This is a genomic window from Mycoplasma sp. CSL7491-lung (assembly GCF_018913965.1).
GTDB lineage: Bacteria > Bacillota_I > Bacilli_A > Mycoplasmatales > Metamycoplasmataceae > Mycoplasmopsis.
This window is the reverse complement of the sequence record NZ_JAHMHG010000001.1, coordinates 1-230686: the sequence shown is the minus strand read 5'-3', so window position 1 is coordinate 230686 and position 230686 is coordinate 1. Positions and strand designations below refer to the sequence as shown.

At 26.0% G+C, this 230686-nt stretch carries 211 protein-coding genes, 4 tRNA genes, 2 other RNA genes, 2 pseudogenes and 2 riboswitches (1 of these 221 cut by a window edge); of the genes and pseudogenes, 77 read left to right on the top strand and 142 right to left on the bottom strand.

The window, feature by feature from the left end; translation table 4 throughout:
- Both KQ876_RS01085 and KQ876_RS01080 read right to left on the bottom strand, forming a co-directional pair.
- Positions 1-347 carry the beginning of an IS1634 family transposase gene (locus tag KQ876_RS01085; protein WP_216489909.1) on the bottom strand. Its footprint begins 964 nt before the window's first position, so the window shows 347 of its 1311 coding nt (coding positions 1-347); its start codon is at positions 345-347; its stop codon lies beyond the left edge, outside the window.
- Between the two features lie 170 nt (positions 348-517).
- Positions 518-664, bottom strand: a complete 147-nt coding sequence (locus KQ876_RS01080) for a hypothetical protein (RefSeq protein ID WP_216489907.1) — start codon at positions 662-664, stop codon at positions 518-520.
- A gap of 271 nt (positions 665-935) precedes the next feature.
- Between KQ876_RS01080 and KQ876_RS04280 the strand changes: the two genes are divergently transcribed.
- The 5 genes and pseudogenes from KQ876_RS04280 (at position 936) to KQ876_RS01050 (ending at position 6240) form a co-directional block, all read left to right on the top strand.
- On the top strand, positions 936-1148 hold the full coding sequence (locus KQ876_RS04280) for a hypothetical protein (protein ID WP_216489905.1): 213 nt from the start codon (positions 936-938) through the stop codon (positions 1146-1148).
- A pseudogene (locus tag KQ876_RS03785) lies at positions 1138-2298 on the top strand (site-specific DNA-methyltransferase). The gene KQ876_RS04280 and the pseudogene KQ876_RS03785 overlap by 11 nt, the downstream one beginning before the upstream one ends.
- A 115-nt stretch (positions 2299-2413) precedes the next feature.
- Positions 2414-3658 carry a DEAD/DEAH box helicase family protein gene (locus KQ876_RS01060; RefSeq protein ID WP_216489901.1) on the top strand — a complete coding sequence of 415 codons (1245 nt, stop codon included), beginning with the start codon at positions 2414-2416 and terminating at the stop codon, positions 3656-3658.
- Between the two features lie 680 nt (positions 3659-4338).
- Complete coding sequence (locus tag KQ876_RS01055) at positions 4339-4794, top strand: hypothetical protein (RefSeq protein WP_216489899.1); 456 nt, start codon at positions 4339-4341, stop codon at positions 4792-4794.
- Positions 4795-5019: 225 nt separating this feature from the next.
- On the top strand, positions 5020-6240 hold the full coding sequence (locus KQ876_RS01050; RefSeq protein ID WP_216489897.1) for a hypothetical protein: 1221 nt from the start codon (positions 5020-5022) through the stop codon (positions 6238-6240).
- Positions 6241-6306: 66 nt separating this feature from the next.
- On the opposite strand, the gene KQ876_RS01045 is transcribed toward KQ876_RS01050, so the two are convergent.
- Complete coding sequence (locus tag KQ876_RS01045; protein WP_205851904.1) at positions 6307-7494, bottom strand: phosphopentomutase; 1188 nt, start codon at positions 7492-7494, stop codon at positions 6307-6309.
- A gap of 158 nt (positions 7495-7652) precedes the next feature.
- Between KQ876_RS01045 and KQ876_RS01040 the strand changes: the two genes are divergently transcribed.
- Positions 7653-8249, top strand: a complete 597-nt coding sequence (locus KQ876_RS01040) for an FMN-dependent NADH-azoreductase (protein ID WP_205851905.1) — start codon at positions 7653-7655, stop codon at positions 8247-8249.
- A 44-nt stretch (positions 8250-8293) separates the two neighbouring features.
- Here KQ876_RS01040 and KQ876_RS01035 read toward each other — a convergent pair whose 3' ends face one another.
- The 16 genes from KQ876_RS01035 to argS form a co-directional block, all read right to left on the bottom strand.
- Positions 8294-9205, bottom strand: coding sequence for an aromatic motif membrane protein (locus KQ876_RS01035; RefSeq protein ID WP_216489895.1), 912 nt, complete (start codon positions 9203-9205; stop codon positions 8294-8296).
- On the bottom strand, positions 9205-10029 hold the full coding sequence (locus tag KQ876_RS01030) for an aromatic motif membrane protein (RefSeq protein WP_216489893.1): 825 nt from the start codon (positions 10027-10029) through the stop codon (positions 9205-9207). Before KQ876_RS01030 ends, KQ876_RS01035 begins: the two co-directional genes overlap by 1 nt.
- Positions 10022-10993 (bottom strand): aromatic motif membrane protein, encoded by a 972-nt coding sequence (locus KQ876_RS01025; RefSeq protein WP_205852517.1) that lies wholly within the window; start codon positions 10991-10993, stop codon positions 10022-10024. Before KQ876_RS01025 ends, KQ876_RS01030 begins: the two co-directional genes overlap by 8 nt.
- Complete coding sequence (locus tag KQ876_RS01020; protein ID WP_205851909.1) at positions 10971-11675, bottom strand: ABC transporter ATP-binding protein; 705 nt, start codon at positions 11673-11675, stop codon at positions 10971-10973. Before KQ876_RS01020 ends, KQ876_RS01025 begins: the two co-directional genes overlap by 23 nt.
- 2 nt (positions 11676-11677) lie before the next feature.
- The gene (locus KQ876_RS01015; protein ID WP_216489891.1) at positions 11678-13489 is read right to left on the bottom strand and encodes an ABC transporter permease; all 1812 of its coding nucleotides are present in this window, start codon (positions 13487-13489) and stop codon (positions 11678-11680) included.
- A 296-nt stretch (positions 13490-13785) separates the two neighbouring features.
- Positions 13786-14196: an ATP synthase F1 subunit epsilon gene (atpC, locus tag KQ876_RS01010; protein WP_308699350.1), complete on the bottom strand. Its 411-nt coding sequence runs from the start codon at positions 14194-14196 to the stop codon at positions 13786-13788.
- Positions 14196-15587 (bottom strand): F0F1 ATP synthase subunit beta, encoded by a 1392-nt coding sequence (atpD, locus tag KQ876_RS01005; RefSeq protein ID WP_205851911.1) that lies wholly within the window; start codon positions 15585-15587, stop codon positions 14196-14198. Before atpD ends, atpC begins: the two co-directional genes overlap by 1 nt.
- A gap of 13 nt (positions 15588-15600) precedes the next feature.
- Entirely contained in the window at positions 15601-16458 is an 858-nt protein-coding gene (gene atpG, locus KQ876_RS01000) for an ATP synthase F1 subunit gamma (protein WP_216489889.1), read from the bottom strand.
- Positions 16451-18031, bottom strand: a complete 1581-nt coding sequence (gene atpA / locus KQ876_RS00995) for a F0F1 ATP synthase subunit alpha (RefSeq protein ID WP_205851913.1) — start codon at positions 18029-18031, stop codon at positions 16451-16453. The genes atpG and atpA overlap by 8 nt, the downstream gene beginning before the upstream one ends.
- Positions 18032-18577 carry an ATP synthase F1 subunit delta gene (atpH, locus tag KQ876_RS00990; RefSeq protein ID WP_205851914.1) on the bottom strand — a complete coding sequence of 182 codons (546 nt, stop codon included), beginning with the start codon at positions 18575-18577 and terminating at the stop codon, positions 18032-18034.
- Positions 18577-19164, bottom strand: coding sequence for a F0F1 ATP synthase subunit B (gene atpF / locus KQ876_RS00985; protein WP_205851915.1), 588 nt, complete (start codon positions 19162-19164; stop codon positions 18577-18579). The genes atpH and atpF overlap by 1 nt, the downstream gene beginning before the upstream one ends.
- A gap of 13 nt (positions 19165-19177) precedes the next feature.
- Positions 19178-19495, bottom strand: a complete 318-nt coding sequence (gene atpE, locus KQ876_RS00980) for an ATP synthase F0 subunit C (protein ID WP_205851916.1) — start codon at positions 19493-19495, stop codon at positions 19178-19180.
- Positions 19496-19517: 22 nt separating this feature from the next.
- A complete protein-coding gene (locus KQ876_RS00975) occupies positions 19518-20261 on the bottom strand; it encodes a F0F1 ATP synthase subunit A (protein ID WP_205851917.1) in 744 nt (247 codons plus the stop codon).
- Positions 20262-20805: 544 nt separating this feature from the next.
- Positions 20806-21672 (bottom strand): class II fructose-1,6-bisphosphate aldolase, encoded by an 867-nt coding sequence (fba, locus tag KQ876_RS00970; protein ID WP_216489887.1) that lies wholly within the window; start codon positions 21670-21672, stop codon positions 20806-20808.
- 30 nt (positions 21673-21702) lie between these two features.
- Positions 21703-21969 carry a DNA-directed RNA polymerase subunit delta gene (gene rpoE, locus KQ876_RS00965; RefSeq protein ID WP_205851919.1) on the bottom strand — a complete coding sequence of 89 codons (267 nt, stop codon included), beginning with the start codon at positions 21967-21969 and terminating at the stop codon, positions 21703-21705.
- Positions 21970-22040: 71 nt separating this feature from the next.
- Positions 22041-23699 (bottom strand): arginine--tRNA ligase, encoded by a 1659-nt coding sequence (gene argS / locus KQ876_RS00960; protein ID WP_205851920.1) that lies wholly within the window; start codon positions 23697-23699, stop codon positions 22041-22043.
- 61 nt (positions 23700-23760) lie between these two features.
- Between argS and KQ876_RS00955 the strand changes: the two genes are divergently transcribed.
- The 6 genes from KQ876_RS00955 to nusG are packed head-to-tail and all read left to right on the top strand — an operon-like array spanning position 23761 to position 27357.
- The gene (locus KQ876_RS00955; RefSeq protein ID WP_205852512.1) at positions 23761-24978 is read left to right on the top strand and encodes a class I tRNA ligase family protein; all 1218 of its coding nucleotides are present in this window, start codon (positions 23761-23763) and stop codon (positions 24976-24978) included.
- A 43-nt stretch (positions 24979-25021) separates the two neighbouring features.
- Positions 25022-25723, top strand: coding sequence for a 23S rRNA (guanosine(2251)-2'-O)-methyltransferase RlmB (rlmB, locus tag KQ876_RS00950; protein ID WP_205851921.1), 702 nt, complete (start codon positions 25022-25024; stop codon positions 25721-25723).
- Complete coding sequence (locus KQ876_RS00945) at positions 25716-26327, top strand: hypothetical protein (protein ID WP_205852511.1); 612 nt, start codon at positions 25716-25718, stop codon at positions 26325-26327. The genes rlmB and KQ876_RS00945 overlap by 8 nt, the downstream gene beginning before the upstream one ends.
- Before the next feature lie 48 nt (positions 26328-26375).
- Entirely contained in the window at positions 26376-26525 is a 150-nt protein-coding gene (gene rpmG, locus KQ876_RS00940; protein ID WP_205852510.1) for a 50S ribosomal protein L33, read from the top strand.
- Positions 26526-26738: a preprotein translocase subunit SecE gene (secE, locus tag KQ876_RS00935; RefSeq protein ID WP_205851924.1), complete on the top strand. Its 213-nt coding sequence runs from the start codon at positions 26526-26528 to the stop codon at positions 26736-26738. It abuts the gene before it with no gap.
- Between the two features lie 16 nt (positions 26739-26754).
- The gene (gene nusG / locus KQ876_RS00930; protein ID WP_205851925.1) at positions 26755-27357 is read left to right on the top strand and encodes a transcription termination/antitermination protein NusG; all 603 of its coding nucleotides are present in this window, start codon (positions 26755-26757) and stop codon (positions 27355-27357) included.
- 47 nt (positions 27358-27404) lie between these two features.
- Here the strand turns inward: nusG and KQ876_RS04275 are convergent, their stop codons facing one another.
- Positions 27405-29132, bottom strand: coding sequence for a GIY-YIG nuclease family protein (locus tag KQ876_RS04275; protein ID WP_216489885.1), 1728 nt, complete (start codon positions 29130-29132; stop codon positions 27405-27407).
- Between the two features lie 126 nt (positions 29133-29258).
- On the opposite strand from KQ876_RS04275, the gene KQ876_RS00920 reads away from it, so the two are divergent.
- Positions 29259-29495 (top strand): hypothetical protein, encoded by a 237-nt coding sequence (locus tag KQ876_RS00920; protein WP_216489883.1) that lies wholly within the window; start codon positions 29259-29261, stop codon positions 29493-29495.
- A gap of 73 nt (positions 29496-29568) precedes the next feature.
- Here KQ876_RS00920 and KQ876_RS00915 read toward each other — a convergent pair whose 3' ends face one another.
- Positions 29569-29895 (bottom strand): hypothetical protein, encoded by a 327-nt coding sequence (locus KQ876_RS00915; protein ID WP_216489881.1) that lies wholly within the window; start codon positions 29893-29895, stop codon positions 29569-29571.
- 88 nt (positions 29896-29983) lie between these two features.
- Here KQ876_RS00915 and KQ876_RS00910 point away from each other — a divergent pair, with 88 nt between their 5' ends.
- The 4 genes from KQ876_RS00910 to KQ876_RS00895 all read left to right on the top strand — a co-directional run bounded on the left by KQ876_RS00910 (position 29984) and on the right by KQ876_RS00895 (position 32891).
- Positions 29984-30886: a hypothetical protein gene (locus KQ876_RS00910; RefSeq protein ID WP_216489879.1), complete on the top strand. Its 903-nt coding sequence runs from the start codon at positions 29984-29986 to the stop codon at positions 30884-30886.
- A 104-nt stretch (positions 30887-30990) separates the two neighbouring features.
- A complete protein-coding gene (msrA, locus tag KQ876_RS00905; protein WP_216489877.1) occupies positions 30991-31461 on the top strand; it encodes a peptide-methionine (S)-S-oxide reductase MsrA in 471 nt (156 codons plus the stop codon).
- Between the two features lie 93 nt (positions 31462-31554).
- Complete coding sequence (locus KQ876_RS00900) at positions 31555-32424, top strand: thymidylate synthase (RefSeq protein ID WP_216489875.1); 870 nt, start codon at positions 31555-31557, stop codon at positions 32422-32424.
- Positions 32424-32891: a dihydrofolate reductase gene (locus tag KQ876_RS00895; RefSeq protein ID WP_205851930.1), complete on the top strand. Its 468-nt coding sequence runs from the start codon at positions 32424-32426 to the stop codon at positions 32889-32891. The genes KQ876_RS00900 and KQ876_RS00895 overlap by 1 nt, the downstream gene beginning before the upstream one ends.
- A 20-nt stretch (positions 32892-32911) precedes the next feature.
- Here KQ876_RS00895 and KQ876_RS04270 read toward each other — a convergent pair whose 3' ends face one another.
- The 6 genes from KQ876_RS04270 to KQ876_RS00865 all read right to left on the bottom strand — a co-directional run bounded on the left by KQ876_RS04270 (position 32912) and on the right by KQ876_RS00865 (position 38949).
- Positions 32912-34858, bottom strand: a complete 1947-nt coding sequence (locus tag KQ876_RS04270) for an ABC transporter ATP-binding protein (protein WP_216489873.1) — start codon at positions 34856-34858, stop codon at positions 32912-32914.
- Between the two features lie 11 nt (positions 34859-34869).
- Positions 34870-36657 (bottom strand): ABC transporter ATP-binding protein, encoded by a 1788-nt coding sequence (locus tag KQ876_RS04265; protein WP_205852504.1) that lies wholly within the window; start codon positions 36655-36657, stop codon positions 34870-34872.
- Positions 36658-36752: 95 nt separating this feature from the next.
- Positions 36753-36829 (bottom strand) — tRNA-Arg (locus tag KQ876_RS00880).
- A 46-nt stretch (positions 36830-36875) separates the two neighbouring features.
- Positions 36876-37358, bottom strand: a complete 483-nt coding sequence (locus KQ876_RS00875; protein ID WP_205852503.1) for an NUDIX hydrolase — start codon at positions 37356-37358, stop codon at positions 36876-36878.
- Between the two features lie 11 nt (positions 37359-37369).
- Positions 37370-37463, bottom strand: an RNA gene (gene ffs / locus KQ876_RS00870) — signal recognition particle sRNA small type.
- Between the two features lie 1018 nt (positions 37464-38481).
- Complete coding sequence (locus tag KQ876_RS00865; RefSeq protein ID WP_216489871.1) at positions 38482-38949, bottom strand: hypothetical protein; 468 nt, start codon at positions 38947-38949, stop codon at positions 38482-38484.
- 332 nt (positions 38950-39281) lie between these two features.
- On the opposite strand from KQ876_RS00865, the gene KQ876_RS00860 reads away from it, so the two are divergent.
- The 9 genes from KQ876_RS00860 (at position 39282) to KQ876_RS00820 (ending at position 45116) form a co-directional block, all read left to right on the top strand.
- On the top strand, positions 39282-39566 hold the full coding sequence (locus KQ876_RS00860; protein WP_216489869.1) for a hypothetical protein: 285 nt from the start codon (positions 39282-39284) through the stop codon (positions 39564-39566).
- Positions 39551-39760: a hypothetical protein gene (locus tag KQ876_RS00855; protein WP_216489867.1), complete on the top strand. Its 210-nt coding sequence runs from the start codon at positions 39551-39553 to the stop codon at positions 39758-39760. The genes KQ876_RS00860 and KQ876_RS00855 overlap by 16 nt, the downstream gene beginning before the upstream one ends.
- 42 nt (positions 39761-39802) lie before the next feature.
- Entirely contained in the window at positions 39803-40078 is a 276-nt protein-coding gene (locus KQ876_RS00850; RefSeq protein WP_216489865.1) for a hypothetical protein, read from the top strand.
- A 257-nt stretch (positions 40079-40335) separates the two neighbouring features.
- A complete protein-coding gene (gene mobL / locus KQ876_RS00845) occupies positions 40336-41571 on the top strand; it encodes a relaxase MobL (protein ID WP_216489863.1) in 1236 nt (411 codons plus the stop codon).
- Positions 41561-43492 carry a type IV secretory system conjugative DNA transfer family protein gene (locus KQ876_RS00840; protein ID WP_216489861.1) on the top strand — a complete coding sequence of 644 codons (1932 nt, stop codon included), beginning with the start codon at positions 41561-41563 and terminating at the stop codon, positions 43490-43492. The genes mobL and KQ876_RS00840 overlap by 11 nt, the downstream gene beginning before the upstream one ends.
- Entirely contained in the window at positions 43468-43776 is a 309-nt protein-coding gene (locus tag KQ876_RS00835; protein ID WP_216489860.1) for a hypothetical protein, read from the top strand. The genes KQ876_RS00840 and KQ876_RS00835 overlap by 25 nt, the downstream gene beginning before the upstream one ends.
- A 49-nt stretch (positions 43777-43825) precedes the next feature.
- Complete coding sequence (locus tag KQ876_RS00830; protein ID WP_216489858.1) at positions 43826-44107, top strand: hypothetical protein; 282 nt, start codon at positions 43826-43828, stop codon at positions 44105-44107.
- 1 nt (position 44108) lies between these two features.
- A complete protein-coding gene (locus tag KQ876_RS00825; protein ID WP_216489856.1) occupies positions 44109-44513 on the top strand; it encodes a hypothetical protein in 405 nt (134 codons plus the stop codon).
- A 45-nt stretch (positions 44514-44558) separates the two neighbouring features.
- Complete coding sequence (locus tag KQ876_RS00820; RefSeq protein ID WP_216489854.1) at positions 44559-45116, top strand: hypothetical protein; 558 nt, start codon at positions 44559-44561, stop codon at positions 45114-45116.
- Between the two features lie 282 nt (positions 45117-45398).
- On the opposite strand, the gene KQ876_RS00815 is transcribed toward KQ876_RS00820, so the two are convergent.
- Together KQ876_RS00815 and KQ876_RS00810 are read right to left on the bottom strand one after the other, a co-directional pair.
- Entirely contained in the window at positions 45399-45782 is a 384-nt protein-coding gene (locus tag KQ876_RS00815) for a hypothetical protein (protein WP_216489852.1), read from the bottom strand.
- 30 nt (positions 45783-45812) lie between these two features.
- Positions 45813-46835 carry a DnaJ domain-containing protein gene (locus KQ876_RS00810; RefSeq protein WP_216489850.1) on the bottom strand — a complete coding sequence of 341 codons (1023 nt, stop codon included), beginning with the start codon at positions 46833-46835 and terminating at the stop codon, positions 45813-45815.
- A gap of 630 nt (positions 46836-47465) precedes the next feature.
- Between KQ876_RS00810 and KQ876_RS04165 the strand changes: the two genes are divergently transcribed.
- Positions 47466-47594, top strand: a complete 129-nt coding sequence (locus KQ876_RS04165) for a hypothetical protein (protein ID WP_256443786.1) — start codon at positions 47466-47468, stop codon at positions 47592-47594.
- 1364 nt (positions 47595-48958) lie between these two features.
- Here KQ876_RS04165 and KQ876_RS00805 read toward each other — a convergent pair.
- Positions 48959-49141 carry a hypothetical protein gene (locus KQ876_RS00805; protein WP_216489848.1) on the bottom strand — a complete coding sequence of 61 codons (183 nt, stop codon included), beginning with the start codon at positions 49139-49141 and terminating at the stop codon, positions 48959-48961.
- A gap of 727 nt (positions 49142-49868) precedes the next feature.
- Here KQ876_RS00805 and KQ876_RS00800 point away from each other — a divergent pair.
- The gene (locus tag KQ876_RS00800) at positions 49869-51644 is read left to right on the top strand and encodes a hypothetical protein (protein WP_216489846.1); all 1776 of its coding nucleotides are present in this window, start codon (positions 49869-49871) and stop codon (positions 51642-51644) included.
- Between the two features lie 30 nt (positions 51645-51674).
- Here the strand turns inward: KQ876_RS00800 and KQ876_RS00795 are convergent, their stop codons facing one another.
- On the bottom strand, positions 51675-52766 hold the full coding sequence (locus tag KQ876_RS00795; protein WP_205851935.1) for a M42 family metallopeptidase: 1092 nt from the start codon (positions 52764-52766) through the stop codon (positions 51675-51677).
- A 342-nt stretch (positions 52767-53108) separates the two neighbouring features.
- Between KQ876_RS00795 and KQ876_RS00790 the strand changes: the two genes are divergently transcribed.
- Genes KQ876_RS00790 through KQ876_RS00770 form a run of 5 tightly spaced genes read left to right on the top strand, consistent with a single transcriptional unit; the run spans position 53109 to position 57906 of the window.
- Positions 53109-53540, top strand: coding sequence for a ribosome assembly cofactor RimP (locus tag KQ876_RS00790; protein WP_216489843.1), 432 nt, complete (start codon positions 53109-53111; stop codon positions 53538-53540).
- A gap of 8 nt (positions 53541-53548) precedes the next feature.
- Positions 53549-55306: a NusA N-terminal domain-containing protein gene (locus tag KQ876_RS04260; protein ID WP_205852500.1), complete on the top strand. Its 1758-nt coding sequence runs from the start codon at positions 53549-53551 to the stop codon at positions 55304-55306.
- Entirely contained in the window at positions 55281-55592 is a 312-nt protein-coding gene (locus tag KQ876_RS00780; protein ID WP_216489842.1) for a YlxR family protein, read from the top strand. Before KQ876_RS04260 ends, KQ876_RS00780 begins: the two co-directional genes overlap by 26 nt.
- Positions 55568-57373 carry a translation initiation factor IF-2 gene (infB, locus tag KQ876_RS00775; protein WP_205852498.1) on the top strand — a complete coding sequence of 602 codons (1806 nt, stop codon included), beginning with the start codon at positions 55568-55570 and terminating at the stop codon, positions 57371-57373. The genes KQ876_RS00780 and infB overlap by 25 nt, the downstream gene beginning before the upstream one ends.
- 23 nt (positions 57374-57396) lie before the next feature.
- Positions 57397-57906, top strand: coding sequence for an adenine phosphoribosyltransferase (locus KQ876_RS00770; RefSeq protein ID WP_216489839.1), 510 nt, complete (start codon positions 57397-57399; stop codon positions 57904-57906).
- A 44-nt stretch (positions 57907-57950) separates the two neighbouring features.
- On the opposite strand, the gene KQ876_RS00765 is transcribed toward KQ876_RS00770, so the two are convergent.
- Positions 57951-62390 (bottom strand): DNA-directed RNA polymerase subunit beta', encoded by a 4440-nt coding sequence (locus KQ876_RS00765; protein ID WP_374978432.1) that lies wholly within the window; start codon positions 62388-62390, stop codon positions 57951-57953.
- The gene (locus KQ876_RS00760) at positions 62383-66033 is read right to left on the bottom strand and encodes a DNA-directed RNA polymerase subunit beta (RefSeq protein WP_205851941.1); all 3651 of its coding nucleotides are present in this window, start codon (positions 66031-66033) and stop codon (positions 62383-62385) included. The genes KQ876_RS00765 and KQ876_RS00760 overlap by 8 nt, the downstream gene beginning before the upstream one ends.
- Before the next feature lie 313 nt (positions 66034-66346).
- On the opposite strand from KQ876_RS00760, the gene KQ876_RS00755 reads away from it, so the two are divergent.
- The gene (locus KQ876_RS00755; protein WP_205851942.1) at positions 66347-67723 is read left to right on the top strand and encodes a hypothetical protein; all 1377 of its coding nucleotides are present in this window, start codon (positions 66347-66349) and stop codon (positions 67721-67723) included.
- 45 nt (positions 67724-67768) lie between these two features.
- On the opposite strand, the gene KQ876_RS00750 is transcribed toward KQ876_RS00755, so the two are convergent.
- The 9 genes from KQ876_RS00750 to KQ876_RS00710 all read right to left on the bottom strand — a co-directional run bounded on the left by KQ876_RS00750 (position 67769) and on the right by KQ876_RS00710 (position 79905).
- Positions 67769-68941 carry an ABC transporter permease gene (locus KQ876_RS00750; RefSeq protein ID WP_205851943.1) on the bottom strand — a complete coding sequence of 391 codons (1173 nt, stop codon included), beginning with the start codon at positions 68939-68941 and terminating at the stop codon, positions 67769-67771.
- A gap of 448 nt (positions 68942-69389) precedes the next feature.
- Positions 69390-70124: an ATP-binding cassette domain-containing protein gene (locus KQ876_RS00745; RefSeq protein ID WP_205851944.1), complete on the bottom strand. Its 735-nt coding sequence runs from the start codon at positions 70122-70124 to the stop codon at positions 69390-69392.
- The gene (gene cypl, locus KQ876_RS00740) at positions 70124-71308 is read right to left on the bottom strand and encodes an ABC transporter thiamine pyrophosphate-binding lipoprotein p37/Cypl (protein ID WP_205851945.1); all 1185 of its coding nucleotides are present in this window, start codon (positions 71306-71308) and stop codon (positions 70124-70126) included. The genes KQ876_RS00745 and cypl overlap by 1 nt, the downstream gene beginning before the upstream one ends.
- Before the next feature lie 30 nt (positions 71309-71338).
- A riboswitch (TPP riboswitch) is annotated at positions 71339-71438 on the bottom strand.
- 70 nt (positions 71439-71508) lie between these two features.
- Entirely contained in the window at positions 71509-73923 is a 2415-nt protein-coding gene (locus KQ876_RS00735; RefSeq protein ID WP_216489837.1) for an MAG1360 family OppF-related protein, read from the bottom strand.
- Positions 73924-73942: 19 nt separating this feature from the next.
- The gene (locus tag KQ876_RS04255) at positions 73943-74938 is read right to left on the bottom strand and encodes an ECF transporter S component (protein WP_205851947.1); all 996 of its coding nucleotides are present in this window, start codon (positions 74936-74938) and stop codon (positions 73943-73945) included.
- 42 nt (positions 74939-74980) lie between these two features.
- A complete protein-coding gene (locus KQ876_RS00725; protein ID WP_216489835.1) occupies positions 74981-77104 on the bottom strand; it encodes a Tex-like N-terminal domain-containing protein in 2124 nt (707 codons plus the stop codon).
- A gap of 5 nt (positions 77105-77109) precedes the next feature.
- Complete coding sequence (locus KQ876_RS00720; RefSeq protein ID WP_216489833.1) at positions 77110-77787, bottom strand: NERD domain-containing protein; 678 nt, start codon at positions 77785-77787, stop codon at positions 77110-77112.
- A 65-nt stretch (positions 77788-77852) separates the two neighbouring features.
- Positions 77853-78875: an aquaporin gene (locus KQ876_RS00715; protein ID WP_216489831.1), complete on the bottom strand. Its 1023-nt coding sequence runs from the start codon at positions 78873-78875 to the stop codon at positions 77853-77855.
- A complete protein-coding gene (locus KQ876_RS00710) occupies positions 78868-79905 on the bottom strand; it encodes a 2-hydroxyacid dehydrogenase (RefSeq protein WP_205851951.1) in 1038 nt (345 codons plus the stop codon). Before KQ876_RS00710 ends, KQ876_RS00715 begins: the two co-directional genes overlap by 8 nt.
- A gap of 252 nt (positions 79906-80157) precedes the next feature.
- Between KQ876_RS00710 and KQ876_RS00705 the strand changes: the two genes are divergently transcribed.
- The gene (locus KQ876_RS00705; protein WP_205851952.1) at positions 80158-80895 is read left to right on the top strand and encodes a DNA processing protein; all 738 of its coding nucleotides are present in this window, start codon (positions 80158-80160) and stop codon (positions 80893-80895) included.
- 20 nt (positions 80896-80915) lie between these two features.
- Here the strand turns inward: KQ876_RS00705 and KQ876_RS00700 are convergent, their stop codons facing one another.
- The 3 genes from KQ876_RS00700 to rplU form a co-directional block, all read right to left on the bottom strand.
- Positions 80916-82526, bottom strand: coding sequence for a CTP synthase (locus KQ876_RS00700; protein WP_205851953.1), 1611 nt, complete (start codon positions 82524-82526; stop codon positions 80916-80918).
- 114 nt (positions 82527-82640) lie between these two features.
- Positions 82641-82901 (bottom strand): 50S ribosomal protein L27, encoded by a 261-nt coding sequence (gene rpmA / locus KQ876_RS00695; protein WP_174892985.1) that lies wholly within the window; start codon positions 82899-82901, stop codon positions 82641-82643.
- A gap of 10 nt (positions 82902-82911) precedes the next feature.
- Positions 82912-83211, bottom strand: coding sequence for a 50S ribosomal protein L21 (gene rplU, locus KQ876_RS00690; protein ID WP_205851954.1), 300 nt, complete (start codon positions 83209-83211; stop codon positions 82912-82914).
- Positions 83212-83495: 284 nt separating this feature from the next.
- Between rplU and KQ876_RS00685 the strand changes: the two genes are divergently transcribed.
- The gene (locus KQ876_RS00685) at positions 83496-84767 is read left to right on the top strand and encodes an MnuA family membrane nuclease (RefSeq protein WP_205852490.1); all 1272 of its coding nucleotides are present in this window, start codon (positions 83496-83498) and stop codon (positions 84765-84767) included.
- Positions 84768-85377: 610 nt separating this feature from the next.
- Here the strand turns inward: KQ876_RS00685 and deoC are convergent.
- From deoC to KQ876_RS00665, 4 genes are all read right to left on the bottom strand, one after another.
- Positions 85378-86040, bottom strand: coding sequence for a deoxyribose-phosphate aldolase (gene deoC / locus KQ876_RS00680; RefSeq protein WP_216489829.1), 663 nt, complete (start codon positions 86038-86040; stop codon positions 85378-85380).
- Between the two features lie 11 nt (positions 86041-86051).
- Complete coding sequence (locus KQ876_RS00675; RefSeq protein WP_216489827.1) at positions 86052-87347, bottom strand: pyrimidine-nucleoside phosphorylase; 1296 nt, start codon at positions 87345-87347, stop codon at positions 86052-86054.
- Position 87348: 1 nt separating this feature from the next.
- The gene (deoD, locus tag KQ876_RS00670; protein ID WP_205851958.1) at positions 87349-88053 is read right to left on the bottom strand and encodes a purine-nucleoside phosphorylase; all 705 of its coding nucleotides are present in this window, start codon (positions 88051-88053) and stop codon (positions 87349-87351) included.
- Between the two features lie 150 nt (positions 88054-88203).
- Positions 88204-88665 (bottom strand): L-threonylcarbamoyladenylate synthase, encoded by a 462-nt coding sequence (locus KQ876_RS00665; protein ID WP_216489825.1) that lies wholly within the window; start codon positions 88663-88665, stop codon positions 88204-88206.
- Between the two features lie 42 nt (positions 88666-88707).
- Between KQ876_RS00665 and mutM the strand changes: the two genes are divergently transcribed.
- The 9 genes from mutM (at position 88708) to KQ876_RS00625 (ending at position 96519) form a co-directional block, all read left to right on the top strand.
- Complete coding sequence (mutM, locus tag KQ876_RS00660) at positions 88708-89556, top strand: bifunctional DNA-formamidopyrimidine glycosylase/DNA-(apurinic or apyrimidinic site) lyase (protein WP_216489823.1); 849 nt, start codon at positions 88708-88710, stop codon at positions 89554-89556.
- Positions 89556-90092: an isochorismatase family cysteine hydrolase gene (locus KQ876_RS00655; protein ID WP_216489821.1), complete on the top strand. Its 537-nt coding sequence runs from the start codon at positions 89556-89558 to the stop codon at positions 90090-90092. The genes mutM and KQ876_RS00655 overlap by 1 nt, the downstream gene beginning before the upstream one ends.
- On the top strand, positions 90092-90430 hold the full coding sequence (locus KQ876_RS00650; protein WP_216489819.1) for a Smr/MutS family protein: 339 nt from the start codon (positions 90092-90094) through the stop codon (positions 90428-90430). The genes KQ876_RS00655 and KQ876_RS00650 overlap by 1 nt, the downstream gene beginning before the upstream one ends.
- Before the next feature lie 6 nt (positions 90431-90436).
- The gene (locus tag KQ876_RS00645; RefSeq protein WP_205851963.1) at positions 90437-90934 is read left to right on the top strand and encodes a dUTP diphosphatase; all 498 of its coding nucleotides are present in this window, start codon (positions 90437-90439) and stop codon (positions 90932-90934) included.
- A 20-nt stretch (positions 90935-90954) separates the two neighbouring features.
- Positions 90955-91039: transfer RNA gene (locus tag KQ876_RS00640), tRNA-Leu, on the top strand.
- Between the two features lie 268 nt (positions 91040-91307).
- On the top strand, positions 91308-91670 hold the full coding sequence (locus KQ876_RS03745; RefSeq protein WP_253282212.1) for a type III restriction endonuclease subunit M: 363 nt from the start codon (positions 91308-91310) through the stop codon (positions 91668-91670).
- The gene (locus KQ876_RS03740; protein ID WP_308699360.1) at positions 91631-92965 is read left to right on the top strand and encodes a site-specific DNA-methyltransferase; all 1335 of its coding nucleotides are present in this window, start codon (positions 91631-91633) and stop codon (positions 92963-92965) included. Before KQ876_RS03745 ends, KQ876_RS03740 begins: the two co-directional genes overlap by 40 nt.
- A complete protein-coding gene (locus KQ876_RS04250) occupies positions 92952-95321 on the top strand; it encodes a DEAD/DEAH box helicase family protein (RefSeq protein ID WP_216489817.1) in 2370 nt (789 codons plus the stop codon). Before KQ876_RS03740 ends, KQ876_RS04250 begins: the two co-directional genes overlap by 14 nt.
- A gap of 589 nt (positions 95322-95910) precedes the next feature.
- Positions 95911-96519, top strand: a complete 609-nt coding sequence (locus KQ876_RS00625; RefSeq protein ID WP_253282211.1) for a hypothetical protein — start codon at positions 95911-95913, stop codon at positions 96517-96519.
- A gap of 84 nt (positions 96520-96603) precedes the next feature.
- Here KQ876_RS00625 and KQ876_RS00620 read toward each other — a convergent pair whose 3' ends face one another.
- The 7 genes from KQ876_RS00620 to KQ876_RS00590 form a co-directional block, all read right to left on the bottom strand.
- A complete protein-coding gene (locus KQ876_RS00620; RefSeq protein WP_205852479.1) occupies positions 96604-96846 on the bottom strand; it encodes a hypothetical protein in 243 nt (80 codons plus the stop codon).
- Between the two features lie 89 nt (positions 96847-96935).
- Complete coding sequence (locus KQ876_RS00615; protein ID WP_216489815.1) at positions 96936-97211, bottom strand: hypothetical protein; 276 nt, start codon at positions 97209-97211, stop codon at positions 96936-96938.
- Positions 97212-97612: 401 nt separating this feature from the next.
- Positions 97613-97834, bottom strand: a complete 222-nt coding sequence (locus tag KQ876_RS00610) for a hypothetical protein (protein ID WP_216489813.1) — start codon at positions 97832-97834, stop codon at positions 97613-97615.
- Entirely contained in the window at positions 97834-98079 is a 246-nt protein-coding gene (locus tag KQ876_RS00605) for a DNA adenine methylase (protein WP_216489811.1), read from the bottom strand. The genes KQ876_RS00610 and KQ876_RS00605 overlap by 1 nt, the downstream gene beginning before the upstream one ends.
- Positions 98063-98206 carry a DNA methyltransferase gene (locus KQ876_RS00600; RefSeq protein ID WP_308699359.1) on the bottom strand — a complete coding sequence of 48 codons (144 nt, stop codon included), beginning with the start codon at positions 98204-98206 and terminating at the stop codon, positions 98063-98065. Before KQ876_RS00600 ends, KQ876_RS00605 begins: the two co-directional genes overlap by 17 nt.
- Before the next feature lie 350 nt (positions 98207-98556).
- Entirely contained in the window at positions 98557-98715 is a 159-nt protein-coding gene (locus tag KQ876_RS00595) for a hypothetical protein (protein WP_216489806.1), read from the bottom strand.
- A 648-nt stretch (positions 98716-99363) separates the two neighbouring features.
- Positions 99364-100341, bottom strand: a complete 978-nt coding sequence (locus KQ876_RS00590; RefSeq protein WP_216489804.1) for an aspartate--ammonia ligase — start codon at positions 100339-100341, stop codon at positions 99364-99366.
- Positions 100342-100438: 97 nt separating this feature from the next.
- Here KQ876_RS00590 and pip point away from each other — a divergent pair, with 97 nt between their 5' ends.
- Positions 100439-101371, top strand: a complete 933-nt coding sequence (pip, locus tag KQ876_RS00585) for a prolyl aminopeptidase (RefSeq protein WP_216489802.1) — start codon at positions 100439-100441, stop codon at positions 101369-101371.
- Positions 101372-101396: 25 nt separating this feature from the next.
- On the opposite strand, the gene pnuC is transcribed toward pip, so the two are convergent.
- The 7 genes from pnuC to mnmA all read right to left on the bottom strand — a co-directional run bounded on the left by pnuC (position 101397) and on the right by mnmA (position 108934).
- The gene (gene pnuC / locus KQ876_RS00580) at positions 101397-102872 is read right to left on the bottom strand and encodes a nicotinamide riboside transporter PnuC (protein WP_216489800.1); all 1476 of its coding nucleotides are present in this window, start codon (positions 102870-102872) and stop codon (positions 101397-101399) included.
- An 89-nt stretch (positions 102873-102961) separates the two neighbouring features.
- Positions 102962-103507 carry a hypoxanthine phosphoribosyltransferase gene (gene hpt, locus KQ876_RS00575; protein ID WP_205852327.1) on the bottom strand — a complete coding sequence of 182 codons (546 nt, stop codon included), beginning with the start codon at positions 103505-103507 and terminating at the stop codon, positions 102962-102964.
- A gap of 51 nt (positions 103508-103558) precedes the next feature.
- Positions 103559-104044: a transcription elongation factor GreA gene (gene greA, locus KQ876_RS00570; RefSeq protein WP_205852326.1), complete on the bottom strand. Its 486-nt coding sequence runs from the start codon at positions 104042-104044 to the stop codon at positions 103559-103561.
- A 42-nt stretch (positions 104045-104086) separates the two neighbouring features.
- Positions 104087-104746 carry a BC85_0335 family putative methyltransferase gene (locus tag KQ876_RS00565; RefSeq protein WP_216489798.1) on the bottom strand — a complete coding sequence of 220 codons (660 nt, stop codon included), beginning with the start codon at positions 104744-104746 and terminating at the stop codon, positions 104087-104089.
- A gap of 3 nt (positions 104747-104749) precedes the next feature.
- Entirely contained in the window at positions 104750-105181 is a 432-nt protein-coding gene (gene ruvX, locus KQ876_RS00560; protein ID WP_216489796.1) for a Holliday junction resolvase RuvX, read from the bottom strand.
- On the bottom strand, positions 105169-107793 hold the full coding sequence (alaS, locus tag KQ876_RS00555; protein ID WP_216489794.1) for an alanine--tRNA ligase: 2625 nt from the start codon (positions 107791-107793) through the stop codon (positions 105169-105171). The genes ruvX and alaS overlap by 13 nt, the downstream gene beginning before the upstream one ends.
- Before the next feature lie 16 nt (positions 107794-107809).
- Entirely contained in the window at positions 107810-108934 is a 1125-nt protein-coding gene (gene mnmA, locus KQ876_RS00550; RefSeq protein WP_216489792.1) for a tRNA 2-thiouridine(34) synthase MnmA, read from the bottom strand.
- Positions 108935-109127: 193 nt separating this feature from the next.
- Here mnmA and KQ876_RS00545 point away from each other — a divergent pair, with 193 nt between their 5' ends.
- Positions 109128-109658 (top strand): PTS glucose transporter subunit IIA, encoded by a 531-nt coding sequence (locus tag KQ876_RS00545; protein ID WP_205852321.1) that lies wholly within the window; start codon positions 109128-109130, stop codon positions 109656-109658.
- Positions 109659-109682: 24 nt separating this feature from the next.
- Here KQ876_RS00545 and KQ876_RS00540 read toward each other — a convergent pair whose 3' ends face one another.
- Positions 109683-111065: a hypothetical protein gene (locus KQ876_RS00540; RefSeq protein WP_216489790.1), complete on the bottom strand. Its 1383-nt coding sequence runs from the start codon at positions 111063-111065 to the stop codon at positions 109683-109685.
- 278 nt (positions 111066-111343) lie between these two features.
- On the opposite strand from KQ876_RS00540, the gene KQ876_RS00535 reads away from it, so the two are divergent.
- Positions 111344-111418 (top strand) — tRNA-Cys (locus tag KQ876_RS00535).
- Between the two features lie 29 nt (positions 111419-111447).
- Positions 111448-111524 (top strand) — tRNA-Arg (locus KQ876_RS00530).
- A 111-nt stretch (positions 111525-111635) separates the two neighbouring features.
- Here KQ876_RS00530 and aspS read toward each other — a convergent pair.
- From aspS to rpsT, 8 genes are all read right to left on the bottom strand, one after another.
- A complete protein-coding gene (aspS, locus tag KQ876_RS00525; protein WP_216489788.1) occupies positions 111636-113351 on the bottom strand; it encodes an aspartate--tRNA ligase in 1716 nt (571 codons plus the stop codon).
- On the bottom strand, positions 113344-114696 hold the full coding sequence (hisS, locus tag KQ876_RS00520; protein ID WP_205852468.1) for a histidine--tRNA ligase: 1353 nt from the start codon (positions 114694-114696) through the stop codon (positions 113344-113346). The genes aspS and hisS overlap by 8 nt, the downstream gene beginning before the upstream one ends.
- 120 nt (positions 114697-114816) lie before the next feature.
- A complete protein-coding gene (locus KQ876_RS00515) occupies positions 114817-115488 on the bottom strand; it encodes a ribulose-phosphate 3-epimerase (protein WP_216489785.1) in 672 nt (223 codons plus the stop codon).
- A gap of 10 nt (positions 115489-115498) precedes the next feature.
- On the bottom strand, positions 115499-116332 hold the full coding sequence (gene rsgA, locus KQ876_RS00510; protein WP_216489783.1) for a ribosome small subunit-dependent GTPase A: 834 nt from the start codon (positions 116330-116332) through the stop codon (positions 115499-115501).
- Position 116333: 1 nt separating this feature from the next.
- Complete coding sequence (locus tag KQ876_RS00505; protein ID WP_205852314.1) at positions 116334-117353, bottom strand: serine/threonine-protein kinase; 1020 nt, start codon at positions 117351-117353, stop codon at positions 116334-116336.
- Positions 117346-118107 (bottom strand): PP2C family serine/threonine-protein phosphatase, encoded by a 762-nt coding sequence (locus KQ876_RS00500; RefSeq protein ID WP_205852313.1) that lies wholly within the window; start codon positions 118105-118107, stop codon positions 117346-117348. The genes KQ876_RS00505 and KQ876_RS00500 overlap by 8 nt, the downstream gene beginning before the upstream one ends.
- Positions 118100-118714 (bottom strand): guanylate kinase, encoded by a 615-nt coding sequence (gene gmk, locus KQ876_RS00495; RefSeq protein WP_205852312.1) that lies wholly within the window; start codon positions 118712-118714, stop codon positions 118100-118102. Before gmk ends, KQ876_RS00500 begins: the two co-directional genes overlap by 8 nt.
- Before the next feature lie 143 nt (positions 118715-118857).
- Complete coding sequence (gene rpsT, locus KQ876_RS00490) at positions 118858-119124, bottom strand: 30S ribosomal protein S20 (RefSeq protein ID WP_205852311.1); 267 nt, start codon at positions 119122-119124, stop codon at positions 118858-118860.
- A 106-nt stretch (positions 119125-119230) separates the two neighbouring features.
- On the opposite strand from rpsT, the gene rnpB reads away from it, so the two are divergent.
- Positions 119231-119515, top strand: an RNA gene (gene rnpB / locus KQ876_RS00485) — RNase P RNA component class B.
- A 248-nt stretch (positions 119516-119763) separates the two neighbouring features.
- A complete protein-coding gene (locus KQ876_RS00480; RefSeq protein WP_253282210.1) occupies positions 119764-121335 on the top strand; it encodes a hypothetical protein in 1572 nt (523 codons plus the stop codon).
- A gap of 42 nt (positions 121336-121377) precedes the next feature.
- Here the strand turns inward: KQ876_RS00480 and ychF are convergent, their stop codons facing one another.
- A complete protein-coding gene (ychF, locus tag KQ876_RS00475; protein ID WP_216489779.1) occupies positions 121378-122478 on the bottom strand; it encodes a redox-regulated ATPase YchF in 1101 nt (366 codons plus the stop codon).
- A 142-nt stretch (positions 122479-122620) separates the two neighbouring features.
- Between ychF and KQ876_RS00470 the strand changes: the two genes are divergently transcribed.
- The gene (locus tag KQ876_RS00470) at positions 122621-124219 is read left to right on the top strand and encodes an MAG5620 family putative phospho-sugar mutase (RefSeq protein ID WP_216489776.1); all 1599 of its coding nucleotides are present in this window, start codon (positions 122621-122623) and stop codon (positions 124217-124219) included.
- A gap of 68 nt (positions 124220-124287) precedes the next feature.
- Positions 124288-125991, top strand: coding sequence for a leucine-rich repeat domain-containing protein (locus tag KQ876_RS04240; protein WP_216489774.1), 1704 nt, complete (start codon positions 124288-124290; stop codon positions 125989-125991).
- A 131-nt stretch (positions 125992-126122) separates the two neighbouring features.
- On the opposite strand, the gene KQ876_RS00460 is transcribed toward KQ876_RS04240, so the two are convergent.
- Complete coding sequence (locus KQ876_RS00460) at positions 126123-126848, bottom strand: MAGa3780 family membrane protein (protein ID WP_205852342.1); 726 nt, start codon at positions 126846-126848, stop codon at positions 126123-126125.
- 48 nt (positions 126849-126896) lie between these two features.
- Positions 126897-127742 carry a Cof-type HAD-IIB family hydrolase gene (locus KQ876_RS00455; RefSeq protein WP_205852343.1) on the bottom strand — a complete coding sequence of 282 codons (846 nt, stop codon included), beginning with the start codon at positions 127740-127742 and terminating at the stop codon, positions 126897-126899.
- A 103-nt stretch (positions 127743-127845) separates the two neighbouring features.
- Here KQ876_RS00455 and lepA point away from each other — a divergent pair, with 103 nt between their 5' ends.
- Together lepA and KQ876_RS03715 are read left to right on the top strand one after the other, a co-directional pair.
- On the top strand, positions 127846-129654 hold the full coding sequence (gene lepA, locus KQ876_RS00450; protein WP_205852344.1) for a translation elongation factor 4: 1809 nt from the start codon (positions 127846-127848) through the stop codon (positions 129652-129654).
- Positions 129655-129665: 11 nt separating this feature from the next.
- On the top strand, positions 129666-131585 hold the full coding sequence (locus KQ876_RS03715) for a M13-type metalloendopeptidase (protein WP_216489773.1): 1920 nt from the start codon (positions 129666-129668) through the stop codon (positions 131583-131585).
- A 39-nt stretch (positions 131586-131624) separates the two neighbouring features.
- Here KQ876_RS03715 and KQ876_RS00440 read toward each other — a convergent pair whose 3' ends face one another.
- From KQ876_RS00440 to KQ876_RS00305, 28 genes and pseudogenes are all read right to left on the bottom strand, one after another.
- Positions 131625-132398, bottom strand: a complete 774-nt coding sequence (locus tag KQ876_RS00440) for an ABC transporter ATP-binding protein (protein WP_216489772.1) — start codon at positions 132396-132398, stop codon at positions 131625-131627.
- Positions 132385-133404, bottom strand: coding sequence for an iron ABC transporter permease (locus KQ876_RS00435; RefSeq protein WP_216489771.1), 1020 nt, complete (start codon positions 133402-133404; stop codon positions 132385-132387). Before KQ876_RS00435 ends, KQ876_RS00440 begins: the two co-directional genes overlap by 14 nt.
- Positions 133397-134461 (bottom strand): ABC transporter substrate-binding protein, encoded by a 1065-nt coding sequence (locus tag KQ876_RS00430; RefSeq protein ID WP_205852348.1) that lies wholly within the window; start codon positions 134459-134461, stop codon positions 133397-133399. The genes KQ876_RS00435 and KQ876_RS00430 overlap by 8 nt, the downstream gene beginning before the upstream one ends.
- 88 nt (positions 134462-134549) lie before the next feature.
- Positions 134550-137216, bottom strand: a complete 2667-nt coding sequence (locus KQ876_RS04235; protein ID WP_216489770.1) for an exonuclease domain-containing protein — start codon at positions 137214-137216, stop codon at positions 134550-134552.
- A 46-nt stretch (positions 137217-137262) separates the two neighbouring features.
- On the bottom strand, positions 137263-137697 hold the full coding sequence (rplO, locus tag KQ876_RS00420) for a 50S ribosomal protein L15 (protein ID WP_205852365.1): 435 nt from the start codon (positions 137695-137697) through the stop codon (positions 137263-137265).
- Between the two features lie 8 nt (positions 137698-137705).
- Positions 137706-138380 carry a 30S ribosomal protein S5 gene (gene rpsE / locus KQ876_RS00415; protein ID WP_253282209.1) on the bottom strand — a complete coding sequence of 225 codons (675 nt, stop codon included), beginning with the start codon at positions 138378-138380 and terminating at the stop codon, positions 137706-137708.
- 2 nt (positions 138381-138382) lie between these two features.
- Positions 138383-138733 carry a 50S ribosomal protein L18 gene (rplR, locus tag KQ876_RS00410; RefSeq protein ID WP_241007010.1) on the bottom strand — a complete coding sequence of 117 codons (351 nt, stop codon included), beginning with the start codon at positions 138731-138733 and terminating at the stop codon, positions 138383-138385.
- 24 nt (positions 138734-138757) lie between these two features.
- Positions 138758-139297: a 50S ribosomal protein L6 gene (rplF, locus tag KQ876_RS00405; protein ID WP_205852350.1), complete on the bottom strand. Its 540-nt coding sequence runs from the start codon at positions 139295-139297 to the stop codon at positions 138758-138760.
- A gap of 8 nt (positions 139298-139305) precedes the next feature.
- Complete coding sequence (gene rpsH / locus KQ876_RS00400) at positions 139306-139701, bottom strand: 30S ribosomal protein S8 (RefSeq protein ID WP_174893184.1); 396 nt, start codon at positions 139699-139701, stop codon at positions 139306-139308.
- Between the two features lie 2 nt (positions 139702-139703).
- Positions 139704-139889 carry a type Z 30S ribosomal protein S14 gene (locus KQ876_RS00395; RefSeq protein ID WP_174893033.1) on the bottom strand — a complete coding sequence of 62 codons (186 nt, stop codon included), beginning with the start codon at positions 139887-139889 and terminating at the stop codon, positions 139704-139706.
- Positions 139889-140434, bottom strand: a complete 546-nt coding sequence (gene rplE, locus KQ876_RS00390; protein WP_205852351.1) for a 50S ribosomal protein L5 — start codon at positions 140432-140434, stop codon at positions 139889-139891. Before rplE ends, KQ876_RS00395 begins: the two co-directional genes overlap by 1 nt.
- Before the next feature lie 3 nt (positions 140435-140437).
- The gene (rplX, locus tag KQ876_RS00385; RefSeq protein ID WP_205852368.1) at positions 140438-140761 is read right to left on the bottom strand and encodes a 50S ribosomal protein L24; all 324 of its coding nucleotides are present in this window, start codon (positions 140759-140761) and stop codon (positions 140438-140440) included.
- Between the two features lie 29 nt (positions 140762-140790).
- Positions 140791-141156, bottom strand: coding sequence for a 50S ribosomal protein L14 (gene rplN / locus KQ876_RS00380; protein WP_205852352.1), 366 nt, complete (start codon positions 141154-141156; stop codon positions 140791-140793).
- A gap of 1 nt (position 141157) precedes the next feature.
- Positions 141158-141427: a 30S ribosomal protein S17 gene (gene rpsQ / locus KQ876_RS00375; protein ID WP_241007011.1), complete on the bottom strand. Its 270-nt coding sequence runs from the start codon at positions 141425-141427 to the stop codon at positions 141158-141160.
- A gap of 2 nt (positions 141428-141429) precedes the next feature.
- Positions 141430-141624, bottom strand: a complete 195-nt coding sequence (gene rpmC, locus KQ876_RS00370; RefSeq protein WP_174893037.1) for a 50S ribosomal protein L29 — start codon at positions 141622-141624, stop codon at positions 141430-141432.
- Between the two features lie 2 nt (positions 141625-141626).
- Positions 141627-142046 carry a 50S ribosomal protein L16 gene (gene rplP, locus KQ876_RS00365; protein ID WP_174893038.1) on the bottom strand — a complete coding sequence of 140 codons (420 nt, stop codon included), beginning with the start codon at positions 142044-142046 and terminating at the stop codon, positions 141627-141629.
- Positions 142046-142696: a 30S ribosomal protein S3 gene (gene rpsC / locus KQ876_RS00360; RefSeq protein WP_205852353.1), complete on the bottom strand. Its 651-nt coding sequence runs from the start codon at positions 142694-142696 to the stop codon at positions 142046-142048. The genes rplP and rpsC overlap by 1 nt, the downstream gene beginning before the upstream one ends.
- On the bottom strand, positions 142696-143037 hold the full coding sequence (gene rplV, locus KQ876_RS00355) for a 50S ribosomal protein L22 (RefSeq protein WP_241007012.1): 342 nt from the start codon (positions 143035-143037) through the stop codon (positions 142696-142698). Before rplV ends, rpsC begins: the two co-directional genes overlap by 1 nt.
- Positions 143037-143315 carry a 30S ribosomal protein S19 gene (gene rpsS / locus KQ876_RS00350; protein ID WP_205852354.1) on the bottom strand — a complete coding sequence of 93 codons (279 nt, stop codon included), beginning with the start codon at positions 143313-143315 and terminating at the stop codon, positions 143037-143039. Before rpsS ends, rplV begins: the two co-directional genes overlap by 1 nt.
- Positions 143315-144160 (bottom strand): 50S ribosomal protein L2, encoded by an 846-nt coding sequence (rplB, locus tag KQ876_RS00345; protein ID WP_205852355.1) that lies wholly within the window; start codon positions 144158-144160, stop codon positions 143315-143317. The genes rpsS and rplB overlap by 1 nt, the downstream gene beginning before the upstream one ends.
- Positions 144161-144273: 113 nt before the next feature.
- Positions 144274-144741, bottom strand: a complete 468-nt coding sequence (rplW, locus tag KQ876_RS00340) for a 50S ribosomal protein L23 (RefSeq protein WP_205852356.1) — start codon at positions 144739-144741, stop codon at positions 144274-144276.
- 2 nt (positions 144742-144743) lie between these two features.
- Entirely contained in the window at positions 144744-145526 is a 783-nt protein-coding gene (gene rplD, locus KQ876_RS00335) for a 50S ribosomal protein L4 (RefSeq protein ID WP_205852357.1), read from the bottom strand.
- Positions 145527-145708: 182 nt separating this feature from the next.
- Positions 145709-146332: pseudogene (gene rplC / locus KQ876_RS00330) on the bottom strand (50S ribosomal protein L3); the annotation flags it as partial.
- 28 nt (positions 146333-146360) lie between these two features.
- Positions 146361-146666, bottom strand: a complete 306-nt coding sequence (gene rpsJ, locus KQ876_RS00325; protein WP_205852359.1) for a 30S ribosomal protein S10 — start codon at positions 146664-146666, stop codon at positions 146361-146363.
- Between the two features lie 186 nt (positions 146667-146852).
- A complete protein-coding gene (locus tag KQ876_RS04230) occupies positions 146853-147194 on the bottom strand; it encodes a co-chaperone YbbN (protein WP_205852457.1) in 342 nt (113 codons plus the stop codon).
- Between the two features lie 26 nt (positions 147195-147220).
- A complete protein-coding gene (locus tag KQ876_RS00315) occupies positions 147221-147940 on the bottom strand; it encodes a hypothetical protein (protein ID WP_216489765.1) in 720 nt (239 codons plus the stop codon).
- 331 nt (positions 147941-148271) lie between these two features.
- Positions 148272-149930: a ribonuclease J gene (locus KQ876_RS00310; protein ID WP_205852362.1), complete on the bottom strand. Its 1659-nt coding sequence runs from the start codon at positions 149928-149930 to the stop codon at positions 148272-148274.
- 115 nt (positions 149931-150045) lie between these two features.
- Complete coding sequence (locus tag KQ876_RS00305; RefSeq protein ID WP_216489763.1) at positions 150046-150270, bottom strand: hypothetical protein; 225 nt, start codon at positions 150268-150270, stop codon at positions 150046-150048.
- Positions 150271-150292: 22 nt separating this feature from the next.
- Here KQ876_RS00305 and KQ876_RS04155 point away from each other — a divergent pair, with 22 nt between their 5' ends.
- Positions 150293-150415, top strand: coding sequence for a hypothetical protein (locus tag KQ876_RS04155; RefSeq protein WP_256443785.1), 123 nt, complete (start codon positions 150293-150295; stop codon positions 150413-150415).
- Positions 150416-150509: 94 nt separating this feature from the next.
- Here the strand turns inward: KQ876_RS04155 and pepF are convergent, their stop codons facing one another.
- The 8 genes from pepF to ffh all read right to left on the bottom strand — a co-directional run bounded on the left by pepF (position 150510) and on the right by ffh (position 166605).
- Positions 150510-152336 carry an oligoendopeptidase F gene (pepF, locus tag KQ876_RS00300; protein WP_216489760.1) on the bottom strand — a complete coding sequence of 609 codons (1827 nt, stop codon included), beginning with the start codon at positions 152334-152336 and terminating at the stop codon, positions 150510-150512.
- Between the two features lie 25 nt (positions 152337-152361).
- Positions 152362-155715 (bottom strand): hypothetical protein, encoded by a 3354-nt coding sequence (locus KQ876_RS00295; protein WP_216489758.1) that lies wholly within the window; start codon positions 155713-155715, stop codon positions 152362-152364.
- A gap of 175 nt (positions 155716-155890) precedes the next feature.
- Positions 155891-158329, bottom strand: a complete 2439-nt coding sequence (locus KQ876_RS04225) for an ATP-binding cassette domain-containing protein (protein WP_205852302.1) — start codon at positions 158327-158329, stop codon at positions 155891-155893.
- Positions 158316-159371, bottom strand: a complete 1056-nt coding sequence (locus tag KQ876_RS00285; RefSeq protein WP_205852301.1) for an ABC transporter ATP-binding protein — start codon at positions 159369-159371, stop codon at positions 158316-158318. The genes KQ876_RS04225 and KQ876_RS00285 overlap by 14 nt, the downstream gene beginning before the upstream one ends.
- Before the next feature lie 8 nt (positions 159372-159379).
- Positions 159380-160690, bottom strand: coding sequence for an ABC transporter permease (locus KQ876_RS04220; protein WP_216489756.1), 1311 nt, complete (start codon positions 160688-160690; stop codon positions 159380-159382).
- Positions 160680-161846, bottom strand: coding sequence for an ABC transporter permease (locus KQ876_RS00275; protein WP_216489754.1), 1167 nt, complete (start codon positions 161844-161846; stop codon positions 160680-160682). Before KQ876_RS00275 ends, KQ876_RS04220 begins: the two co-directional genes overlap by 11 nt.
- Before the next feature lie 72 nt (positions 161847-161918).
- Complete coding sequence (locus tag KQ876_RS00270) at positions 161919-164723, bottom strand: OppA family ABC transporter substrate-binding lipoprotein (RefSeq protein ID WP_216489752.1); 2805 nt, start codon at positions 164721-164723, stop codon at positions 161919-161921.
- Positions 164724-164832: 109 nt separating this feature from the next.
- Positions 164833-164999, bottom strand: a riboswitch (Lysine riboswitch).
- A 265-nt stretch (positions 165000-165264) separates the two neighbouring features.
- Entirely contained in the window at positions 165265-166605 is a 1341-nt protein-coding gene (ffh, locus tag KQ876_RS00265) for a signal recognition particle protein (protein WP_205852297.1), read from the bottom strand.
- Positions 166606-166897: 292 nt separating this feature from the next.
- Between ffh and KQ876_RS00260 the strand changes: the two genes are divergently transcribed.
- Complete coding sequence (locus KQ876_RS00260) at positions 166898-167824, top strand: RluA family pseudouridine synthase (RefSeq protein ID WP_216489750.1); 927 nt, start codon at positions 166898-166900, stop codon at positions 167822-167824.
- Positions 167824-168687, top strand: a complete 864-nt coding sequence (locus tag KQ876_RS00255) for a hypothetical protein (RefSeq protein WP_216489748.1) — start codon at positions 167824-167826, stop codon at positions 168685-168687. Before KQ876_RS00260 ends, KQ876_RS00255 begins: the two co-directional genes overlap by 1 nt.
- Positions 168688-168747: 60 nt before the next feature.
- Here KQ876_RS00255 and KQ876_RS00250 read toward each other — a convergent pair whose 3' ends face one another.
- The 5 genes from KQ876_RS00250 to KQ876_RS00230 are packed head-to-tail and all read right to left on the bottom strand — an operon-like array spanning position 168748 to position 175461.
- Positions 168748-171684: an AAA family ATPase gene (locus KQ876_RS00250; RefSeq protein WP_205852446.1), complete on the bottom strand. Its 2937-nt coding sequence runs from the start codon at positions 171682-171684 to the stop codon at positions 168748-168750.
- A gap of 7 nt (positions 171685-171691) precedes the next feature.
- Positions 171692-172522 carry a ribonuclease III gene (gene rnc, locus KQ876_RS00245; protein ID WP_205852445.1) on the bottom strand — a complete coding sequence of 277 codons (831 nt, stop codon included), beginning with the start codon at positions 172520-172522 and terminating at the stop codon, positions 171692-171694.
- Positions 172523-172524: 2 nt separating this feature from the next.
- Positions 172525-173496: a phosphate acyltransferase PlsX gene (gene plsX, locus KQ876_RS00240; RefSeq protein ID WP_205852292.1), complete on the bottom strand. Its 972-nt coding sequence runs from the start codon at positions 173494-173496 to the stop codon at positions 172525-172527.
- Between the two features lies 1 nt (position 173497).
- The gene (locus KQ876_RS00235; protein ID WP_205852291.1) at positions 173498-175147 is read right to left on the bottom strand and encodes a DAK2 domain-containing protein; all 1650 of its coding nucleotides are present in this window, start codon (positions 175145-175147) and stop codon (positions 173498-173500) included.
- Positions 175147-175461: a hypothetical protein gene (locus tag KQ876_RS00230; RefSeq protein ID WP_205852290.1), complete on the bottom strand. Its 315-nt coding sequence runs from the start codon at positions 175459-175461 to the stop codon at positions 175147-175149. The genes KQ876_RS00235 and KQ876_RS00230 overlap by 1 nt, the downstream gene beginning before the upstream one ends.
- A 124-nt stretch (positions 175462-175585) precedes the next feature.
- Here KQ876_RS00230 and recO point away from each other — a divergent pair, with 124 nt between their 5' ends.
- Positions 175586-176257: a DNA repair protein RecO gene (recO, locus tag KQ876_RS00225; RefSeq protein WP_205852289.1), complete on the top strand. Its 672-nt coding sequence runs from the start codon at positions 175586-175588 to the stop codon at positions 176255-176257.
- 26 nt (positions 176258-176283) lie between these two features.
- Here the strand turns inward: recO and KQ876_RS03670 are convergent, their stop codons facing one another.
- The 12 genes from KQ876_RS03670 to secY all read right to left on the bottom strand — a co-directional run bounded on the left by KQ876_RS03670 (position 176284) and on the right by secY (position 185560).
- A complete protein-coding gene (locus tag KQ876_RS03670) occupies positions 176284-176934 on the bottom strand; it encodes a DUF402 domain-containing protein (RefSeq protein WP_205852288.1) in 651 nt (216 codons plus the stop codon).
- Complete coding sequence (locus tag KQ876_RS00215) at positions 176934-179306, bottom strand: MYPU_1760 family metalloprotease (protein WP_216489746.1); 2373 nt, start codon at positions 179304-179306, stop codon at positions 176934-176936. The genes KQ876_RS03670 and KQ876_RS00215 overlap by 1 nt, the downstream gene beginning before the upstream one ends.
- Positions 179307-179342: 36 nt before the next feature.
- On the bottom strand, positions 179343-180071 hold the full coding sequence (locus KQ876_RS00210) for a class I SAM-dependent methyltransferase (protein ID WP_205852286.1): 729 nt from the start codon (positions 180069-180071) through the stop codon (positions 179343-179345).
- Between the two features lie 89 nt (positions 180072-180160).
- The gene (gene rplQ / locus KQ876_RS00205; protein WP_174893069.1) at positions 180161-180529 is read right to left on the bottom strand and encodes a 50S ribosomal protein L17; all 369 of its coding nucleotides are present in this window, start codon (positions 180527-180529) and stop codon (positions 180161-180163) included.
- 1 nt (position 180530) lies between these two features.
- Complete coding sequence (locus tag KQ876_RS03660; protein ID WP_205852285.1) at positions 180531-181541, bottom strand: DNA-directed RNA polymerase subunit alpha; 1011 nt, start codon at positions 181539-181541, stop codon at positions 180531-180533.
- 35 nt (positions 181542-181576) lie between these two features.
- Positions 181577-181966, bottom strand: a complete 390-nt coding sequence (gene rpsK / locus KQ876_RS00195) for a 30S ribosomal protein S11 (protein WP_174893071.1) — start codon at positions 181964-181966, stop codon at positions 181577-181579.
- 2 nt (positions 181967-181968) lie between these two features.
- The gene (rpsM, locus tag KQ876_RS00190; RefSeq protein WP_205852284.1) at positions 181969-182337 is read right to left on the bottom strand and encodes a 30S ribosomal protein S13; all 369 of its coding nucleotides are present in this window, start codon (positions 182335-182337) and stop codon (positions 181969-181971) included.
- A 19-nt stretch (positions 182338-182356) separates the two neighbouring features.
- Positions 182357-182470, bottom strand: a complete 114-nt coding sequence (gene rpmJ, locus KQ876_RS00185) for a 50S ribosomal protein L36 (protein ID WP_174893073.1) — start codon at positions 182468-182470, stop codon at positions 182357-182359.
- Between the two features lie 17 nt (positions 182471-182487).
- Positions 182488-182688, bottom strand: coding sequence for a translation initiation factor IF-1 (infA, locus tag KQ876_RS00180; protein ID WP_371813988.1), 201 nt, complete (start codon positions 182686-182688; stop codon positions 182488-182490).
- 16 nt (positions 182689-182704) lie between these two features.
- Entirely contained in the window at positions 182705-183451 is a 747-nt protein-coding gene (gene map, locus KQ876_RS00175) for a type I methionyl aminopeptidase (protein ID WP_205852283.1), read from the bottom strand.
- 61 nt (positions 183452-183512) lie between these two features.
- Positions 183513-184151 carry a nucleoside monophosphate kinase gene (locus KQ876_RS00170; protein WP_205852282.1) on the bottom strand — a complete coding sequence of 213 codons (639 nt, stop codon included), beginning with the start codon at positions 184149-184151 and terminating at the stop codon, positions 183513-183515.
- Positions 184145-185560 (bottom strand): preprotein translocase subunit SecY, encoded by a 1416-nt coding sequence (secY, locus tag KQ876_RS00165; protein ID WP_216489744.1) that lies wholly within the window; start codon positions 185558-185560, stop codon positions 184145-184147. Before secY ends, KQ876_RS00170 begins: the two co-directional genes overlap by 7 nt.
- A 235-nt stretch (positions 185561-185795) precedes the next feature.
- On the opposite strand from secY, the gene KQ876_RS00160 reads away from it, so the two are divergent.
- From KQ876_RS00160 to KQ876_RS00130, 7 genes are all read left to right on the top strand, one after another.
- Positions 185796-186329, top strand: coding sequence for a tRNA (cytidine(34)-2'-O)-methyltransferase (locus tag KQ876_RS00160; RefSeq protein WP_205852280.1), 534 nt, complete (start codon positions 185796-185798; stop codon positions 186327-186329).
- Entirely contained in the window at positions 186316-187038 is a 723-nt protein-coding gene (locus KQ876_RS00155) for an RNA methyltransferase (RefSeq protein WP_205852441.1), read from the top strand. Before KQ876_RS00160 ends, KQ876_RS00155 begins: the two co-directional genes overlap by 14 nt.
- Positions 187039-187041: 3 nt before the next feature.
- On the top strand, positions 187042-187320 hold the full coding sequence (locus KQ876_RS00150; RefSeq protein WP_205852278.1) for a hypothetical protein: 279 nt from the start codon (positions 187042-187044) through the stop codon (positions 187318-187320).
- Complete coding sequence (gene ylqF / locus KQ876_RS00145; protein ID WP_205852440.1) at positions 187313-188167, top strand: ribosome biogenesis GTPase YlqF; 855 nt, start codon at positions 187313-187315, stop codon at positions 188165-188167. Before KQ876_RS00150 ends, ylqF begins: the two co-directional genes overlap by 8 nt.
- A 133-nt stretch (positions 188168-188300) precedes the next feature.
- Positions 188301-188552: a YigZ family protein gene (locus tag KQ876_RS00140; RefSeq protein WP_374978435.1), complete on the top strand. Its 252-nt coding sequence runs from the start codon at positions 188301-188303 to the stop codon at positions 188550-188552.
- A complete protein-coding gene (locus KQ876_RS00135) occupies positions 188545-189915 on the top strand; it encodes a M17 family metallopeptidase (RefSeq protein ID WP_216489742.1) in 1371 nt (456 codons plus the stop codon). The genes KQ876_RS00140 and KQ876_RS00135 overlap by 8 nt, the downstream gene beginning before the upstream one ends.
- Positions 189916-189973: 58 nt before the next feature.
- Positions 189974-191353, top strand: coding sequence for a M17 family metallopeptidase (locus tag KQ876_RS00130; protein ID WP_216489741.1), 1380 nt, complete (start codon positions 189974-189976; stop codon positions 191351-191353).
- 757 nt (positions 191354-192110) lie between these two features.
- On the opposite strand, the gene KQ876_RS00125 is transcribed toward KQ876_RS00130, so the two are convergent.
- Positions 192111-194648: a hypothetical protein gene (locus KQ876_RS00125; RefSeq protein WP_216489739.1), complete on the bottom strand. Its 2538-nt coding sequence runs from the start codon at positions 194646-194648 to the stop codon at positions 192111-192113.
- 338 nt (positions 194649-194986) lie between these two features.
- On the opposite strand from KQ876_RS00125, the gene KQ876_RS00120 reads away from it, so the two are divergent.
- Positions 194987-200647, top strand: a complete 5661-nt coding sequence (locus KQ876_RS00120) for an MGA_1079 family surface serine endopeptidase (RefSeq protein WP_216489737.1) — start codon at positions 194987-194989, stop codon at positions 200645-200647.
- A 422-nt stretch (positions 200648-201069) separates the two neighbouring features.
- Here the strand turns inward: KQ876_RS00120 and fusA are convergent, their stop codons facing one another.
- Genes fusA through rpsL form a run of 3 tightly spaced genes read right to left on the bottom strand, consistent with a single transcriptional unit; the run spans position 201070 to position 204107 of the window.
- Positions 201070-203160, bottom strand: coding sequence for an elongation factor G (fusA, locus tag KQ876_RS00115; protein WP_205852099.1), 2091 nt, complete (start codon positions 203158-203160; stop codon positions 201070-201072).
- A gap of 23 nt (positions 203161-203183) precedes the next feature.
- Positions 203184-203654, bottom strand: a complete 471-nt coding sequence (gene rpsG, locus KQ876_RS00110) for a 30S ribosomal protein S7 (protein WP_174893085.1) — start codon at positions 203652-203654, stop codon at positions 203184-203186.
- A gap of 39 nt (positions 203655-203693) precedes the next feature.
- The gene (gene rpsL / locus KQ876_RS00105; RefSeq protein WP_174893086.1) at positions 203694-204107 is read right to left on the bottom strand and encodes a 30S ribosomal protein S12; all 414 of its coding nucleotides are present in this window, start codon (positions 204105-204107) and stop codon (positions 203694-203696) included.
- A gap of 297 nt (positions 204108-204404) precedes the next feature.
- Between rpsL and KQ876_RS04215 the strand changes: the two genes are divergently transcribed.
- Together KQ876_RS04215 and KQ876_RS00095 are read left to right on the top strand one after the other, a co-directional pair.
- Positions 204405-207491 (top strand): S41 family peptidase, encoded by a 3087-nt coding sequence (locus KQ876_RS04215; RefSeq protein WP_216489735.1) that lies wholly within the window; start codon positions 204405-204407, stop codon positions 207489-207491.
- 108 nt (positions 207492-207599) lie between these two features.
- Complete coding sequence (locus KQ876_RS00095) at positions 207600-208004, top strand: hypothetical protein (protein ID WP_216489733.1); 405 nt, start codon at positions 207600-207602, stop codon at positions 208002-208004.
- A 103-nt stretch (positions 208005-208107) separates the two neighbouring features.
- Here the strand turns inward: KQ876_RS00095 and KQ876_RS00090 are convergent, their stop codons facing one another.
- Positions 208108-208602, bottom strand: coding sequence for a hypothetical protein (locus KQ876_RS00090; RefSeq protein ID WP_216489731.1), 495 nt, complete (start codon positions 208600-208602; stop codon positions 208108-208110).
- A 149-nt stretch (positions 208603-208751) separates the two neighbouring features.
- On the opposite strand from KQ876_RS00090, the gene KQ876_RS00085 reads away from it, so the two are divergent.
- The 3 genes from KQ876_RS00085 (at position 208752) to KQ876_RS04210 (ending at position 214229) form a co-directional block, all read left to right on the top strand.
- Positions 208752-210068: a PD-(D/E)XK nuclease family protein gene (locus tag KQ876_RS00085; protein WP_216489729.1), complete on the top strand. Its 1317-nt coding sequence runs from the start codon at positions 208752-208754 to the stop codon at positions 210066-210068.
- 187 nt (positions 210069-210255) lie between these two features.
- Entirely contained in the window at positions 210256-211617 is a 1362-nt protein-coding gene (eno, locus tag KQ876_RS00080) for a phosphopyruvate hydratase (RefSeq protein WP_205852104.1), read from the top strand.
- 161 nt (positions 211618-211778) lie between these two features.
- Positions 211779-214229 (top strand): APC family permease, encoded by a 2451-nt coding sequence (locus KQ876_RS04210; RefSeq protein ID WP_216489727.1) that lies wholly within the window; start codon positions 211779-211781, stop codon positions 214227-214229.
- A 38-nt stretch (positions 214230-214267) separates the two neighbouring features.
- Here the strand turns inward: KQ876_RS04210 and KQ876_RS00070 are convergent, their stop codons facing one another.
- Positions 214268-214972 (bottom strand): ribonuclease HIII, encoded by a 705-nt coding sequence (locus KQ876_RS00070; RefSeq protein ID WP_205852106.1) that lies wholly within the window; start codon positions 214970-214972, stop codon positions 214268-214270.
- Positions 214972-215868, bottom strand: a complete 897-nt coding sequence (locus KQ876_RS00065; protein ID WP_205852107.1) for a Cof-type HAD-IIB family hydrolase — start codon at positions 215866-215868, stop codon at positions 214972-214974. Before KQ876_RS00065 ends, KQ876_RS00070 begins: the two co-directional genes overlap by 1 nt.
- Positions 215869-216131: 263 nt before the next feature.
- On the opposite strand from KQ876_RS00065, the gene pyrH reads away from it, so the two are divergent.
- From pyrH to rsmA, 5 genes are read left to right on the top strand one after another with little or no spacing between them, the layout of a single operon-like run.
- A complete protein-coding gene (pyrH, locus tag KQ876_RS00060; RefSeq protein ID WP_205852108.1) occupies positions 216132-216851 on the top strand; it encodes a UMP kinase in 720 nt (239 codons plus the stop codon).
- On the top strand, positions 216851-217402 hold the full coding sequence (frr, locus tag KQ876_RS00055; RefSeq protein WP_205852429.1) for a ribosome recycling factor: 552 nt from the start codon (positions 216851-216853) through the stop codon (positions 217400-217402). The genes pyrH and frr overlap by 1 nt, the downstream gene beginning before the upstream one ends.
- A 45-nt stretch (positions 217403-217447) precedes the next feature.
- Positions 217448-218806 carry a tRNA uridine-5-carboxymethylaminomethyl(34) synthesis GTPase MnmE gene (mnmE, locus tag KQ876_RS00050; protein ID WP_205852428.1) on the top strand — a complete coding sequence of 453 codons (1359 nt, stop codon included), beginning with the start codon at positions 217448-217450 and terminating at the stop codon, positions 218804-218806.
- Positions 218806-219609, top strand: a complete 804-nt coding sequence (locus KQ876_RS00045; RefSeq protein WP_205852111.1) for a TatD family hydrolase — start codon at positions 218806-218808, stop codon at positions 219607-219609. The genes mnmE and KQ876_RS00045 overlap by 1 nt, the downstream gene beginning before the upstream one ends.
- Positions 219609-220382, top strand: a complete 774-nt coding sequence (rsmA, locus tag KQ876_RS00040; RefSeq protein ID WP_205852112.1) for a 16S rRNA (adenine(1518)-N(6)/adenine(1519)-N(6))-dimethyltransferase RsmA — start codon at positions 219609-219611, stop codon at positions 220380-220382. The genes KQ876_RS00045 and rsmA overlap by 1 nt, the downstream gene beginning before the upstream one ends.
- Before the next feature lie 43 nt (positions 220383-220425).
- Here the strand turns inward: rsmA and KQ876_RS04205 are convergent, their stop codons facing one another.
- From KQ876_RS04205 to KQ876_RS00005, 7 genes are all read right to left on the bottom strand, one after another.
- Positions 220426-222651 carry a S8 family peptidase gene (locus tag KQ876_RS04205; RefSeq protein ID WP_216489725.1) on the bottom strand — a complete coding sequence of 742 codons (2226 nt, stop codon included), beginning with the start codon at positions 222649-222651 and terminating at the stop codon, positions 220426-220428.
- A 1-nt stretch (position 222652) separates the two neighbouring features.
- Entirely contained in the window at positions 222653-223687 is a 1035-nt protein-coding gene (locus KQ876_RS00030; protein ID WP_216489723.1) for an ATP-binding protein, read from the bottom strand.
- 234 nt (positions 223688-223921) lie between these two features.
- The gene (locus KQ876_RS00025) at positions 223922-225724 is read right to left on the bottom strand and encodes a hypothetical protein (protein WP_216489720.1); all 1803 of its coding nucleotides are present in this window, start codon (positions 225722-225724) and stop codon (positions 223922-223924) included.
- A 50-nt stretch (positions 225725-225774) separates the two neighbouring features.
- Positions 225775-226092 carry a histidine triad protein HinT gene (hinT, locus tag KQ876_RS00020; protein ID WP_205852116.1) on the bottom strand — a complete coding sequence of 106 codons (318 nt, stop codon included), beginning with the start codon at positions 226090-226092 and terminating at the stop codon, positions 225775-225777.
- Positions 226085-227299: a HinT-interacting membrane complex lipoprotein P60 gene (locus KQ876_RS00015; RefSeq protein ID WP_205852117.1), complete on the bottom strand. Its 1215-nt coding sequence runs from the start codon at positions 227297-227299 to the stop codon at positions 226085-226087. The genes hinT and KQ876_RS00015 overlap by 8 nt, the downstream gene beginning before the upstream one ends.
- A complete protein-coding gene (locus KQ876_RS00010) occupies positions 227299-229482 on the bottom strand; it encodes a HinT-interacting membrane complex protein P80 (protein WP_216489718.1) in 2184 nt (727 codons plus the stop codon). The genes KQ876_RS00015 and KQ876_RS00010 overlap by 1 nt, the downstream gene beginning before the upstream one ends.
- A gap of 420 nt (positions 229483-229902) precedes the next feature.
- Positions 229903-230686, bottom strand: a 784-nt coding sequence (locus KQ876_RS00005; protein WP_216489716.1) for a restriction endonuclease subunit S, incomplete at its 5' end; no start/stop codon positions are given.

The window sequence follows — 230686 nt, the reverse complement described above, 5'->3', positions numbered from 1 at the left end:
ACAACAACCTGATCTTCTTTAAACTTACCATCTTTAGAATATCTAGGAATTCTTAACCATTCTCTTACAAAAATTTCAAAGTAAATAGTTGTTGTATCATAGAAAATTAATTTAATATTTCTATCTGTTTTTTCTGCTATTTTTTCATTTAAATTTTTAATAATATTTGTTTCGTTATCAACTAAAACATCTAAAAGATTATAAAAAGTATCTTTCATAGTTGTGACATTATTAACATATTTTTCTTTATTTTGAAAACTTTTAATAATTGAATTGTTTTGTAGTATACGTGAACTGATTTGATATTTAAGTAGCTCTTCTAATTCTTTGTGCTTCGATTTTTTCAATGAGTTGAAAATATTTAAATCACTAACTATCGAGTAAAACGTAGTAACTCTAACATTAGTTAATACTGTTTTTTTCTAAATAAGATTTTAGAAAATCGAGTAAAACTCTTTTTAGCTCTTTTGGATCTTCAATATTTTCAAAATCAACTAATTTGTTTTTTTTAAAATATCTAAAAATTTGGGTTTATGCTTTTTAACTTTTCAACACTACCTAAACTTGTAACCCTTTCGTACGCTTTACCAAATCCTTTCGGTTTAACAACATGACAATAATCTCTTACGCCATTACTTCCGATAATAATTACATATTTTTTCATATTCTATGATATCATAAATTGTATATAATTATAAATTACTTATTACTTTTTATATACGAAGTATATAAGCGCTAAAAAACGCATTAAAAACTACTCTAACTCCGAAACTCAGGAGAACAAAAGTTCAAAAATTTACTTAACAAAGCAATAATCAATCCTAAAAACAAGCGAAAAATTCAAAAGCAACCTTAATAGCTGCTTTTTCTTTATCTTTTGATTATTAAAGGGTTATGTTTTAAATACCTTTAAGGGATATATACCACAATTTTTAATGCAAAGAGTGAAAATTGGTTTTACTTTTGATGCTGCACCAGAAATCAATAGTAAAATGATTTCAGTTCTTAAACACAACCAAGAAAAGTCTTTTAGCTTCAAAGAAGTTAAAAGCAAAAATACCTTAATCATAGGAGAAAACTATGATGTACTTAAGAATTTATTAGTAATAAAGAGAGAGAGAGAGAGAGAGTCGCGGCTTAGATTATAACTACGATGTAATTTATATTGACCCTCCTTATAACACCGAATCAGCACGCGCAGATGAAAATAATTCTGCAAACGACAAAGAAAATGTTGGTGCTTATAAATTTATATATTGTGACAAGTTTAACCGTAACGGTTGACTTAACATGATGAATGAAAGACTTAAATTGGCTAAAAAACTTCTCAAAGATGATGGAGTTATTTTTGTATCAATTGATGATAACGAACAAGCATATTTAAAGGTATTGATTGATGAGATTTTTGGTGAATAGAATTTTGTGACTAACTTTTTATGGCAAACAAATTCTTCAAGTATGAAGTCAACCAATTTTGTTAAAAATAATTTTGAATATATAGTTTGCTACGTAAAAAAATTGTCAAAAATAAAAGAGTTTAATAAACAACATACAACAACAATGGAATTTAATAATATTGATAACGACCCAAAAGGTAATTGATTTAGTAGTAACGCAACATATAAATTTAACGAAAATAATCCTAAAACATTCCCAATTATTTTACCAAATGGAAATAGCATAGTAAGAACATGACGCTTCACAAAAGAAGAATATTTAGAAAATAAAATTCCTTTATTTTTTAATGGTAATAACGTTCCAAGAATTAAAATTTACGAAAGTGAATGAATTACAAAAAAACCATATACAAATTTACTCATGAATTTTAACATACAAAGCAAATGAATATCAGATGAATATAAAGAAAACATGTTAAATGATATTGCGATTATAGATTCATTTACAATTGTTAAAAATAAATTAAATTCAATTTTACCTAACAATGAATTTTCAACACCAAAACCAGAATCATTCATTAAGTACTTAATTAATTTACATATTAACAAAAACGCTCGTGTTCTAGATTTCTTCGCAGGTTCAGGCACAACCGGTCATGCAGTTATGGAACTAAATAAAGAAGATGGTGGAAACAGAACTTTTACACTTGTAACTAACAATGAAAATAATATTGGTTATGAAGTTACTTACGAACGCTTATTTAGAGTAAATAATGGTGTCGGCACAAATAATGAAACTTTTAAATGAACCGAAAAGAATGATCCATATCACCAAAATCTAAATGTTTTTGACCTAGAACATAGTAATATTAGTGTAGACCAAAATCAAATTAAAACATAATATTTAATTGATACACTCAGAAATTCATTGTCTAAATTCGAAATTAAAAATATCACAGACGAAGAATTGCTTAATAATTTAAGTAACCTATATTCCTTAGAAGGTGATGATTCTAATGAAACTAACTAATACTCAAAATAAAGCAATTTCTCAACTATTAAAACATTTTAATAATTCATACACTGAAAATAAATCTAAAATAGTTGAATTTAAAGCTCCGACAGGTTCTGGTAAAACTTTTATGATTGCTAACTTTATTGATCAAGCAATAACTATTAATAAACAAAGGTATAATAAACCTATTGTTTTTGTAGTTATGACATTATCTAATGCTGAATTACCTAAACAAATGGAAGATAATTTTAACGAATATAAATTCTATTTAGAAAACAGATATGACATTATTTTCGAAAGAAAAGAATCTCCGTCAAGTTCTAAAAACAAAGTTAAGGATGCTGATTATACTTTTAGAGTAGAAACTAATAAAGTTTTTATCCTAGGAGCATCTTCGTTTGGTAAAGACAGAATTTATACTGAACAAGGTATTTTAGATAAGTTTATCTCGGAAATTTCAAATAACTACTTTGTTATCTTTATCCGTGATGAAGCCCATATCGGGACAAAAGAATCATGAATCAAAGGCAAAAACATAAAAGAAGCCGAATACTTTTATGAAAAAATGATGAATGCTTCTAATTTTCAAATTAATATGACTGCTACACCTAAAGGTATCTACGAACAAGTTAAAATCAGTGAAAACGAACTCAAAGAAGATGATATTAAACTGCTTAAAACCACAGGTCATTTAAATCAAGGTTTATCAGAAATTAATAACGAACAACTTGATGATTTACGACTATTAGATATTGCATGTAATAAATTTAATCAAATTAAACAAAAATATATTACCGAAAAAGGATTGATAGATAATATCAATCATGCTATGTTGATTCAAGTGAATGACAAAAAAGCGGACAATACTAATTTTGATCAAAAAATAAAAAAAATAATTCAAAAATTAGAAGAACATAATCTTACTTGAGCTAAATACTTTTCTTCGGAAAAAATTGACTCAAATATGCGTGGTCAAATCTCTTTAAGAGAGATTTCTAAAAAGAGTTCAGATATCGATGTAATAATCTTTAAAGTTGGTCCAGTAACGGGTTGAAATATTCCGCGTGCTTGTATGTTAGTTCAACTACGTAATGTATCTTTAGATAGTTTAAGTATTCCAACTCTTGGTCGCATCAAACGTAATCCAAGACCAGGTTTTAATTTTAAAGATGATTCACTGCTTATCAATATTGAGTTTATTCTAATATTGATAATATTGATAAAATCAATAAAGATAGGGAATTAAGTTCATACAAACTTAATAAAGAGAGTTTAAATGATAAGTTTTACTACGGAGAAATTAATAAAGAAGTTGAAAAAATAAATATTGATTTAAGTCAACAAATTATTGAATTTATTAAAAGAAACACTAATAAATTATTAAGTAATTATCAATTCTATTTAAAAGAGTATCAAGAAAAAGGTTATTTACCAATAAAAGAAGAAAAAATAGTTGAAAAAGAGAAAAACGTAGAATATCAACTTGTTAATTACAAGATCAATAATATTGTTGAACTAACAAAATTTGTTAAAGAATTTCAAAGCAAGCTTTCAAACATTATAAACCTAAAACAAGTTAGAATGTTGAATGAATATTTTGATAAAGAATATAGTGATTATATTAATTTACTGCTTTGATATTCTTTTATCAAAAGAGTTTGTCCTAGGCGTTAAAAAATACATTTTAGAACAACAAAAAAAGAAATTGGTAAACGTGATATTCGTGAGTTTAAGCTAATATACGATAAACAACTTCCTTCAGATATTAATTTTGAAATTTCTGATGAAGAATTTAAAATTGAATTTATCGAACAAGACTTAAAATATCAATATGAATTAATTGCTTTACTAGAATCCAAAAATAAAAAACATCTTCATTATTATGACTCTAAAAATGAAATAAGTTTTATTAATGGTATCATTCATTTGTTTAAAAGTGATCTTAAAGAAAATAAATACTCAAATATCTCACTATATCGTAACCCTGTAAGCAGTGGTATATTTTATGAATATTATGATGAAGATAGTAATATCAAGCGCCAATTTCCAGATTTTATTTTAGTTTATAAAACTAATAAAATCGAACATCAAGTTAATGTTGAGATTAAATATTTTAATAATGATTATGATGATTTGAAAACTGACAAAATAATTGATTCATATCAAGGTTATTATAATGAAATTAATAAGTATACAACACCAGTTCAAATTGTATCTTCGGTACTAATTAAAGTAGACAAATCTATTGCAACTTCAAATAAATTTATTATCGCCGGTGGTGGAAGTACAAACACCAAAGTAAATAATAATATCAAACAAAACATTAATACTAATCAAACCATAAAATTTAGCAAAAGATATTTAAAGAAAAAATGAAATTAAGAGTTAATTCTTAATTTCGTTTTTAATTATTCAATAGCCATTTTTTGAACTAAAAATATATTAAATTTTATTTGCATCTTTTAATGATGATAATAAATACTTTCAAAATATTTTTATTAGATATTAATTTAGCATCTTTTTATGCCAAATAAAATAAATTGAATAAAATTTTAATATAATAATTTTGATAATTAAATTTATATTAGGGAGTTTTTAAAATAAAATATGAAAAAATGAAAATTTATATTGGGTACTTTAATACCTTCTATGACTAGTTCACTAGTTTTTGCGGTATCATGCAACGCCAATGAACAAAATAATAAAAAAGCAGATGACCCAGAAGTTATCTATAATAAATCAACAGTTCAGTTGAATAATGAAAATAACGTGCAATCTATTAATGAATTAAAAAACCAAAATTCATTACAAGCTAATACTCTTATTGAAGAAATTCAAAAAGGTATTGAAAAATTAAACGAAATTATTGATAACGAAATCCAACAATTAAATGAAAAAGATAAAGTAGATGAACACTCTTATAGAATATCTGAAAATTCCAAATTTCTAAAATTTTATGCAATAAAGTCTAATAACGGAAATAGTGAAGTACATATAATTAACGAAAACATCTTGCAATATATAAAATCATTTAAAAATAGTTTTGTGTCGGTTGCAAAAGACGCACAAGTCAAAGAAAATGTGAAGTTGATAATCGAAAACGTTCTAAGTATTTTTTCTGATCTTACAATTAGTTTAGGTTTTAGCGCAAAAGAAACTAAAGAAATTATCTCTTATGAAATTTTACCTATATTAAAAGAAATTCTTGATGTTGAAAAAACATTGCAAAAAGCTAATAATCTTCTAGAATTATATAACAGTTTTAAGTTAGGTATAAATACATCAATGCAAAATCCAATGTTTATAATTGATAAACTAAAAGATTTTTTAGGAATTTCGGAAACACTTGAAAGATTAAAAAATATGTATTTAAGCGTGTTTAAGAGACAACCAAAAATAAAAGAACTCATCATTAAGGAGCAAATAAAAGATTCCGATATCGAAGCTTCCATAAGTTCATTATTCACTCCTAAACCAGGTAAAAATTCTGAAGAGATAAATCAAAAAATAATGGTAATTAGAGGAATTTTAGGAAAATTATATAGTTATAATAGAGAATCAAACGGAACAACATCATTTAGATTTAATAGTTTAAATCAAAATGATAAACAATTATTAGTTAATAATTTCAAAGATTTATTGGTCATTAACAATAATTTTATCGGATCAAATGAATTTAAAGGAGAAATAGCCAATTACTTTGCAGGTGTTATAGAAAATATAGCAAATAAAAATCAAATCCCTCAAAAAATAAATACTATTTTAGATTTATTTGATTCTATTAAAAACAGAGTGTCTCAGATATTATTTAGTAGCAGAAACGCTTAATCCTGAAGATATTAAATTGTGTAATTAGATAATAAAAAAATGCAAACTTAAATTTGCATTTTTTAATTACACTAATTGATCAAAAATGTCGTCACCTGTTTCTTCAACAATATCAACGCCAAAGTTTTTAGCAACAATATTACCTAATGTTCCTAAACCTTGGAAGTTAGGTAATACTTTTGGTTTTGTAAACATTTTTGAAAAAATTGTAGCAGGTAAAAATTCTCTTGTATGATTAAATCCTGGATATAAAGGATCATTTCCATGGTCGGAAGTTACAATTAATAAATCATCTTCACGCATTGCGTTAATTAATTTGCCTAATTTAACATCTAATTTAGCAATATTTTCGGCATAACCGTGAACATTACGTCTATGTCCATAGTGTGAATCAAATTGTACTAAATTAGTAAAAATAAATTTGTTTTCTGTCTCTTGTTGTGCTAATTCTATCGTAATATCCATGCCATCTTCATCACCTTGACTTGCGTAGTGAGTACTAATTCCTTGACCAACAAAAATATCGTTGATTTTACCTATCGAAACAACTTCGACACCTTTATCTTGTAGTCTGTTCAAAATCATTTCGCTTGGTTTGTTTGCATAATCATGTCTATTAAATGTTCTCTCAAAACTTCCGAATGTACCGATGTATGGTCTAGCAATAATACGACCTACATTCCATTCAGGACGCGATGAACAAATTTCACGAGCGGCTTTTGCATATCTATATAAATTATCTAATCCTGTTCATTCCTCGTGCGCACATATTTGTAAAACGGAGTCAAGTGATGTATAAACTATTATAGCGCCTCTTTCCTTTTCTTCATGTGCTAATTCATTAATTATTTCTGTACCTGATGAAGATTTATTACCAACAATTGGTCTTCCGTCAAATGCTTTAGATAACTCATCAATCAATTCTTGAGGGAACCCTGTTTCCGTAAATGTTGGAAATGGTGTAACTGTTTTAATACCCATCATTTCTCAATGTCCTGCTAAAGTATCTTTTGCATTAGACACTTCTTGAACTTTAGCCATATATGCTAAAGTTTTTGGCACATGATAGTTACCATTTAAATTTGTAATATTACCTATTCCTAATTTTTTTCATGTGTCAATTTTAAATTCTTCAACCATTGAAGCCGATCTTATTGTATTTGCACCAGCATCACCAAAGAATTTTTGATCTCTATCAGGACCAATACCTAGACCGTCTGTTACAATCATAAATATACGTTTAAATTTTGCCATATATTAACTCCTTTTTGTATTTTTTAATATACATTTAATTTTACTCTTATAATTGAAAAAAATATATTTTATTTTGTTTTGATTTTTAAATTTTAAAAATAAAAAATGATATAATAATTACATTAAAAATACAAAAACACAATTTTAGGGGGAAAAAAATGAAAAAAGTACTATTTTTGGAAGGATCATTAGATAATTCAAACAACTCATATTCAACAGTTGCTATGAATAAATTATATGAAAAATTAGTTGCAGAAGGTCACCAAGTTGAAAAATTTAACTTAAACGAAACACACTCAAAAGTATTTTTAACAAACTCAACATGAAAAACATACTTTAACGATATTAAAAGTGATTTTTGAATTGACAAACTAAAAGAAATAGATTTATTAGTTATTTCAGAATCAATGACAAACTTTGGGGCAGCAGCCGTTGTTAAAAACTTTATCGATTCAATAGCTGTTGCTAACAAAACATTTTCATATAAATATTCTAAAAAAGGTGATGCTGTTGGTCTATTAGACAAATTAAATGTTTTAGTGGTTGCATCTCAAGGTGCACCACGTGATTGATATCAATGAGGAAGCCATATAAGTTGATTAGTTGGTACATTTAACTTCTTAGGAGCAAAAAAAGTTGATACAATTGAAATTACAGGCACAAAAACAGCATTATTTAAAGACACAAATCCTGAAAAATACTACGAAGAAAACAAAGAATTATTTGATTCTAAATTAAAAGAATTTGACTTATAGTATTAAAAAAGTTCCTTGATAATTACAAGGAACTTTTTATTCAATTATTTTTTATCATCTACGTATACAATTGTAAAACGTAAAGGTGTCCCGCCATTTTGCTCATCAAACAAAATTTTTACTCATCTTTTAGAACCGAATGTTGATGCTAATTTTTCTGATCTAGCATATCTAGCTAAATCAAAATTTTGCAATGCTACTTGGTTTTGAAATAACGACGGATAAATATATGAATATGTAAAAATTGCAACATCAGTTTTTTGTTTATTTTTTGGAATTTCTTGGTCTCCATCTTTAACTTGTGTTGAAAAAGAAATTTTTAAAATAATGCCTTGTTTAGTTAATAAGTAAGCATCATATTCAAGATTTTCATCCATAACATTTTCTTCGATAACATATTGCAAAACTTCATTTGTTGTTGGACGATTAAAGGCGCTTGTTTCTAAACTGCTTTTTTGTATGTCTTGACTTAATGCCTCTAATGTACCTTGAAATTGATCAAAAGCATCGTATAGAGCAAATGTAAATCTATCTAAATTAAATAAAAATCAAAGTCAATTTCTTGAAAATAATTCAGATAATTTTGCACGATAATCTTTTAGACCAATTACTTTTTTACTTGAAAAAAAGCTATCATCTGAACGATACATTGCAACAACATTATTACCATAAAGTAAATAATCTTTTATTTCAGTTAAATAATTATCACTTATTTCTCTTTGTTTTTTAATATAAGCTTTTTTACTTTTTTCTGTTTTAAAGGCCAAATTTAATAAAGAGTTTACATATTCATATTTTAAGAAAATGTCCCATTTGTCTTCTTTTATTTCTTTAGTAACAATTTGACTCATTTTTGTTTCGTTAGATATATTTTGTGTTTTTTGGCATGAAACAGCAATTGTCGGAACTAAAGCCAAAATTGGAGAGAAAATAAATCATTTTTTAATTTTTTTCATTATTTACCACCTTTATAAACTAACGCACCAAGTGCTGGAAAACCAAAATTATCTATCACTTCTTTTTCAAATGAGTCGAAACCTTGTTGTTGACGATGAATAATACCATTATGATAAGCATCAGATACTAATTTAATAGATATATTTTGTGTTCTCGATCTTGAAAAATAAACAATCTTATCAAAAGTTAAAATTTTGTTTTCCTCGTTATTCTTAGAAATTAATACTCTTATTAATATTCTACCTTTCCTTAAGTAATAAACGTCATTTGGAGATTCAAAAGATTCATCACCTTCCTTTAATTGGTCTCAATAATTATCAAAGAATTTTAAATCATCAGGTCTTGATTGTTTTTTTAAACGACTAAAAAATTCTTCTGTGTGTTTAGCAGTTTCTATTTCCGGAAATGTTCATCAACTTGAATAAGTTCAACTGAATTTATCTATATTTTTAAATATAAATAATCAATTATTTGTGTAAAAATTTCTTAATTTATTTAATCCTTCTTCGGTTTTAAATTCTAAATAACTTTTACTTAATTCATCAAACTGATTAAATAATTCATTTTCTTTTTTTTGTGAATTTAAAAAATTAACTTTTCCAATTTCATCATCTCTAAACCTTAAATTAACTAAATTTTCAATAATTTCGTTTGTTGAAACTTCATGTGGGTTTAAAGTGTTAGGAACAAACTCAAAACCAGTTGGAATATTGCTCTTTAATTTTGAACTTTCACTAATATTTATGCATGAAGCAAGAGAAAAGAAAATTGGTAAAGTTCCCAATAAAGAAATTCTTAAAAAATTTTTTTTAATTTTACTCATCTATAAACCTCATACTAAATCTATATATATTTAGTCCGTCTTTATTGATTTCATCTAGAGCTGATGTAAAATGTCCGTTATATTGATATATAGCTTGAAATTCCATATATTTTTCGTCGTTATGATCGCTTAAGAAGGATTCATCGTTAAATGTCTCGCCTTCTGATTCGGCGTCCCCTTTTGCATATTCATACTCATTATTAAATTCTTCTAGACGTTTTTGATAAATTAAGTTTTCTAAATTTTGTAATTGTTCTTCAATATTATTCGAATCATTTAAAATTAATAAATCTGTCATAATTTGAATTTTAGGGACTCCATTTTCTTTAAATTTTCAAATTTTAACTGCCTTATTGTTGTCATAAATTAAATATCAAGATTCTTTATCGGTATAAGCGTTGCTATTTTTTAACATATCAATATCTTGATAATTAATCTTAATTAATTTTGTAGGGTTAATATTTTTAATATTGATAGTTAATGAACCAAAATCTTTTTTAACTTGATCGAAATACTCTTTTTCCTTATCAAAAGCACGATATTTATCTCCGTATGGGTTATATATATACTTAAAATGTGAAATATTATTTAGTGTTCAATATCAATCATTTGACAATGCATTTTTAATTACATCTTTAGATTTGTTGGCTAAATAATTATAATCTCCATTTTTATGAACACTATTAGTAATAAAAATAGGATCATAAACAAATGCATATTTTAATTCGTTATATTTAGCATCTGATTTATTTTCTTGTTGAAAAACATATATATTTTTTTCATTTTCATTATCATTTGTGAAAAAATTTAAAATAGTTTCAATAGAAGAGTTTTTATAAAAATAATTTTTCTCTTTTTTATTGAATGAGTTTATTTGATTTTTTTGCTCGTTACTACTTATACAACTAATAACACTTATTGGTAAAATAAATAAACTAGCACTAACTAGAAATAACTTTTTCATAAAACAACGCCTCTAAAGATTCTTTTTTATGACCTGAATATAATATTTTACCATTATGAATAAGCGTTACAGAATCAACATATTTATCTATTTCTGCTAAAACATGAGAACTAATTAAAATTGTAATTTTTTCTTTATCATTAATGTTTTTTAGTAATGAAAATAATTCAAATCTTGCACTAGGATCTAAATTAGCGGCTGGTTCATCCAAAATTAATAATTTAGGATTATGTAACAAAGCTTGAATTAATAAAACTTTTTTCTTTTGGCCTGAAGAGAAATTATATGGTTTTTCGTTAATTAAATTTTCAATATTAAAGAACTTCAAATAGTGGTAAATTCTTTCTTTAGCAACTTCTTTTTTGATGTTTGATAAAATAGATAAATTATATAAATAGTTATAAACTGTTAATTCTTTCGGGAATACGGCAACTTCAGGAACATAACCTAATATTTCGCGCGCCTCTGCATTTTTAACATCAATATTATTGATTAAAACATTTCCTTGGTAATTTGTATATGCACCAATTATTGTCTTAATTGTCGTTGTTTTACCAGCACCATTTTCACCTATAAAAGCATGAAATGCTCCGGCATCTATAGAAAAACTAATTTCATTAATTCCACGATTAGATTTTAAAAATATTTTTTTTAAATTCTTAATTTCTAAAATTTTTTTCATAACTATTTAAATTCCTTTCTTTTGTATAGGACAAATACGGATGCAAATAGCCCTGAAATAATTATTATTCATAATATAAAGTAGATATTTTTGTTTACTATTTGTTTTTCTCTATTTATAGAAAATAACTGATCTTCAGATTGAAATAAATAATTACTATTACTATCGATTAAATCATATCTAATTAAAACTTTATTTTCTTTTACAAATAGTTTTTTTTCGAAACTTTGATATCCTCCGATTAAGTATTTAAACCCTGCAACGTTTAATTCGATCCTATTATCGCCAAAAGAATCTGGTTTTTCTTGATCAACGATAACCGCTTCAAAAATATCACTATCTTGATAATTAAAATAAATAAAATTAAATATTGCTACCGCAAAATAAAGTTTTCTCTCTATTTCGGACTGTAACTTTTTATCTTTAATCGCGTGTTCATCAAACAATACTAAATTAGAATTAGAGTATTGATTAATTTGACTTTCGTTATTATTAACAAAAGACGAAATAGTATCAAATAATTTTCATTTTAATTGAACAACATCAATTATTTCGTCACCATTATCTACTTCACTTTTAAAATTATTAACAAATTCTCTAGCTATAAAATTAAATGACGGATCTTGTAAAACTTCATAAACATATCTTCATTTTAATTTACCTACCAAATTGTTTTCAGCAGAGAACTCCGAGTTATCTTCAGGAAAAGAAACATCTACACTTGAAGCGTCTTCTCTTGCATAAATAATATCAGTGTTAATACTATTTGGAATTACAGAATTTGATTTTAATAGTCCAGGAACTATATATTTTTGTGAGTTTTGGTTTTTGTTTGTTACATTAAATTTCTTTTGATCTACATTTTGATCTAATTTATATTTAAATAAAATGCTATCTAAATTATTATAATAAACATAATTATCTTGATTTGAAAAACTATTTTTACTAATAGATTCAAATACGTTTTGATCATTAAAATTAAAAATATCTAACAATTGGTAAGGAGTAGATAATCATGAATAGATTTGTCACTCATTTGATGATTTATTAGCAATATTCATAACTTCTTTTAAATAATTAACTTGTTCTTGGGTAAATTTTTTATTTTCATAACCATTTGGTATCAATAATAACTCATCTTTATTGTTATTCATGAAATAAGGTTCCACATTGACCTCATTGCCCGAAAAATGATAAGGGTATTTTTTATTTATATAGTATGCAGCATTATTTACATTTGTAGTAGCGTTAGAAGAAAGTAATGAACCCCCTAATGCTAAAGGGATAAAAAATACTAGCGGTAATGTAATTGATATTTTTTGACTGAGTTTATAACTTATTAAAGAAGTTATTAAACCAATCAATAAATAGGTTACTAACCCTACAACAAAAAATAATAATGAATAAACAAAAAGATTTACCGAAGAATATAATGCATATGTAGAAATAAATGCTGATATGAATAAAATTGATGACCAAATTAATCCAAAATAAATTAGAGTTAATAATTTCCCTAATACAAAATTATTCCTTGAAATAGGTTTAGATAAACCGACTAATTCTAAACCCTCTTCTTCAAAATCTTTAAAAATATTCAAAGACTTAATCGATGAAAATAAAACTGTTGTAATTAGAATTCCAAATATGTATAAATGTGATGAAAGTGGCAAGTATTTTTCGCTTATAACAAACTTAAATACAAAACCAATAATAAAAGAAACGATTAAAGTTAAAGATGGAATAATGATTGAACTTTTCTTCTTAAACACAGTATTAAAAGCAAATTTTGAATATTTAAATGCCGATGTTTTCATATTTTAACCTTTCTAAACAATAATATGAATTAAATGATGAAATAATTTTGTAACTTGTTGTATACAAAATTATTTCTTATGAATTTTTATTAAAAAATCTTTAAATTATAAATTAGAACAAAAAGGACTAGTAAATAAAATTATTTAGATAAATTTATGTAATTGTGGTTTTTTATAAATTAATTTTTTTACAAATCTAAATTATTATATCATTAATTAACTGATTTTATTTTTCTTTTTTAATTTGAATCATTACTTATAAAAAACACCTTAGATTTAAACTAAGGTGTCATATATTATTTTTTATTATATGTATCAATTCTCAATAATGTTTTTTTGAGTTTTAATTCCATGCTATATGCATCTGCTGCACTATATTTGTTTTCACGAAGTTTATTTTCCAATTGATCTCTTTCTTTTATTGCACGTTCAATATCTATGTCTTTAACATTTATAATATCATCTGTTATAATATTAATTTTATCCTTAAGCACATAAATTAACCCGCCACCTATGAAAAATTTTTCGGTACCAGGTTTATTTTCTCAACCAATTGTTAATGTTCCTATTTCAATATTTGAAAACATTGTTGAGTGTCCCGGTTGAATTCCTATATAACCACGTGACATTTTAAGTGTAATAATCTCAACATCATTTTCATAAAAAATACCTGAAGGAACAGTTATTTTTAAATACATTTTAGACATTATTTTTTATTAAATCTTGCGATAACATCATCGATGCTTCCTGCATATCTGAATAAATCTTCAGGATATGAATCGTATTTACCTTCTAAAATTTCCTTAAAGCTTCGTATTGTATCTTTTAGTGGCACATATGCACCTTTAATACCTGAAAACTTCTCTGCAACTGTAAACGGTTGAGATAAGAAGTTTCTGATTCTTCTTGCACGAGCCACTATTTTTTTATCTTCTTCTGATAGTTCACCCATACCTAAAATTGCAATAATATCTTGTAACTCTTTAAATCTTTGTAAAATAGATACTACTTTTTGTGCGACATCATAATGTTCAGCACCAACCACAAGTGGATCTAATAATCTAGATGATGAGTTAAGAGGGTCAATCGCCGGGTAAATACCTAAAGAAGCTATACCACGGTCTAAAACTGTTTTAGCATCTAAGTGAGTAAATGTTGTTGCAGGCGCCGGATCAGTTAAATCATCAGCAGGAACATAAACCGCTTGAACAGATGTTATTGAACCTCTTCTAGTTGAAGTAATACGTTCTTGCAAGGCGCCCATTTCTGTTGCTAATGTTGGTTGATAACCAACAGCTGATGGCATACGACCTAATAAGGCTGACACTTCCGAACCAGCTTGTGTAAATCTAAAAATATTGTCAATGAATAATAAAACATCTTGATTTTGTTTATCTCTAAAATATTCTGCCATTGTAAGACCGCTAAGCGCAACTCTCATACGAGCACCTGGAGATTCGTTCATTTGACCAAAGACTAATGCTGTTTTATCTAAAACACCAGCGGCATTCATTTCATGGTATAAATCATTACCTTCACGAGTACGTTCACCAACTCCCGCAAAAACAGAAAGCCCATTATGTTGTGTTGCAATATTGTTGATTAATTCTTGAACAAGAACTGTTTTACCAACCCCTGCACCACCAAAAAGACCAATTTTTCCACCTTTTGCGTATGGTATTAATAAATCAATAACCTTAATACCTGTTTCTAATATTTCTGAAGATGTTTTTTGTTCTTCATAACTTGGAGAAGGGGCATGAATAGGCATTCGCTCAACATCTTCATCCATTGGTTTATCATCAATAGGATTACCTAAAACGTCAAACATTCTACCTAAAACTGCATTACCAACCGGCACAGAAATAGCACGTCCTGTATCTAAAACTGTCATTCCTCTACGAAGCCCGTTTGTTGAGCCCATTGCAATTGTACGAGCTGTATCATCACCAATATGTTGTGCAACTTCAAAAGTATAAACTTGATCTTCGTGCTTGATAGTTAAAGCGTTTAATAATTTAGGTAATTTACCTTCTTGAAAACGCACGTCAACTACCGGACCAAGAATTTGTACTATTGTACCTTCGTTTCTTATCATAAATTCTCCTTAATTAAGTTGCGTCTGCACCAGCAACTATTTCTGTTAATTCTTGTGTTATTTTACTTTGACGTTCTCTGTTGTATTCTAATTTTAAATCCGAAATTAATTCTGTAGCATTGTTTGTTGCGTTTTCCATCGCATTACGTCTTGAAGCTGTTTCTGAAATTTTCGAATTTGAACTTAAACAATAAATAGTACTTGCTAAAAACAATGGAACTGAAGAAGAAAGCACTGTTTCTGCATTTGGCTCAAACTCAATTACAGAACTACTTGTTTGAACATTCTCTTTTTTAGTAAAATCAAACGGAAAAATTTGTTGACATAATGCATCTTGATTTATATTATTAATAAATTTTGTATAAACTAAATTAATTGAATTAATTTCTTTGTTTTTGTATAGCTCCATAGCTAATTTTGAAATTTCTGAAGCTAATTTATATGGCATTTTATCCCCAATATTTGAATATTGTTTTATAACTTGTGATTTTAAGGAACTAGATGCCAATAAACTAATCCCTTTTCCTCCTAAAACTATGATTTGATCGTATTCAGAAACTTTATCACGTAATAATTGAAAAGCATTGTGATTATACGAACCACATAAACCTAAATCACTAGTTACTAAAATAAATAATTTGCTTTTTACATCTGAATTCTTTGGAAAAATAGCATAAAAGTCATTTTCGTCAATATTAGCAATTAATTGGTCGAAAGTTTCTTGCAATGATTCTTGATAAGAAATAATATTTATATAGTCATTTCTCATTTTTCTTAATTTTGAAGTAGAAACAAGTTCCATTGCATTAGTAATTTTTTGTGTGTTGCTAACAACATTAATTCTATTTTTTAAGCTATTTAAATTAGGCATCTTTTAAACTATATTTTTCTGGCATTTGTTTATGTAAGTTTGGATTATATTCCGGTATTGTAGCAACAATATCATTTACTATTTTAACGACTGTATTTTCAATTAATTTATAATCTTCTTCTGTAATTTTACCTTGTTCTGAGATTCTACTTACCAATGATAAACCGACACTATCTGTTGTTGCTCAATTAATTATATTGTCACGATATTCGTGAATGTATTCTTTAGGTAAAGGGTTTATAATTCTTTCTTTAACACCTACAAGTAAAATTGATTGAATTTCTTGTTTTATTGGTGAATATTGTTCTTGTCTTAATAGTTCATAAACTTTTGCACCATGATCAAGAATTGTTTTTGTAGATTCATCTAAATCTGATCCAAATTGAGCAAATGCTAACATTTCATTATATTGAGCCAATTCTAACTTCAGAGAACCTACAACTTGTTTCATAGCTTTTGTTTGAGCTGAAGAACCAACCCTAGAAACACTAAATCCAATATCTACCGCAGGTCTTTGACCAGAATTAAATAAACTTTCTTTTGTAAAAATTTGACCATCAGTAATAGAAATTACGTTAGTAGGTATATAAGCTGAAATATCACCTTGTTGAGTTTCAATAATCGGTAATGCTGTAATTGAACCACCACCGAAGTTCTTATTCAATCTTGCGGCACGTTCTAATAATTGAGAGTGTAAATAGAAAACATCACCAGGATAAGCTTCACGACCAGGAGGTCTTCTTAAAAGTAATGATAATGTTCTATAAGCGATAGCGTGTTTTGATAAATCATCATAAACGATTAAAACATCTTCACCTTTAAACATTCATTCTTCTGCAATTGTAACACCAGTGTAAGGCGCAATATATTGTTGTGGCGCTAGCTCGCTAGCTCCAGCCACAACTATTGTAGTGTATTCTAATGCTCCAGAATCTGATAATTTTTGAACTATTTGAGCAACTGTTGAATTCTTTTGACCAATTGCGACATAAACACATTTAACATTTTTATCTTTTTGATTAATAATTGTATCAATTGCAATTGCTGTTTTACCGGTTTGACGGTCACCGATAATAAGTTCTCTTTGTCCTTTACCAATCGGAATCATGGTATCAATTGCTAAAATACCTGTTTCCATAGGTTGATTAACTTCTTTACGGCTCATAACACCGGAAGCTGTTTTAAATATTTCTGATTTTTTAGTTGTGATAATTGGACCTTTACCATCAATTGGATTCCCTAGTGCGTCTACGACTCTACCTAAAAGTTCATCTCCGACACTAATAGAAATAACTTCACCAGTTCTTCTAACAGAATCTCCTTCAGAAACTGAATTAGCATCTCCAAAAAGAGCGACACCAACTGTTTCTTCTTCTAGGTTAAGAGCAAGCCCAAAAACACCATTGTCAAAAGTAACAATTTCACTATTCATAACTTTTTCAAGCCCGTTAACAAGAGCTATACCATCACCAATAGAGATAACTTTCCCGATCTCTGAACGATCTACATTAGAATTAATATTTTTAATTCTATCTTTAATAATCGCTGAAATATCATCTAATTTGACTGCCATCTAAACCTCCTTTTTATTAATTAAAATATCATTTTTTAATTTATCTAATTCGTTTTTAATGTTATTTTCTAAAACTTCGGTACGGGAAACGATTTTAAAACCGCTAATTAAATTAGGATCCACATGATGTGTAATTCTAACTTTTCTACGAGTATTTTCTTGAAGTTTGTTTTTAATATCTAAAAGTTGTTTTTCGTCGATTGGAAATGCCGAAATAACATCTACAAAACGAATTCTTAATTCGTGATTTGATAGTTTTAGATATTCAATAATTATTTTTTTAAGGTAACTAACAACTTTTCTGGAAACAATGACCTTGATAAAATTAGTAGTTATTCAGTGAAAACCTTTAAAGGCAATATCTATTGTTTCGAATTTATGCATTTCACTAATATCATAATTTGATAAATAATTTATAAAATCTTTGTTATCCGTAAATTCTTTAAGTGTTTCAAATTCTGTTTGTAGAATTTCAAATTTATCTTCCTCTTTAGCTAAATCAAATATAGCAACTGCGTAGGCTGAAATGTGTCTTTTTTCATACATTATAACTCTTCAACCTCTTTATCTGAATTTAAGAATTGATCAATGATTTTATCTTGTGTATCTTTTGAAATTTCACGTTTTAGAATTTTTTCTGATAATTGTGTAGCAATTTCAACAATATATTTTTTAGAATTTAGATCAAATTCTTTTTGTTGCGCACTAATGTCTAATCTTGTTTCATCTAATAAACGTTTTGATTTAATAGTTGCTTGGTTAGTATAAAACTCTGCTATTTTTTCTGCTTTTAATTTAGCTTTTGTAAGGATATTGTCAGCTTGCACGTGCGCATTTTTGAGTTGCGCATTTGCTTCGTTTAATGTTTTAATACTTTCTTCTTTTTTACTGATCGAATCATCTATATTGTTTTGAATAAAATCATGACGATTTTTCATCATTTTTTTAACAGGTTTATATAGAAAATATCATAGTGCAGCAAATACTATTATGAAAGCAAGAATAGTTGCAATCATTAATGGAATACTTGGAAAAATACCTAAAAATTCTTCTTTAAGTTGTTCTCCTGCACTCGGTGTACTACTTGACGCTTCTGCTGCAAATTTATGGAATTTATCGATATTTAATATCATAAGAAAAATACTATTATAATACGAAAAGAATTAATATAGCAATAACGAAAGCATAAATAGCTGATGATTCAGCAATTCCAGCACCAACAATTAACATGTTTCTAACTTTTTTCTCTGCTTCTGGGTTTCTCCCAACAGCTTCAGCTGCTTTACCAGCTGCATAACCTTGTCCAACCCCTGTTCCTATAACACCGATAGCTGCTAAACCAGCACCGATTGCTAATAATCCAGTTTTTAAGTCTGCTCCACCATTGTTAGCCATAACTTCGGCCGCCTTTGATGTTGAGTTTGAAGCTTCTTCTGCTAATTTTTGAATTGATTCTATAATCATTTTTTCTCCTACTTTTATTTTATTAATATATATGTTCTACTTTATTTTTTTTCATATTTTTAAAAATTTTATAAGTAAACTTTTTCGGTTTTTCTTCTGGAACTTCCGATTCCATCTTTCAATATACTATTGTTAACAGCGTGAAAACTATAGCTTGCAACACTGCCCCAAATATATCGAAATAAAAATGTAGCACAGGAGTAAAGATAGATCCTAAGTAATAAAATGGTGACCCTCCGATAGTTATATTTCCTACTAAAGCATATACCATTAATAAGATCGCAGCACCACCCATTAAGTTACCATACATACGAGCTGAAAGCGAAATTAAACTACCAAATTTACCAATCAATTCCATCGGATTCATAACATCTTTAATATATTTTCTTTTTCGATGAATTGCACCAGCCACAAAAACACCCATTCATGTCATTAAAGCAAGTGTAAAAGGCACTGAGATTGAACTACCAATTGGTTTTAATCCAATTATTGGTAACAAGTTACCTATAACTAAAAAAGTACCTAAAGTAAAAATATAAAATTTAGCTTTCGGAATTGAACCGTCAGCAACATTATCGAAATTATCATCCAATGCCTTTACATATGATTCTGCTATTAAAGCTACGCCCGTTGGCGACTTATCATTTTTAACTTTTTTAACTTTTATAAAAGCAATAATTGATAGCACCACAATAATTAACACAGTCATAAATAATGACAATAGTTGAGGTAAATTTCAAACTCATAATTTCTCGATTATCTTCATTAAACCTCCTTTTTATTTTTTAAGTATATTGAAGTAAAAATAATACTTATGAAGCTACTTAATAAACCAATAAAGAATATACCTAAATTGATTTGAGCATCAGTAAAATTAACTTCTAATAAGGACTTTGTGCTTTGATTTGAGATTTTATTAATACTTACTATTAAATACATAATTAAGGATAAAATAATAAAAAATATTAACATTTTTAATATATGAGCAATAATTAATATTTTTCTTTTTTTAAGATTAACTGTATTCAAAATCCAGGTAATTTTAAAAAGTAAAAACGAAGTAAAAGACCCTATAGCAAAACCAAATAAAGATCCTCTTATTCATAAATTAATAATGAAAAAAAACGCACTCGAGATAATTAGAAGAGTAATATATATAACATCAAAACTCTTTCTAAAATTGCTCATAGCACTCCTTTGTTTGTGTTTGCTTAAAAGTATTTTATAACTTTTTTTATGTTTTTTGTAAAAAATTTTTAAAAAAAATAAAACGATACTTATTTCGCTTTATTTTAGTGTTTTTTGTCAAATTAAGCTTTATTATTTGAACCGAATTCATGTATTTTAAACTTAACTGTTTCGCACATAGCTTCAAACCCTGGTTTATATAATTTACGTGGGTCAAAGTTTTTGCCTTCTAAGTCTTTTCCACTCAAAATATATTCTCTTAATGCTTTATGGTTTGATTGTTGTAACTCTGTATTAACATTAATTTTTGTAACACCTAAACTAATAGCTTTTTTGATTTGTTCTGAAGGAATTCCACTTCCACCGTGTAATACGATACCGATTCCAGCGGCTGAACTAATTTCTGTTAATGTGTCAAAACTTAATGATTCTCATGTTGTTGGGTATGGACCATGAATATTTCCGATTCCAGCCGCTAAAACATCAATTCCAAGTGAAGCCATTTTTTTAGCTTCTTCAGGATTTGCGAATTCACCATTTCCTACAATTCCATCTTCTTCTCCACCGATTGTTCCTACTTCAGCTTCAAATGACATATTTCTTTTTCTAGCTAATTCTACTAATTCTTTTGTTTTAGCGTAGTTCTCATCAAACGGATAATGTGAACCATCGAACATAACTGATGTATATCCTTCATTTTCGATAGCAGCTTTAACACCTTCATATGAACCATGATCTAAGTGTAATGCAACAGGAATTGTAATTTTTAAGTCTTTTATTAAACCTAAAACCATTCCACTAACTGTATTTAAACCACCCATATATTTCACTGCACCTTCTGATGTTGCAACAATAATTGGTGATTTTTCGGCTTCAGCTGTTAATAAAACAGCTTTTGCTCATTCAAGATTATTAATATTAATGTGAGGAACTGCGTATTTTCCTTCTTTTGCTTTTTTAAGCATTTCTTTTGCGTTTACTAATGGCATCTTTTTTCCTACTTTCTATTTTATTCATTGTTAATTAATTTCTGTTGTACTACTAATTCAAGTACCGTCAAGATTTCTTGTAAATCTCATATCAACAGTTAACAAACGATATAATTCACCCATTTTCTTTTCTTTTATCTTATCAAGGGTAAAATTTTCGTCATCTTCATAGCTTTGAATTCAAACTTCCCTAAGTTCTTCTTCAATTCTTTGGAAAATTTCATCAAATGTGAAAGATCTAGATGTATCAGAAGAAATAACTTCTATAGCTATTTCTAACATTGTTTTATTCTTCATTAATTTTCCTTTCGATACTTTGTGTATTAATTATAAACCAAAAAATGTTTTTTTTAATATTTGTTTAAAAATTACATATTTTCTGGTGCAGTAACACCTATTAAACTTAAACCAAGACGTAAAACAAGTTGAACAACCTTAACTAGATAAGCATATTCAGATTCGTTTTCGTGTCCTTTAAGCTTTGTTTCGGAATAAAAACTATTAAATAATTTAGCTAAATTTAATAAGTATTGACTCATTAAATTAACTTTTGAAGTTTCAACAATTGTTTTAATTAAAGATGGAAACTCATCAATTGCTAAAACTATTTTTTTAGCTTTATAACTTAATTTAAATTCGGCATTTAAGCTCGGAACTATCAAATTATTAAGTAATGAAACTGTTCTAGAGTGTGCATATTGAACAATATAAACTGGATTACTATTATTTGACGAATTTGAAAAATCAATATCAAAATCAAATTTATTATTAATTTCACGAGTTAACATCATAAATCTAATTGCGTCCGGTGAACTAACCTCTAATAAGTCTGACAATGTAACACTTGTTCCTGCTCTTTTAGACATTTTAAATTCTTCTCCGTTTTTTATTAATCTAACTAATTGAATTATTAAAACATCTAATTTTTTTTCATCATATCCTAAAATACTTAATGCTGCTTTCATTCTTTCGACATAACCTGAATGATCGGCACCTCAAATATTAATTAAACGATCCGCTTTCTTAAATTTTGTTAAATGATATGCAATATCAGGAAGTAAATATGTGTTAGCTCCATCGGACTTAATTAAAACACGATCTTTATCATCTTTAAATTCTGTTGTTTTTAAAAATAAAGCACCATCTTTATGATATGTAAATTCTTTCATTTTATCTAGAGCTTCTTCTACTGCTCCGTTTTTTAAAATGGAAAGTTCACTTGAGAAGGTATCAAATTTACTAATGTTTAACTTCGATAAGTCAAACTTAATTTTGTCTAACAAAATATCTTTAACTTCCGTTTTAAATTCATTGTATTTTGAATCAAAATTATCTAAGTAATAATCTCCTTTTTTATTTTTAATTTGCTCTACCGCTCAAGTAATATCTTGTCCTTTGTATGATTCTTCAGGCATATCTAATTCTTTGTCAAATAATCCAAAATATCTTACTTTTGCAGAATTAGCCAATACATTAATTTGATTTCCTGCGTCATTAACATAATATTCTGACTCTACTTTATAACCGGCGTGACGATAAATTTTAATTAAGGAATCTCCAAAAACAGCACCTCTAACATGACCTACATGTAAAAATCCTGTTGGATTAGCAGAAATATATTCGACATTTATTTTAATTGGATCAAATTGGTTTGCACCATAATTAAAGCCTTGTTCATTTGCGTTTAATAATACCTCATTGAAAACTGCATCTTTTAAAATTATATTTATAAAACCAGGGGTTGCTACATCAACTTTAGCAAATACTTCATAATTTAACATTAAAGTATTTGCTAATTCAGTAGCGATATTTAATGGTGAAGTTTTAACAAATTTTTTGAGCAAAAATGCTACATTAGTAGATAAATCATATTTGATTTCTTCATCTTCTAAATGTTCGGGCAAATTTGGTAAACTAATCAAAAAACCTATTTTTTTCGCATCAAATTCTTGTTGAAAAAAATTATTTTTTTGCATTTTTTTTATCGAATCTATAATCAAATCTCTAATTTTTACGTTTAAAAGCATCACTTTCCTCCTACATTGTATTTTAATTATACATTTTATGAAAACATTATATAATAAAAATATGTTAAAAATTTATGTTTGCGGACCAACGGTCTATAACGATGTTCATATTGGTAATATTAGACCAATATTAACATACGATTTAATATTAAAAGCTGCTAGAAATTTAGGTATTGAATTTAGTTTTATTCATAATATAACTGATATTGATGATAAAATAATCAATCGTGCAATCGAAGAAAATACTACAGAAGACGAAATATCTACAAAATATTCAAAACACTATTTAGAAATTTTAAAAAGTCTTAACGTAAACACAATTACACACTTAGAATATGTAACTAAAAATTTAGATACAATTTATGATTTAATTCAAAAAATGATAGACAAAGGAAGCGCTTATAAAATAGGTTCAAATGTTTGATTTGACGTTAATAAAAATATTGAAAATTACGGAAAAGTATCAAATCAACAAATTGATAAAATGAAATTTGAAGATAGTGACCATCAAAAACGTTTTCCTGCCGATTTCGCGTTATGAAAAGACACAAATATAGGTGTAAAATACAATTCTCCTTTTGGATTGGGGAGACCTGGTTGACATACAGAATGTGTCGCGTTAATTTACAAGCATTTTAAAGAAAATGGCGTTGATTTCCACGGTGGTGGGATGGACTTAACATTCCCACATCACGAAAACGAAAATATTCAGTTTTTTAGTATAACAGGTAAGGACTTAAGTAAAAATTGACTTCGCACGGGTCAAATTAATATAAACGGAATTAAAATGTCTAAATCACTTCAAAATGTAATTTTACCTAAAGATTTTATCGAAGCATACTCTGCAGATCATTTGAAAGTTATTTTTTTACTTTCAAACCTAACAAGCGAGATTAATATAGATGAAAACTTATTAAATAACGCTTCTTTATTTTTGAAAAAAATTAAAAAAATATTTTTTGAAGCAACAATAAATAAAATCGATAGAAATTATGATGAAGATTTATTTAAACAAGCAATGAGTTATATTTTTGAGAAAAACTTTTCAAAATTCAATAAGCTTCTTAATGAATTATTCAAGGAGATTAATAAAAATAATTCAAAAATTTACATGGCTACAATTATGAAAATATTTGATAGTTTAGAATTTGATATTTCTAAATTTAATTATAAAGACTATGTTGACTTATATAATCAATGACAGTTGCACTTAAGAAACAAAAATTTTGTTGATGCCGACAAGGTAAGAGAAACATTGATTAAAAACGAACTAATTTAGTAATAAAAAACTACAAAAATTATTAAAAAAGAGGATATAAAATATGGAACAATTATTAGTGTGTGGTAAAAACTCAGTTATAGATGCTTATAATAATAATCAAAAAATTAAATTAATTTATATATCAAAAAAAGAGAATTTAAAATATTTTAATAAGCACAGAGTTAACATTAAAATTGTTGACCATATTTTTTTAAATAGTTTAACTCAAGAAAATCACCAAGGTTTTATTGCTGTACTACCAGGAATTAATTATTTCGATTTAACCAATTTAATTAAGAATAAACCAGAAAATGTACTTGTATTAGATAAAATCCAAGATCCACATAATTTAGGAGCAATAATAAGAACTGCTAATGCAGCAGGAATTAAAGATATAATTTTACCTAAAACAAATGCGGCTCAATTAGATAGTACCGCTTTGAAAGTTTCATCCGGTGGTTATATTGGAATTAATTTTTATAGGGTAAATAGTATTTCTGCTTCTTTAACAAAAATTAAAAAACATGGATATTGAATCTATTCAACAACTTTAAATGAAAAGGCATTTCCACACACAAAAGTAAATTATAATGGGCCAACAGTAATTGTAGTTGGTAACGAAGGGGTTGGAATTTCAAAAAGTGTAGCTTCCGTTAGTGATGAATTCATCTATATTAATCAATTTGGAACAGTACAATCTTTGAACGTATCTGTAGCAACAGGAATTATACTTTTTGATTTAATCAATAAGAAAAATGGATAAGAAAATTGAAATCAATAAACTTTCAAAGTATGTAATTTTATTTTTAAAAATTAACCAAAACAAAAAATATATAACAAAAAACGAAATATTATTTAAATTTCAAAAGATATACTATTCAAATATAGAAATTTTTTGTGCTAAGATTTTTCGGATGACAAGGCCTTATAACATTAGCTGAGAAGAAATATATAATACATTATTATTTGAATCTTTCGAACTAATGCTCAAAGAATATGACGACAAAATACCTTTTGAAAATAAATTTTGAAATAGTTTGAAATTTAATTCACTTAATTCTTTAGGTAAGTTAAAAAGTAGACAAAATATATTTGATAACTACATTGGAAATCACTTAATAAATTATCAAAAATTATTTAATAAAATAAATTATTTAGATTATTTAGATAATATAAATTCAAATGAGAATAGACATTATAAAGAGTTGCTTGTATTACTTTACTCTAAATTAAATAAAATTGAAAAAGAATATATAAACAATATAGATATGCCTATTAAAAATAAATCATGATATTCAAGAAGTAAACAATTAGAAATAATAAATAACATAAGAATTAAATACAATAATATTTGTCAAAGTATTTAATCAATTTTAAACCGACTTAAAAAAGACGTTTTATGGTAAAATACATATATGAAAAATAATAAAGTTTCATTAGCGTGCGAAGAATGCAGAAGAAAAAACTACATAACTAACAAAAGTTTAGGGAATTTAGAACGTTTAATTGTTAAAAAATATTGTGTTCATTGCAAAAAACATACACTTCATAAGGAAGAAATCTAAATGAAAAAAAATAATGAAGAAAAAACATTGAAACAATTAAGAAATAAAAAATATTGAATAAGAAAAACAATAAAAGAAGTCAAACGCGTTAGATGACCTGACGCTAAAACTAATACAATAAACTTTGTTAGAATAATAATTTTTACCGCTATTTTTGCTTTATTTGTCTATGGTGTTACACTAGCATTTACAAAAATTTTAGAAATGATATAAATAACTAGGAGAATTTATGAAAGAAATGAAATGATATATGATTTCAACAATGAGAGGTAAAGAAGAACAAGTTGTTGAAGCTCTAAATAACCGTATAATAGCAGAAGATCTTAAAGAATATTTTGATCAAGAAATTGGAGAAACTGGTGCATTTAGAATTTTTAAAAAACCAAGTTTATCTCAAAAAGAATACCAAAAAAAACTTAATGGATTAGATTATAAAATTAACTACATAAATTTATATCCTGGATATATTTTTGCAAGAATGCATATGACTGATGCGGCATGGTTCTTAGTACGTAATACTCAATATGTAACAGGTTTAGTAGGTTCATCCGGAAAAGGGGCAAAGCCTACACCGGTAAGCAATATTGAAATCAAAAGGATGTTTAAAAGAGAACAAGAAGCTATAAAATCATTCGAAGATGGAGAAGATGTTTTTGGTCTAATTAGCGGAGATATTGTAGAGATAATAAGCGGACCATACATTGGACAAATTGCAACCGTTATTAAAGTTGATAAAAAAGGAAAAGAAGCAACAGTTGTTTTCGAGAAGTTTGGTAAAAACACAGAATTAATCATTGAAATTGATTCATTGAGATTAAGTGAAGATAATTAATAAAAAACACTAATATTTTAGGTTAACCTAATTAAAATATTAGTGTTTTATTTTTTAAAAAAATCTGCTTCTTCAAATAATTTTGCAATACGCTTTCCAAATTGATTTTCTAATTCAGAATAGTTAGATTTTTTTAAATTTTCAATAGTTTTAAAATATGACAAAATATTTTTAAGTGTTTTTTCACCTATGCCTTTAATATTTAAAATTTCACTAGACTTCATATTTTTATTCTTTACTTTATTATATCTATATTTAGCATTTTGATCTACTTGAGTTTGTATTTTACTCAAAAAATTAAAAATTTCGTTATCTATATCTAAAATTATGTTCTTATCATTAATTATTTTTTTAGTTTTATGTTTAGAATCTTTCACGAGACCAAAAACATTATTTTGCAAATTAAAATTCAATAAAGCTTCTTTTATTTCTTTCACTTGAGCCATTGAACCATCTGCTATAAAAATATCATTATTTTTAATTTTGGATATATTTTTATCTAAAAAATAGATTGCATTATAGTAGGTATATTGAATATCAGAATGTTTATTAATGTTTTTTACAATGTTTGTTAAATCATATGTTTTTGTCATTCTAGTAATTTTCCCATTTATATCAAAAGCAACAACACTACCCACTACATTTTTATTATGATTTTGAAATGAATTGTCAAAAATAAAGATTTTTTCTATATTTGATAATCCTAAATTATTTTTTAATTTTTCTCAAACAATCTCGTTATCATTTAGAAAATTAGGATGCTTAACAAGATATTTATTTATACTCTCTTTGTTATTAAGCATTAATAGATCACTAATTTGGTACAAGATTCCTTTCTTACTAAATCTTACTTTTTTCAAAATTAAATCATTTAATTCTAAATTTAAATTTTCCATTTCTTTGTTTAAAACTATTTGAACCGGAACCTTATTTTTACTATAAAAATTAGATAAATATTTTTCAATAAACTCTGCAAATAATCCTTCTCAATTTTTATTTTCATATTCGTGATAAATTAATGATCCGTAGTTATATGAATACATAGATATGAAAACTTTCGATTTAACTTTTTGAAAATCAAAAAAATCAATTGAGTGCTCATTTGAAATTTCAGAAATTTGTCTTTCTTTAATTTTTTCCAAAAATTTTGATGCCTTATAATATTTATTAGCTATTTCAAATTGAAGTTTTTCACTATAATCTTTTTCTCTTTGAGAAATTAAAGCTTTAAAGTAAGAGTACTTTTTATTAAAAATATCGATTATATCATTAATAATCAGCTTTATTTTTTCTTCGGAATCAAAATAAATTTTTTGGCCTTGATTATATAAATAAATATCTTTTAAAACATCAACAAAGTCACTAAAGTATGTATTTGGTGGTAAAGGACCAAAACTATACAACGAGTTATTGTCTTTGTCGCCGATTTTAATCTTAATATCCTTTTTTGTGGCATTAAAATTAATATATGGATAAGTTTTTTTATTTACTAATTTTATATTAAATCTAGGATTATATTCTTTAATTAATTTCTGTTCTTTAATAAATGCATCGTTTTCGTTTTTTGCTAAAAAATAATCAAAATCAGTTATACTATTAATCATTTTAGGAGTTAATCAAGAATTATTATGGCCACCGAAATATTGCATTAATCTATTTTTTAGTTTTTTTGCCTTACCGACATAAATAACTTCATTGTCTTTTTTTCATAAATAAACACCAAAAGTATTTGGAACTTTAGAAATTTTATTAATTATATTTTCTTTTTTAATCATATATTATAATTGTACATTTATTTACATATTTATATTCGCAAATACACTAATTTAACTTTTTAAAACTTATTTTTACTTAAAAAAATAATTAGTTTTTAGGTAAAAAAGACTATAATTGCTCGTGTTATGAAGAGAACATCGATTTTTAAACTTTTTGCGATCGGGACAGCCGCATTAAGTTTATCAACATTTTTGTCCATTGTGATTTCAGGAATATATATTTCTAAGAGCAATAATTTTAAAGAAAAAAATATTTTATCTAGTATGAATCTAAATTTTTTATTTGCAAACTCAAAAGAAAAAACATTTAATTCAATAAATAATTTGGATTTAGTCAAAGAAAACATATTATTAAAAAAATAGACACAAAATATAAATATACATTTATTGGTGCTACAAAGAGCGAACTCGGAATAATCGTAACTTATAGAATATCTTACAATAATAAAGTTTCAGAAGAAAAAATATCCTTAATTTCAAAAGATAGTTTTAGAAAACCAATTAATTTTGATAATAGTTTTGCAACTTTTAAATTTAAAAATTCAAAAAATAAAACATACAATTCAATTACTGAAGAAGAATTAAATCAAGACAATATTATAGGTTTAATTGAAAAAGATAATTTCCAAATTAACTTTATATCGGCGTCTAAAAAAGAAGAAAACATTGAAATTAAATATACATTAACTTTAAACTCAGAAACTTCAGAAGAAAAAATAGCTTTAATTTCAAAAGATAGTTTTAGAAAATACGAAGATAACAAATTAATTACACAAAGTTTTAATGTTTATACTGACGTTATTAGGTTAAATTCAATATTTAATATTGAAAATAACAATTATTTTATCGATTTGAAAGATAAATCCAACGTTTTACCTAGTGGTAAATATAAAATTATATTTAGTAAAAATATTAATAATGGTGTTATTAAAAAGAATAAAAAATCGGAAATTATTGTGGATGGTGTTTTAGAAAACGTTGAAAATCCTTCAAATTTTAAAAACTTAAAATATAAAGCTAAATTCAATTTTGTAAAATATGATCGTACAAAAATAAGTGATGATTTGAATACAAAAGAAAATAATTGAAGTCAAAAAGTAACTATCGATAAAGATAACTCAAACAAATCAAACCCTGATAAAATAGATAAAATATTTCAAAGACAATTTGAAAAATTAAGAAAAACTCAGAACAACTTCTGAAGTAATTTAGACAGAAACAATACAAACCAAGAAAACGATATTAACCAAATAACTTTAAAAACAGTTAACAAAGAAGGCGAATGGTTTGATACCTTAAAATTTTCATGATTTGATTTCTTATTAACTCAAGAAAATCAAACAGAATTATTTTTACCTAGTAAACTAAATATTCAGTATTCTATGGACGAAAAAAATTTCTTCAACGTCCAAAATCAAAATAAAATTGAATTGCAAGATTTTGGTCCTGTGTCAGGATATAAAGAAACAATTGGATATCGTTCGCTAATTGGAAACTCATTTCTTGCGTACGAGGGAACCAACGCAACTATTTTTAATATAGATTTTAATCCAACAAAAGCAAAATATATTCGTATAAAATGAACACCTCAAGTTAGTTATTATAGTAATGCAAATAACAAAAAACTATCAGCAGTAACATTTAGCGGATTGCAACTAAGAATTTTGGACAAAAACAAAAAAGAGGAATTAAAAATAAATTCAGAAACAACAAACGAATCATTTTCTTCAAAAATAAAAATAATAGATTTATAATTTTAATCTAAAAGTATACATTAGTTAAAAAAATAAGAAATGCAGTATATAAATATTGCATTATTTTTTTATGGTAAAATATTATCTAAATTAAAGGAGGAAAAATGAAAAGAATATATTTAGCTGGAGGATGTTTTTGAGGTGTGCAAGGTTATTTTAAAACAATAAAAGGAACAAAATTTAGTACTGTAGGATACGCTAACTCAGACATTGAAGCTCCAACATATAAACAAGTGTGTCAAGGCGATACTAACGCAGTCGAAACTTTAGAATTATATTACAATGAAGAAAATATAAGTTTATCCCAAATAGTAGAAAAATTATTTGAAGTTATCGATCCAACGGCTTTAAATTATCAAGGTCCCGATCATGGAACACAATATAGAAACGGCATTTATTTCGAAACACAAGAAGATGGAGAAATAATTAAAAAAACTGTTGAAAAACTTTCAAAAGATATTGATGGTGAAGTTGTAACAGAAATTAAAAAGTTAGATAACTATTATCTAGCCGAAGAATATCATCAAGATTACTCAGATAAAAATCCAAATGTTGTATGCCACATTAAATTTTAATGTTTTATTAAAAAATGATTTTATGGAAATTAACATAAAATCATTTTTTTAATTTATAATATTGAATACATATTAATTATTACAAGGAGCAATATGAAACAATATTTAGAACTTTTAAACCTAGTTAAAAAAGAAGGAATAAATAAAGACGATAGAACTAATACAGGTACTATAAGTTATTTTGGTACCCAATCAAGATATAATCTTAAAGAAGGTTTCCCTCTTTTAACAACTAAAAAAATGGCTTGAAAAGCAATAGTTATCGAACTATTATGATTTTTAAAAGGTGATACCAACATTAAATTTTTAATAGACAATAATGTAAACATTTGAAACGAATGACCTTATGAAGATTTTAAAAAATCTAATGATTTTAAGGGAGAAACTTTAAAAGAATTTATCCAAAGAATAAAGGAAGATGAAAAATTTGCGAAAAAATACGGAAATTTAGGTCCGGTGTACGGAAAGCAATGAAGAGATTTTCTTGGTGTAGATCAAATTTCAAATTTAATAAATGATATTAAGAAAAATCCTTATTCAAGAAGGCATATAGTTAGTGCCTGAAATCCTTTAGAAGTAAAAGATATGGCATTACCACCTTGTCATACTTTATTTCAATTTTATGTAAATAAGAATGATGAATTATCATTACAACTTTACCAACGAAGTGGTGATTTATTTTTAGGTGTACCATTCAATATAGCCTCATATTCATTACTATTAAGTATGGTAGCACATGTTGCGAATTTAAAAGTAGGAGAATTCATACACACAATTGGTGACGCACACATTTATTCAAACCATATTGAGCAAGTAAATGAACAATTAAGTAGAAGACCTTTAAAATTACCTAAATTAGTTTTAAATAAGTCTATTGATAATATATTTGATTTTACTTTAGAAGATATTAAACTAGAAGATTATGAATACTTACCTGCGATAAAAGCAAAGGTTGCTGTATAATGATTAAATTAATAGTTGCACTTGATAAAAATAATTTAATAGGCAATAAAGACAAATTACCTTGAAGGATTAAAGAAGAATTAAATCATTTTAAAACAACTACACTTAATCATTCTCTGTTATTTGGTAAAAATACTTTTTTAGGTTTACCGCATAGATTAAAAGATAGAAAAATTTATGTTTTGAGTGAAGAAAATATACCTAATGCTGATGTAACCATTAATAACACAAGTGAATTATTTAAAGTATTTGAATACTATAAAAATAATTCACAAATACTTTTTATAGCCGGTGGTAAAAGTATTTACGAATCATTTTATAATTTTGCAGATGAATTGATTATAAGTAGAATTCACGGAGAATTTAGCGGAGATGTTTTTTTAAACTTTGACTTATCCATGTACGAACTTATAGAAACAATTGATAAAGATGTTTTTAGCATAGAAAAATGAGTAAAAAAAATATAGATTTGGGAAAATCTATATTTTTAATCATTAATAAATTGTGAAGTATACATATCATAATAGAATCCTCTAGAGTTAATTAAACTCTTATGTGTTCCTGTTTCTATTATTTCTCCGTTATTAACTACTAATATTAAATCGGCATTTTTAATAGTGCTTAAACGATGAGCAATAACAAATGAAGTTTTATATTTCATTAATTTAAGCATTGATTTTTGAACTATTATTTCAGTATTAGAATCAATATTAGATGTTGCTTCGTCTAATATTAATATATTTTTGTTAGAGAGTATTGATCTAGTTATTGAAAGTAATTGCTTTTGACCTTGAGATATATTTTGTCCATTATTTTCGATTAAAGTGTTAACGCCTTTAGGTAATGAATCAATAAAATGTTGTGATTGTGTCATCTCAATTGCTTTTTTAATGTCGTTTTCATTAATTCCTTCATTAGACATATTCAAATTATCTAAAATAGTTTCATTGAATAAAAATGAATCTTGTGAAACAATAGTCATAATTCTTTTTAAATCTTTTCTATTAATATTTTTTAGCTCAAAACCGTCAATTGTAATACTTCCTTTTTGATAGTTATAATATTTGCTAATTAAATTTATAATTGTAGTTTTTCCTGCTCCGGTAGGTCCTACAATAGCTATATTTTGACCTTGCTCTACTTTGAATGAAGCATTTTTGAGTTGATATTTATTATTTTTAGTTGGATCATAACTAAAGTAAACGTTTTTAAATTCAACATTCCCTTTAACAGATTTGTAAACATATTTTTCGATATTAGGATCGTATATTTTTCATGCAAAAAAACCAAAAGGATCTTCGTTAGAACATTCTAAAAAATCATTAACGTTTTCGTTGTAACTTATTTTAACAATCCTAATTATTTCATGATCAGTTTTTGGTAAAGGTTCATCTAATAATTTTGAAATTCTATTTGTTGAGGCTATACCAACTTGAATATTAAATACAGCACCCATTAAAGCTTGAAACGGACCTAAAAAGTTTCAATTTATAGAAATAAAAGTAAATATTAGGCCTGCTGTTGCGTGACCATTTATATCCGCTCCGAACCCTTGAAGACCCAATACATTTGTTCCTCTAAAATAAAAATAAGCTGATATACCTGTAATAATTAAAATAAGAAAATTACTTAAAAAAGTGTATATTGAATCAAAACTTTTCGATATAAAGTCACCTTTGAATGCCGTATCACGAATTCTTTTGGTTATATCAGTCAATTGATTAAATAAATGTTCTTGTTTATTGAATGCATTTGTAATTTTTGTATTTTGGAGAGATTCTTCAACAAAAGCATTTAATTCTCCAAAAATCATTTGCATTTTAATAAAATAAGGTTGAGATTTCTTGATCAATAAGAATACCATACCAAAACTAATTAGAGTTATAGGTATTATAATTAATGATAAAGCAGTTGAAACTAAAAACATCATGACTATAGTAATAGTAATATTAAAGAAAGCACTAATAAGTTGTGAGAGAAGTTGAAATAATGAGTTAGCAATATTATTAGCATCAATAACTAAATTAGAAATTAAATCACCTGTTTTATTCTTATCATAGAAACTTATATCTAAATGAATTAATTTATCTACAATTTCATTTCTTAATCTCGCGGAAGCTTGATAACTAATTTTTGCATATATGTATTGTTCCGAATATCTAAATATTCCATAAACTAAATATGATAAAACTAGAACTGATAAAATTAGAAAAAACTTAGTTGTTTCAAAGTCACTAAAAGTTTTACCGTTTCCAAGTGGCTCAAAAAAACTAGAAACTATATAACCGATTAAATAACTACCACCAATATAAAAAATTGCATTAATAAAAGAGAAGAACATAGCTAAATAAAAACTTTTTTTATCTTTATTAACAAAAGATAAAAGTCTTTTTAAATTTTTGTAATAATTTTTTTGTTTTTTAATATCTTTCATTATGACTCTTTCTATTGTTCTAATTGATTTTGACTTATTTCTCTATATCATTCACAATTTTGTACTAAATATTTGTGTGTACCTTCCGCAACTATTTCACCCTTATCCATCACTATAATTTTATCGGCGTTTTTTATAGATGTTATTTTTTGTGAAATAATTACATTTGTTGAACTATTTTTTCTAGAAATATTATTAATTAATGTTTTTGTTGTTAAATTATCTAAAGCGCTTGTAGAATCATCTAAAACTAAAATTTTAGGTTTAATTAATAATGTTCTTGCAATAGATAATCTCTGTTTTTGACCTCCAGATAAATTTTTACCTTGTTGTGAAACTTCATGTTGTAATTGCTTTTCAAAAGAATTTACAAAGTCTTTAGAGCAAGAAAATTCTAAAGCATAATCAATCTCACCATCCGTAGCATCTTCTTTAGAAAATCTAATATTAGATTCGATTGTTCCAGAAAACAATAAAGCATTTTGATAAACAATACCTACATTCTTTTTTAGATCATTAGTGTTAATTTCTTTCAATTCTTTTTCATCGATTAATATATTTCCGTTGGAGTACTCCATATTATTAACAATTAAATTAGCAATTGTACTCTTGCCTGATCCGGTGGGCCCAATTATTCCTAAAGTTTTTCCTTCTTCAATTTTAAAACTAACATTTTTTAAATCTCAACCTTTTGATTCTTCAAAATACTTAAAAGATACATTTTTAAATTCTAGAGAATAATTAGGTTTATCTTCTAGTTTTATACCATCTAATACGTTTATTTTTTCGCTCTTATAGTTTAAAATTTGCATGACTCTTCCAGAAGATACTTTAGCTCTAAAAAATGCGCCAAAAAATTGACTAAACATTGTTAAACCTAGCGCAATCATGAATTCAAATTCTATAAAAGTATTAATTTTGGCAATTAATTGTTTAATATCTGTGTTTGGATTATTTTGTAAAATAAAAAACGAAGTAAGAAATATTAAGAAAATAACAAAATTAACAACAAAGAAGAAAAACGGTTGCCCTAAGGTAAAAAACTTCATAACTTTTCTAATATTAGTTAATCATTCATTGTTTGTTTTTTTGAACTTATTTAACTGTTGTTCCTGTAAATTATAATCACGAATTAATTTTGCACCTAAAATATTTTCACTAACAGCATTAGTTATATTGTCTAGTCTTTTTCTTCCGGTTCTAATAATCGGAACAACTTTAAAGAAAATAAAAAATGTAAAGAAAAGTAATATAGGCACTACTGCTAATATAGATCATGTTAATTGTAAATCTGTTGTAAATGCAAATACCAAACCAATAATAACAAACATTGGAGCTTTAATCAAAATGCTTATTGCACCAACTAAAAAATCTCAGAACATCGCTACATCATCATTTATTCTTGTAATCAAACTAGCTATTGTAATATCGGAAATATCTTTTAAACTTAAAGTTTGAAATTTTTTATACAATGAATCTCTGTAAAAATTAGAAGCTTTTTCTCCCGCTCAAACCAAAGTATATGTAGACATTAAAGTAATAAATGTAGACGCAAATATTAACGAAATAATTGTAGAAATTAGAAAAGTTAACGTTGACTTGTAATCAGTAGAGGTATAGATCGGATGTTTAAAAACTATAACACTATAAATTTCAGATTGCCCTATTAGTAAGGGTAATATTTGTGATATTAAAATAGGAACAAACATCATTGTTACAACATTCAAAAATATCAATATAAAAGAAAATAACATCTCAATTTTTATTTTTCTAGGTAATATTTTAAACATTTTAACCATTTTAACTCCTTTTAAGTAAATGTACTTTTTAATCTTAATAATGATTAAAATTATAAATTAATATTGAAAAAAACGCAAAAAAAGGTATAAAAAAATGGCGATCACGAGAGGATTCGAACCTCTGACCACAAGCTTAGAAGGCTCGTGCTCTGTCCTGCTGAGCTACGCGACCACGTAATAATATTCTACCATATTTATCATTAAAAGTAAAATATTTTTTAATAATTATTTTCTAAAATTAAATCAAACCGAAAATCACCTTTTTTTATTTTATCAACAATTTTTTTAGGTAAAACGTTGTATTGATTTAGGTTTTCAATCTTTACTCACTTAAATGTTAATTTTCTATCACCCTCATAAAACACAACATCATCTTGTTCAAATCAAGGTTCTATATTAGATTCAACTAGATAATACATAGAAACCTCATGAAAATCTTTTTTTACATATTTATTGAAGAAAAAACCTTGGTATAAGCAAAATTCTTGTAAGGAATTAACATTTAAATTTAACTCCTCTTTTAATTCACGTTTAATACACTCTTCGAAGCTTTCGCCAAAACCTACTTTTCCACCGGGTAAATATTGATAATAATTATTTTCTGCATCGTAAGCAATCAATAACTTATTTTTGTGTATTAAAATAGCTCCTACTCTTAATTTAAATTTCTTATTTTTTTCAATTTCAAAAATAACATCCATAAAACCTCTCCGTAAAAAAAGACCAACTAACACAACACTTCCTCATATGGCTGCTACATTTCTGTCCTGACCAAGTTAGTGGGTTATTGTTTAGATGGCTCTAATATTATATCATCAATTATTAAAATGAAATAAAAAGTTTTAAAACTATTTAAATAAAATTGGTTTTTTATAGAGCCCCTGAAATCAAAGTAAGTTGATCTCGTTAAAATAAATATGTAATTGTGAAAAAATACGTTTAAACCTATTTTGTTTTCAATCACTCAAATAAATATTTAATTTAATAAATTATTTGGGTCATTCCTTAGAATGACCCTCATCTAAATAAATAGTATAAAGTTTTTTACGAGTTCAATTAAGCGTTGAACTTTTTTAATTGGTTACCATCATTAGGGGGATCATTAGTCGGTCTTCAATATTTGTTGAAACCTCAAATACTATTAAAGCCTATTCTCTGAACGCTACTGAACCCTTTCTTTTAAAATATTATTTTTTATTTGAAGCATTCGAATTTCCTAGATTGTTAAATACCTATTATGGGCGAACGAAGCAATTAAATTTATAATTTAATTTATCTTTATATCTTGACGCGTCTGCGTATATACGCGTGATTTTAACAAGTTAAAATTAAGAGTCTTTGTTGTTAAAAATAGATAATAATCTAAAAAACCAACCATAATTATTTGATGTAATTTAAAATATCCCTTAAAACACTTTTAAAATCGTATTATACTGAAAAGTTTTATTTTTACATTTAACCATTTAGAACACCTTAAAAAACGCTTTTTTTAAATTCAATGATAATTTAGTGTTTGAGTTCAAATCAATGGTTCAAATTAAATTTCTTCCAAATTTGTATATTCAGTTTTTAAATCAATAAAATTAAACTTTTTATTTTTGTAAGTTAGGCTAGAAAAATAACACACCTTTATTTTGGAGCGTTATTTTTCTAGCCTAATTTACCTCGCTAAAGAAACCAAAAACAGAATTAATTAACATGTAAATGGTTTTCTAAAATTAAATACCAAGCATAAAAGTGCTACACTTGCAATTACAATTTAGCACTAATATACATTTTGTATTAAATTTTACAACTCAATTTAGTTACTCAGAATATTATTTTTTAGATTTTACTTATTTTTTCTAAATGTTTTAATCTTTTATATTCACTTTCTTTTCCTGCCGCTCAAATAGACAATTCAAATAAAGGCAAAAATATAATTATAATCGTGCAAAACACTAATGATTCTACATCTTCTAATAATAATGGTATTTTTCTAACTAATAATGTTCGAAATATTGTTGTTATAATAATTAAAGATAGTATTATTCATATTACATAATGTTCTGCATAATTAAAAATTTTTTCATAAATTTGACGTGTTATTAATATTCCGTTTATAAATCATGTGAAGAATAAAACAATACCTAAGGTAACAAGTAGCCCACAAAAGAATATATTTGCTAAGCTCAGTTTCCAAAATCACCTTACTCTATTTATGTTATATAGTCAATAAGATGTATTGTCTTTATCTGATTCAATTACATCTACTTCGTATTCATTAATTCATATGTTATCATTATTTTTCATATTATAAATTATATCATATCTTATAAAAGTATATAAACTATAAAAGTTACTATATTCAAAAAAATATTAAACAAAATTATAGATCTTTTAAATACTTTATGGTATTTGGATAAAAGTTTTTTTAAAGTAATTAAAAAACAAAAATATGTAAATTATGAATTAAAAAAGAGAGTTAGAAAATAAAAGTAAGTTAGGCCAATAAAATTTGACACAAAAATCATATTATTTTTTATTCATATGAGGATAAATTGGTTCCCGTTGAAATTAGATATGTAGCAAATACACTCAAGCTCGAGTGTATTTTTTAATTTAAAAATGAAAGGAGTTTTTTTGTGAGTGTTTGAGCAAATAGAATAATTGAAGATAATGAAAAAACATTTAATGATTTTGAGTTAGATAGAATAAAAGATTTAATTGTTGAACACTTTATAAACTTCGAATACAAAAAATATAACTGAAATAAAATAGTAAGTTTTTTATCAAAAGATGTAAAGTTATTTATTTTAGTTCATTCAAAAATTAAAAATTTAGATTTATTAGTTTTTGTGTTAATTAAAAAAATGATTAATTCGACTAAAACTAAAAAAATTAAAAAAAAGAAATGATTAATATTTTAGTTAATGATTTTGGAATTAATTTTAATAGTTTAGAAAAAAGTTTGAAAAATTTAAAACTTGAAAAAGTTATTGATTATAAAAATAAAAACTTTTATTTGAAGAAACAAAATTTAAATTTTAGTAAAAGTTGAAATTATTCTGTAAAACATTTTGATTTAATTTTTGTTGTTATTTTTGGAATTGAAAAATATTAAATTTATAAAAAATATAGCTGAGCTAGAAATAACGCAAAAAAAATGAATATAGATTCTGATAGAATTTTATTTTCAAAATATAAAAAATATTTAAGAAATAATTTTTATATTAGTTTTGGTAAATTTAAAGATTTATGTTCTGTTAAGGTTTTGAATAATGCTATTTTTAAAGTTTTTAATAAAAGTAGAAAGTGTTTAAAAAATACTATTGAATTATTTTTAAAATTCTTTGATAATAAAAATTATTCTGAATTATTCTTTGTTAAAAAATGTTGAAAGCCTGATATTGGTTTTTCAACAAACAGAATTTATAGGTAAAACTAAAAAAACCTAACCCTTGAAACCTTAAAATTAGAATTTAGATTTAAGTTTTTTATTTTTAGAGAATTTAAATCTAAATTTTAAAAGGTTTTAGGGGTTAGGTTGTGAGTGCTTCAGATTGTTTTTACATAGTTCTGCAATTTTAAAATTGCTGTTTTGCTATTGAATTTTTTAGATATATTTGATTTTTAAAAATTTTGGGGTAAAAAATATTACTCATTATTAATTTAGATTAATAATATGAAAGGTTGAAAATGGATCATTTTATACAATTTAATTTTATTAGTAAGAAGTCTGGTTATATTACAAAATTAGGTAATAAACACGACTATAAAAGTTGAGTTGGTGATGGAGAATTTATTAGGTATTATACAAAGGCGCAAAAAGCTGTTGAAATGAGTGAATTTAATTTATTTGAAAATATAAATAATTTAAACAACAAAGAAGATGTTTTAAAAGTATATAAATCTTATTTAAAGAAAAACATAAATACATCAAAAAGCGGTTTATGCGGTTTTATTGGTGGAGTTTATAAAGAGAATATAGATATTAATAAATTAAGTAAAGAAATGCAAACAAAAAATAACGTTTTTTATGAAATGGTGATTTCAACAAATGATGCTATGTTAAACAATATTTTTGTTGGAAATGAAAAATGAAAAAATCTTGTTGAAAACCAGTTGTTTAAATGATTAGAATCTGATGGTCTAAATTTTGATAGAAATAATTTAGAAGTTTATTATGCTATTCACGGTAATACAGATAATCCACATATTCACCTTGCTTTTACTGAGATAGAAAATAAAAGAAATTTAGAGAGAAAAAATTTTGGTATATCTAAAAATATTTTTGAACGAAAATTTAGTGAATTAAAAACGAGCATTTTGAATGAATACGGAAGAACGAAAAATGATAAAAATATTTATGATGAACTTAATGAAATTAGAAATTTAAAACTTAAATTCAAAAAAGAATTTTTAGATATTGAAAGTCTTGAAAAAGATAAAATTCAAATTTTGAAAAAGGAATATAACGAATCTAAAAATATTTGATATTCAAGATTATCTACCGAATCAAAAAAAGTTGTTTTAGAACTTAGAGATAAATTACTAGAACAAAATAAAGAATTTAAAAAAGTTTATACAGAGTTTTATAAAACTTATGAGCAATATATGAATTTAGATATTAAGGACAAAGCATTAAAAACTGTTTTTATTTATAAATTAAAAAAAGAAGAAAAAGAATTTGAACGAAAAATATTAAATGAAATTTTAAAGCAAGTTGTATTTTTTAAAGAAGATAAAAAGTATAGCAATAATAGTTTGAGCGAAAAATACAAAACTAGTCTTGATGCATTTTATCGTTATGAAAATAAAAAAATAAAAAACATTGCTTCAAAAGATACTAAAAAAATTAAACGGCTGGCTTATGCTTTATTTGAAGCACAGAACGTTAAAGAATACGAGAAAGTAAAAAGTATTGATTACTAAATTTAAACTAAATTTAGCACTCAAGATTATTTTGATAGTTATTTTTAGTATTATTACTCTCTTCTTATATTTTTGGGGTTTTTATTTTATAAATATAGCTAAAAATAAATTAGAAGCAGTTAAAAAAATAATTGATTTTAGTTATTTTAATAAATATTCGAATCAAAGTTTTAAAATAATATTTTTAGTTATTTGTTTTTGGTTATTTTCGATATTAGCGTTTTCTATTTTTCTATTTTATAAAGAAATAGGTAAATTCTTTAACAAGAAATTAAGAATAAAAAAGAATGCTTCGAAATGATTATTAAATGAAAATACAAATGAAGTAAATAAAGATTATAAAAAGTATATTAATACTGATTTAAATGATTCTTCGTCTTGAGTATTAAAATTCATCAAAAACAAAAGAAAAGGATTAAACATTAAACATAATTTATTAGACAGGAATAGTTTAGTGATTGGTGGGACAGGTTCTGGTAAAACACAAAGAGTCTTATTACCAAATATTTTATTTAATATTAATTTAGACGAACAGTATAGGCCTAATTTTGTTATTAATGACCCTAAAAAAGAGATAAAAACTTTTTTAGGTAAAAGATTAGAAGAACAAGGTTATAATCTTTATTGAATTGATTTTGAAAATGCTGAAAATAGCTATAAATGAAATCCATTAAGTTATATTTATGATTTGGTTGAAGAAGGTAAAAGTAAAAATAATAAAAGATATTTATATTTAGCTTACAAAAAATACATTGAATTATTTGAAAACTTGAAATGAGATGGTGTCGGAGATTCATTTTGATCTGAAAGCGGTAAAAATATTTTAGTTATTATAGGAAAAACTTTAATGTTATTAAAATATCATTTTGATTTAATTGAAAGAGAAAATTTTAATTTTATAACTATTAATTCGTTTTTAAACTCTATTAATTTTTGTGGAGCAGAAAAAGAAGCACTTTTTAGAAGTCCAATTTATAACATTATAAGTTCTAAAAAAGATATAGACGATGACTTTTTAGCTGTTTATGATATCTTTATTTCTATAAATTCAAGTCCTATGAATACAATCGGCTCAATGTTATCAACAGCTCAATTAGCCGTAAGTTTTTTCGTTAAAAATGAATTTATTAAGAATTTAACTTCTGATTCTGTGGACTTTGATTTAGTGAAAATTTTTAATAGCAATGAAAAGTTTGTTATTTTCATTCATTACCCAGACCAAAACCCTTCAACACATAATTTAGTTTCTAATTTAATAAATGAAATGTATGAAAGTGCTATAAATAAAGCTAAATTGAATTTGGTTGAAAAAGGATTTGAAAGATTAGAAAGAAAGTTATTATTCATTTTAGATGAGTTTGGAAATTTACCTAGAATCCCGGAATTTGAAAATAAAATTTCAATTAATAGGTCAAGAAATATCTTATTTTGTGTTGTCTTACAAGATAAAAATCAATTAAAAAAATATAACACAAAGAATAATAATAAAGTTGATGAAATCATTTTAGGTAATTTACAATTTATTTATTTTTTAAATAGTTCTGACGAAGAAATTAAAAAATATATTGTTAATAAATTAGGAACCTTAGAAAAAGAAAAATATTCTTATTCTATCAATGATAAGAGTTCTTCAAGCAATTTGAGTTATCAAGAAAAAACGCTCTTAAGTGTTTCTGACTTAAGCCAGAAACCGCCTGATGAAATAATTGTTTTATTAGAAGGATTTGCTCCTATTTTAATTAAATCTAACTTAACTTATAAATACTTTGAATCTGATAATTATGTTGGTAAAGTAGATGAAACTAAACTAATTAATAAAATGTATAGATTTAATTTAGAAGATTTTAGAAAAAAATATGGTGTTGGTGATATTAAAATAATGGACGAAAAAAAGAAATGTCTAAAAAAGCACAGGAATTAAAACGACAAGCAAAGATGGAGATTGAAATTAGACGAAAACAAAGGCAAGAGTTATTAAAACTTAAAAATGAAGAAAGAGAAGAAAAACAAAGAGAACATAAAATAAAACGACATTTAAAAGACCAAGATTTTGAATGAGTTATAAATTATTTAAAAGAAACAAATTATGAAAACATAGATGAAATTCTAAAACTATATGAAATTTATAAAGAAGATAATAATAAAACGAACTTAAATAAGTTTAAAAATTATATTTTAGACAACGTTTTAGAACAAAAAATTTAAGGAGAAAAAATGAAAAGATTTAATATGATGAAATATATTTCGGAAATAAATGAAGAAAGTAAAAAAAATAATTAATGAACTAACAACTTGAACTAGACAACAAAGAGAAAAATTAAAAACAGAAATTAAAGAAATTGATGATAGTTTAGTTGATGTTAGTGAATACATTAAAAACGAACAAAGAAGAATTATTAGAGAAAGAAATGGATTTTGAAAATTTCATTATAAATATTTAAACGATAATGAGTTTAAAAAGAATGCAGATATTGAAATTGAAGCTAATAATGATTCAGTAAATAAAATTTATTTAGATATTTTAAAGAAGGTGTAAAATGAGTGCTTTAAATTTTAGTAATAGAAAAAAACAAAAATATTGGGGAGTAGAAACTCCTAAACAGTTTATTTTAATGGATTTAAACGTTTATAATGAGTATGATATAGACAATTTAGTAAAAGAATATGAAGATATTGGTTTCGATTTGGGTAAATTAGTAGTTAGAACTATATTTGATGTTTTAAATTCAAACGTTGGTAATGATATTTTAAATAATTTTTTTAAAACTGAAGGTGATAAAAAATATGAAGAACAATTATATGATTGGTATGATACATGAGTTGGCACAAAAATATTAGAAGATAATTCGTTGGAATTACAATATGGATATTATGATGGAATTATGGTCGGATATAACCCTGATATTTATACAATTTTATTCGAAACTGAATGTTTATTATAGAACATTGAAGATACGTTAAATTTACGTTTAGATGTTGTAAATATTATGAATAAAATAACAGATAAAGTAGTTGATAAGATAAATGATGTTAATCTAAATTTTATTGAAAATAACTCTGAAATTTTTGATTTTCAAGAATCACTATCGCTTTATGAAATTAAAGAAGTAGCAATAGATGATAAATTAAAATTTACAAAATGAGATGTTTCAGGTTATGTTGATGCAAAATATGATAAAGACGAAGATTTAGTTCATTCTATTTTATCAAGAAGAGATGTAAAAAAAGTAGTTTTAAATAAATTAAATGAAAATCTTGAAAATCACGAACATCAAGAAGAATATTATAAAAACATAATAGAATATCTCGAACAAATTAATGATATAGAAATAGATAATAAATTTGACTCAATGTTATTAAATTTAATTGATACCAAAGATATTAGTAATTTAGAAAAAATAAATGTATTTTTAAGCGAATTAACAAATAATAATTTAGATGAAATGGCCATAAAAATAAAAGGTAATGAGTATTTCGAGAATCAAGAAATTTATGAATATAATGAATATATTAGTTCATTAAAAGAAGAATTAATTGATTTGTAGTGAACCCCCAAATCCGGACTGGATTTGGGGGTTCACTACAATTATATTTTTGTATTCAAAGTTTTTAAAGTGCCCAACAATTAAATCTTTTATTCTATCTAACTCAAAATCATTAAATGTTTTTTGTTATATTCAGTTACTCTATTTGCTCAAACACTCACAAAAAAACTCCTTTCATTTTTAAATTAAAAAATACACTCGAGCTTTGAGCGTATTTTTTACATATCTAATTTAAACGATATCATAAAAATTAATATGCATTTTGTGTGAGATTTCGTTCACCTAACTTACATTTTTTTTAGTTTTTTTGTCATTCTCCTCTGAGTAAAACTTATTGTTGAATCGTTCGCTAAGAGAAGCAAAAAGGTGACCTTCATCCGAATATACAAAAATTATTTTATGATTAATATGGAAATGAACGCTTTTAACCAACCAATATGCAATACCTTCAATTTTAGTAAATTCTTTTGGATTTTCGAGTCATACTTCCATTAACTCATTGTATAAATCTAAAACAAATCTTTTAGTAACATAAAATCTTTCATAGTACATAGCTTCGAGAATATAATTCACAGTTTCGGAAATTTCTTTTACATTCTTTGCTTTTAAACCAAATTTTTCATTATATTCCACTCAATCAAAAGTTTTCTTAAAAATTTTACCCATGATGTTTAAATCCTTTTTTTATAATTTTTATTATATGTTTATATTTTTATAAATAGAATAATCTTTATTTTTTTCAATAATATCTAAAATTTTTGAATTAGATATATTGAATTTATCATCTATTGTAGCATTTTCGCCTCTTCACGCATCAGATTGCATTAGTTTACGTCTTACGAATCTTAAACTAACATTAGAAAAAAATTCGCTTTTTAGCATATTTTTTTGAAATAACAACCATTCCTCTCTTCAATAGGTTACACCAGGATTAAATGGTATTAATTTAACTAGCATATCGCCGCCTTCATACCCTTTGTTTTCAAATCTTAAAGCTCCGTAACCTTTTTTAAAAAAATTTACATCCATTATTAAAGGTATTCTTTCGCCATAAATTGTTGGAACCATAATATTTTTTTTAAAAACTATATCAATAAATGAAACCTTAAGAGATAAATATACCGTAGGTCCGCTTAATTTAAAATAATTATGTTTTTTATCTAAAACAAAATTAATATATAAATTTCCTGGTCTACCCCCGTACATCCCAGGTTGACCTGCCCCTTCTAAAAAAATTTTTTTTTCCTTTGAAATGAATTCAAGAATTGATATTTCATACTTTGTAGTAGTAGTTTTTTGAATTCTACCTACACCTTCGCACACATTACAATAATGATTATTATTTAATATTCCAGAACACTTGCATTTGCTACATGGTTCATAATAAAAATGTTTTAAATTTATTTTAGGTTCTCCGCTTTTTAAAACATCGAATAAATTAATGCTTTCTTGTGTAATTATATCTACTCCGTCTATTTTCTGGTAAGTATATTTTTCTTCTATGTTTTTATTTAGATATTCATCATATTCATTTCTTTTATCCTTATCAGATAAAACTTCATAAGCTAAATTAATTTCTACCATTTTTTGAGGATCATTTCCTTTAGGATTTATATCAGGATGATATTTAGCAGATAATTCTATATATTTTTTTTTAATTTCTTCAAATGTTGAATTTGGATTTACTCCTAAAATTTCATAATAATTTCTTTGACTCATATACAATATTTTACTATATTTTTACTTTCTCTAGCATAAAATAGAATGTTTAGTTATATCTAAAAAATCGATTTAAGAAGGTTTTGAAATAAAATACTAAACACAACGCTTTCGTACTTAGTATTTTATTATATCTTAGTAATCTAAAAAATCACTATTGTCCTATGTTTTAGTGTTAGAGACATTTTTAAAGCTTTTTTAGCACTTATATATTATAGTATAATTTAATAGTGTAACTTATAATATAAAAATATTTAATTATTATCGGAAGTAATGGTGTAAGAGATTATTGCCATATTGTAAACGAAAAGGATTTAGATAAGTGCGCTAAAAAGTTGCTAGTTTAGGCTGTGTTGAAAAGTTAAAAATCGTAAACTCAATTTTTTATACATTTCAAAAAAAGAAATTGGTTGACTTTAAAAATATTGAAGATACAAAATAACTAAAAATAGTTTTACTTGATTTTTTAAAAACTTCTGTAAAAAAACAGTATTAACTAATGTTGAAGTTACTGCGTTTTACTCGACAGTTAGTAAATTAAATATTTTTAACTTATCCAAAAAAATCAAATCACAAAAAATTAGATGAGTTACTTACATATGAAATCAGTTCACATATATTACAAAAAATTTGATTATTAAGGGTTTTAAAAATAAAGAAAAATATGTTAATAATATCACAACTATGAAAGATACTTTTTATAATCTTTTAGATGTTTTAGTTGATAACAAAACAAATATTATTAAAAATTTAAATTAATAAATAGTAAAAAATAGATAGAAATATTGAATTAATTTTCTATGATACAAAAACTGTTTACTTTGAAACTTTTGTAAGAGAAGGGTTAAGAATTCTAGGATATTCTAAAGATGGTAAGTTTAAAGAATATCAGGTTGTTGCGGGTATGGCTATAGACAGTAATGCGATTCTTATGTTCTTAAAAGTATTTAAAGGAAATATAGGTGATCCCAACTACTTTTATCCCATTTATCGTTCATAAAAGTAACAATTATTACTGATAGAGGTATGTCAACAAATAAGAATATATGGTTCTTAGAAAGTCATAATTTAGACTACATATTATCATATAAATTAAAGTTGTCTAATAGGGAATTTAAGGATCTTTTGTTAAATCCAGAGGGTTATATTAAATGATCTGATAATTTTAAAATATAAAGAATATTTTTATTATTCAAAATGAAAAAATACAAGACCAAATAATAAACAAAGACATAGAATTATTACTTATATAGAAAAACTTGTTAAAAAGGACTTAAATGATAGAACAATTTTAATAAATATTTTTTTAAAACAAAACAAAAATGGTGTTGTTAAAGCAGATGATGTAATCATAATTAAAAAATATAAATTCTACAAAAAATCCGAACTATGTAGTTTGTTTTAGCCATGAAAAAGTAAACGAACATAAAAAATGTGATGTTATTATGTTGGCCAAAACTTCAAGACAAGATTTATATCCAAAAGAAATTGTTGATATATACCAAAAACAATGGCAAATTAAAGAAAACTTCTGAACATTAAAAAAGTCCATTAAAAGTTAGACTTATTCATGTTAGAACGAACAAACATATTAAAGGTCATTTCATTTTAAACTTTATATCTCTCATAGTTTTAAAATATACATTATATAAATTAAATAAATTCCATTTTGATAATGGGATTATTCAAAAATACACAAACGATAGTCTAATTTCATTATTAAATACATGTTAATCAAATCGATAAAATAAGGGACTGACAAGTTATTTAAACAAGTTTTGTCGAACCAACAATAAACTCGAATTCAAAACAAGAATTTGATAAGATAAATAATATATAAAAATTGTATATAAAAAATCAAAAAGAGCAAATTAGGTATAAAAATAGCCTAATTTGCTCTTTTTATTTACAGGCTAAGAAGCTCGGGATGATTTTGTAAGGCATGTTTTGTTAATTTTTATTAGTTTATAATCTAACAAAAATTATATTGTTTATTTTTACTATTTATATAATAAAGTTTGTTTTATTCTATTATTGTTTCTTCCTATAACCGTCCGACGTCAACGATGATTTTTTTATTTTAAGTTTATTGTTTATTAAGTAGTTGTATTATTATGTTAATTTTAAATATTTATCGTTGGGATGATTTTTATATTTTGTTCTTCCAATTTAACATGATATTTACGTAGAATTTGCTTATATATTTGTTTAATTATTTCTTTTTCAACTGGTTTTAATTTATTTTCATAAACATCATTTGGTATAATAATCAAAAGAGTATTTTTCTTCTTTTTTAAACTTATCAATAAGTTTCATCATATAAAGTAGCGACGTGAAATCACTATCAATTTTCATAAAAGAGGATAAGATAGACCTATTATACCCATAACCATCGAAATAATAAAGCTTCAATTATTTGTAATTCCGTGATTTGTATTATATGCAAATTGATATAACAAGTAATAAAAAGGTGCTACAAAAAGTACTGCTATTATAAAAGCTAAAGGCCATGCGCTTCATTTTTCGACCTTAAATCACTCATCTTCTATTTTTTTGAAGATAACATTTATAATATTTGCGTTGTCAAATTCGTAAATACTTATTTCTGTTTTTAATTTAATATTTACCTCATTTCTATTTGTATCGAATTTATTTTTTAGTGAATATAAAATTTTCTTTAAAAAATTTTATATAAGAAAGTGACTTAATATATTACTAGTTTAATCTTGGTCAAAGTTTTCATATTATTTACTATATTTGAATCCAAACTAAAAATTCAAGGTGCTATAAAAAAGTAGGTTGATTAAATTATTATATCACATCAATTAAGTTAGTTTAAAAAATAAATGAGGTCCTGAAGTCAAAGTATAGGTTGATCTCGTTAAAATAAATGTGTAATTGTAAAAAAATACGTTTAAACCTATTTTGTTTTCACTCACTCTTTTTTTACACTGACAATATAACTCTTTTTGATAAATTTAAATATTTAATATGAAAGAAACAAATAAATCATATTAATATATAATTTAAACTATGAAAAAGAAAAAAATAATCAATTTTTTATTAAGTGCATTCACGCTATCAAACTTAATTACATTAAGTACAAGTTGTGCGACTGCTAATAATAAGACAAACGAAGAGAAACAGCCAACTAACGAACTAAAAGATTCGTCAGTTGAAAATATTAATCTAATGGCTGAATTATCTTCGATATCAATTTCGGTTGAAAAATACTTTAATAAATTCTCAGCAGATTTAGAAGACAAGTTTATAAAAGATGTAAAAATATTTTTAGAAAATGAAGAAAAAACAAAAAAATTAAAGAAAGAAAACCTAGATAAATATAATTTTTTGGTTGAATACGCAAAAAAAGGTACAGGACTGCTAGATAATCTTAACAAAACTTTTATAGAAATTAAAAATGACAAAAATAACGGTTTTAAAAAATTGAATAGCTTAATCAATTTTTATTTACATTTTTTAACAGATTTTGTAGAACAAGCTCTTAAAGATGAGATTTATACTAATGAATCAAAATTAATTTTAGATAAAGAAAAAGAAAATTTTAAATATATATTAAATTTATTTTTAACAGAATCTATTAATAACCAAGCAAGAAAATATGTTGATAAAATGGAAAAATATTCAAATTTAGATTTGCAAACTCAAAATCAAATCAATTTATTTACATCTAAAGCTAATGAATATAAATTAAATTTAAAAAATATAATAGACAAAATTTCAAACCCACAATATGTACCAAACGATGAAACTAATAACCAAATTCAAAATAATATTTTAAATATTAGTAAAGAAATGCTTGATATTTTTAAATATTCTTTAAGCGAAAAATACACATTTAATAAAAATAGTAATATATGAAGTATTTCGACTAACTCATTTAATATTAAAAAAATTAATGTACCTGTTACTAATTCTGATCAAAATGGAAAAGATACTTCAAACGATCAACCAAGTTCAAGTGAAACATCTACATCTAACATAGAATCAGGGATAGAAGCAAACAAAAATAAAACTTTTGAATTATATCCATTAAATATTTCTAAAGAAGAATTAATAAATAAAGCTAATAATTCTAAAGAAATCAATGATTTTATTAATCTTCAAGAAATTAAAAATAGATATATTGATTCAAACTATATTGTAAACAATTTTGTATCTAGTGATTTTTATGAAAGCAGCGTAATTAATGCTTCAAAACGTAGAATAGATGATACTTTCATAACAAGATATTCAAAAACAAATAAAAATCAATTTGATAAAGTTGAAGAAATCCAAAATGAAGAAAACGAAAAAGATTTAAGTGATTATTTACCAGATAACATAAATTCATTTTTTAAAATTTCATTGAGTTTGGAACAATTGATGCCAATTTTTAGAGATGTAATTGAGCCTCAAAACGTAGAAACCAATTTAACAAATAAAGTATTAGAATTAACAAAATATGCACCTATAGAGATGTATAATCCGAAAATAACAAAAGTTGAATTCAATAATGAAACTAATGAATTAAGTTTATTTTTCTCACCGTCAATAAGAAAAAATGAGGCATTAGACATAAATTCATTCGAAAAAATATTATTTAATAAAAATATAAAATATGTTTTCGGACAAGTTGATCCAAACGCTCTTTTTAGTGAATTTACATATGACTTTTACTTTTCTTTAAGCGAAGAAAATAATAGAACAATAATCAATAAATTGAATGAAATAAAAACCGAAAATGAAACAACTTCTGATAAAACACAAACTAAAAAAATTAAAATAAATATAAAAATAGATCAATAAAAAACTCACAAAATTGCGAGTTTTTTATTTTTATTTGTATGATAATTTTTCTTCGTGAGTTTCTTTAGAATACGACTTAATAAATTCTGTCATTAAATCTATTGTTGCTTGTATATCTAGTAAAGAAGCAACACCTATAGGACTATGTAGATATCTTTGAGGAATAGAAATAGTCATTACAGCCGCACCCCCTGGAGCAAATTGCAATTCTGCGGCATCTGTACCACCGCCTCCTGCTACATATTTATAAGTAGGAATTTCTTTTTCTTTTGAAATTAGGTCTAAATAATTAATTAATTTTGGATCAGGTAATGTTCCAGAATCTTTTACTAAAATACTTACACCTTTACCTAAAACTGGTGTACCTTCTTTTGCTCCTGTTGTATCGTGAGCTGCTCCGGTATCTACAGCAAATGCTACGTCTGGATTAATTATTGAAACTGAAGTTTTAGCACCACGAGTACCAACTTCTTCTTGAACTGTACCAACTAAATAAACATCTGCATCTAAATCTAAATCGGCAATGTTGTTAGCAACAAATTCTAAAACAGTTACTCCTGCTCTATTGTCCATAGCCTTACCACCAACTAAATTATTTGCTAATTCTATGTATTCTCCTGTCATAAAAATTTTGTCACCGATATTAATTTTAGCTTTTTCAACTTCTTCTTTTGATTTAAATCCTAAATCAACATATAAATCATCATTTTTCACCGCTGATTTATACATTTCAGGTGTCTGAATATGAATGCTTGTATGTCCAAAAACCCCTTCAAATCTTTGATTTGTTTCAGAAGAAACAACAACTGCTCTTGTACCTATAGCAGTATTTGCTCAAACTCCTCCAATTGGTGTAACCATTAGATTACCATTATCTTTAATTGTTCTCACCATATAACCAACTTCATCCATATGAGCAGCTAACATCACTTTTGGTGCATTTTCTTTTTTAGATTTTTTAAAGAAAATTACAGAGCCCATCTTGTCTCTTTCAATTTTAAAAGCACCTTTTTTAATGTTTGATTTTAATTCATCAACAACTGGTTCTTCAAATCTTGATATCGCTTCAATTGACATATATTTTTTAAGTCTTTGAGCTAATTTTTCGTATTTTTTATCCATTTTTCTCCTTTTAATATATTTTACACTTTATTTTTATATGCTAAATAATTTTAAGCTTTATTTAAGCTTTATAAGTAAAATTTGCAATTGCTAGAAAGATTAAAATAGATTACGAGAGATTGAAAACAAAATAGGTTTAAGCGTATTTTTTCACAATTACACATTTATTTTAATAAGATCAACCTACTTTGATTTCAAAGTCTCTATATTGCATAATTAATTAAGCTTCATTTACTTTTCAAAATATTCTATTTATGATATAATAATATTACTTCTAGTTAGTTATGTAATAAAAAAAGGAGTTGTGCATTGCACAGCTCTTTGTTATTTTAAAGGAGTTTTATGGATTATAAACAAATATTAACAAACGCATTTGGCGATATTATTTTAGAAGCTAAAATGATTCAAAATGATTTTGGGCCAACTTTAGAAGTTACAGTAAATCACACAAATCTCAAGGATGTAGAAATGCTTTCTAAAAAAATATCATTATTTTTAGAAAACCAAAAATGATTTACCGATAACCACTACTTAGAGGTTTTATCTAAAGGTTTTGATACTAATGTTGACATTAATCAATTAGATAAATTCATTAATAAAGATGTAACTTTAAAACTTAAAAAATCATATTTAGGTCAAGATATTTTTGTAGTAAAAATACTTGAAGATAGATTAGATAGTTTTATAGCATCTTGAAACAAAAAGGGACAATTGAAAAAAATTGAATTTGAAAAAAAAGATATTTTAAACGCTGAATTATATATTAAATATTAAAGGAAAATATGGCAAGAAAAGATACAAAAAATAAAGAAGATCTTAAATTAATTTCAGAAAAAAAGATTTGATATGAAATAGTAGAAAATTATGCAAATAAACATCATTTTAATTTTGATTTAGTTCTAGAACTTTTTAGAAACGAAACTCAAAAAGTTTTTGAAAGAGACATCGACCCAGATGCACAAATAGTTTGAGAACCAAATCATGAAGAAAAAACTATCACTATTTACAACATCGCTGGTAGTGTTGAAGAAGAAAATTTTGAAATTGATTTTGATGATAATAATGATTTAAATTTTGACCAACAAAGATTAATTAGCATGAATTACCAAGATGCTATTAAATTAAACCCTAACGTTAAATATGGTGATAACATAAGCATTGAATTTAGCTTTAATTCTCTAACACAAAGACAAAAGACAGCAATCAATAATGGTTTTAAATCTGAATTAAAATCAAAGGAAAAAGAAAGAATTAGAGAAGTGTTTGGTGATAAAATAGGAAAAGAGTTTGATGGTAAAATTAAACACGCTTTACCAAAAGGTGGTTTTTTAGTAGAAATATTAGATGATGAAAATAATGTATATACATCACATTTAAATAGAAATAAGGCTACAAGAATTAGAGAATTACACCCTGGTTCTTCGGTTAAGGTTATTCTGGAAAAAGTAAATTATGATAGTACTTTAAATGTTTTAGAAGTATCTATGATTAAACCACAACAAGTAGAAAATATTTTAAAAGAAACCATTGTTGAAATTGCTAACGGCGATATTATAATCAAAAAAGTTCAAAGAGCTCCAGGTCTAAGAACTAAAGTTGCGGTTATGCCAAATCCGGATAAAATTTTTGATTTTGACATAATAGGTTCTATTTTTGGTGAAGGGGCAAAAAGAATTATTGCAGCTTCTAACATTTTAGGAGAAAAAATAGATATCATTAGATATTCAGAAAATAGAAAAGATTATATCATAAACGCATTATCTCCTGCAAAAATTATAGATGTTGCAATTCATAAAAAAACTGGTAAATGTTTTGCCATCGTCGATGCTGATAATATAACAATCGCAATAGGTAAGCGTGGTATTAATAATGATTTAGCCTCAAAATTGACTGAAAATATAATTAATATTATTCCTGTTGATGAAGCTATAAAAAGAAAAATTCCATTTAACCAATCAGGTTATAAACCAACAAGGGAGTATGATAAACCATTATTTGCACATGGTGATAGTAAGAATATAAATAAAAAATCTAGATCAAATAACTATTTTAAAGATATAGATTTAAAATTTGAAGAGTTTGATAAAGATGTTAGTGAATTTTTAAGATCTACAAGATCTATGGAAGACAAAGAAACAACTAACGAAAAAGAAACTAATAAAAAGACAAAAAGAACGGATAAATCAAATAAACAATTTAATTTTGATGATGTATTTTCTGAATTAGAGTCAAAATTAGAAGACACTTCTGAATTTCAAGAAGAAAATAATGATTCTTATGATTTTGTTAACGAATTAGGTAAATATTATGATCAAGACATGTCCGATTCTGATTCAAACGAAGAAGAAACTCAATTTATTGATGATAATTTAAGAAAACCTACAAACGATACCACTAATAAAAATAAGAAAAAAGTTATTGAAGAATACAAAAAAATAAAAGATTTTACCGTTGACAATGATTTAGTGAGTTATGGCGGTTTAAGCTTAGATCTTGATTTAAGTGAATTTAACGATGATTGAGAAAAAGAAGAAAATTAATCATAACTTTACAAGAAAGTGCATTATAACAAATCAAATAGTTGATATCAAAAATTTAATTAGATTTAATTATTTAAAAAATAAGAATCATGCAACTTTAGATTTAAAAAGAGAATTAAATGGGCGTGGGGCATATTTTATACCATCAGAGGAAAACTGAAATAAAATCAAAAAAACAAAAGCTTTAAATAGAGTTTTTAAAAGCAATATTTCAAAAGAAAATTACTTCGAAATAGAGCAAGAATTAAAGGAGGTCTTTTTATGGCTAAAAAAACACAAAGAATAAGTAATGTTAACGACATTAAACAACAATTACAAACTACAAAAACCGAAATCAAAGATGGAAAATTTATTTTTACAGGTAAAATGTCTATAAGTGATTTTTCAGAAGTGACAAAAATCAATTCAAACGAAATTATTAAGAAATTTTTCATGGCGGGTAAAATGTATAATTTAAATCACATTTTAGATGAAGAAGAAATCGCTGAATTATGTCTTGAAAATAATTTAGATTTTCAAAAAGAAACTAACATTGACGGGTCTAACTTTTTAGATGAAGTTAATTTCGAAGATAAAGAAGAAGATTTAATAAATCGTAGTCCTATAATAGCGGTAATGGGGCACGTTGACCATGGTAAAACAACATTAATCGACAAAATTAGAAACACAAATGTTGTTGAAACTGAATCAAGTGGTATAACACAACATACTGGTGCATATCAAATCAAACACAAAGATAAAAAAATAACATTCTTGGACACACCAGGTCATGAAGCATTTACAAAAATGCGTGCCCGTGGTGCGAAAGTCACAGATATTATTATATTAGTTGTTGCAGCAGATGATGGAGTTATGCCTCAAACAGTTGAAGCGATAACACACGCTAAAGCTGCTAACGTTCCTTTGATAGTTTTTGTTAACAAAATGGATAAACCAAATAAAGATTTAGATAGACTTAAAGGTGAGTTAGCGGAACATGAAGTTATAGTACCAGAATATGGTGGTGATGTACAAATAGTATATGGTTCAGCTCTTAAGGGAGAAGGTTTGATAGACTTATTTGATGAAATTACATTACTTACAGAATTATTGGATCTTAAAGCAAACCCTAAGAGATATCCAATAGGTACTGTTATTGAATCTAAAATAGATAAAGGTGCTGGTGCCGTATCAACAGTTATAGTTGAAAATGGTACTTTATATAAAGGTGATTTTATTGTTGCGGGTTCAAAATATGGTAGAATCAGAAAAATAACCAATGCAAATGGTTTGGAAATCGAAAGAATTGAACCAGGACAACCCGGGGTTATTACAGGGTTAAATTATGCTCCTGACGCAGGAGACAAATTTATCGGGTTTAATGATGAAAAATTCGCTAAAAAACTTGCTAACGAAAAGGCTTTTGCCGATAAAATGGATTTATTGCATCACAAAAATGTAGAGGCAATAAATGCAGAAGGTAAAAAAGTTATAAATGTAATTATTAAAAGTGATGTTCATGGTACAAGTGAAGCTATAAAAGGACAATTATCTAACATGGAAAACGAGGAAGCTACTATAAAAGTTATTGCAGCTAGTGCAGGTCATGTTAGTGGTAGTGATTTACTTTTAGCACAAGCATCAAATGCGATAATATTTGTTTTTAATTTAAAGACTCCTTCTACAATCAAACAAAATGCCGCTGCTCAAAATATTACAATCATCGAACACAGCGTTATTTATAAAATTTTAGAAGATTGCCAAGCAATGCTCGATGGAGAAAAAGCCCCTATCTATGAAGAACGTAAAACAGGTGAGGCTCACATTATAAAAGTGTTCTTTTACTCAAAAGTTGGTAAAATTGCAGGAGCAATGATGGATACTGGTTTAGTAAAAGAAAAATCTAAAGTTAAGGTTTATCGTAAAGGTAAATTAATTCACGAAGGTGTTATAGATAGTTTAAGAAGAGAATTAAATGACACCAAAGAAGTTGTAAAAGGAAAAGATTTTGGTACTCATATCAAAAACTACAACGACATCGAAGAAGATGATGTATTAGAATTTTACGAAGACGTAAGAATAAATTAAAAATTAAGGTAAAATTAATTAGTATGGAAATTAAAAAATTAATTAGAGACGTCCCTAACTTCCCAAAAGAAGGAATTATTTTTAAAGATATTTCTCCTTTGTTAGCTGACGGAGAAGCACTAAACTACACAATCACTAAAATAGCAGAACACGCTAAAGAAGCAGATATTATTGTCGGTCCTGACGCAAGAGGTTTTCTTTTTGGAACACCAGCTGCCACTATACTAAAAAAACCATTTATAATGGTTAGAAAACCAAACAAATTACCAGGTGAAGTTATTTCGATGGAATACGAATTAGAATATGGAAGTAATAAATTAGAATTACAAAAAGGTTTCGTAAGAAGTGGTCAAAAAGCGGTGATTATTGATGATGTTCTTGCTACCGGAGGAACAACAAAAGCTATTATTAAACTTTTAGAATCTCAAGGTGTAACAGTGACAAAAGTTATTGTCTTACTAGAATTAAAAGAATTAAATGGTAGACAATTAATTGGAGAAAATATCGATGTTATTTCATTGATTGAAGTATAAAAATTTTATTAAAAAAGACTCAGTTGATTCCTGAGTCTTTTTTATTATTCGAATTGTTCGAATTCAAATTCGTAATCATCTCCCATTTGATTTGTTTCTAATTGATTATCGTCATAGTTATAGCTAACAATATCATTTAAATCATAAATAGTATCTGATTCATCTAAATTTTCGCCTAAAGCGATTGTAGGATCATATTTTTCTTTAAAGTATGATTTAGGATCTCTAATATCATATTTACCTTTTAATTCATAATTACTATTTGTACCCGCTGGAATCTTGTGTCCTAAAATAATATTTTCTTTTAGTCCATCTAATTTATCGATCCTCATACCAACAGCGGAGTTAACTAATATCTTAGCAGTTTCTTGATAAGAAGCGGCTGATAATCATGAATCTGATAGAAGTGGAACTTGTTTTGCACCTTTAATTTTTACTTCACCATATGCTGGTTTTTTACCTTGTGCAAGTAATTTTCCATTTTCCTTTTGATAAATAAATGTATCCACTAACGCACCGTTAAAGAATTTAGAATCACCTGTATCAATAATCATGATTTTTGATAATAATTGTCTTATAATAATTTCAATATATTTATCCGAAATTGTAATACCTTGTAAACGATATAATCTTTGGGTTTCTTTTAATAAATAATTTTGAACCGCTCTTGGTCCTGCTGCATTTAATAATTCATTTAAAATTACTGGTCCTTCAAAAATCTTTTGCCCAGGAGCAACAGAATCTCCTTTTTTAACACGTAGTTTTTGAGAAATTTTTCCATGGTAATCCACGTGTGTTTCTTCACCTTTTGAATTTTTTTGTGAAACAGTTACTATTGTAATATCTGTTTCTTTACCTGTTTCTTTATTTTTAGCTTGTTCTATTTTTGAAATTTTTCCATAAACTGTAGAAATAACAGCTGGTTTACCTCAAGGGAAGTCATAAGCATCTATAAGTTCGATTAATCTACCGAATCCACCTGTAATATCTTCAACTCCAGCAACCCCCCCAGTATGGAATGTACGCATTGTAAGCTGTGTCCCAGGTTCACCAATAGATTGAGCAGCTATAACTCCAACTGCTTCTCCGATACTTACAACTCTATTTGTTGCAAGATCTTTACCATAACAATGTTGACAAACACCGTTACGTGTATGACATGACAGAACTGAACGTATCTCAACAACTTCTTTTTTGTGAACATTTACAATTAAATCTGCAAGTTCAGGTGTAATTAGTTTATTTGCACCAATTATTTCATTTCCATGATCATCGTAAATCGCTTTATTTGTATATCTACCTTCAATTCTATCGTATAATGATTCGATAACTGTATCAGTTTTGGTATCTTTAATATCTTTAACTGGGAAACCGTAATCTGAGTGACAATCATTTTCGCGAACAACAATACTTTGACCAACATCAACCAATCTACGTGTTAAATATCCTGATTTTGCTGTGTTAAGAGCGGTATCTGTAAGTCCTTTACGAGCCCCGTGTGTTGATGAATAAAATTCATAAGCACTAAGACCATCAAGGAATGATGATTTAACTGGAATTTCAATTGTTGAACGAACAACACGGTCATTTTCGGCATCGGCTTTAAGTATTTTTGTGTTGTTATTCATAAGTCCACGCATACCAGCTAACTGTGTAAAGTTAGAAGCATTACCACGAGCACCAGAACTCATCATCATAAATAATGGGTTGTCTAAATCTGATTTTGTAACTTCTTTAAGTTCTTTTTCAATTTCATCTTTAACTTTTGATCAATTTTGAATTGTTAATTTATATCTTTCATCATCGGTTAAATATCCATTTTCAAAATACTCTTTAAGTTCTTGTGTATGTTTATCACCTTTTGCAATTTTTTCTTTTGTAGATTCAAGTGTTTTAACATCATTCATTGAAATTGTAATTCCAGAAAGTGTTGAATATTTAAATCCTAAATCTTTAATAGCGTCAAGAACAAACGCTACAATATTTGTATATTTAAATCAAACTTTTTCAAGCACAGATGTATACTTTGTAATATCTCATTGATATTCTTGCATACCCGAAGTAACATTTTCATTTGTTAATGTCTTCTTAGTTTTAAATCAAATTTTCTCAAATTCTTCTTTTATAAAATTATTAATTAAATTCGCATGTGATTCCGGAATACTATCATTCTTATAGTCTTTTAAAGCTAAACATTCTTCTAACATATTTTCATAATTAATGCTATTAACTTTATCAATAACTTTTGCTATATCTTCCATAGAAACAACATGAACATAGTTTTCATAAACTTTTCTAATAATTTTAGCAATATCTTTTTTGGTTAAACTTAAATTCGCTTCTTTGTTTTTTAATTCTTCAACAAAGTTTGTTCCGTAATCAAAAGTATATCTTTCAAGTTGTTCTTTAACACTTGAAGTGTGAATTTTTTCTTTTTCACTAACTACTTTTAATTCACCATTTTCTTCTTTATATTTACGTTCAACGTTTTTACCAAAAATAAATTCAAAATCAATAGGAAATACATTATTCAATATAAATTTTCCTACTGTTGAATAAATATATGGTCTATCAGTTAATTTTTCTAACATTTTTGATTTATTTAAAGCTTTAATAGGTAATACAACTCTTGTATGAAGAGTAATATTTTCTCTTTCGTAAGCTAATAACATCTCATCCATTGTTGGGAAGAATTTACCTTCTCCTTTTGCGCCTGGCTTTTCAATTGTTAAATAGTATAAACCTAAAATTATATCTTGAGAAGGGTTAATGATTGGTTCACCATCTTTTGGTCCAAGAATATTTTTAGAAGCTAACATTAATTCTTTTGCTTCTCTAACGGCTTGGTCTGAAATAGGTACGTGAACAGCCATTTGGTCCCCATCGAAATCGGCGTTAAATGCAGTTGTTACAAGTGGATGAAGTTTTATTGCCTTACCACGAATTAAAACAGGTTGGAACGCTTGGATAGATAAACGGTGAAGTGTAGGAGCACGGTTTAAAAGAACCGGTCTACCTTCAATTGCTTTTTCAACATATTTTCAAATAATTGGATTTAAGTTTTCAATTAATTTTTTTGCTGTTTTAATGCTTGTGATATTATCTTCGTTGTTAATTAATTCTTTAATAATTCAAGGTTCAAATAATTTTGCTGCCATATCACGAGGAATACCAACTTCGTGCATTCTTAATTCTGGACCACCAACGATAACACTACGACCAGAATAATCAACACGTTTTCCTAAAAGGTTTTGACGGAAACGTCCTTTTTTACCAGTAAGTGCGTCAGAAATAGATTTAAGTGGTTGATTATCTTTCGCAGTAACTGGATTTGGTTTTTTTCTACCGTTGTCAATTAAAGCGTCAACCGCTTCTTGAATCATACGATATTCATTTTGTTTAATCAACATAGGTGCGTCAGCATTATTTCATTTTTCTAAACGACTATTTCTTATTATTATACGACGGTAAAGTTCGTTAACATCACTTGTAGAATGTCTACCACCATCAAGTTGAACTAAAGGTCTTAAATCTGCAGGAATAACAGGCAAATTATAAATTAACATATCTGTAGGCTTTTGACCTGACTTAATAAATGAACTAATAATTGTAAGCCTTTTATATAATTTAGACCTTTCTTGTAACTTAGAACTTGAGGCGTAATTATTTCCTATTTCTAAGTTAATTTTATCAATTTCAGATTGAACAAGTTTACGTTCTTCTTCAAGATCAATATTTTCTAATAAATATTCAATTGCTTTTGAACCTGTTCCTATTTTTGCTGTTGTATATTCTTCGATTAAATCATTATAATGATAAAAATCAACACCAAATGATTTTCCATCTTCCGATTGAGCAACTTCGATTAATTCATCTAAAGTATCTTTAATATCTTGGAGAATTTCTTCATCGTCATATTGTAATGTTAGCATTTCTTCAAGTGCGGCACGATAAATGTTTGGTGCCTCGTTAATATCGATAATTGTATTCTTTTTAAGAGACTTTAAATTACCATTATCTAAAACTATATGTGATTTATAGTAAATTAATTTTTCTAAATCGGCTTTTGTAACTGGTTTATTTGAATCATTAACTCTCAATCCTAATAATTTAGAAATTATTGAATGATCTATTTTAAAGAATCAAAAGTGAACAACCGGATTATGAAGTTTAATATGACCCATTCTACTTCTTCTTGAAATTTTAGGTAGTATAACAGGTTTATATTTTTCACATTGAGGAGTTTTAGTACATATATCATTTTCGTCAGTCTTTTTATATTTTGTACCACAAATGGCACATTTATAATCAGTAACAGGTCCGAAAATTAACTCGTCAAACAAACCATCTTTTTCTGGTTTATATGTTTTATAATTAATTGTTTCAGGTTTTTTTACTTCACCATTCGATCATTGTGCAACATCTTCTTTTGTTGCTAACGAAAGTGTTATTTTATTAATATAATTTTTAGAATTTTTATTCACTGTCTCCTCCGGATTCAAATTGTAACATATCGTACTCATTTTCATTTTCGTACTCATCTAATGATTGTTCTGAAACTTCTAATTTCATTCCTAAACCTTTAAGCTCATAGCTTAAAACATTAAAGGATTCTGGTGTACCAGGCTTAGGTAATTCTTTACCTGAAACTAAAGCGCTATATAACGCGTTTCTACCTTGAATATCATCTGATTTGTAAGTTAATATTTCTTGTAAAACGTTTGTCGCACCATATGATTCTAAAGCTCATGTTTCCATTTCTCCAAATCTTTGACCACCATTTTGAGATTTACCCCCTAATGGTTGTTGTGTAATTAATGAATATGGACCCACTGAACGACCATGCATCTTATCGTCAACCATATGGTTAAGTTTAAGCATATACATAACACCAACAGAAACTGGTTTATCAAATTTTCTACCTGTAATCGGATCTATTAATGTTTGTTTTCCTGATTTATCTAGACCAGCTTCTTCTAAAGCTGCTTCAATGTCAGGTTTTTTAACACCATCAAATGATGGAGTAACAAATTTAACATTTAATTTTCTAGCCGCCATACCTAAGTGCAACTCTAAAATTTGACCAATGTTCATACGTGAAGGAACCCCTTGTGGATTTAACATAATATCAAGCGGAGTACCATCTTCTAAGTATGGCATGTCTTCAACTGGTAAGATAATAGAAACAACCCCTTTATTACCATGACGTCCAGCCATTTTATCACCTGGTTTTAATTTACGTTTTTGTGCAATTGAAACTTTAACTATTTTTTCTACACCTTCTTCTAAAACATCATTATTTTCCTTTGAAAGAACTTGAATGTCAATAACAGTTCCGCCGTGTCCATTTTTAACTTTTAATGATGTGTCTTTGTAAGCTAATGATTTTGTACCTAAAATAGCATTTAAAAGTTTTTCCTCTTGAGAAGGATTTTCTTCTCCTTTCGGAGATGTTCTACCTACCAAAACATCACCAGGATTAACGTCAGAACCTAATTTAACAATTCCGTATTCATCTAAATTTCTAATTGCGTATTTAGAAACATTAGGGATATTTGAAGTTAATTCGTCTTTTCCTGCTCTTGAATTTCTAAATTGAATTATATGCTCTTCAATATGTATAGATGTGTAGACATCTTCTTTAACAAGACGTTCATTAATAATAATAGCATCCTCAAAGTTATAACCATTTCATGTTGTAAATCCAACTAAAACGTTTTTACCTAATGATAATTCTCCATCTTTAAATGATGAACCATCTGTAAGTAAATCACCCACTTCTACTCTATCATTTAATTTAACAATCGGTTTTTGATGTATGATTGTACCTTGGTTACTTCTCTCAAAAGTTCTTAACATGTATTTATCAGTAACTCCAGTTTCATCTCTCTTAATATGAATTTTTGAGCTATCTACAAAAGTTACAACACCAGCATTCTTAGCTGTTAAATTATATGATGAATATTTAGCGATATCAGATTCGATACCAGTTGCAATAAGTGGAGCTTCAGTTTGTAATAATGGAACGGCTTGACGTTGCATGTTTGAACCCATAAGCGCACGGTTAGCATCATCGTTTTCTAAGAAAGGAATTCCTGCTGCAGCAACTGAAACCATCTGTTTTGAAGAAACCTCAATAAAATCAACGTCTTTTGGTGTTCCAATTAAATAGTTATAATCACGTCTAATTGTTAGTGATTCACTTACAATTCTATTGTTATCATCAATTTTAACTAATGATTGAGCAAATGAGTAACCGATTTCCTCAGCTGCTGTTAAATAACGAACGTCTTCATAATCTACAACACCATCATTAACTTTAAAATATGGAGTTTTTAAAAAACCTAAATCATCTACTTGCGCAAATGTTGCATAGTTAAGAATAAGACCAATATTAAGACCTTCTGGTGTCTCGATAGGACAAATTCTTCCATAATGTGTTGCGTGAACGTCACGAACTTCAAATTGTGCAGTATCACGACTAAGTCCTCCGGGACCTAAAGAAGTTACACGACGTTTATTTGAAACTTCGGCAAGCGGATTTATTTGATCCATAAATTGAGAAAGTTTTGATGAGTTGAAAAACGTTTTCATTTGATTTGTTATCAACTTATTGTTTGTAACATTTTTAGCTGTTATTTTTTCTGTTTCTTTAGCACCCATACGTTCACGGGTTGTTTTTTCTAATTTAGAAAGCGCGATCATGATTTGACCTTCTAATAATTCACCAACAGAAACAATACGTTTGTTAATCAATGAATCAGGATCATCATCAGAACCTACACCACATGTTAAGTTAAAGTAGTAATTAATTGCTGCTACAATATCAGAGATTAATAAATGTGTTTCTGTTGATTGAGGATCATTACCAATAACTAAAACCGGTTCTTCAGGTTTTAAATTCATTCATTTTTTACTTGGGTAAACCTTAACTCTTATTATTTTAATACGTTTTCTAAGTTCTGGATTACCCACTTGTTGACCATAAAGATTTAAACCTTCAGGTCTATAAATTTTATGATAAACATGTTCCGGGTCTATGTTTTCAATTTTTTTGCTACTTAAAATTTTTGTGTCAAATAACGATTGAATATCTTTAGCAATTTTTAAAGTTATTAAAATTCCTTTTTGATAAAGAACTTCTCCGTCTTTGTTTACAATGTCCTCGGCTAAATATGTATTTGTTATACGATCAACTAGTGAAAGTTTTTTATTTAACATATGACGGCCGGTTTTTGATAAGTTATATCTTCTCTTATCAAAAAGCATAGAAGGTAAAAGAGATTTTTTGGCTTCTAATGTATCTCTATCACCTTTTCTGATTGTTTTAAATATTTCTTCTTGAGTTAATTCAATAATTTGTTCTTGAGTTAATTCGCTGTTACTTAAAATCTTATCTTTCTTTAATGTTTCTTTTAATAATTCTGTTTCACCAAAAAGTTTAAACATCATTGATGGTGTAAAACCAAATGAACCTAAAAATGTTGGTAGTGAAATATTTTTACTTTTATCTACTTTTACCTTAACTGAATCAATTGAGTTAGAAGTAATTTTATGTGATACTTCAAATCATGAACCTATTCTTGGTAATATTTCTAATTTATTGAACAAATCATCAGATTGTTTGTTACGAACACCAAGACCAAAATATGCACCCGGCGAACGAATCAACTGACTAACTATAACTTTTTCAGAACCATTAATGATAAAACTTCCACCTGAAGTCATATGTGGAACTTCTCCTAAAAGAACTTTTTCACTTTTTAGTTGACCAGTTTCAATGTTTTCAACTTTTAGTGTTGCATAAATTTTAAAACTATAGTTAATTCCTTTAGTTTTACATTTATTTATTTCATCTCATTCACTTGTAATTTTTTTATACGGGTATTCAATTTCAAGTGAACCTTTAACGTATTCTAATTTCATTTTACCGGCTGTAATAGGGTAAATTTCTAAAAGAGAATCTTGAATACCGTTTTTAATAAATTGCGCAAAACTTTCCTTACTTATTTTTAAAATATCAAACAATGGAAGAGACTTTTTTGTAATAGAATAATCTCTTCTTAAAGTTTTGGGACCAAATTTACGAATTGTATATTTTTTATTTTTATCGTTTTCGACAACCATTTATTTCCTCCAAATTAATTGCAAAATAACTTTTATTACTTATTTTAAAAGTATTGAAATTATAGCACAATTTAAAATAAATTTTAATAAATATTTGGTAATTAATAAAAATAGTGTATATATAGAGTTTATTTTTATGTTTCAAAAAACTTATCATGATAATAAAAAATATTAAAAAAATTACTTTTGTACCTATAAATAAGCTATAAAAGTAATTTTTAATACCTTGAATCTTTTATTTTTAAATCAAAAAAAATAATAATAATATTTACATAAAAATTTAAATTATTTTATAATTTAATTAAGGAGATACATGAACAATTCAAATTTGAACTTTAAATCAGAGGAACAAAAAAATACAAACCAAAATTTATCTACTTTCTTAGGGGATAGACCTTTATTGAGGTACCTAGATAATAAATTAGTTTATTCAATTTCAAGTGAAACTATTCAATCTTTAAAAGAAGAACAAAATTCAATAGAAGAATTTGAAAATACTAAAAAAAATATTTTAGATAATATATTTGATAATATTGATGAAAAATTCGTAAGAGACAATTATACTAAAATAGATTTATCAATTAAAAAGTCTATTAAACATAAAAAACTTAGCATAACTTTTTTAATATTTTTTATATTATTTATGTTATCTTCGATTGCGTTGATATTATTTGCTTTTATCCCGAATTTGAATAATATTATCCAAAGTGTTGCGCAAGGTATACTAATTATTTATTATGGTGTTATTCCTTCAAGTGTTTTAGCTATCCTATTTATGATATTAACAATAGTATTTTTTATTTTAAAAAGAAGAAATACTAAAATAGCATTTAAAACAAACGAAGATATAGAAAGATATGCTTTTGAATTAATAAAAAACAAAACTTACAACATTGAAGAAATAAAGAAAATAATATTAAATAACCAAAATAATGTCAAATATTTAGATAGTAAAGGTGCAATCAAACACTTTAATTTACTCAGTTATCCTGATATTTCTCATCAAAATAAGTTAGTTGATGTAGGATTATGTGAAATATATACAATAAATAATCATCTTGTCGAAATACAAAATCTAGATGTAATTGAGAATAATAACTTATATGATTCAACTTCCTACACAAAAATACAAAACGAAACAGCTAGAGACGCAATTAAACCTATAATAAATAGTGATATTAAAAGATTAGTTTTTTATAAATTTGTTATCAATAACGAAAAAAATATACCTAACTTTTCAATATTGAATCACTTTAACATAATTAATGAAGGCTACGAAATAAGCCTAGTACCAACTAAAACACAGAGCTTAGATATAAATATAATGTTTAAATTAAGAAGTGAAAACTCTATTAACGATGACGAAAAAAATAACCTTATTAGAGCATTGGAAAATTTTAAAAATAATAAACTTTTTGGTCAAGGATACGCAATAGAAAGTTCTTCCATTTATGCTCAAAACAATAATTTATATGCATTATTAGCATATAAAGATAGTAAGGATGATGATGTTTTAGTTTTAAATAATGAATATCTCGAACGAATAATTAATAATGATCACGAAATTAACGATTATACATCTTTAAGTATATTAAATGTTATTGATGATTTAGTTGTTTTTAGTCTTCATTTATCAAATTATTATAAAAAAGCAACTAAACCAATTTTAGAATTAATTGATAATATGTAATACAGAATTCTTTTTTTAAAAAAAATAAACCTAATTTTGTTAGGTTTATTTTTTGATAAAGGTTAAATTAAAATGTTTTTTAATTCTTAGCCTATATTTAGTTAAAAATAAAGAAAATTCTAAAATAACAAAAAATATTACTGACGGTAACATTAAAGGTAATATAAATTCATATTTATCTCTAGATTCAAAATGTTCAATATTAGAATTTATCGATATAACTCCAGTAAAAATACCATAATTAATTGCGTTTCTATAAGTGCCTTCAAATTCAAAAAATACAAAAGAATAAATATCTTTATTAATTTGAGGTAGCAAATAAACTCAATAAATCTTCCATTTAGAAAAGCCTAAAGATAATAATGTCGATACTTTTTTATTTATTTTTGAATTTAATTTTTCAGAAATTTGTTTACTTAACGCTCTAAAAGCTATAACACTTAGCATAAAAATAAACGTTGTTTCTTGTGAAAATAAAATAATAATAAAATAAAAGTAAACAATTGCGGGTATTGATTTTAAAATAATAATTACAAATTTAGCTAATATAGTGAATTTTAAAGACAATAATTTTTCAACCATTAAAAAAGAATATAAAATTGAAAAAAATATTGCTAAAAAAATGGCTTGATATGTATATATAAAAGCTCAAACATAATCTATATAATAAAATGTTCAATTATTTTTTAGATAACTAAAATCGGAACTTAACAAACTAACTAAATATTTTTTAAAATTATTTAAATTAAAATCATCTTTGAACAAGTCGATAAACCCAAAGACAACCACTACCAAAACGATAATTAATAAAATAATTGAAATAAATTTCTTGTAATTATATTGAAATGTTTTATTAAAATTTATATTCCTTGTTTGTTTAGAATTTCTTATTCCTATAATTTTATTAAAAAGAACAAGAAATAATTCTAGCATGACAAGCAATATAATAATATAAAATAGACTTATAGATAAATATTCAAATTTTTCTTTGTAAGCGTCTATGAAAATCCCTATTCCATAAATACCTATAGAACCTAAAATAGAAGATCATCTAACATTGGATTCGTAAGCTAAAAGAGAATTCATGATAAATCTATTTTTATTATTTAAAACAATATTTTTATAAAAACTTAAAAACTTACTTTTACCTAAATTTATTTCATTTCAATATTTTTTAACTTCTGAGTTCTCAATAATATCATTAAAATATCGGTGCATTCACAGTCATGTAGACCAAAAAAATATTAAAAAGGCTGTTAAATTTAATGTAGAAATTTTTTTAAAAAAATAAATAAAGATAATTATTGGAAAACTTCTTAGTATCGATAAAAGAAATTTTACAGATAAAGAAAAATAAATTTTTCTATGTAAATTTATCGCATTTATATAAGATGTAAAAAAGGCTAAAACTAACCCACATATAGTTCCGGTTGTTGTTGTCTTAACAGTAACTCATAAAAGTCTTAAATTAGATAATCATAAATTGTTAATTCCGTTATCATAATCTATATTTTTAAATTTGAATAAACTTGAAAATCTCTCAAAAAGAAGAGAGTAATTATCGTAAAAATTAAAAAAAGAAGAAAAATAGCTAAAAATTAAAAAAAGTAAAATTGTAATAAAATAAAAAGTAATTTTTCAAATTTTCCTTTTTTTAATATTATTATTAAATTGTTTTTGTGTCAAAATAACCCATTAATTTTTCTTTATCAAACATCTCTTTACTAAATATTTTTTCTATTCTTCCATCTCTTATTGCGATTATATTATCGCAAAAGTTGATAGCACTATCTAAATCATGCAATGATATTATAGTAATACGATTTTCTTTATTTTTTTGTATAGATTCATATATTAAATTTGTATTTAGTTTATCCAAATTACTAGTGGGTTCATCACATAAAAGAATTGAAGGAACATTGAATATTGCACTAATATAAGCTAATCTTTGTTTTTGTCCTGTAGATAAATCAGAAATTTTTACAAAAGCATATTCTTCCATACCAAATTCTTTTAACAAATTAAAAAGTGTATCTTTTTGATTTCTTGTTAAAACTTTTAAAAATTTATAGAAATAATTTTTGTAATGTTTATATGACAATAATATGTTTTCAAAAAAAGTTATTGTTTCAATAAAATTATTATTTGCCTCTAAAAGAGAAATACTTTTTTTAAAAATAGCAACTTCTTTTTTAGTCATACTATTTTTATTATTACTATTAATTTTAAAAATACCTGAATTTATTATAGATCAATCAAAAAAAGAGTACAAAAGAGTACTTTTTCCACTTCCAGATTTACCTATAACTCCGTACACTTTATTTGATTCGAAAGTCAAGTTAATATTAGAAATAATTTTTTTATTTCCGTAATTAAGATTGATATTTTGAAATTCTATCACTATTTCTTTCCTAAAGTATTATTAATTACATCTCAAAATTCTCTATCGGCATCTTCAATTAATTTATATCCATTAAAACCATTTGATGTTCCAAAAATATCTTTACCTTTTTTAGATAAATTTATTAAAGCAGTTCCTATATCAAATGCATACTCATCACTAATTCTTTTACTTTTTAACCCAACGTTATAAGGAAATACATCTGTTACCGTTAGGAAATAAACATTTTCATTTGGTCTTATATTTGATTGATAATAATCGTTCAATTTACTTTTTGATGTATAAGCATATTTACCTTCATTATCTAAAAATATATGTAGATTCTTTTCGACGTCTTTGTCTTTAAATTTAGCAGTTTTTATAAATGATTGTGTGTTAGGGTCTTGCTTTAAATTTAAAAAAGATCTATAATTATTTCCAAAATGTTTTTTAAATAGCGCTTGAGGTAATATATATTTGCTACCTGAACTTTGATCACCAACACCTATTCCGTAAGAAATAAATTTTTCATAATCTTTTTCATTTCATGCCTTAATTATTTCCTCTTTTGTTTTTTCGTCTGCAACCAAAATAATAACACCTCTTTGAAATGGTGTTAAACTATCTTTGCTTTGGTATAAATTTTCATAAATTGCACCATTTCAAGAATTAATAAAATTATCTTTATTTTTATATACCTCATATTCGTTGTTAGCAATAATTCTTAATGGGTCATCATTTGATCCGTCTACATAAATTTGTTCATTTGAGTTTTGCCCCTCAAATTTACGTGTATAAGTTTGAAGAAATAATTTGCCACCTGATCTTTTAAGCAAGTCATCTTTCTTTTCGTATATACTAGCAGAATTAAGAAAAACTATGTCGGTTTCACCTTTTTGTATAGATTGTATTTGGTTCTCATATGTTTCTTCACCCTTTATATTAATATCTAATTTTAATTCAGGATTTATAAGTTTTAATTCATTATTGAGATCTAAAATAAATTGATTATATTGCTTCTTATAATCTAATAAAAGATCATTATATTCTTTTTCATTTAAATTACCTTTTTCTATTCCTGAATAAATAGATAATTTTATTTCTTTAGAACTTTCGCTCTTATTATTAGAGCAAGATAACGCAATTAATGGTATAGAAGAAATAACACCACCAAAAAATAATTTATTTATAAATTTAATTTTCAAAATAACTCCTTTTATAAGGACTCAAAAGGGTATTAAAAAATATAGACTCACTACGCTGGTATTAACCAGATCAGTTAATAAGAGTATTTCTCAACCAAAAAAATAATTTTTAGTACCTCTGTCCTTCGTAATAAATTATATATTAAATAAATATATTTTAAAAAATAAAATGCCAATACTTTAATTTGACATTTTATTTTTTAAAAATCTTCTTTTTCATTAGGTAAAGAATAATTATTTTTTTCTCATTCTAAATATTCATTTATTTTATCTTCTTTTTCTCTTGCGGATAAATTTATTAATTTAGTAGAATTTAAGTATTCAAAAACGGGAATTTCAAATTCTAAATTATAAAACATTGAATTAGCATTAGTTAAATCGTGTTCTGATGTTTTAGCTATAGATGAATCATTGTTTTGATTTTCTTTTTCTTTTTGTTTATGTATGATGCTCTTGTACTCTTCGGTAGAAACATAAACATAATGATTGGTTTCACTATTTATTTTAAAAATTTTATCGTCAAAATTTATTTCATAAAATTTATCTTCAAATTCATCGCCTTTTAAAATTTTTCTTGTAAATAGAGATTTAGGTTCAACAAGACCTTCAGGAAACTTAAAACCTTCTACATTTTTATAATCATTGAAAATATGTATTTCATCGAACATTCTTGTTTGAATTAATTGTGAATCATTTGAAACAAAAATAAATGGCGCATTTATGTTATCACATAAAATAGATAATATTCTTAATAATTCAGTTTTATCACTATAATTCATTATATTAAATGTATCATTTACAAAAATTAATTTATTTTTCGAAAGTCAAAATGGTATTAATTTAAACTTAGTTCTTTCTATTATTTTTAAATTATTAAAAGGTTCTAAAAATTGTTGAATATTAACAGAAATAGATTCATATGTCTTGATGAATATTAACATTGTTTTGTAATATATTTCTGCTTTTTTTGTAATGAAATTTTTTGAATTGGTGAATTGAGAAATTTCAACAATTAAATTATAAAATTCTGATTCTTTTATAAATTTTTGTAATATTTCATCTATATTTTTTAACCTACTTTTTAACTCATTTAAAAAACTACTATTAGAGTGATTTTCTTGTATTAATAAATAACATTTTTCAATAATATCATTTAAAGCCTTATAACTTCTTTTGAATCTTTTAAACTTATTTTGTTTTACTTTTATTGTTTTATTAAATAGATTATTACTAGATTTTTTTACTCAATTTGTTTCAGCAATGGACATATTTATTTTTTGTTTTATTTCATGAAATTTAATATCATCTTTATGATCTGTAAATTGAGTATAAACTTTATTTTTTTCTAAGATTAATTCCTTATTTAAATTATCTAGCGTTTTATTCAAATTACTCTTATTTTCCTTTGACTTAAAAATGAAATTATCGATATTAGCATAAGGCACATAGTCTCTATAAATATTAATTGTATCATTGTTTTTATTTGACATTAAAATTAAGTGGAACTCATTATTTAAATGTTTATCAAGAGTTTCTAGGTCCTCTAAACTTAAAAACAATAATTCATCTTTGTGTTCCTGTCAAAAAAATATTATTTTTTTGTTAAAAGTAATTCTATTAAATAATTCTACTACAGAGGAATTAGGTTTTTTTGATAAAATTTTAATTTTATAACTTAAGTTTCGATTTTCATTTTTATATTTTTTAATAATATTGTAAATATAACTTTTCGAATTAACATGTGTTTTATAGATTATTTTGTTAATAAACTTTATTTCATCTGAAATTCTATTAATTCTATATTGATTTGTAATGTTATCTATTGAACTTTTTCTTATTTTATTCAATGCCTTTAGTCTATTTTTTAATTCAACTATCTTTTCATCTTCTTTTACTTCGTTTAAGTCTTTATAATTTTCGTTTAAAAATTCATCGTTTTCTTTTAATTCTTTGAATAAATCAATATATTGAGCGAATATTCTCAAAGAATAATCCTTAATATTCTTTTCAAATAAGTTAAGCATTTCTTTAAATAAATCAATATTAATTTCTTCAAATGTATTAGAGAATTTTTTATATAACTTTTTAAAAGATCTTTCATAAGCTTGATTTATATCTATGATTTTTTCAAAATGTAAAAGTAAAGTTTTAGAAAATAAATTTTTAGTGTTATGGTGACTAATATGATCAAAAATTTTAGATGTTTGTTGCTTCTTATGATAATTTTTTACATCTTTAAAGCAAGTATTTCACATTTCTATGAGCGGAAGATTATAGTCTTTTTCATCGCTTATATCTACAGTATTAAAAACAAAAATACTATTTAATATTTCTTTTTTATCATTTAAAATAACTACATCACCGTCATTTTTATTAACTCGTAATGATATTTGGGTGTTTTTGTTATATTTTATTGAATTTCAAATATTATCAAAGGTAATGCTTTTGTTATTATTAGAAATATAAAAAAAAGTTTTCATGCTTTCTACATTCAATTGTTCAATATCAATTGGATTCTCAAGTGAAATCTTTTTTTTATTTAAAAAAAAGGATTTTTTGTTATTTTTTTCAAATAAATTAAATATCGAAAAAATATTTTTTGTATTATTATTCATTGATAAATCACTTTCTTTTTTAATAAACTAAATCTTCATTTTTATTAACTAACTTACTAATAACTGAGTATGTAAAGAAAATTACAAAAGTATTAAATCAAATTTTAATTGGACTAGATAAAATATGTTGAGAAATTCATATAAAAATATCTTTAATGTCACCACTACCTAAAGAGAGAAGATCAGCATAAGAAAGAACAGGAACATTAATTAGCTCTAAAAAGGCGCTAAAAACAATTATCGGAACTATATTTAAATATGTATTAGTATTTAAAATAAATCTACCTATAAATATAAATAAAATCATTAATACAAAACCTGCATTCATTATACCTATTAATCAATATTTATTTTGAATGATACCATTATCAATAACTTTTTCAGGCATATTTAAAACAACTAAAGTATTAATAGCTATAACTAAGATAATAAGCAATATTGATACAAATAAATAAATATTTTTTTGATATTGTAACGCACTTTCGCTAGCTACATATTTCTTTCTAGAATTTAATTCTAAAATTTTTAAAGCAATTTTTTCAGCTAAAATATCATTCCTTTTTAATTTTGCTTCATGATACTTAATCGATAACAAATTAATTTTTCTCATAGTTTTTTGTATTAAATATTCTTTGCTATAGGCTGTTTTAATAATGCTTATAAAATAAAATCCAAAAATACCAGATATGAGACCGTTAATAGCGGTTGCTAATGTATAAAAAGGATTATATCCAGCTGGGGGTATAAATAATAGAGAAAGAAAATCACTAACTATCCCAACAAAAAGACCTACCATAGGACCGAAAATAAAACCAGAAACTTTAATTGGTAAACCAATAAAAGAGAATTTATATGTTGGTAAATTCACAATCGGTACAAGTTGTGCAACTATTATCGTAAAACTAACCGAAATTGCAATTAAAATAGCAACAAACACCATTTTTTTGATTGTTCATTTTGGAAATAAACTAAATTTTTTAAAGCTTGTTTCGATATTATTGTTTGTTGTTTTCATATCTTTATTTTACATTATTTTATGTAATTTAATAACCCTTAGTTAGGCAATTTTACCACTTAGTCTATTTCTATCTTTTTCTATATTTAAGATTGTTGCTTTAATTGTCATTCCAGGATAATATTGATCAAATATCTCAACATTATTAGGTAAATTTAAGTCATTTAAATGAATAAATAATGTTTGTTTAATGCCGATATAAACAAAGAGCCCAAAATCAGTTATATTTTCTATTGTTCCAACTACTTCCGAACCAAGTTTAAGTTGTTCAAGATCAACTATAGAATCTTTTAATAAAAATCCTGATTTATTATTATCTATTTTTTTAAGTGGGTTTCTTAATGCGTCTAAAATCATTTCTATTTCAAATTTGTTAGAATTATATTTTTGAATCAAAGTATTTATATTTAAAAACGAAACATCTATGCCGTTTTCACTTGGTTCTAAGTTATAATCTTCAATAATTTTGTTAGCAAGATTGTAAGATTCAGGATGTATAAATGTTTTGTCTAAATAGTTATCAGAATTAAAAATTCTTAAAAAACCTATAGATTGTTCGAAAGTTTTATCACCAATACCTTTTACCATTTTTAGTTGATTACGGTTAGAAAAGTATTTTATTTCTTTTCTAAAATCAATAATATTATTTGCTAATGTTGAATTAAGTCCTGATATATAAGTCAATATTGACTTAGTTGCTGTATTTATGTCAACCCCTACTTCGTTAACAACTTTTTGAACTTTAAAAGTTAAGAAATTTTCTAATTCTTTTTGATTAACATCATGTTGATATTGGCCCACACCAATAGATTTAGGATCAATTTTAACAAGTTCATTAAGAGGGTCAATAAATTTTCTACCAATATTTATAGCACTTCTTTCTTCTACTGACATATCCGGAAATTCCTCTATAGCAACTTTTGATGCTGAATAAATACTTGCCCCCACCTCGGACACAATAGTTCATTTAATGGTTAATTTATATTCTTCAACTAAGTTGGCAATGAACTTTTCAGTTTCACGTGAAGCTGTACCGTTACCTATTACAACTATATCAATATTATATTTTTTTATTAAATCTAAAACTATCTTTTTAGATAATTCTATTTTTTCTTGTGGCTTATGTGGATACATTTTTTGCTTAGTTATAAAATCACCGTTTGGATTTAGAACTACCATTTTACAACCATTTGCATAACCTGGGTCAATTGCTAAAACTACCTTATCTTGAGTCGCCGGAGCTTTTAATAATTTTTCAACTGAATTAGCAAAAATATTAATTGATGATTCTTCTGCTTTACTAAATAAGTCACTAAAAATCTCTCTTTCAACTGAAGGTAATATTAAGCGTTTTAAAGAATCGTTTATAGCTTCGAAAATATTCTTTCTATTTACTTGTTTTCTATCAATATAATATAGCGCTGTTTTTAATAAATATTCTTGATTGTATTCAAATGTAATTGTAATTATTTTAAGTTTTACCCCTCTATTTATAGCTAAAATATTATGATTTTTAATGTATTTAATTGGTGTTTTTTTATCATAATAAATTTTAAATTTCTCCCCGTCATCAGATGCATTCTTCTTCAATTTAGTAGCGATTAGACCATATTTTAAAATTTGTTCTTTAATAGCTGTTCTAAGTTGAACATTTTGAGATATTCATTGAGCAATGATAAAATTTGCTTGCTCTAGCGCAAACTCAACTGTAGTTACATTGCTGTTCAAATATTTTTCAGCTTCTTTTTCTTTATTAAAATTAGGATTTTTATTATCGTAAATTGATTTTGCTAAAGGTTCTAATCCTAATTTAATTGCTGATGTAGCTTTTGTAACTTTCCCAATTTTAAATGGTTCATAAATAGCTTCCAAATCTGACTTGACCTTTGTGGATAATATAGAATTTTCTATTTCTTTAGTTAATAATCCTTTTTCTTCTAATATTTTTAATATTGACTCTTGACGCTCTAATAATTCGTTAACATATTTATATCTTTTTTCAATTTCATATACTTGTTCTTCGTTCAAACCGCCGGTTTGTTCTTTTCTATATCTAGATATAAAAGGAACTGTATTACCTTCATTTAACATTTTTAAAACTGTTTCAATACTTTTTTTGCTTATTTTTAATTGTAATTCTAATTCTTCAATTGTTTTTCTATTCATAATTTTTACCTTTTATTTTTTAACATATTTTTAAATTTTATTTTTTCTCTAGTGGTTTTAATTTTCATTGCTTGGAATAAATTTTTAACATCTTCGTTATTAATAATTTTAGGCAATCTTTGAGATGATAAAATAAGTTTATTTATTGTTTCTTCTATATTATCTGAATTAATAAACAAAACATGACTAGGTATATCATTTATCTCTATTTTCGTGTTTTCCGGAACAATTACTAACGAAGCATACGGTATATTTTTTTTCAACATTTTTAAAACATGTTTGATATTATTTTTGTTTTGAAAAATAGGATTTTTAACCTTTATTTTCCTCTTTTTTCCTATACTTAAAAATATTTTTTCATTTTTAGCATTACCAGACAATATTCCGTTGTAAAGTTTATACTCACATACCACAATCATTGAATCACTAACTAAAAAACCATCTAGTTCATACTTTTTATTATCATACGAATAAATACCACCTTCAGAAAAAAGAAATGTTTTTTTATCAATTATTTTCTTTATTTTTCTATTTATCACACTTTCAAACAAAAAGCCTTGCTTATTTTTTTTATAATCTATAAAATACTTTCAAAAGAAATAATATCCGATTGATATAATAAATATTAAACCAAATAAAGTAATAAAAAATATACTTAAAATATAGTGCGTATATTGATTCATTTTTCTCCTAAAAAATATATTTAATATTATATATAAAAAATATCCCAAATTGAGATATTTAATTATTATTTACTAGAAGGCTTTTCCATATTTTGTGATTTGTAATTTTTATATGCAATTACTTTTACAACAAACGGGTTAACGACATATTTTGTTAAACCTTGTATAAAAATGTAGAATACAGGAGCAAGTAAATCAGCTAAAATCATTGTTATAGTAGCAGAAATTACTGAATTCATAACCGCGTCTTTTTGTTGAGCAATAGTCATACCATTTGCGGCCACAAGAGAATTAACTGATATATTGGCAGTATCTAAATTTTGAATAAATAAAGTTGAAACTTGTTGAGCAAAACCTCTAGCAGGGTTAATTGCTGCAGAACCACCTAAAATACCCATTCAAACACTCATTGAAATAATAAACATTATAAATAAATCACGATACTTATTATTTATATTTGGTGAAAAAATTGGGAATAATAAAACTGCTGTCATAACTAATTCAACAAATAAAATTCAAAATGTTCCGGCTGTACTCATTGTCGAAACACTTGAACTACCTTGGAATAAATGAAAAGCTTTTTTGGCAGCTCCTATGGTGGTTATTGGTTGATTATATAAAAATCCTTCAGGTGCAGTAGAACTACCGACTCCATAAATAATTAGTCCAGCAATAAAACCGCCTAAAAATTGTATTGATATTTTATAGGATGTATATCAACCATTATTTGTTCCGTTTAAATATCTAAATAACGAAACAGAGGGGTTTAAATCACAACTAAATCTTAAAAATATAAACAATACTAATCCAACTGCGATAAAACCAGCATAAAAACCAACGATAATTGGATGTAATAAATATTCTTCAATAACAACTGCTTTATTATTTAATTGTCCTACGGTCGTGCTTAAACCTGCTAATAAAAGTGATAATAATATTGTTCCTATTAATTCAGAAATACCATGTATTATTCAAGTTCTCACATCTTTAGGTTTTTCTGCATTTTCTCTTTTAGATTGAGAAATTTTGAAAAAACTAAATAAATTTTTAATTAGTGAAACTTTTTGTGCTTCTACTTTATTATCCATTCTTTATTTTTCCGTTATCCATTAAAACTAATGAATTTTCGAAATCTCCTTTTTGAGCAGCATCAGCATTATCAAGTGTAACTTTTGCAATTTGAGTTAATGCTAAATCTGTTAAAAATGCTTGGTGTGATGTTATTAATGTATTTGGTAACTCAATCAATTCTTTTCATTCAGGATCAAGTTCTTTTAATTCATCAATTCTAGAAGAAACATCTTCGTAAAATCTTCCTTCTTCTCTTTCTAGAACATCACTTGCAAGACCTTTAATTTTCCCACTTTTAAGACCTTTTAAAACAGCTGGAATATGTAACAATTCACCTCTAGCTGTATTGACAATAATAACGCCTTCTTTCATTTTTTCTACGGCAGCTTCATCAATTAAATGCTTTGTAGAATTAAATAATGGACAATGTATTGATATAAAATCACTTTGTGATAATAATTCACTTAGTGAAGCTCATTCAAATCCCATGTTTTTAGCTAAATCTGGGAAATTTTCTTCTGCAAAAGCATCAAAAACCAAAACTCTAGCACCTGTAGCTCTTGCAATTTTAATAAATGTTTGTCCTATTTTACCTGAACCAATAACACCAACTGTTGAATTTGCGATACATTTTCCATCTAAACTATTTAATGAAAAATTAAATTTTTCAACTCTTTGATTGGCTAGTAATAAATTTCTATTCAAAGCAGACATTGTGGCAAAAGCAAATTCACCAACACTTTCTGCTGAATAATTAAAAATTCTAAAAACTTTAATACCAAGTTCGTTTGCTTTTTTAATATCAATTTTATTGTATCCCATTGATCTTTGTAATCAATATTTAACACCTAATTTTGATAACACTTCTAAAATAACTTTATCACCATAAGTGTTAACGAAACCACATATTGCATCATATCCCTTAGCTAAAGAAACTGTGTTTAAATTTAAATTTTCTTTAAAATATGTAATTTCATGTCTATTATTATTGTATTTATCAAAATATTTAATGTCATAATCTTTTGCATCAAAAAATGCTATTTTCATAATAAGTAAACTCCTATATTTTGTAATTTGTCAAACTTTATTAAATTATAATATAAAATATTTGTTTTTATAATTGAAATTATTAATTTTATAATGCATAAACTAAATTAAAAACTAATAACTTTTTGTATCAAAATGACAAAAATTCATTAAAAGTTTAAAAAATAAATTTTATTTTTCGAAATAAAAAACATTATTTTAACAAATTTAGTCCGTTTTTACATTTTTTACACTTATTATTTGGAGGTAAAAATGAATGATATTATTTTATATTTTGCAATAAAATACAAAAACGATTATAAACTAATAATGAACGCAATTAAAAATAATGAAAAAATAGATAAAAATAATGAAAAAGAATATTTAAAAATATTAGAACAAAATGGCATCAATTTTTTAACTATTTTAGATGATAATTATCCTAAAAATTTATATTATCTTAAAGAACCATTGATTTGTCTATTTTACAAAGGAAATATTAATCTTTTAAATACTAGCAATAAAATTTATATTATTAACGAAATTTGAAATACTACCACAAACAAATATTTATTGAATAATTATAAAACTATAATAAATGATGCTGTAATAACAACATGTGATTATGCAAAAACTGAAAGAAAAATTGTTGATTATTTTAAAAATAATAAAGGTCGTATAATACACTTTGCTCAAAAAGGATTAGACTCTTATAATTTTATTAATTTTAATTCACTAAACGAACTAGTTATTAGTATATATCCACCAAATACTCACCCAAAGATAAGACATTTTTATGAAACAAACAACATTGCAAGTCTCATTAGTGATAAATTTTTATCATTTTCAATGCAAAAAAATTCAAAAACAAACAATTTAATTAATTGTTTTTTAAATTATGGAAAAGAAATAAATTGTTTCCCAGGTGTAGATATTGAAGACGGTAATAATCAATTAATCAAGTCCGGAGCTAAGCTCGTAACTTATATTTCAAGCATTTTACAAGTTTAAAACAAACTAGCATTTTAACACTAGTTTGTTTTATTCTTTTTTGAAGCAAACTTTAAAAAATTCATAAATAATTTATGTGGTTTTAAAGGTCTAGATGTAAATTCTGGGTGATATTGAACTCCAATGTAAAAATCCTGTGTTGGATCCTCACATGATTCTACTAAATTGTGCTCAGGATTAAAACCAGTAAACTTAAATGTTTCATCTTCGATATCTTTTATATATTTATTTTGAACCTCAAATCTATGTCTATGTCTTTCGAAAATATTATTTTTTTGATAAAACTTTGCAATTTTAGAATTAGGAATAAACTCTGTTTCGTAATCTCCTAATCTCAAAGTTCCGCCAATATTATCATTTTCACTCTTTCCATCAATAAAGTCAAGAACGTAAGTTTCATTAAGTTTATCGTTTGCAAATTCTCTTGAAGTCGCATTTACAATTCCTTTGCGTCTTGCTTGTGCAACAGTCATAGCTTGCATCCCTAAACAAATACCTAAAGTGGGTATTTTATTTCTTTTACAAAAATCGGCCGCTAAAACCTTACCTTCGAAACCTCTTGCGCCAAAACCTGGTAATATAACAACTCCGTCTACATTAGAAAAAACTTCATCTAAATTTTCGCTATTTAAAATTGAAGAATCTATAAATTCTAAATTCAAATTAACACCTAAATGAATTGCTGATATTTCTAACGCTTCATTTATAGATTTATAAGCATCTGTAAACGAGGTATATTTACCTAACATTTTAATATCAACTGTTTTACTTCTTGGTAAATTAACTTTTTTAATAAAATTTTCTCATTCTTTTAGTTTTGGTTTTTTATCTTTTAAATGAAAATGATTTAAAATATTTTGAACTACTTTCTTAGATTCTAAATAAAGTGGCATATCATATATATTTTTTAAATCAGGAGTTGAAATAATGTTTTCAATGGGTAAGTGTGAACTATTAGCAACCTTTTTTATAATTTCGTTAGGAACCAAATAATCTGATCTTAAAAATATCATATTTGGTCTTACCCCCATTCCCTTTAATGCAGAAACTGAAAATTGTGTTGGTTTTGTTTTGAAATCTTTAGAAGTTTTTAAAAAAGGAACATATGTAACATGTATAAAATATGTATTATCTTCATTTTCATAACTCATTTGAGCTAACGAATAAATAAACGGATTAGATTCGATGTCTCCTACAGTTCCCCCAATTTCGACGATAACAAAATCTTTTTTATACTTATCCTCTATATTTTTTATTATTGATATTATTTCATTTGTTACATGCGGAATATATTGAACTGTTTTTCCATTATAAAAACCCTTTCTTTCTTTATTCAATATATTTTGAAAAATTCTTCCGCTTGTATAATTAGAATCTTTGCTAAAGTTCTCGTCAATAAATCTTTCATAATGACCTAAATCTAAATCTGTTTCTCCTCCATCTTTAGTGACGTATACTTCACCATGTTCATAAGGAGACATAACACCAGGGTCAACATTTAAATATGGGTCCAGTTTTAAAACAAAAATTGAAAAGCCTCGTGCTTTTAATAAATTACCTAAAGATGCAGCAGAAACTCCCTTCCCAAGTCCTGAAATTACACCACCGGTAACAAAAATAAATTTACTCATTTTTCCCTCTTTCATTTGATTTATAATAATTGTAATTACTTAAATTTAAAGTATAGCATCATTCAAAATAATATAAAAAAATAAAATGAGTTATTCCCATTTTATTAATTAAATTTATTTTTGTCTTTCAGTGTAAACAGAAACATACTTTCTATTTTTTCTGCTTTCGTATTTTACATATCCGTCGATTTTTGTAAATAATGTATCGTCTCCACCACGTCCAACATTTAATCCTGCATGAATTTTTGTTCCACGTTGTCTATAAATAATTGAACCTGCTGTTGCAAATTGACCATCACCTAATTTAGCACCTAAACGTTTTGAATGCGAATCACGACCATTTTTGGTAGATCCACCAGCTTTTGTCTTTGCCATTTTCTAGTTATTATCCTTTGATTTCAGTAATTTTAACACGTGTATATGGTTGACGGTGCCCTAATTTTCTTTTATGTGTTGATTTTGCATTATGACGATATACAATAATTTTTTTAGCTTTACCTTGTTTTTCGACTGTACCTAATACTTTAGCATTTTTTAAGAAAGGTTTACCAATTTTATCGTCTACTAATAAAACTTTTGTAAACTCAACTGTTGAACCTACTTCGGCTTCAATTTTTTCAATAAAAATTGTTTGACCTTCCTTAACTAAAAGTTGTTTCCCACCTGTTTCGATAATTGCTAACATGCAATACCTCCATTAAAGTGGCTCGTCCTTAGGGTGAGCTTAGCTTCTTTATAAACCCATTTGGTACGGTTACTTAAGAAGTAACATATTCATTATATCAAAAAATATTTTTTTTAGTATTTTAAATATATATTTTATTAAATAAACTTTGTTTTTAATATTAGGAGTGAATTAAGTGTAACTATAAATAAATTGGAATTGTGAAAAAGTTATAAATAGTATTAATTTCTAACTTAATTAATATATAATAAAAACATTGAATAACAAGCAATAAAAGGAGAAATATGTTTAAAATAATTAAAAAAATCTTGCTTTCTTTTGGAAGTTTAACTCTTTTAGGTTTAGGAATTGGCGCTTACTACATTTACAAATGAGTTAAGGATAAACCTAACAAAAAAAATAACAACGAAGAATTACAAAATAATGCTGGTTATGAAGCGAATAATTCTGACTCAAAAATAAAATTAAGTAATGATGTGCGTTATTATAAACCACAAAATGTTACCAGAGTCGGGCACTGAAACATATTAAATTTTGGTGGAGACACATCAAATAAAGGTGGTTTAAAAGTAACAGCAATATCACAAGCTATAATTAAAACTAAATTAGATTTAGTTGGTTTAACTGAAATTAATTACGATGACGGAGATAAAGTAGATAGAATACTAAAAACTTTAAATGAATTAGATTCTAAATCAAAATGAAAATCAATAATTCAACCAATATCTGATTCAAATCCTAGTTCAAATAACGCAACTAAAGAACAAATTGCAATATTATATAAAAGCACTGTTTTAACACCAGAAAAATTTAATAGCGATAAAATTGGCGCATCTTTTGGAAAAGAAAAAGCAAATGATGAAAAAAATGTACAAAGATCATTTAAACGCCCAATATTCGGAGTTCTTTTTAAAGATAATTTATTAGACAAAAAAATAACAACAATATTCGGACATTTAGATAGTCCAGATGTCAAGAAAAATAGTGATGAACAAACATCGAAATACTCAGGACAAGGAACACAAGAGGTATTTGAAGCATCAAGATTAGCTAATGCTTTTGATTATTTTGAGAAATTAACAAATCAAAATTCATCAATTATTTTTGGTGGTGATACTAATATAAAAACTCAAAATAATGAATTATTTTTATCTAGCGATTTTAAAAGTAGACAAATAATAAATTACTATGATGATATGAGAATTAACCAAGTAAATAATGTTAAATCTTATAATAAATATGAATATTATGAAACAAGTTTAGGATCTAAAAAAGGTTATGCAAATGCATATGATAAAATATTATTTAAAGAAAATAACTTAAACATAATTACTGAAGCAGAAAAATTAAATAATATGGATATAAAATATAGAAATTCATGATTTAAACTTGACTTAATAAATTCTTTTAATGATGGTTTTTTTGATAAAAACCAAATGATTAAACTGTGAAAACAATCTCCGGCTTATAAAACACACGAAAATTATAAAGACTTCGAGATAATTCGTTCACAAATTTCTGACCACACACTTGTATGGGTTGATTATGAAAAATAAAAAGTAAATATATTAAAACTTATAAAAGTTAGGAATTTTTAACTCCTACTTTTATAAGTTTTTATTTTAATATTTGACTATTTTAAATATTTTTAAAAAATAATTATTACGTAAAGTTAAAACTATAAAAGTAACAATTAGAGATAAAAAAACTTATTTTTAAAATGTCCATATTTCCACTAACATTACCCTAATAGCATCATATGAGTAATAAAACCTATAAAAGCTAATACACTTGATAAAATCCTTAAAATGATAATAGTAATTATTTCCGGATTAGTAAATACTACCTCTAATAATAGAACTAATAAGTATAATCATAAAAACTTTACTCAATAAAATTGTTAAAGCAATTTTTTATTAAACTCATTTTGCACCTTTCATTTTTTAATTATTTCATCATATTTTTTTAAAAAACGGAAGTAAATAATTAAATCTGCTTTAAAATCTTGTTTCAAAATAAATCAAAGTGGGAAATTAAAGTAAATAATAATACTGTTTTGATTTAAATCATATTCGAATGTTATCGAGCTCAACTTATCTATGGTAAATTAGAGCTCTATAATAAAACAAAAATCTAGAACTTATATTTCTAGATTTTTCCTTTTAATTAATATCCGCCTTTAGAATCTTTACCCTCAACAATTGCTACTGAACGGCTTGTTCCAAATCTTGTAGCACCTGCGTTATACATTGCAATTAAATCATCCATATTACTAATTCCACCTGCAGCTTTAATTAATAAAGCATCTCCAGCAACACGTTTCATAATTTCAACATCTTTTAGATTTGCGCCTCTAAAACTAAAACCTGTAGATGTTTTAATAAATTCTGCTCCTGATTTCATAACAATTTCTGTTGCTTTTTCAATTTCTTTTTCAGTCAATAAAGCAGTTTCGATAATAACTTTTAATACATGTGAACCAATTGCTTCTTTAACTTTTTTAATATCGTTTAAAACATATTCATAGTCACCTTGTTTAAATTTACCAATATGAATAACCATATCAATTTCATCTGCACCGTGATCTATAGCTAATTTTGCTTCTTGAGCTTTGGCTTGTGTAATCATAGCACCTAAAGGGAAACCAACAACACTAGTAATCCCTACTTCGCTACCTTTTAATTTTTCTGAAACATATCTTACTCATGAAGAATTAACACACACTGTTTTAAAGTCGTATTTTTTAGCTTCGTCTATTAATTTATTTAAATCCTTTTCTGTTGCTTCAGGTTTTAAATATGTATGATCTATCATTTTATTGTAATTCATCTCTCTTCTCCTTATTTTAATTTACCTAAAATAATTTTATTTTCAACTTTATTTTTATTTATTTTATACCCTTGTTCTAATTCAGAAACTAATTCTATCGATATTGGATTTGATGAGTATAAGTTAAATAAAACTTCACCTTTTTTAACGTATTCATTTGTTTTTTTAGCAATACTTATTCCTGCTTCAAAATCAATTGAATCCTCTTTAGTTTTTCTACCAGCACCTAATTTCATAGCCACTATACCAAATGTTAAACTATCAAAAATTTCTACATAACCTTCTTCTTTTGAAATAACTTCTAATTTATATTTTGGATTTCAGAAGTTAGGATCTTTTAGTGCTTCAACATCACCGCCTTGTAATTTTATAAACTCATAAAACTTAGCGAGTGCACTTCCATCTTCGATTGATTTTTTAACAAGCGCAATACCTTCTTCATGTGAGTTAGCAATTTTTGATTGTTCTAAAATTGTTGCACATGAAGAGTAAACTAATTCATTAAAATCTTCAGGACCTTGACCTTTAAGTGTTAAAATAGCCTCTAAAACTTCGTTTTTATTACCAATTTCTCTACCAATAGGTCTATTCATATTTGTAATTTCATCTCTAACATCTACATTTAATTCTTTACCAATGTTTATCATTGTTCGAGCTAGTTCAACAGCACTTTTTTCATCTTTCATAAAAGCACCGTTTCCGCATTTAACATCAAGTAAAATTGCATTTGAACCTGTAGCAAGTTTCTTCGACATAATTGAAGAAGCAATCAAAGGTATCGCTTCTACAGTTGCGGTAACATCACGTAAAGCATATAATTTTTTATCAGCCGGTACAAGTTTTGAACTTTGACCAACAACTGCAATTTTATGTTCTTTTACTTGTTTAATAAAATCTTCTTCACTAACTTCTACATTAAACCCAGGAATAGATTCTAGTTTATCAATTGTTCCACCTGTGTGACCTAAACCACGACCACTCATTTTTGCAACAGGAGCACCTATTGATGCTACAATTGGGGCAACTGCTAAAGTTGTTTTATCCCCAACTCCACCGGTACTATGTTTATCAACTTTAATTCCAGGTATTTCTGATAAATCAATAACATCACCAGAATACATCATTTCTTTTGTCATTGTTGCAATTTCTCTTGGAGTCATTGAATTAAAAACTACCGCCATTAAAAAAGCACTAATTTGATAATCAGGTGTTGAACCATCTACATAAGAACTAATCAAAAATTTAATTTCCTCATCACTTAACTCTTGATTTCTTCTTTTTTTATCAATAATATCAACTACTCTCATATTATTTTGCTAAATTTAAAGCAATCTCCATCATTTTTGTAAATGCTGTTTGACGTTCTTCTGACGAAGTTTCTTCGTGTGTAATTAAATTATCACTAATTGTTAATAAACACGCTGCTTCTTTACCTGTTGCTTCTGCATTTGTAAATAATGCGTATGATTCCATTTCGACACAAATGGCTTCAGTATCTTTAATTCTGTCTTCAAGAGGAACAACTGAATAAAAGACATCAGATGAATGAACTCTACCTTCGTTTAAGTTTATATTTAATTTAGATGAAATTTCTCTAATTTCATCATTTAATTTGTCACTTGGTTTAGCAACATTCCCTGGTTTTCCTAAAGCAATTCTTCTAAATGCGTCACCATCAGCGAACGCTTCTGTTGCAAGAACCACTTCGTATAAACCTAAATCTTTTTTATAAGAACCTGCAGATCCAATTCTAATAATTCTATCTACGTCATAAAATTTAAATAATTCGTATGAATAAATTCCGATTGAAGGACAACCCATTCCACTTCCTGCGACTGTTACAGGTTTTCCTTTATATGTTCCGGTATACATAAACATATTTCTAACTGAATTTACTAATTTATATCCTGGATCTAAAAATGTTTCAGCAATATATTTAGCTCTTAACGGATCTCCAGGCATAATAACTGTTTTTGCAATTTCTTCTTTTTTTGCACTAATATGTGGTGTCATATTTTCTCCTATTTCTAACATTGTAATTTGGGTTATTTACATTGCATTTTACAAAGGAATATAATAGACTAGTATTAATATTAAAAAATAACCAATATTATTTTAACACTTTAAAAATAAAATGGTTATTTTTTGTTTTTCATCCCATAATTAACGCTTTATAACTTCGTTTGTATCTAAATTTATTAATATGCTTGGGACGTTAGTTCCTAGTCCGAAATCATAAACGTTTTTAACTTCCGGAAAAACTTCTTTTGCTTGTTCAATTTTAATTGGAGGAAATCCCGATTTATTAGCACTTGTCATATAATGTGGACCATTTTTTAATAAAAAATCGATTAATTTTTTATTATTTGGCATTCTAAAACCCTGATTATTTACTATGATAGTCGTCGCTCCCGGCCATTCTTTTTGTGCTATTTTTTTTGCTGTTTGATTAAATTGGCCAAACTCTAAAGCTTGTTCTATTGAACCAACTAAAATTATTATTTTTTTATTAGAAGGTCTATTTTTTAAAAAATAGATTTTTTCTAAAACTTTATCATTTACCTTGCCACCAATACCAACAACTGTATCAGTACTACAAATTATAATATCATCAAAATTATTCATATAATTATTTTAATACTTTTTAATATTTAATATAATAAAAGCATGCCAGAATATCCAGAAGTTACAGTCGTGCAAAGAGCATTAAACAAACATGTTCAAGACAAAAAAATATTAAAAGTAGAAGTTAAAATTTCGAAATTAATAAAAAATACAGACGAAAAAAATTTCATTAGTTTTTTAAAAAACAAAATAATATCTAATATTGAAAATATTGGTAAATTTTTAATATTTAATTTTAATGATAAATCAAGGCTTATTTCTCATTTGAGAATGACAGGGAAATATTTTGTTAGAGATATCAATGACCCTGCTTTATACGCTTATAGAGGTGATTGTATTTATTTCACATTAGATAATCAAAAAGTACTTGTGTATAATGATTCAAGAATGTTTGGAAGTTTTGAAATTTTACCAAGCGAAGATCAAAGAAGTATTTACGAAATTAAAAATCTTGCTTTTTTACCTGAAAGTGTAGATGTTGATGCATTATTTAATAAATTAAAAAGAAAAACAATCAGCATTAAAAAAGTTCTTTTAGATCAATCTCTTGTTTTAGGAATTGGTAATATTTACGCTGACGAAAGTTTGCACATGACAAAAATTTATCCAATGACTCCTGCTAATAAAATAACAAAAAATGAACTTAAACAACTTTTGATTAATGCTCAAAAAGTAATGGATCAAAGTATTATTCATAACGGTAGCACAGTTAATTCATATGCATCGGTCAACGGAATTAGTGGTGAGTTTCAAAATTTCTTAAAAGTTTATGGAAGAGAAAACCAAATATGTAGCACTTGTCAAAGCGATAAAATAGTTAAAGTAAAATTAGATTTTAAACCTAACGGCAGAGGAACAAGTTATTGTCCAACATGCCAAAAGGAGAGATAATGCAAAAAAAACTAACTATAGTAGTAGATATGTTGAATGGTTTTGCAAAATTCGGACCACTTTCGAGTCCGTTAATTAAAAATATTATCCCAAATATAAAAAGCGTTTTAAATAAGGCGGAAAACATTATTTTCTTAGCAGATGCACATAGCGAAGACGATCTTGAAATGAAATCATATCCTCCGCATTGTTTAAAAGGTACACCTGAAGCCGAAATAGTGGAAGAGTTAATTGATTTCGTTGAAGAAGATAATAAAAACGTTATTTACAAAAATACAACAAATGGTTTCTTCGAGATTAGACCCGATTATTGAGATAGATTTAATAGTTTTGAAATAGTAGGGTGTTGTACCGATATTTGTATTTTGCAATTAGCTTTAAGTTTAAAAATGTGATTAAATAAAATTAATTCAGATAAAGAAGTAGTTGTAATAGAAAATTCTGTAGCAACATTTGATTCTGAGAACCATAACGCAAAGGAATTTCACCAAAACGCATTAAATATTATGAAAAATGCAAATATAGTGATTAAATAATGAAAAACACAATTGATATACACGGCTTCACACATGAAGAAGCATTACCAAAAATACAATTAAAAATTTTAGAATTGTTAAATAACAAACACGATCATATCAAAATAATTACAGGTAAAGGAACAGGAGTTTTACAAAATTCAGTGGAAAATTTTATTATCGAACACAATAAACACGATGAAATAAAATTGTCTTATACAGTTACTAATAATGGCGGTACCTATATAATAAGAAAAAACAATGATATAGAACAAGATTATTGCTATGAAGACGATTATTACGAATTAGATCAAGAAGATATTGATAGTATTTTCGAACAAATAGATGATTGAAGATAGGAAAAGATGAATTTAGAAATATTATTTGAATTGCAAAAAAAATTAGACGCAAAGATACATCAAAAGAGAAAAATAACACACCCTGAATTTAGCGATAAAAATATAAAAACACAAAAAATGCTTGCTTTAATTATTGAAGCAGCCGAATATGTTAATGAAGTTCAAAGTTTTAAATATTGAAAGAATAATAAAAACATTAACATTGAAGCAATTAAAGAAGAATTCGCTGATTTAATGCATTTTTTGATAACTATAGGGTATGAACACGATGTAAACCCTAATTTTGAACCAAAAATAATTAGCAATGATATAAATGAACAATTTAAAGAATTATTTATAAGTATAAGTAATTTAATTTCTAACTCTAATTCACAAAATGTAATATATGTATTTGAAATAGCCTTAGGTTCATTTACTATGCAAGGATTTAGTTTTTCCGAACTATTTTGATCATATTTTAAAAAGAATCAAAAAAATTACAAAAGATTATATTCAAATTATTAATTATAGTATAATTTAAATATGCCTTAGTGGTGGAATTGGCAGACACAGCGGACTCAAAATCCGCCGGAATTTTCCTTGCAGGTTCAAGTCCTGTCTGAGGCACCATATATATTTAAAATATACCAATTAATAGCAACTTGTAAAATAGTTGCTATTTTTATTTAGATTAAATTTATTTAAAAAATTTACTATTTAACATCATATAATTTAAACTTTTAAGAAAAATTGCTAGTTGCATATAAATTTACACATCATATTATTTATATGAGCAATTATATTTAATTGGTTGAGTTGGTAAAATTACTACAATAAAATAATTTGACTTTTAAAATTGTTTATAATATAAATATACAAATTATAAGAAGGGATAAATATGGAAAATAAAGATTATTCTCAACTACTTGGGGATTATAAAAATAAAATCGATGAATTATCAGTAAATGATTTAAACAACGACCAAAAAGCAATATGTAAAATGCTTTTAGAAAACTTACCTGATAAAACTCAATTACAAAACGTGTACCAATTTTTAATGCAAAGAGTAAAAATTGGATTTACATTTGATTCAGCACCTGAAATTAATAGCAAAACTATTTCAGTTCTTAAACACAACGATAAAAAATCTTTTAGATTCATTGAATCTAAAAGCGAAAACACCTTGATCATAGGTGAAAACTATGATGCTCTTAAAAATTTATTAGTAATAGAGAGAGAGAGAGAGAGAGTCGCGGCTTAGATTATAACTACGATGTAATCTATATTGACCCACCTTATAACACAGAATCAGCATATTCAGACGGAAATAACTCTGCAAATGACAAAGAAAATATTTCCGCTTCAAAATTTATATATCGTGATAAATTTAGTCGTAATGGTTGACTTAACATGATGAACGAAAGACTTAAATTAGCCAAGAAACTTCTCAAAGATGACGGAGTTATTTTTGTATCGATTGATGATAACGAACAAGCATATTTAAAAGTATTGATGGATGAGATTTTTGGAGAAGAGAATTTTATAACTAACTTTTTATGACAAACTAATTCTTCAAGTATGAAGTCAACTAATTTTGTTAAAAATAATTTTGAATATATCGTTTGTTACGTAAAAGATTTATCAAAAATAAAGGGATTTAGTAAACAACAAACGACAACAATAAAATTTAGTAATGTTGATAACGATCCAAAAGGTAATTGATTTAGTAGCAACGCTACATATAAATTTAATGAAAATAACCCTAAAACATTCCCTATTGTTTTACCAAACGGAAATAGCATAGTAAGAACATGACGTTTCACAGAAAAAGAATACTTAGAAAATAAAATTCCATTATACTTTAACGATAATAATGTTCCAAGAATTAAAATTTACGAAAATGAATGAATTACAAAAAAACCATACACAAATTTACTTATGAATTTTAACTTACAAAGTAAATGAATTACTGATGAATACAAGGAAAATATGCTGAACGATATCGCAATTATAGATTCATTTACGATTGCTAAAAATAAATTAAATTCAATTTTGCCAGATAATGAATTTTCAACACCAAAGCCCGAATCGCTAATTAAGTATTTAATAAACCTACACCCTAACAAAAACGCCCGTGTTTTAGACTTTTTCGCAGGTTCAGGAACAACCGGTCACGCTGTTTTAGAACTAAATAGAGAAGATGGTGGAAACAGAACTTTTACGCTTGTAACTAATAACGAAAACAATATTGGTTATGATGTTACTTACGAACGTTTATATAGAATAAATCACGGTATTGGTACAAATAATGAAACTTTTAAATGAACCGAAAAGAACGATCCATATAAACAAAACCTAAATGTTTTTGACTTAGAATATAGCAATATTAGCGTAGATCAAAACCAAACTAAAACAGAATATTTAGTTGATACACTTAGAGAATCATTAACTAAGTTTGAAGTCAAAGACATTAGCAATGATGAGTTCTTGAACAATTTAACTAATTTATATTCGTTAGATAAAGAGAAAGTTGACAAACCAGATGGAACTAACTAAAACCCAAAATAGAGCAGTTTCTCAACTCTTAGAACATTTTAATAACTCATATAGTCTTAAACAATCTAAAATAGTTGAATTTAAAGCACCGACAGGTTCAGGTAAAACTTTTATGATTGCTAACTTTATTGATAAAGCAATCACTATTAATAAACAAAGAGATAATAAACCTATTATTTTTGTAGTTATGACATTATCTAATGCCGAATTGCCTAAACAAATGGAAGATAATTTTAACGAATATAAATTTTATTTAGAAAATAGAAATGACCTTATTTTCGAAAGAAAAGAATCACCATCAAGTAGTAAAAATAATGTTAAAGACGCCGATTATACATTCAAAGTTGAAACTAATAAAGTATTTGTTCTAGGTGCTTCTTCATTCGGTGCTAACAGAATATATACTGAACAAGGTATTTTAGATAAGTTCATTTCTGAGATTTCAAACAATTACTTTGTTGTCTTTATTCGTGATGAAGCACATATCGGAACAAGTGAATCAGGGATTAAAGGTAAAAACAAACAAGCCGTTGAAAACTTTTACGAAAAAATGAGTAAAGCATCTAATTTTCAAATTAATATGACTGCTACACCAAAAGGTATTTATGAACAAGTTAAGATCAGCGAAAAAGAACTAAAAGAAGATGATATTAAATTACTTAAAATTAATGGTCATTTAAATGAAGGATTATCTGAAATTAACAGCGAACAACTTAGTGACTTAGAATTATTAGATGTTGCATGTGCTAAATTTAAAGAAATTAAGCAAAAGTATATAACTGAGGAAGGATTAATAGATAATATCAATCCTGCTATGTTAATTCAAGTAAATGATAAAAAAGCTAATGATAAAGATTTTGATGAAAAGATTGAAAATATAATCAAAACATTAAAAAAACATAATTTAACATGAGCTAAATACTTTTCTTCTGAAAAAATAGATTCAAACATGCGTGGTAACATTTCTTTAAAAAACATTTCTAAAAGAAGTTCAGATATTGATGTAATAATCTTTAAGGTCGGACCCGCAACTGGTTGAAACATACCGCGTGCTTGCATGTTAGTTCAATTAAGAAATGTATCTTCTGATAGTTTAAGCATCCAAACAATTGGTCGTATCAAACGTAATCCAAATCCAAGTTTTAAATTTGATGATAATTCAACAGCATATAGTTATTGAGTTTATTCTAATATTGAAAATATCGATAAAATAGATAAAGATAGAGAATTTAGTTCATATAAATTAAATAAAGAAAGTTTAAATGATAAGTTTTACTACGGAGAAATCAATAAAGAAGTTGAAAAAATAAAGGTTGATCTAAGTGATCAAATTGTTGAAGTGATTAAAAATAATAAAAATCAATTATTATCAAATTATAATTATTATTTAAACGACTACCAAAAAGAAGGATATATACCTTATAAAGAAGAAAAAATAATAGATAAAGAAAAAAATCAAGAATTACAATATATTAATAGAAAAATTAATAACATTATTGAAATGAGTCAATTTATAAATGAATTTAATACAAAAACCTCTAATATTCTGGATAAAAAAGATTTAAGAGCAATAGATCAATACTTTATTAATGATTATAAAGATCACATCCATTCACTACTTTGATATTCGTTTATTAAATTTATCTACCCTAAGGTCAAAAAATATGTATTAGATCAAAGGAAAAGACAAATTAATGAGCTTAATATCCGTGAATTTAAACTTATGTATGATAAACAATTACCATCTGATATTAATTTTGAAATAATTGATGAAGATTTTAAAATTGAGTTTGAAGAGCAAAAAATAAATTATCAATATGAATTGATATCATTGCTAAATAATAAATCTAAGCAAAGATTGCACTATTATGATTCAAATAACGAAAGAAGTTTTATTAATAGTATTGTTCAACTTTTTAAAGATGATTTAAAAAATAATAATTATAAAAATATATCTTTATTTAGAAATCCAGTACAAAATGGAATCTTTTATGAATATTATGATGAAGATAGTAATATCAAACGTCAATTTCCTGATTTCGTTTTAGTTTATAAAACAGATAAAATAGAACATCAAATTAATGTTGAAATTAAAGATTTTAACAATGATTATGATGAGATAAAAACAAGTAAAATCATTGATTCATATCAAGGTTATTATGAAGATAAAAATAATAATTTAATGCAAATTGTTACTTCCTTATTAATTCAAGTTGATAAATCAAATGTTGGATCTAATAAATTTATTATTGCAGGTGGCGGGAGTACAAACCATACAATAGAGAAAACTATTAAAGAAAACATCGGAACTAACCAAATAATAAGTTGAATATATAATTTAGCAAAAGATATTTAAAAATATAATGTACACTTGAAACTTCAATAAGTTTTCTGTGTACATTTTTTGTTAAAAGTTTAATTATTCAAAAAATAATACTACATATATTAGAATATATTTGAAAAAAAATACGTATTTACGCAAAAATATTAAATTTATAAAGAATTTATTTTAGTACAAACCACTTTTAAAGTTGCATTTCGTTTGCGAACATGCTTGGCATTTTAATTTATTTCTTAACTTTTTTTATAAAAAAGACTATATAATAGGTAATTTTGTTTTTGTTCCGCTGTTTAATGCTGTATTAAATTAAAAGTATTTCATATTTAAAAATATGAAATTATATTAAAACCATTAAATCTAAAACAAATAATAATACTATAATATTATTATAGATATTTAAGAAAAACGCGTATTTACGTGAAATAATTAAATAGGGTTGAAACGGAAATTTAAAGACCAAAATATTTAAACAAAATTATTAGTAAAAAATAACGGCAGAGTCAAAATTATTATTAGCATTAGAAGAAGTGGTAAATCTTATCTTTTATTTGAGTTATACAAAAAATACTTACTTACTAATGGTGTAAGTGAAAAACAAATTATAATGATTTCCTTAGACGGAATTGAAAACATCCAATATTGAAACCCAATAGATGATTACACAAGAACTAAATTAGAGTATATAGTACAAAAAATTGGGAATTATTTATTTTATGTTAAAAAGAGTATAATTAAACCAATGGAGAAACATATGAAAAAATTAAACTTACCAATTGATTTAAATATAAAACCAGTATCTATAAAAGAATTGGTTATTGAATTATGTAGAAATGAAATTTATTTATCTCAGTTCAGAAGTAGATCAAAAAAAGTTATAGAAATCATACCAAAAGAATTTTGAATAGAAACTGAAGATGGAACTTTGATATTTAATGAAAATTTAGAAGATCATGATTATTACATTTTATTAAACTTATTTGATGAAGAGGATTATCAAGTAGTTAAAAATAAAGATAATCTTAATGAATATTACTTAATCTCAGATGATTATGTTAATCATTTACTTGAACAATATGAAGAACTTGAAGATTATGGTTATGAGTTATCAAGATTTGATATTAGAATAAACAGTGAAGCTCTTGAACTTTGTTTAAAAGATTGTTATGCTTATGGTGAAATTCAAAAAGATACAATTAAATCTTTTGATAAATAAATTTTTTATTTCTTTTTGAGCATCGATTTTTTAAAGAAATTTACTTCTACTTTTTTACCTTGTAGTTTAATATCGATTATAAATTTAGATATTTTTTTGGACACTTGATGGTTTCCTATAATTTAAATTTTCTATATATTTGGGGTTCTTCAAATGGTCATTTAATGATATTTTTGCTAAGTACCTACATGATTCTTCAATATTTTTATTTTTATTAAAAAGATCATAAACACTTGCAAAATCTTCTTTATCTTCAACTGTAGAAAATGAAAAAAATAGCGGAACTGTACTTATGTTACCTTTATAATTGTAAATAAAATCTATCATTTTGTTAAATGAAAATATTTTTTCGCCTTTTAAAATAGATTCAAAAAAACTTGAAACAATGTTATTCGTTTCTAAATATTCTTTGTTAATTACATAATTATTCTTATTATTTTTTCTATAATTCCTAGTTTATATAGGTTTCCCACAAACATATTAAATCTATTTATTTTTTTGTTCTTATAAGAATAAATTTGTTCTTGTATACAAAATTCTTTAAATTTTTCTTCTAAATCATTAGGATTAAATTCGAGATTTGTTTTTGAAGATTGTTCTATTATCCAAACAATTAATTGATAATATTTATTAATAATATTGCTCGTTCTAAATTCTATTCCGGATATTTTATTAAATGTTATTATTTTCATAATTAGTTATTAGTATCTCCTCATCTTTTGATTCTTTATTTTTTCGTTAATAATTAGAATTTTTATAACTTTTTTATGTAATATACATTATATTTTTTCGATCATTTTTTTAAGATATCATTATCACTGTTTTTTGCAAAAAAAACATTAGAAAGAGCCAATTTTATATTATGTTTACTTAATTCATCTAATAAAAAAGCAATTTAATTTCATGTTTTCGTTTCAAATGTTATTATATGTTGAATTAGTAACTAAGTATAGAGGATCAAAATATAAAAAATCTTTGTTTGTTAGTTTTTTTCACTGATAAGTTGTTTTATAAAAGTAAAATCTTTTGAAGTAAAGACTATTTTTTTATTTTGAATATTATCGATATACGATTTAAATATTTGAAGTCTATTTTAGTTTAAAGTTTGTTTACCAGAAGGAATATTAAATTCATTTTTTGAGTTAAATCTTATTTGACTATTAAAACTATGAATAATTAATGCAAACAATAAGATATTACTATAAAAAGTTTTTTTATTTAGTTGATTATTATATTCTTCTTTCAATTTATTGAAATTATCTTCGAATTCTTCTTTTGATAAGATTTTAAAATCATTAAAATTATATTTTTTCATTATTTTTTCAATAGTAAAAGCATTTTTTTAATAGGTGTTTTATAAAAAACTTTTAGTAAATTTGTAAGATTTTTATCAATATCATTATAATGATATTTTTTTGCTTCAACATTAGAAAGGATAATGCCTCCACCACCAAAAATGTCATAAAAAACATTGATATCTTTAGAAAAAACACTTATTTGATAAAAATTTTTATATTTATCTACCAAATAATACAAAGGACTTCTATTTATTTTCTTCAAGATGGCTCTCAATTCTTTCGACAGATTTATCAAAATAAGTTTTATCAATTTCACCAACAATATATATTCTTTTTGTATTAATGCAAGCAATTGCTGTTGTACCAGAACCCATAAAAGGATCAAAAATAATATCATTTTATTTGTATGTGTTAATATAAGTTTTTCAATGACTTTACAGATTTTTGAGTTAGATGAATTTTATTTTTTAATCCATTAACTACTGATGATTTTAATTCAGGCCTAGATAAGGCTTTGACTTAGGTTTATTAAAAACTTATTTTGCCCCGGGTTTTACTGCTCATATAGCGAATTCGTAATCTCTAACATATCTTCTATTAGTATTTCTAGGCACAGGATTGCTTTTAACCCATCTCATCAAATCTTTTATTTTAAAACCTAATTTTTCCGAGCAATAACATATTTCACCAAAATTTTTATAATCATTTTTATAATCATTAAAAATAATAATAATAGAACCTATTTTTTAATGTATGGTGCAACTTGTATAATTCAGTCGGTTTGATTAAAACTATAATCCCATTCTCCGAAATCTATTCCACTTCTTCCGATAGTTTTGAAATTATTTTTTCTCGAAATGTTATAAGGAGGATCTGTAATAACTGCATCTATAAACATTGTTTTTTTCTTTTTGAAATTGCTTAATTAAATCTTTAAAATCTATATTTTGTATGGTACTGTTTAACATAACCCTCCTAAATGCTCAATAATTTAAACTAAATTACTAACCCTTTTTTAATAACTTGAATTAAATCATATATACTATTAATTTAAACACTTTTAAATGTGTTTTAAATGCAAATTTTATTTATTTTGGAGACTAACAGCAAAACAGGTTAAAGCCAATTTTTTGTTTTCGATTTTACTATGGATACATTATATTTTAATGTTATTAACCTACCTTAATTTCATAGTTCCTTATAATAATTTTCAAAAAACAATGTATTGTATTTGTTTTTTTTAAAAATTATCATACTTTTATTGTTCTTTCATTATTTTAATATTATTTATTCTATTTTTGTTGTTTTAATCATTTAAACAATTTAAGTATATCTTAGATTGAGTCTACTTATTACAAAAGATTGACACTTTCTATATTTTTTGATTGTAATTTTCTGTTATATAATCCATATGGTTACTCGGTTCATGTGGAGCCATTTTTTTATTAAAAAATTTCAAGTGTTCCACAACTATATTTTATATTAATTGTGTTGTACTTGAAATTACAATTTAGCAACGAACAAAACATAAATTTTGTTCGTTTTTTTATAATAAATGAATGTTTTCTTTTTTTAGTTCTTCTTTCATTTCTTTTGGTCAGTATGATGACTGTACTTCACCAATATGTTGTTTTTCTAGCATTAACATACTTAGTCTACTTTGACCAATTCCACCACCAATTGTGAGTGGTAAAGTGTTTTCTACTATACCTTTGTGGAACTCTGAAATGAATTTAACTTCTTCTTCACTCATTTTTGATTGAGCTATTATAGAATTTTTATCCACACGTATACCCATAGACGACAATTCTATTGCTTTATTTTTTCAAGGAGCATAAATTATTAAATCTCCATTTAATTTTCAATCATCATAGTCAAATGCTCTTTTAGATTGAACTACTCCAGACATCATAGGTCAACCAATTTGATAAACAAAAATAGTGCCTTTTTCTCTTGCTAACTCATTTTCCCTTTGTTCAGGAGTTAAATTAGGAAACATATTTTCTAATTCTTGTGAACTAACGAAAAATACATCGTTTGCAAAAACTTCTTGCAAATTATATTTTTCATTAATATATTTTTTTGTTTCTTTTACACAGTTGTAAATTTTATTAACAATATTTTTTAAAAAATTAACATTTCTATCTTTAGCAGTAATTATTTTTTCTCAATCTCATTGATCAACATAATATGAATGGGTATCATCTAAATCTTCTTCACGTCTAATTGCATTCATATCTGTATATAAACCTTCGTATGTTTCGAAATGATAGTCAAATAAAGCTTGTCTTTTTCATTTTGCAAGTGAGTGGACTATTTGTAATTCTGTTGTTGAATCTTTTGGTAAAAATTTAACCGGAGCTTCTCCGTTTAAACCATCATTTAATCCGGATTTTTTAGAAACAAATAATGGGGCAGTTGCTCTTGTTAAATTTAACTCTTTTTTAAGACCTTCTTGAAAATGTGCTTTCAGATCTTGAATAGCACTTTGAGTTTCTCTTATATTTAATTTTGACTTATACATATATTTCCTTTTATCCTAATTTTGTTTTATATATAATATTATATAGTGTAATCACATATACAAAAATAATTAATATGCATGATTGCAAGGGAGAAAAATGAAAATTGAAACAAATAAATCTTACTTTTTAAATGTATCTAGTTTACATAAAATTCATTATAAAATATATGGGAATTTAAAAGGAAAACCTGTTTTTGTAGTACACGGCGGACCAGGTGGTGGTAGTCATTATAAACTTTTAGAATTATTTGACCAAAATAAATTTATGATTATATTTATGGATCAACGTGGATGCGGATTAAGTACACCTTTTTTAGAACTACAAGAAAATAACACAAACGAATTAGTTGATGATATTGAAAAATTAAGAAATCATCTACAATTAGGAAAAATAATGCTATTTGGTGGTAGTTGAGGAACTACATTAAGTTTAATGTATGCGCTTAAATACACAAATAATGTTAGTCAAATATTATTAAGAGCGGTATTTTTGGGGCGTCAGGAAGATGTTGACTATTTATACGAAGAGAACGGAGCAAGTGACTTTTACCCTGATTTATATGAAGAATATAAAAATATAATACTAAAATATACGGGTAAAAATAATTTAGAAAAATATTATTACGCACTTAAAAACGAAGTAGACATCAATAAATTAAACAAAGTTGCAACAACTTTTTCAAATTGAGAAAGTGCTCTTGTTTCGATTAAAACCTTTGTTCCACAAGCAAATTTAACACAAGATCAAATTGATAATAATAGAGCAATTGCTCTAATGGAAACTCATTATTTTGTTAATAAAAGCTTTTTAGAAAGTGATAATTATATTTTAGAAAATGCACACAAACTATCGTCAATACCAACTTATATAGTTCATGGAAGACAAGATATTGATTGTAGACCAATTGGTGCATATTTATTACATAAAAAAATTAAAAATTCAAAATTATACCTAGTAGATTCAGCTAGCCACTCAACAAGCGAACCGCCTATTTGAAATAAAATAATGGAAATTTTAAAAAATATCTAGTTATATTTCAACTAGATATTTTTTATTATTTGAATTTGAAAAATTTTTTTAAATTAAAGATAATTTTTTTAATATTAGACGAAGTTTTTTTATTGATTAGTATGTCTATTTTATTGATTATAATACCTGATGCAACATCAGCGTTTGTGTTGTGTATATGAACAACATTTTTTGAGTACTTCTTAACTAAATTTAATAAATAAGGAGATAAATTATTGTCAGTTAAATAAAAATTATGAACTTCTTCAAAAAAATGAGTATTATTAATTTCGGCACTTCATCTAGATCTTTCTAACTCAGTAGTTGCGTTTTTGACTCCAAACAAGCGATTTATATTAGTTGTTTTGAAATCCTTAGTTATGACAAATATATAATCTAATTTTTCTTGCAATGCAAGAGAGACTAGGTATTTCATTTTTCAAAATTTTCAATATCACTTTTGTTTACTTGAAAAGTTGTTTAACTTAATATTAATTTCTGGATAAATAAAATCTTCAATCATGTGCCCGTCCATTATATTAATTGTATTAACTTGCATCTTTTTAATTTCTTTTAATCTGCATCTAAAGATATCCTTATGAAATTTATAACTATTAGTTTTAAGGTTATTTATATAATCTATGTACTCTTGTGAGTTTTCCTTAAAATCTTCGAATTTAGTAAATTTATTATAGTTAAAATAAGGATTTAATTTATCTATAAGTACTTCTTTACCGCTACCACTTGTTCCAATAAATGCAATTTTTACATTTTGTTTATTAGTTGTTACTAAGTAGAAATAAATTGATAATAACATATAAATAATATTAATTATCATAGTTGTCCAATTTAAAAACCCTACTCCTCCAAAAAAAATGAAAGAAAGTATATTTTTAAGGATTCAAACTGGTCATGAATCTCTAAAACCTAAAAGCATCATAATTAACGCTATAATTGATAATGCGTTAATTAGAGAATTTAATATTATTGCCGCTTGATAATAGTTAAAGTTTGTTCCGTATATTTGTGTCTTATCAAATTGATTTAGTAAAATTAATATTTCTTCGTGCAATAACGGAGTTACATAATAGAATAATACGCTCATCAAAATTGTTAAAAAAACAAAAAAAGTGGTTGAATAAATATTAGATCTAAAAAATTCGAAGTTTTTATTATTCTTAATAATTCTTGTTGTTTTAAAATAGGTAAAAATTAATATCGGTATATAGATAAATAAGTTGATAAAAGCATCTAATGGTATTTTAAAAGAAAACGCAAATAATGAAAATAATAATGCATTAAGAATACCTAGCGGATACCCTATTTTTTTATGATTAGAAAAAGCAATAACAGATAATACTCCCAATAGTGCAGAAAGTGAAACGCTAACACCAATCACCTTTTGCCATACACTACCAAACTCTCATATTCATGTTTTGTAGTCAAACGAATATAACGTGTTAAACCCTAAAAATATTATAATTATTGCTACAATTATCCTTTTAATTATATTTATATACATAATTAAATTATTATACTATAAAAAGGTAAAAAAGCATAAAAAACGGGTTTATTTGATAAAAAAATGTTTTTTATGCTAATTTCTAATAATTATTTTATATATTTTTCATCTAGTATTCCGATGTATGGTAAATTTCTAAATTTTTCCTGATAATCAAGTCCAAAACCTACCAAAAATTCATTAGGTACTGCAAACCCATAACAATCTGCCTCTAAATTAACTTTACGATTTTGTGGTTTATCCATTAAAGTTGCTATTTTAAAAGTCTTTGGCTCACGATTTAACAGCATTTTTTTTATTTTATCAAGTGTAATACCACTATCTATAATATCTTCGACTATCAAAACATCTTTACCTTTTATGTCTTGAGCTAAATCCATAATGATTTTAACACTTCCGCTAGAAGCGTGATGGCCACTATAACTGCTTGCTGTTATAAAATCGATTTCATGATCAACATTAACATGTTTAATTAATTCGGCTAAAAAGGGAATAGAACCTTTTAATAAGGCTACTATTATTAAATTTTCGCTATCTTTGTAAGTTTGATTAACTCATTTTGCAACTTCTTTTATTTTATTATTTACAAATTCTTCATCAAATAATATCTTCTTTATTTTTGGGTGTTTATTCATTTTATATCCTTTCTTTTTATAAAAAAAGCCATATTAAAATACGACTTTATATTATAAGTGTTTAACATCCATAATTTTAATTGTAAATTTCTTAACACCTTCAACTTCAACCTCATCACCAATTTCATGGTTCAACATAGCAACCGCCAATGGGCTAAATGTTGAAATTTTATTTTGAAACGGATCTGCGTCGTGTGAACCTGTAATCATAACAGTTTTTGTTTCATTTTTTTCTAAAATCAAAAATGTAACTTGTGAATTTATACCAATTCTATTATCTTGTTTATCTGAGTTAGACTCTATAATTTTAGAATTATCTAAAATATTTTCTAATTCTGAAATACGAGCTTCAACAATACCTTGTCTTTCTCTTGCCGCATCATACTCAGCATTTTCTGACAAGTCACCTTGTGCACGAGCTTCTTTTAAAGCTTCTTGCACAGATTTACGTTCAACATTAATTAATTGTTCATACTCTTTTTTATACTCATTATACTTTTCAATTGATAAGTAAATTATTTTTTTATCATCATTCATCTGGAAACTCCTCTAATTATTAATATTATTATACAATAAAGTTTATTTAACAATAAAAAGATATTTATTAGTTATGTGTGAAACTTCATATTTTATATTTTTAGTTTTTAATTCATTAATTAAATTATTAATTTCAGAATTCTTTATTTTTTTTAAATTAAAAACTAACATTCCATCTTTATTTAGTTTATTAAAATAATCTTTATATAAATCGAAAATATTTTTATTTTCCTTAAAAACTACTATTAAATCTAATAATTCATTATTATAAAGAAAAAGTGGTTTTGTAACATCTTCGGGATTATTATCTCTAATTTTTGTAAATTTATCAAAATCAAAATTGTTAATTAAATAATAGTTTTTGGCTGTAGTTTTTTCGCTTATTGCTATGTTAGGAAAAATATCATTTTCAGAAATAACCAACACATCTTGATATTTATTTAGATAAACAGTATTAATAATACCTTCAATATCTAAATCATCTGTTTTGGATTTTAATTTATCTTTTAATTCAAAAGGTAAAGTTCCAATATCGTTTCTTAAACTTTCAATTTTAATTAATGTTTCTTGTCTAGATTTATTGATAAAATTATTTCTGATTTTTTTTGCTCAAATATTAATACCTACATAAACCACTATTCCTATTATAAATACAACAACTGCAGAGATAGCTAAACCAATATTAGTAGGTGTTCAAGTCATTAATTATTTACCTCACTTATGCTTGTAATAATCTAAATAATCGTTTAAGATAATTTGGGCCGCTAAACTATCTTTATATTTTTTACTTTTTGTAGTATTTAAGCCACCTTGTTTTAAAATTTCTTTAGCTCTTTTTGTAGAATATTGTTCATTAACGAGCATGACTGGAATTTCAAAATTTTTCTCAAGTAAAATTTTAAATTTTTCAACCATTAAAGTTCTGTCGCTTTTATCTCCGCTTATTTTAAGAGGATAACCTAACACAAAACCATCTATTTTATAAATGGATAGATAATACTTTATTCTTTCAATTACTAAATTAAAATTATTTTCTTCAAACATAAAATTTTCAATTGATGAAGAAATTATTTCACTCTCATCGGTAATTGCGAAACCACAGGATTTTATCCCTAAATCTAACCCTAATTTTCTCATTTTAAACTTTCAATTACAAAGTCTTTAACTTTATCTTTTGATTCTATTTTCCCCATTGTTAAAATAGAATTTCCACCACCTTTTCCGTTAAATTTATCAAAAATTTGAGTTGCAATATATTTTGAATCATATTTTTTTGATGAAACTACTAACATAGGATTAGAATCATCAGAAATTGCAATAACTAAAGAATTAATATTTTTTTCTCTTAAAGTTGTTCCGATATTCTTAATTGTTTTTTTATCGATATCTTCTAAATAAATCAACTCTTTATTATCTATGATTTCTTTTTCTATATTATCAAAATCAAAACTAAAATCATTTTCTTGTTTCTTCATTATAGAAACATAATCGTTACGTATTAAATTGCTTATATTTTTTAAATATTTAATAGCATCTTCATTATCATCAGGTATTTCTAGGTTGAATTGATAATTAGAATCCAACTTTGCATTACGTTCTATTAAGTTATCAACTTCAACAATAAGTTGATTTTTTTGGTCCTCTAAAAACTCATCAACTAATAAATTTGAAGAAATTGCTCTAATTCTATAAACTCCTGCCGCCTTTTTCTCAACATTAGTTATTTTAAAGTTTTCAAGCTTCTCTGTGTTAGATAAGTGTGTCCCACCACATAAATCGGCAGTTATGTTTTCAAATTCAACAATTCTTACAAAATTAGGATCCATATATTCATTTTCTTCTAATGTCATGATTGCACCCATTTGTTTAGCTTGCTCTGTAGACATCATTAAATATTCACGATTAGCCTTTTGAGCAATAAAACTACGCACTAACTCTTCAACTCTTTCTATTTGTTCTTCGGTAGGTTTAGTTTCAGAAGGTAAGTCAAAAGTTAATCTTTCTTCATTGTTATCACTACCTAACTGTTTAACTTCATTTCCTAAAACCTCTCTTAAAGCACGGAATAATAAGTGTGTACCTGAATGGTTTCTTTCTAATCCTAGTCTAATTACAGGATCTACATAACAGTGTACTGGTATTTTTTTATCTATTGTACCTTCTACTTTATGAATGTGATTCCCGAATTTATCTTTAAATACATCTAAAATTAAAATTTTATTATTACCTTGTTGTATGTAACCTCTATCATGTTTTTGACCACCACTTGTTGCGTAAAAAGGAGTTTCATCCAATACGACATAGCTTATTTGGTCTGAATAATCTATTTCGTTTTCAATATTTAACAAATACAAAATATTGCTTTCTGATTCAAGATTAGTATAACCAATAAATTTATCTACTTTTGATTTAATTATTGTTAATGAGTTAATAACTTTATCCATACCAGACACTTTAGAGTGTTTGCTTGCTTCTGAATGTTTTAATTTGGCTTCTTCAAACGATTCTGTTTCAATAGAAATATTTTTTTGTTCAAGAATTTCTGTTGTTAACTCAATTGGAAATCCGTATGTTTCAAAAAGTTTAAAAGCAACATCACCAGGAAACACTTTAACATTCTCATCTATGTATTTATCTAATAATTTTTTACCATTATCAATTGTTTTTAAGAAAGTTATTTCTTCTTGTTTAATAATTTCTTCAATTCTTTTTGTCTCATACTCAAAAGGTAAAGTTTCTTTAACAACTTTAACTAATTTATATAAAAATAAATCATTTATACCAAGCGAAATTGCTTTGTAAGAACTACGTCTAATTAATCTTCTTAAGATATAACCACGACCAGTATTTGAAGGTTTAGCACCATCAGCAAGAGCGTTAACAACAGTTCTCATGTGATCTGCAATTATTTTAAAATTAGTATTAATTTCTGTTTGAATAGGATCTTTATCAAAATAATTTTCAATAACATATTTTTGAGTTGTATACTCTTCTATTTTATGAATTATCGGTAAAAATAAATCAGTATCAAAATTGGTTGGTGCATCTTGTAATATTGATACTATACGTTCTAAACCAGCACCAGTATCAATATTTTTTTGTTTTAATTCGGTATAATTACCATTTCCGTCAGAATTAAAAGTTGAAAAAACTATATTTCAAATTTCAATGTATCTATCGTTTTCTAAATCTTCTTTAAGTAATTCAATTCCTCTTGAATCATATTTTTCACCACGATCATAAAAAATCTCTGTATTAGGGCCACAAGGTCCAGAGCCAACTTCTCAAAAATTAGTATCTTTATTCCCGGGTATCATATGTGATTCATCAAAACCTTGTTCAATTCATATTTTTTTAGTTTCTAAATCTTCAAAATAGTAGGTAAAGTATAATTTGTCCTTTTCTAACTTCAATTCATTAATTAAAAATTCAGCCGCAAATTCAATTGCCTCTTTTTTAAAATAATCACCAATAGAAAAGTTCCCTAACATTTCAAAAAAAGTATGGTGTCTTGCTGTAATACCAACATTTTCGATATCATTTGTACGAATTGATTTCTGTGAGTTAGCAATTCTCTTTGAAGGTGGTATTTTTTTTCCAGAAAAATAATCTTTTAAAGTAGCTACACCACTATTAACTCATAAAAGTGATGGATCATTTTGAGGAACCAAACTTTTTGAAGGTTGTATAAAATGACCTTTTGACTCAAAAAAACTAAGTCATTTTTCTCTAATTAATTTTGAATTCATATTAACCTCTTAACTTTTAAATATATTCGATTTTTTTATCATCGATATAAATTTCATCTATTGTTGCACCACCAATGCATTTTTCTCCATCGTATAAAACAACTTGTTGTCCAGGTGTAACAGCAAGCGATTTTTGTGGATAATAAACTTTTATTCTTGTTTCATCTAAAATTTCTAACCTCACAGGAACATCTACTTGTCTATATCTAAATTTTGCTGTTAAATTATCTAAATTATAATCATCATGGTTAAATGTGTAACCAGAAGCTATTAATGCATCGGACTTTAAAAATTCAGGTCTAGAGTTAGGTGCTACAAATATTATATTTTTACGAACATCTCTACCACAAACATAATATGGTTCGCTCATACCGCCTAAATTTAATCCCTTACGTTGTCCAATTGTGTAATAAAAAGAACCTACATGTTTTCCAACAACTTTTTGAGTAGTTATATCAACTATATCTCCACTTTGAGCAGGAATGTAATTTTGCAAAAATTGAGTAAAATTACGTTCACCAATAAAACAAATACCAGTAGAATCTTTTTTGGATGCAGTTGCTAAATTTTGCTCCTTAGCAATTTCTCTTATTTCAGTTTTTTCTAAATTCCACAATGGCATTTTAACTTTCTTAAGTTGCTCGTGTGTTAATTGTGATAAAAAATAAGTTTGATCTTTGTTTTGATCTTTAGCTCTATACAAACGACCATCCAATACATGCGCATAGTGTCCCATGGCAATATAATCTGCTTTTAAAACACTAAATGCATACTTAGCAAATGCGTTAAATTTTATGAATTTATTACACAAAATATCTGGGTTTGGAGTTCTTCCTTTTTTATATTCATCGATAAAGTTTTGAAAAACATTATTTCAATACTCTGCAACAAAATCTACTCTATGTAATTTAATGCCTAACTTATCTGCAACTAGCTGAGCATCATGATAATCCATTTCTTGTGTACAAATTTCATTATTTATTTCTTTATTACCTAAAATATCATTATTAACTATTGAATCTCAATTACGCATGAATAAACCTTCAACATCGTAACCTTCTTTTTTTAATAAATACGCAGCAACTGATGAATCAACACCACCACTCATACCAATTACAACTTTAATATTTTTTTTATTCATTTAGCCTCGTTTCAAAGATTTTATAAAAAATCTAAATTTATTATAAAATAATAATATTATTTAAATTATAATAAAAAACTTACTTTTTTAATATCAAAAAATTAATTATAAAAATATTTTTTTAAATATTTTATTCAATAGAATTAAAAAGTAATTAAAAATGTATAATAGTTAATCATTAGAAAGGATATTTATGTTTGAAAAATTAAAGAAAATATTTAGCAAATTTGAAGAAAAAAACGAATCTAAATTAACAGAATTATACCCTGTAGCAAACGGGAAATATGTTAAATTAACTGATGTTAAAGATCCCGCCTTTAGTTCATTAGCAATGGGTAATGGTTTTGCAGTAGAATTAGAAGAAAAAGAAGGTTTAATTGATATTCTTTCACCAATTGATGGTTCAATTAAATTAGTTTTCCCTTCAAAGCACGCCATAGGTATAGTAAACGACAAAGGGATAAATGTATTAATTCATATAGGTATTGAAACTGTTGGTTTAGATGGTAAAGGTTTTGAAACCTTGGTAAATGTTGGCGATTCTGTTTCTAAAGGTCAACCTCTTGTTAGCGTTAATCTTGATGTATTAAATGAAAATAATTTAGATACAACAACAATGGTTGTAGTTCTACCAGAATCAAACACAAATACATTGAATATTTTAAATAATTACAAAACAGGTGATAAATTAGAAATGTTACAACCTGTAGTTAATGTTGAATAATTAAAAAAGAGCCACCGCTCTTTTTTAATTATCAGTTTTTTCTTCAATTTCAAATTTAAATGACTTTTGTTCATTATTAACCAAAAGAATAACTGTAAAAATAAATTTATTTCCTTCTTTTGATAAATCTATCTTTTTATTGCTTTTAAATGTTACACTTGAATCTGTGTCGGATTTTAAAAGTAAAATTCTATTATCTTTTCCGTTTCCTCCTCCTTTTACACCATAAAAGGAGTTGCTACCAACTTTATAAAGTTGCATTTTATTTACAGATTTTTTATCAGATGATTTTTCTTTATACTTTAAATAAAACTTTTCTTTATCTAACTCAAAATATTTAGTTCTTTCTTCTTCTGTTCCTTCTATTATTGTACTTTCTTCTTTAGAATCTTTCGAAATTTCTGTTGTTGTAGTTTCGGATGAACTTTCTGTACCGGCGCTTTCGTTTGAGACACTACCATCGCCTGTTTCTGTTGTTGTGGTTGCAGGAGTACTTTCTGTACCAGCACTTTCGTTTGCGCTACCCTCGTTTGGTTTAGTTGTTGTAGTTTCAGGTGAACTTTCTGTACCAGCACTTTCGTTTGAGACACTACCATCGCCTGTTTCTGTTGTTGTGGTTGCAGGAGTACTTTCTGTACCAGCACTTTCGTTTGCGCTACCCTCGTTTGGTTCTGTTGTTGTAGTTTCTGAAGATGAATTTCCTGTACCGGCACTTTCGTTTGAACTACCCTCATTTGCTTCGTTTGAATTTATATTTTTTGTTTCTTCAATTTCGTTACCAAATGGTATTTCAAATGTTTGAATCTTATCGACATTTTTGTATTTTAATTTTATGTTAATCAATCATTTTTTATTTTGGTCATCCTTTTTAATCACTGATTCAGGGTCTTTTTTGATTAACTCAAAATCATTAACATTAAGACCATCTTTAATTACAAAAATTATATTATTTTCGCTGTCGCTCATACCTTTTAAACCATAAAAAGGTGCACCATTATTTTTGTTTTCATCTTTATGTAAATTATAGCCTTGAATTAAAATTCCGGTCTCTTCAACGTTTTTAGGTTTCTTTTCTTTGTAATAATTAACAACCATTTCTCTAAATTTCGTTTCATCTTTTAATGATAAAAATTCAGTTATCATAGATTCTTCATTGGTTACGCCATTTGAAGAATTATTTGTTTCATTAGTTTTTTCACTGTTTGTTTCGCTTGCATTTGTTTCATTAGTTTTTTCGATGTTTTTTTCGCTTGCGTTTGTTTCATTAGTTTTTTCGATGTTTGTTTCGCTTGCATTTGTTTTATCAACCTTTTTGTCATTTTGCTGACTAGAACAAGAAATACTTAAAGGTGTTGCCGCCGTTAAAATTGTCGAAACTAGTAATATATTTTTAAATTTTATTTTCATTTTGATTACTTTTCCCTTCTTATTTTTTCATAGAAATTATATAAAAATGATGTTTTAGCAATATTTTTATGCATCTTTAACCACTAATATGTTTTTTTGATAATGAAAAATATTTAAATCTTTTATTTAATTTAATAAAAAACATTTAAATATTCAATTTTATTTTATGAAAATAAACTTTTCGAAAATAAAATTGAAAACCACTTAAAATTAATATAAAATTATTTATTTTATAAATTTAAAAAATGTTATATAATAATCTTGCTAATTATTTAAACGGCACCATAGCCAAATGGCCAAGGCATGAGTCTGCAAAACTTTGATTACGGGTTCGAATCCCGTTGGTGCCTCCAAAATTTAATTATATTAGTATTAAAAAAAAGCGCCCGTAGCTCAATTGGACAGAGTGTTAGGTTACGGCCCTAAAGGTTGCGGGTTCGACTCCTGCCGGGCGCGCCATTTGATTTATTTCACCAAATTAAAAATCTCTATGATTACTAAATTTCATAGAGATTTTTTTATCAAAAAAATACTTTCTCAAAGCGAAAAAGTATTTTTTTGATTTTATAATTAATTTTGTTTTGCTGGTTTTGTTTGTAAAAATAATTCATTTAATTGTTCTTCATCAACACTCGAAGGTGCTTCGGTGAACAAATCTTCATTTCTTGAATTTTTAGGAAACGCAATAACATCTCTAATTGTTTTATGTTTTGTAATTAACATAATAATACGATCAATTCCTAAACCAATTCCACAATGTGGTGGAACTCCATATTCTAAGGCTTTTAAGAAGAATCCGAACTTTGCTTGTTGTTGTTCTTTTGTTAGATTAATTAAGTCAAACATCTTTTCTTGAACTTCCTTTTGATGTATTCTAGCAGATCCAGAACCTAATTCGAATCCATTCATTACTAAGTCATAACTTTTTGCCTTAATAAGTGATTTATCTATTTTATCTATTTCTTCTAAAGAGTGATCAAACTGTGTAAATGGGTGATGTGCAGCGGCTCATGAATCATTTTCTTCATTATATTCAAACATAGGGAATTTAACTACTCATTTAAAATTAAATTCATCTTCGTTAGCTCAATTAAATCAAGAATTTAATTCTACACGTAATGCTCCTAATGCTTGTGAAGCATTTTCATATTTGTTAGCAACGATTAAATATGAACCATCTTTAATTTTTTGTGAATTAATTAATTTATCTACATATTCTTGGGCTTTAGAAGCAAAATTAGTTAATAATATTTGATTATTTTCTACAACAAAATAAAATAGAGCATTAGCTTTATTTTTCTTTGCTATTTCTTCTAATTTTTTATGATCTTTTTTGTTGATTAATTCATCAATTCTTAACATTCTAACAGATTCAGCACTTGAAATAATGTTAAAATCAGAGCCTTCAAAAAATTCTTTAACGTCTACAATCTTATTATCAAATCTAAAGTCAGGTTTATCTGAACCATAATCTCTAATACATTGATCATATTCGACGCGATCAAAAGGTATTTTTAAATCAATATTTAAAACTTTCTTAAATGCATATTGAAACATTTTTTCAATATGTCCTTGAAATGTTTCTACATCTAAAAAACTTGTTTCAATGTCTAATTGTGTAAATTCAGGTTGTCTATCTTTACGTGAATCTTCATCTCTAAAACAACGTGCTATTTGGAAGTATTTTTCAAATCCGGATATCATTAATAATTGTTTAAATAACTGAGGACTTTGCGGTAAAGCATAAAAAGAACTATAATTACGTGTTGGAACTAAAAAATCACGTGCACCTTCAGGAGTTGCTTTAGATAAAATCGGAGTTTCTATTTCAGTAAAATCTATGTTTTGTAAGTATTCTCTAATGGCAAAAATAAATTTATTTCTAACTGCAATTGTTTTTTGCATTATAGGTCTTCTTAAATCTAAAAAGCGATATTTAAGTCTCAATTCTTCTTTTGTGTCAATATCATCTCTGATTTGAAAAGGTAATTGTTCTTTAGATAAAGATAAAACTTCATATTCTAAAACGTTAATTTCAATATCTCCTGTTTCTAAGTTAGGATTTTTATCCTTTCTTTCAACTACAATACCTTTAACTTTTAAAACACTTTCTTTATTAAATTTTATATCACCTTTAAATACTAATTGTGTGATGCCGTGTTTATCTCTTAGATCAACAAAACTCAACTCACCAAATTTACGTTTATTAGCAACTCAACCATATAAAACGACTTCTTTGTCTACATCAGTCAATCTTAACTCATTATTTTTAATTGTCTTATTCATCTTTAAGTAGGTTCTCCTCAATATAATTCTCAATATTGTTAACATCTAAATCAGAAATATCACATTCTTCGATAAATCTTAGTAAATCAGCTATTCCTTGGTTATTAAATGAAAATATTATTTTATCATTAGTTTGTAAGTTTTTTGCAGTTAATAAATTTTCTTCGTTTTTAATATCATCATAAATCAAAATACTTGCATTACGTTTCTTTGCTTTCTCGAAAACTTTTTTTGGTTTTAATGTCGAATACTCAAAATGAACATTATTCAACACCTGCACTAAATGTTTATATGTTAAATCAAATAATTGATTTTTACTTTGTCCACCTAATGAACTAGAAACAAAAACATCAACATAATTTATCTCTTCGTTAAAATTAGTTCTTTCAATATATTTATTTCTAATGACATCAATAACTCGATCAACTCCCATACCAAAACCTATGCTCGATAAGTCTTTTGGACCACCCAATTCATGAATTAAATTAGAGTATCTTCCACCTCCGATTAGAGTAGATTGTGAACCGGACATTTCGCTAGTAGATACTAATTCAAAAACTGTTTCGTCATAATAATCTAAACCACGAACAAGTTGTGGAGAAACTTCATATTCGATACCGAATCTATCTAAAGTATCTTTTAATTTTTTAAAATATTCTTTTGAATCTTCGGTTAAATAATTATAAATTTTAGGAGCTTTTATTACAACATCTTTCTTCGAATCGTTCTTATCATCTAAAATTCTAAGTACTTTGCCAGTTGAAACTCTTTTTTGCGAAACTTCACTTAATTCATTTAGATGTTTTTTAAAATATTCTACTAATGCAAGTTCATATTTTTTTCGTGACTCTTTATCTCCGATTGTGTTTATCAAAATTTTATGTTCAACTTCTAGATATTCTAAAATTTCATGTGCAACAATTATAGCTTCAGCGTCTTTTAAATAACATTTTTCGCCAACATGTTCGATTCCCGCTTGATAAAACTGACGATATCTACCTTTTTGTGGCTGCTCATATCTAAACATAGGCTGAATATATGCGAATTTTTGAATAGTATCTTGCTGTCATTTGTTTTCAATATAGGCACGAACAAAAGGTGCGGTTCCTTCTGGACGTAATGAAATTTCGCGCTCAGATTTGTCCTTAAATTCATATATTTCTTTATTTACAATTTCTGATTCTTGCATCGAACGAACAAAAAGATTTTTATATTCAATAATAGGTGTTTCAACAAAATTAAAACCATGTTTTATAACTATATCCTCAAATATTAAAGTTATCATATGTTTAATGTCAAACTCTAAAAAATTATAATCTTTTGTTCCTTTTATTTTATTAATCATTTTTCTCCTTTAATAAACTGAATTTATGATGTATTTAATTTATATATATTTTATATTATTTTGATTTAAAAATTATTAAATTAAAATTTAAAATAAAAAGGATCTATTTAAAATAGATCATTAGTTTTGAAAATACTTTTTACCTAAAATGGAGTTGATTGTATTTTTTGTTGGATTTTTTATCAAAAATGTTCCTGCAACACACGCATCCGCACCTTTTTTAAAGGCTTTAGGACCTGTTGAATCATTAATTCCGCCATCAACTTGAATTAAGAAATCATAAAAATTAGTAAGTCTAATATTTTTCAATTGTGAAATCTTAACTAATGATGAATCAATAAATTTTTGACCTCCTTTACCCGGTTCTACAGACATAACCAAAACTAAAGCAAGTCTATCTAAAAATTTTTCAATTAAATCAACGGGTGTGTCGGGTTTTATAGCTAACCCAATTTTTAATTCGTGTTTATTTGTAGTTAAGAAATTATCAAATTTATCCAAATCATCTTCAATTGCCTCGTAATGAAATGTTAAAATATCAACATCATTTTTCAACTTTTCTACATAATCATATGGATTAACTACCATTAAATGAGCATCTTTTATATGACCTTTACCATTTTTATTAATATTTTTAATTTCTTCAACAGTTATTGCGGTATTTTCGACAAATTTTCCATCCATTACATCATAATGAACTCATCGTATTCCTTCTTCAATCAATTTATTTACCATTTGCAATCTTTCTTCAGGATTTACATTTAACAAACTAGGTGTAACATATTTTTTCATTTTTTCTCCTTTATTTGACTTCGTTTTGTAATTTTAAATAATTATTATATCTTTCTTCAGTGATTTTTATGTTATCTATATTTTGTTTTATTGCGCAATCTTTAAAATTTTCATAAACATGTAAACAGCTACGATATTTACATGTTTTTGAAAGTTCTCTAAAAACTTTATAACTTTGTGCTAATTCAATTGGAGATAAGTTTAAATTTAGCGATGAAAAACCTGGAGTGTCAATCAAAAAGCCTTCTTGTAATGGAATTGCGCGAACCTCTCGAGTAGTATGTTTTCCTCTACCAAGAGATTTTGAAATAATATTTGTTTCAAAATTAAATCCACCAAGATTGTTTATTGTTGTAGTTTTCCCAACTCCACTTTGCCCCATAAAAACCGAATATTTCCCTTTAAATAAATTGTGAAATTGTTCAATATTTAAGTTGTTATTATCAACTAAAATAACTTTATAGCCCATATTTTTGTAAATTTCTTTGTACTTATTCGATTCATTATTATTTAAATCAATTTTAGTAATGCATAGAATTGGTTCAATATTTTTATTTTCAATAATAGACATATATTTATCAATTAAAAATGTGCTAAAACTAGGTTCTTCTATAGACATAAAAATAAAAATTCTATCAATATTCGCAACTTTAGGTCTTACTAACTCGTTTTTTCTCTCTAGAATATCTACAATTTGGTTTTCTTTAACAATAACCCTATCACCAACCAAAGGATTTTTTCCTTGATACCTTAATCTTCCTGCTGCTGGTAATTTGATTATTTTATTATCTTTAAATAACTCATAAATGCCAGCAACAACTCCATGTACTATAAATTTTTGCATATTATATTAAATTTCAAACTTTCAACAAAATTACTACAACTAATATAGAAACAATAATAAGCAACAAAGAAACACCAAGAAAAATTGGAGAATTGATGAATCCTTCTATAGTTTTTTTAGGCTTAATCGTCTTAATAGAAATTAATTTCTCGATTTTTCTCTCTTCATTTAAAGAAGTTTTAACATCTTTTCTAAATTCTCAAACATCATTATATCTATCCTTAGGATCTTTAGCAGTCGCCTTTATTATTATATTTCTAACAGAATTTGGTAAATCAACAAACTTAGTAGGTTCAGGAAATTCTTTATCTCTATGCATTAATATAGTTTCGACATCTGTCTTTCCTGAAAAAGGATAATTTCCAGTCAACATTTCAAAATATAAAATACCTAAACTATAGATATCAACCGCTTTTGTTTTTTTCAATTTAGGATTTAAAAATTCAGGGGCAGCATAATAAGGAGAACAAACAACCGAATTTTCCCTAGTTAGTTTTTTAGTATCTCTAGATACAGATATTCCTAAATCTAAAATTTTTACGTCATGATCTTTAGAAATCATAATATTTTGTGACTTTAAATCACGATGTATTATGTTTCTAGAATGTAATTCACCTAAAGTTTCGGCAATTTGTCTAATATAATTATTAGCTAAATGTATAGATATTCTTTTGGTTTTTTTGAGTAGTGAATATAATGTTTCTCCATCTATATATTCCATAACATAATAACTTTCAAAATCATCCTCATAATCTTCAATTATTTTAGGAATGTGCTTATGATTTATTTTTTTTAAGAGTTGCACTTCGTTTCTAAATCTTTCCCTTGAAATTGAATTACCTATATTATTTAAGAATTTGAGAGCATAGGATATATTTTTTTCGCTATTTTTTACTCTAACTTGAAAAACTGATCCCATACCACCGCTACCAATAGATCTTATTATTTTATATTTTTCATTGATTTTAGAATCTGGTCTTATACCAGTTCTTTTAATTGTTTCATCATTACTACTATTCATTTTTAACCCCGAAATCTAAAAGTATTAAACTCATATTATCATCTGATTCGTTAATTTTAGCTTTTTCAAGCAACGTATTCGCTATTTGACTCAATTGTTTATCCTTTTTTAAAATAGACTCAATATCTCCTTTATCAACATAATCGTGCAAACCATCTGAGGTCAACAATACTTTAGTGAGTATATCAACTTTATCGGTATTAAACTCAAAAAATTGAATCGTTGTAGGCATGTTTATACCTATGCTGCTTGTTAAATATTTTCAAGTGTAATTAACATCTAAATCAATTTCTTTTTTTGTGCCTTTAAGTAATAAATTTCCATAATTTTGGTCTTCAGTTATTTGAGTTAAGTTTCCAAAGATGTCTAAAAAATATGCTCTCGAGTCACCTATGTTAAAAATGAAGATTTTATTTTCTTTTTTGACATATAAAACACCAACAAAAGTTGTTCCCATGTTGGATTTCGAAATATCCAAATTAGCGATATTTTTAAATTCTATTTTAACTTTATTTATTGCTTCGATAAAAAAGTTTTTAGTTTCAACTGAATTAATATATTTAAAATAATTTATAAAGTTAGTTTTAATTGTTGTTATAGTAACAGCTGAAGCTATTTCACCAAAATCGTGCCCACCCATACCATCACACAATATAGCAAAAGTGAAGTATTCGTTTCCGAATACTTCAACTTTATCTTCGTTATTTTCTCGAACATTTCCTTTTTCGCTAATTGAAAAATATTCTTTAATCAAGTTCTAACTCCTTATGTAATATTTCCCTAATTTCATTAGCTGCTCTCTCGGGAATGTCATTAATTATTTTATACTTATAAAGTTCATCTGCTTCAGAAACTTCGATTTCAGCTTTTAACAATCTATCCTTTAAGGTTTTTGAGTTTTCTGATCCACGAATCAAAATTCTTCTTCTAAGATCTTCCATAGAAGGTGGAGCAACAAAAATTGTAATCAATTTATATTTATTATTAAAGGAATGGTGTGAAAGTTTATTTATTATTTGTCTTACACCGGTTGTCTCTATTTCTAACATTGGTATTTTATTTTTATTATGTATTTTATCTAATTCAGAATACAGAGTACCATAGTAATTATTTAAATGATAAGAAAATTCAATAAATTTACGATTTTTAATTTTATCTCTAAAAGTATCCACGTCAAGAAAATAATAGTGAACTCCATTTAATTCACCATTTCTAGGTTTTCTAGTTGTAGCAGAGCAAGAAAGAGATAAATTCAACTCATCAAATTCAAATAACAATCTTTCTATTGTACCTTTACCAACTCCACTAGGCCCTGAAAAGATAATAATAGGGCATAATTTACTCGCATTTTTCTTATTCATATTTCTATAATTATAACATTTTTACGAAATAAAAAACCTTAAAATTTTAATTGATATTTTTACCAAAAAAATATATTATTTTAAAGGTTTTTTAATCTAAAAAATAAAAAAAATTCAACAAAAGTTGAATTTAAATAATAGAATTATTTATTTGAATTTTTTAATACAAATTCATCTAAACGAGAACGTTTTCTAGCACCTTTGTTTTTGTGGAAAACACCTTTAGAAACTGCCTTAGCAATAACTTGGTGTGCCTTATTAACAAATTCACTAGCTTTAGCATCATTAGCTAAAACTGCTTCTCTAGCTTTACGTATAGCTGTTTTAACACGTGATTTCATAGCGGCATTTTTAACTCTTGCTGCTTCCATCTTAGCTATACTCTTAATTTTAGATTTAATATTTGCCATATTGAACCTCCCTTTTTCATTGTTTTTCATTGAAAAATCTAATATATTATAATAAATTTTTTAAAGAATTAAATAAATTATAAATTTTATTATGCTATACTTAATTGTGCAATAGCTGATAGCTGCCATTATGAATGGTAGAGGAAAGTCCGTGCTAGCACTAACTGAGATGTTAGTAGTGATCACGTTAAGCCAAATAAGCTTAAGCATAGACGACAAGTGCCACAGAGACGAGAATTGTGAAACGCGGTAAACTCCGTGAGCTAGAAACCCAAATTTGGTAGGGGAATCGCAAATAGAAAATGAACAATTTTGCGAAATATATCTTATGATATGTTAGATAAATTATCAGCACTTTAATATTTTAAAGTACAGAACACGGCTTATTTTGCAAAAACACCTATTGAATGGTGTTTTTTTATTTTTTAGTTGTTTTTTTTCTTCATTATAATACAATTATGAATATAAAAAAATGTAAAGGAACTAATGGAGAATTTTAAGAATTTTTTTTCAATAAAAAATATAAAAAAAATATCAATTTTATTTGGTTTTATTGGCGCAGCAATAACTATAACAACAGTAGCTCTCTTAAAAGTTAATAAAAAATATAAACCCGCTTTTTATAATTATAAATCTTATATGAATGACTCGCTAATAGATAAATTTAACGAAAAATTTGAATATAAAACATTTAATGAAATTAGCGAATTTACCGCAGCTTTGAATAATTTTAAGGTTTCCGCAGGTATTGGTAGTGATTTTCAAGCTATATCATTAATAAAGAAAAATTTAATTCAACCTATAAACTTTAGCAAACTATTAAAAATTGATATTAAAAATGATGATGAGTTAAAAAAAATATTGAAAAAAATATATACACCTGATGTTTTTAAACATTTAGAATCATATGATGATCAGCTTTTAGAAGATGCATACGGCAATAAATTTGAACAACCTAAACATTTATGAAAATATTTTGTACCTTATTATGCTCAAGACGGAATAATAGCTTATAATCCTATAAAAAACCAAAATAATGTAATTAATAAAAATCGATTCTTCAAAAATGATGTTTATGATAATTCAATAACAAATATTCTAGATGTGATATCTAAAAATAATTATAAAGACTTAGTTATAACAGACGCTGTAAGAGTAAATATGTTATATGGTTCTTTAGAACAAAACCATAATAATAAAACAAATGAAACTAATTACAAAGAGTCAATAAACGATTTTATTTATACTATCGAAAACTCTACTAAAACTAATATTTCAAACGGAAATCATATATCATTTAATTCTGACGGTCAAGGGATAATTGCATCATTATTAGATAAAAATCGTATTGATGTAAGTGCTGCAATAATGTATAACGGAGATGCATTAGACGCATATTTTTCCGAAGGAAATGGTTTCACCATATTTGACAACAAAGAAAATAAAGAAATTGAAATTCCTAACGGAACAATAGAGACAATTAAATTTAAAAATAATATTTTATTAGTTGACGGATTAGTGGTAGCCAAAGGGATAAACTCTTCTTTAGAAGATGATCTATATTCAACTTTAAATACTACCATTTACAATGATATGGCAGCCATTTATAATAACAAGACTATCGAACAATATCAATTAAAAATGTACGATGAATATCTAAATAATTTATACAGAGATAAAATAGTTACCGCTTATAATCATAAGAATTTAAGAGGGGTTTCTAAATTTGAAGAGTTCAAATCTGAATTACGAGATATTTACTTAAGTGGCTTGAAGCAAGAATTTAACAATGATATTTTAAAATCGTTTAACTCTTATATTTCTAAAAAAATAAATAATGATCAAATTTTAAAAGAATCACTATTTAATACTATAAAAGCAAATGATGAACAAGAAAAACTTGATTTAATTTCTTTTAAATTATCGCATATTGATTTTCTTGACGAAAAATACTATCAGTATTTGGAAAATAAATATCCAAATTACATAAATTTTGATTTCATCAACTATACCCCTTCAAATATTGCGGAATATGAGTTAATAAAAAGAAATTACTTTGTAAATCAAGACAATACTTTTGACTTTAAAGCTTTAGAAATATATCAAATTAGCGATCAAAATAATACAATCAACCATAATTCTGTTAATGGAGTAGATGATAAATTAGATTCTCTCTTAACAACTTATTATTACTCAAAAATTAAACATTAATAAAAAACCAAAATACTAAAATATTGTATTTCGGTTTTTTTATTACTTACCAAATTTAAAGTGACAAATGTCACCATCTTGCATGACATATTGTTTTCCTTCTTGACGCATTTTCCCGGCATTTTTAGCTCCTTGCTCGCCACCGTATTTAATATAATCATCAAATGAAATAACTTCTGCTTTGATAAATTTTTTTTCAAAATCAGTATGTATTACACCAGCACATTTCGGAGCTTCTCAACCTTTGTGATAAACTCACGCTCTAGCTTCAATTTTACCAGCAGTAAAATAAGTTTCTAAATTTAATAAATCAAAAGCTTCTTTTGTCAATAAGTCCAATCCACTTCTTTTGATTCCGTACATCTCTAAAAGCTCAGTTTTTTCATTTTCATCTTCAATTTCAACAAGATCTGATTCAATTTGAACAGAAATAGGGATAATCTTTTCATCATCTTTTAATGACGATTTTAATTGTAAAAATAATTCATCGTTTTCATAATCCATAAATTGATCGTTGCCTAAGTTAGCTACATATATTATAGGTTTAAAAGTTAATAAATGATATCCTTTAATAAATTTTGTTTCTTTTTCATCTAGTTCCACTTCTCTTGCTGGAATATTAGATAACAATGCATCTTTTACTTTTAGAGCTGCATTTTGCTCGATAATAGCATCTTTATCACCTGATTTTGCTTTTTTGGCAACTCTATCTAAGACTTTTGTTATAGTTTCGTAATCTGCTAAGATTAATTCATAATTAATAATTTCTTTATCTCTAACCGGATCTACAGAGTTAGCAACATGCATAATTCTTTTATCATCAAAACATCTTATTACATGTATTATTGCATCAACTTCTCTAATGTTAGCTAAAAATTTATTACCCAAACCATCACCTTTTGAAGCTCCTTTGACTAAACCTGCAATATCAACAAAATCAAAAGTTGCTCAAACAATTTTATCTGGATTAATTAAATTTGCTATTTGTTGAAGTCTTGGATCGATTAATGGAACAGAAGAAACGTTTGGTTCTATCGTGGTAAACGCATAATTAGAAGACTCTACTTTCTTTTTTGTAATAGCACTAAATAATGTGCTTTTACCAACGTTGGGTAAACCAACTATACCTGCTTTTAACGACATATTTCTCCTTTAAATTAAAAATTTATTTAATTATATCAAAAATAATAATTACTAGGTTATTTTTTAAAATGGAGTGGTTATTTTTTTAAGATCAAAAAACTATTTTTTACTTAAACAATTATTAAATTAGTATAATTAAAATATGAATAAGAATTTATTTAAAAGTTGATATAGTCTTTACCATAATGAATCAATATTTTATAGTACTTACGAAGAGTTTATTAGTAAATTTCAAGAAACAGAGCAAAGCAATCTTGATATTTTAAAGCAACCCAAAAGTACAATTTATGGTATTGAATTTGATTCAAATTGAATACTAGGTTTAAATAATTTTAATCTTTTCACTATCCTCTCAATAACAGAAATCTTTTGTAGTAATTTAAGAAAAAATAATAGAAAAATTTTAATGGGTAAAAACAAAAATATTGACAATAAAATTTTCAATAGTATGATTAGCATAGCTAACAAAAATGGTTCTGACATATTCACTTATAATACAGAAGAAATTAATGAATTTATCATTTTAAATACGCTAAGAGGTATGGATATTAAACATTCAATTTTACTTGATTATAATCCAACAAATAATAAGTACTATATTAAAATCTACAATTCAAACGAAATGATTTCAATTGATGATCAAAACATAATAATCGAAGCATTAAATGGTTTTAATAAATTTATTATTCCTAATAATAATTATGATACAACGGTGCTAAATATAGAAAAATTATTTAAAGTCATTGATAAAAAAATAATTGAACCACAAATAAAAAAATTTAAAAAAATATATAAAAAACCTCAATTTCATATTCAAACACTTATAAGTAATAAACAAGATAATTATATAGTTACAAAAATGCTTTCTAATTCAGGTTTTAAAGTTTCTAAATTACAAAGTAGTTTATCTAAAAATATTATTAATGATATTAATTTTTATAATCTATATAAATTATTTAACACTACAACATACAAAGCAGACTTAATAATAAAGTTAGATCAAAATAGCAATTTAAGCATGATAGTTCGCGTTAAAAATAGTTATATTAAATTATCTGAAGATGAATTAATATACTTATATATTAGTTATAGCTTCTTAAAATGAAAGAAAAGTGGCGAAACTATATATAAAAATATTTTTTTACCTCACGATGTTTCTTCTAATATTTTGAATTTAATGAACATGTATTCAATATCATATAGATTTGAAAATGAACTTAAATCTAACGATGTTTTGCTAGCATATAACAAAAATAAGTTTTCTAATTCAAATAACTATAATCTAAATTTAGAAAATTTTGACTTTATTCTTAACTATTGCTTAATGTTATACGATTATAAAATAAATAACAATTTATTTGCGTATAAATATAAAAAAATGATTGATGATAATTCGAACATTTTGATAAAAAATTACTCTTATAAAATGACGTTAGAAAAATCTATTTTAATTAGTGATAAAATTATTGATCAATCCAAAATATCAAAAAAATATAAATTGGATAACTTGACAAAAATCAATGTTGAAGTTCCTGATTTTTATTATTTATTAAAAGGAGAAATAAAAAGTAAAAATAGAACAAATAATTTTTCCCTAACATATGATAAATCAAAACAAAAAATGAATTTCAAAATAGAGGTCGAAAGTAAAAATAAAAAAACATCATGAATAAGCGATTTACTTTATAGTAAAAAACTACAAATCCAATTAAATAAATTGATAAAAAAATGACATAGATAAATATTAAGAGGTTCCATCCTTATCGTAAAAGAATAATGAAAAGTAAACCTAAAAAGGAGTAAATAAAAATGTTAAAAAACGATATTTTAAAAATAGACTGATTTATAATTGATAAAAACAATATATATAAGTTTATAAAAAACGGAAGTATTGAAAAATATATTAATAACAACAAAATTTGCTATCGAGTACAAAGAGATTTAAATATAAAGTCTTTAAAATGAAAGTTACCAAATAGTTTGTCTTTTAAAAATAATGACGAAATAAATATTAGTAATTTAGTTATGACAAAAGTTTTAGAAATCGAAAAATATGCTTTTGCAAACAACAAGTCTCTTACAAATGTAATTATGCCAAGAGTGAAATTAATTGGTAAATGTGCTTTCAAAAATAACATTAACCTTAAAAGTGTAAGCGTTCCAAAAGTAATTAATTTTGGATATGAAGCTTTTTCTAATACAAAATTTTTAGATCAAATAATAAATTCAGATAAACAAAAACTTGCAATAATAAATGATATTTTGATAGATGGAAAGTATGCTAAAGGCGAAATTATAATACCTGAAAACGTAACAAAAATAGCTCCTAAAGCCTTTGAACATAATTCATCGCTTAAAAGTGTAAATATGCCAGAAATTAAAATAATCGAAAAACACGCTTTTAGAAGCAACACATCCCTTAAAAGCATAAGTATACCAAAAGTTATCACAATTGGTTCGTACGCTTTTGAAGACAATACTTCTCTTATAAGCGTAAATGCTCCGGAAGTTATCCGAGTTAATAACAGTGCTTTTGAAGGCAATACTTCTCTAACAAATGTAAGTATGCCTAACGTTACGCATATTGGAGATGGTGTCTTTAAAAATAGTATCAACCTTAGAAATATAATCATTCCAAGTGTTATAAAAATTGGAGGTTTCGCTTTTGCTAATAACGAATCACTTAAAAGTGTAAATATTCCGAAAGTCACTACGATTGAGGAAAATACCTTTATAAATAATATTAACCTTAAAAATATAAATATGCCTAACGTGACAAAAATTGGAGATTTTGCTTTTGAAGGCAATAATTCTCTTACAATTCTAAATATTCCAAAAGTTATTGAAATTCAAAAAAGCGCCTTTAGATACAACACTTATCTTAGAAGGGTAAATATGCCTAAAGTTATTAAAATTGGCGATAGTGCTTTTCTAGGCAATATATTACTCAAAAGCATAAATGCTCCCGAAGTTAAATGAATTGGTAATTGAGCTTTTCGTGAAAACAAATCTCTTGTTAGTGTAAATATGCCGAAAGTTACTACTATTTTGCCGTGTGCTTTTAAAGACAATACATCACTTACAAATGTACGTATACCTAATGTTTATACAATCGGTAGTTTTGCTTTTGCTAACAATGAATTGTTAGAAACTGTAAATATCAAAAAAGTTAAAGAGATTGGTGACGGAGCTTTTGAAAGAAATAATTCTCTTGCTAGTGTAAATATGCCAGAAGTAAAAGAAATTGGTAATAGAGCTTTTGAAGGGAATAGATTTCTTGCTAGTGTAAATATGCCGAAAGTTACAAGAATTGGTATTTCATCTTTTCAAGATAACAATCGTCTTAAAAGTGTACAAATGCCAAATGTTACTACAATTGGTAACAGAGCATTTAAAAACAACCATTCATTAAGTTTCGAAAAATCTCAATTACCCGAAAATATGACAAATGATGATTTTAAAACATTAATTGAAGGTTCAAATTGAGAAAAAATCATTACTAAGATAAATTAAATAGTAGAAATTATGCTAAATAATAAAAATATTAAATTTAAGATTATTTTAAAAACTCATAATGATACTTTTTCTTTTTGTAGTAAAAAAGTAACAAATATTCTTTGAATGTAATAAATAAAAAAACTAGCTTAACTAGTTTTTTTATTTATTGATAAAACTCTATATCAAAATTTAAAAATTAAAATAGGTAAACCTATTCCTATTAAAATAATAACTAAATTCAAGATTAATTTAAGATCTAAATTATTTCCTTTATAAAAGAAAGGATGAAAAAAATCTAAGAAAGGATAAATAACAACACCATATTCTTTATTATATTCTAAATAATAAGTACTTATAAATAATAAAAACGCAAAGATAAGGTAAGAAAAAACATAAATTAAACAAATAAATTTATCTTTTTGTAGTATTTTAAGCTTATCTTTTCAAATAAATGCAAAAATAAATATTATCATAGGATTAATTAAGTGTGTGTGCAATGATTTGTATGACTGAAAAATATTTTTTCAATTACTTGTTCATGAGATTAACCCTCAATAAACAAGAAATGTAATTGAAATTAAAATTAAAGAGTGAAAAAACAATCTTCTTATTATGTTTTTTCTACTAAAACACATTAATAGCAATGTTATTAGACTAAAATAATTGGTTAAATTTGTAAAATAAAAGAATTGCGAATATCTAAAAAAATATGATTCTAAACTCTTAGTAGTTGCTTCATGATTAACAGATGAGTTTTTAAATAAAGTCATTCAAGTGATTATTAAACCGTTGGTAATAACTAATAAAAGTAAAACTGATATTAAAGTTATAATTTTACGTTTTTGAGTATCTAATTTAAATAATGTTTTCATAATAGAGAATTATATTATTGAATATAAAAAAATAAAGCATTTTTTGCTTTATTTTTTACGCTTTGGCCCTTGTTGCGATAACTGTCTTTTTAATTCAAAATCAGTACGGTATAAATAATCATCAATAGCTTCAGCTAAACCATTTTGTTCAACGCTTGAAGTATGTAATTTTGCAAATTGTATTGAATAATCATCAATATTAGCCATGGCATAAGAATAATCTGTCATTTCAAACATTGAAATATCATTTTGACTATCACCGATAGCCATTGTTGTTTTAACATCTACGCCAAAAACATTATCACATAATCACTTCATACCTGTACCTTTAGAAATTCCAGGTTTAGTAATTTCGATGTGGGAAACTAAGTAAACTATATTTAAATCAATATTCATTTCTATAGCTTTATCATAAAATTCTTTTAATTTATCTTTATCACCATATAACTCAATTTTATGTAAATCATCAGGTATTTCGCCGGTTAAAATTCAATTATCATATTCACAAAATTCAGTTATAAATTTACGAAATTCTGGTGTAGGATCTTTTAAAAAATATCTGTTATCACCAAAATAATATAAATAAACTCCTACTTGTTCAGCTAAATCTCATATTTTTCTAGCTTCCTTTGTGTCAATATATTCAATATTGAGCACTTTTTTCTCTAAATTATCAAAAATTAAAGCACCGTTAGAACAAACAATATAACGAGAACTCATTTGGTTAGCTAATCTTTGTATTTTTTCGTAAGGAGCATTTCCTGTATTTATAACAAATTCAACTCCTTTTTCTTTAATTTCTGCAGCTTTATCAATATTTACTTGCGATAAAACTTTACCTGGGAACGGATAAATTGTTCCGTCAACGTCACTAAAAATTACTCATTTTTTCATAATTTAAATTATACTAAACTTTGAAAAAACATAACTCAAAAGACTCTTTTTTATTAATATAATAGTTATTATATAACTTTAATATAGTATAATTAAAATACTTATGAATAAAGAAAAGATAAAGAATTTTTCAATTATAGCACACATAGATCATGGTAAAAGTACACTTGCTGACCGTATTTTAGAAATGACAAATACAGTTGCAACTAGAGACTTAACAAGTCAATTTTTAGACTCTATGGATTTAGAAAAAGAACGTGGAATTACAATTAAATTAAATGCTGTACAAATTAAGCACAAAGATTACATTTTTCATTTAATTGATACTCCCGGACATGTTGATTTTACTTATGAAGTTTCACGTTCATTGGCAGCATCAGAAGGTGCCTTATTACTTGTTGATGCTACTCAAGGTATAGAAGCTCAAACTTTAGCCAATGTATATTTAGCATTAGAAAATAATCTTGAGATAATCCCTGTTATTAACAAGATTGATTTACCTTCAGCTGACGTAGAAGCTGTAAAAAAAGAAATAGAAGAAGTGATTGGTATTTCAACAGAAAATGCCGTTTTAGTTTCTGCTAAAACAGGACTAGGTGTAGATAAATTGCTAGACAGTATAGTTAAATATATACCATCACCAAGAAATGCTGATGATAACAAACCTCTTAAAGGATTAATTTTTGACAGTTATTTTGATCCATATAGAGGAGTTGTTATGCTTGTAAGAATTTTTGAAGGTAAACTTAAAGTCGGTGATAAATTTAAATTTATGTCAAGAAACGATGAAGAAAATAATTATCATGTTATTGAACTCGGGATTAGAAATCCACATGAAACTAAAAAAGAGTTTTTAGAAGCTGGGGAAGTAGGATGAGTATCAGCCGCAATTAGAGATGCAAAAGAAGTTAATGTCGGTGATACAATAACATTAATTTCTAACCCTACAAGCAAAGCACTTCCAGGGTATAAAAAAATGAAACCTGTTGTTTTTACGGGATTTTACCCAATAGATACTCGTGATTATTCTTTACTAAAAGAAAGTTTAGAAAAAATTTCACTTAGTGATTCTTCTATAACATGAGATCAAGAAACTTCAAAAGCACTTGGTTTTGGATTTAGAGTAGGATTTTTAGGATTATTACACATGGAAATTCTACAAGAAAGACTCGATAGAGAATATAAAGTCGGAATAATAGCAACTAGTCCTAGTGTTGAATATGAAGTACATATGACAAATGGTGAAGTAGAAATGATAGCCAACCCAACACTATTACCTGATCGTACATTTATTGACAAAATAAAAGAACCGTATGTAGAAGCTAAAATATTTATACCAAATGAATATATTGGTAACGTTATGGAATTATGTCAAAATAAACGCGGTATTTATAAAAATTTAGAAATGATAGATGAAAAACGTTCATTAGTTATTTACGAACTACCATTAGCAGAAACAATTTTTGACTTTTTTGATAGATTAAAATCAAGCACCAAAGGTTATGCATCATTCGAATATGAATGAATTGGGTACCGAGAAAGCGATTTAGTTAAAGTTGATATTTTATTAAACGGAGATAAAGTTGATGCTTTTTCAATAATTACGCATAAAGATAGAGCTTACGAAAATGCTAGAGAATTATGTCAAAAATTAAAAGATGCTATACCTCGCCAAAACTTTGAAGTTCCGGTTCAAGCTACTATTGGTGGTAAAATAATAGCTCGTGAAACTATTAAAGCATATCGTAAAGATGTCACTGCAAAATTATATGGTGGTGACGTTACACGTAGACAAAAATTACTAAAAAAACAAAAAGAAGGTAAGAAGCGTATGAAAAAACTTGGTTCAATTGAGGTACCACAAGAGGCGTTCTTATCAATTCTTAAAACAAATATTGATCCAAAAAAATAAAGGAGATGAAAATGGATAAGAAATTACTTAAAGATGATTTTTTCGCATATATTAATGCACAATGACTAAAAACAGCTAAAATTCCTGATGACCGTTCTAGTATTGGTTCATTTGTAGAATTAGATATTAACTTGGAAAAAATATTAAAAGAGACAATTGTTAATTGATCAAAAAATAACACCGAATTACCTAGTGATCCTAAATTAATTGAAATGATTAAATTTTATAATTTAATTATTGATACAAACAAAAGAGATGAATTAAATTGATCGCCTGCTAAAGAAATGTTTTTAGAACCACTTAGAAAAGAATTAAAAAGTATGACTACTTTTAAAGACTTTTTTAATTGAGAAAAAGATAAATTCCTAGAATATACATATCTACCATTTGATTTTTCAGTTGATGATGATTTTCTAGATAACACTAAAAAAATTGCTTGAATTGGTGAATTACCAACAATTCTACCCTCAAAAGAAACATACCAAAATGAAAAAGAAAAAAACAAACTTCTAAAAGTTTGAAAAGATATGATTATTGATTTGCTTCTTGACTACGGATTAGATAATAACACTGCTTTAAAAATGGTTAACAATGCGATTGAATTTGATGATATTTATAAAGAATATGTTAAAAGTTCAGTTGAAAATGCTGATTATGTATCCGCATATAATTTAAGACAAAGAGGTGAAGTTAATTTATCTAAACGTTTTGATTTTTGAACTAAACTTGATGAATTAATTGGAGAAAAAGTCACTGAAGTATCAATTCAAAACCTTAAAATTTTTGATGCTTTTGATGAAATTTTTGATGATAATAACTTAGAAAAATATAAAGATTTAATGTTTATAGTTAATTTCTTAGGAGTTACACCTTATTTAAATGAAAGAATTAGAACTAAAGCGTCAGTATACAGAAATACCGTATACTCAATAAACAAAAATAGATCAACAGAAGACTATGCATTTGATTTAGTTAAAAAATATTTTGGTATGCCGTTAGGTATGTATTATGCTAAAACATACTTTGGAGAAAAAGCTAAAAAAGATGTTGAAGAAATGGTGCAAAGTATGATTGAAGTATATAGAGAAAGACTTCAAAAAAACACCTGACTTTCTAAAAACACAATTGAAAAAGCACTTATTAAATTATCTAAATTTGAATATATGGTCGGATATCCAGAAATAATACGTCCTTACTTCTCAAAATTTAAAGTAAAAACATACGAAGAAAACGGAAGTATTTTCGAAGCTGTTCATTCATTTTCAAAAATAATTGCAAAATATAGATTAAGTTTATATCACAAACAAGAAGATAAAAGATATTGATCAATGTCGCCATCGACAATCAACGCTTACTACCACCCAATGAAAAATCACATTGTTTTCCCGGCTGCAATTTTGTCATACCCATTTTATGATGTTAATAGATCTAAAACAGCTAACTTTGGTGCGATTGGTGCTGTTATAGCTCACGAAATATCTCATGGTTTCGATAATAATGGAGCTCAATTTGATGAAAATGGTAAATTAAACAATTGATGAACAGATAACGATAGAAAAGAATTTCAAAAAAGAACAGAAGCTGCGATTAAACTATTCGACGGTAGAGAAACTGAATTTGGAAAAGTTAATGGTAAATTAACAGTTTCAGAAAACATAGCAGATTTAGGTGGATTTGATTGTGCTTTAGAATCTGCACAACGTGAAAATGATTTTAAAGCAGAAGAATTCTTTGAAAGTTGAGCTACAACATGACGTTCAATTTATAAGGAAGGAACTGCAAAACGTTTATTAGATTCAGACGTTCATTCTCCTGCTAAAATACGTGCAAATGTTATTTTAGGAAATAATGAATTATTTGAAAAAACTTATAATATAGAACCTGATGATAAAATGTATGTATCGCCAGAAAATAAAGTTAAAATTTGATAAAAAAGAGGCATAAACCTCTTTTTTATTATTAATTTCGCGTTAAAAAACAATATTATCTTTAGTCGCGGACTTAATATTATCGCCATATATTTTTTTGAGTTTATCCACTTTTATTATTTCTTTATAAGAACCTACATTATTTTGATTTACAATACCGTTTTCAACAATAATAACTTCAGATTCAAGAAATAATACATGATTAGGATCATGTGTTGATAAAATAATAGTCTTCCCCAAGTCTTTTTTTGCTTTTAATATAGATAATACTTTTTGTTGATTTTTTAAATCTAAAGCGCTCGTTGGTTCGTCTAAAAAAATAATTTCGGTATCCTGTAAAAAAGCAGCGCATAATTCAATTATTTGTCGTTGACCCCCTGATAAATTATTTATTTTAGTATTTATAAAAGAACTCATATTTACTTCGTTTAAAATAGCTCTTATTTTAGAATCGTCTTCTAACGAAGGTTCTTGATAAAATTTATATTTATTAACAAAACTAAATCTTAAATATTCCAAAACAGTATACTCATTTTCGATTGAAATAACCTGAGGTACGTAGCTAAAAATTTTTGATCTTTCTTTTATTTTAATTTTTGATAAATCGATATTATTAATAAAAATTTTTCCGCTATTTGGTTTATTTATGCCTGCTAAAAGCTTAATTAATGTAGTTTTACCAGAACCATTAAGACCTAAAACTGTATATATTTTTCCTTTTGAAAAAGATAAATTAATATTTGTTAAAATATTGCTCATTTTATTATATTTAAAACTTAAATTTTGAATTTTTATGATAGTATTAACTTTTTTCATTTTTACCTTTTTTAACAATTAAAATATAGGCGAATAATATAGCTCCTATAATTCCGGAAATAGCACTTATTGGAATTTCTCCTGAAGTTAAGGTTCGTGAAATAATATCTATAATAACCATAAAAGAACCGCCTATAGTTATACTAAAAGGAATAGTTGTTTTTGTATTTTTACCTAATCAAATTCTAATAATATTAGGAATTACTAACCCAATTCAAGTTATATTCCCTGCAACAGCAATCGAACTAGCTGTCAAAAGTGTCGAAATAATTATTATTATTCATCTATAATATTTGTAATTTAACCCTCTACTTTGCGCAATTTCTTCGCCTCTACTTATGATATTTATTCTTCATCTAATAGAAAATAAAATTATTATTGAAACTATATAAATAGGCATAAAAATTCAAACTTGGTACATTTTAACTTCCGAAAAACTACCCATGAGTCAAAAAATTATTGAAGGTAATTGAGTTTGTTCGTTAGAAACTGTTTTTATTACACTAATAACACTTGACATAAAACCAGTTATTATTATTCCTGCTAATATTAAAGATAAAGTCTTAGTGTTTTTAAACATTTTTGAGACAAATATTGTTATCAAAATTGTTAAAATACCAAAAATAAACGCAAAAAATGAAACTCCCATACCTCACATTACATTAGATAAACCTAAAACTATTGCAAACCCAGCACCAACACTAGATCCCGAAGATACACCAAGTATACTTGGTGAAACTAAATTATTTTGAAATGTTTCTTGATAAATTAAACCAGATAAAGTTAATGCTCCACCTACCATAAAAGCTAATAAAGTTCTAGGTAATCTTAAATTTAAAATAACATTATATTCAATAGTATTTTCTGTATTTAATTTACCAAATATTATTTGTAAAAATTTATTAAAATTAATATTATATCTACCAAAACATAAAGATATAAAAATAATTAATAATGATAATAATATAGTAATTCCAAATAATATATATTTTTTAGTTTTAAGCATTTGGTTGTATACCGCTTAAAATTTTAGTAATTTCATCATCGGCTAAATCATAGTTATAATATGTTTTGTATGTATTTTTCAACATTGATCGTATATCGAAATTGAAGATTTCGGGCCAAAATTCATTAGCAAGATAAGCGATAAATATTTTTAACTCGACTCCAATTTGTTCAAAAGGTATCACACCTAAAGGTATATTTATTAAATTATTTTGCCTTACCGCTTTTAGTGACGAAAATGTTTCATCAGATTTTAAAGCATTAATGTTTTCGTTTTGGAATTTACCTCCAAAAAGATAGTAATCAGCATTGTCTTTTAATAACTGTTCCTTTGTTGCTACATTATTTTCAATAGTAAATTCACCTGGAACATAATAAACTTTTAAAATACGCATTATAGATGATAATAAAGTATCTTGTCCAGACTCTGTGTAAGTTACTCCTTTGTTTTTGTCACCGCGTACGTATCAAACTTTTTTAATTATTTCTTTATTTGATAATTTTTCTTTTATTTCTAATATAATTTGATTCAATTCATTAATTCACGTATTAACTTTATTTTTCACTTGAGTGTCAGTAAAAATTTTAGTTAATATTTCTGGATATAATGTTATAAAATCGTCATATGTGGGTTGATGATATTGGCTAATAACCATAGACGACATTCCCGCCTCAATAACGGAATTTGCCACAATAGGATCTGGAGCAATTACTAAATCATAGCCTTGTGCTAAATATTCTTCTTTATTTGGGCTATATTGTAATTTAGTATACTTTTTAGAATTAGGATATATTTTATTTATTCATTGATTGTCGAGTGTCGACTTGTAAACCCCACTAATTCTATCTCCTAAACCAAAAGCGATTAGCATACCAATCCCTGATCTTCCTGGAATCGCAATATTTTTAGCATTAATTCTAACTTTTCTTTCTATAGAAGAAGTATCAATAACATCAACGCTATTTTCACTTTTAATTTCTTTACTACATGAAATTGAAATTATTGGTAAAGTTAATATACCAACAGGAATAGTTAATAAAAATTTTTTAAATTTCATTTTTTACCTTTCATAAAATTTTAGAAATATTATACAAAAATAGTTTAACATAAAAAATATTTGATAAATTGATAATTTTTTATAAAAATTATTTTTTATCTCTTGATCATTCTACATAATTAAATGTTTTTATTTTATATCCATTCTTTAAAGAACTATTAATATAACTTTCAATACTATCATCAACTTTCTTTAATAACTCTACAATTGTCTGAGCATCAAATAGCGAATCATGAAATTTACCCATTTCTAAACCAAATTCTTTTGCTAGGTTTTCTAGCTTATAACTCTTAAGGCCCGGCACATTTTTTTTCATCGTATTAAAACTACATAGATAATTAAATTTTACATTTTCCAATTTATCACCAATATTTTCACTATAATATTTGAAATTAAAAAATAATCTGTAAATATCAAAAGCGGCGTTATGTGCTATTCATAAATAATCACCAGTTAAATATTTATATATTTTGTTAAATTCTTCGTAAAATTTAGGTTTATTTATCAAAAATTCATCGCTTATTTTGTGAACTAAGTAAGCTTGGCGATGTATTCGAAGGTCATTTTTAAAGTAAAAGTTAATCTCATCAACTTTAATTTCATTTTCATATACAACTAACGATAGTTGTATAATTTCACCTTGCAAAGATGTTGTTTCTGTATCGAAAAATACAATTTTATTGTACTTCTGTTTTATTTCGCTTTTTTTATTACTTTTTATTTTATTTACAATTTTTGTCGGAACATTTTCCTTATATTCTTTAATCATTAAAGTTTTTTGACAAAGAATATTTAGTTGATTTTCGTTATAAAGGTTAATAAATTCTTCAACACTAATTTCATTACTGAAACCATCTAAAATTTTTAATAAAATTATCTCAAATTTTTGAAAATCATTAATAGTAATCTTATAACGCATATTATCTTTAATGTTTAGTAAATAACCAACAGGAATATTCTTATTTTTAGATGTTTTATATAAAATAAGCAAGTAAACTGCAACTTGAAAAAAATGTGTAAGAGATAAATTTGACACAAACTTAATCTCGTGCACTTCGTTTGTATATTTTTGATAAAAATCAATTATACCCAAAATTTTATTATCTCAATTAACGCCAATTTGCTGCTCAAAATTACTTTTTGATAAATATTTTTGCATTCTTGAATATATTTTATTATGATTTTCTTTATCAATTCAAGTTGGAAAATTGTTTATATTATCCTCAAAATGTTTTAGTCTAGTTATATCATTTGTTTCAATAGAATGCTTAATAAAACATAACTCTAAAAAAGAATTAAATTCCTTGTTGATAATTTTCTCTATATACTGGTGTGTTTCTTTCGATATTGAATTAAACATAGTAAAAAAATTTAATATTATTCTATTAATTTTCTTAATTTCATCTAAATTATCATTTCCTAATATTTGTTCGGCATAAATTCCATTAATATCTGAAATATCATAAAAGAAACCATCATAAGTAATTATGTTTGAAATTTTAATAATTTCATCTTTTTTATTTATTTCACTAATATCTATTAAACTCTTTAGTTCTTCTTCTATTTCAATAGGTATAAACTTTATAATTTCAGTTGCTTTTTTGATATTATAAGCTTCGTCACTTGAGTCATTTTCATAGTCTATTCAACCATCAATTTGATCTTTCATACCTTCCATTAAAGTAGGCAATGATCTATTTTTATTAAAAAATATATGTAATTCTTCAATATTTCTAGTTGCTGCCACATAAAACAATTTATTAAATTCATCTATAGTATATTTCTTTTGAACATCACCATCAAGATTAATTATTATAACTATTTTACGTTCCAAACCTTTTACTTGATGTACAGAACTAAAAACAATTTTCCCATGCATTTCTTTAAAATCTACTTTTTCTTCGTTATCAGATCTAGAAACATATACTTTAAAACCCTTTAATGTAAGTTTATTAGCGGTATCTCGTATTATATTAATATTAGTAGTATTCGATAGAACAAATATATTTTCTTGTCCGTATTGGTGAATTTTTTCAACTATAGTTTCTTCAAACAATTTATCTTTATATTCAAAAGCATTAATTTTTAATATACCTTCTTTGTTCAAAGCATTAAAAGACTCGCTTTTATATTGTTTACTTTCTTTTAACATACGCCAGGTAGCATTAGGCACCCTAAACGAACCATTTATTTCTAATTTTTTTCAAGTTTTAGAAGGTATTAATTTATCAATATTTTCAAGAAACATTGAACTAGCTTTTTTGAAGTTATATATTTCTTGATTTGAATCGCCTATAAACATGACTCTCGCTTTTGCGTTATATTTTAATATTTTAAGTATTAAAACTCAATAAAGTGGAGTTATATCCTGTGCTTCATCTATAATGATTGTATCGTATTCATCAACAGTTAATATTTTAGATTCATTAAACTCTTTTAAGCCAAGATCGTCCATAACTATTTTTTTGCTCTTTTTAGTTGCGAAAGAGTGAAATGTATGAATGTCACAATTTTTTATTGTAATATCTTTTTTTAAAATCCTTATTTTTGTATCATTTACTAATTTTGTATTATATGATAAAACTAATATTTTTGAGTTTAAATTATATTTATTTGACTCATAAATAATTTCTACTATAACTCTAGTTTTTCCACTGCCAGCAGCCGCATTTACTATTAAATTATCACCATAAAAAGAATTAATTATCTTTCTTTGTTCTAAAGATAATTCATTATTTTTATTTTCTTTTTTCATTTTTTAGTTAATTAGAAAAATAGAGGTTACCCTCTATTTTAAATAATTAAAATTCCTCAATTGTTCCATTAAGTTCTTCAAATGCTGCTTTTGCAGAAGCAGAAGCTTTATTTACTACAACATGTAATTTTTTAGTTAATGTACCATTTCCTAATAATTTTATTGGTAATGATCTTTTTACTAAACCTTCTTCGAATAATCTTTCTACTGTTACTTTTTCACCATCTTTAAATTTTAACTCTAAATCAGATAAATTAATTACTTGGTATTCAACATGATTTACGTTTGTAAATCCACGTTTTCCAATACGACGGAATCAAGGAGTTTGTCCCCCTTCAAATCCTAATCTGTGCCCTTTACGTTTATTTTGTCCTGATTGACCTTTACCAGCTTGTTTACCTTTTCCGGCAGCATGCCCACGCCCTTTACGGTGTTTTTCTGGTCTTGAACCTTCTGTTGATTTTAATGTATGTAATTTAATTGCCATAATTATTTAAAATCCTTTACATCTTTATCTCTAAGTTCTGCAATTTGTTCAGGTGTTCTTAATTGTTTAAGGGCTTTAACTGTTGCTTTAACAATGTTTGCTTTTTTACGTGAACCATATGTTTTTGTAACAATATCTGTGTAACCAGCAAGTTCAACAACTGCACGTACTGCACCAGAAGCGATAAGACCTTTTCCTTTTGGAGCAGGTTTTAACATAACTTTTGATGCTAAGTATTTTGTCATTGGAATTTCGTGTGGAATTGTACCTGTTTTACTATCAAGTGGAACTGTTACTAAATTATTTTTAGCATCTTTGATAGCTTTCTTAATTGAGTCTGGAACTTCGTTTGCTTTCCCGTGACCGTATCCAACTACACCTTTTTTATTTCCAATAACAACAAAGGCTGAGAAACTAAATCTTCTTCCACCTTTAACAACCTTTGTAACACGAGCAATATCGATAACTTTTTCAGTATATTCTGATTCTGCTCTTTGACGGTTATTTCTTGTGTTGTTTCTTCTTGGTCCACGACGATTTTGTGTTCTAACTTTATCTGAATTTTCGTTTTGATCATTAGCAACATTTTTTCTTGGTCTAAAAGTTTTTTTAGCAGTAACTTCTTTTGTACCTGTTGTTTCGTTTTGAGTTAAAACTTTTTTATTATCTTTTTCCATAATTAGAATTTAACTCCTTTCGCTCTTACTGATTCAGCAAATGCTTTTACACGACCATGATATAAATATCCACCACGATCAAATACTACTTCTTTAATTCCTAATGAATTAATTTTTTCTCCCATTAATTCACCTAATTTTTCAGCAGCTTTAATGTTACCACCATATGTTTCATCTTTAAGTGTTGAAACTGATGCTAATGTAACTCTTTTTTGGTCATCGATTAATTGTGCATAAAAGTTTTGGTGAGATTTAAAAACGTTTAAACGTGGTTTTGTAGCTGTACCGTTAATTCAGTAACGTGCACGTTGGTGTTTAACTTTTCTAGCTTGATTTCTTGATAATTTTGCCATAATGTTTTAATTAACTTCTTAATACTATTTAGAAGCTGTTTTCCCTTCTTTACGTCTAATTTTTTCACCTTTATATGAAATACCTTTACCTGAGTAAACACTTGGTTTTCTAACTGCTCTAACAATTGAAGCAAAGTGCCCTACGTTTTGTTTATCGATACCAAATACTGAAACTTCTGTTGGTTTTGCAACTGTAACTTTAATGTCACTTGGAATTTCTAATGAATGGATGTGGCTATATCCAGCTGATACATCTAGTTTTGAACCTGATAAAACAGCTTTATACCCAACTCCTTTAATTTCTAAATCAATTTTGAAACCTTTTGTAACACCTTCAATCATATTTGAAATATGAGAATTTGTTGTTCCATGTAATTGTTTAGTTGTTTTTTCTTCGTTTGCACGAATTGTTGAAACTTTATTATCTTCTACTTTTACTGTGATTAAATGACTAAATGTTCTTGTTAAAGTACCTAATGGTCCTTTAACTGTAACTGTTGAATTATCTACTGTAACTGTTGCTCCAGCAGGTATTGTTAAAATACGATTTCCTACACGAGACATACAACTACCTATCAAATGTGAGCGATAATTTCACCACCCACTTTTGCCTCTCTAGCTTGTGTTCCTGTCATTAATCCTTTTGATGTAGAAATGATAACTGTTCCATATCCTGACATAATTGTTGGAATTTCAAGAGTTTTTACATAAACTCTAAGACCTGGTTTTGAGATTCTTTTAATCCCAACAATAGCAGGTTGATTTTTCTTGTATTTTAATGTAACTACTAATTCTTTTGATGTACCTTCACCTTTAACTTCATAAGATGAAATATAACCTTCTGAGTGAACCACTTTTAAAATTTCTTCTTTTTTTGTTGAATAAGGCATTGAAACTGTTTTGTGTTTTCTAATATTCGCGTTTTTAATACGAACTACTAAATCTGAAATTGGATCTGTAATAAACATAATTATCAACTCGCTTTCTTCACACCTGGAATTTTACCTTCATGCGCAAGGTTTCTAAAACAGATACGACATATTTTATATTTTCTTAATACTGCATGTGGACGTCCACATAATTCACAACGTGTATATGCACGTGATGAAAATTTTGGTTCGCGTTTCGCCTTAACTATTAATGCTTTTCTCGCCATTATTTAGCTCCTTTTTTTTCAAATGGTACACCTAATGATTCTAATAATGTTCTTGCTTCTTCGTTTGTTTTAGCTGTAGTTACTACAAGAACATCTAACCCTTTAATACGACGAATTTTATCAAATTCGATTTCTGGGAAAATAATTTCTTCTTTAATACCTAAAGCAAAATTCCCTCTACCATCAAATGCTTTAGGGTTTGCTCCACGAAAATCACGAATACGTGGCATTGCAACATTTATTAATTTATCTAAAAATTCTCACATTCTATCTCTACGTAGTGTAACTTTTCCACCCATAGCCATTCCTTCACGAAGTTTTCATGAAGCGTTAGATTTTTTAGCTTTTGTTTCGAATGGTTTTTGTCCTGAAATTAATGTTAATTCATTTAAAACTTCTTCGATTGCTTTTGAATTTGAAACTTCTTTACCAGCTGTCATGTTTAATACAACTTTTTCAATTCTAGGTACTTGCATTGATGAAGAGTAGTTGTATTTTTCTTTAAGAGCCGGAACTGCTTTTTCTAAATAAATTTGTTTTAACATATACTACACTTCCTTTTGAGTTTTTCTAGCAACTCTTACTTTTTTACCGTTTTTATTAATTTTATATCCTAGTTTTGAAGTTTGTTGTTTACTTGTTTTACTTGATTTTTTTACTAAATAAGCTACGTTTGATGCATGAATTGGAGCAGCCATTTCTGTTATAGAACCGTCTTGATTTTGTTGTGTTGGTTTGTTGTGTTTTGTAACGATATTTACATCTTTAACGATAACTCTATTTGTTTTGTGGAATATTTTTTCAATAACTCCAATTTTCCCTTTTTCTTTACCAGCAATTACAATAACTTGGTCGTCTTTTTTAAATTTAATTTTTGTCATAATTTAATTTTCCTTTACTACTATAATACTTCTGGTGCTAAAGAAACAATTTTAGGGAATTTTTCTCTAATTTCACGAGCAACTGGTCCAAAAACACGAGTTCCACGTGGTGTTAAATCTTCTTTAAGAATAACAACTGCGTTATCATCAAATTTAATATATGAACCGTTTGTACGGTGAATACCATATTTTGAACGCACAACTACCGCTTTAACAACTTGACCTTCTTTTACCATACCGTTAGGTAAAGCTTTTTTTACTGAACAAACTATAATATCACCAATTTTAGCAACTTTTTTCTTTGATCCACCTAATACACGAATTACACCTATTGTTTTTGCACCTGAGTTATCAGCTACATTTGCTCTTGATAATTCTAAAATCATATTAGTTGTTTCCTTCGATAGCAGATTCTTTTACTGATACTAATCTAAAGTGTTTTGTTCTTGAAAGTGGTCTTGTTTCCATAATAACAACAATATCGTTTAATTTAGCAACTTCATTTTCGTCATGTACTGCAAATCTTTTAGTTGATTTGTAACGTTTTGAATAAAGTGGGTGTTTTTTGTATGTGTCAACAGCAACAATAATTGTCTTAGCACTTTTACCTGCTGAAACAACTTTACCTGTTAAAGTTTTTCTTGTATTTCTTTCCATAATTATTTATTCTCCTTTTTGGCATTTAATGCTGTAAGAGTTTTAGCAATATCTGTTCTTAAAAGTTTAATTTTGTGTGTATCTCTTAAATCACCAGTAACGTTTCTATATCTAAGTGTGAATAATTCTGCTTTTAATTTTAAAGTTAATTCTTCAAGCTCTTTTGTTGATTTTTCTAATAAATCTTTGTAACTCATAATTATTCATCTCCTTTTCTTTGAACTATTTTTCATTTAACAGGTAATTTGTGACCAGCTAAACGAAGAGCGTCACGCGCAATTTCTTCACTAACACCACCAACTTCAAACATCATTGTGTTAACTTTTACTGCTGTATATCATAATTCTGGAGCACCTTTTCCTGAACCCATACGAACACCGATAGGTTTAGATGTTTTAGAAAAGTGTGGGAAGATTCTAATAATAACTTGACCTTCACGACCCATTCTACGTGTTGCTGCAATACGTGCTGATTCTATTTGACGAGCTGTAACTCATGCTGATGTAACTGCTTGCAATCCGAATTCACCGAATGCAACAGTGTTTCCTTTTGTAGCTTTTCTTTTGTCGTGTCTAACAACAAAAGGTTTTCTATATTTAGTTCTTTTAGGTTGTAACATTATTTTTTACCTCCTAAAATTTCTCCAAGTGAAACTCAAACTTTAACACCAATAGCTCCATATGTTGTTCTAGCTGTTGCTGTTGCGTATTCTACATTTTGTCTTAATGTATGAAGTCTCATTTCTCCTTCAGAATAACCTTCTGAACGAGCCATATCAACTCCGTTTAAACGACCGCTAACCATAGTTTTAATACCTTTAGCACCTGCTTTTAAAGCAGCTCTAATAGCAATTTTTTGTGCTTGACGGAAGCTTTCACGGTTTTCTAATTTTGTTGCAATCATTTCTGCAAGTAATCTTGCGTTTAAGTCATAATTTTTTAATTCTATAACTTGTAATTTTAAATTAAGATTTTTATTTTTAACAAATTTTTGAACCTTAACTGTTAATTCTTGAATGTTCTTACCTTCTTGACCTAACATTGCTGCAGGTTTAACTGTGTGTAAGTTAACTGTCACTTTGTTATCTTTAGTTCTTTTTATTTCAACTTTTCCGATTTGGTATTCACGTACTAATTTATCAAAGAATTTATAAATTTTAGCATCTTCAACTAAATATGATCCGAAATTATCTTTATCTGCAAATCATGTTGAATTATGGTTTTTTGAAACTCCGTAACGGAATCCATTTGGATTAACTTTTTGTCCCATTAGTTTCTCTCCTCTAATACTATTGATAAATTTGATGTACGTTTTAAAATTGAATAAGCTCTACCTTGACTTCTTGGTTGGAATCTTTTAAGTGTTGGACCTTCATTTACATAAACTTCTTTTACGAATAATTTTGATGCGTTCATTCCGTGGTTGTTTGTTGCGTTAGCAACTGCTGAATTAAGTAATTTAAGGAAAATTGGTGCTGATTTTTTAGATGTATTTTCTAAAAGACCTAAAGCAACATTAACATCTTTTCCTCTGAATAAGTTAGCAACCAATTTTGCTTTAGATGAACTTACTCTTTGTAATTTTACATGTGCTTTTGCTTGTTGTGCCATTATTTCTTCTTACCTTTATCTGCACCATGACCTGAAAATGTTCTTGTAGGTGCAAATTCCCCTAATTTATGTCCAACCATATCATCTGTTACGTAAACTTCGATAAATTTATTTCCGTTATGAACTGCGAATGTTAAACCAACGAAACTTGGGAAGATTGTTGAACGTCTTGATCAAGTTTTAATTGGTTTTTTAGGTGCGTTCCCTTCTACAATAGCATCTACTTTTTTAAGTAAATGATCATCTGCGAATGGACCTTTTTTAAGACTACGTGCCATTATTTAGCATCCTTTCTTCTTCTTAAAATAAGTTTATTTGAAGATTTTTTAGTTTTTCTTGTTTTAACTCCAAGAGCTTTTTTACCTCAAGGTGTAAGTGGGGCTTTACGTCCAACAGGTTGTTTACCTTCCCCTCCACCATGTGGGTGATCTACAGGGTTCATAACTGAACCACGAACTGTAGGTCTGATTCCTTTATGTCTATTGATTCCAGCTTTACCTACGTTAACAAGTGAATGTTCTTCGTTACCAACAACACCAATTGTTGCACGACAACGAGCTAATACACGACGTGTTTCTCCTGATTTAAGTCTAAGAACAACGTATTTTCCATCGTCATCTTTACCAAGTAATTGAGCTGATGTTCCAGCACTACGTGCTATAATACCACCACCTCCTGGTTGCATTTCGATGTTGTGTACAAATGTACCTTCAGGAATGTTAGATAATGGAAGTGCGTTCCCAACAACGATATCAACATTTTCTCCTGAAATAACTTTTTGACCTAAAACTATTCCTTTAGGTGTTAATATATATCTTTTTTCTCCATCAGCATATGCTAATAAACTAATGTTAGCTGAACGGTTTGGATCATATTCAATAGTTTTAACAATAGCTGGGATATTATCTTTATTACGTTTAAAATCTACAAGTCTGTAAAATCTTTTTACACGTCCTCCGTGATGTCTAACAGTTATTTTACCTTGGTTATTACGCCCTGCATGATATTTTAGATTAACTAAAAGTGATTTTTCAGGTGCATGACCAGATAAGTTTTGTCTGAAATCAAGAGAAGACATATTTCTACGACCATTTGTAGTTGGCTTATAATGTTTAATTGCCATAATTGTCTTTTCTCCTTTGCTTAAAAATAGTGCGGAATTTCTTTTAAGCAATATTTTAATCCGCTTTTATTTATATTTTTGTTTAAATTAAATAACTAAAGTTCATCGGAGAACTATTCTCCACCAACTTTACGTTTTGTTGTTGTTTTTGCTTTAACAGTTGCTTTTTTTGTTGCAACTTGTTTTTTAGATGCTAATTTTTTAGCTACTTTATTTTCAACGTCTTTTGCTTTTGCTTCTTTTGCTTTTTTAGCTTCTTTTGCTTCTTCAGAAACTATTTGCGCTTTTTCTTCATCATCACTTGGAATATAGTTAATTGATTGACCTTCTACTAATTTAACCATAGCTTTTTTGTAACGATTTGTAAATCCGTGGAAACGACCAACACTTTTTGGTTGTTTTTCGACTTTAATTGTTCTAACAGACGCTACTTTTACACCAAAAATTGTTTCAATAGCTTCTTTGATTTGATATTTATTAGCAGCGTAGTCAACTTTAAAAACAAATGTTGATTGTGTTGTTCTTAAAACATCAGTTTTCTCTGTTAAAATTGGTGATTTAATTACTTGAGTTAATTCCATGATTATTTAGCCTTTCTTTCCAAAAGCTCTAAGCTTTGTTTTGAAATGATCATTACATCTGCACCAACTATTTCTTCAACAGTTAATGAATTAGCTTTAGTTGTAGCAACATTTGGTAAATTTTTAGCTGATTTAAATACGTTGTAATCTTCATTTACTACTAATACGTGTCTTAAATCATTTACATTAAGTTCAACTAATTTATTAACTAAATCTTTTGTTTTGATTGAGTTTAATGTTAAGTCATCAACAATAACTGCATTGTCTTGTGATAATAATGTAAGTGCTGATACAAAAGCGTTGTATTTAACTTTTTTATTTACTTTAAGTGAATAATTTTTATTTGATTGAGGCCCAAAAGCTCTACCACCACCTACTCAAATTGGTGAACGCATAGAACTGTGACGTGCTCTACCTGTACCTTTTTGTCTTCATGGTTTTTTACCACTTCCACTAACTTCGGCACGATTTTTAACTTGGTGTGTACCTTGTCTTCTTGATGCTCTTTCTGATAAAATTGTGTCAAAAATAGCTTGTTCATAGATTTTTTCACTTTGGAATAACGCTTTAGGTAATTTAACTTCTGATTTTAATACTTTTTTAACTACTTTTTTAGTTGTTGTAGTTGTTTTTACTTCTTTTTCTTTTTTTGCTACTACTTTTTTTGTTTCTGTTTTTTTAGCAGCAGGTTTTTTAGTTGTTGTAGTTGTTTTTTTAGCAGCAGGTTTTTTAGTTGTTTTTGTTGTAGTTTCTTTTTCTACTTTAGCTTTTTTTGTTTCTGCCATAACTATTTATCCCCTTCTTGAGCTTCTTTAGCTTCTGCTTCTTCTATTAATGCTTTTAATTCTGATGAATGCATTCCAACTGTAACTTCAATATTGTGTTTTTTAGCTTGTTCAATTAATTCATTTAATAATTGAACTTCTTGAACATCAACAAGTTTAACACCTTCGTGAGCTGGAAGACCTTTAACAGCTTCTTTAACAACTATATATGACTTTTTAGGTCCAGGAATTGATCCTTTAACTAAAATTAAATTATTTTCTAAATCAACTTTTACAACTTCTAAGTTTTGCACAGTGGTTTTTACATTACCTAAATGACCTGGCATTGTCATACCTTTGAAAACTCTGTTTCCTGCGATATCTCCAAGTGATCCTGTTTGTCTTACTGGTTGTGATCCACCACCACCACCGTGTGATTTAGGTCCAATGTGTTGGTTGTGTCTTTTAATTGTACCAGCAAAACCTTTTCCTTTAGATGTACCTGTAACATCAACAAGTTCACCAACTTTAAATATGTCAGCTTTAATTGTGTCTCCAAGTTCGAAACCTGACATTTCACGAACTTCTTTTACGAAGCGCTTAGGTGTTGTTTTAGCTTTAGCAAACTGACCGCTATCTGGCTTATTAACACGGTTAGCTTTTTGTTCAAATACGGCAAGTTGTGTGGCAACATAACCGTTTTTGTCGTTTGTTAAAACTTTAGTAACAACATTTGGTTGTACTTCTATTACAGTAACAGGTATTCTTAAACCTGTTTCGGTGTAAATTTGAGTCATACCAACTTTACGTCCTAAGATTCCTTTCATTTTTTCTCCTTAAAAATTTTAATTTAAATTATTTAACTTTAATTTGAATTCCTACACCAGCAGGTAATTCTAATCTGTTTAATTTGTCAGTAACTTCACTATTAGCGTTTTCAACAACTACTAATCTTTGATGAGTTCTACTTTCAAATTGTTCACGACTTGGTTTGTTAACGTGAACTGATCTTAAAATTGTGATTTCATCTCTTTTAGTTGGTAATGGAATTGGTCCACTAACTTTAGCTTTAAGTTCTTTTAACAATAAATAAACTTTTTTAGCTCCTTCATCAACTAATGTATGATCAAACCCTTTAATTTTAATGTTTAGTTTGCTCATGTTGTCTCCTTTTGTTCTTTTGAACAATAACTCACTATAAAAACCTAGATAATACCTCAACAACTTTGTATTACTAGCAACCTTATAGATCTACGTTATAGTTGCTTTATAATTATATAATAAAAACCGAAAAATAGAAATCATTTTTTTCGGTTTTTAATTTTAACAACTGTTCTCGGTGTATCATTATGCAATTCTTTTGTCTATTCAATCCTCTAGAACTTCTTCTGGGACGTATTCAAAACCTTTTTCAACTATTTCGTCTCCTTTTAATAATATAGTTGTAGGGACCTTTAAAACTCTTCATTTAGTATTAGGGTCTCTAAAAAGTTTTGCTTCTTCAGCGTCAACATTTATAAATTCAACTTGATTATTTCCTTCAAATTTATTTGCAACTTCATTGAAAACGGGTTTCATCATTTTACAATCTGTACATCATTCAGTTGTAAAAGTTAAAAAAGTTAATTTATCTGTATCTTTATTTTTAATTAATTCTTGAGCTTCTGCTCAATTCATTTTTTTAATCATTTTTTCTCCTTTTATTAATTATTAAATTAATCTTGAAAATCAAATTCATCTAGCCAATCTTTTTCGTGATTATATTCTTTCTCTTCAGATAATTTTATTGTTATCGGTGTATGTCTATTTTCGATATTATAATCAAACTCTTCAGTCTTTGATTTTAAGTCATTATATCAAAAATAAAAATCTTCAACTACCTTTGAATCAGTTTTTTTTAAAATTATTTTTTCTAATTTTGAATAACTTAAATTTTTAAAATCTAAAACAAAATGTCTAGCTGCATAAAATAAAAAATCATAATAATCTTTTACCCTTTTAGTGTATATAAAATCATTATTTTCGTTTTTTAAAAACCTTACTTTTTCGCTTAATGTTATTTTTTTATTACTAAATAATTGGCGAAATTTAATGTTTGTCAAATGAGAAAAAATAGAAAATGTAATTAAAGCTAAAGCGAAAATAGGTAAAATTGGAGATAAAAAAGGTATATACAAAATATTTATTAAGGTATCAAAAAAAACTCCTATATTATTTCAAACTGAAACATTATCAATTGTAAAATAATCTTTTTTGCTTAACCCGAACTTTTTTCATCACCCTTCGGTAAAAATTAAAGATAAATTTTTAGGTTGAAAAGAAAAATTTTCAATAGTCAAAAAATGTATAACTAAATGATCTAAAAGTGTAGCTGCTACAAAAAAGTATATTATTGAAGAGTAAATTTTATATCTTAATTCTCCGATTCGAATCATATTAATTCTACTAAAATAGAAAATTATTTTATTTTCATTAAAATTAAAATAAATTTCAAAACAAAAAACTATTGTAAAACCAACGAATAGAAATATAATAGTATTGCCGAATAAAAGTCCAAAACTATAAATATAAAATCAATTTAAAATTTCGGGTAAAACATTTGTGTTAAACAGAAGAAAAAAAGCAAAAAGCAAAATAAACAATACTATCCCTATAGTAAGTTTTATTTTGCTAATTTTTTTGTAAAATACTTCCCTATTATTGTTACTATTTAACACCTCCAAATAAGGCATTTTAAGTAAATTTAATAATTTATTTTTTAACATTTTAATTTACCTGTGTAAGAGTGAAGGCTACCATCGGATCTTTATCTGTTAATTTGAATATTTTTTTTCTTATAGTTTTTCTAACTCTTTCGTTTAACTCTCTCATATTAGCGTATTCTTTGCTAGAAATCAAATCAATAATTATATCTTTTATTAATCTATCAAATTTAGAGTATTCATCACTATTTATTACACCAACATAATTAATATGCAATTTACCAATTATTTTCTTTGTCTTAGGTGAATATAAAGAATTAATAATAACAACACCATCACGACCTAAAACTTCTCTCTCAGCGAGAACTTCTGAAGAAATATCTCCAACCCCAAAACCATCTATAATAGTATCGCCAATTTCCTTTATTCTACCGTTATGAGAAATTAATTTTCCGTTTTCAAAATGTGCAATTTTACCATTTAAAAGCACAATTGAATTTGTATTTTTGTTTTCTGTTTGTAAATAATCACAAATGTCAACTAAATACCTATATAAACCTTGTGCAGGTATAAAATAATTTGGCTTTAAATTTTTAATTAAACTAAAAATATCCTCTCTTGATGGTCTACAATAAAAATACTCATTTTCTGGAACATCAATTAAATTAGAAGTGACTTTAGCAATTTCATCTAATGTTTGAGCCGCTTCGGATTCTAAACCGTTCACTGGGGGCGCCATCATAATTACAGTATCTTGTTTATTAATTTTCATATAAACATCATCATTAGAAACTATCCTAACAAAACGAGAATATAATCTCTCAATAGAACCTGTAACTAAAACAACAGCATTATCTGTTTTGTTTATCAATTTATAATCTAATATTTCAGGGAATTGATATTCTGGGTACCCTTTTTCTAAGAATTGCTTAGTTAAAAATAGTATGTCTGCATAATTCTTACCATAAGGAATAATTGGTCTATTATACTTTTTAGCAAGTTCAATTACTTGTTGTAATGTAGCAACATCTTCGGAATATGCACCAATAACAATCCTGCTTTTTGAATTAGATTTTTTAAATGATTCTTCAATATATTTTGGCAATTTTATTTTATCAATGGCTTTACCGTTTGTTTTTGATCTTCCAGCATCACTAATTATTGCGTTTAATTTACGCTTTCCGAATGCTTTAGATAGATGGTAAAATCAAGTTTTACCAAAAATTCCTAAATCACCTTCAACATAGTTAAACATAAACAAATAATCACCTGACTTAGTTATAAAATCAAAACCTAAATTTCCTGGGGTTGAACCAGGAAGAGATATAGGTTGAACAACAATTGAACCTATTTTAGTTCTTTCTGTAATTGTTTTTATTTGAAATTTATCTAATTTTATATTGTATTTTTGAAGTCTTTCTTGAATGAAATGTTTATTTAAGAAAGAAGTATAAATTCTAGCATTTGGCACTTTCATTAGTAATCAAGGAAGAGCGGAAAAACTTTCATTTCTAATATCCGTAATGAAAATTCCTTTAATTTTATCTTTATTTTTTTCTAAAAAAGTAAAGTCGGGTATTAATGTATCAACACCATTTTTTGAATTAATAGGAATTTTTACACCTGAATTAATTATGTATAAATCATCATTATAACTAAAAACGTAACTGTTTTTTCCGTTCTCGTCCTGACCACCTAATGCAAAAATTTTAACATTTTCCATTTTTGTCATCTCCTTATTTTTAATAACGGAATATATTTCTTAATTATAACAAACTATTGCTTATTTTTTTATATAAAAACACAAAACAATTATTTTTAACTGTTTTGTGTTTTTGCTATACCACAGCGATTAAAATCAAACTTAAGGCATAAAATATTAAATTAAAGTAAAATGGATAGTTTGATTTAGATGGTTTATTTTCTTTTTCAAGTTCTTTTTTCTTATTATATTCTAAGAATATTCTTCTCTCTGTTTGATTCATTTTTTTAGCTCTATATTCAATTCTACTTTTATTACTTGAACTAATACCTGTCTTCATTTTTTCTATAGTTCTCTCCAAAAAGCCTCATTTAAAGAGTAAAATGAATAAAACAAGTGCAAATGTAACAATTCCTGAAGCAGTTACTGCATTATTTCATTTTGTTATAGTATCTTTTACACTAAGTGTTGAATATGTAAAGATCGAGAAGTATATAACTAAATAAATTAAACTTATTATATAAAAACGAAGAGAAGTAAAGTTTGCGACGCTTTGACTTTTAAAGCGTGATCATAAAATATTTAATTTATTTTTCATAATTATTTAATTTTGAAGATCTTTTTACCTAATTTTACTCAATCTGCGACTATTTCGTCAATAAAATCAAATCCTTCTTGATAGAATTTATTATCGTTTAAATCAACACCAACTGATTTAAGAATATTAATTGGGTAATCCCTACCACCAGCGCTTAAAAAGTTATCAATATAATTATTAAGTGCTTTTTTACCATGTTGTTTGTATTTTTTAAAGAAATATAGTGCAACTAATTGCCCTATAGCGTACTTATAAACGTAAAATCCATAGTAGTAATGTGGTACATAAATTGAATTAATTGTACTTGAAGTTGAGTATTTTAATTTGTTTGCATTATATTTTTTAGCGTTTTCAAAGTAAATTTTACTAATTGAGTCATAACTTCCAGAAACTTTTCCGTCTCAAATGCCTTTGTACAAATCATATTCGTAATTTGCTCATAAAACTTGTTTGTGTACTGTACCAATGAAATTATCAATTAAAGCGCCTAAAACTTGGAATTTTAATTTATCATTTTTTGAATTTTTTAATAAGTGATCTGTTAGCATTAATTCATTGTAAATTGAAGCGATTTCAGCTAAGAAAATTGGGTATTGGGAATTGACCAAACTATTTCTTGTGTCTGAGAAGTATGAGTGCATTGAGTGACCTAATTCGTGAACTAATGTTTCAACACTACGTAATGATCCTTCAAAGTTCATTGAAATATATTTTTTATCAATTCCGTAAGTACCACCAATACTGTAAGCTCCACCACGTTTGGTGTCTGTAGGCATATAATCAACTCAATTTTCACTTAACGCTTTATTAATTTGTTCATTATATTCATCACCAAAAGGCATAAGTGATTCTTTTGCTAATTCCACCATTTCATCGACAGTGTATTCAGTTTTAACATTAACTAAATCACGCATTGAGTCTCATTTTTGCATTTTTGAACCAAATTTAGCTTGGTAAAATCTTTTGTGTCAGTTACGGTATTTTTGCACCATGTCTTTACTTCGAGAAACTTGTTCAAATAATTTATTTAATAATTCATCTGTCATTTTGTCATCTTTAGTTAACATATCAGTAGCAGATTTAAATTTTCTAATTTTAGCTTCTGTAACGATTTCTTTAAAGTGTTGGAACAAAACTTCAGCAAGTGAATCTTTGTGATTTTCATATGCTTTTCAGAAGTTTTTGTATGATTCCTTTCTAACATTTTCATCTTTATTTTTACCAAATTGGCGGTAGTTAGTTGGATTTAATTTAACTTTCTTTTTACCTAAATAAACATAACCGTAGTCTAATTCGCTATTTGTAAGAATGCTAAATACTTTATGTGGGTCTGGTTGACCATAAGCTGATTCTATTAAATATTCTTCAACTTTATCGTCTAATTTATGGTTATAATCTTCAATTTGATCTTCTAAATGACGTTTATAGTCCGCTAATCTTGGATCATTTTTTCACTCTTTTATTTTTTCAATATTTTTATAAAAACGGTTGGTTTCTGAACCAAATTCAATGTTTAATTTGTTGAAACGAACTTTTAATTCTGACTCTAATTTTAAAATTTCTGGGTTAACTAAATCTTCATTTAATTTATTTGAAACATAGTTTTCTACTTTAAATTCTAATAATGTTTGTTGTTCCGATTTTTTAACGTCTTTAATATACGATTCTAAGTTATCATATTTAGAATCTTTATTTTGAATTCTTTCACGATATACAGTTTCGTATTCATAGATTAATTCTTCAATTTTTTTACCTTTAAGTAAGTCTTCTAAATCTCAAGTATATTTTTTTGGTATATCTGTGTGTTTTTTAAATTGTTTTGCTTTCACTTTTTCTCCTTGTACTTGTATAAAATTAATTTCTATTATTTTTAAGCATTAATTTATCGTATTTTTCATTTATTTTGTAATCTAATTTTTTCATTTTAAATAATGGTTTAGTATTTTTGTTAACCTCATATCATACGTTATAAAATTCTTGTATTTCGCTTATATACTCATCCATTTTATCAAATTCAAGATGTATATTTTCAAAAACATCATAAATGTCTTCTAAATCTATATGGAAACATTTCTTTGTTTCTCTAAGTAAAAACGATTTATTTATCTTATGTTCAAATATATGGTCAATTACAAAACATGTATCACTAGAATTATCTAGCGAATAATCTATTTTAGATGGTATTATGTATGAATCTGGATTTGTCATTATGTAGCCATCATATATTAATTGAACTAAAAGTTCATTTGTCTTATTATTTGATAAATTTTTAAATTCTGTTGATAACTCTGTTTTAATTTTGTTTTTAATTAAGTCTTCTTTTGTTTCTGTACTTGCGTACTCATTTAATAATTTTAATGAGTGTTTTTTAACAAAGGTTTTTATTGCATGTTTTGTTTTTTCTTCAATTAAATTAAAAATCTTATCATTTAATTCATCGGAGTCAAATTTACCAAACACAAAATAAAGTATGAATTTAAATTTATTATTATACTTTTTAGAAGTAAAAATATCAATTATTTCTGTATTCATTAATTCTTCATCTAAAAATAATAATTCCTTGATTAATAATCTAGAAAAAATGTATTTATTTTTAGAATATATAGTTGAATAATAATTATTTTTATCTTTTATTTTTGCATCTATTTCACGAAGTTTTCTGATATTTTCTTCGTCTAATAAATAATTACTATTTTTGTCACTTTCTAAGTATTTATTAGAAATTAAAAACACTAAATAATACTTAAAAAATGTAAATCTAATTAAAGACTTTGCAACTAATTTGTCTACTGTGTAGAATGAAAAATTTTTAGAAAATCCAAAAATTAAATTATCTGATAATTCGTCCGCTATTTTTCCTGAACTATATCTGCTATTAATGTTTTTTGGTATATAAAATGTCTTATTAACAAACTCTTGCAAGGTTTCATATAACTCTTTTTTAACGGGATTAAATATAATCGATTTCTTTATTTCTTTTCATGATTCAGCGAATTTTTTTATATGTTCATTTCCTAAATCATCTTCATCTTCTATTATAAAATTATTTATTTTATCAATATTATTTTTGAGCAGAGAATTATCTTCTAATATTTCTTTAATAAATAAGTTTTTGGTTATTACTTCAAAATTACTTATCTCATTTAAAATAATGTTAATTTCTTTTCAATTCAAGAAATAATTAATGTATGAATCAACAATTTTCTTAATTTCTTCTCTTTTAATCTTTTGAAATAATGGATAGTCTGTTTTAACAATCTTCTTCCTTTTAGAAAATGTTATTTTATCAATAATCTTTTTAGATATGATTTCTTTATCAATATCTTTAAAGTTATTCTTAACATCAATTATGGTATCGAAAAATCTTGTTTTGAATTCTTCGGTTAGTACAGAAGAATCAACAACATATATAAATGTGATTTTTTTATCATCTTCCTTTAAATTTAAAAGACTGTTCATTTCAAATAGTTTTTGGAAAACAGTTTCAAGCTTATGCTTATTGATGTCTTCAAATACTATTATTTTTTTGTTAGACTGAAGGATCACATCAACAATAACATCAACGTTAGCGTCTAAAAATGTAATATCATTATTAAAATTAACTTCACTTCCTTTAAATTTAATCGATTTAAATCTTCATAAATTATTGTTTGTTAGGTAAAAAATAGCTAACATTACAGCTCAAATAAGTATGAATGACACAAATAAAATACCAAAATTATAATTTCAATTCTCACCAGTTTTGGCTATTAATTCAATTAAATTGAAATTGAAATTATAAAAGCTTTTTAATGATAGTGGTACAAGAAAAATAGACGCAATAAATGATGATATTAATAGAAAAATAAATCTTTTTAAAGTCTTGTTTTTATTGACTAAAGTATTACCAACAAATCGATTATTATCTAATTGATACATTATTTGTCTTACTAAACTTTTTTCGATTATATTTTCATTATTTTTATCTTCTTTTGATTCAATTTTATTAATATCACTAAAACTAATCTTAATATAGTCTTTTTCTTTTACATTTTTTAAAAATAACTTTAAAACACTACTTTTACCAGATAATGCTTCACCAGATATTAAAATATTTTTTACGTCATTTTTCTCAATTTCTTTTGATATTTTTTTAGAATAATATGTAATTTCTTCATCGTTAATTGTATCTATATTTGTATTTGTTTCAACAAAATTAAGTTTAGAGTTTATTTTATTATTAAATGAACTATCATCTCTATACATGAACTCTTTTAATTCGTTGAAAGATCATTGTAGATCCTCTAGATCAATAGATTCAAAAGGTAAAATAAAAGATTTAATTTCTAAATTTTCATTACTGTCCAGCATTAAATTAGGATCTATATATAGAAACTTACTAAATCTATCGTCTTCATTAGATTCGTTACCTTCAAGAAAATTAACATAATTTTCATTATAAATATTGTTGCTTATAGACCCTTTAAAATCTACAACTAGGTCGGTTCAAGGTCTATTTAACATTAATTCTAAATTAATTAGCAATTTATTTAAAACGTAAAATAGAAATACATCTCTGTGTCAATTAACATTTTTTAATGAGTAACTGTTTCGTTTTATTCTATACTGATCATTTTTTTCAATAGGTTCTAGAAATGAATGTAAATTAGCATAATATTCTTCATTTTTTAAGATATTGTAACTATTGGTATTTACTATTATTTTTTTATTTAATTGTCTTTCTATAAAAATAATAAAAATTTTTGTATAATCATTATTAAAATGTTCTTTTTCATTATAAACAATATATTTATTAACTAAATCTATCGCAAAAACTATAAGTTCTCCAATGACTAAATCATCTGATAGATCTTTAAAAATTTGTGATAAATCTATTTTATAAAGCGATTCTTTATATAAATCAATATTATTTTGCTCACTAATTTTATTATCTTTATATCAGGTATATCATTTACTATATTTTTCTCAATGGCTACTATCTATTTTTGCATAATTTTTATTAAATTCTATTTCTTTTGTTTGTATTTTAGCAATTATTAATTTTACGAATAATTTATGTAAATAATCATTCAAAATTTCTGCTTTTATTTTATGATTATTTTTAGTAAATATTCTTAATAAATAAGATCAATTTAATCATAAATCACCAACTAAAACTTTGATTTTTGTTTTTTGGGTTCTAGGCATATTATCATTTATTTTAGACATAAAATAATTATACTATATAAAATTATATAAATAATTAAGACATTCATTATTCAATTAATGATTTGTTTTACTTTATATTTCTGTAATAAGAATTTAATTAAACAAAATTAACTCTTAATAAAAATTAACATCTATTTTTTGATGTTAATTTTTGAAATTTAATTAGCATATTTTGCTACTTTGTTCATTCTTTAACTTGTTCTTTAGTTCCTAGAACATAGTGGTTTTTGTCTTCTATTTGTTGAACATATGGAATGTTAGGGAACACTTGATCTTTCATATATGAAAGTTCGAATTTAACTCCTTTGAATTTTTCATTTGCATTCGAAATTTTTGGAATAGCTTTAAATAAATTAATTGTGTATGGGTGTAATGGTTTTTTGTAAATTTCTTCAGTTTTACCCGATTCAACAATTTTACCTAAGTGCATAATTTGAACTCTATCAGCAATATATTCAATCATAGATAAATCGTGAGCGATGAAGATCATACCAATGTTTTTCTCTCTACATAGGTCTTTTAATAAGTTAACAACTTGGGCTTGAATTGAGATATCAAGTGATGCTATTGGCTCATCGGCAACAATAACTTTTGGTTCTGTGATTAAAGCACGAGCAATAACAATCCTTTGCCTTTGGCCTCCACTAAATTCATGTGGATAACGATAAGCAAATTGTTTTAATAAACCGACATCTTCTAGACTCTTATAAATAGCAACCCTTGTTAATAATTTATTTAATTTAAATAATTTATAAGGTAATGTTGCTTTTTCTAAAACGTATGAATATCACTTATTTTTTGATAATAATTCAAATTTAGAAATCCCCATTAGTATATATATATTATTTAAATCTTTATTTAAATATTTTGACTCTATATAGAATGAATTATTACTATTCCATTTCGTTTCAACATTTGTTTGATAAACTTTAAGTTCAACTTGATGTTGTTTAATTTTATCCTTAATTTTTTCGATTTGTAACTTATTTTTATTATCAACTTTGGATAAATTATCTTTTAATTTTTTAACTGTATTTTCATGATAGTACTTAACAAATTGTTTATGTATTTGATTAAATTTACTATCATATATTTTCTCTTGATCTTTAATCTCTTTGAGAAGTAATTCTTGTTGTTGAATTTCATCGTTTATTTTTAAAATTCTATTTTTATACTCAATAACATATTTAGATAATTCATCATCAGCCACTTTTTTAGCTTCTAAATATTCTTTTTTAGATTCTTCAAGTTCATTAATTTTTTCTTTGAATTCAAATTCTTTTTTAGGAGAAACAAAGAAATTTTTAATTGTGCTTTTTAAACTTGAATATAATTCTTTAAACGATTCCTTAACACTTTTAAAAGTATCTTGTTTTATTTTTGCTGAAGTTTCTAAATATTGTTTAATATCTAGTTTAAATTCATCATTAATAAAAGTGCGTATTTTATTTTTATATTTTGATAAAGAATCAAAGTCGTATGGTTCAAATTTTAAATAATTTACGAAAAATTCTCTAGAATCATCTTCAATTTGATAAATCAACTCTTGTAATGATTCGTAGTTTAAAAATGCTAATTTAGATCTATTTTTTTTAAATAATTTATATACATGTCTATTCAATTCATATAATTTAATTTTATATGCAAAAATATCTATGTAAGGACTTGAATAAGCTTCGTTAAATAGTAATTTAGCTTCATTTTTTAATTCGCTGGCAAGATTTTTAGTAGAATTATTAGAATCAACATAAACTTCCCTTGCGGTTGCTAAATTTTCCTTAAATTTAACTCAATTCTCTTTAGTTAAATTTTTATATTTATAATAGGACTCTGTTTTTTTTGTTAATTGTTTTGCTAAAATAAATCTATTTTTAGCTTTTTTAAGATTTTCTTCATCGAAATCTATTTCTTCATTTCTAAAATTTAATTGTTTGCTTTTATAAAAATTTAAAAGTTTTTCTGTATTTGCATATAGACTATTTATTATTTTTGAATTAATTTTATTTTTTTCATCTAAATATGAAAAATATGAATTATATAAATCATCATAAGAATCGTTTGCTTGATCCTTAAATTCAATTTTATCTAGTCTTTTAGATCATTTTTTCATGAAAGGACTAGATAGGTTAGTATTTATTTTTAAATTCTCAAGTTTTAATTTAAGAGAATATTCTAAAAAAGTGTAATGGAAATTATTTTTAATTTCGCTTCAATCAATTCTAATATCCTTGATTTTATTTTTGATAATTCCATTAACAACAAGTGGTTCTTTTAAAATAGAAAAAATTGTATTTTGTCCATTTAATGAAGCCATTGGGTCCTGAAAAATCATTTGAATATTTTTATGTAAAAACTTATTTGTTTTACGTGTTATTTTCTTACCCGAAATTAATTTACCATCTAAACGAACGAAACCGTTAAAATCATCATATAAACGTAATAATGAACGACCAATAGTTGTTTTACCAGAACCTGATTCACCAATTAAACCTACTATTTCACCTTCTTTAAGGTCAAAAGAAACATCATCGACAGCTTTATTAACAATATTTTTATTTCTAAAAAACTTTTTTAAGTTATGAATTTCTAAAATCGATCTATTATTTTCTTTCATCTGAAAATACCTTTCTAAAATGGTTTAATCTAGTTTCTAATTCTTCGCTTAGTTTAACTTTTGGCGCGTCTGGATGTAAAAGTCATGTTGCGGCTCAATGCCCTTGGCTAACTTCAAATAATGGTGGTTCTTTTATAAAGTCTAATTCAACTGCATAGTCGTTTCTCGGAGCAAAAGAATCTCCTAAAGGTAAATTATTCATATCAGGAGGTGTTCCTTTTATTGAATAAAGTCTATCGTCTTTATTTTCTGGTATAGCAGAAATTAATGCTCATGTATAAGGGTGTCTTGGGTCAGTAAAAATATCTTTTTTACTTCCTCTTTCAACTATTTTTCCAGCATACATTACATAAATATAATCACAAAATTTCGCGACAACAGAAATATTATGGCTAATAAGTATAATAGAAATATCCATTGTGCTACGTATATCTTCAAATAAGGCTAAAACTGACGCTTGGACCGTTGGGTCTAAAGCGGTAGTAGGTTCATCAGCAATAATTAAACTTGGTTTAAGTGCTACAACCATAGTAATAACTACACGTTGTTTCATTCCTCCGCTTAATGTGTGTGGATACATATCAAAGACCTGTTCAGCACCGTTTATACCAAATTTAACCAATAAGTCTACTAAGTATTTTCTTTTCTCGGAATAAGGCTTATTCTTTCAATCTTCATTTTTGTTTAAAGCGTCTATTAATTGTTTTCCAATTTTACGTGTTGGATTTAAAGATGTAAGCGGGTCTTGTGGAATATAACCAATTTTATGCCCACGTATTGTTTGTCAGAATTTTTCTTTTTTACTTTGTGTTAAATCAATTCCTTCGATTTCCATTTTTTCACTTGAAATAACTGCATTCTCATTAATGTTCAAAAATGATTTTGATGTAACAGTTTTTCCAGAGCCTGATTCACCAACAATACCAATTATCTCACCTTTATTTAGTTCAATATCAACACCACGTACTATTGTTATGAATTTATTTCTTCTTAATTTAAAACTTACTCTTAAATCTTTTATATCTAATAATTTTTCTTTCATAATTTTACCTATTTTGCTCTAATAACTTTTGGATCAAGAGCATCGTGCACTCCTAATGCTATAAAGTGTAATGATACTGATATTGATAATAGAATTAATGATGGTAGCAATAATACCCAAATATTTAATCCTGCTTCTGATGGTGCTTGAGAAATAATTTGACCTAAATTAATATCTGATTCTGCTTTAAAGAATCCTAAGAATGCTAATGATGATATTGATAATATAATTGATGGAATAGACTCAACAAATCCTGTTGCAATTTTACCTATAATTGTTGGTAATGCATGTCTATAAATTAATCTTGCTTTTGAAGCTCCAACAGATTTTGAAGCCTTAATAAATTCCGAATCTTTTACAGTTATAATAAATAATCTTGTTCTACCTACAGAACCAACTCAACCAATAAAAATTAATGCAAAACCTAATGTTAAATCTGTTGTACCAAATAAAGAAACAAATAATAGTAATCAAATAAGTGTTGGCGGAGCTGAAAAAATGTCAATAATACGCATGATTATTGTATCAATTTGACTTCCCACATGAAAACCTAAGTAAGAACCTATAGCGACACCAATAATTGTTTGAATTGTTGCTACAATAATTGCTAATCTAACAGCTTTTCAAGTACCTACTCATGACTGGGTCCAAATATCTACCCCACTAGTTTTTGTTCCTAAAATAGTATTTAAAAATATTTGTGGGTTAGCATCTAAAGCTTGTTTATATAATTCTTGATATTGTTCTGTAGTTAGATTGTTTGGTATGTTCGAATAGTTAAACACAATAAACGCACTATCAATTTTAAATAATTTATATGCATCGATATAACCTTCACCATTAATTGTTTTAAAAGTATTTTCTTTTAAGAATAGATCCCCAAAGAAACCGTTAAAAAATTTAGAATCGCGATAACCATTAACAGTATTTCTATAAAGATCTTGACTAATTGTATCCCCTAATTTAACATAATGATCAGAGTATAAAGGAGGTATAGAACTATCAAATGATGAACCTGAATTTGTTGCTTGTCCAACTTTATCACCAATTAAATTTAATTGTATTTTAGAAATACTTTCTGTCGCGCTATATTGTGAATTTACTGTAACTATAATTGAAATTAAAAAGACAACCAAGAATACTATTAAAAACAAAACTGAAGGTCAACTCATAAAAAATCTTTTCAAAATTTCAATTAAGATTTTTTTAGGTTTACCAGCTACGTTTGTGAAAACATTTGTATTTTTAGAAAATTCAAATGGATTTTCGATTCCGTTTAAAGAAACTTTATATTTTGATTCAAACTCTTTAGCTGTCATTTCTAACTCCTTTCATTTCTAATAAATTCTTTTTAAATTCTTTATTTCTAGTTATAGTTCTTTTAAGGAGAACTAAATTACTTTGGTTCGAACCTGAATTGTACTTAATTCTAGGATCTAATACAGTATATGATACGTCAACTAAAATAGATGTAAATATACCTAATGCTGTGAAAAATAATGTATTAAACATAATAATATTAATTTCACCTGTTGGGAATGCTTGTGCAAGAACTTGTGAAGTTCCCGGAACTGCTCAATATAGCTCTATAACAATACCACCACTAAGAAGTCCGATATATGATGGTATCAATAAAGCAGCAAGTGGTATAGAAATATTTCTTAAAACATGTTTAAAGAATATTTCTGATTTACTTAAACCTTTTGATTTGGCAATCAATACATGATTTGAAGTTAAAACAGTAATAATTTGATTTCTTGTATATGTTATATAAACTGATAAAGAACCCAAAGTAATAATCGCAATTGGTGGTAATCATGATAAAAAGATTTCGCCACTTGTATGTTCAGTATCTGTTGGTAATAAGAATTTTGGTGTTACACCAAATTTAAGTAAAATACTAATCAAAATTGGAGCAATAATAAATGATGGTAGTGCTATAAATAACAACGAAAACGCATTAATAGCAGTGTCAAAAATTGTTCCACGTTTGTATCCAGAAATAATCCCAAGAGCTATACCAATAATTGCACTTACTACGAATGCTGGTATTGTTATTATTACTGAATATCTTAAATATTTAAAAAATATTTGAGGTATTGAGTTAGCTGAAAATCTCGTAAAGATTGTTTCTTCAAACGGCAATCCAAACGGATGATCTGAATTGGTAAATAAATCATTAATTCAATAACCAAAACGAGCTATTGGATTTAATTTATATGTCATTCATTCATTTGCATGTAGATTATACTTACCTGCTCAATCAGATGGTAAGAAATGATATTTGACCGATTGCTCATATAATTGTATTAATTTTTCTACCGAACCACTTGATCCTGCTCCATCAGCTTGTCCAATTGCCTTTTGAGCAAATGGGTTTTCACTAAATTGAGCTACTAATAGAAATACTACAACTAAAATAATTAGCAGAGTCAATATTGCAAATCCGATACGTTTTAATATATAATTTGTCATTTTTTCCTTTGCTTATTTTAAAACACAAACAATTAACCACAAATTGGTTAATTGTTTTTTATATGTAATTTATTATTTAACTATTCTAATTTTTGTTAAATCAACATAATTTAATTGATCAACTGGTGAAATATAGTTAGTATTTAAAATTGTTGTAACAAATGAATTTTTAGTTACTGTTGTTGCTAATTTAACAATTGTTCCTTGTTGGTTAGTAAATTCTCTTGCTAATTCTAATAATTCTTTCTTTGTAAAGTGATCAGATGATGTGTCACCATTATTTAATCATGAGAAGAATTGAGCCGATATTGTGTAACCATCTTTGTATTTTTTAGAACTTAAATCTTGCTCTGTTAAATTAACTAATTGACCTTGTTCATCAAATTTTTGAGTTCCTAGTAAATCAGAAAGTTGGTCCATTTGTGCATTTGTTAATAATTTAACTTTACTTGGGGTAATTGAAAGTTCAATTGTATTTTTATTATGTTCTAAAAAATCACCTAATTTTTTTGCAGCTTTAACAATTGTTGGGTATGATACTTCTAATTTTGCTTTGTAAGCACTGTCGCCTAACACACTCATTAAGATTGGGAAAGCTTTACCCATTCCTCATGATAATCCATCAATTCCTGAACCAATTGATTTATAATCATATCCTCATCCTGCAGTATGAACTGGTGAAGATGATTTTAATCAATATGAATAAAAGTCGCTATCACTAAGTTCTTCGACATATGTTGCTTTTAATCTTGAATCTAATTGGTTGATTGTATCAATTTGACCTTTAACTATTTCGATATATGTTTGTGGATAATTTTTATATCTTTTTAATAATTTAAATTCAACATTTTGACCTTTGAGGGTTGGGTGTTCTTCATAGAATTTATCAAGCAACGCTTTCATTCTTTTTTGTAATTCAGCAAATGCTCCTGATTTATATTTGTCATTATCAGAAATACCGATGATTGTAGATTCACTAGGTTCTAATTCGTTTCCAATTGTGCCACCTAAATCTACTTTTTGATTTGTTTGATTATCTACAACAAAAAGTGTAGAAAGTAATTCTCAATTATATCTAGGACTATTATTTGTTGCACTTTTATCACTTGCATCACTGTTAATTGCCGAGTCGGGCGCTAATGTTGATAACCATGGAACAGCTTCTTCTGTAGGTGACATAACTGTTGTTATGTGAGATCAGTTAACAGCTGCTGTTAATATATTTCTAAATTCTTCGGCAATTCCAGTTGTTGTATATTCTAAAACATTTGTAGCAGTACCTGCTTCAATTTCAGAAAGTGAGTGGCCCCATACAAGTTGTGAATATACTTCGTTAACATAAGAATTAGCGCCATCACTATCTTTTGCACGAGGCACTAAAGTTGAAAATATATTTCCAATACTATGATCTGCGTTTAATGATTGTTGTTTATTAACACCAAATAATTTTGGATTTTCATTAACTTCTTTTTTACTTGATTCTGGTAAATTTGAATATGAAATAGTAGAAACTAAACCAGCTTTATAAGCGTTAAATTGATCAATTTCAAATTGTTTACCTTCTTTAGTTTGTTGAACATAAACACTTCTAAATTCTTTAACTGTTGTAGGATCATTATAATATGATTCCAAAGCATAGTGATTGTTAATTTTGTATGTGGCTGTATAGTTGTCACCATTATATCCTTCGTAGTAATATTTACCTGAATATAAAGTTGAATTTTCGTTGAAACCATATCAGTAAATACCTGATTTTTGAGCTAAATCTGTAGCTGCTTTAATTTGAGTCATTTTTTGCTCTTTTTCAGGTTGTTGAACTGTTGAATCTGTAGCAAAATCAGGAAGAGTTGCGCCTTGATTTACAGCATTAATATAAGCACTAGGCGCAGGTGCATATTCGTATGAACCAACAAAGTTGTTTGTAAATCATTCATAAACTAAAGCATCATCGCCACTTGTTGTAACATTAAAGTAACTTCTATTATCTTTGTTTGTTACTGTTTTTTCTTCGTTTAATAAGTTTTCTATACTAATTTTGTATAAATCGAATAAATATGAGTTTGAATAAGTATCTTTTTCTTCGAATAATTTAGCTCCATTTTTTGTATATAAAGCTTTTGATGCAGCATCCAGATCAGATGAACCACCGTGTGAACGTCTATATGAAGTATCATTTGACATATATGTTCTTAAAAATCCTAAATAATAATCTTCTGCACTCATTTTATACTGTGTAGCTTCACCTTTATTATTTACTCAATAAACATTATCTCTAATTCTTAATGAAACTTTTGTAGCTTTTTTAAGCTTATCGAAGAAGTTTTGTGAGTTAATTGAATTTTCGTTTGCACTTGTTTTTTGTACTCACATTGAAGAGTATAAATTATTTTCTAAATCAGGTTTTGGAATAATTTCTGCTTCATCACTATCAAAAGTATATTCGTGACCATCTACTGTTAAAACAACAGCATCAGCAACGTTCAATTCGTATGATCATGTTGATGGTCTAGTAATTTTTCTAGTTGTTTTTGTTATTGTTCCAAATGCATCTCTTTCTACTTCTTCTGAATATTCAGCTTTTCCTTCATTTTTCACTTCAACCAATTTTCCAAATGTTGTATCTTCATTTGATAATGAATACCCACCATAAGAACTACTTAAATCAAAACGTGATCTACTATACGAAAAAGGTGAATTAATATTTGTTGAATAAATTCCATTTCTTGCTAAAATATTGAAATTATTTGAAAATGATACTCCTCCTTTATTTTCTTGACTGCTTGTACTTGAATTGCTTTCCGAGGTTCCACAAGCAACCGCTAGTCCTAGGGTAGATAAACTAGCTAAAGAACCCATTAATAAATATTTTCTTTTCATTTTATTTCCTTTATATGATATATATTTTTATTAAATATGAAAAAAGCTTTGTATAGGCTATATAACCATACAAAACTTTTTTATTATTTTTCAATAATTTAAAGAAATGTAAGTCTATAGCACCAATGGTTAAACCAAAGAGTAGAAATCTTTTATGCTTTTCTACCAACTAACTTAATTGCCATTAAGCAAGTTTCGGCCACTATATCCTTTCATCAATATCAATGCTTGCCAGCTCAATTGATTACTAATATTAGTAGCTCCTCTATAGACATAACAGATTTCAATTTATACATTAAAATCTGTTATGCATACATAATTAGTACAACAAAATTTTAATGATAAAACTAACGAATGCGAATAATATTAATATTCATAATTTCGTTAATAATAATCATAAAGTCTCATTGTAACGCTTTTTTCATACCATTATTATACACGTAAAATAATTTTTTAAAAGTTTTTTTACAATTTGAAAAAATTATTTTTTAACTAAAAAGTTATTTTTTCAATAATAAAAAGGGCCTACACCCTTTTTAGTTTAGAAACCAAAACCGCCGAAACCACCAGTTTTTTTGAAACTTTTAGCCATTTCACTCATTTGCTTAACCATAGAATCAAAGTCACTTAAAAGTTTATTAAATTCTTGGGGTGTTCTACCAGAACCTTTCAATATTCTTTCTTTTCTAGAAGCTTGTCTAAGTAACCTTGGATTATTTCTTTCTTTTTTAGTCATTGATGAAATTAAAATTTGAAATACTCTCATTTTTTCTTCAGCTTTTTCAACTTGATCTTCATTTACTCTCGAAGATAAATTTCCTGGAAGCATTTTAAGTATTTTTGAAAATTTACCTAAATTTTTTACTTGTTTAATTTGCTCCATTAGATCGTCTAGAGTAAAACTTCCTGATAAAATCTTTTTAACCATGTTAGTCATTTTATCTTGATCGATGTTATCTTGAGCATGTTCGATCAATGACATAACATCACCCATTCCTAAAATTCTATCTGCCATACGTTCTGGATAAAATAAATCTAAATTACCAATTTTTTCTCCGGTACCTGTAAAACGAATTGGTAAATTAAGAATATATCTTAATGAAAACGCTGCACCACCTCTAGCATCAGAATCTAATTTAGTTATTATAGAACCTGTTAATTTTAATTTTTCATGGAATGTTTTTGCTACATTTATTATATCTTGGCCACTTAATGAATCCGCAACAAAGAAAATTTCATCTGGATGTGCAATTTTCTTAACTTCTTGTAATTCATTCATTAAAGGCTCATCAATAGAAAGACGACCCGCTGTATCTAGAATAATTAAATCGTTATCATTTTCTTTAGCGTGTTTTAGAGCATTTGCAACAATTTCTGAAACAGGATTATTAACCCCTTGTTCATAAAAGTCAGCTTGTATACTTTTAGCAAGAGTGACTAATTGTTCCACTGCTGCTGGTCTATAAATATCCGCAGCAACAACTAATGGCTTTTGAATATGTTTTTTCTTTCTAAAATAATAAGCTAATTTTGCAGTTGCTGTAGTTTTACCAGAACCTTGTAAACCACACATCATTATAATATATGGTTTTTTTTCTATTTTAAACTCTTGAACTTTATTACCTAAAATAGAAACCAATTCTTCATGTAAAATTTTAATAAATTGTTGAGAAGGATTTAATTTTCCAATCAACTCTTGATCAAGAACTTTTTGTTTAACGTTCTTTATGAATTCTTTTACAACTTGCAAGTTAACATCGGCTTCTAACAACGCCATTTTTATTTCTCTTGTAACTGCTACTAAATCGGCTTCATCTAACTTTATTTTTTTAGACACTTTTTCAAGTGCTTTTTGCATTCTTTTTTCTAAAAATCCTACCATGTTTTAATTATACCATTTAGATGTTATATTTTATGTTATTAATTTAGTTAGTTGATATGTATATTTTTTGCTTGTTAAGATAAACTAACAATAAATAGCGAAAATACATAATACCTTAATTTGAATAATAATGTGTTTAAATTATTATTTGTAAATTAGCATTAATTATCATTAAACCCAATAAATGAACATTAATAAAAAATATTTGCTTTAAATTTTTATACAAAAACGAAAACTTTAATACCTTGATATTGAACTTAAAAATATGCCTTTTTAATGTATAATTTAATATATGATTGAATTAAAAGTAGAATATAAAGAAAGAATAGATAAATATATCTCAAATAATACAAACATTTCACGTAATGATATTAAAATTTTAATTGATGAACATGCTATTTTAGTAGACGATGTTGCCGTCAATAAACCTAAATTTGTAGTTAGAGAAGATCAAATAATTAAAATAATGAAGGTTATTGATAAAGAAATTAATATTGAACCGGAACAAATGGAACTTGATATAGTATATGACGATGAATATATTTCTGTTATAGATAAACCAAGTGGACTAGTTGTTCATCCATCTCCTGGACACCCAAACGGAACATTAGTAAATGGATTATTGTATCATTTTAAAAATAATCTTTCAAATGAAAGTGGAGTTTTGAGACCTGGTATCGTCCACAGAATCGATAAAGATACTAGTGGTTTATTAATAATAGCTAAAAATAATCAAGTACACCAATTATTGGCAGAAAAATTTGCTAATCACGAAATAAATAGAAAATATATAGCAATTTGTGATGGAATTATTGAAAATAAAAAATTAAAATTAGACCTTCCAATTGGTAGAAGTGCTAATGATAGACAAAAAATGGCAATAACAAATACTAATTCAAAACACGCAATTACTTGAGTTGAAAAATTATCAACTTTCTACATTGATAAAATGCCTAAAACACTAGTTAAGTGCGAATTAGAAACAGGTAGAACACACCAAATTAGAGTACATTTAAAATACATTGGAAATCCAATTTACGGCGACCCTGTCTATGGTAAAAAAGTAGATGATTTCGGACAAAGATTACATGCTTATAAACTAGAATTTATGCATCCTATTACACAAAAGAAAATTGAATTATTTTCAAAAACCCCAAAAGAATTTAATGCATCATCATTCGACTTTGATGAATTCTTAAAAAGCGAAAGGACACTATAATGTTTAATCAAAATTGAAATGAGAAATATAAAAACATCAAAACAACCGATGAATTATGAAAACACGAAAAAAAAGATTTTAGAATTTATTTTATTTTGTACACTTTAGCAATAACATTGTTAAGTTTAATATGATTTAGTTGGTTTATAATATTATTAGTTTCAAAAGAACAATACTTATTATTAATAAGCGAGTCAATTAAAAATAATAAACAACTTGGAGAACCAATAGCTTACTATAATAGCGAGCTAATTCAACAAACTTTTTATACAATATCATTAATGGCTATGAATGTTTCATACATTATGTCAGTATTTAAGAGCTATAAAAACAAAAACTTTAAACATATTAGTTCATGAGTACAATTAATATATTATGGATTAGCAATTTGAAAAATAATTGGTTTTATTGTTTCGATAACACAAAATGCTTTTGCTACTATAGGTAATAATTATTTATCAATAATTTCATTAATTTTTAATATATTGTCTTTAGTGATATTTATGGTAATTATCTTCTTCTTGCATGGTAAATTAAATAAAATACAAAGAGCATTCAAGTATATTGAATATGTAAAAACAATGGAAGAATATCAAAAAGCATTTATGGAAAACATAAGAAGTAACAATCCTTTTGGACCTTCTTCGTTTAATACAACTAATTCATCTGAGGAAGAAAAAAATTCCAATAATAGAAATTCACATTCTAAAGATGACTATACAAATTCAGAAAATTACAAGAAAATTATCGAACTACCAAGAGAACAATTAAATGATATTGCTAAGAAATTAAATATTTTCGGCTATGAAGATATGGAAAAAGAAGAATTAGCCAAACTAATTTATAATATAACTAAAAAATAAAAATTATTAAAAACATCATAACAGTTGATTATGATGTTTTTAATATAAATTTCAATTAGCTTATTGGTCTACTTCTGTTAATTTTTTAGCATCTTCTAATTTAACACTAAAGAAACTTGTAACACCTCTTCTTTGCATTGTTGCACCGAATAAGCTATCTACTCTTGCCATTGTTCCGGTTCTATGAGTAATAACTAAGAATTGAGTTTGTTCTTTTAGTTTTTGTAAATATTCTGCATATCTAACAACATTAGACTCATCTAAAGCTGCTTCAACCTCGTCTAAAATACAAAGAGGAAGTGGTCTTGCTTTAAGTATTGCAAACAATAATGAAATAGCAATTAAAGCTTTTTCACCACCTGAAAATAGTTTTAAATTTTTAACTGTTTTTCCAGGAGGTTGTGCAAAGATGCTAATTCCACTTTCTAAAATATTTTTAGGATCAATAAATTCTACATATGCTTTTCCACCACCTAACATTGAACGGAAAACTGCATCCATTTCAACATTAACATCATCAACAATTTTAGTTAAACGATTGATAATATTATTATCTAAGTCCTTTATAGCTTCTATTAAAATATTTTTAGCTTCTTTAACTTCGTTATAGTTGCTTGTATATTCATCGAATCTTTTTTCAAGTTCTTCTAACTCAACTATAGAATTTAAGTTTACATTACCAATTTCTTCAATTTCATGTCTTAAATCATAAACCAATTCTTTTGCAGCTTCAACAGACATTGTTAATGGAAAATTATTTTTAGCATTTTCTAAAGTAATTGAGTAAAATGAACCTAATCTATCTTTGTGTATGTTGAATAAGTTTTCTGCTTTTGCTTTTGCTTTTTCCTTTTCTAAGAAAGAATTAAGTAATGTATTCAACATTTTTTGGGTTCTTTTTCTAACTTCTTCTATCGAAACTATATCAGCATTAATTTTATTTCTAATTTTTGATTTTGTTTCAATATCAAAATTAACTATTTTTAGCTCGTTTTCAAGCTCTATAAGTTTAGTTTCTGCAGAAACATTACCTTCTACAACTTTTTGAGTTTTGTTTAAATCCGAAAATTCAATTGTTGATTTGTATTTTTTTAACTTTTCAACTTCTTTTTGAATTTCAACTCTCATTAATGATTCACGAGTATCAAGAGAATTATGTTTAGTTTGTTCACTTTCGATTAATTGAATTAAATTATCTTTTTCTTTTCTTAAGTTTTCAACAACTTGTTTGTGTCCAGGTATGATTTCTTTTAACTGATTAATTTGCCCGTCTAAACCAATTAAATCACTTGCGATATCCTTGGTTCCACCGTGCATAACACCGCCCACTCTGATGATATCACCTTCTTTTGTAACAACCATATATTTTTTCTCAACTAAATTAGAAATTTGAGTTGCAACTTTAATATCTGAAACAACAATGATATTACCTAATAAAAATTCATTTAAAACTCTATACTTATCATCAATAGTAACTAAATCTTTAGCTAAGCCAATAAATCCAGGATTATTACGTAGAACTAATAAATAATCGTCTCTTACACTTTTTCCTTTTATAGACGCCAAAGGAATAAAAGTAGCTCTTCCACCTTCATTTGCTTTAAGATAATTAATAGCCTTAACAGCAACATCAGAATTTTCAACAACAATATTTTGTGCCGCTGCTTTTAAAATAACATCTATTGCCGGAATAAATTCTTGTTCAACTGTAAATAATTCACTAACTAACCCTATATAACCCCTAAAAACATGCTTGTTTTGAACAATATTTTTAGTTCCTTGGTGTAGGTTAGTTTGTTTATTTTTCTTTTCAACAAGTAATTTTAATCTTGTTTCAATAGAAATAATTTGATTTGTAGTGTTATTTATTTTACGTTCATAATCATTGAATTTTCTACGGTATTCATCAATAAGGTCAAATGCTTCTTTTTTTTCTTTTACAACAGAATTATAACTATCTTCAAGATATTTAATTTTCTTTTCAGCTATTGTTGCTTCTTCAATAACCGCTTGAATTCTTTCTTCTTCATTAAAGTTACCTTGACCATTTACTTTCATTTCTCTAATAAGATTATTTTCTGTTATTGTTTTATCAATAATTTGAATTTCTGTAGAAAGAGCTTCTTTTTTACTTGTTAAAGTATTAATCTCTTCTTCTAATTCAACAACTTCATCTCTTTTACTTGATATTTTTTCTTCTGATTCTTGGATTTCTTTATTATAAGATAATTTAGTTTCTTCAACCCCAACTAATTCTTCAGATAAGTCTAAATATATCTTTTCATTTCGTTCAATTTCATGTGCTAAATAACCAATTTCTACCGAACGTAATTCATCAACTTTTTCTTTGTACTTTTTAGCTTTTTCAGCCGCTTCTCTTAAAGGTTTTAGTTGTCTATCCATTTCTTTAATTTTGGCTTCTAAAATATCGAGAGAACGCTCAGAACTATCCAATTTTAAAGTAGCTTCGTGCTTACGTAATTTATATTTAGAAACACCAGCGGCTTCTTCAAAAATTCTTCTTCTTTCTTCTTCTGAAGAATTTGCGATATCAGAGACAGTCCCTTGAGAAATAATAGCAAGCGAACTTTTACCAATACCAGTTTCCATAGCTAAAGCTTTAATTTCTTTATGTAAAGCCTTTTGATCGTTAATAAAATATTCGTTAATACCTTTTCCACGTTCAAGAGAACGAGTAATTTTAATATACTCACTTTGAATAGAACTTTCACCTTTTCTATTATCAAATGTAAGAGATACAGTTGCTTTTTGCATAGGTTGAACTGTTTTAGAACCCGCAAAAATTACATCTTGCATGGAATCTCCACGCAATTCTTTTGAACTTTGTTCACCTAAAACTCAACGTATAGCATCATTAATATTACTTTTACCAGAACCATTAGGACCAACAATCCCAGCAACACCACCATCAAAACGCAAAACAATTGGGTCTGCGAATGATTTGAACCCATGTGCTTCAAATTTAATTAATTTCATTTTTCTCCTAATATTTATATAGCTTTTTTAAAGCATCCCTAGCAGCTTCGGTTTCAGCTCTTTTCTTAGAACTTCCAGAACCAACGCCATAAACAATACCATCTTTTATAGCTTTTGCCACAAAAATTTTATCATTTTCTTCCCTAGTTTCATAAGTAATATTTCTTTTATCTATGTTTTGGAAATATTCTTGCAATTGTGTTTTAGGATCTTTTTCGGTTGTAAACATTAAATTTTCATCTGTGACTAATTTTTCATTACTATTTACAACTTTATGCTCCATATTTTCTTTAATTAAATGTTCAAAAATAAAATTACTTGCAAATTCTATTCCTAAATCAATATAAATAGCTCCTACTATAGCTTCAAAAGTATCCGCCTTAACTTTTAATGAATTCTTAACCTCTTCTTCCATTCTACCATTACCGGTTCTTAAAATGTTGATTAATTTCATTTTATCTGAAGCTTTAGCCAAAGTTTTAGTATTAACTATGTCAGCTCTCAATCTTGTTAATTCTCCTTGACTTAAATTTTTAAAATTTTTAAAAATTAAATCTGATGTGTACAGTTGTAAAAAAGCATCTCCTAAAAATTCTAATCTCTCATAATTTGTTTTTTTTGTTTCATCTTTAGGATCGAAAGATTTATGTGTAGTTGCTAAAATGTAATGATGAATTTCATTAGGAACATAATAAAAATTTTTGATAAATCATTTAATTAATTTTTTAGCATATGATTCTGAAATTTTTAAATTATAATCGTTTTTTAATCCTTTTATAAAAGGTAATAATTTAGCTAATATTTGCTCGTTTTTTACTTTATCTATTTTAACTTCCATATTTAACCTTTTAAATGAGACATTAAATCAAACTCTAATGCATTTTTCATATTGTTTAGCGCCACTAAAACGGCTTTTCGATCGCTAGCACCGTGAATTTTAATTGCAGGAGCATTAACTCCAATAACTCATGCTGACGCAATATTTCTATAGTCGAAGGTTTTAGCAACTTTTTTAAATGCTCCTTTCATTAATAAAGCACCAATTTTGCTAATAAAACTACGTTGAACATGAATTTTTAACGCATCTTTAAAAGTTAACAATGCACCTTCATAACTTTTAGTAACTAAATTACCGCCATAACCGTCCGTCAAGGCAATTTGATATTTACCTTGCAATAATTCTCTAGGTTCTGAAAATCCAATATAATTAAAATTTTCGTTTTTTAATAATTCATGTGCATCTCTTAAAATTTGAGTACCCTTATATTCTTCAACACCTATATTTAATAAAGTAATTTTAGGCTCTTCAACTTTGTACATAACTTTATAAAACCTATTAGCTAATTTTGCTCATTCAAGGTAATATTCTGGTTTAGCTTCCAAACTTGCACCTATATCCAACATTAATAATATTTCATTTCTTATAGAATAAGCCATACCCATGAAAGCAGGTCTAGAAATATTTTCAAGTCTTTTCAACTTGAAAGTTAAGGAAGCTAAATAAGAACCACTATCACCACCTGAAATAATACCTTGAGCAATATTATTTCTAACTAAATCGATTGCTTCATTAATAGAAATATTTTCACGCATCACTTGACGTATATCTCTTGGGTTAGCTGATTTTATGTTATTTTGATAAATTTTGATGTTTTTAGGTAATAAACTAATATCTATGTTTTTAAAATCACCGACCAAGTGTATTTCAGTATCTGGATTATCTTTAACAAATATTTTTGAACCTTCTAAAGCTTCAATAGAACCAAAATCTAATCCATTTGCATCCAAAGCTATTTTGTATTTAAATTCCATGCTATTCGACTCCTATTAAATAAGAATAATTAGGTTGGCTACCATCAATAACTTGAACTTCAACTTCATAATTAGACTCAATATAATTACTTAATTCATTAGCTTCATTAATATTACCGTCTTCTCCGTAATAAATACTTACAAGTTGACTATCATCTTGAATCATTCTAGACACTAAATCTCTTAATGAATTTGTTATGTTTTTGCTAGAATTTACAATTCTACCATTTAATATTGTTAAATAATCATCTACTTTAACTTTTATACCATTTATCTTAGTGTTTCTAACTGCTTTTGTTATTTCCCCTGTTGAAACCAATTCAATCGATTCTTCCATTAATTCTTTATTATCTTCAGCGCTTGTTTCTGGGTTGAAATTTAAAATGGCACTCAAACCCTGAATTTGTGTTTTTGTTGGTATAACTATAATGTTTTTATCACGAACAACTTGAGCGGCTTGTTGAGCAACTAAAATAACATTTGAATTATTAGGCAAAATAAACACTGTATCAGCATTAACCGAATTAATAGCGTTAATTAAATCTTGAGCAGAAGGATTTTGGGTTTGTCCTGATTCCACAACAAAATCAGTACCCAAATCTTTCATTCTCTGAATGATTCCTGAACCTAAATTGCATGAGACAACTCCACATAAATTTCTTTTAGAATTTTCTAAATTACTTTTTATCACCTTAGCATTTTCTCTAGAACCATTCGCTTGAAGTGTCATATTTTCTGATTTTATTTTAATAAATTCACCAAATTCTTGAACAAAATTAAGCATATCTCCAGGTTTAACAGTATGACCATGAACCTTCAAAATATTATCATCATTTACAACTACTAAAGAATTAGCTATCATTTCAAGTTTCTTTGTAAAAGACTCTTTATCAAAATCTTTTGGTTTATCCAAATCAACTAAAACCTCTGTGCAATAACCAAATTCACCGTTGTAAACTTCTTCGCTACTTAAAAAAACATTTACATTTTCATTTTCTTCTAATTTAACTGGTCTACCATTAAAATATTCATTTACCCCTCAGAATATTTTAAACAAACCTTCTCCACCACTATCAGTTACTCCAACTTCACGTAAGGTCTTAAGTTTATTAGGAGTTTCGTCACAACTTTCGCGCATAAATTTTAAAAGTTTTGATCAAAATTCATTAATTGTAACTCTACTACTATCAAAACGATAAAACTCTCTTTCTAAATCTTCTGTTGTTTCCCTGATAACAGTAAGCATTGTACCTTCAACAGGTTTAAAAACCGATTTATATGCAGCTTCCGTTGCACCTCTAAAAGCTTTTAATAATGAGTCTAAATTTAATGTTTTTTTATTTTTACAAGCTTCTGCAAATCCTTTAAAAATTTGACTTAAAATTACACCAGAATTACCTCTTGCTGCAAATAACATGCTATGAGCTAATTCCTTAGTAACAGTTGCGATGTCAATATTTTTATCATATGAATTTAAAAGTTCGATTGCACCGTAAGCAGTTGAAGACATATTAGTCCCGGTATCTCCATCAGGAACAGGAAAAACATTCATAGCATCAATTTGATTTTTTGCATTTTGGAGTGCAGTTGCACCTGAAATGATAGCCTGCGCAAATTCATATCCGGTTAAATTAATTGTTTTTTTACTCATTATTTAACTCCTTTAACTATTATTATTAATTTATCTAACGAGATTTTATTTTTTTTAAAAGTCCTTTGTACTCTTTTATACAAATCAGTATTTAATGAGTTAACATTTACACCTTCTAAAATAGTTATAGCTAACTTAAAATTAAAAACATTTGGAGTACTTTCATAAGCAAAAATACGGTCGATTAGTTCTACATTATCATCGTCAATATCTTTTGTAATTCTTTCATCATTTGATAATTCATGAATTGCATGAATACCAGGAATTGAAGTGATTATTTTAAAAAATAATTCGCTTGCTTGTTTTATTTTCACTTAAAACCTCTATTCTAGTATATAAAAATAAGTACTTATTTAAGTATTAGTTATATTTTACAACATTATTAGTTTTTTAGTAAAATTTAATTCTAGTAAAATATTAATGTAAAAAGGAGTTTTTATGCCTATTAGCATTAAATTTGGAATAGTTTTAGAAGTGAAACAAATAGAAGAAAATGGATTTATAGTTTCATTTTTTACACGCAAAGGTATGTTAAGACTTTTTGCTCAAGGCCTAAATAAAATTTCTTCAAAAAATAGAGCTAATTTAATACCAGGTTCAATTGTAGAAATTGAATATTTTCCAAGTCGATTAAAAGATAAAATTGGCCGTCTAAAAAAAGTGACAATTACTCATTTTTTTGACATAACAAACAAGAAAAAAAATAGTTCATTTTTAAGAATAAAAAATATATTTTTAAACTTTAATTTTCCGAATCATTTATTTGATTCATACAAGGATTATTTTGACAAATTTAACGTTGAAAACTCCAATAAATTCGTTACTTTTATCTACGTTCAAAGTACCGTTTATTTTGGTATTGTTCCAATTTTTAATAAATGTAGAATTTGTGGTTCAAGGAAAAATTTAATTGATTTTCAAGCATCAGAAGGCGGTTTTATTTGTAATAAACACGGTCATATCTATATAAAAACTAATTTGGAACTTAATGCTTATTGATCTTTATTTCATAATTTTGACAAATACTTACAAATTGCAGATTATAATTTAGACAGAAAAATCAGATCAGAATTTTATGTTTTAATCAAAGAATCAGGACACATTATATAAAAATAAGTTAACACCAAAAGTGTTAACTAATATTTTAAATATTTATTTAATTTGTTAAACATTTCTGTTTCTTCACTATAACTATTTTTATATTTTTTGGTATATATATTATATGTTTTTAAATCAATTAATTTATCTTTTAACATTAATTCTAAATAATATGCAATAATCCCTTCGTTAAAAAAATATTCATCCTTATTATATAAATTAATTACTTCGGTTAATTCATTATAAATATCTTTTTTTAATTGTTCTGGATAATTATATAACTTAGAATTTTCTTTAAACTCTTCTTTATCCACAATTTGTAAATCTCTATTAGGATAACTTTTAATATCTAAATCATAATCGATAAATTTAATTGTATTATCTTCAAAAATGGGTCTTGAAGCTAAATTTGTATAATATGAATAGCCTAATTTTCTTTTGATTAATACAATAGTGTTATATAAACTTTCTTTAGGAAAGAACCAAATGGCGTCTTCCTTGTATTTTCAACCCTTATAATTTTTAGAAGTCTCTACAACCCTAGTTCCCTTTAACGAAAGAACTATATGCCTTTTATTATGAAAAATTATTTTAGCATTAGATCACTGACGATATAATTTTCCGTTATGTTTATATGCTTGAATATTAACCATTTGTCCAATTTGGATTTTACTAAAGTCTCATTTCATTAAGTGTATTCCTCTATTTTTGTTCTGTTATTTTCATCTTTTATCACTTTATATTTAGATAATGAAGTGTTTGTTGTACTAGATCTTTGTGATGATACTCATCTTTGTTCTGGTAATGTTATTTGTTCGCTATTCAATTCATCTTCTTCTACGATACCGTTTTTATTTAAATCAGTTCATAAATAAATTAGAGAATTATTTTTAATATTGACAAACTCTTTTGTTATATATTGAAAATAATTTTTATTTTCTGGATATAAACGATTTGCTATTTGATTTTCTCTATCTTTGGTATTTTTGTTAGTATTTGGATCTATCAATGTTGCTCCTTGATCAAAATCCTTATGACCAAAGAAATTGAATAAATCATAATATTCAATACCGATTGTTTTGTAAATTTGATTATTAGAATCTTTAAGTACTATACCACTAACATTTTTGTTATCTAAAAATCCAGTAAATTTTATTGTTTTTGCTTTTGCTTCATCAATTGAAACTCCATTAGAACCAACTCATTCAAAATCATTATCGAAATAAATTTGAGAAATTGTTTTACCATAACCCATTGTTTTTAAAAATAATTTATAAAAATCTTCTGACCTACTTTTAGTTTTATATTCAGGTAATTGACCAATAAGATATCTTCCGTTATAATTAACTCCTGTTTTTTCGGTATATTTAAAAGTTGAAATATCAAAAACCGAAGTAGGATACATTATAGCACTTAATCTTGGCTCGCCAGTATTAGGGTCTATTTTACCATCTTGAAACATGTATTGTCTTCTAAAGGAATCAAAATTATTCAAAAACACTTTACTTCAATCATCAGCATTTGCTGAAGGTGAAAAAATTAAAGTTTTATCCTTATTATCTTCTTTGTAAGAATGAAGACCAAATCAACCAATACTTGATTTATTTGTAAATCTATTTTCATATGCTTCGTTTACATGATTCATATTAAAGTACGATTCATAAGCAAATTTTAAATATTCTCTAGGTAAAAGTTCGGTCAATGAATAATAATATTTAATTTTAGAATAATCTAATTTAAAAGATTCGCTTGGAGAGTATGATAAATTAACATAATTTTCTGGATTTTTAAGATATTGTGGACCTGTTTTCGAATTAGAAATATTTCATAAATCGTTTGCAGAAAGTTTTCTATACATAAAACTTAATTCTGTTCTAAGAGCTAAATCAGGACCACCAAATAGAGATAAAGTTTCATAATCTATAAAACCTTTTTTGTCTACATCATAGTTTAATAAGTTGTAAAATTTATTTGTAAAAAATGCATTTCAATATTGTCTTGAACCATGGGTATGATTATCTTTAGAATTTGAATTAGGATCATAATAAATATCAATTCTTTTTTTATCATCGATATCATCGGTTGTGCTTGTAACTTCAATCTCAGGATCACTAAGCAAACCTGTTTCAGCATATGATGTAGCTCAATGATGAATATACTCATGGAAAACAGTAGGCATAATTCCGCCTATTCTTTGATATTCGTTAAAAGATTGTTCGCTTAAAATAGATCCATTAATATAAATGGTTTTTGTAGAAGGTATATAAAGTCCGTTTGCGTTTTTACCAATGATTTTAAAATCATTGATGTTAATACCATCAAGATCAAAAACTTCTGTACCAAATGGTATTTTTCTCTTAAACTCTTGGGCTAATTTAACTATTCCGCTTTTTCCTAGTAAATATCTATGATCATTTTGATTTGTATAATATGAAAAATCTCTAAAAAATATTTTTGTATAAGGATCTTGATATTCGTAGTAAAAACGTCCATCATTTGTCTTCATTTCCTTTATATCATCCAAGCTATCAATAGAGGTATCATTTAATTTAACCAAATCGTTATATAATTCTTCACTAGAAAGTGAATCTCCATATGATGCTTCATTTTTTAAAATAGGGAATAAATTAATATCGATAAGCTTTCTAGTTGAAGGTTCATTTTCTTTATTATCTTTTTGCTCGTTCTTTGAATTTTCCTCATTTATTTTGTGATTATCAGAATCATCACTCAAATCTGTTGGTATTTCGTCTATTGGTTTATTTTGGTTGTCGTTTTCAGAAATAACATCATTATTAGATGTATTATCATTCGAAACATTTGCGGTGTCAGTATTATTATTTGTATCTTTTGGAGCTTGATCAAATCCGTTATTTGCATCAAAAGTATTTGAAGTTCCATCGTTTTTTATTACGATTCCAGAGTCAGTTTTTGTAGTTTCTTTTGAATCATTCTTACCAAATAAAAAATCGATCGGCTCGCAACTTATTGTTAATAAAATTGGTGAAATTAACAATGAACTAGCTGCAATTTTTTTGATTAATGATAACTTATTTTTCATCTTTTTCTCCTTATTTTTATCGATATATTAATTATATTATTTTTTTAAAATAATAAAATGAGTATTATTCGCAAATTCCTTTACTTTATAATTTTCTAAAAAATTTTTATCTCTGTCAATAACTTCTAAAATTGTAAATTTTGTTTTATTTAATAATTGCATTAATTCTTCATAAGAATATAAATGCATAAAATCGCATAAATTATTTTCATTTAAAAAAATATGATCACCATAATTTTTTATTTTAAATTCACTACATTTTAGTACTATTTCATCTTTAGGTTTAATGTATGTATCCTCATTTCTAATAATTGTTGAAAAAATAAATATTCCACCAGATTTTAAAACTCTATATATTTCGTTTATAGCATCTATTCTTCCTTCTTCACTAGGTATTCCGGGTCATCCATTGAAAGAGAAAAGAGCATATTCAAATGAATTATTTGCATAATGTAATTTTGAGGCATTTGCTATCTCAAAATTAACATTTATATTATCGTTTTTTGCTAAATATTTAGCAGTATCAATCATATTAGATGAAATATCAACACCAAGAATATTAGTAAATCCTTTTTTTATTAGCCCGAATGTTGTTCTACCTGTTCCACAACCTATGTCAAGTAATTTGAAGTTTTTATTTTTGAAATACTTATCAAAAATAAATTCTTCAGATTTTCAAAGACCTATTGAAGAATTTGATTTAGCATATCTAACTACTGTTTGATCATCTTCAAAAACACTCTTATTATTTTCATTAAAATTCATTTATTTATTATAACAAAATAAAACTTGTTATTTTAGTATTTGAAATAAAAAATATTCGGAACAATCCGAATATTTAATTATTATTTGAATTAATCAACAAGTTCAATAATTGCCATTCTTGTATTGTCACCAAGACGTTTAGGTAATTTAATAATTCTTGTATAACCACCTTGTCTTTCCTTGTATTTTGGTGCAATAGTGTCAATTAAATGTTTGTAAACTTTTTTGTCTGAATTTTTAACAGTAATAGGTCTTACATAACTTGTAATTACACGGACATTAGCTAATGTAGGGTTTTTTGCTTTAGTAATCATTTTTTCAGCATGTTTTCTTAATTCTTTAGCTCTTGTTAAAGTTGTTGTTAAGTGACCGTTTGCGAATAATTCACTTGTAAGTGAACGCATCACACCATTTCTTCATTTTGTATTACGTGAATAAATTTGTTTTGGATTAGCCATATTATTCTTCTCCCTCTTTTAATTGTAAACCATGTTCTTCAAGTTTTTCAATAATTTCTTGTACAGATTTCTTACCTAAGTTCTTAATTCCTTCAAGTTCTTCAAATCTCATTTCAGCAACTTGACTAAGTTTTTTCTTACCACTTTTCTTAAGTGCATTTAGAGAACGAACAGATAAACCAAGTTGTGTAATATCTAAATCATCCTCAATTTGTTGTGGTTCTTCAACTTTTGGTTCTTCGAAAATTTGAACATCTTCCATATTTTCAACACCACCAATAACTCTAAATAATCCAATTAACATTTCTGAAGCATATTTTATAGCTTCTTTTGCAGTAATTGAACCATTTGTAACAACTTTAAATTCTAAAGCTTCTTCAATTTTAGTTGAATCAGAGTTTAATTCTTTAACATCTCATGTTACAGCCTTAATTGGAGCAAAATTAGAATCAACTGCTAAAAATTCAGCACGTTTAATATCTGTTTCTAATTTTGATTTTAAATCTTTATCATTGATGTAATTTTTATTTTCTTCTTCAGACATAAACCCACGTCCTACACGAAGAAACAATTCAAGATTTAATGCATCAGGTGAATTAACTGTAGCGATGTATTGATTTGGGTTGATAATTTGAACACCAGGGTTGCTTACTTCCATTGATTTAGCAGTGATTTGTCCAATTTCATTTGATTTAAGTTTAACCTTAACAATTTCATCATCAGCAACATATGATGGGGAATATGTAAAATTAACTTCTCTTAGGTTCATTATTAATGATAGAACGTCTTCAGTAACATCTTTAAGTGCTTTGTAATGAAACTCAGCACCCTCTATTCGTACGCTAAAAGGTGCTAAAGTAGGCATACTTGATATAATCATTCTTCTAAGTGCTACACCTAAAGTTTTACCAAATCCTCTTTCTAAACCTTCTAATATAAATGTTACTTCATTGTCTGAAACAACTCTAAATTCTGGTTTTTTTCTATATGATAATGGTTTCATTTTTTCCATATTTAGATTTCCTTTCCTCTTAAACTTGGTTTAAATTATTTTTTTGCACGTTCACGTTTTAAAATTCTTTTTGGTGGTCTTGTACCGTTGTGTGGAACTGGTGTTACATCTTTAACTTCAGTAACTGTAATTCCTGCAACTTCGATTTGTTTTCTAGCTGCATCTTTACCAGCACCTAAACCTTTCAATTCAACTTTAACTGTTTTAATTCCGTGTTCTTTAGCAGCTTCAGCTGCTGCTTGAGCTGCTAAACCAGCAGCATAAGGAGTCTTTTTCTTAGTTCCTTTGTAACCGATGCTTCCTGCAGAAGATCAAGCAATAACATTACCATTTTCATCAGCAAATGTAACAATGGTATTTTGGTTTGTAGAATGAATGTGTGCTACACCACTAACAATATTTTTCTTTTTAGTTTTACGAGCCATTATTATTTACCTTTCTTTCCTGCTACTGTTTTTCTTGGACCTTTACGTGTACGTGCATTTTTTTGTGTAGATTGTCCACGTACTGGTAAACCTTTACGGTGTCTTATACCACGGTAGCTTTTAATTTCCATTAAACGTTTTATGTTTAATGTTACTTCTCTACGTAAATCACCTTCTGTTACATAATTTTTAGCGATTTCACGAATTTTAGATAATTGATCTTCATGTAAGTCTTTTACTCTTGCGTTTTCATCAATTCCTGCTTGTGCACAAATTTCTTGTGCTGTTGATTTACCAATTCCATATATGTATGTAAGTGATATAACAACACGTTTATCATTAGGAATTTCAACGTTTAAAATTCTAGCCATATTTTCCCTTTCTTAAATATTAACCTTGTCTTTGTTTGTGTTTTGGTTGAACACAAATTACACGGTTAATTCCTCTACGTTTGATAATTTTACAATCTTTACAGATTTTTTTAACACTTGCTCTAACTTTCATTTTGTATCTCCTCGATTTTATTTATGACGATACACAATGCGACCTTGAGTTAAGTCGTAAGGACTCATTTCAACATCAACTGTATCACCTGGTAAAATTCTAATATGATTAACTCTCATTTTTCCAGAAATGTGAGCTTTAATTGTTAAACCATTTTCAAGTTCAACAGTATATAAATCTGTTGTATGAGCTTCTTTTACAACAGCTTTTATTTTTAATCCGTCTTTAGCCAAATTAAATTCCTTTCGTAAGAATAACACCTTTTCCGTTTTTAATTAAAACAGTATGTTCATAATGAGCTGTATTAGTACCATCTTCACTAACAACTGTTCACCCATCATTTTTAATATAAATATTTTTTGATTGAGTTATCATAGGTTCAATGCAAATAACCATTCCATCTTTTAATAATGGACCTGTACCTGCATGTCCCGAATTAAAAACATCTGGATCTTGGTGTAATTTTTTACCAATACCATGACCACAAAATTCGGATGGTGTATATAATTTATTTTTTCTAATGTAACGTCCAATTGCATAAGATATATCTCCTACACGTGCCCCTGGTTTAATAGCTGCGACACCCGCTTCAAAAGCACCTTTAGCTACATTAATTAATTTTTGGTCTATTTCTGATATTTTGCCAACACCTTTTGTGAAAGCACTATCGCTATGGTAACCTTCTCAAACACATCCGAGATCAACGCTAACTAAATCTCCATCTTTTACGATTCTTTTGGAAGGAATACCATGGATCAATTCTTCATTTACAGATATACAAGCTGTAGCGGGAAAACCATATAATCCTTTAAAAGATAAATTTGCTCCCCTTTTTTTAATTTCTTTACAAGCTAATTGATCAATCTCTTCTAAAGAAACCCCTGGTCTTATGAAGTCTCAAAGTATTTGTTTTACTTCTGCCAAGATTTGACAACTTTTAGTAATTTTTTTTATTTCATTTTCTTTTAAAATTTGAATCATAAATTCTCCTTAAATGTATAAAAAATATAGATACCAAAAGTATCTAAATTTTAACAAAATTTTATAAAATTCCAAGTACTTTTTTTGCTACTTGTTCTGGAGCTAAACTTCCATCAACCACTTTTAACTCGTTCATGCCTATGTAGTAGTCTAATAATGGTTTTGTTTGTTCTTGATAAATTTTTAATCTATTTACTATTTTTTCTTCAGTATCATCATTTCTTATTATCAAGTCAGCACCATCTAAGTCACATTTTCCAGCAACTTTACTTGGTTTAAATTTAATATGGTAACCTGTACCACACTTAGAACATGTTCTTCTTCCTCCAAGACGTTCTAAAACAACTTCTTGAGTAACTCTTATTTCAATTACATCAAATTCAAATTCTTTTAAACTTTTTAAGTACTCGGCTTGTTGTACTGTTCTTGGGTACCCATCCAAAATAAAGTATTTACCTTCATTTTTTAATTTACTTATAGCATTAAATACTATTTCGTTGGTTATTTCGTCTGGAACATATCCTCCAGAATTAACATATTCTTGAACTTTTAATCCTAGTGTTGTTTTATTTTTTATTTCTGTTCTAAAAATATTACCAGTTGATAAATGAACTAAATTAGTTTCTTTTGTTATTAACTCTGCCACTGTACCTTTTCCAGCACCAGGTTGACCCATAAAAATTAAATTTTTTGTTATCACAATAATCCTTCATCTACATTGTTTACATCGTTAATATCATTAATATCTCTCGATAGACGTTTTGCTCTCGCTAAACGCATTGTTTTTCTTCTTGCTTTAAGTTGATCTAAAGTTTCAATACTTGTAGAAACTAAAATCATTAATCCTGTACCACCAAAAGCAATACTTTGTGGAAGAATACCGGCCATTATTTGTACAAATTGCATACTTCCTAAAATTAATAAATAAATAGAAGAAAATACACTTAATCTAAAAACTGTACCTATTAAATAATCTTGAGTTTCTTCTCCTGGTCTAAGACCAGGTATAAAAGTTGAATTTTTTGTAAAATCTTCGGCTATTTTATCGACTTTTGATTGTTGAATTCCCATTAATAATGAAAATACTCAAACAATCACAACTAGTAAAGTAAATCCTACAGGTTGTGTAAATTGAAGATTAGTATTAATTCATTGTTTCGCTATACTTGTCTCTGGAAGTAAATTTGCAATCATAGTAGGAAATGATAAAACCATCATAGCAAAGATAATTGGCATAATTCCTGCAGGATTAACTTTAATAGGTAATTTACCCATTTCTTTACGATTTCTTGAACGTCCTGCACCAACTTGTTGAATCGGAATATGACGTTCCGCTACATAAAATATAGCAATTATTAAAATAGTCAATAAATAAACACTAAAATATGTAACAACATCAATTATACCGGTCATAACTCCACTAGAGCCATTACCACCGATGTAATACTCTACCGCATTCTTAAATTGATACGGTAACCTTGCGGCTATACCAGTAAAAATAATTAAACTAGTCCCGTTCCCTATACCTTTGTTAGTTATTTGTTCTGAAATAAATAACGCAACCAATGAAGCAGATGTTAAAATGATTGGAATTATAAAATATATTAAAGTAGATTCGCTTAAAATGTTTGTTCCAACAATTTCGATAAAACCTCTTGTTCCTTGCGCAGATAATGACTTGACTAAGAAAACGGCTTGTGGATAAGCTATAATTAGAGTAACTAAACGAGTAATGATGTTTATTTTTCTACGACCTTGCGGACCACTTTGACTCAATTTGTAGATTGGCGGAAAAATTTTAGACTGTAAAATCATCATAATTAACGATGCATTAATAAACGGACTTATTCCTAAAGCAAAAAGCGAAAATTGCCTTAAACCTCCACCACCTATTAAATTTAAAGTATTTAAAAATGAATTTTCTGAGAGTTGATTTTGATTTTGAATTCTAATGAAAGGAGCTGTAAGAGAAGTTCCTAAAATAAAAATAACCAAAAATAATAATGTAAAAATTCCTTTTTTTAATAATTCTTTTGTCTTTCAAAAAGAAACTCATGATTTAGAAAATGCTCTAAAACCACGTCTTATATATAATATTAAACTATCCAATGTTACCTCTTTTTTGTATTTTAATTATATAAAATTTTTCTATTTTTAAAATTATTAAATTTAACCAATATATTTGCATAAACAACTGCTATTGATATTTTTTTGTAGAAAAAATAAAAAATTAAATTTAATTTTAGTAAAAATAATATTTAAAACGCATATTATCCTACATTTTATGCACTAAAAATAATAAAAAATATATAATTTAAATAATATATTAACAAAAGGAGAAAAAATGATTAATATCGTACTTTATCAACCTGAAATTTTCCCGAATACAGGTAATATTATCAGAACTTGTTTTGCTTTGGGTATGAAATTACACATAATAAAACCTACTAGTTTTGATTTGCATCCAAAATATCTAAAAAGATATGGTGCAGGCAGAATGCTTTCTGATATTAAACATGAAATACACTCATCTTACGAAGAATTTGCAAAAAAATATCACGACAAAAACATCTACTACATAACAAGATATGGATTAAAAAATTATACTGATATAAATTATAAAAACGTCTTTAATCAAAATAAAGAAATTTGATTAATGTTTGGTAGAGAATCAACCGGTATAGATAAAAAAATTTTAAAAAATAATATCGATAATTGTTTGAGAATACCTATGGTTTCTGCAATGAGATCAATTAATTTAGCAAACTGCGTTTCTATTTTAGGATTTGAAGTTATGAGACAATTAGACTTTAAAGACTTATCATTATTTGAAGTAGAAAAAGGGAAAGATTTTCTAATCGAAAATGATTTTAAGTAGTAGACAGAATCCTAAAATTAAATTTTTAAAAAAATTACTTGATAAAAAATATAGAAGAGAAAATAAAAAGTTTTTAGTTTTTGGTTATCACTTAGTTGAAGAAGCTAAAAATTCCGGAATTATTGAAGAAATTTTTGAAATACCCGGAAATGAAAAATATAAAAATTCCACATTAATTGAAGAACATTTAATAGATTATATTTCACCAACAAAAACAACACAACCTATTTTCGCTTTATGCAATAACAAAAAGATTAATAATATTAAAATAAATAAAGTAATTTTATTAAATAATGTTCAAGATCCAGGGAATATCGGAACCATCTTTAGACTTGCAAAAGCATTCGATTTTGATACTGTTATAGTCGAAAACACAGATCCTTATAATGACAAAATAATACGTTCGTCACAAGGTGCTATGTTTTCAATAAACATAGTAGAAACTAAAGATAGCATAGGCACAATTAAACAACTTAAAAAAAATGGTTTTGAAATTTATGGAACACTTTTAGATAAAAGTTCAACAAAACTTAATGACACATATTTTAATAACGAAAATATGGTTATTATTTTTGGTAATGAAGGTGTAGGAATTGATAAAAATATAATTGCTCTACTTGATCAAAAAATCTATATACCAATTAGTTTTGAAAGTTTAAACGTCTCTATGAGTGCTGCCATAATTTTAAATAAAATAAGAAACGGATAAACAATGAATAAAAAAAGCAATTTTAAAATTTTAGAATATATTCAAAATGTAAATATTCCAATAACATTAAAAGGTTATAGTACTCTTGAAATCGATAAACTACTAGAAAAAATTTATTCAGAAATTAGTATTTTGTTGAACGACTTAGAAATTGAACAAAAGCAAAAAAAAGAATTAGAAAAAGAATTAATAAAAATTCAAACAAAAAAGGAACAACTAGAATTTGACTTAATTAGATTGAAAACACAATTATCTGATATCAAAAAAGGAAAAAATGAATAACGAAAACGAAAAAGAATACAACAATTTAATTAATTGATATCCCGGACACATGGCAAAAGGGATTAGAGAAATAAAAGAAAACGCAACGCTTGCCGATATCTTTATCGTTGTACTAGATGCAAGATGTCCAATTAGTTCATATAATGAAGATTTTGATAAAATCGCTCCTCAAAAGCAAAGATTATTCATAATAACTAAAAGTGATTTGATGGATCAAAGTAAAAAAGATGCAATTACAAAAAGATTTAAGGGTGAACATATTCTTTGATTAGATTTAAGAAAAAATAAATCAAAGAATATAATTTTAAAAAAACTTAAATTAATGAGTCAAGAGAGAATTGAAAGAAACAAAGCAAAAGGATTGATACAAACAAAAATAAAATCATTTGTTGTTGGTATACCAAATTGTGGCAAATCTACTTTAATAAATTTAGTTTCTCCAACTTCGAAATTAAAAGTTGCAAATTATCCTGGTGTAACAACTAAACAAAAATGAGTCGTTAATGGTGAATTTTTATTTTTAGATACACCTGGTATATTACTACCTAAATTTTATGATCAGGAAGTCGCTATTAAGTTACTTGCAATTGGTTCAATTAAAAGCGAAAATTTTGGTAGAGAGTTTGTTGCTACAAAAATTTGAGCACTTCTATCAAAATATTATCCAACTATAATAGAAAATTGAGGATTAAAACCTTCTAATGACGATAAAGAAATTTACTCATTATTTCATGATTATGCAATCAAATTTAATTTTTATAAAGAAAAGGGTAAACTAGATTTAGAAAAAGCACAAAATCATTTTATACAGTTAGTAAAAAATATGTCAGGCGTAACTTTTGATTAAACCTATTTTTGATCCAATCACATATGAGGTTAAGAAATCTAGTTTTATTTCTTACATTTTTAGATTTGAATCAAAAACAGAATTAAAAAATATTTTAAACCAGTTAAAAAAAGAACATAAAAAATAAAGACATATTTGTTACAGTTATATAATAAATAATGATGGTGTCGAATCAGGTGGTTTTAGCGATGATGGAGAACCTAAAAATACTGCTGGTAGACCCATGTTTGAACTAATGCGAATAAAAAATATTTCAAATGTATTAGTTGTTGTGATTAGATATTTTGGTGGCATAAAACTAGGTGCCGGAGGACTAATTAAAGCATATAGAATATCAAGTTCACAAGCAATAGATAAATATTTAAAGGAGACAAAAAATGATTAAATTAATCAAAAAAAACACAGGTAAAAATCAAGTTTTAAAACCTGCATTCGAAGGGAAAGAATTTCCTAAATTCATAACAAAGAAAAACTTTGTTTTAACTGAAGATTTAGAAAACAAAATTTCATATGTGTTTTTCGATAAAGAACACCAAACAGTAGACGCTTTAGCTGATTTTGCATTAAATTTTGCATCTTCACACAAAAGAAGTTATGAAATTTTATTATCAGACTTTTTAAGTGTGTACGATATGAAAACACTTTTAAGAACTTTTATTCTTAAAAGTTATTTTGCAAAAGCAAAATTATTTAAAAAATCAATAGAAACAGAAAAAGAAGAGAAAGAAAAATTATTCTTAATTTTAGATGAACAAAGCCACAAAGAATTTGCATCGTTAACTAAAAAACTTTTTGTATTGGCCGAAAATATTCAAAAAACTAGAAATTTACAAATTATGCCTGAAAACTTTTTGAATTCTGAACAATTAGCTTCAGAAATTACAAGAGATTTTAGTGGTATACCAAACTTAACAATTGACGTTTTAACTAAAAAAGAAATAGAAGAATTAGGAATGGGTTTATTATTATCAGTTAACAAAGGAAGCACACACGAGCCAAGAGTTGTGGTTGTCAAATACAACGGTAACCCTAAATCCAATGAAAGCATTTCAATAGTCGGAAAAGGGATTACTTTTGACACAGGTGGTGTAAATACAAAAGGTTACTACATGGATGGTATGAAATACGACATGTCAGGTTCTGTAATTAGCGCTTATGCAGTAAAAACATTAGCGCAATTACAAGCAAAGGTTAATGTTTCTGCTGTTATGGCTATCACAGATAATAGAATCAACTCAGATGCATCACTACCTGAGAATGTTTATCGTTCAATGAGTGGCAAATGAGTGGAAGTTGTTGATACAGATGCCGAAGGTCGTTTGGTTTTAGCTGATGGAATTTACTACGCAGCAGAAAAATTAAAACCTACAACAATTATTGATGTAGCAACACTAACCGGATCTATTTTAACAGCTTTGGGTAACGTTTACACAGGTATTTGAAGTACAAATGATGAAAAATGAGAAAAATTTGAATCTGCTTCTGAAGAAGCTAATGAAAAAGTTTGAAGAATGCCACTTCATGAAGATTACAACAAAGGAAACAAAGGATCTAAAGTTGCTGATTTAGCTAACTGATCAAAAACTGTTCGTCCAGATTCAAGTCAGGCAGCGATGTTCTTAAAAGAATTTACAAAAGATATTGATTTTATTCATTGTGATGTAGCGGGTACAGCAGATAGAAGTGGAGAACCTCAAGGTGAATTAATTTCAACATTAGTTGAATTTGCACTAAAATATCAAAATTAATATAAAAAAAGTTGTAAAATTTAAACTATATATATTAATATACTAGAAAGGAAATATTATGAAAATTAATTTAATAGATAATAAAAGAAATGATTCTATATTATTAAGCGCCATTTTTAAAGGCGAAGAATATCCAAAATCATTAATAGAAAAAAATTCAGTAGTTACTGATTATTTTAACGAAAACAAATCATTTGTTTTCTTAGGTAAAAAAGAAGACTTAAAGTTTTCTACATTATATAATTTTGCAAAAGGATTATTTACAAATTTAGGACGTGATTTACAAGTTAACTTAGATACATTCGTAACAGAAAAAGTTAGTCTAGCAGAAGTTGTTAAGGCTTTTACAGAAGCATATTCTTATGTAACAGCAGAAATTTACAACGCCAAAACAAACAAAAAAGATGATAAATTTAATGTAAGCTTATTAAGCGAAAAAGCAACAGAAAAAGAATTAGAACAATTAAACAAATCAAACATTCTTTTAGAAGCTGTTAACTTTGCAAGAAACTTACAAATTACACCTCCAAACATTTTAAATTCTGAAGAATTAGCAAAAAGAGTCCAAGAAGACTTAGCTCAATACGATAACTTAAAAGTAACAGTTTTAAATAAATCACAAATTGAAGAATTAGGAATGGGATTATTACTTTCAGTTAACCGTGGAAGTATGTTCGAACCTAGAGTTGTAGTTATTGAATACAATGGAAATCCTGATTCAAAAGAAAAAACTGTTTATGTAGGTAAAGGTATTACATTCGATAGTGGTGGTTACTCACTTAAACCAGGTCGTTCAATGTTAGGAATGAAATTTGATATGTCAGGTTCAGCATTTGTTGCTAGTGCATTAAAAGCTATTGCACAGTTAAAACCAAAAACAAATGTTGCTGCAGTTATGGCTATCACAGATAACAGAGTAAACGGTGATGCTTCTTTACCTGACTCAGTTTGAACAAGTATGAATGGTAAGACTGTTGAAATTAACAATACAGACGCCGAAGGTCGTTTAGTAATGGCAGATGGTTTAACATATGCTGTTAGAAACTTAAAAGCAACAAGATTAGTTGATGTAGCTACACTTACAGGAGCAATAGTTGTTGCCTTAGGAAGCACATATACAGGTGTTTGAGCAACATCTGAACAAGCATGAAAAGAACTTAAAGATGCTTCAGATGTACAAAATGAATTAGTATGAAGAATGCCACTTGACGAAGCATATGCAAAAGAAATTAAAAACTCTCCGGTTGCTGACTTAAAAAATACTGATTTAAGTGGTGCAGGAGCTGGTAGTTCTTCAGCAGCCATGTTCTTAAAAGAATTTACTGAAGGTGTTGAATATATTCACCTAGATGTGGCTGGTACAGCAGACATAGGTGGTAGACCAACAGGTGTTATGGTTAAAACATTAGTTCAACTAGCATTAAACTCAAATAAATAACAAATTAAAAGCTTAAGAGATTTATTCTTAAGCTTTTAATTTGTTATTTGTTTTTAATCTTTTAAAGTGATTACACATTTTTATTAAATCTAAAATATTTTTTCTTTTAGCAAAAATTCTTTAACTTCGAATTTAAAATTACATTAATATAATTTTTAAAATGTTATTTCCAAAAACAACATTTTTAAATAAACATTTTATTTATTTTAATGATTTTAAGTTAACTAAAAAATACTTTTTTACTCTTATGTGTCATTTTTTTCAACTTCATTTAAACACTAAATCAATAAAAATCGAAATTAAATTGAACTTAAAAAAATATTTTAGCTAAAAAATATTAAAAATTTACAGAGTAAAAAATATTCACATAATTTAAAGTAGCAAAATTGTTTAAATAAAAAATAAAAAACTTACATATAATATAGAAGATTGAAAATGTTTTTATTTTACACTATAAGTTTAGTTTTTTATTGGAAATTTTTTTGAAATAAAAAATATTATAATGGAAATTTTAAAATAAAAAAATCTTTAAAAATATTTATTTTTAAAGACAAAAAATTAAAATTGAGGTCTAACAAATAATTCTAAATTTATTTCTTGTCAATAATAAATTTACATCTAATCTAAGAGACAAAATTTTGTTTTTCAATTTTGAATTAAATCCATCGAAATATAATAAAAATACCAAGCGCAAAACTTTTACACTTGATATTTCGTTTTGTTACATTTTTTAATAGTTTCATACTATTTAATTTTATTAATCTCTAAATTCTAAATAACTACCAAATGCTATTACTGATGTATCACTGCTTGGAATAAAAATATCTTTTTTAAGACTAGTATTAAGAGAATCTGAATAAGTATATTCTCCTGTCTTTTTATCAATACTTATAATATCATCTGAAAATTCAAATCTTATTGGTAGATCGTTTTCCAATTCACTAAAATATGCTACTTTACCCCTATATGGTGTATGATCATTACCGTTGTTATAAGGCTGAGAATCTAATAAAAGAATATAAAATTCCTTTTCGCTTATTTTTCGTTTATTTGCATTTACAACATAACCCAATGAACTATAATTTCCATTACGATCATATGGTAAAAATTTAAAGTCACCTACATTTTCATATGTTATACTTGGGTCTTTAATTAAAACTCTAAATTTAGTTGCTCCAGCTTCATAATTTTCTACTCTTGTAATTACAAATTTATCATTTCAATTTCTAAAATCTGCTTTTGTAGCAACTAAGTATTTTCCTTCACCATCTTGATTATCAAATTTAAATGAATACTTAGCAAATATTTGATTATTTGCAACTTCAGTACCTGTAAGTGTAATATTAGTAATTCTATTTTCTAAACCATTAGTAACATTAAAATTAACATTTGAGTCTTGTAATGTAGGATTTTCATTTTTATTTCAAGTTAAATTACCTTTTGTGAAAGTTGCATTTATAAAATTGCTTGCATTTTCGAATGAAACTACTTGATTTTTATCATATCCTACTTTAAAAGAATCTAGTTCAAATCAATGATCTGTTTGTGTTTTATTTAAAATTCTTATTTTATCAGTTATTACACCACTATGATTTACAAAAGTTTGAGTTTTTGTGTTATTACCTTTCTGTTCACTGAAAGGAACTCAGACACCTGATTGATCTTTATATTGTATTTCGAAATTACTTAAAATATCATTTGGGTTTGATAAACCTTGTTCTAGAAATACTTTTGTGATAGGTTGTTTTTTTGGTAATGATACAGTAAATGTTGCATTTTCCACAATTTTATGCTTAGTAGATTCATCATTGCCACCTTTTCAAGCATGTAAATATGTATCGTTATAAAAATCAAGTGCATGAGCATACGGATGAGAATCATATGGTACTTGTACTTCTTTTTCAGGATTTTCAGGATTTTGGTCATGAGCTAATCCGAGATAGTACCCATTATCATCTAAATTATCATTTTCGTATCCGACTTTAAATGTATCCATTCTTAATCAAAAACTAGAGTGAGCTTTATTTATAATTCTAACTTTATTAGTTTCCACAGGTTCATTAACAAACAATTGTAATTTTTTATTTGTTCCTTCATTTTTATTAAAATTAGTTCAAGTACCATCAGAATTTAAATATTGAATGTCAAATTTACTCAACACATCATTATTATTTTTTCCTTGTTTTACTAATACCTTAGAAATAAGTTTTTTGCTAGGTAACGAAATTGTCAATGTTGCACCAACAGCAATATCACCACCACCGTTATTTTTATTAAGATAATATTCTGTGCCTGCATAACTGTTATCAAACAAACTTGTTGAATTTCCTTGTACTCCTTTAAGTTCTTTCTCAGAACCACTACCATTAAAATCATATACTAAATTTTTGTAGTACCCGTATTCATCTCTACCGTCAATTTTTTCAATATTTATTTCGTCTGTAGTAGTATCTTTATGTTCTGTATCGGCTGTTACATCACCATCTTCTGGAGTTTCTGTGTGTTCTCCTTCTGTTGAAGCACTACCATCTGCTGGAGTTTCTGCGTGTTCTCCTTCTTTTGGAGTATTACCATCTGCTGGAGATTCTGTGTGTTCTCCTTCTGTTGAAGCACTACCATCTGCTGGAGTTTCTGCGTGTTCTCCTTCTTTTGGAGTATTACCATCTACTGGAGTTTCTGTGTGTTCTCCTTCTTTTGGAGTATTACCATCTGCTGGAGATTCTGTGTGTTCTCCTTCTGTTGAAGCACTACCATCTGCTGGAGTTTCTGTGTGTTCTCCTTCTTTTGGAGTATTACCATCTGCTGGAGTTTCTGTGTGTTCTCCTTCTGTTGAAGCACTACCATCTGCTGGAGTTTCTGCGTGTTCTCCTTCTTTTGGAGTATTACCATCTGCTGGAGTTTCTGCGTGTTCTCCTTCTTTTGGAGTATTACCATCTGCTGGAGTTTCTGCGTGTTCTCCTTCTTTTGGAGTATTACCATCTGCTGGAGATTCTGTGTGTTCTCCTTCTGTTGAAGCACTACCATCTGCTGGAGTTTCTGCGTGTTCTCCTTCTTTTGGAGTATTACCATCTACTGGAGTTTCTGTGTGTTCTCCTTCTTTTGATAAACCGCCGTTTGTAGATGTGTCTTTGTTATCTAATTTATCTAACCTATCATTAGATGATGAACTTTCGTCAATATTTTTTTTATCATTATCTTTTTTAACTTTATTAGCAGCTAAAATAGACACCGGAATTGCAACTGCAGCAGTTACTCCGGCAATCGTTAAAAGTATTAAACTTCTTTTTAATTTCATTTTTAATGTCCTTTATATATAAAAAAATTAATTTTGTTATTTTGTTATTTAAAATATAAGTCGCTTCGCAACTTAATAAATTAAACACCAAATATAATAAAAAGTAAATAAAATATCTAAAAATCAGCTTAAAATAACGTTTTTTCTTAGTGATAATTTTATAATTGAATTTAGTATTTAATTAATAAAATTAAAATTAAAATGGTTTATAATTAAATATAAAACACTTATTCTTTCAAAAGTTAAAAAAGTGCTATGTAATAGAATAGCAAATAATTAAATAAAAAATAAAATTTATAAATAAAAATTTGAATATAGCAATAAAAGGAAAATAATATATGATAAAAAAGAAAAAAATAATTATAACTGCATTATCTTTAACTACTTTTTCAATTATTACGGCTACAACAATAGGTGCATTATTTCACATAAATAAAAACAATATCGAACAAAATAAACAAAAATATAAAAAAGAATTAAAATTAAAAATTCAAAATAATGATAGTGATGTTTTAGATAGTTTTAAGACAAATATTTTAGACAGTTACCCAAAATACTCAAACGTAAAATATTATGAAAAACTAAATAACGATATTGTTATAATATTTTATAAATTAAATACATTATTTAAAAATTCAAATAATTTAAATAACGATGAAAAATATTACATTTTAAATAAATTTGAAGAAAAATATAAAAAAATTATCAAATATGATAATTTAGAATTTAAAGATTTTTCAGAAAAATTAGATAATTTGTCAATCTTCATTTCTGAATTAAATAATAATTTAATAAAAAACCTAAAGGAATTGAAACAGTCATTTTCTCATTTTGTTAATCCAAAATTTTCTAACTTTAAAGGAAATATATTATCAGAGTATGACGTTTTAATAAATAGTAATAAGAATATCGATTTAAATACTAAAATTATTAATTTTTTAAGTTCTATTAATAATTCAATTAACTTATACAATAAAATTTCTAATATAAATACTATTAAGAATAGTTATGAAATAAATGAGTTATGAACATTTTTAAATAACTTAATAAATAAAGAAAACTTTAGTTACAATGATATCAACATAAAAAATATTACAAAAATAGATAAATTAAACGAACTTTTAACATCAATTTTAAATAAAGAACAAAAGGTTAATGAATATAAAGAAATATTATCAAATACACTTTCAAATTTTAAAAATAAGAATGTTATAGAATTTAAAAATAAAATATTAGAGAACTACAACCGATTTGAAATTACAAATTATGAAATATTTAATAATAACATTTTTAAAGTAATTTTAAAATTAAATGATTATTTCGAATTTAAACAAGCAAAAGCTTTAGAAGGAATAAATATTAGTTTCACAAACGAAAGCAAATTTATTAATTTAACTAATGAAATAAATAAAATAGTAGAAGCAAAAATAATCGATATAACAAAACTTAATGATTATTTAGAAGAAAAAATTATCGAATGAAAAAAACTTGCAGAATCTAGAAATATTTACATAATTTCTCAAAATAATAAAATGGAAGAATATTTAAATTCAATCGATGAATATAATTTAAAAAATTCCATAATAAGAGATATATATTTTTCAAAAAAACAAATTGCATATAATAATCAAGAAATTAAAGAAAATCTAGTAAATAAACTATTAGAAAATGATTTTAATATTGAAATTGCAAATAATATAAATAAATATTACGAACTATCATCATTTGACTTCGAAAATAAACTTAACGAATCTTTAATTTTATTAAAAGAAAACATAAGCTCATTAGCTATAAGTGACTTGATTACAGAAATTAAAGAATATATTCAACATAATAATTTACAATCATTAGAAGATGGCTTTACAGAAAACAAACAAACTCTTATTAAATCCATAACCGATAGTAATAAAATTTCAAGCGAAATTAAAAATACTCTATTAAATGAAGTTAACTCTTCAGTAGTGAATTTTGAAATTAATAATATAAAACAAGAATTAAATAAATACGAAAATAAATTTGAAGAAAAAACAAACTTATTAATTGAGAAAATAAAAAGTTTTGAAATTATTAACGAAATAAAAAATGACATAATATTTAGAGTCAAATTAATTAAAACTATTGATCAATTAGGTGCTCAAGAAATTTATTTTGATCAATTAAACAATTCAATATTAAATTTATTGAATAAAATTCAATCTTTCGAACTTAAAATAAAAAATAAACAAATTTTAGGCAAAAAAGAATTGGATTTCTATATGTTTAAAAACAAACATAGAAAATTTTTTACAAATCAACTTAAACAATATGATTTTACAAGCGAAAATTTAAATTTAGATAAATTAAAATCGGTGATTAATGAATTAATCCAAATTGAAAACGAACAAGACAACACTTCAAAAACAGCACATCAACTTTTAGAAGAAATGACAGTTTCTAAATTCAATCTTAATAATTTTGAAGAAGAATCAAAATATAATTTGGATTCACTAAAAAGTTCTGGTTCATTTAATTTAGAAAACGCTTCTCTTTTCTTCGATCATTTTGATAACGATAAATTTAATTACATAATTAAGGATTTAAAAGTTTCTGGAGATAACTTAGAAATACTAACAGTTGTGGTTGAAGCAAAAATAAAAGGTGTAGATAATTTTTCTATAACATTTGAAAAATCTAGAACATATGAACGAGGTATAAAAGACCAACTTGATGCGATAACATTTAACGAATTAGATTCTTTATTTAATATTAATTATGATTTACTTAACTCATATACATTAGATGAATTTAATAACTTAAATAATAATCAAAGAAGTAAAATATTCGAAAATTCTAAATTTGAACTGAATAATTTTTTTAAATACAAAATTTCTAATATAAATATCAATAACAATATTTTAAATGGGAATGTTGACGTTTTATATAATAACCAAATTTTAAAATCAATAAATTTATCAGCAATTAAACATTTTGTACCAAGAAAAACAACACTCGAAGAATACTGAGATGAAAATAATAAAAATAAAATATTAGAAATAATCAATTCAAACAACATTGAAAAATTATTTACTAATATTACTCTAAAAGACCCTACAAATAGATGAAATCATACTGATTTTTTAGCTTCACAAGCAATAGAAAAGTTTAACGAATTTTATAATCTTCCTAAATTTGGAAAATACCAAATTTATATTGAGTCAGTTGAAAATGTTGATGATTTCAGAAGAAGAGCAGATTTAAAATTATGATATACAGAAAATGGAGTTGAAGCGCCCAAACCTGAAAATGGTATTAACAACAAATTTACAATAAACAATTTTATGTTTTTAAATTATGAAAACATAAAACCAAAAGGTGAATATTTTACTTCTTCAGACTTTAATGATCAAAAATACACACAGATAACCGATACTAATATTCTTAATTTAATAAATCAAATGAATGAATCTGTAATTCATTGAAGACTAGCACAAGGTCATGTGAGTTATGGACCAGGGGTAATTACAAACTACCGTACTTTAAATCCTATTAATTTTATAGAACAAAAAGCTTTCAATAAATTTAACTATTTCTTTAAAATATCTAATACTTTTTGAGATGACAATAATGGTAGACATACAATAGAATCTAATGGAACTATTAAAGATGAATTAGATTATATTCCTTTAAGCGAAAAAGATAAAATTAATAAAGAAAATATAACTAGATTTGAAATGGATATAAATCCTTTAATTAATAATTACTTTTATTACTTTTACGACTTTAAATTAGTAGGTAGAAGAGGATTGAAATTCAAAATTGGTTGAATTAATAAACAAAATAGTAATATAAGATTTACCAATGACAAAGAATATGAATTAATTAATTTGGTAAACGACTATGAGCAAGCTATATATCCTGAAGTGATTGTAAATAATATATCTCTTGACGATTTAGTATTTAATAAAGAAATTTTAAAATCTAATAATGCTGAGTACTTCAAAAACCACAAAGATGAATTAAGAAATTCCTTTACAATAAAAACAGAAGAAAGTGATGGTTATATTTATTATAATAACTTTAGAATTAAAGCGTCAGATATAAAAATAGATGAAGTACAAAAACTTGAAAATAATGAGTTGTATATTAAATTAAAAATTAATTCCAAAAATATACTTAATAATCAAAATAAAGAAATAAAAGGTAAAAGTTGGTATAGAGTTATAGGATTTAAAGATTTTATTGAAACTGATTTAAAACAAATTAAAACTCCTCAATTCGAACAAGGTCCTTTGAGCACAATTTATATTTCGCATGATAAAGTTAAAAGAAAAAGACAAATTGAACCATTTTGAAGAGACCTTCTTTGGAAAGAAGATAAAAACGAAAATAATGCATATTGATATTTAGATAAAAAATATATAGAAAAAACTTTGTTAAGAAAAAATGTTTCTAGCGCTAAACTTATTTTTACAATATATGCAGGGTTGTTAAGCAATGATAGAGAGAAAAATTCAAGGGTTTGAGGTGATGGGGGTTGATTTACAGATAATACATATACATATACTATAGATTGAAACCAACTAAAAGAAAATAAAATAATAAAAATAGAGAAAACTGAGCCGCATTACACAAAAATTAATAATAAAAATTATGTGTATGATATATTCTTCATTTGAGAAGAAGAAAAAGGTATAAAAGTAGTAATCCAAACAAAAGATAGAAGTCAAAAAGTTGTTGTCGGTTCTCCTGAAGACTATAAATTTGAAGAAAATCAACTATTTGACCCAAATCACGCAATAGTAGTAATGCCATCAGCTGCCAAAGTAAGTATTGAATACACAAACAATTTACAAGATGAATTATTTGAAGTTAATTCAAATAGATTTGACTATAACGATGTATTTTATACTGATAATAATCAACCAATTTTATTTAGCAATGATTCTAAATTTCTTAACGAATCAGAATATTGACCAAACCAAAATGTATGATTCAAATTTCATAATGGATACCAAACCAATGTGGACACACTAAACTGAAATAAACATGATGATTGAAAACAAGCTAAAGATACTTGAATGAGATCAGTTCAATTTATAGGTCCTGGTTATTTTGGATCAACATCTATAATCGGTAAAGTAAATAACGATCCTAATGACTATAGATATTATTTAATCACAAATAGACACGTTATTGGTGGTGGTAGAATCAAAAACTTTAACGATATAAACAAAGATAACACAAAATATGAAGAAAACTTTAATTTATTGTTAGCTCCTAAACATAGAAAAAATGACATTAACGATTATTATGATGTTCTTTATGCACATATGGATAAAAAGAATATACCTACTACCGTTATATGATCCGGTGTTGAACAAATAGATAATAATAATTCAAATGAAAAAATTACAGTGGACTTAACAGTATTTATTGGTGATTTTACAGAAGCGTATAAAAAGGCTAAACGACAAGGTGACATGAACATTGTTTATAAACTTGATTATATAAATAATAAAATGAATAACGTAAAGTTCGATATTCATCCATTAATAGCAAGATCGAATAAAGTTGTTTCAAATCAAAATACAACGATTTTAGGATTCCCAAGCGGTAATATGTCAGGAGTTATTAACAGAAGGCCTGTTTATTTTAGAGGCGGAGAAGGAAATAATTGAAGCAAAAAAATTGATTTTGTAAATATTAAATTAGACGGCGATTACAAACCGCCAATATACTTAGGATCAGGTGGTTCTGGAACAAGTATGTATCTTGATAACGATACATACGTAGCAACTTGAAGTCAAGGTTGACACGCCGTTGAATCATCAGGTCCTACATTCGCAACTAAGACATTAAATTATATGGGAATGAACTTTAAAGGTGAAAATCCATTTGAAATTAACAACTCTAATTCTTTTGCAAGTCAAATTATAAGAGAAAACTTGAAACATCCGTATAAGTTCAGTACTCCATGATTCTTCAAAAATGATTACAAAGAAGAAGATGTAGATGAATAATTTACAAAAAATAATCAAATATTAAAAACATCATAGTTACATATTATGATAAGTTAGGTGAGCCAAATTTGTCACAAAACCCATATCGATAAAATCAATATGGGTTTTTATTCGATTATAAATACTTAATTAATTTACTTCATTTTCGCTAAAATTTCTTAATATTTTCTTTTAGGTTATGTGAATTAAGTATTCTTAAACCGACGTTGATTAAATTATCTTCTCTTAACTTATTTGGATTATTATATTACGATTAGAGTTGTTGAATAAATAAGTATTTTATTAAAAACACTATTTTTAAAATATATAAAAAATGTCTATCAATGATTAATATTTGGTGTATCACCAAAAAATGATAAATATATCGTTGTTAAAAATGAATTAAAAAATCAAACCTATTTAGTAGGCTTGATTTTTAATTATTAATCTTCGTCTTTATTTTGAATATTTCTTCTTTTAATTATTTCATCTGAAATACTTTTTGGAGTTTTTTCATAGTGATCAAATTGCATTTGGTATGTTCCACGTCCACTTGTCATAGATCTAAGTTCTGTTGAGTAACCGAACATTTCTGAAAGAGGAACTGCTGCTTTAACAACAACTGCACCATCCGATCTTTGTTCTTGATCGTTAACAAGACCTCTACGACGTGATAAATCACCGATAACATCTCCCATGTGGTCAGAAGGAACAACAACTGAAACGTCCATAATTGGTTCTAATAGTACTGTACCAATTTGATCTTTAGCTTTTGTAAGAGCTTTAGAAGCTGCTATTTTATAAGCCATTTCAGAAGAGTCGACATCATGGTATGATCCATCAAATAATGTAGCTCTCATATCGATCATTGGGTAACCAGCTAAAATACCAACAGCCATTTTTTCTTCAAGTCCTTTTTGAATTGACTTAATGTATTCTTTAGGAATTTTACCACCAACGATTTTATCAACGAATTCAAATCCACCATCTGGGTTTGGTTCGAATTTAATTCATACGTGTCCGTATTGTCCTTTACCACCAGATTGTTTGATGTGTTTTCCTTCAACGTCAGCTGATTTTGTAATAGTTTCACGGTATGAAACTTGTGGAGCACCAACTTTAGCTTGTACACCAAATTCACGTTTTAGACGGTCAACAATAATGTCTAAGTGAAGTTCACCCATACCAGCGATAATTGTTTGTCCTGTTTCTTCGTCTGTATATGTTCTAAATGTAGGGTCTTCTGCTGCTAATTTTTGAAGTCCTAATGATAATTTTTCTGTAGCTGCTTTTGATTCTGGTTCAAGAGCTTGAGAAATAACCGGTTCTGGGAAAACCATTTTTTCAAGAACTATTTTTGTAGCTTTTTCATCTACTAATGTATCACCTGTTGTTGTATATTTAAGACCAACAGCAGCAGCAATATCTCCTGCACGACATTCATCGATTTCAACACGGCTATTTGCGTGCATTTGAAGAATACGACCAATACGTTCTTTTTGTCCCTTTGTTGAGTTAAATACATAACTTCCTTTGTTTAATACTCCACGGTACACACGGAAGAATGTAAGTGAACCAACGAATGGGTCGTTCATAACTTTGAATGCTAAAGCTGCGAAATCACCTTCATCTTTAGCTTCAACACTAACTTCTTGATCTTCGTAATGAGCTTTAATAGCCGGGATATCTGTAGGTGAAGGTAAATAATCAATAACAGCATCGATCATTTTTTTAACACCTTTGTTTTTGAATGATGTTCCTAAAACTACTGGGAAGAATTCTGAACTTAATGTAGCTTTTCTAATTGCTGATTTAAATTCATCGATTGTAACTTCTTCACCTTCAAGAACTTTCATCATTAATTCTTCATCAAATGCTGAAGCTGCTTCTAATAATTCTTGACGTTTAATTTCAACTATGTCTTTTAATTCTTCTGGAATTTCTGTTGGGAATTCTTCTTCTGCTTGTTCACCGTTGTATGTAAATGCTTGACGTGTAACAAGGTCGATAATTCCTTTAAAGTGTGCTTCTGCACCAATTGGTCATTGAATAGCAACTGCGTTTCCACCTAAACGTTGTTTAACTGACGCTACTGAAGCTGCAAAATCTGCTCCGGCTTTATCCATTTTGTTAACGTAAACAATACGTGGAACTTTATAGTTTGTTGCTTGTCTTCAAACTGTTTCTGTTTGAGGTTCAACCCCTGATTGTGCATCAAGTACGGCAACCGCACCATCTAATACACGTAATGAACGTTCAACTTCAACTGTGAAGTCAACGTGACCTGGAGTATCGATAATATTTACTCTGTGTCCTTTTCAAAATGCTGTTGTAGCAGCTGATGTAATTGTAATACCACGTTCTTTTTCTTGGTCCATTCAGTCCATTTGTGAACCACCATCATGTGTTTCACCAATTTTGTGAATTTTACCTGTGTGGTATAAAATTCTTTCTGTTGTTGTTGTTTTTCCTGCATCAATGTGAGCCATAATACCGATATTACGGTATTTACTTAATTCGTAATCTCTAGCCATATTATTTAAAAGTAAAGTTTACACTATCATCTAAAGTGTGCAAATGCACGGTTAGCTTCAGCCATTTTGTGTGTATCTTCACGTTTTTTAATAGCTCCACCTGTTTTGTTTGATGCATCGATGATTTCATTTGCTAAACGAACATCCATTGTTTTTTCATTTCTAAGTCTAGCATATTGCACTAATCATCTAAGTGCTAATGTTTGTTTTCTACGTGTAGGAACTTCAGTAGGAACTTGGTAGTTTGTTCCACCGATTCTTCTTGTACGAATTTCTAATTGAGGAGTAATGTTTTCAACTGCTGCTAAAAACACTTCCATTGGTTCTTTTTCTGTTTTCTTTTTAATAATTTCAAAAGCTGAATATAAGATATCTTGAGCTATTGATTTTTTTCCGTCAAGCATAATTTGATTAATTAACTTTGTAACTACTACTGAGTTAAAAACTGGATCTGCAAGTACTTCACGGATAGGTGCTGATTTTTTTCTTGACATAAAGTCCTCCTTAATATTTATAAATTTAATTAATTATGCTTATTTTTTAGCTTTTTTTGTTCCGTATAAACTACGACCTTGGTTACGTTTAGCAACTCCGGCAGCATCTTGTGTTCCACGAACGATGTGGTATCTAACCCCAGGTAAATCTTTAACACGACCACCACGAATTAAAACAACAGAGTGTTCTTGTAAGTTGTGTCCTTCTCCTGGAATGTATGCTGTAACTTCCATTGTATTTGATAACTTAACACGAGCATATTTACGTAAAGCTGAGTTAGGTTTTTTAGGTGTCATTGTTGCAACACGAGTACATACACCACGTTTAAATGGTGAAGCCATTTTTTTAGATTTTTTAATAAGTGAGTTGTAGCTTAAGCTTAATGCAGGAGCATTTTGCTTTTTAATTTTAGAACTACGACCACTTGAAACTAATTGATTTGTTGTTGGCATTTTCTGCTTCCTTTCTTTAATATAATTTAATGTAATTTGTTCAACTATAAAATATAGCTTAATTATTATACCAAACAACATAGCCGTGTGTATCATATTTTTATTTTTTTTATGACTATATTGTAGGCTTAAAAGTTATTTTTAAATTATTTTTAATAAATTAAATTTAATTAAAATTAACTTTTTTCTTTTAAAAGATAACTTATCTTAAATAAAAATTAAACATAAGATACTAAAAAAATAAAAATTTATTATAATTTAGCAGTTTTAAATCAAAAAAGTGAATTGAAGGAAAATATGAATAAAAAATATAAATTTATTTTAGGAGCTTTAATTAGTCATTTACCATTAATTGCTATAACATCATGCACTAGCAATAAGTATGAAACTCCAAAGCAAGATACTGAAAAAAATAAAATTAACGAACTACCGAGCGATGATAAAAAAGAAAAATTAGCAAAAGATAATATTACTAATCAAAAAGATGAGACAGAATCTAACGATAAAAAATCTCAAAATAACGAAAATATTGATTCAGAGCCAAACAAAAACAATCAAGCTAACATCGAACAAAATAATAATACTAATCCTAAAACAAAAGAACAAAAAGATAAATTTTTAACCTTAAAAGACATCAAAAGAAAATTCGAAAATGAAATTTTGAAATACGAAAACAACGGCGAAAAATTTAATATTTTAAAAAACGATATAGAAAATACTATAGACAACATAAATAAAACACTTGAAAAAGAAAGTTTGTTGGACGAAGAAATTCAAGTAGAAATAAACAAATATAACTCATTGTTTGAGATTTTAAATCAAAAATCAAATAATATCCAATTAATTTTGGATTTAGAACAATTAAGCAATATTATTAAAGAAAATAATGATAAATATGAAAATAATAATGAACTGAAATTAAATGACTTAAATTCTAAAATAAATGAAAATAAAAATTTTATTTCTAATGAAAATAATAGTTTACAAGCTATAAAAGAAAAAAATAAACAATTATATAATTTAAAAACAGAGTATATATTAAAAAATAAGAAAAGAATTAATAAAATAAAAGCTGAAAACTCAACCCTTTATAGATACGCGATCGCAAAAGAACATGCAGAAGCGTTATTAAATTATTTAAAAAATACATCTGTAAATTCCTTTGAGAATGTGAAAAATAAATTTAATGAAATTACGAACAAATCGAGTTCTGACTTTAACGATAAAATAAAGCTATTAGAAAAACTAGTTAATGATGAAAAGGTAAAAATTAATGATGAACAAAAGAAAAATGCAGAAAATCTTAATTTAGATTATAAAAGTGAATCGTTCATAAATTACTTTGAAGGTTATAACTTTTCGACAAAAAATATATCAACATATAATGAGAAAAACGAAAAAGTTATTTATGTTGGGTTGTTAGATATGATTTTTAACCTTGATGGACTTTTCAAAAATAATGGACTAAGCGTTATTAAAAAAGAAGATAAAATTATTGAATATACTTTGCCTAATAATGAAAAAATAAGAATAGATTTAGGAAAAAATATTTTTTCAGCTACTAGTGCTAATTTTTGAAATTTTGTAAAAGATAATGATTCTCTAGATTCTAACATTCATTTAGATATTTATAAAAGCAACAAAATATTTAAAGGTAAAGAATGAGTTGAATATTCTTTAGCCGATGCTAACTTTAAATTTATAAATACAAATAATGATATTTTGATGCCTTTACCAATTTTTAATATACTTTTTGCGAATCCGAATTATTATAATTTATATTTAAGCAACGATAATATAGTCGGGTTTAACACTATTTATCAAAAACAACAAGATAAATTAAATAAAATATCTTATATCAGTTCAAGTCAAGACAAAAAAGACAGAGATTATAACTTTAATACACTAAAATTTTTAATGAATAATTTTTATGGATTGAAAGATAAGAAATTCAAAGACAAAAAATGAGAAAGTACAATAAGCGAATATCAAAAACAATTAATTTTATCTACAGATGTAAATAAAAATAATTATGGTTATGTTGATGTGTTACAAAATAATTTATCAGATAGACACACAGTAGTAAGAAACTTTTCATTCTATAATGGAAATTTTCAAAACAATGATGGTAATTTAGACAAAATAAGTAATTATGGAATGCAAAATGTAAACTTAAATAACTCCCTATTGAGCACTATATTTTTATATGAGCAAAAATCCAAATATTTAGAATTACAAAATAAGGAGAAATTTAATGATTTAAAAGTAGAAAATAATACCGCATTTCTAACAACATATAATTTTGACTTTAGAGAAAATCCTGATTTAATTCTAAATAGCACATTCCAATTTTATAAAGATAAACTTAGTCGAATAAAAAAAGACAATTCTCAAAAAAGTGAAAATGAAAAAATTAAAAATATAGTAATTGATTTAACAACTAATGGTGGTGGAGAAACAATTTCACTATTTAAAGCACTAAGTTTCTTAACCAATAAACCTATTTACGATTACCAAATTAATATGAACGATAATTCTGTAATTGTTAACTACTATAATGTTGATAATAACGAAAATAACGATTTTTCTGATAACGATAGTTTCCAAGATGATTTTAAGTTTTATATTCTAACATCTAATAGTACATTCTCTGCTGCGAACATTATGGCTCACATAGCAAAAGACAACAATTTAGCAACTATAATCGGTAATAATTCAGGAGGTGGTGCTTTTTCTGTTTTACCTACTTCATTACCAGACGGAACTACACTATATATGTCATCAGTTAATGGTTCATTTTCTAATAAGAATAATAACCAAGAAATAAATAATATAGACGATTTAACAGATGTTGAGGAACCAGTAATTCCACAAATAAAAATAGACTATAAAGATTTTTATGATTTAAAATATATTGATAAGTTATTAACAAATAAAAACGATAATAATCCTAATTCAGAATTGCCAAACATTGCTTTAGAAATAGAAAAAAGAAATTGAGGTTTTAGCCAAAAAAATCTTGAAGAACAAAAAAATTTAATTGACACTAGATTTGACGAAATATCAAAAAATAATTTAAATATTGTCGATAATGAAAACGATATTTATTCTTTTATAAATGACTTTCAGTTTGGACGTAGAAATGTTGAGCGCGATGATAATAATGCGTTACAAGAAAGACTATTAAGTGTTAAACAAAAAATAAAATTAATGCTAGATAAATTAAATATAAATGAAAATCAATGAGTAGATCAAGTTGAAAATAGTTACGGACTCTTTTTAAGAGCAAAAGATGATAATACGCTTGAATTAACTATTATGCTTACAAATTTAAATGAATCATTACTTTCAAAACCATTAACAATTAAATTTAATGAAAAATAAAAAAATAAGCATCGTAACAATTAGTTTATGATGCTTATTTATTGCATGACATCCAAATGTTAAAGAACAAAATAATGTATAATGTTTATATATTAAAGGAGAGAAATTATGTTTGATAAAAATAAAAATTATTCAAAAAAAGACTTAAAAAACTTAGTAATATCTAAAAATTTAATGATAACTACATTAGTAATTATTCCTATTTTAAGTTTTTTTGTAGGGGCAATTTTAAACATTGCTGCCAGCTTAAACGGATTTTCTGGTACAAGTTCAGAAGCTTGAATAACTTTCGTTGTAATATTTGGTATTTTATTTTTGATAGCTTACTTAGTTATTATTATTCTACAAATATATTTTATAAGCCCTAAAATGATTGAATTAAGCGGTATCAAAACAGCACTTATAATAGGTATTTTTAACCCACCGGTTTACGTTTTTGCCGCTACTTATTTTTTAATTAAGGCAACACCTATAATTAAAACTTATGTAAATAAAGAAAAAGATCAAAAATAAGAAATAACAATTATTGAAGAATAAAAAATAAATTTTAAATACACAAAACCTCCGAATTCAGATCAAATTCGGAGGTTTTGTTATATGTTATATTACAATGAAACTAAGAAGGCATATCACACCCATTAAATGGGTGAAAATTAAAATCTAACTTTTCTATTATTTCTATCTTTGAATTATCTACAATATTTAATAAATCAACTAATAATAAAATATCTTTAGTTGATCCATCTAAATGTGTAATTCTAAAAATTTGTTTAGATAAAGTTAAAACTTTATCTCTTAAGTTTTCGTCGTTAGTAGTTGAAAATAATTTCTTATTTTCAACTAACACTTTATTAATATTATCTTTTTGACTTGAAGCATTATTATTAGCTAAGTATTTCATTAAATAAAAAGAGAAGTCGTGAGACACTTTTAAAAATCTATCATTTCTTGTATAAAAACTTTGAGTTAATTGTTCATAATCTTGATAAGTTTTATCAATATATTTTTTCAAAATTTTTCTTAAAGCGTCGTAGACAGAAATAACGTCTACAGATCAAGAGTTGATATCATATTTATTTTCTTTTAATTCATTATATGTTGTAAAAATCATAAAAACTCCTTTTTTAGGTTTATTTTTAAGTAATTTTATAACTTTTTAGAAAATAAGTAAAAAATGCAGTTATTTTTTTCAGTTAATTTCGATAACTTTTTAATACATGAACTTATTTTATATAATCAATAAATGATAAAATTTTAAGTATGAATGAACAAAAAAGATTAAACCAAATAATAATTAACAAGATGTATAGTGGTACATATATAAGCAAATATGATAATGTAGGTCATGAAATTATAAATTTATATAAATCCGACAATGGTAAAAACTACATATATTTATCTTCTAGTGGTACATTAGATGTTAAGCATCAAAGTTATGATACAAAAATGATTTTAGTGAAATATAGTGGTAATAACTTGTATAAAGTAATAGGTAGAGCTGTTGGGTTAAAAATATTTGGAGATAATATAAACAACGAGAATAAAGCAACAATTACTAATCAACAGAAAAAAATGATTAAAGAACAAGGAATAAGTTATGGTGGAGTTCTTTTAAATGAAATTTTTAATAAAAATAAGTTCAAAGATGAAGATACGGATAATAACGTTTATATAACATTTATAGCAGATGAAGTTGTTAAACCAAAAAAAGATTTTTACATATTAACAAACAAAAATATTAATGACGACAAATACAAAGATGAAAATATATATAAAATAGCTAATAGAAAAATAATAGGACGATCTCCGAGATTTTTCTTTAAAGAAGATGACGAAGAAAAACAATATGCTTACAACGAATTAAAGAAAATAATAAATGATGATAACCTTTGAGGTGATAAAATAGATGTTTTTATTCCAAAAATAATTAACAACGAAAATGAAAAATTGAATTTTTTAGAGATAATCGGAAAAGAGTACGATGAATTATCGTATTCAAACTTAATCTATTACTTTTTAAATAAATATCCTGAATTAACTAAAAATTTTATAAAAAACGTTTTGAATATCCGAGATGAAAATTTAGATTTTAATAATATTATGATTAAAAGGGAATGAAAAAGAACAGATATATCAATTCAAATTGCTAAAAATGATACAAGTGATTTAATAATAATTGAAAACAAAATAAGGGCAGATATATCAGAATACCAAGATGAAAAAACTCAATTACAAGGATATAACGATAAAGTTAAAGAATGAATTTCGAAAAAAGTAAATAATGTTGATAAAAAACACCTTTTTGTTTTATCTCCAGATTATAGAACAATTAAACTAAGCGATGAAGATAATGAATGAAAACAAATTAAGTATAGCAGTCTACTAGAATGTTTAAAAGACTTTTATGACTCTTACAATTTTAAACTAGATTATTATAACAAAGCAATGTTAGAAAGTTTTATACAAAGTATTAAAAAACAATCTAATAGAATCGATAATTTACTTGAAGAAAAAATTGAACGAATTTTTAATAAGAGAATTTTAGAAATTAAAAATAAAGAAAATATAGACAAATAGTTACAATTTAGTTAAATTTCAATCTTGGTTATTTGTTTTTTAATCTATTTTAAAGTCCTTGGAAGCTTACTTTAAACCAATAAAACATTAATATGTATATCAATAATAAAAAAGTGCTATAATTTAAAATATATTACATATATTTAATAATATATATTGAATTTTAATTAATAAAATAGGAGAAAAAATGTCAAAAATTTCAAAAATTCACGCACGTGAAGTATTAGACTCACGTGGTAACCCAACAGTTCAAGTTGAAGTTTACACAGAATTAGGTGGATACGGTTCAGCAATGGTTCCATCAGGTGCTTCAACAGGTTCTAGAGAAGCTTTAGAATTAAGAGATAAAGGTTCAAAATACGAATCAAACTGATTTGGCGGAAAAGGTGTTATGTTAGCTGTTGATCACGTTAACAACGATATTGCACCAGTTATTGAAGGGTTAGAAGTTACTGATCAACGTTTAGTTGACCAAACAATGATTAAATTAGATGGTACACCTACAAAATCTAAATTAGGTGCAAATGCTATCTTAGGTGTTTCTTTAGCTACAGCTAGAGCTGCTGCAAACGAATTAGACTTACCATTATACAAATATTTAGGTGGATTTAATGCTCACTTATTACCTTTACCAATGTTAAATGTTATTAATGGTGGAGAACACGCATCAAACACACTTGATTTCCAAGAATTCATGATTATGCCAGTTGGTGCAAAATCATTAAGAGAATCATTACAAATGGCTAACCACGTTTTCCATAACTTAGCTAAATTACTTAAAAAGAACGGACACGGAGTTCAAGTTGGTGATGAAGGTGGATTTGCTCCAAACTTTAAATCACACGAAGAAGCTCTTGACTTCTTAGTTGAAGCTATTAAAGAAGCTGGATATACACCTGCAACATCAGGAGAAAAAGCTGTTGCTATCGCAATGGACTGTGCATCTTCAGAATTATACGAAAATGGTGTTTATACATTTGGTAAATTAAAAGCTGCTATCGAATCAAAACAACCTGGATTTGAAAACTTAACTAATGTTAAATTAGAATACACAACAGACGAAATGATTTCATACTTAGAATCACTTGTTGCTAAATACCCAATTATTTCAATCGAAGATGGTTTAGCAGAAGCTGATTGAGCTGGATTCAAAAAATTAACAGCTGAATTAGGAAACAAAGTACAAATCGTTGGTGATGACCTAACAGTTACAAATACAGAAATTTTAAAACGTGCTATCGAAGAAAAATCAATGAACTCAATCTTAATTAAAGTAAACCAAATTGGTTCATTAACAGAAACATTCGAAGCGATTCAAATGGCTCAAAAAGCAAACATGACTGCTGTTGTATCACACCGTTCAGGTGAAACAGAAGATTCTACAATTGCTGACATTGCAGTTGCTATGAATACAGGACAAATTAAAACAGGTTCTATGTCAAGAACAGATAGAATTGCAAAATACAATCGTTTATTAGCAATTGAAGAAGAATTAGGAACAGCATCAAAATTTGATGGTGCTAAATCATTCTACAACATCAACAAATAATAAGTTTAAAATTACGCGTTTATTCGCGTAATTTTTTATTTTTTACTAAAAAACGTGTTTTTTGCTTAAAAAAACACTTTTTATTCATCTTTTTAATAAAAATGTGTAGAATTTTTAAAGTAAAAAATATATTTAATAAATAACAAACAACGAAAGGAAAAATGAATAAAAAATTTAGTGAAAAAAGCTTCATTTTTTACGGTATAAACTTTATAGTTGGTTTTGGTTTCATAGCAACTATTCAAAGCGTTATAAAAACCGGAAACTATAGTTTACTAATTTTTGCCATTACTTCTTTAATTGCCGCTGGTATCATGCTAGCCTTTGCGAGAGGTACACAATATTTTGGTAATAAAATTGGTGGATCATATGTATACGCAAAAGAAGCTTTTCCAAAAAGTAAATGGTTTTGATTTTTAAATGGTTGAAATCAATTTATGCAAGCTCCTCTTTTTTCAGCGACAACACCATTATTTTTCTCAACTCTAGTCGGATTATTTGTTAATAATCAAGATTATAAAATACTATTGCAATTAGGTTCGTTGCTATTTTTTATAGCATTAACAATTGTTTCTGCATTTAGCTTAAACGTTTCTAAAAAAGTAGTTTTATGAAGTGCTATTGTTAAGTGAATAGTTTTTATACTAATTTTAGGTGTAATAGTATATTTAGTTGCTTCAAGTCCTGAAATACATCTTTTTAAAAAAGAAAATTCTACACTAGAAACAATTACTCCTTTTACAATCATAAGTTCAATTCTTAGCTTTATATACGCTTACGGCGGAATTGAAGGATTAGCCGGATTATCAACTAGTGTTAAAACTAAAAATTTCCAAAAAATATTATTATATCTTTTTGGATTTGTAATATTTATCTATCTAATATTTTTCTTATTATTTTCATTTATACCTACAATTAATTCATCTGGTCAAGATGATTATGTGGCTTTAATAATGAGAAATACATTAGGTTTAACAGGTATTATTTTATTTACAGTAGGTTTATTATTTAAACAAATAACTTCAACAATTTTCTCAATGGTTTACTATGCTAAAGCCGTTGTCCCACTTGCCTTAGATGGATTCTTACCAAGTTCACTAGCTAAAGTGGCAAAAAATGGTCAACATAAAAATGCAATTAAATTTGTTACCGCAATAAGCATTTTTGCGATGATTTTACTTACAATAATTCCACAAGCACTTGGCATTTCTAATTCCTTTGGTGCTGTTTTAAATGCTGGTAATTTAGTTTTCTTTGTACTATATTTAATTGCTATTTTATCAATATTAGTTATTTCGTTCAAACGGAAAGAATTTAAAATACCAAATTGAGAAAAATTATTTTACATATTAACCATAATCCTTATTGGTATAGTCATTTTAGTAACGTTATTACCGCCTATATTAAATGAAAAATATGATCCTTCTCAATTAATAGTAATTTTAAGCTATATAGGATTTATGGTGTTAGGTTTTGTGATTTGAGCTTTATACAAAATTATTAAATCATTTAACCCATTAAACAGATACGCTAAAAATTATTCCAAAATATTTGAATCTAAAAAAACTACTTTAGAAGAATTGGAAAAAAATGGAATTAAAGAAATTGTTGAGAAACTCTTCATAAATTCATTTAAAACTCAAAATAAATTTATATTATTAACTAAACAAAGCGAATCGTTTAGAGATCTAATTATAAGAACTTTAGCACAAGTAATTAATTTTAACAATAAAGAAAATGAATTACCTACAAAAAATGTTTATAAACTTAATACTGAAAAACTTCTTTTCACAAAAGAATCTAAAATAACAAAAATTTTATATAAACTATTTTATAATAAAGCAAACTTAAATTCTGATTTAATAATTTTTATAGAAAATATTGATTTATTTGAAAATAACAAAATCATACCGCTATTACATAGAGTAAAAAATCAAACCAATATAAAAATTATTGCATCTTTAAGTGATGAAACTAAACTAAAGGATTATAACGATTTATTTATTGATTCTTCTATTGACGACTTAAGTACTGAACAAAAAATAATGATAACTTTATATGCAAAAAATAAAATTTTAGCAAAACAAGAATTGATAAACGATAATGACGTTGACCAATTGATTAAAAATTATATCGAACAAAACATGTATATAAGTGATGTTTTAAATAAAATAGATACTGCTGCCGCATACTTAAATTCACAAAATTCTCAATGAGAAAAAAACTTAAAAGAATTATATGAACAAAAAATAAAACTTGAATACGAAAAGTATGCTATTTTAAAAGATAAAAAGAACTCTAACGTTAAAGAAGTTGATTCTAAGATAGATCAAATTGAAACATTAATACTTGAAAAAACCGAACTTTTTGATAGTGAAAAACAAAAAATTAGAGATTTAATTAGTAATTACAATTTAATTTCAGAACACAAAGCAAAAGTTAAAGAATACGAAAAAGATAATAATATTCCAGCAGCATACAATTTAATTAATATAATAATCCCTGAAATCGAACAAAAAATTACTAATCTTTTAAACGATGTAGAAAACTTTAAAGAATATAAAGCGAAAATTACTAAAGATATCTTCCTAAAAGAATCTTCTATAATATAAAAAATCATAACTACTAAATTATGTAGTTATGATTTTTGTTATTTAATTTTGAAACTAGTTTTACAAACTAAATCTAAAGAATTTTTACCATATAATTGTTCAAAATCAATAACAGCTTCTTTAACTTTTTGGCTTGCTCCTAATGGAAATTGGAATTTTCATTCTTCGCTTTGTTTATTCATATAATTTATTAAATAATATCTAGCAATTATAGAAGCACAAGCAACTGATAAATGAACACTTTCGGCTTTAGTAACAAAAAATACTTGATTTTTTAATTCATATGTTTTTTTAAAATCCGAAATAAAATTAAATTTTTCTTTATATCTTAAAATAGAATCAAAAGTAGAATATCTATCTACAATAAAAATATCATTATCAAATTTATTTTCATTTAAAAACAAATTTGAATATTTTCCAATTGCATTAAAATGTATAAAATATTTTATTTCGTTAGCATTAAAACCTTTAGATGTTAGGCTGTTATATCCTTTTTGTGTCAATGTATAAGTTTTATAATTTATTTTTTTTATTAATTCTTTTGCAATAAAATTAATTTTAGCAGTACTTAATTTCTTTGAGTCTTGAACACCGAGTTGGATAGCCCATTCTTTCAAATTATTTGGTAAATAAGCCACACAACCAATTATCGGTGTAAAATAATCTCCGACTCCCGTTTCATCAACGCCTATTACATTATATTCTTCTAAATTAATTTTACTCAAATCATTATAAAAAAACATTATTCGTCCTCTAAGTTTCTCTTCTTTTTCTTATCATTTGATTTAGCTATTTCGAGTTCTGGGTTATCTAAAAATTTATTGATATATCAACCAACTCCACCCTCTTTATTTGTTTTGTTTATTTTAACAGTCGCATATTGTCTAACATCTTTGCTAGCATTACCCATAGCAACTGAAACATTAGCTACTTTAAACATAGGAACATCATTGAAACCATCACCTAAAGCAATTGTATTCTCAACTGGAATATCATAATATCTCATAAGCATACTTAACGCTTTACCCTTATTAGCAGTAATGTTAGTCATATCGAATACAGGTGATAGCCCTTCCCCTTTGCTTCAATATGAAAATTCAGCAAGGTCTCCATATCTAGCCTTTAAATATGTTCTTAATTCTTCAACATTTGTGTCTTTTTTAACATCAAATATAATACCTGTAGGCATTAATGGGATTTTATGAAAATCGAGACCAATTCTTAATTTTGATGATGAAGTAAATCCGAAAACTTTTTCTAAATCTGGATCTCTTTTTTGCAATTGAACTCAATCGGGTCCTTCTATAGCGATATTAGACACCTCTTTTTGAACTTTTTCGTCACCTAAAACATATAAAGCTTCATTTAAATTTAAATATTTAATATAAGGTATAAAACCATCTTCTTTGGGGTGGTGAATGTGAGCACCATTATAATTTGAAACTACTGTATCTAAACCTAAAGTATCATAAATAAATTTTGTACTTCTTCAAGGTCTACCTGTTAAAATACATACTTTATGACCTAAAGAAATGGCTCTTTTTATACCATTAATTGTTTGATCATGAACTTCACCAGTAGCACTAGAAAGTAGTGTTGTGCCATCTAAATCAATAGCAAATAAGTATTTATTATTCATATAACTCCTTTATATAAATTTGTTTATTAAATTATACAAGATTTTATTTTTTATACTATAATAATGTACTTTCAGAAAAAAATTCCACATTTTTTCATAAAAACATTATTTTAACTACAAAATATGGTTAAAATCAAAAACATATTAATAGTAGTTAAAAACGTAAAAAAATAATTTTTTTCATTATTTTAGTATCCAAATGATAAAAATTATTAATTTTCCATTATAATTATTAAAATATTCAAAATGAGGTGAGAGGTGCAATGAATAAATACAAAAGAATATTAATAAAACTATCAGGAGAAGGTTTCGCTAACAAAGAAAAACACCTTGCAATTGATAGTGAGTTAGTTAAAAAAATAGCTCTTCAATTAAAAGAAATTGTCGCAAAAGGAATACAAGTTTCTATAGTTATTGGTGGTGGTAACTTTTGAAGAGGTGCATCAGCGGAAAAAAATGGAATACCAAGAAATAGAGCAGATTATATAGGTATGTTAGCTACAGTTATGAACGGACTTGCTCTTAGAAGCGGCTTTGAACAAGTAGGTTTAAAATCAAGAGTTCAAAGTTCAATAAATATGGATCCTAAAATTGCTGAAACATATGTAAATGAAAAAACATTAAAATATTTAGAAGAAGGTGAAGTTGTTATATTTGTCGGGGGTACCGGAAGACCATTCTTCACAACAGATACCGCTTCAACACTTTATGCTTCCGAAATAAAAGCAGACGTAATATTAATGGGTAAAAACGGGACTGATGGAGTTTATGATTCAGACCCTAAAACTAATCCGAATGCAAAGAAATTTGATAAAATTACATATGATGAAATTTTAGAAAAGAAATTACAAGTTATGGATCTTACTGCCACAAGCATGGCGAGAGATAATAATATCAACTTAATAATATTTAACCTTTTAGAAGAAAATTCAATAATTAGAGTAATAGAAGGTGAAATCGAACACACAGAGGTAATAAAATAATGGATATAGAATTATATTTACTTGAATTAGAAGAAAAAAACGAAAAAGCAATACAACATTTTAAGTTTGAAATGTCAAAACTTTCAACAGGAAGAGCAAATCCACAAATAATAAAAGGGGTTAGAATAAATTACTATGATACACCTACTTCTCTTGAAGAATTAGCAAACATTAGTGTACCTGAACCACAACAATTATTAATTAAACCATACGATTTAACTTCAGTTAAAGAAATTACAAAGGCGTTAGAAAAGGCTAATTTAGGTATTTTACCTGTAGATGAAGGAAATCAAGTGAGACTTACATTCCCAGCACTAACAAGAGAACGTAGAATTGAAATGGTTAAAAACCTTAAAAAACTCACCGAAAATGCTAAAGTTGGAGTTAGAAACTCAAGACAAGACGTTAATAAATTAATAAAAGCTAACGATGAATTATCAGAAGATGTGGTAAAAAATTATTTAGATGTTATTCAAAAACATACTGACCAAAACATTGAAAAAATTAACGAACTTAGCAAAGAAAAAGAAAACGAATTAATGAACGGATAATAATGTGAAGGTGATGAAAATCACCTTTTATTATATAATTAAAATATGAATGATAATATAGCAGCAATAAGTTCTGGATCAAGAACAAATCAACCTATTTCTATAATTAGATTAAGTGGTCCAAACGCAGTAGAAATAGTTAAAAAAATTTTTAAAGGAAAAGTTGGTCAAGACCACCAAATAACTTACGGTGAAATTTACGATAATCAAACACTAATAGATGAAGTTTTAATAATGTGATTTATTGGTAAAAAAGATAAAAACGGAAAGATAATATACAACAATTACGTTGGAGAGCCTATTATTGAAATCAATTGTCACGGAGGAATTGTTGTAACTAATAAAATTCTTGAATTACTTTTAATACATGGAGCACGTTTAGCTGAACCCGGAGAATTTACAAGAAGAGCGTTTTTAAACGGTAAATTAGATTTAGTTAAAGCTGACGCAATACACGACTTAATAATGTCTAAAACTACAACACAAGCTCAAGCAAGTGTTTCAAAATTTAAGGGTAAAACGAGTGATTTATTGGATCAAATTAATAATAGAATTAGTTTATTGATTGGTACAGCAGAGGTTAATATTGATTACCCAGAATATGAAGATGTCGATAAAATAACTTCAAAATTATTTATTAAAACATTAACTGAATTATCTAATGAATTTAGCGAAATTATAAGGGTTTCGGAAAAAAGTAGATATATTTTTGAAGGTGTGAAGGTTGCAATTTTAGGTAAACCAAATGTTGGTAAAAGTAGCGTTTTAAATGCTCTACTTTCAGAAGATAAAGCGATTGTTACGGATATTGCCGGAACAACAAGAGATTTAGTGGAAGCAAGTTATCAAATTGACGGAATTTTATTTAAACTAATTGATACAGCAGGTATTAGAAAAACAAATGAAATAATTGAACAAATAGGAATCAAAAAGTCATTTGATCAAATTGAAAAAGCTGATTTAATTTTGCACATCTTAGATCCTTCGCAAAAAAATAATGAATTTGATATTGAAATTGAAAAAAAATCTAAAGAATTAAATAAATATTACCTTAAAGTCATGAATAAAGTAGATTTAATAGAGTCTAAAAATGACGAATACATCTATATTTCAGCATTAAAAAATGATATAGATAATCTTGAAAAAGCTTTAGTTGAAAACTTTAAAAATATCGATGTTTTAGACGAAAGAATATTTTCTAACACAAGACAATTATCTTTAATAAAAAAAGCGAAGAGACACATTGATGATGCCTTAGCTTTAGCAACAAATGAAGGATATACATTTGACACCTTGATTGTTGATTTATATGATGCTTGAGATTCTTTGGAAGAAATAAAAGGGAGAGCCAATCGAGAAGATTTATTAGATACTATGTTTTCTAACTTCTGCTTGGGAAAATAATGGGAAAAAGAAGAAATAAGTTTATAGACGCACATGCTCATGTTAATTATTCTTACTATACAGATTTTGCAATTCAACAAATTGTTGAAGCTACAGAATACAATAAAGTAGAATTTATTATAAATAATGGTGGACATTTTGAAGAAAATGATCAAGTAATCGAATTATCTAAAAAATACCCTCTTTTAAAAGCTTGTATTGGAATTCACCCCGAAAGTATTAAAGATACTAATTCCATCTTAGGATTCAAAGATAAAGTCATTGAAAATTTAGATAATATAGTTGGTATAGGAGAAATAGGGATTGATTATTACTACTCAGATGGCCCTAATAGAGATGATCAAATATATTGTTTTGAAGAACAAATAAAAATTGCAAATGAATATAATTTACCTGCAGTTATCCATATTAGAGATAAAGAAAATGAATTTCAAGCTTATCAAGATGTATATCAAATACTTCAAAAATATAAAAATTTAAAAATTATGTTACATACTTTTGCCGGAAATATCGAATGAGCACAAAAGTTTATGGAATTTAAAAATTTATACTTTTCTTTCAGTGGTGTTGTTACTTTTAATTCGAGCGAAAACACAAGACAGGTAGTTAAATTCATTCCTCTTGAAAGAATATTAACTGAAACTGATTCTCCATATTTAAGACCACATCCTTATACTGGAGAAAAGAATGAACCTAATACAGTTGTTTACACCAGCTACTATATTTCCGCACTAAAAGGAGTGGGATTAGATAAATTTGTTGATAAAATTAATAGAAATTTAAGAAGGCTATTTAATTTATAATGAAAAAAGAAGTTTATGCAAAAAAGAAGTTCGGTCAAAACTTCTTAAAAGATAATAATATTATTAATAAAATTTTAAAAGTAACCGAAATTAAAAATAACAATATAGTTGAAATCGGCCCTGGTCGTGGAGCCTTAACAAAAGAATTAGTTAAAGAATCTAAACATGTTATTGCTTTTGAAATAGATCAAGATATGGTTAACGTTATTCAAAATGAAATCAAAAGTCACAATTTAACTTTAGTGCACGAAGACTTCTTAAAAAGCGACTTATCTTCGATTGAAAAATCTAAAGTTATTGCAAATATTCCTTATTACATAACTACTGACATTTTGTTTAAAATTTTTGAACATAGAGACATTTTTTCTGAAGCTATATTAATGGTGCAAAAGGAAGTAGCAGAAAGAATAGTAGCAAAAGAAAATTCAAAAGAATACTCAAAACTTTCTTTAAGTAGTCAATTTTTAGCAAACACTAAAATAGAATTTATTGTACCTAAAAATGCTTTTTCACCTGCACCAAAGGTAGATTCAGCAATAATTTCGCTAAAATTTTATGACAATATAGATAATTCTACTTGAAATTTATATAAGGATTTTTTTAAACTTTGCTTCAACAATCGTAGAAAAAAATTAATCACAAGTTTAAAAACAGTTTACTCTAGCGAAAAAATTATAAATGCTTATAACAAATTAGGATATGATGAAAATTTAAGAATTCAGCAATTACCGTTAGAAAAAATTGTCGAATTATATAAATTACTAAATAATTAAAAAATCTTATGCTCTACACATAAGATTTTTTAATTCAAAATTTTTAGTCAAATTCTATTATTTCATTAGATTTTTCATATACATCAATTTTATTTTTAACGTCAATTTTATTTACAATTCAACCCGATAATTGATTCATTTTAATAAATTCATAAATTCTATTATTTCCATTAATTTCTTTTAAAGTTACAACAACTCCGAATTTAATTTTTGAACTTTTAGTCAACACTCTTTCTTTTTTTCTAATCTTAATTCCTCAGTTTTGATTTACAAAAGTTCGTTTGCTTTTCTTTTGTCTACCCTTTTGAGTTTTTATATTTTCAATTATAACTTTAACATTGTCTCATTTTCTGTAAAAATCGCGGGCACTCTCTTCGTAAGTATAATGATGATCATTATTTTGATTATTATCGTTTATTGTCAAGATGTTACCTTTTTTATCTTTAATTCTTCCAAAGTGTATATCTAATTCTGTATTTGTGTAATCAACACCTTGATTTTTTGAACTATTCGGAAAATAACACAACACAGCTTTGGATATAAATGGATGTTTACCTTTATCAATGGGTACAATAATATTATTTGCATATGATTCATACATATCTGCTATTTGATAAAAAATAAATTTAATTTCATCTTTAGGAGTATTAATTATTTTGTTAATATGTATAGGAACGACACCATACCCAACTTTAAAATTAGTTTTATTTTCTCAACCAACAGCAGAGTCAATTATCAAAGCTTTAGCCACTTCTCTAGAAAATTTCATTATATGTATTAAATATGCTATTTTTCTAGTTATTCAAGGAGCAGAAAATGAAGTGCCAGCTACAAGTTTTTCTCCTAAGTGAGTGCATGTTCTAATTGGTTGTTTATCAGTACCACCATAATAAGAAACATCAGGTTTTTGATAAAACGATAATACAGGGCCACTTCTAGCATAATCGGTAGGTTCATTATTAAAATTAACAGAATTTACTACTAAAGAATTAATAGAGTCGGCCGGAGAACCTATTTTATTTATATTTTTATTCAATTTATTTGTGCCAGCAATAATAAATATTATGTCATTTTCATATTGCAATTTATCTAAAAAAGCGGCTTCTGGTGAAATAAAATTATTATTTATTTCCAAATACGACCCTAAAGATAAATTTCAAACTTTAATATCTTTATTTGATAAAACAATTTCCTTTATGGATTTTAGAACAGAATAAGAGCTAAACTTGCTTGCTGTAGACACACCGAAATGTTTTACTCTAAACCTACCGCAACCATCTTCTAATTGAGGATTAAATGTTGGCCCATCAACAATTATTGAACTGACCGCGGTACCATGTATATAATCTTTGCTTTCTAATTCAATATTAGGGTCTAACATATTTTTGAATTCAACTCATTTATTAAAGTAAACATCTTCATGGAACATAGTATCAATTACACCAACTACCGGCTCATCTTTAGGATCAGGGATATTTATTGAACTATTGTTTTTAATATCATTTAAATAAAGTTTTGTGTCTATTTTTGAAATGTCAGTAATTGACATCGAAATTAAAAACGGAGCCTTTTCTTTCAAAATATTATATTCATTAGTTTTTAATAAAAATGTTGTCTCATCAATTTTTCTTATATTAGTATAACTAATATTTAGTTGATCAAAAATGTCACTAATTTTATTGCCTGTTTTGAAAATTGTTACAATTGAATCTTCTTTGATATCGTCAACTTCTTTCTCTACATTTATTTTATCAACCCAATAAGAATCAACAATTACGTTCACAAATGTACTTTGTCTTAGTTTTGTTCTACTAAATAAATCCTTAAAATGTCCTGAATTAATTTCTGATATCATCGAATAATTTATTTCTTCTCCGAAATTCTTTTCAAAGATTTTAATTACTTCATTTAACTTTTGAATAGAACTGTGCAAAACCTCTAATGTCATACAATACGTAATAATGTGCTTTGTTTTATTATCATTAAATTTTGCACCTACAATCAAATTGTTATTATCCCTAATACTATTTTTAAATAACCCTCTTACTCTATTACTTTTAGCTACTATTTTTATATAGTGAACACTAATTAATGGGTTAATTTTTAATTTTTCATTTTCTCAAAATTTAAGTGTTTTTATTAAATCATTATATATTTTTTTCAAGTTAGAAATATTTATAAACTCACCAATCGGTAAGTTTGATGGTCCCGGTTTAGTACTTGAAGGGCTCTTTTCAAATTCACCCTTTAACTCTAAAATTTCATTCATGTTATTCCTTTAATTCTCTAGATAGTTGACTTTTTGATATGCTTGTTAAAATTTCTATTTCTCTTAGTGTAAAGCCCAATGTTTGTAATTCTTTTATTTCAATTTTTCTTCCATTTTTCACGGTATTATATAATCTTTTTAAATAGTCAAATTCTTCATCTAATTTACTAAATGCTAAAGAAGTTCTAATTATATTTTTTAATTCACCCGGATATGGTATTGTCTCATATAAATTAATAATTTTTCTAAAAAGTCTTATATTTTTACCGACATTATCCATTTTCTTAATATAATCATTGAATATTATTTCTGATATATCAATTAAATCATCTCTACTATATCTGTCAAAATTAATTACTGAATCAAATCTTCTAATTAACGCCTTATCAAAATGTTTATATAAGTTTGTGGTTGCTATTAATATAACCTTATCATTTAATTGATCTAAACCATTTAAAACAGCTGTAGTTGCCCTCCCCATTTCTCTTAAATCATTCGAATCAACTCTTTCCATAGCTAAAGCATCTATTTCGTCGAATAAAATAACCACTTTATCAGGCATTCTTAAATTATTTATTTCGTCAAATAATTTTGAAATATTTTTACTAGTTTGTCCTAATTTGCTATCAATTATTGTGGAAAAATCTACAACAAATAGTTCTCTTCCTAAAATTCTTGCTATATGTTTCGAAGTTTCGGTTTTACCTGTGCCGGGCGGCCCAACAAAAAGAAATTTATTAATACCAATATCTCTTGTAGTAGCATTAATGATCCCTATAACATCCTCTTTAATGATATCTGGTATAGGCAGTGATTTGCTACTTGTCTTTATTTTTTTAATAAAATTGTGATTATCTACTATCATTTGAGGAAAAAAAGTGTTTCCTTCTGATAATAAACCCATTATATATTCTGCAAGTGAATAGTCACCCATTCGATCAAATTCACTAGCAATTTCATATGCTTCATTTTTAAAAGCTATATCATTTTTTTCTGAAAAATATTTTATTAAATTTAGAATTCTTGCTTTTTTCATTTTTGCTCCTTTGCTATATTAAAAGTATATCACACTTGGGACAATTTAATAATATTTGGGACAAAAGTTATTTTTTATATCATAAAAGTTAATCAAAAATGTTTGAATTGTTTTATGGATAAATTGTTTTAACAGATCCTTTTTACTTATTTTACAACGCAAAAATCGACTCATAATTTATATAAAAAAATAACATTTTCATGTTACTTTTTTCTACATGGCTATAATGATTTTTTATTTAGATAACATCTTTTTTCTTAAAATCAATAAAAATATTGTTCCTGAAGATATTATACCTAACGCAATTAAGGCAATTAAAAGAAATTTTTTGATATTATAATTTGAATTTCCTTTGTTTTGTTCTTTTTCTAGATTTTTTTTACTATTATTTGAATTATTACTTTGACTTTTTTGATTAGTTTCTCTAATTTCTTCTATTTTTTGTTTATTTTCATTTGGAGTTTCATTGTTTTTATTCGAAATTTGGTTGTCATCCTCTTTATTTGAAATGTTTTTTTCTTCATTAGAAGTAATTTCATCTTTTTTTTCGTTTTTTTCTACCTTATTATCTGAATGATTTTCATTATCTAATTTAGTTTCATTGTGTTTGTCATTTTTAGGCAATATTTCATTTAATGTATAATTATGGAATCTAAAATTTTCATTAACCACATTAAGCTCAGGTTTAACAATTTTACCTATTTCATTTAAAGCTTCTTGGATTTTTAATTTCAAATTAAAAAATGATACTTTAGGTCTTATTGCACTAAGTATTTTTTTATCTGATAATTCATAAATTCCGACAGTATCAAACAAAAAATTTCTTTCCTGTGGAGTTTCTTGGAATAGACTTCAAATTCTGTTTTGCTCATCTTGTGAAATATTGTAATAATCAAAAATAGAATTAAAAACTTGGGTTTTAAGATGATTTATTAAAGGCAAACTTAAATTATAGTAAATTAAAGAAGCGTTATCGTTTAGTTTATTATTAAAGTTTATTTTAGTAGGTCAATCATTTAAAAAATCATCATTCAAATTAAAGTTTAGCAATTCTAAAACATCTTCTAAATAGTAGTTTTTAATATAATTTATAACTTTATTATAAGGTACTGAATTTTCATCTAAAATGGATTCATTTTTAAAAACAATTGCTGGATTTATCATTCAAATTTCATTGAAAGAATAATCAATATTTTCGTGATATCTATAAAAGTCTCTTTTGAATAAATATCCATATTTATTTAAAAGTTCCTTGTAAGTATTTAAATCATTCAAGTTTAGTTTTGATATTAATGTTTTTATTTCTTCGTTATTTCTTAAATTTAAACTTTTATTGTCATGATTAAGTTCCGGATCCATATTTAAAAGATATAGTTTCGGCTCAATAGCATTTTTAAAATATATTCTTTCAGTTTCTTCTTGAGAATGTTCTGTATCATCTTCTCTAAATCAAGAATCACCATTAATAGAATCTACGTAAAAACCACTAAATATAGTTCTTGCTATATTTGATCAATACTGATAAGCGGTCTTGTTCTCTTGTTTTATAGTTCATTTAGATTTTGGTAAATCATCCATTAATTCGGTATAAGTAAAATTTTCTCTTGTTTCATCAATTCATTTATGACCTAAATCAACTAGAACGCTAGATATCATTAGATCTCAACTATCTATTTCAAAGCTATTATTATTGTTTATTTTTTCTTTGATTGAACGCTCTAGCTCTATAGAATTATAATTATTGTTACTTTGAGTAAAAAAGATATCAGAAATAATATTTTTATAAGTATTTTTTAATATTTCTATAACTTTATTTTTTACTTGTTCTTTCGTTGTGTTTTCAATAGAATCAATTTGAGAAATAAAGTTATTATTAGTAAAATACTTACTAAAAAGTTTTTTATATTCTTCTTTTATTTTATTAAATTCATCGTTAGTATAACTTGATTGACTAGATTGCGAAACGCTTGATGATGCCAAAGTAGGTAAATTTGCCAAGTTACCTAATTGAAATCATATTGAATATATTAACTTCATATCAACTCCTTTAAAGATATATTATAATAAAAATAATCGCAAAGCGATTATTATTTATATGGTACTACATGAACGTGTGTGTGCATAACTTCTTGTCCAGCACTTTTTCCGGTGTTAATTACAATTTTAAATCCAGTAGCTTCATTATTTTTTATTTTTTCAGTAGCTAATTGACGAGCTATTTTCATTAAATAATTAACTTCTTCTTCACTTTGTTCAAGAAGATTTTCTTTTTCAATTTTAGGGATAACTAGAAAATGTCCAGGTTGTTTAGGATTAACATCTAAAATAGATATAACCTTATCATCTTCATAAATTATATTAGAGTTAATTTCTCTATTTATAATTTTTGTAAAAATACTAGCCAAGGAATTTTGATCCTTCTAATGATTTTTTTAATGTTTCATTTTCTGTTATTGTTAATTTATTCCCTAAGGCAACAAAAGCTTCAACAGCTTTATTGTAAAGCGATTCATCATTAACTGATAAAATTGTAGTTAAAATTAATAAATTAGGAGCAAAAATAGTGTTTTCCATTGTAAAGATTGTCATTTCTTTTTCTTTATCATCTGGATTAGTAACTTTTTTTGTTAAAGGCATAATTCTATTTAAATAAGATATATTTATTTTTCCATCATTATTTGTTATTTTGATAGACTCTTCTAAACTTTCGTCTTCATTTACCTTGACTAGTTTATTAGTTGAATAATTATAGAAACCACTCATAACAACATTATCTTCTGATAAAGCTGCTATAGAATTATCAAAGCTAAAAGGAGTTTTTTGGATACCAACATAACCACCTAATTTTGTTTCGAGGTTTTTATTATTTGAGAATAATAAATTAGATGATACAACATTATCTGTTGTATAGTTTTTTAATGCTATAGCATTGTAATCATTTATGTTTGAAATCGTTTTGTATTTTGTAGTAAATAAATCTTGTTCTTTGTCTGATTTAAATTGTCATAATTGAACATAATTTTTGTCAAGAATATAATCAATTAACAAAAAGTTATTTTGATCAAATCTATCTTTATTTCTTGTATATTTAGAGTTATCAATTTTTTCTAATTCTTCTTTTGATGAAATTGTTAAATATTTATTAACTAATAGTTGTTTATTAACCAATAATCTAACATCGGCTGATTTATTGTTATATAAAATTGTAAATTGGTCTAAAGTTGGTAATGATTTAAAACTATACGCTTTTTCTAACACTTTAAATTCTTCTTGGTTTAAAACACCTAATGAAAGTAAATTTGTAATTTGTTTTTCTAAATATTTAGAATCTTTTTGATTTTGATATTCTACGTATGTTTTATAAGTTTGGAAAGCAGCTTCTTTATACTCTTGATTTGAAATTAAATTAGCATTTTCATCAACTTGATAGTAATTTTTTAAAACATTTTCAATTCATAAGTTTTCTACTTCTGTTTTAACTTTTGCGTCTTTAAATAATTCGTCTTGTTGAGTTTTTTCAATCGAATCAGCTGTTCTACCACAAGAAATAGCAGCAACACTAATAGAAGCTAATGATACTGGCAAAATTACTTTTTTAAATCATTTTATCATTATTTATCCTCTCCTTGTTTTAACATTTTTCTTAATGCACTTTCGTATAAATCAAACGCACTTTCTTCAGAATAACTAAATGTTTTATTAGTTGTATCGTAATAAGCAACTTTCATTTTTGCGTCTTTATAACTTAAATTTAAGTTTGTTTCAGAATTATAAGTATCTTTTATTCATTTATCAATTTTGTCTAGATTATTTGTTATTTCAACACTAACTTTACCGTTAGAAATTGAGTAAGCAATATTTGAGTATTCTTCAAGAACTTGATCGTTATATTTTTCTTTTTTATCAGTTATAGAGGGATTATCAATATTTTTTAATGCTGCTTTAAGCCCATCATCTTGTAAAGCTTTAACAACTATTTGTTCTTCGCTAAGTTTTTTATTGATTTTATTAACTAAATCAAAATGAGTAGAAAAACCTTTTAATACATTAATCATGTCGTCTTTGAACATTTTAATATATTGATCTTTTTCTTGAACCATTGTTACTTTGAATAAATTAATTCCTGTCGCATTTAATAAAGCATAGTAACCATCTTTATCTTTAACTTTATAAACTGTAGAAACATAATTTTTATTATCAACATTTATATTAAAGTGGTTGTTGAATGTATCTTTTATTCACTTTTCAAATTGAGCATTATCCATTGAATTAATTAATCTAGAAATATAACTATTTAATAAAGTTGTTTTTTCGATAAATTCTTGTTCGTTATTTGTTTGAGATTCCATTGTTTTAAGTTCTTTTTGCAACTTATCTATTTCAGATTCTAAACTTGAATTTACTCCTGTAGGTAATTTGTAAATTTCATTTAAGTTTATTTCTGGAATTTTTTTATCTCCTTTTGAAAGTTCATCTTTAGCAATAATTCCTAAAGCTTGCTCTTGGTTTGAAGTGAATAAATCTTTAAAAGTAACTAATGCGCTTTTTAAAAGTGAGTCTGATTTTGTTAATGTTAAAGATTCAATATAACTTGAATATAATGTTTTATCATATTGAAATTCTTCGCTTGTTTGATTTTCTTTAATTAATGAGTATTCGCTTGCAGCTTTAAATTTCTTGAACAATTCTACGTTTTGTATAAATTCTCTAGATGTTGTTGGATTACCATTATTTGTAGTTGTTTTAATTATTGAAGAATAACTTAAAAGGTTTATTAATTTCTCTTTTGATTTATCATCGAATTTAAATGGTTTTGTTAATTCAGGATCATGAGCACCAGGTAAAATTATAGACTCAACATTCATTAAAGAATTTGAACTAAAGTAAGTATTAATTAACTCAGTAGGATCTTTTAATTTATCAATAAATGAACGAGTTGTAAATGTAACCGCTTTATTAGCAACTGAAGAATCTGTATAATAATTTTCATTTTCTTTGTAAAATGAGAATACTTTATCACCTTTGTGGAATAAAAGTTTTTGAGGTAAAGTGTTTCCGAATTCATCGATATCATAAATATCTCTTTGAGCAACTCTATTAATGTAATTTAAATCATAAGTTTTAACTTCAATTGTAAAACGTCTTAACGCTTCATTTTCAATTTCTTTAAATACTAAATATTCAGTAGCTTCTTCTACTGTGTTGCTTTTTCCAAATTCATCTGATTGTAATTTTTCAAGAAATGCTTTTTCTCATGTTTGAAAAGGATATTTCTTTTGAATATTATTTCTTTCTTCATCAATCTTTGCTTTTTGTTCTTTTTCGATATCTTCGATTTTCTTTAATTTAATATCACTTCTAACTGTTTCACCAGCAATCAATGAATTATTAAAAATATGTTCATATATTTGAGAAGCACGTTGCTCTTGTTTGTATCACTCTAGAATAATCTTTTTATATAAAGAACTTACTTTGCTTTGGTTTGTTTTACTTGTATCAGTTAAAACATTAGTTAGTTCTTTAACATTGATTTTTGTTACAACACCATTACTATTTTTAAATTCCAAAACATTTACATCATCTTTAGTTGGTTGTTCATAATTTACTTTTGTACTATTTATAACTGCAGGTATTGTTATACCTAAAAAAGCACCAACTCCTAAAGTTGATAAAATAGCAATATTTATATAATTTCTTTTCTTTTTATTAGTAGTATTTTTATTTTGTTTTTTTTCATCGTATGAGTCATTAACTTCTGTTAAACGTTCAAAAAATGACTTTTGTCCTTTTGCCATAAAGCTCCTTTTTTATAAACTTTTAATTTTATATTAATTATAACAAAATAAACACTTTTTAATTAATTACAAAGTCTAAAAAATCTTTTTTTTACTTTTGTTAAGAGCGCTAAATAAAATCGCCATTTTTTGATGTATTAAAAAAATAAAATTATGCTTAAGTTTATTTTAACTTTTATGGAATTTAGTAATTTTTGGAATAATAAATGGGCATTATTTCGAAACTCTATTTTTACATATTTAATTAATATTTAATACAAAAACTTTTATTATGAATTTATTAAAATAGTGTAATAAATCATTTGTAATAACGCACTAATTAATTTATATTTATTAGAATGGATTTAATAAAAATTAATTTAAAAGTTATTAAATAAAATCTAATAAAAACAGAACTTACTAAAAGAATAAGTTCTGTTTTTAAACAAACATTTTATTTAGCAAAGTTGATTTAATATTTTCTAGTTTTTCTATCTTTCGTTGAAGTAGTGCGATTGATGAGTCTAATGTTTTTAATAATTTAATTATTCTTTCTTGTTCTTTTAATGAAGGAAGATAAATTATAGCATTTTTGAAAAATGATAATGATAATGTAAATCTTTGAGCCCCTTGACCATTAATACTAAAATATGTACGGTATTTTTGGGTATCAAATAAGTAGTCCAAATATGATTTTTCTATTTTAATATTTTTAGGTCTAAATCTTATTAAATGGTAAGAATATACTCCATTCAAAATTTCTACATTTGAAGTTTTTGCAAAACCTAACTCATATTTAGTTTCTGACGAAGGAGTTATAAAAACATCTCCTTCAAGTATATTATTTGTATATATTTGTCACGGAGTCGCAGAGTTAAAAGACAGATTTTCCTTTTTGATTTCTTTTTTATTATAAACATCCATATAATTTAACATTAAACATTTTATATCTTCGTTTCTGATTACTTTGTCAACAGTAGAACCATTTATATCGCCCATATCTCCTAAAAGTTTCTGTACTCAAGGATTAGTAAACTCTTTAAATCTAATTTCAGGAAATTGCGCTTGACCGCTCACAAACATCTTATTAAGTAGAATTTCTTTAATATTTTTCATTTTTTCTAACTTACGCTGAAGTAGTGCGATTGATGAATCTAAATTATTTATTAATTTAGATATACTCTCTCTTTCACTTTTATTGGGCGAGTATGAAATTTTTATAGAT